161 protein-coding genes and 3 pseudogenes (1 of these 164 only partly in view) are annotated in these 174186 nt (G+C 63.9%); 77 read left to right on the top strand and 87 right to left on the bottom strand.

Annotation, left to right across the window (positions count from 1 at the left end):
* The 5 genes from U5760_RS16580 to U5760_RS16560 all read right to left on the bottom strand — a co-directional run.
* A partial coding sequence (locus tag U5760_RS16580; protein ID WP_322013241.1) for a condensation domain-containing protein occupies positions 1 to 400 on the bottom strand: 400 nt, incomplete at its 3' end.
* 17 nt (positions 401 to 417) lie between these two features.
* The gene (locus U5760_RS16575) at positions 418 to 1299 is read right to left on the bottom strand and encodes a YqcI/YcgG family protein (protein WP_322013240.1); all 882 of its coding nucleotides are present in this window, start codon (positions 1297 to 1299) and stop codon (positions 418 to 420) included.
* A gap of 213 nt (positions 1300 to 1512) precedes the next feature.
* Positions 1513 to 2964: a peptide synthetase gene (locus U5760_RS16570; RefSeq protein WP_322013239.1), complete on the bottom strand. Its 1452-nt coding sequence runs from the start codon at positions 2962 to 2964 to the stop codon at positions 1513 to 1515.
* A 27-nt stretch (positions 2965 to 2991) separates the two neighbouring features.
* Positions 2992 to 3768: a thioesterase II family protein gene (locus U5760_RS16565; RefSeq protein ID WP_322013237.1), complete on the bottom strand. Its 777-nt coding sequence runs from the start codon at positions 3766 to 3768 to the stop codon at positions 2992 to 2994.
* An 11-nt stretch (positions 3769 to 3779) separates the two neighbouring features.
* Positions 3780 to 4022 (bottom strand): MbtH family protein, encoded by a 243-nt coding sequence (locus U5760_RS16560; RefSeq protein ID WP_322013235.1) that lies wholly within the window; start codon positions 4020 to 4022, stop codon positions 3780 to 3782.
* A gap of 472 nt (positions 4023 to 4494) precedes the next feature.
* On the opposite strand from U5760_RS16560, the gene U5760_RS16555 reads away from it, so the two are divergent.
* Genes U5760_RS16555 through U5760_RS16545 form a run of 3 tightly spaced genes read left to right on the top strand, consistent with a single transcriptional unit; the run spans position 4495 to position 9063 of the window.
* Positions 4495 to 5688: an efflux RND transporter periplasmic adaptor subunit gene (locus U5760_RS16555; protein ID WP_322013233.1), complete on the top strand. Its 1194-nt coding sequence runs from the start codon at positions 4495 to 4497 to the stop codon at positions 5686 to 5688.
* Positions 5682 to 7661, top strand: a complete 1980-nt coding sequence (locus U5760_RS16550) for a MacB family efflux pump subunit (RefSeq protein ID WP_322013231.1) — start codon at positions 5682 to 5684, stop codon at positions 7659 to 7661. The genes U5760_RS16555 and U5760_RS16550 overlap by 7 nt, the downstream gene beginning before the upstream one ends.
* Before the next feature lie 4 nt (positions 7662 to 7665).
* The gene (locus U5760_RS16545) at positions 7666 to 9063 is read left to right on the top strand and encodes a TolC family protein (RefSeq protein ID WP_322013230.1); all 1398 of its coding nucleotides are present in this window, start codon (positions 7666 to 7668) and stop codon (positions 9061 to 9063) included.
* 12 nt (positions 9064 to 9075) lie between these two features.
* Here the strand turns inward: U5760_RS16545 and U5760_RS16540 are convergent, their stop codons facing one another.
* Together U5760_RS16540 and U5760_RS16535 are read right to left on the bottom strand one after the other, a co-directional pair.
* Positions 9076 to 9528, bottom strand: a complete 453-nt coding sequence (locus U5760_RS16540; protein ID WP_322013229.1) for a Fur family transcriptional regulator — start codon at positions 9526 to 9528, stop codon at positions 9076 to 9078.
* Positions 9529 to 9903: 375 nt separating this feature from the next.
* Positions 9904 to 10656, bottom strand: coding sequence for a 4'-phosphopantetheinyl transferase family protein (locus U5760_RS16535; RefSeq protein ID WP_322013227.1), 753 nt, complete (start codon positions 10654 to 10656; stop codon positions 9904 to 9906).
* Between the two features lie 110 nt (positions 10657 to 10766).
* Here U5760_RS16535 and U5760_RS16530 point away from each other — a divergent pair, with 110 nt between their 5' ends.
* Both U5760_RS16530 and U5760_RS16525 read left to right on the top strand, forming a co-directional pair.
* On the top strand, positions 10767 to 11405 hold the full coding sequence (locus U5760_RS16530; RefSeq protein WP_415914112.1) for a nitroreductase: 639 nt from the start codon (positions 10767 to 10769) through the stop codon (positions 11403 to 11405).
* Between the two features lie 112 nt (positions 11406 to 11517).
* Positions 11518 to 12333, top strand: coding sequence for a hypothetical protein (locus U5760_RS16525; protein ID WP_322013226.1), 816 nt, complete (start codon positions 11518 to 11520; stop codon positions 12331 to 12333).
* Positions 12334 to 12350: 17 nt separating this feature from the next.
* On the opposite strand, the gene U5760_RS16520 is transcribed toward U5760_RS16525, so the two are convergent.
* Positions 12351 to 13301: a D-2-hydroxyacid dehydrogenase family protein gene (locus U5760_RS16520; RefSeq protein ID WP_322013225.1), complete on the bottom strand. Its 951-nt coding sequence runs from the start codon at positions 13299 to 13301 to the stop codon at positions 12351 to 12353.
* A 114-nt stretch (positions 13302 to 13415) separates the two neighbouring features.
* Between U5760_RS16520 and U5760_RS16515 the strand changes: the two genes are divergently transcribed.
* Positions 13416 to 13541: a hypothetical protein gene (locus U5760_RS16515; RefSeq protein ID WP_322013224.1), complete on the top strand. Its 126-nt coding sequence runs from the start codon at positions 13416 to 13418 to the stop codon at positions 13539 to 13541.
* A 142-nt stretch (positions 13542 to 13683) separates the two neighbouring features.
* Entirely contained in the window at positions 13684 to 14298 is a 615-nt protein-coding gene (locus U5760_RS16510) for a VC0807 family protein (protein WP_322013223.1), read from the top strand.
* 27 nt (positions 14299 to 14325) lie between these two features.
* Here U5760_RS16510 and U5760_RS16505 read toward each other — a convergent pair whose 3' ends face one another.
* Positions 14326 to 15627 carry an aspartate aminotransferase family protein gene (locus U5760_RS16505; RefSeq protein WP_322013222.1) on the bottom strand — a complete coding sequence of 434 codons (1302 nt, stop codon included), beginning with the start codon at positions 15625 to 15627 and terminating at the stop codon, positions 14326 to 14328.
* A gap of 76 nt (positions 15628 to 15703) precedes the next feature.
* On the opposite strand from U5760_RS16505, the gene U5760_RS16500 reads away from it, so the two are divergent.
* Entirely contained in the window at positions 15704 to 16588 is an 885-nt protein-coding gene (locus U5760_RS16500; protein ID WP_322013221.1) for a LysR family transcriptional regulator, read from the top strand.
* Positions 16589 to 16613: 25 nt separating this feature from the next.
* Here the strand turns inward: U5760_RS16500 and U5760_RS16495 are convergent, their stop codons facing one another.
* The gene (locus U5760_RS16495; RefSeq protein WP_322013219.1) at positions 16614 to 16892 is read right to left on the bottom strand and encodes a hypothetical protein; all 279 of its coding nucleotides are present in this window, start codon (positions 16890 to 16892) and stop codon (positions 16614 to 16616) included.
* A 191-nt stretch (positions 16893 to 17083) separates the two neighbouring features.
* On the opposite strand from U5760_RS16495, the gene U5760_RS16490 reads away from it, so the two are divergent.
* From U5760_RS16490 to U5760_RS16475, 4 genes are all read left to right on the top strand, one after another.
* Positions 17084 to 17287 carry a hypothetical protein gene (locus tag U5760_RS16490; protein ID WP_322013217.1) on the top strand — a complete coding sequence of 68 codons (204 nt, stop codon included), beginning with the start codon at positions 17084 to 17086 and terminating at the stop codon, positions 17285 to 17287.
* 78 nt (positions 17288 to 17365) lie between these two features.
* Positions 17366 to 17704: a hypothetical protein gene (locus tag U5760_RS16485; protein ID WP_415914111.1), complete on the top strand. Its 339-nt coding sequence runs from the start codon at positions 17366 to 17368 to the stop codon at positions 17702 to 17704.
* A gap of 188 nt (positions 17705 to 17892) precedes the next feature.
* Positions 17893 to 18654 (top strand): hypothetical protein, encoded by a 762-nt coding sequence (locus tag U5760_RS16480; RefSeq protein WP_322013216.1) that lies wholly within the window; start codon positions 17893 to 17895, stop codon positions 18652 to 18654.
* Positions 18655 to 18827: 173 nt separating this feature from the next.
* On the top strand, positions 18828 to 20093 hold the full coding sequence (locus U5760_RS16475; protein ID WP_322013215.1) for a multidrug effflux MFS transporter: 1266 nt from the start codon (positions 18828 to 18830) through the stop codon (positions 20091 to 20093).
* Positions 20094 to 20135: 42 nt separating this feature from the next.
* On the opposite strand, the gene U5760_RS16470 is transcribed toward U5760_RS16475, so the two are convergent.
* On the bottom strand, positions 20136 to 20864 hold the full coding sequence (locus U5760_RS16470) for an alpha/beta hydrolase (protein ID WP_322013213.1): 729 nt from the start codon (positions 20862 to 20864) through the stop codon (positions 20136 to 20138).
* 153 nt (positions 20865 to 21017) lie between these two features.
* On the opposite strand from U5760_RS16470, the gene U5760_RS16465 reads away from it, so the two are divergent.
* Entirely contained in the window at positions 21018 to 21491 is a 474-nt protein-coding gene (locus U5760_RS16465; protein ID WP_322013212.1) for a L,D-transpeptidase, read from the top strand.
* Positions 21488 to 22069 (top strand): GNAT family protein, encoded by a 582-nt coding sequence (locus U5760_RS16460; RefSeq protein WP_322013211.1) that lies wholly within the window; start codon positions 21488 to 21490, stop codon positions 22067 to 22069. The genes U5760_RS16465 and U5760_RS16460 overlap by 4 nt, the downstream gene beginning before the upstream one ends.
* An 86-nt stretch (positions 22070 to 22155) precedes the next feature.
* Here U5760_RS16460 and U5760_RS16455 read toward each other — a convergent pair whose 3' ends face one another.
* Genes U5760_RS16455 through U5760_RS16420 form a run of 8 tightly spaced genes read right to left on the bottom strand, consistent with a single transcriptional unit; the run spans position 22156 to position 30316 of the window.
* The gene (locus tag U5760_RS16455; RefSeq protein WP_322013210.1) at positions 22156 to 22638 is read right to left on the bottom strand and encodes a hypothetical protein; all 483 of its coding nucleotides are present in this window, start codon (positions 22636 to 22638) and stop codon (positions 22156 to 22158) included.
* Positions 22635 to 24095 (bottom strand): xylulokinase, encoded by a 1461-nt coding sequence (gene xylB / locus U5760_RS16450; RefSeq protein WP_322013209.1) that lies wholly within the window; start codon positions 24093 to 24095, stop codon positions 22635 to 22637. Before xylB ends, U5760_RS16455 begins: the two co-directional genes overlap by 4 nt.
* Positions 24096 to 24147: 52 nt before the next feature.
* Positions 24148 to 25041 carry an AraC family transcriptional regulator gene (locus U5760_RS16445; protein ID WP_322013208.1) on the bottom strand — a complete coding sequence of 298 codons (894 nt, stop codon included), beginning with the start codon at positions 25039 to 25041 and terminating at the stop codon, positions 24148 to 24150.
* A 34-nt stretch (positions 25042 to 25075) separates the two neighbouring features.
* Entirely contained in the window at positions 25076 to 26260 is a 1185-nt protein-coding gene (locus U5760_RS16440) for a sn-glycerol-3-phosphate ABC transporter ATP-binding protein UgpC (RefSeq protein ID WP_322013207.1), read from the bottom strand.
* 4 nt (positions 26261 to 26264) lie between these two features.
* Positions 26265 to 27299 carry an NAD(P)-dependent alcohol dehydrogenase gene (locus tag U5760_RS16435; protein WP_322013206.1) on the bottom strand — a complete coding sequence of 345 codons (1035 nt, stop codon included), beginning with the start codon at positions 27297 to 27299 and terminating at the stop codon, positions 26265 to 26267.
* A gap of 10 nt (positions 27300 to 27309) precedes the next feature.
* A complete protein-coding gene (locus U5760_RS16430; protein WP_322013205.1) occupies positions 27310 to 28122 on the bottom strand; it encodes a carbohydrate ABC transporter permease in 813 nt (270 codons plus the stop codon).
* Positions 28110 to 28988: a sugar ABC transporter permease gene (locus U5760_RS16425; RefSeq protein WP_322013203.1), complete on the bottom strand. Its 879-nt coding sequence runs from the start codon at positions 28986 to 28988 to the stop codon at positions 28110 to 28112. Before U5760_RS16425 ends, U5760_RS16430 begins: the two co-directional genes overlap by 13 nt.
* A gap of 56 nt (positions 28989 to 29044) precedes the next feature.
* The gene (locus U5760_RS16420) at positions 29045 to 30316 is read right to left on the bottom strand and encodes a sugar ABC transporter substrate-binding protein (RefSeq protein WP_322013201.1); all 1272 of its coding nucleotides are present in this window, start codon (positions 30314 to 30316) and stop codon (positions 29045 to 29047) included.
* Positions 30317 to 30699: 383 nt separating this feature from the next.
* Here U5760_RS16420 and U5760_RS16415 point away from each other — a divergent pair, with 383 nt between their 5' ends.
* The 7 genes from U5760_RS16415 (at position 30700) to U5760_RS16385 (ending at position 37693) form a co-directional block, all read left to right on the top strand.
* Positions 30700 to 31269 carry a sigma-70 family RNA polymerase sigma factor gene (locus U5760_RS16415; RefSeq protein ID WP_322013199.1) on the top strand — a complete coding sequence of 190 codons (570 nt, stop codon included), beginning with the start codon at positions 30700 to 30702 and terminating at the stop codon, positions 31267 to 31269.
* Between the two features lie 16 nt (positions 31270 to 31285).
* Positions 31286 to 31600 (top strand): hypothetical protein, encoded by a 315-nt coding sequence (locus U5760_RS16410; RefSeq protein WP_322013198.1) that lies wholly within the window; start codon positions 31286 to 31288, stop codon positions 31598 to 31600.
* The gene (locus U5760_RS16405; protein WP_322013197.1) at positions 31597 to 31893 is read left to right on the top strand and encodes a 4Fe-4S dicluster domain-containing protein; all 297 of its coding nucleotides are present in this window, start codon (positions 31597 to 31599) and stop codon (positions 31891 to 31893) included. Before U5760_RS16410 ends, U5760_RS16405 begins: the two co-directional genes overlap by 4 nt.
* A 67-nt stretch (positions 31894 to 31960) precedes the next feature.
* Positions 31961 to 32206: a hypothetical protein gene (locus U5760_RS16400; RefSeq protein WP_322013263.1), complete on the top strand. Its 246-nt coding sequence runs from the start codon at positions 31961 to 31963 to the stop codon at positions 32204 to 32206.
* A gap of 85 nt (positions 32207 to 32291) precedes the next feature.
* Positions 32292 to 34097, top strand: a complete 1806-nt coding sequence (locus U5760_RS16395; protein ID WP_322013195.1) for an ABC transporter transmembrane domain-containing protein — start codon at positions 32292 to 32294, stop codon at positions 34095 to 34097.
* 112 nt (positions 34098 to 34209) lie between these two features.
* On the top strand, positions 34210 to 36264 hold the full coding sequence (gene tkt / locus U5760_RS16390; protein WP_322013193.1) for a transketolase: 2055 nt from the start codon (positions 34210 to 34212) through the stop codon (positions 36262 to 36264).
* A 394-nt stretch (positions 36265 to 36658) separates the two neighbouring features.
* A complete protein-coding gene (locus U5760_RS16385; RefSeq protein ID WP_322013192.1) occupies positions 36659 to 37693 on the top strand; it encodes a diguanylate cyclase domain-containing protein in 1035 nt (344 codons plus the stop codon).
* 238 nt (positions 37694 to 37931) lie between these two features.
* On the opposite strand, the gene U5760_RS16380 is transcribed toward U5760_RS16385, so the two are convergent.
* Positions 37932 to 38645 (bottom strand): riboflavin synthase subunit alpha, encoded by a 714-nt coding sequence (locus tag U5760_RS16380; protein ID WP_322013262.1) that lies wholly within the window; start codon positions 38643 to 38645, stop codon positions 37932 to 37934.
* A 119-nt stretch (positions 38646 to 38764) separates the two neighbouring features.
* On the opposite strand from U5760_RS16380, the gene U5760_RS16375 reads away from it, so the two are divergent.
* Positions 38765 to 38920 carry a hypothetical protein gene (locus U5760_RS16375; RefSeq protein ID WP_415914110.1) on the top strand — a complete coding sequence of 52 codons (156 nt, stop codon included), beginning with the start codon at positions 38765 to 38767 and terminating at the stop codon, positions 38918 to 38920.
* 55 nt (positions 38921 to 38975) lie between these two features.
* Here U5760_RS16375 and U5760_RS16370 read toward each other — a convergent pair whose 3' ends face one another.
* The 3 genes from U5760_RS16370 to U5760_RS16360 all read right to left on the bottom strand — a co-directional run bounded on the left by U5760_RS16370 (position 38976) and on the right by U5760_RS16360 (position 41738).
* A complete protein-coding gene (locus tag U5760_RS16370; RefSeq protein WP_322013189.1) occupies positions 38976 to 39188 on the bottom strand; it encodes a hypothetical protein in 213 nt (70 codons plus the stop codon).
* Positions 39189 to 39251: 63 nt separating this feature from the next.
* The gene (locus tag U5760_RS16365; RefSeq protein ID WP_322013187.1) at positions 39252 to 39686 is read right to left on the bottom strand and encodes a nuclear transport factor 2 family protein; all 435 of its coding nucleotides are present in this window, start codon (positions 39684 to 39686) and stop codon (positions 39252 to 39254) included.
* A 30-nt stretch (positions 39687 to 39716) separates the two neighbouring features.
* The gene (locus U5760_RS16360; RefSeq protein ID WP_322013185.1) at positions 39717 to 41738 is read right to left on the bottom strand and encodes an NADPH-dependent 2,4-dienoyl-CoA reductase; all 2022 of its coding nucleotides are present in this window, start codon (positions 41736 to 41738) and stop codon (positions 39717 to 39719) included.
* 126 nt (positions 41739 to 41864) lie between these two features.
* Here U5760_RS16360 and U5760_RS16355 point away from each other — a divergent pair, with 126 nt between their 5' ends.
* Positions 41865 to 42443, top strand: coding sequence for a PadR family transcriptional regulator (locus tag U5760_RS16355; protein ID WP_322013183.1), 579 nt, complete (start codon positions 41865 to 41867; stop codon positions 42441 to 42443).
* On the opposite strand, the gene U5760_RS16350 is transcribed toward U5760_RS16355, so the two are convergent.
* Positions 42437 to 42964, bottom strand: coding sequence for a hypothetical protein (locus U5760_RS16350; protein ID WP_322013181.1), 528 nt, complete (start codon positions 42962 to 42964; stop codon positions 42437 to 42439). The two genes, U5760_RS16355 and U5760_RS16350, sit on opposite strands and share 7 nt — an antisense overlap.
* 549 nt (positions 42965 to 43513) lie before the next feature.
* On the opposite strand from U5760_RS16350, the gene U5760_RS16345 reads away from it, so the two are divergent.
* Complete coding sequence (locus U5760_RS16345; protein WP_322013179.1) at positions 43514 to 44926, top strand: undecaprenyl-phosphate glucose phosphotransferase; 1413 nt, start codon at positions 43514 to 43516, stop codon at positions 44924 to 44926.
* 27 nt (positions 44927 to 44953) lie between these two features.
* On the opposite strand, the gene U5760_RS16340 is transcribed toward U5760_RS16345, so the two are convergent.
* Positions 44954 to 45742: a WecB/TagA/CpsF family glycosyltransferase gene (locus tag U5760_RS16340; protein ID WP_322013178.1), complete on the bottom strand. Its 789-nt coding sequence runs from the start codon at positions 45740 to 45742 to the stop codon at positions 44954 to 44956.
* A gap of 366 nt (positions 45743 to 46108) precedes the next feature.
* On the opposite strand from U5760_RS16340, the gene U5760_RS16335 reads away from it, so the two are divergent.
* From U5760_RS16335 to U5760_RS16325, 3 genes are read left to right on the top strand one after another with little or no spacing between them, the layout of a single operon-like run.
* Positions 46109 to 46258: a hypothetical protein gene (locus U5760_RS16335; protein ID WP_322013176.1), complete on the top strand. Its 150-nt coding sequence runs from the start codon at positions 46109 to 46111 to the stop codon at positions 46256 to 46258.
* Entirely contained in the window at positions 46255 to 47967 is a 1713-nt protein-coding gene (locus U5760_RS16330) for a GMC family oxidoreductase (protein WP_322013174.1), read from the top strand. The genes U5760_RS16335 and U5760_RS16330 overlap by 4 nt, the downstream gene beginning before the upstream one ends.
* Positions 47967 to 48899, top strand: a complete 933-nt coding sequence (locus tag U5760_RS16325; RefSeq protein ID WP_322013173.1) for an NAD-dependent epimerase/dehydratase family protein — start codon at positions 47967 to 47969, stop codon at positions 48897 to 48899. The genes U5760_RS16330 and U5760_RS16325 overlap by 1 nt, the downstream gene beginning before the upstream one ends.
* Here U5760_RS16325 and U5760_RS16320 read toward each other — a convergent pair.
* The 4 genes from U5760_RS16320 to U5760_RS16305 all read right to left on the bottom strand — a co-directional run bounded on the left by U5760_RS16320 (position 48896) and on the right by U5760_RS16305 (position 54005).
* Entirely contained in the window at positions 48896 to 50275 is a 1380-nt protein-coding gene (locus U5760_RS16320) for an oligosaccharide flippase family protein (RefSeq protein ID WP_322013172.1), read from the bottom strand. The genes U5760_RS16325 and U5760_RS16320 overlap by 4 nt on opposite strands.
* Positions 50272 to 51933 carry a glycoside hydrolase family 44 protein gene (locus U5760_RS16315; protein ID WP_322013170.1) on the bottom strand — a complete coding sequence of 554 codons (1662 nt, stop codon included), beginning with the start codon at positions 51931 to 51933 and terminating at the stop codon, positions 50272 to 50274. The genes U5760_RS16320 and U5760_RS16315 overlap by 4 nt, the downstream gene beginning before the upstream one ends.
* Entirely contained in the window at positions 51911 to 53203 is a 1293-nt protein-coding gene (locus U5760_RS16310) for a hypothetical protein (RefSeq protein ID WP_322013169.1), read from the bottom strand. Before U5760_RS16310 ends, U5760_RS16315 begins: the two co-directional genes overlap by 23 nt.
* An 82-nt stretch (positions 53204 to 53285) precedes the next feature.
* Positions 53286 to 54005, bottom strand: a complete 720-nt coding sequence (locus U5760_RS16305; RefSeq protein WP_322013167.1) for a polysaccharide biosynthesis/export family protein — start codon at positions 54003 to 54005, stop codon at positions 53286 to 53288.
* A 182-nt stretch (positions 54006 to 54187) separates the two neighbouring features.
* Between U5760_RS16305 and U5760_RS16300 the strand changes: the two genes are divergently transcribed.
* The gene (locus tag U5760_RS16300; protein WP_322013165.1) at positions 54188 to 56341 is read left to right on the top strand and encodes a hypothetical protein; all 2154 of its coding nucleotides are present in this window, start codon (positions 54188 to 54190) and stop codon (positions 56339 to 56341) included.
* A gap of 25 nt (positions 56342 to 56366) precedes the next feature.
* Positions 56367 to 57338, top strand: coding sequence for a DUF6492 family protein (locus U5760_RS16295; protein WP_322013163.1), 972 nt, complete (start codon positions 56367 to 56369; stop codon positions 57336 to 57338).
* A 20-nt stretch (positions 57339 to 57358) separates the two neighbouring features.
* Here U5760_RS16295 and U5760_RS16290 read toward each other — a convergent pair whose 3' ends face one another.
* The 8 genes from U5760_RS16290 to urtA all read right to left on the bottom strand — a co-directional run bounded on the left by U5760_RS16290 (position 57359) and on the right by urtA (position 65038).
* A complete protein-coding gene (locus tag U5760_RS16290; protein ID WP_322013162.1) occupies positions 57359 to 58384 on the bottom strand; it encodes an aliphatic amidase in 1026 nt (341 codons plus the stop codon).
* A 17-nt stretch (positions 58385 to 58401) separates the two neighbouring features.
* On the bottom strand, positions 58402 to 58737 hold the full coding sequence (locus U5760_RS16285; protein WP_322013160.1) for a zinc ribbon domain-containing protein: 336 nt from the start codon (positions 58735 to 58737) through the stop codon (positions 58402 to 58404).
* Positions 58738 to 58762: 25 nt separating this feature from the next.
* Positions 58763 to 60001 (bottom strand): formamidase, encoded by a 1239-nt coding sequence (gene fmdA / locus U5760_RS16280; protein ID WP_322013159.1) that lies wholly within the window; start codon positions 59999 to 60001, stop codon positions 58763 to 58765.
* Between the two features lie 87 nt (positions 60002 to 60088).
* Complete coding sequence (urtE, locus tag U5760_RS16275; protein ID WP_322013158.1) at positions 60089 to 60778, bottom strand: urea ABC transporter ATP-binding subunit UrtE; 690 nt, start codon at positions 60776 to 60778, stop codon at positions 60089 to 60091.
* Between the two features lie 22 nt (positions 60779 to 60800).
* Positions 60801 to 61544: an urea ABC transporter ATP-binding protein UrtD gene (urtD, locus tag U5760_RS16270; protein WP_322013157.1), complete on the bottom strand. Its 744-nt coding sequence runs from the start codon at positions 61542 to 61544 to the stop codon at positions 60801 to 60803.
* A 3-nt stretch (positions 61545 to 61547) separates the two neighbouring features.
* A complete protein-coding gene (urtC, locus tag U5760_RS16265; protein WP_322013155.1) occupies positions 61548 to 62717 on the bottom strand; it encodes an urea ABC transporter permease subunit UrtC in 1170 nt (389 codons plus the stop codon).
* Between the two features lie 73 nt (positions 62718 to 62790).
* The gene (urtB, locus tag U5760_RS16260) at positions 62791 to 63708 is read right to left on the bottom strand and encodes an urea ABC transporter permease subunit UrtB (protein WP_322013153.1); all 918 of its coding nucleotides are present in this window, start codon (positions 63706 to 63708) and stop codon (positions 62791 to 62793) included.
* 55 nt (positions 63709 to 63763) lie between these two features.
* Positions 63764 to 65038 carry an urea ABC transporter substrate-binding protein gene (gene urtA / locus U5760_RS16255; protein WP_322013151.1) on the bottom strand — a complete coding sequence of 425 codons (1275 nt, stop codon included), beginning with the start codon at positions 65036 to 65038 and terminating at the stop codon, positions 63764 to 63766.
* A 192-nt stretch (positions 65039 to 65230) separates the two neighbouring features.
* On the opposite strand from urtA, the gene U5760_RS16250 reads away from it, so the two are divergent.
* Positions 65231 to 68665 (top strand): ATP-binding protein, encoded by a 3435-nt coding sequence (locus tag U5760_RS16250; protein WP_322013261.1) that lies wholly within the window; start codon positions 65231 to 65233, stop codon positions 68663 to 68665.
* Positions 68628 to 69647 (top strand): response regulator, encoded by a 1020-nt coding sequence (locus U5760_RS16245; RefSeq protein WP_322013150.1) that lies wholly within the window; start codon positions 68628 to 68630, stop codon positions 69645 to 69647. The genes U5760_RS16250 and U5760_RS16245 overlap by 38 nt, the downstream gene beginning before the upstream one ends.
* A 284-nt stretch (positions 69648 to 69931) precedes the next feature.
* Here U5760_RS16245 and U5760_RS16240 read toward each other — a convergent pair whose 3' ends face one another.
* Positions 69932 to 70876: an alpha/beta hydrolase gene (locus U5760_RS16240; RefSeq protein ID WP_415914109.1), complete on the bottom strand. Its 945-nt coding sequence runs from the start codon at positions 70874 to 70876 to the stop codon at positions 69932 to 69934.
* A 164-nt stretch (positions 70877 to 71040) separates the two neighbouring features.
* Here U5760_RS16240 and U5760_RS16235 point away from each other — a divergent pair, with 164 nt between their 5' ends.
* The gene (locus tag U5760_RS16235) at positions 71041 to 72042 is read left to right on the top strand and encodes an AraC family transcriptional regulator (RefSeq protein ID WP_322013148.1); all 1002 of its coding nucleotides are present in this window, start codon (positions 71041 to 71043) and stop codon (positions 72040 to 72042) included.
* An 86-nt stretch (positions 72043 to 72128) separates the two neighbouring features.
* Here the strand turns inward: U5760_RS16235 and U5760_RS16230 are convergent, their stop codons facing one another.
* Entirely contained in the window at positions 72129 to 72530 is a 402-nt protein-coding gene (locus U5760_RS16230) for a hypothetical protein (RefSeq protein WP_322013147.1), read from the bottom strand.
* Positions 72531 to 72796: 266 nt separating this feature from the next.
* Here U5760_RS16230 and U5760_RS16225 point away from each other — a divergent pair, with 266 nt between their 5' ends.
* Complete coding sequence (locus tag U5760_RS16225) at positions 72797 to 73492, top strand: response regulator transcription factor (protein ID WP_322013145.1); 696 nt, start codon at positions 72797 to 72799, stop codon at positions 73490 to 73492.
* Here U5760_RS16225 and U5760_RS16220 read toward each other — a convergent pair.
* Positions 73489 to 75471 carry a hybrid sensor histidine kinase/response regulator gene (locus tag U5760_RS16220; RefSeq protein WP_322013143.1) on the bottom strand — a complete coding sequence of 661 codons (1983 nt, stop codon included), beginning with the start codon at positions 75469 to 75471 and terminating at the stop codon, positions 73489 to 73491. The two genes, U5760_RS16225 and U5760_RS16220, sit on opposite strands and share 4 nt — an antisense overlap.
* A gap of 580 nt (positions 75472 to 76051) precedes the next feature.
* Between U5760_RS16220 and U5760_RS16215 the strand changes: the two are divergent.
* From U5760_RS16215 to U5760_RS16205, 3 genes and pseudogenes are all read left to right on the top strand, one after another.
* A pseudogene (locus U5760_RS16215) lies at positions 76052 to 76162 on the top strand (DUF1059 domain-containing protein); the annotation flags it as partial.
* Positions 76163 to 76390: 228 nt separating this feature from the next.
* The gene (locus U5760_RS16210; RefSeq protein WP_322013142.1) at positions 76391 to 77782 is read left to right on the top strand and encodes an FAD-binding oxidoreductase; all 1392 of its coding nucleotides are present in this window, start codon (positions 76391 to 76393) and stop codon (positions 77780 to 77782) included.
* A gap of 183 nt (positions 77783 to 77965) precedes the next feature.
* Positions 77966 to 78991, top strand: coding sequence for a D-alanine--D-alanine ligase (locus U5760_RS16205; RefSeq protein WP_322013140.1), 1026 nt, complete (start codon positions 77966 to 77968; stop codon positions 78989 to 78991).
* Between the two features lie 23 nt (positions 78992 to 79014).
* Here U5760_RS16205 and U5760_RS16200 read toward each other — a convergent pair whose 3' ends face one another.
* Positions 79015 to 80316, bottom strand: a complete 1302-nt coding sequence (locus U5760_RS16200) for an Nramp family divalent metal transporter (RefSeq protein ID WP_322013138.1) — start codon at positions 80314 to 80316, stop codon at positions 79015 to 79017.
* Between the two features lie 332 nt (positions 80317 to 80648).
* Between U5760_RS16200 and U5760_RS16195 the strand changes: the two genes are divergently transcribed.
* The 5 genes from U5760_RS16195 (at position 80649) to U5760_RS16175 (ending at position 86198) form a co-directional block, all read left to right on the top strand.
* Positions 80649 to 81695, top strand: a complete 1047-nt coding sequence (locus U5760_RS16195) for an ABC transporter substrate-binding protein (RefSeq protein ID WP_322013137.1) — start codon at positions 80649 to 80651, stop codon at positions 81693 to 81695.
* Positions 81696 to 81738: 43 nt separating this feature from the next.
* A complete protein-coding gene (locus U5760_RS16190; RefSeq protein WP_322013136.1) occupies positions 81739 to 82728 on the top strand; it encodes a quinone oxidoreductase in 990 nt (329 codons plus the stop codon).
* A gap of 93 nt (positions 82729 to 82821) precedes the next feature.
* Positions 82822 to 84114 carry an MFS transporter gene (locus U5760_RS16185; RefSeq protein WP_415914108.1) on the top strand — a complete coding sequence of 431 codons (1293 nt, stop codon included), beginning with the start codon at positions 82822 to 82824 and terminating at the stop codon, positions 84112 to 84114.
* 22 nt (positions 84115 to 84136) lie between these two features.
* Complete coding sequence (locus tag U5760_RS16180; protein WP_322013134.1) at positions 84137 to 84817, top strand: response regulator transcription factor; 681 nt, start codon at positions 84137 to 84139, stop codon at positions 84815 to 84817.
* The gene (locus U5760_RS16175) at positions 84795 to 86198 is read left to right on the top strand and encodes a sensor histidine kinase (RefSeq protein WP_322013133.1); all 1404 of its coding nucleotides are present in this window, start codon (positions 84795 to 84797) and stop codon (positions 86196 to 86198) included. The genes U5760_RS16180 and U5760_RS16175 overlap by 23 nt, the downstream gene beginning before the upstream one ends.
* 48 nt (positions 86199 to 86246) lie before the next feature.
* Here U5760_RS16175 and U5760_RS16170 read toward each other — a convergent pair whose 3' ends face one another.
* The gene (locus U5760_RS16170; protein WP_322013132.1) at positions 86247 to 87137 is read right to left on the bottom strand and encodes a LysR substrate-binding domain-containing protein; all 891 of its coding nucleotides are present in this window, start codon (positions 87135 to 87137) and stop codon (positions 86247 to 86249) included.
* A gap of 100 nt (positions 87138 to 87237) precedes the next feature.
* Between U5760_RS16170 and U5760_RS16165 the strand changes: the two genes are divergently transcribed.
* Both U5760_RS16165 and U5760_RS16160 read left to right on the top strand, forming a co-directional pair.
* Positions 87238 to 87828 (top strand): LysE family translocator, encoded by a 591-nt coding sequence (locus tag U5760_RS16165; RefSeq protein WP_322013129.1) that lies wholly within the window; start codon positions 87238 to 87240, stop codon positions 87826 to 87828.
* A 2-nt stretch (positions 87829 to 87830) separates the two neighbouring features.
* Complete coding sequence (locus U5760_RS16160; protein ID WP_322013128.1) at positions 87831 to 88214, top strand: cupin domain-containing protein; 384 nt, start codon at positions 87831 to 87833, stop codon at positions 88212 to 88214.
* A 32-nt stretch (positions 88215 to 88246) separates the two neighbouring features.
* On the opposite strand, the gene U5760_RS16155 is transcribed toward U5760_RS16160, so the two are convergent.
* Positions 88247 to 88387, bottom strand: a complete 141-nt coding sequence (locus U5760_RS16155; RefSeq protein ID WP_322013127.1) for a hypothetical protein — start codon at positions 88385 to 88387, stop codon at positions 88247 to 88249.
* A gap of 59 nt (positions 88388 to 88446) precedes the next feature.
* Here U5760_RS16155 and U5760_RS16150 point away from each other — a divergent pair, with 59 nt between their 5' ends.
* The gene (locus tag U5760_RS16150; RefSeq protein ID WP_322013126.1) at positions 88447 to 88956 is read left to right on the top strand and encodes a nucleoside deaminase; all 510 of its coding nucleotides are present in this window, start codon (positions 88447 to 88449) and stop codon (positions 88954 to 88956) included.
* 104 nt (positions 88957 to 89060) lie between these two features.
* On the opposite strand, the gene U5760_RS16145 is transcribed toward U5760_RS16150, so the two are convergent.
* From U5760_RS16145 to U5760_RS16115, 7 genes are all read right to left on the bottom strand, one after another.
* Positions 89061 to 90113: a helix-turn-helix domain-containing protein gene (locus tag U5760_RS16145; protein WP_322013125.1), complete on the bottom strand. Its 1053-nt coding sequence runs from the start codon at positions 90111 to 90113 to the stop codon at positions 89061 to 89063.
* A gap of 204 nt (positions 90114 to 90317) precedes the next feature.
* A complete protein-coding gene (locus tag U5760_RS16140) occupies positions 90318 to 90863 on the bottom strand; it encodes a hypothetical protein (protein WP_322013124.1) in 546 nt (181 codons plus the stop codon).
* A gap of 156 nt (positions 90864 to 91019) precedes the next feature.
* Positions 91020 to 92072, bottom strand: a complete 1053-nt coding sequence (locus U5760_RS16135) for a helix-turn-helix domain-containing protein (protein ID WP_322013122.1) — start codon at positions 92070 to 92072, stop codon at positions 91020 to 91022.
* A 222-nt stretch (positions 92073 to 92294) separates the two neighbouring features.
* Positions 92295 to 92726 carry a hypothetical protein gene (locus tag U5760_RS16130; RefSeq protein WP_322013120.1) on the bottom strand — a complete coding sequence of 144 codons (432 nt, stop codon included), beginning with the start codon at positions 92724 to 92726 and terminating at the stop codon, positions 92295 to 92297.
* Positions 92727 to 92878: 152 nt separating this feature from the next.
* A complete protein-coding gene (locus tag U5760_RS16125; RefSeq protein WP_322013118.1) occupies positions 92879 to 94396 on the bottom strand; it encodes a hypothetical protein in 1518 nt (505 codons plus the stop codon).
* 355 nt (positions 94397 to 94751) lie between these two features.
* A complete protein-coding gene (locus U5760_RS16120) occupies positions 94752 to 95897 on the bottom strand; it encodes a LuxR family transcriptional regulator (protein ID WP_322013117.1) in 1146 nt (381 codons plus the stop codon).
* A gap of 877 nt (positions 95898 to 96774) precedes the next feature.
* On the bottom strand, positions 96775 to 98352 hold the full coding sequence (locus U5760_RS16115) for an amidase (protein ID WP_322013114.1): 1578 nt from the start codon (positions 98350 to 98352) through the stop codon (positions 96775 to 96777).
* A 243-nt stretch (positions 98353 to 98595) separates the two neighbouring features.
* Here U5760_RS16115 and U5760_RS16110 point away from each other — a divergent pair, with 243 nt between their 5' ends.
* Positions 98596 to 98853: a hypothetical protein gene (locus U5760_RS16110; RefSeq protein ID WP_322013112.1), complete on the top strand. Its 258-nt coding sequence runs from the start codon at positions 98596 to 98598 to the stop codon at positions 98851 to 98853.
* Here U5760_RS16110 and U5760_RS16105 read toward each other — a convergent pair.
* Positions 98840 to 100144: an MFS transporter gene (locus U5760_RS16105; protein ID WP_322013111.1), complete on the bottom strand. Its 1305-nt coding sequence runs from the start codon at positions 100142 to 100144 to the stop codon at positions 98840 to 98842. The genes U5760_RS16110 and U5760_RS16105 overlap by 14 nt on opposite strands.
* A gap of 111 nt (positions 100145 to 100255) precedes the next feature.
* Here U5760_RS16105 and U5760_RS16100 point away from each other — a divergent pair, with 111 nt between their 5' ends.
* Positions 100256 to 101215 carry a LysR family transcriptional regulator gene (locus U5760_RS16100; RefSeq protein ID WP_322013110.1) on the top strand — a complete coding sequence of 320 codons (960 nt, stop codon included), beginning with the start codon at positions 100256 to 100258 and terminating at the stop codon, positions 101213 to 101215.
* On the opposite strand, the gene U5760_RS16095 is transcribed toward U5760_RS16100, so the two are convergent.
* Positions 101147 to 102064: a LysR family transcriptional regulator gene (locus tag U5760_RS16095; RefSeq protein ID WP_322013109.1), complete on the bottom strand. Its 918-nt coding sequence runs from the start codon at positions 102062 to 102064 to the stop codon at positions 101147 to 101149. The two genes, U5760_RS16100 and U5760_RS16095, sit on opposite strands and share 69 nt — an antisense overlap.
* Positions 102065 to 102278: 214 nt before the next feature.
* Here U5760_RS16095 and U5760_RS16090 point away from each other — a divergent pair, with 214 nt between their 5' ends.
* The gene (locus tag U5760_RS16090; protein ID WP_415914107.1) at positions 102279 to 103844 is read left to right on the top strand and encodes an MFS transporter; all 1566 of its coding nucleotides are present in this window, start codon (positions 102279 to 102281) and stop codon (positions 103842 to 103844) included.
* A 15-nt stretch (positions 103845 to 103859) separates the two neighbouring features.
* Here the strand turns inward: U5760_RS16090 and U5760_RS16085 are convergent, their stop codons facing one another.
* Positions 103860 to 104414 (bottom strand): isochorismatase family protein, encoded by a 555-nt coding sequence (locus U5760_RS16085; RefSeq protein ID WP_322013107.1) that lies wholly within the window; start codon positions 104412 to 104414, stop codon positions 103860 to 103862.
* Between the two features lie 172 nt (positions 104415 to 104586).
* Positions 104587 to 105747, bottom strand: coding sequence for a M23 family metallopeptidase (locus U5760_RS16080; RefSeq protein ID WP_322013106.1), 1161 nt, complete (start codon positions 105745 to 105747; stop codon positions 104587 to 104589).
* A gap of 268 nt (positions 105748 to 106015) precedes the next feature.
* Between U5760_RS16080 and U5760_RS16075 the strand changes: the two are divergent.
* Both U5760_RS16075 and U5760_RS16070 read left to right on the top strand, forming a co-directional pair.
* Positions 106016 to 106423, top strand: a pseudogene (locus U5760_RS16075) (IS5/IS1182 family transposase); the annotation flags it as partial.
* Between the two features lie 210 nt (positions 106424 to 106633).
* A complete protein-coding gene (locus tag U5760_RS16070; RefSeq protein ID WP_322013105.1) occupies positions 106634 to 108850 on the top strand; it encodes a TonB-dependent siderophore receptor in 2217 nt (738 codons plus the stop codon).
* Between the two features lie 586 nt (positions 108851 to 109436).
* Here U5760_RS16070 and U5760_RS16065 read toward each other — a convergent pair.
* The gene (locus tag U5760_RS16065) at positions 109437 to 110774 is read right to left on the bottom strand and encodes a PLP-dependent aminotransferase family protein (RefSeq protein ID WP_322013104.1); all 1338 of its coding nucleotides are present in this window, start codon (positions 110772 to 110774) and stop codon (positions 109437 to 109439) included.
* A 112-nt stretch (positions 110775 to 110886) separates the two neighbouring features.
* Between U5760_RS16065 and U5760_RS16060 the strand changes: the two genes are divergently transcribed.
* On the top strand, positions 110887 to 111381 hold the full coding sequence (locus U5760_RS16060; RefSeq protein ID WP_322013103.1) for a PaaI family thioesterase: 495 nt from the start codon (positions 110887 to 110889) through the stop codon (positions 111379 to 111381).
* Positions 111382 to 111511: 130 nt separating this feature from the next.
* Entirely contained in the window at positions 111512 to 113428 is a 1917-nt protein-coding gene (locus tag U5760_RS16055; RefSeq protein WP_322013102.1) for a tetratricopeptide repeat protein, read from the top strand.
* 9 nt (positions 113429 to 113437) lie between these two features.
* Here the strand turns inward: U5760_RS16055 and U5760_RS16050 are convergent, their stop codons facing one another.
* From U5760_RS16050 to U5760_RS16035, 4 genes are read right to left on the bottom strand one after another with little or no spacing between them, the layout of a single operon-like run.
* Positions 113438 to 114775 (bottom strand): MFS transporter, encoded by a 1338-nt coding sequence (locus tag U5760_RS16050; RefSeq protein WP_322013101.1) that lies wholly within the window; start codon positions 114773 to 114775, stop codon positions 113438 to 113440.
* Between the two features lie 45 nt (positions 114776 to 114820).
* Complete coding sequence (leuD, locus tag U5760_RS16045; protein ID WP_322013099.1) at positions 114821 to 115459, bottom strand: 3-isopropylmalate dehydratase small subunit; 639 nt, start codon at positions 115457 to 115459, stop codon at positions 114821 to 114823.
* Positions 115452 to 116870 (bottom strand): 3-isopropylmalate dehydratase large subunit, encoded by a 1419-nt coding sequence (gene leuC, locus U5760_RS16040; protein ID WP_322013098.1) that lies wholly within the window; start codon positions 116868 to 116870, stop codon positions 115452 to 115454. The genes leuD and leuC overlap by 8 nt, the downstream gene beginning before the upstream one ends.
* A gap of 38 nt (positions 116871 to 116908) precedes the next feature.
* Positions 116909 to 117787 (bottom strand): alpha/beta hydrolase, encoded by an 879-nt coding sequence (locus tag U5760_RS16035; protein ID WP_322013097.1) that lies wholly within the window; start codon positions 117785 to 117787, stop codon positions 116909 to 116911.
* A gap of 115 nt (positions 117788 to 117902) precedes the next feature.
* On the opposite strand from U5760_RS16035, the gene U5760_RS16030 reads away from it, so the two are divergent.
* The gene (locus tag U5760_RS16030) at positions 117903 to 118820 is read left to right on the top strand and encodes a LysR family transcriptional regulator (RefSeq protein ID WP_322013095.1); all 918 of its coding nucleotides are present in this window, start codon (positions 117903 to 117905) and stop codon (positions 118818 to 118820) included.
* Between the two features lie 10 nt (positions 118821 to 118830).
* Here U5760_RS16030 and U5760_RS16025 read toward each other — a convergent pair whose 3' ends face one another.
* The 7 genes from U5760_RS16025 to U5760_RS15995 all read right to left on the bottom strand — a co-directional run bounded on the left by U5760_RS16025 (position 118831) and on the right by U5760_RS15995 (position 127991).
* Entirely contained in the window at positions 118831 to 119223 is a 393-nt protein-coding gene (locus tag U5760_RS16025; RefSeq protein ID WP_322013094.1) for a BON domain-containing protein, read from the bottom strand.
* Positions 119224 to 119256: 33 nt separating this feature from the next.
* The gene (locus tag U5760_RS16020) at positions 119257 to 120381 is read right to left on the bottom strand and encodes a porin (RefSeq protein ID WP_322013093.1); all 1125 of its coding nucleotides are present in this window, start codon (positions 120379 to 120381) and stop codon (positions 119257 to 119259) included.
* 158 nt (positions 120382 to 120539) lie between these two features.
* Positions 120540 to 121886, bottom strand: coding sequence for a DUF1254 domain-containing protein (locus tag U5760_RS16015; RefSeq protein WP_322013091.1), 1347 nt, complete (start codon positions 121884 to 121886; stop codon positions 120540 to 120542).
* A gap of 11 nt (positions 121887 to 121897) precedes the next feature.
* Positions 121898 to 123235, bottom strand: a complete 1338-nt coding sequence (locus U5760_RS16010) for a DUF1254 domain-containing protein (RefSeq protein ID WP_322013090.1) — start codon at positions 123233 to 123235, stop codon at positions 121898 to 121900.
* Between the two features lie 120 nt (positions 123236 to 123355).
* Positions 123356 to 125494: an acetate--CoA ligase family protein gene (locus U5760_RS16005; RefSeq protein WP_322013259.1), complete on the bottom strand. Its 2139-nt coding sequence runs from the start codon at positions 125492 to 125494 to the stop codon at positions 123356 to 123358.
* Between the two features lie 97 nt (positions 125495 to 125591).
* The gene (locus U5760_RS16000) at positions 125592 to 126929 is read right to left on the bottom strand and encodes an MFS transporter (protein ID WP_322013089.1); all 1338 of its coding nucleotides are present in this window, start codon (positions 126927 to 126929) and stop codon (positions 125592 to 125594) included.
* 144 nt (positions 126930 to 127073) lie between these two features.
* A complete protein-coding gene (locus tag U5760_RS15995; RefSeq protein ID WP_322013087.1) occupies positions 127074 to 127991 on the bottom strand; it encodes a LysR family transcriptional regulator in 918 nt (305 codons plus the stop codon).
* A gap of 247 nt (positions 127992 to 128238) precedes the next feature.
* On the opposite strand from U5760_RS15995, the gene U5760_RS15990 reads away from it, so the two are divergent.
* Positions 128239 to 130767 (top strand): EAL domain-containing protein, encoded by a 2529-nt coding sequence (locus U5760_RS15990; protein WP_415914106.1) that lies wholly within the window; start codon positions 128239 to 128241, stop codon positions 130765 to 130767.
* A 28-nt stretch (positions 130768 to 130795) separates the two neighbouring features.
* Here the strand turns inward: U5760_RS15990 and U5760_RS15985 are convergent, their stop codons facing one another.
* The 8 genes from U5760_RS15985 to U5760_RS15950 form a co-directional block, all read right to left on the bottom strand.
* A complete protein-coding gene (locus tag U5760_RS15985; protein ID WP_322013086.1) occupies positions 130796 to 132364 on the bottom strand; it encodes a methyl-accepting chemotaxis protein in 1569 nt (522 codons plus the stop codon).
* A 252-nt stretch (positions 132365 to 132616) separates the two neighbouring features.
* A complete protein-coding gene (locus U5760_RS15980) occupies positions 132617 to 133528 on the bottom strand; it encodes a sterol desaturase family protein (RefSeq protein WP_322013085.1) in 912 nt (303 codons plus the stop codon).
* 109 nt (positions 133529 to 133637) lie between these two features.
* Positions 133638 to 134360: a LytR/AlgR family response regulator transcription factor gene (locus U5760_RS15975; protein WP_322013084.1), complete on the bottom strand. Its 723-nt coding sequence runs from the start codon at positions 134358 to 134360 to the stop codon at positions 133638 to 133640.
* The gene (locus U5760_RS15970; protein WP_322013083.1) at positions 134348 to 135472 is read right to left on the bottom strand and encodes a sensor histidine kinase; all 1125 of its coding nucleotides are present in this window, start codon (positions 135470 to 135472) and stop codon (positions 134348 to 134350) included. Before U5760_RS15970 ends, U5760_RS15975 begins: the two co-directional genes overlap by 13 nt.
* 32 nt (positions 135473 to 135504) lie before the next feature.
* Positions 135505 to 135786, bottom strand: coding sequence for a hypothetical protein (locus U5760_RS15965; protein WP_322013082.1), 282 nt, complete (start codon positions 135784 to 135786; stop codon positions 135505 to 135507).
* Positions 135787 to 135898: 112 nt separating this feature from the next.
* Entirely contained in the window at positions 135899 to 136600 is a 702-nt protein-coding gene (locus U5760_RS15960) for an NAD(P)H-binding protein (RefSeq protein WP_322013081.1), read from the bottom strand.
* Positions 136601 to 136748: 148 nt separating this feature from the next.
* Positions 136749 to 137612 (bottom strand): SDR family NAD(P)-dependent oxidoreductase, encoded by an 864-nt coding sequence (locus tag U5760_RS15955; protein ID WP_322013080.1) that lies wholly within the window; start codon positions 137610 to 137612, stop codon positions 136749 to 136751.
* A gap of 65 nt (positions 137613 to 137677) precedes the next feature.
* Positions 137678 to 138250, bottom strand: coding sequence for a TetR/AcrR family transcriptional regulator (locus tag U5760_RS15950; RefSeq protein ID WP_322013078.1), 573 nt, complete (start codon positions 138248 to 138250; stop codon positions 137678 to 137680).
* 184 nt (positions 138251 to 138434) lie between these two features.
* On the opposite strand from U5760_RS15950, the gene U5760_RS15945 reads away from it, so the two are divergent.
* From U5760_RS15945 to U5760_RS15910, 8 genes are all read left to right on the top strand, one after another.
* Positions 138435 to 139766 (top strand): carotenoid oxygenase family protein, encoded by a 1332-nt coding sequence (locus U5760_RS15945; protein ID WP_322013076.1) that lies wholly within the window; start codon positions 138435 to 138437, stop codon positions 139764 to 139766.
* 108 nt (positions 139767 to 139874) lie between these two features.
* On the top strand, positions 139875 to 140615 hold the full coding sequence (locus U5760_RS15940) for an IclR family transcriptional regulator (protein WP_322013074.1): 741 nt from the start codon (positions 139875 to 139877) through the stop codon (positions 140613 to 140615).
* A gap of 54 nt (positions 140616 to 140669) precedes the next feature.
* Entirely contained in the window at positions 140670 to 141722 is a 1053-nt protein-coding gene (locus U5760_RS15935; RefSeq protein WP_322013072.1) for a cyclase family protein, read from the top strand.
* A gap of 61 nt (positions 141723 to 141783) precedes the next feature.
* Positions 141784 to 142485 (top strand): SDR family oxidoreductase, encoded by a 702-nt coding sequence (locus U5760_RS15930; RefSeq protein WP_322013071.1) that lies wholly within the window; start codon positions 141784 to 141786, stop codon positions 142483 to 142485.
* Positions 142486 to 142487: 2 nt separating this feature from the next.
* Complete coding sequence (locus tag U5760_RS15925) at positions 142488 to 143462, top strand: 3-hydroxyacyl-CoA dehydrogenase (RefSeq protein ID WP_322013069.1); 975 nt, start codon at positions 142488 to 142490, stop codon at positions 143460 to 143462.
* A gap of 74 nt (positions 143463 to 143536) precedes the next feature.
* Positions 143537 to 144865, top strand: a complete 1329-nt coding sequence (locus tag U5760_RS15920) for a short-chain fatty acid transporter (RefSeq protein ID WP_322013068.1) — start codon at positions 143537 to 143539, stop codon at positions 144863 to 144865.
* 45 nt (positions 144866 to 144910) lie between these two features.
* Positions 144911 to 145195, top strand: coding sequence for a muconolactone Delta-isomerase (gene catC / locus U5760_RS15915; protein ID WP_322013066.1), 285 nt, complete (start codon positions 144911 to 144913; stop codon positions 145193 to 145195).
* Between the two features lie 36 nt (positions 145196 to 145231).
* Complete coding sequence (locus U5760_RS15910) at positions 145232 to 145534, top strand: YciI family protein (RefSeq protein ID WP_322013064.1); 303 nt, start codon at positions 145232 to 145234, stop codon at positions 145532 to 145534.
* Positions 145535 to 145569: 35 nt separating this feature from the next.
* Here U5760_RS15910 and U5760_RS15905 read toward each other — a convergent pair whose 3' ends face one another.
* Positions 145570 to 146877, bottom strand: coding sequence for an ArgE/DapE family deacylase (locus U5760_RS15905; RefSeq protein ID WP_322013063.1), 1308 nt, complete (start codon positions 146875 to 146877; stop codon positions 145570 to 145572).
* A 49-nt stretch (positions 146878 to 146926) separates the two neighbouring features.
* Positions 146927 to 148213, bottom strand: coding sequence for an MFS transporter (locus U5760_RS15900; RefSeq protein ID WP_415914114.1), 1287 nt, complete (start codon positions 148211 to 148213; stop codon positions 146927 to 146929).
* Positions 148214 to 148381: 168 nt separating this feature from the next.
* Here U5760_RS15900 and U5760_RS15895 point away from each other — a divergent pair, with 168 nt between their 5' ends.
* The 5 genes from U5760_RS15895 to U5760_RS15875 all read left to right on the top strand — a co-directional run bounded on the left by U5760_RS15895 (position 148382) and on the right by U5760_RS15875 (position 153277).
* Positions 148382 to 149323 carry a LysR family transcriptional regulator gene (locus U5760_RS15895; RefSeq protein WP_322013060.1) on the top strand — a complete coding sequence of 314 codons (942 nt, stop codon included), beginning with the start codon at positions 148382 to 148384 and terminating at the stop codon, positions 149321 to 149323.
* Positions 149324 to 149522: 199 nt separating this feature from the next.
* Positions 149523 to 150623, top strand: a complete 1101-nt coding sequence (locus U5760_RS15890) for a sugar ABC transporter substrate-binding protein (RefSeq protein WP_322013058.1) — start codon at positions 149523 to 149525, stop codon at positions 150621 to 150623.
* Positions 150623 to 151645 carry an ABC transporter permease gene (locus U5760_RS15885; RefSeq protein WP_322013056.1) on the top strand — a complete coding sequence of 341 codons (1023 nt, stop codon included), beginning with the start codon at positions 150623 to 150625 and terminating at the stop codon, positions 151643 to 151645. The genes U5760_RS15890 and U5760_RS15885 overlap by 1 nt, the downstream gene beginning before the upstream one ends.
* A complete protein-coding gene (locus U5760_RS15880) occupies positions 151642 to 152487 on the top strand; it encodes an ATP-binding cassette domain-containing protein (RefSeq protein ID WP_322013055.1) in 846 nt (281 codons plus the stop codon). The genes U5760_RS15885 and U5760_RS15880 overlap by 4 nt, the downstream gene beginning before the upstream one ends.
* A gap of 46 nt (positions 152488 to 152533) precedes the next feature.
* Entirely contained in the window at positions 152534 to 153277 is a 744-nt protein-coding gene (locus U5760_RS15875; protein WP_322013054.1) for a FadR/GntR family transcriptional regulator, read from the top strand.
* Positions 153278 to 153319: 42 nt separating this feature from the next.
* Here the strand turns inward: U5760_RS15875 and U5760_RS15870 are convergent, their stop codons facing one another.
* Genes U5760_RS15870 through U5760_RS15860 form a run of 3 tightly spaced genes read right to left on the bottom strand, consistent with a single transcriptional unit; the run spans position 153320 to position 154894 of the window.
* The gene (locus U5760_RS15870) at positions 153320 to 154249 is read right to left on the bottom strand and encodes a Gfo/Idh/MocA family oxidoreductase (RefSeq protein WP_322013052.1); all 930 of its coding nucleotides are present in this window, start codon (positions 154247 to 154249) and stop codon (positions 153320 to 153322) included.
* A gap of 31 nt (positions 154250 to 154280) precedes the next feature.
* Positions 154281 to 154658, bottom strand: coding sequence for a type II toxin-antitoxin system VapC family toxin (locus U5760_RS15865; RefSeq protein WP_322013050.1), 378 nt, complete (start codon positions 154656 to 154658; stop codon positions 154281 to 154283).
* Positions 154658 to 154894 (bottom strand): type II toxin-antitoxin system Phd/YefM family antitoxin, encoded by a 237-nt coding sequence (locus tag U5760_RS15860; RefSeq protein ID WP_322013257.1) that lies wholly within the window; start codon positions 154892 to 154894, stop codon positions 154658 to 154660. Before U5760_RS15860 ends, U5760_RS15865 begins: the two co-directional genes overlap by 1 nt.
* 165 nt (positions 154895 to 155059) lie before the next feature.
* On the opposite strand from U5760_RS15860, the gene U5760_RS15855 reads away from it, so the two are divergent.
* On the top strand, positions 155060 to 156217 hold the full coding sequence (locus tag U5760_RS15855; protein WP_322013049.1) for a transporter substrate-binding domain-containing protein: 1158 nt from the start codon (positions 155060 to 155062) through the stop codon (positions 156215 to 156217).
* Positions 156218 to 156305: 88 nt separating this feature from the next.
* Here the strand turns inward: U5760_RS15855 and U5760_RS15850 are convergent, their stop codons facing one another.
* Positions 156306 to 157205 carry an SDR family oxidoreductase gene (locus U5760_RS15850; protein WP_322013048.1) on the bottom strand — a complete coding sequence of 300 codons (900 nt, stop codon included), beginning with the start codon at positions 157203 to 157205 and terminating at the stop codon, positions 156306 to 156308.
* A gap of 93 nt (positions 157206 to 157298) precedes the next feature.
* Between U5760_RS15850 and U5760_RS15845 the strand changes: the two genes are divergently transcribed.
* Positions 157299 to 158147, top strand: a complete 849-nt coding sequence (locus tag U5760_RS15845; protein WP_322013046.1) for a helix-turn-helix transcriptional regulator — start codon at positions 157299 to 157301, stop codon at positions 158145 to 158147.
* Positions 158148 to 158226: 79 nt separating this feature from the next.
* Here U5760_RS15845 and U5760_RS15840 read toward each other — a convergent pair whose 3' ends face one another.
* A complete protein-coding gene (locus U5760_RS15840) occupies positions 158227 to 158733 on the bottom strand; it encodes a universal stress protein (protein WP_322013044.1) in 507 nt (168 codons plus the stop codon).
* A 129-nt stretch (positions 158734 to 158862) separates the two neighbouring features.
* On the opposite strand from U5760_RS15840, the gene U5760_RS15835 reads away from it, so the two are divergent.
* Positions 158863 to 159723: a class I SAM-dependent methyltransferase gene (locus tag U5760_RS15835; RefSeq protein WP_322013042.1), complete on the top strand. Its 861-nt coding sequence runs from the start codon at positions 158863 to 158865 to the stop codon at positions 159721 to 159723.
* A gap of 46 nt (positions 159724 to 159769) precedes the next feature.
* Here U5760_RS15835 and U5760_RS15830 read toward each other — a convergent pair whose 3' ends face one another.
* From U5760_RS15830 to U5760_RS15820, 3 genes are all read right to left on the bottom strand, one after another.
* Entirely contained in the window at positions 159770 to 161065 is a 1296-nt protein-coding gene (locus U5760_RS15830; protein WP_322013040.1) for an MFS transporter, read from the bottom strand.
* Positions 161066 to 161346: 281 nt separating this feature from the next.
* On the bottom strand, positions 161347 to 162222 hold the full coding sequence (locus U5760_RS15825) for an isocitrate lyase/PEP mutase family protein (RefSeq protein ID WP_322013038.1): 876 nt from the start codon (positions 162220 to 162222) through the stop codon (positions 161347 to 161349).
* A gap of 202 nt (positions 162223 to 162424) precedes the next feature.
* Positions 162425 to 163063: a GntR family transcriptional regulator gene (locus U5760_RS15820; RefSeq protein WP_322013037.1), complete on the bottom strand. Its 639-nt coding sequence runs from the start codon at positions 163061 to 163063 to the stop codon at positions 162425 to 162427.
* Positions 163064 to 163323: 260 nt separating this feature from the next.
* Here U5760_RS15820 and U5760_RS15815 point away from each other — a divergent pair.
* A pseudogene (locus tag U5760_RS15815) lies at positions 163324 to 163503 on the top strand (hypothetical protein); the annotation flags it as partial.
* 261 nt (positions 163504 to 163764) lie between these two features.
* Here U5760_RS15815 and U5760_RS15810 read toward each other — a convergent pair.
* Together U5760_RS15810 and U5760_RS15805 are read right to left on the bottom strand one after the other, a co-directional pair.
* The gene (locus U5760_RS15810) at positions 163765 to 164469 is read right to left on the bottom strand and encodes a CoA transferase subunit B (protein ID WP_322013035.1); all 705 of its coding nucleotides are present in this window, start codon (positions 164467 to 164469) and stop codon (positions 163765 to 163767) included.
* Positions 164466 to 165173 (bottom strand): 3-oxoacid CoA-transferase subunit A, encoded by a 708-nt coding sequence (locus U5760_RS15805; RefSeq protein WP_322013034.1) that lies wholly within the window; start codon positions 165171 to 165173, stop codon positions 164466 to 164468. The genes U5760_RS15810 and U5760_RS15805 overlap by 4 nt, the downstream gene beginning before the upstream one ends.
* A gap of 406 nt (positions 165174 to 165579) precedes the next feature.
* Between U5760_RS15805 and U5760_RS15800 the strand changes: the two genes are divergently transcribed.
* The 7 genes from U5760_RS15800 (at position 165580) to U5760_RS15770 (ending at position 173897) form a co-directional block, all read left to right on the top strand.
* Entirely contained in the window at positions 165580 to 166299 is a 720-nt protein-coding gene (locus U5760_RS15800; protein WP_322013032.1) for a GntR family transcriptional regulator, read from the top strand.
* Positions 166300 to 166963: 664 nt separating this feature from the next.
* Positions 166964 to 168508 carry a Rieske 2Fe-2S domain-containing protein gene (locus U5760_RS15795; protein ID WP_322013030.1) on the top strand — a complete coding sequence of 515 codons (1545 nt, stop codon included), beginning with the start codon at positions 166964 to 166966 and terminating at the stop codon, positions 168506 to 168508.
* Between the two features lie 94 nt (positions 168509 to 168602).
* Complete coding sequence (locus U5760_RS15790) at positions 168603 to 169616, top strand: PDR/VanB family oxidoreductase (protein ID WP_322013255.1); 1014 nt, start codon at positions 168603 to 168605, stop codon at positions 169614 to 169616.
* 106 nt (positions 169617 to 169722) lie between these two features.
* Positions 169723 to 170736: a ketol-acid reductoisomerase gene (ilvC, locus tag U5760_RS15785; protein WP_322013028.1), complete on the top strand. Its 1014-nt coding sequence runs from the start codon at positions 169723 to 169725 to the stop codon at positions 170734 to 170736.
* 68 nt (positions 170737 to 170804) lie between these two features.
* On the top strand, positions 170805 to 171506 hold the full coding sequence (locus U5760_RS15780; protein WP_322013027.1) for a GntR family transcriptional regulator: 702 nt from the start codon (positions 170805 to 170807) through the stop codon (positions 171504 to 171506).
* Between the two features lie 128 nt (positions 171507 to 171634).
* Entirely contained in the window at positions 171635 to 172480 is an 846-nt protein-coding gene (locus U5760_RS15775) for a class II aldolase/adducin family protein (protein WP_322013025.1), read from the top strand.
* Positions 172481 to 172592: 112 nt separating this feature from the next.
* On the top strand, positions 172593 to 173897 hold the full coding sequence (locus tag U5760_RS15770; protein WP_322013024.1) for an MFS transporter: 1305 nt from the start codon (positions 172593 to 172595) through the stop codon (positions 173895 to 173897).
* Positions 173898 to 173966: 69 nt separating this feature from the next.
* On the opposite strand, the gene U5760_RS15765 is transcribed toward U5760_RS15770, so the two are convergent.
* Positions 173967 to 174186: the 3' portion of a GntR family transcriptional regulator gene (locus tag U5760_RS15765; RefSeq protein WP_322013254.1), read on the bottom strand. The gene runs 473 nt beyond the window's last position; the window shows 220 of its 693 coding nt (coding positions 474–693); its start codon lies beyond the right edge, outside the window; its stop codon occupies positions 173967 to 173969.

The following is a 174186-nucleotide window of genomic DNA, read 5'->3' as shown; positions in this document are numbered from 1 at the left end:
GCTCTTGCGACAGGTCCGGCTCTGACCAGCTGAAATCCGCGTTGCCCGCAATCTGTTGCGGCAAGCCGTCGTCACCCGCACCAAACCGGAACCCGAGCACCTCATGCCGGGCAACGAGCGCCTGCACCGCGCGCCGTACCGCGTCGACGTCGGTCTCGCCGGTCAGACGCACCGCTTCCGCGAGGTTGTAGCTCGCGCTTTCCGGTTCGAGACACCACAGAAACCAAAGGCGCTCCTGGGCCCACGAAAGCTGAAACACGTCCCCACGGTCGCACAGCGGCACGACCGGCAAACGGTCGCTAGCGACACCCTTTTCCCGCAAACGCTGCCTGAAGAGCCTGCGCCGCTCGGCCGGCAATGCGGCATACGCGGTCGAAATCGACAGGGCTTCGTTGCTCATATCCTTCGCCATCCTGATCACCTGTCTTCCGCCGACCGTTCCATATCTTCCGCAACATCCTCCGCAACAACGGGCTGCGTATCGTCGTTCAGATGACGCATCACCTCTCGCGCTTCAGCCAGGCGCCGCCGCCGGTTGAGAAACGGACACTGCCCCTGGGCCGGATCGTTGGTATCGGCGAGGAAGTACTGCTTCCATTCGAGATTGCCCGGATCGCCGAAGAAGCCAAGATCCGGATGCGGCGCGACGTCGTCCCATTGACGCAAACGTTCGCGCACCTGATTGCGCGCCTCGCGGCCGATCACCTTGTTCGTGATCGTGTCGACGAACACGGCGCGAGGCTGAAGCAGCAGCACCATGCCCGGACCGAGGTTGCGGCTATGACGCTGTCCGAACGACGGGCAAGCGCAGACGACGAACATCTGCACGCCGCCAAAGGAGAACTCCCAGGCCTCGTCGGACGGGTCGGGCTGCTGCTCCGCCTGCGGATCCGGGTCGACGTCGTGCAGGAATTGCAGCGTGTCCCAGAACAGGTCGTGATATGCCTCGTGCGAGAGCGGCACCGGGTCCGGCTCGAAGAAGATCGCGATGTTGTTGCGCCGGTACTCCGGCTGCGCGGCGAGGCGCGCGAACGTTGCCATCGTCGCCGGCAGGTCGTCGGTGTCCTTGCCGCACACGTACGAATAGAACATCTCGCCCCGCCGCTCGGCAATCGTGCCGAAAAAGCAGGGATATTCCGGGTGCGTCACGAGCGCGTGCAGCTTTTCATAGGAGCGCTCGAGCCAGGGCGGAAAATCGCTCAGGCCGACCTGGTCTTTGAGAATGATCCGCGTGCGCCAATCACTCGCCGGCCGCTTGCGGTTGTCCGGTGCTCGATTGCTGCTCTCTTCAGGCTGCATGGCCCTCTCCATCAGAAACGTTGCGATTTCCGGGTTTCCCGGCGCCCGCCACACAAAGGGCGGGACGCAAAGCAAAAGAAACCCCTCGGACCGCCACATGGCGGTCCGATCTGTTTTCTTAAGTTGTCCGGATCGTTCTGCGGAAGAACGGGGCTGGGGAGAGACTACTTGCCTGGCGAAATCATCCGGCGCCTGACGCGACTGGTGCGAACGCTATGCCGCCGCGGAAACCGGCGCGCTCTGTTCGTCCAGTAGCTCGGCGATCCACTCGTCGGGGATGATCGGCTGGTCGTACGTGCATTCTTCGCAAAGGACGGTCGACCCGTGCAGGCGACCGTCGGGAATCAGCACCTTGTCGCCTTCCATCATTTCGAGCCGCATCCCCAGGTTGCCCCAGAAGTGCATCTGTATGGTGCCCTGCGGCGCGCTGCTGCGGATCACGACCAGCCGGTGATCGTTGTGGACGTGGGTGGTCGAGCACATGTCGCGCGGCTCGATGAAGGTTTCGCGGTCGATGCCGGGGCACTCGGCCTCGATACGGCGATCGATCTTCTGCGCGAACGCGATGTAGCGATCGATCGACGACAGCCACTTCAACTGTTCGCCCAGATCCCAGCGCGCGCGCTCAGCCAGCTTCTGTCCCGCGCCGAGGCCCTGCCCCACGCGGAAGAGTCCTTCAGCGCCGAAGCGGTGCTCGACCTGCGCGAGCGCCCGCGAAAAGCGCGCAACGAGCGCATCGGCCGCGGATACCGGATCAGCGCTCGCGCTGCCCGGCGCCACGAGATGAGGACAAGCCTTCGCGAGCGCCGCATCGAATGCCATCGCTTCGGCTTCGGCCACGAACGCCGCACCGAGCAGCGCGAATGCACGGTCCGGGCGCGAGCCGAGCGCGTAGAGCAGGTTGGTCTTCGCCATGCTCGTCGGCAGATAGAACTGCCAGTACGAATGCTCGCGGCGCGTGACACCCACGAACTCCGCCACGCGCGCGAGCAGCGGACTCTGTGCCTGCGAAGCCACGTCGGGCCGATCGTCGGCCGCCACGCCGTCGAAAAAACCCGACGCCACCGCGCGCTCGACCGCCACGCGCCGCGACGGTGCGTGGCTCCAGCGCTGGATCATGACGAAGCGCAGCCCCTCGACGAGGTAGTCGTTGCGCATGAGCAGCGCGAACATCTCCGCCCAGAACGCCTTTTCCCGTGCGATCACGTCGCGCAACCGCTCGACGTAGTTCGCCGCCGTCTCGCCGCGCTGCGCTTCGTTGCCGACGAAGGTGAAACCGTAATGCTCGAGGAACGGCCGGATGCGCGCGCCGAGCACCTGATTGCGCTCGCCGTAGAACGCATCGAAGCGTGCGAATTCGCCTGCCAGGTCGGCGCGCGGCAAGCGCGCGACGGCCACTTCGTTCAGGCTCATGAGGAGCCGCTGGGTCGCTAGCGAAGGCAGACGGCTCACGTGCGCGGCCGGCACCGGTTTCATGAATTTCAGAAACTCCAGATCCTCCGGACGCAGGGGGCGGCGGTAGAAATCCTCGTCGAGTTCCAGCTCCTCCACCGCCGCGCTGCGAAAGGCGTGATGGGAAGCGAATTCGCGGATCAGCGCGATGACTTCTTCGCGTTGCACGAGGTAAGGCGTGAAATCGAAAAGGGAAGACGATTTGTCCACCATACTGAACTCCACGAGAAACACAGGCGGTCAGGCGTACGACCGCTGCAGCGGCGCACCGGACGACCCGTGTGTATGAAACGCCCGCGCGAGACTCCCGACCACGTGATCGATGACCCCGGCGCGATGCGTGTTGATAAAGAAATGGCCCGCGTCGATTTCCTTCTGCTCGTACGGACCCGTCGTTTCCCGAGCCCAGGCAGCAAGGTTCTCGGGCTCGCCATGAATTTCGTCATCCTGACTACCGCCGAGCACCAGCATCGCGCAATCGAGCGGCTCGCGCTGCCGGTATTCGTAGCTGCCGCACAAATGAAAGTCCGCCCTCAGGAACGGCAGGACCAGCTCCATGAATTCGCGGTTCCCGAGCAGTTCGTCGGGCATGCCATTGAGCGAGCGCACCTCGTCGATAAACTCGCTCTCCGGGCACGTGAGCCAGTGATGCTCAGGCTCGCGGCGCGACGGCGCCTTGCATGCGGACGCACCGAACCACACGGGCGACACGCCATGGCGGCGTCGCAGCGCCTGCGCAAGCTCGATGCCGACGAGCGCGCCCATGCTATGTCCGAAGATCGCGAAGGGCCGCGTGACGAACGGCTGCGCGTCTTCGACGAGCAGATCCAGCAACTCCCGCCAACGGTGCAGCGGACGCATGGCGTGACGCACGCCGCGCCCCGGCATGTGCAGCGGCACGAGGCGTATCCAGTGCGGCAGCCGCTCCGCCCAGTCGCGATAGATCGCCGCGCTGCCGCCCGCATAAGGCAGGCAGAACAACGTGAGCGCCTCGGTTGCGACCTCGGTGCGGCTCATGGCGCGAACCGTCAATGCAACGGCGCCGCTGCGGATTCGCCTGCGGGCGCGGCACCGTCCATTGCCTGGCGCAGGCTGGCTGGCCGCATGTCGGTCCAGTGTTCTTCGATATACGCGAGGCATTCGGCCTTCTTGCCTTTCTTGCCCACTGCGCGCCAGCCGCCCGGAATCGCCTTGTAGCCCGGCCAGATCGAATATTGCTCTTCGTGATTGATCACGACCTCGAATTCCGCGTTCTCGTCGTCCCAGCTCATTCGTACCCCCAAGTCCATTTCGATACGCCTGCCTGCCGGCGCGTCAACGCGCCCAGGCAGGGCCTCACATCCGTTGCGGATAGCTCATCGAATATCTGTTAATGAGAATTATTCGCAAAAGTCCGGGAAAATTATGCCTTCTCCGATACCTTGTCAAGTTGTTTCGCCGAAGGCCAGGCAGTACAGCGATGCACTTCGCATGCAATACGTCGATCATCCGATACAGAACGCATGAACACACGCAAGCGCTGGCGCCCGATTGCCCGTTGACCTCGCAGGGTCACCCGGTTCGTTTGCAAATGAGAATCGCTTATACTTCCACGCGAAGTTCGCCGGCCTCATAGCCGATCACGCAACGCAGCCATCTTAGAAGTCGCCGGTGACGGATTCGTTACCGCAACGCGATGGCTCAACGTATCCACTCGCCCGCATCGCACGGTTCGGGACGCGCTATACCCGCCTTTGAAGACCGATGAGAAAAATCGCCAGACGACATCGACGGATCGCCTTCGTCGCCCTCCTCCTGCTGCTGTTCGCATGGGCCATCTGGGCAATCTTCTTTCGGGTGATCGAGCATGTTGCCACCGTCACCATCGGACGCGGCGACATCGAGGCCAGCGTCACCGCGCTCGGCACGGTGCAGCCTCACAGCTACGTCGATGTCGGCGCACAGGCCTCCGGTGAAATCCGCCGCATTCATGTGCGGCCCGGCGAGGCGGTTGGCCGGGGCACGTTGCTGGTCGAAATCGATCCGAGCGTCCAGCAGGCCAAAGTGGACGTGGATCAATCGACGCTCGCAAGCCTGCGCGCGCAACGCGTGAGCGCCGAGGCACAGCGCGTGCTTGCGCAGCAGCAGTACGACCGGCAGCGCCGCATGGCCGCCGACGGCTCGACCCGCGACGAGGATGTGCAGACCGCCTACGCAGCGCTCGATCAGGCACGCGCCGCGATCGACAATCTGCGGGCGCAGATCTCAGGCGCCCAGTCGAACCTGAAGGGCGACGAGGCGCAGCTCGGCTATACGCGCATCTATGCGCCGATGAGCGGCACGGTCGTCACGCTCGATGCCCGCGAAGGCCAGACGCTCAACGCCACCTACCAGACGCCCAACATCCTGCGCATCGCCGATCTCTCCACGATGACCGTCTGGACCCAGGTTTCCGAAGCGGACATCCTGCGCGTGAAGCCGGGCATGTCGGTATATTTCACGACGCTCGGCTCGACCGATCGCCGCTGGACGGCCACGGTGCGCCAGATTCTTCCGTCGCCGCCGAACCCCGCCACCTCGCCCGACGGCAACGGCCAGCAAACCGCCGCGCAGTCCGGCACGGCAGCGAGCAGCAAGGTCGTTCTCTACACGGTCCTCTTCGATGTCGCCAATCCCGACGGGCAGTTGATGCCGCAAATGAGCGCCCAGGTATTCTTCGTCGCGGCGCGCGCGAAACACGTGGTCATCGCCCCGCTTGCGCCGATGACGCCCGTCGAGGGGGAGCCCGGCCGCTACACCGCGCGCGTGTACGCGGGCGGGCGGATCGTCTCGCGCGACGTGCGCATCGGCATACACGACCGCCTGAGCGGCGAGGTGCTCGCGGGACTCGCGCCGGGCGACCGGCTCGTGACCGACGTCTCCCGCACGCACCTGGCCGACGGGAGGTTCACGTGGTAGCGCCGCCGTTGATCGAACTGGAGGCGATCCGCAAATCGTACGGCGGCAATGCCCACGGCCCGGACGGCAACCCGGCGGCCGCGACCGAGGTGCTGCGCGGCCTCAGCCTCTCGATCGATTCCGGCGAGTTCGTCGCCATCGTCGGCGCGTCGGGCTCGGGCAAATCGACGCTGATGCATATCCTCGGCTGCCTCGACCGGCCGACTTCGGGCCAGTACCGCTTCGCGGGCCAGGACATCGCGGAGTTCAGCGCCGACGAACTGGCGTGGCTGCGTCGCGAAGCATTCGGCTTCGTGTTTCAGGGCTATCACCTGATCGCCACCGAATCGGCACGCGAAAACGTGGAGATACCCGCGATCTATGCCGGCGTCTCCACGCACGAACGCGAACGGCGCGCGACCGCCCTGCTCACGCGGCTCGGCCTCGGCGAGCGGCTCGATCACCGTCCGGGCCAGCTTTCCGGCGGCCAGCAGCAGCGTGTCTCGATCAGCCGCGCGTTGATGAACGGCGGCCACATCGTGCTCGCCGACGAGCCCACCGGGGCGCTCGATTCGAAGAGCGGCGCCGAAGTGATGCTGCTGCTCGAAGATCTCGCGCGCGCCGGCCACACCGTCATTCTCATCACGCACGACCGCGAGATCGCCGCACGCGCGCACCGGACCATCGAGATCCGCGACGGCCAGATCATCGCGGATTCGGGCCGGCGCGCCGACGCGGGCGGCCGTGCCTCGCTCGACGCCGCCGCGTTGATCGCCTCGATGGCGACCGGCGTGGCGCACACGGCCTCGTTCGTCGCCGACACGCGCGAGGCCCTGCGCGCTGCGTGGCGGGTTCTGTGGATCAACCGCTTTCGCACGCTGCTCACGCTGCTAGGCATCATTATCGGCGTGGCTTCCGTGATCGTCATGATGGCGATCGGCGCCGGGACCGAGCAGCAGGTCATCGAAAAAATGGCGAGCTTCGGAACGAACCGGCTCTACGTCATTCCGGGCGGCGACAACCCTCGCGGACCGGGAGGAACGCTTTCCGAAGCGGATGCGCAGGTCGTGCGCGACGTGCCCAACGTGAGCGTGGCGATGCCGTTTCTCAGCAGCAGCGTCACGGCCCGATACGGCAGCGTCGACATTCGGGTTCCCCTCTGGGCGGTCACCGAGGAGGCGCCGCGCGTGCTCAACTGGAAGCCGAGTCGCGGCATTTTCTTTACGGCTAGCGACGAGCGCCATCTCTCCACGGTCGTCCTGCTCGGCAAACGGGTTCGCGAAAAGCTGTTCGGCAGCGCCGATCCGGTCGGCCACTATGTGCTCGTCAACAACGTCCCCTTCCAGGTCATCGGGGAGCTCGAAGAAAAAGGCGCGACCTCCGGCGACACCGATGACGACAACGTCATCCTGATGCCCTGGTCCACGGGCAGTTACCGGATCGTCGGCACAACGAATCTTTCGTGGATCTCGGTGCTGATCGACCGCCTCGATCTCGCGGACCAGACCGCCCGGAAGATCACCGATGCGCTCGAAGCCGCCCATCACATCCGCGACTTCCAGGTCTACAACCAGGCGGCGTCGGTGAAGGCGCAAACCGAAACGCAGGGCACGCTGACCCTGATGCTCGGCCTGATCGCGGCGATTTCGCTGGTGGTCGGCGGCATCGGCGTCATGAACATCATGCTCATGACCGTGCGGGAGCGAACGCGGGAGATCGGCATCCGCATCGCGACCGGCGCGCGCCAGCGCGACATCCTCAGGCAGTTTCTGACCGAGGCGACGCTCGTCTCCAGCGTGGGCGGACTGCTCGGCGTCTTCTGCGGGCTCGCCATCGGCGCAGGTCTGATCGTCGCGGGCGTCCCTGCCATCTTTCCGGTGCGAGCCATCATCGGCGCTTTCGTCTGCGCGCTGCTGACCGGCCTCGTCTTCGGCTTCATGCCGGCCCGCCAGGCGGCCCGACTCGACCCCGTCGTCGCACTGGCGAACGAATGACCTCATGAGAAACTGGACTCCCGGATTCGCGACATTCGCAACATTCGCGCTGTGCGCCTGCACGACGCCCGCCCCCCAGAACGCCGGGCTGCCGGCACCGCCCGCCTGGCGCTATGCGGCCAGCACCGACGCCCTCGGCAAACCGGTGCGCACGGACTGGTGGACGGCGTTCGGAAACAACGAGCTCGATGGCCTCGTGCAGCAGGCACGCATGAACAGCTTCGACGTCGCCGCGGCCATCGCCCGCGTGAAGCAGGCTCAGGCCAATGCGAAAATCGCAGGCGCCGCCCTGCTGCCGAACGTCAAGGGCTTCGCCGACGCCAGCCGCCAGGGCGGCTTGCTCGTGAACGATAGCGAACTGGCGGGCACGAGCTTCGACCTGGGCCTGCTGGCGAGCTACGAGCTGGACTTCTGGGGACGCAATCGCGCGCTTCGCGACGCCGCGCTCGCGAACGTGAGCGCCTCACGCTTCGACCGCGACACCGTGGCGCTGACCGTCTCGGCCGACACGGTCAATGCGTGGCTGCAAACCGTCGCCTTTCGCGAGCGCACCGCGATTGCACGCCAGAACCTCGAGACGGCCACGCAGATCCTGGAGACTGTCGAGTCGCGCCTGCGCGCCGGCGCCGTGACCCAGCTCGACGTCGCCCAGCAGCGCGCGGCGGTTGCCGCCCAACGCCGCGCACTGGAGGCGAGTGTCCAGCAGGCCAACGACAGCCTCACGACCCTGGCGGTCCTGCTCGGTCGACCCGTATCCCAAATGCAGCTCGAAACGACCTCGCTCGACGCCCTGCAGGTTCCGGACATCGCCGCCGGCGTGCCGTCGGAGGTGCTCGTGCAGCGGCCCGATCTCGCGCGGGCCGAGGCCCAGCTTGCCGCCGCCAACGCGAACATCGCGGCCGCGCGCGCGGCCATGCTCCCGAGCCTCACGCTCAACGCCACGGCCGGTTTCGGCAGCGAACGCATTCATACGATCTTCGACAACTCGCTCTATAGCGTCGCAGCGGGTCTCTCCGCGCCGATCTTCAATGCGGGCTCGCTGGCCGCGGGGCGCGATCTCGCCATCGCCCAGCAGGAGGAATTGCTCGCCGCCTATCGCGCGGCCATTGTCGCGGCATTCGGCGACGTCGATCGGTCGCTCAACGCGATTCACGGTGTGGATGCCCAGGTCGCCGCGCAGGGCGAAGAACGGGACGAGGCGCGCCGCGCGCTTCGGCTCGCACAGAGCCGCTACCAGGCGGGCGCGGAAACGCTCACCACGGTGCTCGATGCGCAGCAGACGCTCTTTGCCGCGGAAGACGAAGGCGTGCAGTTGCGGCTCGCGCGCCTCCAGGGGGCGGTTTCGCTATACCGGGCGCTGGGAGGAGGCTGGACCCGCGAGCTTCCGCAAAGCGCTGGTTGAGTGGCGTGTGCGCTACGTTTTCTTGCTGGGCTTCGCGCCGTGCGGCTTGGGCCGGCACTTCGAGCAGTACCCATGCAAAACGAGCTGATGGCCGGTCAACATATAGTCCAGTCCATCGGCGACGGCTTTCTGCCGGGCATCGATCAGCGGATCCGAAAATTCATCCACCCGGCCGCAGTTCAGACAGATGATGTGGTCGTGGCGCTTGCCTTCATTGAGTTCGTAGACGACCTTGCTGGAGTCGAGCATGCCGCTCGTCAGAAGACCCGCTTCTTCCAGCTGCGAAAGCACACGATAGACGGTCGCGAGCCCGATATCGACCTTGTCCTCGACGAGGTGCCGGAACACATCCTCCGCGCTGAAATGGCGATGGTCCGCGTTACGGAAAAACTCCAGCACCTTCACGCGCGGAATGGTCGCGCGCAATCCTGCACTCTGCAACTCTTCGAAAACCGGGGAGGACATATATCGTATGGAATGGGAACCGGGTTGATGCGCATGCAGGCGGTCGATCGCCGCCTTTGCCGGCAAACCAGCGAATGCCGAGGCTCCGATCTTAGCGTAATGACGACCGCCATCCGATTAGATATAGCTAACGAACTGGAACGCTCGTAAAGCTAATACGGACGGAAATCGTTATTATTCCCATTCTCTGAAAAAAGGCTGTGGCCATGCGGAGAGGCGCCGCTGAACGCGTGTCCAGTCGGGGAGTTCAGTATTTCTTTTTTGCTCTGCACTGCCAGGCAAATATTCGCGCCGATGGCTACGACGGACAGATCGCCATCTGTCATGCGAAGCGCAGGCACGGCTGTCCGCGCGGCGCGTTCCCGACCGCGCGCTTCAGGCGCCTCCGGTCACGTCTTGAAGCGGCCGGCCAACAGCATAGGCGAGGCAGCCCATATAACCCGGCAGTTCGTCGATCCAGCAATACTTCAGTCGGCGAGCCTCGCCGGCTAGCGGATCGTCCGCCAGCTTTGGGTGCGCAGGCGCGTGATCTCGCAGATCGACGGTCAGCTTCAGCAAGCCTTCCGTGATGCCCAGCCCCATTGCCTTGAGCAACGCCTCCTTGGCCGTCCAGCAACGAAAGAACAGATCGGTACGCGCGGCCAGAGGCGCCGCATCGATCATCTCGCGCTCGGCCGTGGTGCAGACCAGATCGAGCAGTTCGTGCCAGCGCAGGTCGGCGTTGAGCCGCTCGATATCGACGCCGACGCGGGCGCAGCCGGAGACCGCGATCAACGCGTGCGCTCCGCAATGAGAAACGTTGAAAGAGAGGTCCGGAAATGCCGCGAGCACCGGCTTTCCGCGCGCGGTCGAGGTGAATCGCAGCGCCGCCGGATCCACGCCCGTATAGCTGCCGAGCAGCTCGCGCAACACCGACCGCGTGACCGCAAAGCGCGCCTGGTCGGCCGGGTAGCGGTAGCGCAGCGCTCTGGCCCGTTCGGCCGGTTCGAGATACGACCAGTTTGCGTCTTCCCCCCATGGATCGAGAGGAACGCACCAGACGTCCAGCCCGGACGGCCAGCGTCCGCGAGCCGCCACCATGACTGCCCGCTGTGTGGGCCGCTGTGCCGTTGTGTCGCGATGGGTCATGAGGCAGGAGCATACGACAGGAGCGAATTTCTTTCAATTAAATGAGAATCATTTGCATAAAGGCGGATTTTTCGTCATTATGTCCCGGTGACTTTTGCAGGAACACCCACATGGATGCTGCCGTAACCGCAATGCCGGAACCCACCGCACTCGCCGATCGCGAGGAAACCGGGCGCCAGGCCTTCTTCGACACCCTGCTTTCGCGCCAGTCAGCCTGGCCGCTCACCGGTCCGGGGCCCAGCGATGCCGAACTCGATCTGATCTTCGACGCAGCGCTGCGCGCGCCGGACCACGGCCGGTTGTCGCCGTGGCGCTTCGTCTGCATCCGGGGCGAGGCGCGCTCGGAGCTGGCCGAAGTGCTCGTCGACATCGCGGCGGCCCGTGAACCCGAAAAGCCGCGCTCCGCGCACGAGCACCGCCGGCAAAGGGCATTCGCCGCCCCCGTGATCGTGGCGCTTGGCGCAGCCGTTGCGCCTCGCGCCGGCATCCCGGAGATGGAGCAGCTCCTCAGCGTCGGCGCGGCAACCATGAACATGCTCAACGCGATCCACGCGCTAGGCTACGGCGGGTTCTGGGCAACCGGAGCGGATGCATACGATCCCCTCCTGCAAAGCGCACTCGATTTCGAGCCGACCGATCGCCTGCTGGGTTTCCTCTTCATCGGGACACCGAAATCCCAGGAGCGCAGCGCCCTGCGCCCGCCCCGCGCCAATCACGTTCGCGAATGGTTCGGGCGAACTTCCATCTGAACCCGGCTGACTGCGATGCGTTCCGTGCGGCCGCGCCGTGGAGGGAGGCGGGCGCGGCGGTAAAACGCAGCGGCCGCAAACGGGACGTCATCGATATGCCCCGAGGAACCGAATGCCTTTAGCCGCAGAAGTCGATCCAGTCCAGGTACCCGCAAAGGCCGTCAGAACCCGACGGCATCCCATCTACTCGACACCGGCAATCGAGTTCGTCGCGCTGCCGCACCACGCGCCCGCGCCTTTCCGCGAGACCTTACCCGCGCCCGGCGAGCTGTACCTGTGGCGCTATCACGCGGAGTGGCAAGCGATCTCGCACGACGACCCGCGCTCGTGCATCTCCCGAGCCGAATATCAGTGGGCGAAGCACTACCCTAACTCGGCTTTGGCAAAACGCTACCTGATAGGCTGTGCCGCGCTGCGGTTCGCGCTCTCTCCGATGCTCGCCTGTACGCCGAAACAACTGGAGTTCGGAAGCGCGCGCGAAGGACGCCTCGCGCTGCTCCATCCCGAAGCCGGCAGCAAAATCCAGATTCACGTTGCCTTTACCGGTGTGTGGGTGCTGATCGCCGTGAGCAATGCGGCAATGGGCATAGGGTCGGCCACGCCGGGACGGAAAACGGCGGAACCGAACGCAGCCGCCCCAACGCCGCCCCATCGTCACCTGATCGCAGACTCGTCGCCGGTGGCGGAGCCCGCCACCGAAACGCACTGGCAGGCACGATACGCGAGTCTCTCCGAACTGGCCGGACGTCCCCAGTCCCATGTGGACGTGGCGTTCTTCCGGCAAACCGGCGCGAGTTCCACCGCGGACATGAACGATGGCCAGCAGTATCACGTCCTCGATCTCCCCATGCCCGGACGCATGTGCAGTGCGATTGCGCTGGCCGAACCGGTGTGGACGGTTTATGCGTCGGGCTGGTTGCGCAACTGAGCGGCCAGGGCGCCCGGCTACGGCCTGCGGTCGAGCCACGCAACGATGTTGCGCACGGTATCGCCATAGAACGTCTCGTACATCTCCCGCGTCACGTAGCCGATATGCGGCGTGGCCAGCACGTTGTCCAGCGTGCGCAGCGGCGAAGCGGCCTCGAGCGGTTCCGTGTCGTACACGTCGAGCGCGGCCCCCGCAATCTGCCCTCGCCTGAGCGCGTCGATCAGCGCCGCCGCATCGACGATCGGACCGCGCGAGGTATTCACGATCCGGCTCGCGGGTTTCATCCGCGCCAGTTCCGCGGCCCCCACCAGGCCGTGCGTGCGCTCGCTCAAACGCAGGTGAATCGACAGGATATCGGCGCTCGAAAACAAGGTGTCTTTGTCGACTAACTGCACGCCTTTCGATTCCGCGCGCTCGGCCGTCAAATTCTGGCTCCACGCAATCACGTTCATGCGGAATGCGCGGCCGATCACGCCAACCGCCGAGCCGATGTGGCCCAGACCCAGCAAGCCGAGCGTCTTGCCGGCCAGTTGCGTTCCGAGCGTGCGCTGCCAGCCGCCTTCGCGCAGCGATCGATTCTCGATGGGGATATTGCGCGCCATTGCGAGAATCATGGCCCATGCGAATTCGATGGTCGGCGTGGACGAGTAGCCGGTATGCGCGACCTCGATGCCTCGCGCGGCCGCCGCCTCCATGTCGATCGAAGCGTTCGCGGGCCCCGTCGAGGCAATCAGCTTGAGATCGGGCAACTGCTCGAGGATGGCGCGCGTGAGCGGGGTTCGCTCGCGCATCACGCACACCACGTCGAACGGTTGCAGGCGCTCGACCACCTGGGCGGGCAGCGCCTGGTGGTCGTTGAAGACCGTGATTTCCGCACGGCCTTGCAGGACAGACCAGTCCGCCATATCGAGCGCCACGTTCTGGTAGTCGTCGAGAATGGCAATCCGGATCGGGGACGGGTGGGACATGGGTTCCTCCACACATGCCAGGGAGCGCCTGGCGGCGCCCTACACCGACCGATTATCGACCACTTCCGGACCAGGCGTATTCGTCGCTTCGCCAGGGCGCTTCAGGTCGTGGGCATGTTCTCGCGCGCAACCGGAGATGGCCCGCGCCACGCCTTCGAATACGGTCATACGTGGCGGATTCATGTCACGACCGGACTCGCCATGCGCGGGCTCGCGCTCGAAACCTTTGCGGTCGGGTAAAGCAGCATCCGCCCCCTGGACACGGGGCGAAATAGCGACTACCTTCGAAGCCGTGCCGCACGCCTGACCGCTGACCGTTCAACTCCGCCGTAAGCGCGAGTGCCCGCTCGCCACCCGTCCCCTGCCGGTGAAGGAACGCGCCATGATTCCCTCTACCCGCTATGCGCTCGCGTTCGTCGTCAACGTGGCGTTGCCCGCGCTGGCGTACTGGCTGGCCCTTCCCCACTATGGCCTGCTGGACGCGCTGATCGTCTCGGGCCTGCCCGTGCTGGCGTGGATGGTCATCGATCTGGTGAGATTCCGGCACTTCGACGCATTGAGCGCGCTGGTGCTCGCCGGCATTGTCCTGTCGCTCGCCGTACTGATGTCGGAACCGGGACGCTGGCTGCGCGAAGTGCGCGACCCGCTGGTGAGCGGCGTGATAGGCGTGTTCTTCCTGCTCTCGCTGGTCTTGAGCCGGCCTCTCGTGTTCTACCTCGCGAGATCGACGCTCGCGCGCGAGCGTCCCGGCCTGGAACTCGACTTCGACCAGAGATGGTCGAGCCGCCCGGACCTCGTGAGATCCGTGCGGCTGATGACGGCGGTGTGGGGTATAGGGCTGGTCGGCGAAAACGTGGTCCGGCTCTGGATCACGAGCGACATGACCGGCCACGACGCCGAACGGCTCTCCACGTTGATCCGGGGCGGGGCCTACGGCGGACTGATGATATGGACGATCCTCTACCGGCGCCTCTACATCAAGCGGCAAAAACCTTGACGCAGGCGCCAGCGCCGCCGTGCGCGGTTACACCGAACGCCGGATCGCTTCCTCCAGCAACTCAAGCCCCAGATCGATTTCCTGCTCGCTCACGGTGAGCGGCGGCGCGATGCGAAAGACACCGCCCATGCCCGGCAACTGCACGATGTTCATGCTCAGGCCCAGGTTCATGCACTCGCGCGTGATCTTCGCGCCCAGGCCGTCTGCCGGCTCCTTCGTGCGGCGGTCCTTGACCACCTCCATGCCCAGCAGCAAGCCGCGGCCGCGCACGTCGCCGATGCAGTCGAAGCGCTCCATCAGATCCAGCAGACCGCCCCTGAGCCGCGCGCCCATCACGTTCGCGCGCTCGACGAGCCCTTCGCGCTCGACCACGTCGAGCACGCGCAAGCCGACCGCGGCCGGAAGCGGATCGGAAACGTGCGTGGTGTAGAAGAGATAGCCACGTTCGTGGGCTGTCTCCTCGATCTGCGCGGAGGTCACGACGGCCGCGAGCGGCAGCCCCGCGCCGAGCGTCTTCGACAGCGTGAGGATGTCGGGCGTGACGCCGTCGCGCTGGCAGGCGAACATCGTGCCGGTGCGTCCCACGCCCGTTTGCGCTTCGTCGAGGATCAGCAGCATGCCGCGCTCCTCGCACTTGCGTTTGAGCGCCGCCATATAACCCGGCGGAAGTTCGATGATCCCGCCGGAACTGAGGATGGGCTCCGCGATGAAGGCCGCGAGATTGCCGCTCGACTGGCGGTCGATCAAATCGAACGCATAGTCGAGTTCCGCCAGCCAGTCGTATGCGCCATTGCGCTCGAAGCGCGGCCGGTACGCGAACGGCGCCGGAATCGCGAACGAACCCACCGACGCGGGGCCCACGCCCTTGCGGCCCGCGCTATAGGTGGCCGAAGCCGCGGCGCCCGTCATGCCGTGCCACGACTGGGCAAAGCCGACAATCTCGTAGCGGCCCGTCACGAGCTTCGCCATGCGGATGGCGGCTTCGTTCGACTCCGCCCCCGTACTCAGTAGCAGGGCCCGGTCGAGGCCTTCCGGCGTGATTTCGGCCAGCCGCGTCGCGAGTTCCACCACCGGACGCGAAAGCATGCCGCTGAAAAGATGGTCGAGCTTGCCCGCATATTCGTTGACGACCGAGACGATCTCCGGGTGACTGTGCCCCAGCACCGCGCTCATCTGCCCCGAGGTGAAATCGAGGATCGGGCGGTCGTCGGCGTCGTAGACGAAACTGCCTTTCGCGCGCTCGATGATCATCGGCTCGAACTTGCCGCCGTAGCGGATGAGGTGCGCCTGGGCATTGCGCCAGAACGTTGCGTCGTCGTTGCGGGACACGGACTTCTCCTCGTGCGGTGCGGGAATGACTTGCAGTTTAGACGCCGCTCTGCTTTTATAGAAACGAATAGTTCTTATGGAAGCTAGAAGCGAGGCTAATATCTTGAGCGGCACCCTCGAAATCGATCTGTTGCGCTCCTTCGCAGCCATTGCGGAGGCCCGCTCGCTGAGCCGCGCGGCCGGCCGGATCGGCCGGACCCAGTCCGCCCTCAGTCAGCAGATGAAACGGCTGGAAGACATCGTCGATCAGCCGCTTTTCCAGCGCACCGGCCGCGGCGTGGTGCTCACGCATCCCGGCGAGCGTCTCCTGATCCACACGCAGCGCATGCTGCGCCTGCACGACGAGGCAATGGCCGATCTGCTAGGCAAGGGTTTGTCGGGCAGCATCCGCTTTGGCTGCCCCGACGACTACGCCGCCGTGTTCCTCCCCTCGCTCCTGCGCCAGTTTTCGAGCCAGCACCCGCATGCGCTCGTGGAAGTGGTGTGCGGGCCGACGCCGCGTCTCGTCGAGCAACTGGACAAGCGCGCCGTCGATCTCGCCATGATCTCGCTGCCGGATCACAGCCACGACGACGACATCATCCGCCGCGAGCCGCTCGTGTGGATCGGCTATCCCGGACTCGATTCCGCGCACTTCGATCCGCTGCCGCTCGCGCTTTCGGACCCGGACACGCTCGATCACCTCGCCGCCTGCGAAGCGCTGCAGCGCGCCGGGCGGGCTTACCGCATCGCCTATGCGAGCAGCAGCCTTGCGGGTCTCACGGCGCTGGTGCGCTCGGGGCAAGCGTTCGCCATCATGACGCAGACCGCCGTGCCCGCCGACCTCGCCATCCTCAACGGCGACCCCGCGCTGCCGCCGTTGCCTGCCGTCGGCATCACGCTGAAGTTCGGGCGCAAACGGGCGTCGCATCTCACCGCGGCCTTCGCGGAGCACATCCGGCTCACGCTGCCGCTGCTCTAGGCGGCCTGCGCCGGCGCGCACACGCTCAGCGATAACCCCACCATGCGGGCCCGCGATACACCACGGGCGGCGCGATATACACGGGCGGCGGGCCCCACACCGGGGGCGGCATGTAGACCGGCCGCGGCGCATAGTACGCAGGCGGCACATAAGGCGGCGGCACGTAGACCGGCACCGACGGCACCATCACGGCCGGCGGCACGGCAAGACTCACGCCGAACCCCACGGAGACGTGGGCGTCGGCCACCTGCACCACGCCCACGCTCAACACTGCGCCTGCCAAGGCGTAACGCATCCACTTCATGACGTTTCTCCAGACTCACGCGCACCGCGCGAGGATGCGCGGTGGGCTCAACGGCATTCTGGTTCGCGCAAGTGAGCGCAAAGTTAGGCTGCGCGGCCTCGTGCCACGGACGATTTCGCACCCCTAACCCGGCTCTAATTCGCGCTCCGTAGCCTGACTCCCTCGTTTCTTTCATTAAGTGGAGATCGCCCTTGAAGCTCAACCAGACCCAGCAGCGCGAGTTGATCGAATCGGCACGATTCGGCATCGAGTTCGTCGACTTGACGATCCAGAAACTGAAGCTGGAATGCCCCGACGCCTTTCACACGGACAGGACCCTGCGAAAACGCCGCTTCCAGCACAAGCCTGCAAGCCCGACGCCCTGCCAGCACTACCCCGGCGTATATCCCCAGTGAACGCGCGCCGTCGACACCCGGCGCCTCGCAACGCCGAACCTCAGGCACAATGACCGGCCAACCCTGGAGGAGCGAACCATGAGATGGCCGAAAGCGTTGCCGCGTGTGGGCGTGTGTGCGGGCATGCTCGCATGGGTCCTGCTGGCGGGGTGCACCACGCCCGTCGAGTTTTCGGCAACGGGCGCGGACGTGCGCACGGCGACCGAAGCCGACGACCTCGACTTCGGCCCGATGGACCATTCGATCGCGCAATGCAAGGCCGTGTCCCACAGCGCCGGGCCCGGTCGATGCACGCAGCTCCGGGCCTACGAGGCCTGCATGAAAACGAAGGGCTACATCACCGTGCTGGGCCCCGAGAATCCCCAGAACTGCGGGCAGCCCGCCTGGGAGCAGGACGTTCGCAAATGGTTGCAGTAAGTTGCGGCACGCTGCAGTAACGCGGGCGGACCGCTGCAAACGTCCGGCAATGGTGGCATGACGGCATCGCCCGTTGCGCCGATCCGTGCGCCAACACCGTTTCTCCAGGGTTCTCGTGGTCTACAGTAAGACCTGACGGGCCGCCATCCCCCGGCCCGCCCAGACCGCCCCCGCGAGGCCGCCCTTCCATGGATCACTACGTGATTTCCGCCATCGTGCTGACGCTCATTCTCGTGAGCGCGGCACTGGGATCCTACGTACGCCTCAAGTTGCCCGAGCATCATTTCGACGAAGCTTCGCTCGGCGCAATGCGCATTGCCGTAGGCCTCGTGGCGACACTCGCGGCGCTGGTGCTGAGCCTTCTGATCTCCTCGGGGAAGTCGTCGCTGGACCTCGTGAACACGGCCATCGAGCGCAATACCGTCGCCATGATCCGGCTGGACCGCACCCTGGCCGAGTTCGGCCCCGCGACCGACGACCTGCGCGCCCGGATCAAACAGGATTACGCACGCTGGACCACGTTCCTCTTTTCCGGCACGACGGGAAAAACCGCCGAGGCGGAATCGCGGGAAATGATCGCGAGCACCTACGACATTCAGGAGCGCATCTTCGCCCTCAAGCCGGCGAACGCCCTGCAGGAAAAACTGCAGGACCGCGCGCTCGAACTCTGGGACGACATCTTCGCCGGGCGCTGGCTCGCACTCGAACACAGAAAGGGCTTGATTCCGGCACCCCTGATCGCGATTCTCGTGGGCTGGCTGGTGGTGATCTTCGGCATATTCGGCTTCAGCGCGCCGCGAAACTGGAGCATGTGCGTCGTGTTTCTGCTGTGCTCGATCTCGGCCACCACGGCCGTCTACGTCGTGCTCGACATGGATACGCCGTTTCAAGGGATGGTCAATGCCTCGCGGGCGCCGATGAGCGAGGCGCTGCGGTTCATCGGCAAATAACGCGGGCCGGCCCCGGAGCCCAAGCCGGATACTCGGGATCAGGCCGGGCAAATCCTGCCAGCTACAGGCACAATACGGGCACAATACGGGAAAACACCGCTGCCGCCGCATCGCGTTCGACATTCGAACGGAATCGGTATCGCGCTGCCGCCATCCGCCCTCTCGTTGCCGTCATGACCCAGCCTGCCACTCATCGCGCGGCCCCTGCCGCGCGCGCGCCGAATTCGCCGCGCTTCCTGCTGTTCCTGATCTGCCTGTTCGCCTCCGCCGGGCAGATGGCCATCGACATCTACGTGCCGGCCCTGCCCGCCATGGCGCACGACTTCGCCACCTCGCCGCAGGCCATCCAGTCGAGCGTCTCGGGCTACATGGCGGCCTACGCGCTCGGCCAGCTCATGTTCGGCCCCATTGCCGACGCGCACGGCCGCAAGCCCGTGCTGGCGTTCGGCCTCGTCGTCTATACGGTGGGCTGCGTGCTCGCACTCTGCGCGCCCAATCTGGAGACGTTCATCCTCGCCCGCTGCCTGCAGGGCTTCGGCATCGCCACGACGAACCTGCTCGCCAAAGCCATCATCACCGACTCGTTCAAGGGCCAGGCGCTGATGCACATGTTCACCTATATGTCGATTGCATGGGGACTCGCGCCGATCATCGCGCCGGTCATCGGCGCGCATCTTCAGACGTGGTTCGGCTGGCAGGCCTGCCTCGTCTTCCTGCTCGTCTATTCGCTCGTGATGTGGGGCGCGCTGCTGCGCTACCGCGAAACGCTGCCGAAGCCGGTTCATCTCGAACTGCGCACGCTGATGACGAACGCGGCCAAGGTGCTTGCGAGCCCGGTGTTCCAGAGCTGCTTTCTCGCGCAGGGGCTGTGCTACAGCATCCTGCTCGTGTTCAACATCGTCGGGCCGTTCATGGTGCAAAGCACGCTGCATCTGCCGCCTACCTATTTCGGCTACCTCGCGCTCGGCGTGGGCATGGCGTATTTCCTCGGCGGCCTCTCGAACCGGGTGCATGGGCCGAAGCTGCCGAGCGCGGAAGAGCGCCTGCGTATCGGCGCGCGCCTGATGGCGCTGGCTTCGATCGTCATGCTGGTGCTGGCGCTCACGATCGGGCTGCGGGTCTGGACACTCGCGGCGCCGGTGATCGTGATGGGCTTTTGCGCGGGCGCGATGTACCCCACGTTCATGGCCAAGGGCAATTCGCTGTTTCCGCACATCGCGGGCCTGACGAGCGCGATTCTCGGGTGTGCGCTGCTGCTCGTCTCGTCCGCCATGATGGCTCTCGCCGGCTTTGTCTCGGTGCAGATCCTCGCGCCGCTCGCGGCGTTCTTCGTGATCGTCGCGTTCACGGTGGTCTGGATGGTGACGAAACTGCTGCGCCATCTGGCGCAGCTTCAAACGGGCGGCGCGGTCGTGCGCGATGGACGCGAGGTGGCGTAGGAGGATGGGCTTGCGGTTTCGATGGGCCCGCGGGGTAAGAGGCTAAGCCAGGAACCCGCGGATCGCCGCCGAAAACGCCGCGGGGTTTTCGATTGGCATGAGATGGCCGCAGCCTTTCAGCGTCGCGCTGCCGGCGGATTCGCTCAATGCCCAGTCCGGTACGTTCCATCCTGGGAGGGAGCGCTCGCCCGACAGCAGATACACGGGATGGTGCTGAAAAACCTCCCTCAACGCATCGAGGTAAGCCGCCCGCCCCGTGACGGCCACCACCGATTGCCCCATCGCGCGCAGTGTGGAAGCCGGTTGGTGGTCAAGCCAGCGCCGGGCGACGTCTCCCATGGTGGGTGCTGCGTCCGGAACGGCACCGCGCAGCCATTGAAGCGGATCTGCCTTGAAGCCCGCCAGCATGGTCTCTGCCTCGTCCGGTGTCATGCGGCCCACCGAGGCCGACCAGAACGCGTCGTCGAGCGTGAAGTTGCCTTCGACATTGACGACGCGACGCACGCGCTCGGGATAAGCGTGCGCGAACAGCATGGCAATCGCGCCGCCCACCGAATGACCGACAACGTCGACGGACTCTGTGCCGAATCGGCTCTGCAGAACTGTCGCGATATGCTCGACCTGTGCGGGCAGGGAAATCTGCGCGAACGGCGTCGAGCGATGCTCGCCATAGCCCAGCAAATCGGGAGCGACATAAGGCGCTTCGACCTCTCCTGCCTCGAACGTGCCGATAAAACCATGAATGAAAACAACGGGTGGACGGGTGCTCATGCCATCTGCTCTCTCAGTTGATCGGATCTTGTTGTGGTTCAGTCACTCGCGGCCGGTACTTCACTGGAGTTGATGGAAGATCGGCGATTCGCTATTTTTACTGCCGTGGCCGCATTGTGTCACCTCCCGCGAAGCGCCTTTTGAAACACGACGATGCTCATAGCCAATCTCTCGCGTCAAACCTTGACTCTCTTGCGCAACGGAACGCCCCTTCGCACCTGGCCGGTCTCCACCGCCAAAAACGGTCCGGGAGAGAAGATGGGCAGCGGCTGCACGCCACGCGGCCGCCATGTGATCCGCGCGAAGATCGGCACCGGTTGCCCGCTTGGTGCGATCTTCGTCGGACGCCGGGCGACCGGCGAAATCTATTCGCCCGAGCTCGCCCAGCAGTTTCCGGAGCGCGACTGGATGCTCACGCGTATTCTCTGGCTGTGCGGTTGCGAACCCGGCAAGAATCGCTGGGGCGAGGTCGATACGATGCGGCGTTACGTCTATATTCATGGCTGCCCCGATACCGAGCCGATGGGTGTCCCCGCCTCCTACGGCTGCATCCGGATGCGCAATACGGACGTCGCGGAGTTATTCGATCTGGTCGAACCCGGCACGCCTGTCCTGATTGAACAATGACAACGGCTTTCGAAGCTTCGATCCTGCCCACTCGGCGGCTGCACCTCGAACCGCTGACGGAAGATCACGCAGCAAAAATGTTCGACGGACGGCAGGATCCCGTGGCCTACCGCCATATTCCCGAGAACCCGCCCGGCAGCCTTGAAGAACTGACCGCCCGATATCGGAGACTCGAGCCTCGCCGCTCGCCGGACGGCGAAGAGGCCTGGCTGAACTGGGCGTTAATCGATCCCAACGGCGAGCCGCACGGCTATCTCCAGGCGACGGTTCAACTGGCGTCGAAAGAAGCGTGGATTGCCTACTTCGTCTTTCCGTCGAGCCAACGCCGGGGCTATGCAAGCGAAGCGCTCTACGCGCTCTTGCCGGCACTGCGCGATGCGTACGGGATTCAACGCTTCAATGCCGAAATCGATACGCGCAACGTGGCGTCTATCCGGCTGGTGGAATCGCTCGGCTTCGTACTCGTCGAGCACGTCAAAAACGCCGACGAGTTCAAAGGTTCGACGAGCGACGAGTTTCACTACGCGCTTGCGGGTCTGCCTCGCTGCCCGCCGCAATGCCGTTCCAACGGGCAATGAATTCCGCGAGATATCGCCGTGCGCCGCTCGAGGCCCGGTGACGGCCAGGGAAAGCGCGGCGGGTCGAGCCTCCCGTGCCGTCGACATCAGTGGGCCCTGGAAAGCGGCGCCGCGTTACCAACGGGCGAAGCCGGATTCTCGCTCAAAAGCAGCCGTTCCAGCCGCCGCACCGCAGAAGCATAGGTTCGGGTCGACACCGAAGCGAGCTGTGCATCGTGAATTGCCAATATCCTGGCCAATACCGGCCGATCCGGTTCGTCCACCCGCCACACATCCGTTTCGGCGGCACGCCGTGCCGCAAGGTCGAGCGTGGCCTCCGCGGCGCGGAACGCGTCGAGATCCTCGCAGGCGCCCTCTGCCTCGCAAATCAGATAGCTGAGATACAGCACGCGGCTCATCCGGTTGAGCAGGTCCCGGTTTCCCGCGTTCCTGCAACAAGCTTCCAGCGCAAGATGGTTTGCGAGAGAAACCTCATTCACGAAGCTTCGAGGCACAGGAAGATGATCGAACCTCGAGAGGTCCGCCCTTGCCGTTCGCGGCGTTTTACGTCCTCGCATCACGTCGCTCAAGCGCGAAACTCGTCGCGAAGCGCCCGATACAGCCGCCGGTAACGCGCCAGCCGTTCCTGGAGCACAGCCCCCGTCGCTGTCGACGGTTCGTATCGCCGGACCACTGGCGGTGCCACGCACACCGCATCGAGCGCTTCGCCGGTGCGGGCCAAACGCGCGAGTCGCCCCGCCCCCAGCGCGGCACCCACGTCGCTGCCTTCGTGAAGGTTGAGCGGAAAACCGAGCGCCGTCGCACAGAGCCGCCCCCAGAACGCGCTTCGCGAGCCGCCGCCAATGAACGACGCCGCTTCGAGCACCGTGCCGGCGCCCCGAAGCGCCGCATACCCATCGGCCATCGCGAACGCCACGCCCTCCATCACGCTGTACGCGAATTCCGCCGCGCCGTGCGATGCGCTCATGCCATAAAAAACGCCCTTCGCTTCGGCGTCGTTGTGCGGCGTCCGCTCGCCATTCAGATAGGGCAGAAATACGGGGGCTGTCGCGCTCTCTCCGCCCGGCGCCATCTCCACCAGTTCGGCGACGCCGACTTTCAACACGCGCGACAACCATTGCAGACTCGCGGCCGCGGAAAGGATCACGCTCATCTGATGCCATTGCTCCGGCACGCAATGGCAAAACGCATGCACCGCTTGTGCCTGGTTCGGCGCATAACGCGCGGTGGCGGCGAAGAGCACGCCAGAAGTGCCCAGCGAGAGAAAAGCATCGCCCGTCTTCGCGACACCGATGCCCACTGCGCTCGCCGCATTGTCCCCGGCACCGCCGCAGACCACCACGCGCCCATCGATGCCCCATTCGCGCCGCAGTTCGTCGCGCAACTCCGCGGCCGCCTCGCTCCCCTCGACAAGCCGGGGCATATTCTCGCGAGAGAGGCCCGTTGCCTCCAGCATGCGATCCGACCAGTCGCGCTTGCCGACATCGAGCCACAGCGTGCCCGACGCGTCCGACATGTCGGAGACGAATTCGCCGGTCAGACGCCACGCGATATAGTCCTTCGGCAACAAGACTTTCTGCACGGACCCGAACACGGCCGGCTCGTACTTCGAGAGCCACAGCAGCTTCGGCGCCGTAAAACCGGGCATCGCGAGATTGCCGGTAATCGCGCGCGACTCGGGCACGAGTGCTTCGAGTTCGACGCATTCGGCGTACGCGCGCGTGTCGTTCCAGAGAATCGCGGGGCGCAGCACGTTGCCCCCGCGGTCGAGCAGCGTCGCGCCATGCATCTGCCCAGACAGACCGATGCCGCGCAAACCGGCAAACACGCGCGGTTGCGCGTTGCGGATGGCGCCGATCGCATCGAGCGTCGCCAGCCACCAGTCCTGCGGACTCTGCTCCGACCAGTGAGGATGGGGATTGTCCACCCGCAGCGCGACGCCGGCGCTGGCCAGCACGTGCGATTCGTCGTCGGTCAGGACTGCCTTGACTTCCGAAGTGCCGAGATCAATGCCGAGATAACTCAAAATGCGATCCTGTTGTTGGGCGCGCAACCATCCGCCCAGGTTTGCGACGCGCTCAGGCCGCCGCCCGGTGCTCGTGCGGCGAAGGCTCGTTCAGCCGATGCAGCGCGCGAAATTTCGATGGCGGAATGCCTTTCTGCGCGAGGAATTGCCGGTTGAAATTCGACACATTGTTAAAGCCTACGCGATAGCAGATATCGGTCACGCCCAGGTTCGTGCACATCAGCAATTCGCAGGCTTCGTTCAGGCGCAGCCGATTCTGGTACTGCACGAACGTGCAACCGGTGTGCCGCTTGAAAAACCGTGTGAAAGTCCCGACGCTCATTCCGGACAACTCCGCCACGTCGACTTCGCGCAAATTGCCCGCCAGGTTCTGCTGGATGTACGAAAGCACCTGATTGATCGTCGAAGACATATAGCGCTGCGCGTCGACGTCGTAGGCGGGTCCCGCCAGCATCTTCCGGTCGGCGCAGTTCGTCATCTGGTCGAGTATCGTCATGAGCAGCCCGACACGGCGCGCACCGTGCGCGCTGCAGAGTTCTTCGATGAGCGGTGCGATCGCAAGACCCAGGCGGTCGGGAAACTGGATGCCTCGCGAGGCCTGGTCGATCAGCGTCAATACGGGACCGAGCTCCGCGAACGCGGACACCATGCGCTGCACGGCTTCGCGCGAGAACTGCAGCACGAGATCGCGCGACGGCACCGTGACCGCGTTGCCGCCGTCGCTGACCCAGTTGTGCGGCAGGTTCGGCCCCGTCAGGACGAGATTGCCCGGAGCGAAGTCGCCAATGTAGTCGCCGACGAAATACTTGCCGGTCGACTCACGAATGATGTGAATTTCGTACTCCGGATGAAAATGCCATTTCGCGACCGTGTGCGGGTAGTCGTGCACCCAGGCGCGAAACGATTCGTCCTGCCGGGTGTGAACCAGTTCGAGATCCGGGTTCATGCGTTGTCTCCTTCACGTGCCGCGACTCTTTCTTCTAGATGGCGCCCTGGTGCACTCCCGCCTTCGCCATCGGGCGTGCGGCCGGCGTGCGTAACGGCGGGTCTGCCGTATCGTACTGCAGTTCGAGCGCGAGGTTTTCCTCCGTCTTCGTGTCGAAGACGTGCAGATCCTGCATGCCGAACTCCAGCGTCACGCTCGCGCCCGGCGCCGGCAGGCGTGCCGACGGCACCAGCGCCGCCAGCCGCTCTCCCGCGCACTCCACGGTCACGAGCGCCTCCGCGCCGAGCACCTCCACGAGTTCCACCGTGCCCCGCAGCGCAAGCGCTCCGGGCGGGCTCGCGCCCTCGGTCAGACCCACGTAGTTCGGGCGGATCGCGAGCCTGACCGCCTGAGCGTCCTGCAATCTCCCGAAACGCGGGCCGTGCAGCGGCCAGGCTTCGCCCTTGACGCGCACCGAAAGCGCCTCGCCGCTGCGCTCGACGACGCCGTCGATGAAGTTCATCGCCGGCGTGCCGATGAAACCCGCCGCAAACAACGTGCGCGGACGCCGGTACAGCTCGGTCGGCGTGCCTTCCTGCTCGATCCGGCCGCCGCGCATCAGAATCACGCGGTCCGCCAGCGTCATCGCTTCGAGTTGATCGTGCGTGACGTAGACCGTCGTCGTTTTCAGGCGTTGATGCAGGCGCTTGATGTCGGTGCGCAGTTGCGCGCGCAGCTTCGCATCGAGGTTCGACAGCGGCTCGTCGAACAGGAATACCGCAGGCGTCTTGATCATCGCGCGCGCGATCGCGGCGCGCTGCTGCTGTCCGCCCGACATCGCGCGTGGCTTGCGTTCGAGCAGCGCGTCGAGATTGAGCATCGCCGCCACTTCGCGCACGCGCCGGTCGATCTCGTCTTTCGGCGTGTGCAGGCGACGCAGCCCGAACGCAATGTTGTCGTACACGCTCATATGCGGGTAAAGCGCGTAGTTCTGAAACACCATCGCGACATTGCGCTCGCGCGCGGGTACGGCATTGACCACGGCGTCGCCGATCATCAGATCACCGCCGCTGATCTCCTCGAGCCCCGCGATCATGCGCAGCATCGTAGACTTGCCGCAACCCGACGGCCCCAGCAGTACGACGAATTCGCCTTCGTCGATCTGCAGGTCGAGCGGGTGCAGCACCGGCGCGCCGCCGTCGTATTGCTTGGACAGCGCCTTGCAAGTGATATTCGCCATGGCTTTAGTCCATTTCGATCTGGATCTTGACGTCCTCGGGGCGCCCCGCGGCCGCCTCCTCGAACGCCTTCACACCCTGCGAGAACGCGAACTTTCGCGAGATGAACGGATTGACGTCGATCGCCCCCGAACTGATCAGCGCCAGCGCGCGCGGGAAAATATTGGCGTAGCGGAATACGGACTCCAGCCGCACTTCCTTCGCCTGCATCGCCACCACGTCCAGCGCGACGGGCGCGGCCGGCATGCCCACGAGCACCGCGCAGCCGCCGGGGCAGACGAGGTCGAGCAACGTGCCGAACACAGCCGCGTTGCCCGATGCCTCGAACACCACGTCGGCGCCCCAGTCCTGCGTCACCTGGCGCACGACATCGACGAGCGATTGCTCCGCCGCATGCACGGTGACGACGGCCGGGTGGTTGGCGAAATGCGCGAGCTTTTCCTTCACCACGTCCGCGAGGATCACGCGCGACGCGCCACCCGCGAGCGCCGCCAGCGTGGTCATCGCGCCGATGGTGCCGGCGCCGATCACGACGGCCACGTCTCCCGGCTTCATGGCTGCCTTCTTGGCCGCCTGCAGCCCAATCGAGAGCGGCTCGACGATCGCGCCTTCCGCGAACGTCACGTTGTCGGGCAGGCGATAGGTGAACGATGCGGGATGCACGACATAAGGCGTGAGGCAGCCGTGAATGGGCGGGGTCGCCCAGAAGCGCACCGCGGGGTCGAGATTGTAGAGGCCGCGCATCGTGGCGGGCGAGTCGAACTGCGGCACGCCCGGCTCCATGCAGACCCGGTCGCCGACGCTCAGGTGGCTCACCTCCGCCCCCGTTTCCACGATGGTTCCCGACGCTTCGTGCCCGAGCACCATCGGCTGTTCGACCTTGAATGGCCCAATGCGGCCGTGAGTGAAGTAATGAACGTCGCTGCCGCATACGCCGACTGTATGGATGCGGATCTTGACGTCGCGCGGACCGACCGTCAGCGGCAGATCGATATCGCGCAGGCTCAGGCGGCGCGCCTCTTCGAGTACAAGTGCCTTCAAAACAATCTCCTCACTTTCCTTTTAGCATTGAGTTCAGCAGGCGGCTCAGCACGCCTACGAAAATGATGGGCGGGATGGCCAGCAGCACCGTCGATGCGTTGATGACGCCCCACGGCACCTCCTGCCCGAGCGACGTAAAGGCGGATGCCACGACCGGCAGCGTCGCGCTGCGCGACGACGTCAGGGCGAGCGCGATCATCAGTTCGTTCCAGACCAGCACGAAGCTGAACACGATCCCGCCGATGAGTGTGCTGCCGCAGGTCGGCAGCGCGATGCGCCAGAACACCGCGTAAGGCCCATAGCCGTCCAGCGTCGCTGCCTCCTCGATCTCGCGCGGCATGCGCTGAAAGACGGGAATCGAGAGCCACGTGATGGTCGAAAGCGTAGTCAGCAGGTACGTGACGATCATCGAGAGCCGCGTGTCGTAAAGCCCGAGGTCGATCCAGATCGCGATCAGCGGAATCGCCACTGCGACCGGCGGCAAAAAACGCAGCGAGAGCAGGAAGAACTGGATGTCGCGCTTGCCCGGCACGTGAAAGCGTGCGATCACGTAGGCCGCCGGCACGCCGAGCACGGTGCCCAGCACGACCGCGGTACCGACGATCGCGGCGCTGTTTTCCAGCGCGATCAGCACTTCCGGGCTCGAAATGACCTGGCGGTAGTTATCGAGCGTCGGCGTGAAGAGGAAACGCGGCGCGGGCGTCACGATGTCGAGCAGGTGCTTGAGCGAGTTGAGCACGGCCCAGAAGATCGGAAACGCCGCGAGCAGCACGAGGGCAACGCCCGGCAACAGAATCGTGCTGCGGGAAATCAGTCTTCCCATTTGTTCACCCGCTTCCAGATAAAGGTAAAAATCAACGTCGTCGCGACCATCATCAGCACGGCCATGCTCGATGCGTACGAAACCTTCCCCGAGAGGCCGATTCCTTGCGAATACGCGTACATGTCCAGTGTTTCGGTGGAGACACCCGGACCGCCTTTGGTCATCACGTAGATCAGGTCGAACGAACGCAGCGACTCGACCATCTTGATGAAGACGAGACTCATGATCGGCATTCGCAGCATGGGCAACGCGATGTAGCCATAGACCTGCCACGTCTTCGCATAATCGAGCCGCGCGGCTTCGAGCGGCTCGGGCGGCAGCGTCTCCAGCAGCTTGAGCACCACCACCGCGAAGAAGAGCCCCCATTGCCAGATGTCGACCAGCGCGACGGCATAGAGCGCAACGCCCGGATCGGAGAGGAACGCCGTATCGGGCACGCCGCAGAGACCCAGCAGCCAGCTCAGGATGCCGTTCAGCGGCGAATACATGAACTTCCAGATGAACGCGGCCGAAACGCGCGGCAACAGCACCGGCACGATCAGCAGCACGCCGATCAGGTTGCGCAGCCGGCCGTGCACATGCTCGAACAGGTAGATCGCAATCACGACGCCAACCGCAACCGCGCCGACCACCGTGACGAACTCCCAGATCGCGGAGACTTCGATCGAGTTGATGAAGCGCCGGTCCGCGGCAAGGCGCACGAAGTTGCGGAGCCACACGTACTGACTATCCGGATAGGTCAGCACGCGGTTGCGCAACGCGAGATTGATCGCCGCAATGGTCGGCACCAGTCCCAGCAGCGCCATCACGGCAAGCGGCGGCGCCAGGAACACGAAGGGAAGACTTGTTTTACCGCGATTGAACATTGCGCACTCCGGCGGCCATCGGGATGGGAGCGCGGGTACGCGCTCCGGCAGACGTCTTACTTGCGCGCATGTTCCATCGCGTCCTGTGCGTACTGGACCGAGTCGTTCAACGCGCCCTGAATGTCCGTCTGCGTGCCGGTGAAGATTTCCTCGAGCGCGATGCCGAGGTTATCGCCAATGTCGGGCCATTGCGCCGTGCGCCAGAACGTGACCTCCGAGACCGGTCCCGTATCCTTGAGACCGGCCAGTATCTGCGGCTTCACGTGCTTCTGGAAATAGTCGCTCTGAACCGTGCTCGTGCGGTTGTAGTCGCTGAACACGTTCGCGCGCAGACGGGCCTGCTCCTGCTCCTTGCTGGTCGCCCACGCGATGAACTTGCCCGCGGCCTGGCGCGTGCAATCGTCTTTCGCGCCCACCGCGGAAATCGCGAGGCCGTGGCCGTAAGCGGCCGACGGCAGCGGTGCGGGCGGCCGCGCGTAGCCCACCTTGTCGACTACGGTCGACTTGGTGGGGTCTTCCATCCAGTCGGCAAACGGCGTCGATTCGATCATGAACGCGACCTTGCCGGAACGGAACGCTTCGAGCGCATTGCTCCAGTCGTAGGTGGTGGAGCCCGGCGGCGCGTAGCGGAAGAGATCGGTGTAGAGTTGCGTCGCTTTCACGGCGGACGGCGAATTGAAGTCGGGTTGTCCGGACTTGTCGGTCCACGTGCCGCCTTCGCCGAGCATGAACGGCGCCCAGCGCCAGACGTTCATGCCCGAGCCGCGCTGGCCGCGCGCGACCCAGCCGTACAGGTTCGGCGGCGCGTTCAGCTTCTTGATGTCGGCCACCAGTTCGTCGAGCGTGCGCGGCACGGGCATGTGCGCTTTTTCGAGGATGTCACGGCGATAGAACAGGAAGTCGGATCCGCCGATCAGCGGTGCGAAATAGGCAACGCCCTTGTAGCTCGCGACGGCTCGGCGCGCCGGCAGGAAGTCGTCGTAGTCGGCGTCTTTCGGGTAATACTTGAGCAGCGGAACGAGCCAGCCGGCCTGCGCGAATTCGGAGACGTTGGCTTCGTCGACGTAGTAGATCTGGTACGAGCCCGCGCCCGTCGAGGCGTCGAGCCGCGATTTGGCGCGCCGGTCGCTTTCGCCGAAGTAGCTGATCTCGATCTTCGTGCCGCTCTGCTTTTCGTAGTCCGGCAGCGACTTCTCCATCACGGTCAGGCCGAGCGTCTTTTGCGCCAGCACCTTGATGACGGGCACATTGCACGATTGTGCGTAGGACAGGACGGGCAGGGTTACGCCAAGCAGCGCGCACAGCGCGGAATAATGAAACCTGTTCACAACTGTCTCCTGGTCATTTTGATTGGCATCGTCGCTGTCGGGCGGATCGGGTGGACCTCGGCTGGATCCCGCCAGACAGCGTATGCACAGTACCATCGGGGTCATCGCCGCTTCCACGCCAAAACGGCGTCGCCATTGATACTTTTTTCTCAGCATGGGTAGGGGGTGGCGGAAATTTGTATCGCCGCGATGAATCATCTGGACGCGTCGCCCCGCTCGCAACGGCCGTATCGATCTGCCCTCGAGGCCGCACAAGAAGGCAATTTGTAATAAAGGAGCGGCGCATTGCACGCCCGCTCGGCACGGGAATATCCCCAGTCCGCCCAACCAAAAAAATTCGTCCCGCCACACAATATTCCGCAACCTGAATCGTCAACACAGGTATGGAACCGCCGCTCATCCCGACCCAGCCGAGTCCGCAGGACCGCGAAATCGCCACCGCCGTGGCGCGCGAGCGCCCGCGGCTGCGCAATTTCATCCGGCGCCGGGTCATCGATCAGGACGAAGCCGAGGACATTCTTCAAGACGTCTTCGAAGAGCTGGTCGAGGCTTACCGGCTGCCGGACTCCATCGAGCAGGTCGGCGCTTGGCTGTTTCGCGTAGCGAAGAACCGGATCGTCGACCGCTTTCGCAAACGCAAGGAAGAACCGCTGCCCGAGGCCGCGGAGACCGACGACGACTATCGCCTCGATCTCGAGCTGCCCTCGGCCGATGCCGGGCCGGAGGCCGCGTATGCGCGCACGGCGCTGCTCGACGCGCTGCGCGCCGCGCTCGACGAGATGCCCGCGAACCAGCGCGAGATTTTCATTGCCCACGAACTCGATGGGCAAAGCTTCAAGGAAATGGCCGAGGCCACGGGAACCAGCATCAACACCTTGCTGGCCCGCAAACGGTACGCCGTGCTGCATCTGCGCGAGCGCCTGCAACCGGTGTACGACGGATTCGAGATTTGAAACGAAGGAGCTGCCAATGAGGTATCGCCGTTTTTTCTTCTTCAAGGCGCTGATGGTGATCGCGTTCATCGCCGTACTGGGCCTGATCGTCATGCGGCTGTGGAACTGGGTCATTCCCGATCTCGTGAGCGGGGCGCATGCCATCGACTACCCGCGCGCAATCGGCCTGCTGGTGCTCAGCCGGATCCTGTTCGGCGGATTCCGCGGACATGGCCGCTGCCGCGAGCACAAACCCTGGCACCGCTGGCAACGCATGACGCAGGCAGAGCGCGACCAGCTGCGCAACATGGCGTCGCCCGCGTCCCGCCCGAACCCGGAGGCCGGAGCATGACGCGCAACGCTACCGCTGCCTGCAAGCAGCCGCCCGGCGTGATCGCGCCGTCCGTCGATTTCACGCGCTGCGAAGGCAAAGCCGACTGCGCCGTCGTGTGTCCCGAGAACGTGTTCGAGATCCGCCGCATCGACGCAGAGGACTACGAAAAGCTCGGGCTCATGAACCGCTTCAAGCTGCGCGTGCACGGCATGAAAGTCGCCTATGCGCCCAACGCGCAGGCGTGCCGCGCCTGCGGCCTGTGCGTTGCCGCGTGCCCCGAGCACGCCATCACGCTCGCCCGAACAGGCTGACCGCGGCTCGCGCCGGAAGCGCCACGCCGCGCCCCCAGCCGCACTCTATGGAGTCCACGAAATGACCATGCTCAGCCCCCACGAACTGTCCACCCTGATGCTGGTGCGCAGCGCGCCCGATCAGCTCGACATGACACGCATCGAACTCGATACCTTGCTGGAATGCCAGCTGATTTCGCTGGAGACGCGCTTCGGCGAACGCCGTCGTCCGACGCTCACGCCGGCGGGCGTATCCCTGCTGGATGCCGCCGCGCGACTCACGCGCCGGCGCGGCCGCGAAGAGGCCGCGTGGGGCGAGGAGCATTTCGCCTGACGATCAACGGCTGCTGCGCCGGCGAACGCCGTGCGCGTCGCGGCACTGGCACAATTACTGCGTTTCGGTCCCCTCGCGACTCCTCATGTCCACCCCAGCCTCTTCGTCGCCGCGCATCGCCACCCGTGTCGGCACCCGCGTCGGTCCGCTTTTCGGCCTGCTGCCCTTCCTGCGTCCTTATGCCGGACGCTGGGCGCTCGCGTTCCTCGCGCTCGTCACGTCGGCCGGCGCGACGCTCGCACTGCCGGTGGCGTTCAAATACCTGATCGACCGCGGCTTCGCCAGCGGCGATCGCACACACATCGACCGCTATTTCCTTGCGCTGTTCGTCGTGTCGCTGATACTGGCCGCTGCCACGGCGCTACGCTTCTATCTGGTCTCGTCGCTGGGCGAGCGGGTGACGGCGGATTTGCGGCGCGCGGTCTACGACCATGTGATGCGGATGAGTCCGCAGTTCTTCGAAACCACTCAGACGGGCGAAGTGCTGTCCCGGCTCACCACCGACACCACGCTGATCCAGACCGTGGTCGGCACGAGCCTTTCGCTGGGCTTGCGCAACTTCTTCCTCATGACCGGCGGCGTAGCCATGCTGGTGGCGACCAGCCCCGTGCTGTCCGGCTACATCATCGCCACGCTGATCGTGGTGGTCGCGCCGGTCGTCATCTTCGGGCGGCGCGTGCGGCGGCTGTCGCGCGCCAGCCAGGACAAGGTGGCCAACGCGAGTGCGCTGGCGGGCGAAGTGCTCAATGCCATGCCCACCGTGCAGTCGTACACGCAGGAATCCTTCGAAGCGCGGCGCTTCGGCGGCGCAGTGGAACAGGCTTTCGAAACGGCGCTTACGCGCATCCGCGCGCGCGCCTGGCTGACCGCCGTAGTGATCGTGCTGGTGTTCGCGGCCATCGTCTTCGTGCTATGGCTCGGCGCACAGGCCGTGCTGGCCGGTCGCATGACCGGCGGCCAACTGTCCCAGTTCATCCTCTACGCGGTCTTCACGGCCGGCGCCGTCGGCGCGGTGGCCGAGGTATGGGGCGACCTGCAACGGGCGGCGGGCGCCACCGAACGGCTCCTGCAATTGCTGGCCGCACGCTCGCCCGTGATCGAAGCCGAAACCACCGTGCCGCTGCCGGCTCGTGGCGGCGGTATCCGTTTCGAGAACGTGAGCTTCTCCTATCCCTCCCGGCCCGGCATTGCGGCCCTCTCGGGCCTCTCGCTGGACGTGCGCGAAGGCGAGCACGTCGCGCTGGTGGGGCCTTCGGGCGCCGGCAAGACCACCCTGTTTCAGCTGCTGTTGCGCTTTTACGACCCGAATAGCGGCCGCATCCTGGTGAACGGCGTTCCCACGCAGCAGGTGCCGCTCGCCGAATTGCGCCAGGCGATCGGCGTCGTGCTGCAGGAATCGGTGATCTTTTCGGGCAGCGTGCTCGACAACATCCGCTACGGCATGCCCGACGCCACGCTCGAGCAGGTGCAGCGCGCCGCCGGGATGGCCGCCGCGGCAGGTTTCATCGACGCGCTGCCCGAAGGCTACGACACGTTTCTGGGCGAGCGGGGCGTGCGGCTCTCCGGAGGCCAGCGCCAGCGCATCGCCATTGCGCGCGCGATCCTCAAGAATCCGCCCATTCTGCTGCTCGACGAAGCCACCAGCGCGCTCGATGCCGCCAGCGAGCAACTCGTGCAAAAAGCGCTCGATAACGCCGCGCAGAACCGCACCACGCTGGTCATCGCGCACCGCCTCGCCACCGTGCAGCAAGCCGATCGTATCGTCGTGCTGGAACACGGACGCATCGTCGCGCAGGGCCGTCACGCCGAGCTGCTCCACACTTCGCCGCTCTATGCCCAGCTCGCGGCGTTGCAGTTCGGAGAGCCGCAGGGGCAGGTCGTGGAGCCCTGAGCGGCGGAAAGTGTGCGGGCGACCGGAGAAGGCAGCGCATCGAGGTATGAATCGAGGTATGAAAATTGCGCAGCGGTGTTCCGGTTCGCCCTGACCGGAAAAGGTACACCCCATGACCACCCCCACACCCGCTGCCCCCACCCCGCCGAAATCCGTTCCGCCGCCCCGGGACCCGCATCTGCGCGAGATGGCCAACTGTATCCGCTTCCTCACGCTGGATGCGGTGCAAAAAGCCAATAGCGGCCACCCCGGCGCGCCGCTGGGAATGGCCGATATCGCCACGGTGCTGTTCAAGGATTTCATGCAGTTCGACGCGGCGGCGCCCCATTGGCTCGATCGCGACCGCTTCGTGCTCTCCAACGGGCACGCTTCGATGCTGCTCTACAGCCTGCTCTATCTGACCGGCTACGCGGACATGACGCTCGACGAGCTGAAACGCTTCCGGCAGGTCGGCAGCAAAACGCCCGGTCATCCCGAGTACGGCCATGCCGAGGGCATCGAGCTCACCACCGGCCCGCTGGGGCAAGGCATCGCGGAATCGGTGGGCATGGCGCTGGCCGAACGCATCCTGAACGCGCAATTCGGCGACGATCTGGTGAATCACTACACCTATGTCTTCCTCGGCGACGGTTGCCTGATGGAGGGCATCAGCGAGGAAGCCATTTCGCTCGCCGGACACCTGAAACTGGGGCGGTTGATCGCGTTCTGGGACAACAATGCCATTTCGATCGACGGGGCAACGAGCCTCGCTGTTTCGGACAACGAAATAGAACGCTTTCGTGCGTCGCAATGGCAGGTTCTGGAAATCGACGGCCACGACACGGACGCGATACGCCAGGCCATCGAAACCGCTCGCGCAACCGGGGACCGTCCCACTCTGATTGCCTGCAAAACGATCATCGGCTTCGGCATGCCGACCCGAGCGGGCACGCAAAAGGCCCACAGCGACGCACCGGGCGAAGAAGAGATTGCCGGTGCACGCAAAATCCTCAACTGGGATTCGCCCCCCTTCGATATCCCCGACCCGCTGCTGAAAGCATGGCGCGAAGTCGGCGAGCGGGGCCGCGCAGCGCGGCTGGACTGGGACGGGCGCGTGAAAGCCGCGCCGCCGGCGCTGCGCGCCGAGTTCGAGCGGCGTAATGCCGGCAAGCTGCCCGCTAACTGGAGATCGGCCATCACGGCGGCGCGGGAAGCGTTCCTCGCGAGCCATGACGACATGGCCACGCGCAAGGCCAGCGGCGAAGTGATCGACCATCTCTTCGATGCGATCCCCGAGTTGCTGGGCGGCTCCGCCGATCTCACGCCGTCGAACAACACGAAAGCGAAGCATCAGGTCGAGATCAAGCCGGGCCAATACGCGGGTTCCTATATCCACTACGGCGTGCGCGAGCACGGCATGGCGGCAGCCATGAACGGCATTGCGCTGCACGGCGGGCTGATCCCCTATGGCGGCACGTTTCTTTGCTTCTCGGATTACTGCCGCCCCGCCATCCGGCTAGCCGCGATGATGCGGGTGCGCACGATCTTCGTCATGACACACGATTCGATCGGTCTTGGCGAAGACGGGCCCACGCACCAGCCCGTCGAACAGCTTGCCGCGCTGCGCGCGATTCCCCATCTGGCCGTGTATCGGCCGGGGGACGCGATCGAAACAGCCGAGTGCTGGGAGCTGATCCTCGAGCAGCCGCGCCGCGCGGCACTGCTCGCGCTCTCGCGCCAGCCGTTGCCGCTGCTGCGCAAGGAGCCGGGCAGCGAGAACCGCTCGGCGCGCGGCGCCTATATCCTGCTGGATGCCGAGGGCGGTCCGCGCAGGCTTACATTGCTTGCCACCGGATCGGAGCTGCAACTCGCCGTCAAGGCGCGCGACATTATGCAGAGCGAAGGCGTGCCGACCGCCGTGGTCTCGATGCCTTGCCGCCTGCTGTTCGAAGAGCAGGATTCCACGTACCGGCAGGCCATCCTCGGCGAGTCGCCTGCGAGAGTGGCCGTGGAGGCCGCGGTCGAGCTGGGTTGGGACCGGTACCTCGGCCCGCAAGGCCAATTCGTCGGCATGCACGGCTTCGGCGAGTCCGGCAAGATTCAGGACGTCTATGCCAGATTCGACATCACCGCGGACGCGGTAGTGCGCGCCGCTCGCGAGGTTCTGCGCAACGTCGAAGCACATTGAAAGACATTCGCGCACGGCATTTTGTCTGACCGCTCGATAGCGCATGGAGGTCGTTTCAGAAGTTCTTCCGCCCCGGGCGCGCTGATGGGGCTGCTGCGCGCGTACAGGCACTCCGGCAGCGCCTGAAGGCCACCGCAGCCCCTTGCGCCGGCAGCGCGCATTTGTCGCGTCATTCTTCACGCAAATGTCGTTAGCGCCCTGGCGATGCACTCCCTTACAACTGCCTTTCGTCCGCCGGCCCGAGCCGGCGGCAAGTCCGTGTTTTCACCGCCTCTTACTGCGTTGGTGGATCGCATCCGAACCGATATCATGCACTTGTTCAGGGTGCCGGACACCCGGTTCCCGCACCGGTTTCCCTATAAGACCCGTAGACCTCACTCGCAAGGAAAAACGGATGGAGGAAAAGCTGGAAAGCCTGTCGCAGACGGTCGCGACGGCAAATAGCCTGGAAGCGCTCACCCGGCCGCTGCTCGAAATGCTCGAAGTCGTCACCGGACTCGAATCGACCTACCTGACGTCCATCGACCAGGAAAAGGCGGTCCAGTCGATCTGCCTTGCGCGCAATACCGGCGAGCTGCTGATTCCGGAAGGGCTGACCGTTCCCTGGTCCGACACGCTGTGCAAGCGCTGTCTCGAACAGGACCTGCGGGTCGTTCCCAACGTCTCCGAAGTGTGGGGCGACTCCCAGGCGGCCGCCGCCCTGGGAATCCAGACCTATGCGAGCGCGCCGGTTCGCGCGAGCAACGGCGAAGTGATCGGCACGCTGTGCGCCGCCGGCAAGACGAGCCGCCGGCTCGGGCCCCGCGCCCGCAGCGCGCTCAATCTGTTTTCCAAACTGATTGCGCAACATATCGAGCGGGAAGAACTGCTCGGCGAACTGCGTCGTTCGAACGAATTTCTCACCCGCTATTCGCTCACCGATTCGCTGACCGAACTGCCGAATCGCCGGGCGCTCCACGACGAATTGGGCCGCCTGCTGGCGAGAGCCGCGCGCGACGGCTCATACGTGCTGGTCGGCATGTTCGACCTCGACGGATTCAAGCAGATCAACGACCAGCATGGGCACATCGCGGGCGACCAGTTGCTCAAGCAATGCGCGGGACGACTCGCCGGCATGATCCGCGATACCGACATGCTTGCCCGCGTGGGCGGCGACGAATTCGCTTTCGTCGGCCCCGGGCCCGTCGACGAGCACGAGGCGCACCTCGCGGCATCGGAGCTCGCCGCCCGTGCGGCCGCGGTCACAGCGGGCGCGTATCGCCTTCGCGAAACCCAGCTGCACTATCCCGGCGCGAGTGCCGGCATTGTCGCGGTGCGCTTCATGTCGGTGGATCAGGCACTCGGCGTGGCCGACGCCGCCATGTACGACGTGAAGCGCGAGCGCCGGCATACGCGGAGCGAAACGGGGGCGGCAATCCAGAAGCGTTAGCATCGGCCTTGCACGGAGGCGCGACCAGGAGCGCCGGACGCTTCCGGCCACCAAGCCCCGTCCCGATCAGATCGATCCGGCAGACTTCGCCGTATGTCCAGACCGGATTGATGGGCGAGCAGCAGGCAAACGATCCCAACGCCATGCCGCTCGCGGCATTCATGCAAAGCAGTTCGCCGGGCTGAACGGCCATTTCGCGGCGAAGTAGAAACACAACGCAGGGCGCGACGAGTCGTCGTTACTGCTTCGGCAATCGAGGGACACTTTTTATCAGCAGATCTTCGATGTCGATGCCCTTCTCCGCGAGCAGCTTCGAGACCACGCCGGTCAACTCGCCCAGCGTTTCCTTGACCGAGTCCCGTATCGTATCCACGACAACCTGCGTGCTACGTTCGATCTCGATGTTGACCTTGTCGCCGGCGACCTTGGCGTCGAAGGTGGTCGCGCGCCGCGTCTCGGGAATCAGCCAGATTTCAAACCAGCCTTCGTCCCGATTGATCTCCGAAACCGTGAGGCTGCAGCCATTGATCGCGATATAGCCCTTCGGGAAGACGTACCGGCGAAAATCGGCCGGTATACCGATCCGGATCATCTTGTTATGTTCGGACAACGAAATAGTTTCGATCGTGCCGGTGAAATCGACATGGCCGGAGAGCGGATGCCCGCCGATCTCCGCGCCGTCCTTTGCCGCACGCTCGACATTGACCTTCGCGCCTTCGGTCAGGTCCGCCAGGGTGGTGATCCTCAGGCTCTGCAACATCACGTCGAAGTCGACGAGCACGGCCGAACGGATCGTCGTCACGGTCAGGCAGACTCCGTCGACCGAGACACTGGCACCGATTTCGATACCCGCGGTGAATCCCTCGGGGAATTCGATGCTGAACGTCCTCAGTTCCGCATGGTCTTCGATGGCCTTGATGACGCCGACACCTTGAACAATTCCCGTAAACATATGTGCCTCTTCAGCAGTTTCCAGGCCGATATGATACGTGAGGTCCGTGGGTGCGCGGTTTCGGGCCAACATGCCCGTGCCGCGCCGGCCAGTGGATTTCAAAATCCCTACAAACGGGTATGACCTACGCGGCCTGGGCGGGAAGCAGCGCTGCCTTGACGGCAGTGATCAGCGTGATCCGGTTCGAGGAATCGCTCAATACCGTCAAGGCCATGGGTTTGTGCATGGCCATATCCGGCATTGTCTTGCTGAATTTCAGCAGTAATGGTGCATGAACAGGCGGCCGGGTTTCGGCAAACAACCCGGCCGGCGATTTCACCCGTCTGAGACTTACCCCAGCGCCCGCAAGTCCGTATCCACTTTCTCAAGCACTTCCTGCGAGACGAGCCCATCGGAGAATTTCGCCGCAGTCGCCAGCGACATGCCAAGCGCCATACCGATCAGCGGATGCGAAGCAATGCCGGGCAAGTGCTTCTCGACGACGGCCTTCGCGCTATCGCTTTCCAGAAGATCACGTACGGTAGAGTCGATCGAATAAGACATGATGGTTTTCCTTGGTCTGTTGTTGAAGTAAGTCGGCAAGCACGGCGACATGGCCTTTCGAGGCTAGGCCTTGTAGGCCGGCAGAAACTGCGCAAGCCGTGCGCCCATTTGCGCACCCAGGGCCTGCAAAGCGTTGAACGGCCGGATCATGACCTCGAACTCCACGATACGGCCTTCCTCGTCGAAGCGGATCATGTCGACGCCTTTGAGCTGCTTGTCCTCCACCGCGGCGCTGAATTCCAGCACGACATTCAGGCCATCGTCACTGCTGAACTGGCGATGATAGGTGAAGTCGCGAAAGAGGGTCACGACCGTCCGCAAGGCCATCAACAACGCCGCAGCCGGCGCATAGGGCTTGAATGCCATGGGTGAACGGAAGACCGCATCGGGGTGCACGATGGTGCTCAGCGCGCTGAGATCCCCGGATGCCACCATGGAATGCCACTTTTCGAGGGAGCGCGCGACCGCGGGATGAACATTGAAGGTTGACTGGCTCATGGAAACTCCGTTCTCCGAACAAAGCAATCATCAAAGCGAGACAGCGAGCGTGGTGCCCTGATAAATGGCACGCTTGGCGTCCAGTTCGGCGGCCTCGTCTGCACCGCCGATCACGTGCACGACGCGGCCGGCGGCCTGCAACTGGTCGGCCAGCTCGCGCAAGGGTTCCTGTCCGGCACAGATCACCACGTTGTCCACGGGCAGGGTTCGCGGCTCTCCGTCGATCGTCACGTGCAACCCGTCCTCATCGACGCGCCGGTAGTCGACCGAGGAAACCATCTCCACGCCCCGCGCCTTGAGTGCCGTGCGATGAATCCAGCCCGTGGTTTTCCCAAGTCGCTCGCCCACCTTCGACTTCTTGCGTTGCAGGAGATGCAGATGGCGCGCGGGCGTCTCCAGGTGCGGCTGGCGCAAACCGCCCCGCTCCGCATAGGCCGTATCCACGCCCCATTCGGCGAAGAACTTCGCGGGGTCGAGACTGGCGCTTTCGCCCTCGTGCAACAGATACTCGGCTACGTCGAAACCAATGCCGCCGGCGCCCACGATGGCCACGTCACGCCCCACGGCCTGGCCGTCGCGCAGCACGTCAAGATAACCCAGCACCTTCGGATGGTTCGCGCCTTCGATCTTCGGATCGCGCGGCACGACGCCGGTCGCAATGACGACTTCGTCGAACGCCCCCTGCATCAGAAGCTCCGCCGTGGCACGCGTATTGAGGCGAAGCTCCACGCCGTTGAGTTCGATCTGGCGACGGAAATAGCGCAACGTCTCCTCGAATTCCTCCTTGCCGGGCACCTTCTTCGCAATGTTGAACTGTCCGCCGATTTCCGGGCCGGCCTCGAACAGCGTCACCGCGTGGCCGCGCCCCGCTGCCGTCACGGCGCAGGCCAGTCCCGCCGGGCCCGCGCCCACCACGGCAACCCGCTTTCGCTGTTGCGCCGGCTGTACGACGATCTGCGTTTCGTGGCAGGCGCGCGGATTGACCAGACAGGACGTGACTTTGCCGGCGAACGTATGGTCGAGGCATGCCTGATTGCAGCCAATGCACGTATTGATTTCGTCGGCGCGGCCTTCGCGGGCTTTGCGCACGAAGGCCGCGTCGGCCAGGAACGGGCGCGCCATCGACACCATGTCGCACACGCCACCGGCAAGCAGTTGTTCCGCGAGTTCGGGCGTGTTGATACGGTTGGTGGCGACAAGCGGTATCGACACCTTGCCCATCAGCCGCTGCGTCACCCAGGTATAAGCGCCGCGCGGCACCTTCGTGGCAATGGTGGGTATGCGTGCCTCGTGCCAGCCGATGCCCGTGTTGATGATCGTCGCGCCAGCCTGCTCGACGGCCTGCGCGAGCTGAATGACTTCCTCCAGCGTCGAGCCGCCTTCCACGAGGTCGAGCATGGAGAGACGGTAGATGATGATGAAGTCGCGGCCCACGCGCTCCCGAATGCGGCGCACGATCTCCACCGGAAAGCGGATACGGTTCTCGTAGCTGCCGCCCCAACGATCGCTGCGATGGTTCGTGCGCGAAACGATGAACTCGTTGATGAGGTAGCCCTCCGAGCCCATGATTTCCACGCCGTCGTAGCCCGCATGCTGCGCGAGCGCCGCGCAGCGAACGTAGTCGTCGACAGTCTGCTCGACCTCTTCGTCGGTCAGTTCGTGCGGCACGAAAGGGTTGATCGGCGCCTGCAGCGCACTCGGCGCCACCAGTTTCGGCTGATACGAATAGCGCCCGAAATGCAGGATCTGCATGGCGATCTTGCCGCCTTCCGCGTGGACGGCCTGCGTAATCAGCCGGTGCTGGTCGGCTTCGGCCTCCGTGGTCAACATGGCGCCGCCGTGCATGGGACGCGCGCGTTCGTTGGGAGCAATGCCCCCGGTCACGATCAGGCCCACCTCTCCCCGCGCGCGCTCCGCGTAGAAGGCCGCCATGCGCTCGAAGCCGTTCGGCACCTCTTCGAGGCCGACGTGCATGGAGCCCATCAGGACGCGGTTTCGCAGGGTGGTGAAGCCGAGATCGAGCGGGCGCAGCAGATTCGGATAGTGTTCCATGATGTTTATGAAACCAGTTGCATAGAGGGTGACGTCATCATGCAACTAGTTTCATAAACGGGCAAGGGAATGTATAGTTTTAGAGGAAATCCTTTATCTTCAGTCCAGACACCCTGCTCCCACCCGATGTCGCTTCCTCACGCTTTACTTACTGCCCTCGTCGAACGGTCCTGCTCCGGGTCCGAGCTGGCGGCCCGCTTCGACAAATCGATTGGCTACTTCTGGACCGCCTCCCACCAACAGATTTATCGCGAGTTGGGACACCTTGAAGAGGCGAAGCTCATCGAGTCGTTACCGGAGGAAGCCACCCGGGGCCGCAAGCGCGCTTACCGGATCTTGCCGGCAGGTCGCGACGAACTGAGGCGGTGGATCACGCAGGAAGAAGAGCCCGCCGTGCTGCGCCACGAACTTTTGGTGCGGCTGCGCGCGGAGGCGGTTGTCGGACCCACGGGGCTGGAGAAGGAAATCCGGCGCCGCATCGTGTTGCATGCCGGCAAGCTTGCGCAGTATCGCGAGATCGAGCATCGCGATTTTCCGGAAGAGCCGCAGGACCGGGAGGCGGCGCTGCAACGGGTAGTGCTGCAGGCGGGGATCGACTATGAGAGCGGGTGGCTCGACATACTGAATGCCACGTTAGCGGCGCTGCAGAAACCGTCGCGGAGTTCTGGACCGGCCAAGGGCCGTAAAAGAAGACCGCCTCAATGACACCCGCTCGCCGTGCAATACCGGTTATAGACAATACCGTGCCCGTCCATCCCTGAGATGGTTCGCGTGCCATTGCCGTAATCGGTGATGGTTTCGTTCCAGGTCGAACCGTCCGCCGCCATACCGCTCACGAAGGTCGTGCTGCCGTGGGTTTGAGCAATATGGTTGGCCGTTTCGTTCGCGTTGGCGCCTTCGCTGTCGATCGGGTCCATATTGCCGAAGCGCTGCACGGTATAGTTATTGCCGGACTCGTCCACGCAGTTCTGAAACGCAAGGCTGCCCGAGCAACCGGCAAAGGCGGCGGCGGGTGCCGCGCAGGCGGCAACGGCAATGCAGAAAGTCAGCGCTAGACGCTTCAATTGCAACCTCGAATGACGGCGGACAGGCAACGCGCCGCATTGTACCTTGATAGCTCGAGCCTCTCGCATGCGGTCGAACCCGTCGCGCAGGCAAGGTCGGCGTGCCACGAATACGCCATAAAAAATGACCGCTTCAAAATAAAAACGTTTGCGCGCGTCCATTAAAACGTTTGCCTCAACACGACGAATTCCATTAGCAGAAATACGCCGACACTATTCGCTTTCGGATTCGCAATCCCGGCAACCGGCGCGCAATCCGGCTCAGTGACGAATCAGCCACACAATCCGTGCACCCATATCAAAAGTCACGCTTTTGCATACGCAAAAGACATATCGAACTGATAAGATACGCGCGAATTGAGGATGGCGGCTCGCCGTTCCGGAATACCGCACGAACCTAGACCACTCGTGCCGCCGGATCGAAAAGCCTGCGCCACCAGGCCGCGATGGGGAACGGCCGTTTGTTCGCATGCCTGAGCGCACAACGCACCTGCTACGCCAGAGAGTGCACCGCTCTCTGCATGCTCCCAATCGAACGCCATTCCAGCGCGGGTTCGCCATGCTGCCGGATCGTGCCGTTCGCCTGGCACCCGTCGCTTCATGCGCGGACGGACATCCCCCGACGTTCTGGCCAAGCCCCGGTCGCCGCGCAGGTACCGGGCCTGATGAATGCTGTCGAGTCGTTAGCTACACGAACCAGCCGAACCCGTCATGTCCACTCAGTCGAGTCACCATCACCGCCTTTTCATGGCGTTGGCGGGTGGCGTCAGCGCGGCGCTCAATGCCGGCACATTCGTCGCGCTGTTGCTGTATCACGGGAAGATGAGCGAGTCGCCGTGGCTGCGCATCATGGCCGCCATGCTGGCCGTTGCCGCGTTCGTGGTCTTTGTGCGCTTCCATTTGATCGCGAGCGCGCGTCAACTCTCGTGGATGCTTCGACGCGGCGCACTGCGCTGGTGCCGGCTGCCGTTCGTGCTCGCGATCCTGCTGCCGGGCGCCGACCTGAGCGTAAGAGACCTGTGCGTGTTGCTCGCGCAATGGGCCGTGCTCGCGCTGCCGCTCCAGCTTGCGGGCCTCGCGCTATTGCGCGGCATTGCGCACAGCATCAACAATGCGCCCGGCAATCAGCGCGACGCCATTTTCATCGGCCTGGGTCCCGCGGCGCGCAAGCTGAACCTGCGCCTCACGCGTTCGCCCATACTCGGCATCCGGGTGGCCGGCTACTACAGCGATGCGCCGGTCGTGCCGGACGCCGGTGAAACGCTGCCGCCCCGGCTCGGCGCCTATGCGGATGCGGCCGAGCGCATTCGGGCCAACGATTTCGAGGTCGTGTTCATCGCCACGGGGCGGCTCGACGGCGAACAGACCACCGCCGAGATCGTGAAGCAACTCTACGACTCGACCGCTGCGATCTACTTCGTGCCCGAGTCGCGCTTCGTGGAAGATCTCGCGAGCAACAGCACGGATCTCGCCGGCGTGCCCTTGCTCGCGCTGCACGAGATGCCGATTCTCGGCCTTTCGCGCATGCTCAAGCGCATCGTCGATATCGTCGGCGCAACGCTGTTGCTCCTGCTGTTGTGGCCCGCGATGCTCGCCATCGCGATTGCGGTGCGGATCGATTCGCCAGGCACGATCCTGTTTCGCCAGTTGCGTTATGGCGAGCGCGGCGAACCGATCGTCGTGTACAAATTCCGCTCGATGCATGTCGCTTTTCAGGACGACGAATACACGCGCGATAGCGGGCTGCGCCAGGCGTATGCCGGCGATCGACGAATCACCGCAGTGGGCCGGCATTTGCGCCGCAGCTCGCTCGACGAGTTGCCGCAGCTCTTCAACGTGCTTGGCGGCTCGATGAGCCTCGTCGGGCCGCGCCCGCATGCGGCCGAGCACAATGAAATGTACCGGCGGCTGATTCCCGGCTATATGCTGCGCCATAGCGTCAAGCCGGGCATCACGGGCTGGGCGCAGATCAACGGGCTGCGGGGCGTGACCGACACGCCCGACAAGATGCAGCGCCGCGTCGAATACGACCGCTACTACATCACGCACTGGTCGCTGTGGCTCGATCTGCAAATCCTGCTCAAGACGATCCCTGAGATCATCGCGGGCCGCAACGCGGTATAGCGCGTAGGCGGCTCTGGAATCGCAGGGTCAGCGCAGGCGGCCCATACCCGCACCCGCGCGCTCCATCCGCGCGATGCGCCATTGACGCCAGAAGATGCGAAGGAAGCGCCGGTCGTCAACCAGATAACGACGCCACAAACGCGCGGGATCCTGTTTGATGCGCCAGCACCATTCGAGCCCGTTGCGTTGCATCCAGGCAGGCGCGCGCTGCTGCTGGCCCGCGGCGAATTCTATCGCTGCGCCCGCGCACAGCATGAGGCCGCCCGAGAGCTTGTCCGCGTTGTGCAGCGCCCAACGTTCCTGCTTCGGCATGCCGACACAGACGAACACGATATCCGGTGCCGAAGCACGCACGCGTTCGGCAATCGCATCGCCTTCGGTACCGAGCGGATCGAATGTCATGGAAGGCGCGATGATCTCGAGATTTAGCCCCGGATAGGCCGCCGCGATGCCGTCGAGTAGTTCCCGCTCGTGGCCCGGCCGACCGCCGACGATCATCACTTTCCACCCACGCGTGCGCGCCCGCTCGCACAGCGCCGGCAGCAGATCCGCTCCGGTCACGCGGCCCGGCAAGGGCGTGCCGCACAGACGGCTTGCCCAGACCACCGGCATGCCATCGGCAAACAGGAAGTCGGCAGTGCGATAGAGGCGCTTGAGTTCGGGCTGCTTATCGAGTCGAACCAGGTGATCGACGTTCGGCGTGACCGCTACGCGCGCGCGGCCGTCACGGCGCAACGCGGCATCGCACAGCGCGTCGAGCGCCGTGTCGAACGAGACGGCGGCGATATCGAGTCCGAACAGCGCAATACTGGGCATGAATACAGCAGGCGCGGCCGCGCTCGGTGCCGCGTCTTGATGACGCACACTGCTCATTTTTTCTTGTATCCCCGACTTCCCGGCCGGACATGAACCGGCGCTGCACCGGGAATCCGGTGTCATGCCCCGTCATGCGTCCGACGTGTGGTTTTTCTGGTCTCCTGGCAATGCCAGAATGTCTTTTGCTTTTGATTGCAGATGCGATGGTACAGCGCGTTCGTGACGGCGGATATCGTCATCGTCTTTTTTTCGATACACGGATGCAAATAAAAAGCCGCTAAAGAACCTTTAAAAAGGCTTCGTATTTGCAACGCGAATCGGCTACCATCGCAGCGGCCCGACAATACGGGCAATGGAGTAGTTCAGGTGCCGGCAGCATTCGAACGGTTTAAAAAAGACGGCGCAACGATGTACGAAAATTCATTCGTATGCCCGGATAACCTGTACGAAATGCAGAAGAAAACGTTTGCGCGATTCTTAATCGGCTTTTTCCACGCGCAAGGCCGCGCCTCATGATCGTCGACGCCCGCGAGATCCCCGCCGATACCGTGCTGCACGCCGACCTGTGCATTGCCGGCGCCGGTGCCGCCGGCATCACGCTAGCGCTTGCGCTGGAAGACAGCGGCCTGGACGTGATCGTGCTCGAAAGCGGTGGCGACGAATCCGATCCCTCTATCCAGGCACTCTATGCAGGTTCGGTGGCCGATACGCGGCTGCATCCGCCGACCGAGCATTACCGCGTGCGCCGCTTCGGCGGCTCCACCACACTCTGGGGTGGCCGATGCATGCCACTCGATGCGCTCGACTTCGAGGCACGCGAGGCAATCGCTCATAGCGGCTGGCCGATCGCGCTGACCGACTTGCTGCCCTGGTACCCGCAAGCCAACGCGCTTTGCGAAGCCGGCGAATTCGCGTACACGAGCGAAAGCGCATTCGATACGCCGCAGCGGCCCATGATCGGCGGCTTCGCAAGCGAGATGTTCACGACGCACACGCTCGAACGCTTCAGTTGCCCGACCGACTTCGGCGCACGCTATCGCGCGCGCCTCGCCAATGGCCGCGTGCGTGTGCTCCAGCATGCCAACCTGTGCCGCCTGCCTCTGCAACCCGGAGCCTCGCGGCGCGTGGGTATTGCCGACGTGCGCGTAACGGGCGGGGCCGCGCTACGTGTAGCCGCGCGCGGCTATGTGCTCGCAGCGGGTGGCCTCGAAGTGCCGCGTCTCCTGCTCAACAGTCCCGGTGCGAGCGGCCGCGGACTCGGCAATGCGCACGACGTGGTGGGCCGCTACTATATGAGTCATCTTGCGGGCACCATCGGCACGCTGGACCTGGCGCAGGCCAAGTCCGTGTGGCATGGCTACGATGTCTCGGAAGAAGGCGTTTATTGCCGGCGCCGGCTTGCGCTGAGCGCCGATGCACAGCGCTCGCTGCGCACGGGCAACTTCATCGCACGCCTGCATCACCCGCGCATTCCGGACAGCGGACACGGCAACGGCATTCTTTCCGCACTGTACCTCGCGCGCAGCATCGTCCCCTATGAGTACGCGAAGCGTCTCTACGACGGTTCGCCCGATTGCTACGCGGGTTCCTCGCTCGCCCACCTCAAGAACGTGGTCGTGGATGCGCCGAACACGGCAGCTTTCCTGTGGCACTGGCTGCGCAAGCGCACGCTGGCCGAGCGCAAGTTCCCTTCCGTGATCGTGCGGCCCGCGAACCTGCGCTTCAGCCTCGACTTCCATGCCGAGCAAGAGCCGAATCCTCTGAGCCGCGTCACGCTCGGCAACGAAACCGATGCGCTCGGGTTGCGCCGCATTCATGTCGATTGGCGTTATACGAGCCAGGACGTCGCAACGGTCAACCGCGCGCTGGAAGCCCTCGCGCGGGAAGTCCAGCGCAGCGGCGTGGGCCGCTTCGCCTATGATCTCGAAACGGTCGAAGCGGAGATGACGCGCTACGGCGCCTATGGCGGTCATCACATCGGCACCGCGCGCATGGGGTTTGATCCGCGCACCAGCGTCGTCGATCGCCATTGCCGACTCCATGAAGCCGATAACGTGTATATCGCGAGCGCAGCGGTATTTCCGACTTCGGGCCAGGCCAATCCCACCTTGAGCATCGTGGCACTCGCGCTGCGGTTAGCCAGCCACCTTCGCAACGCAGCGGAACTGGGTGCGTTGTCCGTGCCGGTCGACATCCCCCACCCCGCCACCACGGAATCCGCTTGATGAAAGCCCGCATCCTCGTTCTTGGCGCCAGCGGTTATGTCGGCCGTCGTATGGTTGCGGCATTGGCCAACACCGACTGGGCCGAACCGGTTGCCGCGTCGCGTCGCTCCGGTCGTGGCGTACGCCAGGTCGATGCCGTGGACGCAGCCTCGCTCAGCGCCGCGCTTGCCGATGTCGATGGGCTCGTGAACTGCGTGGCCGGTGCACCCGCAACCATCGTGGCGAACGCTCGCGCATTGCGTACGGCGATCGAAACGCGAAGCACGCCCATCCCTGTGGTGCATTTCAGTTCGATGGCCGTGTATGGGTCGGCCGCGGGCCGGGTCGACGAACAAGCCGAGCTCGACGCGGCAAGCCCGTACGGCCTCGCAAAGCAGGAGGCCGAACAGTTGCTCGCACCGCTTCCCACAGTGACACGCCTGCGCCCCGGTTGTATTTATGGGGCCGGCAGCCCGCAGTGGTCGGTACGTATCGCCGATCTCTTGCGCGCGCGGCGGCTGGGCGACCTTGGTGCGGCCGGTGACGGTTGCAGCAACCTCGTCCATATCGACGATGTCGTGCATGCCGCGCTCGGTGCGCTGCGCACGCCGGAAGCAGGTGGCCGTGCCTTCAATCTGGCGATGGCCGACGCGCCGCGCTGGAATGAGTATTTCGTTGCCTATGCTCGCGCGCTGGGCGCGACGCCCGTGCAGCGGATAGGCGCACGGCGCCTCAAGCTCGAAACGCGCGTGCTCGCGCCGGCGCTGAAGCTCGCGGAAATTGGTGCGCGCAAGGTAGGCATACGCAACCTGCCGCCGCCTGTGCCGCCCTCGCTCGCGCACCTGTGGCAACAGGACATCCGGCTTGACTCACGCCGCGCCGAACAGACTTTCGGCCTCGCCTGGACTCCGTGGCGCGCCGCTCTGCAAGCCGAAGCGAATCGCCCGAACTAGCGACCGGCCGCACGCGGCCGGACACGGTCACACACGCCGCGCCACACCACGGCAAGCGGAAAAACGCCGAGCAGCTTCCGGGCCGCCCACGCAGCGAGAGCGCCGTTCACCGCCACAGCAAGCGACGCCGCTGCCGCTGCACCCACGCTGCCGCCGCCCGGCGCCATCACGGCAAGCCCGATCAGCAGCACCGCAACCGACCCCACGTTGATTCGATACAGCACCGATGCATGTGCGGTCATCCCCAGCAACTCCGGCATCGCCGTGAAGCAGGCGGCCGCGAGTTGACCCACCGCGAGCACACGCAACGCACTCGCACCGGCACCATAACCATGCCCAAAGATCGACAATACGTGCTCGGGCACGAGAAGCATGCAGATCGTGAACGGTACTGCGAGAGCCAGCACGATACCGGTTGCCTGTGCAGCACTCCTCTGCAATCCCTCCTGATCGCGGCGGGCAAAGAGACTGGCGAACCGCGGCGCGGCCATGCCTGTCACGCCGCTAATCAGCAGATTGACCACGAGCGCAAGCCGCCATGCCAATGCAAAGAGACCCGTTTCCCGCGAAGACGCCACGATGCCGAGCACGATGGCCGGCGCCGAAGTGATCAGCAGCTTCGTGAATTCCAGCGTGAACAGTGAGAGACCCGGCTTGAACAAGCGCGCCGGTTGGTGAGACTGTTCGCCCACCTTGGGTACGGCGTCGAGAAATCGCTTGAGCAGGACCGCACCGGTCAGCGCGGCCAGCGCGAAGCTCGCGGCGATGAGAAGCAATGCGTGGGTCACGGTCATCGCGCCGGTCATGACGACCGGGACGGCAGCGACGCAGAAAATCGCGGGCCAGAGCCACGAGTAGATCATCTGACTGCAGCCCACACGTTGCAGTCCGGCCAGCGCTCCTGCAAAAACGGCACCTACGTTTTGCGGAACGAAGGCGAGCGCGCCCAGCATCAACGGCACGGCCAGCGTGGGTTTGTTCAACACGTGTTCAGCGAATGCCACAGCACCCGCCACAAGCATCGCCGAAACGGCCAGGGAAGCCAGCAGCACATACCCGAGCGCACGGCGGATAGCCGGGCGAACGGCCGAATGCCGCCCGGACGCCACGTCCATCGCGATCTGGCGCGTCAAGGCCTGGTCGATGCCGAGGCGGCCGAACCCCGCCAACGCCACCATCGTGCTGAACACGATATAGAAGTTGCCTGTCTCGACCACACCCAGCGCAGCGGCAACGAGCAGATGGAAGCCATAGCGGCTCGGCAGGTCGAGCAAGCGCACGCCGAGGCTGATCAGCGAGCCGCGTATCATCGAAGCGCTGTTGCGCACGCCGCCGCGCGCGGAATCCGGCATCGAACGCGTTTCCGTCTCGCTCACGCGGGTGCTCCATGCAGCACGAACAACGTCACGCTTTGCGGCGGCAGCACCGCGCGCAGCGTGTTATCGGCATAGCGCACGTCGTCAACGCGGGACAGCACGCCGTCCGCAAGCTGCCATCGTTCGGCCGCGCCGGTGCCGGCAAAGTGGGCCAGCGAAACGGCGGCACTCGCCTGCCGGTCCAGTTGCTTGTTGATGACGACCAGCGTCATCGCATGATCGCTCTCGCGCAAGGCAGCAAACGCGGACACGGTATCGGGATCGGGAGCCGTGGCCTCGATGCTCGTCGCGCCAAACGCGCCACCGTTACCGTCGTAGTTGCGGTAAAGCTTGATCGCCTTGTACACCGGCATCGAAGGATCGAGCGTGCCCCAACGGGTCGCCATATCCAGACCTTCGCGGCCGAAAATACCGAGCACGTCGGCCTGCGCGGTGGCGCCGCTCATGAGCGTCTCGCCGCCCCAGTTGTACTCCGTAATGGCGATAGGCGTACCCGGGTAGTAATAGGTGTCCACCCAATGACGCATCAGCGGAATCAATGCCACCACGCTGTTGATCCATGTTGGGTCCTTATAGTGCGGATCCCAGAGATCGCGCGTGGAGCGGTTGCGCGCGAGTGCGATGGCGGGCGTGTCCGCGGCGCCGCTCTCCGCATACTCGCCGCCTTGCGGATAGAAGTGCAGACTGAAGACGTCGACAGGATGCCCGGCTTTTTTCCACTGCGTGAGCAGCCAGGGCACATAGGGCAGATCGCCGGTTTGGTTCTGGCGGTCGGGCGCGTGATCGAAGCCGTGTGCATTCGCGTACTGCTGGTCGAAACCGCTGTAGAAATAACCCTGCCAGCCCCACTCTTCCGGCGCCAGAATCTGTGCCTGCGGATCCGCTGCCTTCACGGCGCGCGAATACGCCAGCACCTTGTCGGCAATCTCCTGCGCGTGGGCGCCGTCTGGATGCACGTCGCGGTGTATCAGTTGCCAGAGACTCGGCTCGTTATCCAGCGCGTAGTAGCGCACGCCCCCCGCCCCCGCACCGCCGAAGCGGCGCACGAGCGACGCCACGCGTGCCCCTTCGTTCTGCGAATCGTCGGGCACCGTGGCGTCGTCGGGATCGTTGCCCGTAATCGGTGCGCCGCCCTGGGCCACGCCGTTGCCGGCGTCGGCGTGGCCGTCCACGTCGTGGTTCGGTTGCGGCCCATATTTGGCAATCGAGAAACTCGCCAGCGTTTGCCGTTCGGGGCCCAGCTTAGCTACGCGACCGAGCATCGGAATGGTCACGATAGGCGCGGCGCCCGCCGCCTGCGTCAAGATCACGAAACGGTCGCCGAACTGGTCGTTGATATCGAGCGGATCGATCGCAAGACTTTCGTAATACCAGTCCTTGCCCGCATTGCGCGCGTCGATGCGCCAGTTATAGGCCGATGCACTGTTACCGCCCGAGCGGTTGAGCGGCACACGCAGATCGCGCAGCGTCGCGGTGCTGCCGAAATTGATCCCGTAGATCAGCGGGCTGATGGGATGCCGCGCCGCTGCCGCATCCACCGCGATGGCGACCGGCGCGGCATCGCCGGAGTTCGCCTCGGTGCATGCAGCGGCGCCCGACAACAACAGCGCGGTGGCGCTCAGGAGCGCGAACAGCTTACGCGGTGCCAGGCGCGGCATGGCCACTCCGGTAGTCGGCTTGAAAATCCGGGTCGCCCAGATCGCCCGCGCGCCACACGTAGACAAAAATCGCGAGGATCACCGCCGTCTCGCCCGGCGTGAGGGTCGGCGGATAGAAGAACGAAATGAGCAGGATATAGATGAGGTAATCGAACAGCGCGCCAAGGAAATCGTCCTCGACTTTCGCACGCAGGCGGCGATAGAAGAACAGGCCGCGCAGCTGGAAAAACAGAATGATCGCCGCACCGACCAGGCCGTATTCGAACACGATGCCGAGCCAGGTGATATCCGCCAGAAAGAAGAAGTGGTGGAAATAGTCGATCAGATTGTCGCTGCTCGTCGAACTGATCGTGCCCACGCCGAACAGCCAGCGCATGGGCTCGCTGCCGAGAAAGCGCGTCGCGAGGACCATCGAAATGCGGCGGGTGTCGAATCCGGTCGCCGCGCTCGTGCTGAATGCCGTGGCGAGATAACCCGCCGAGAACATGGAAGTCAGCGCGAACGGCGCACACACCAGCAGCGCGACGCGCGCGAGGGGGCGCACCCAGAAGAACGTGTTGATGACGAGCACGCCCATGATGCCGATCACCATGGCGCGCGTCTTGACGATCCAGAGCGTCACGGCAAACGCAACGAGCGCCCCGGCAAGGTAGCCGGCATGCCGCTCGAAGAACGCCCGGCGGTAGCAGAAGAACAGCAGGATGAGCGGGAAGTACATCGACATGCGGATGCGATGGCCCCGATTGTCGTTGGTGAAGAACGGCGCCACACCAATTACGTAGGAATCCTGATACCAGCTGGACGGCACCACGACCCACAGCACGATCAACGCGCCGATCACAACGGCCCCCGCGATCAGGAAGCTGCGTTGCAGCTCGCCCAGCGTCGGCCGCAACGCCAGCAGAATAGCGAGGAACGAGAAGAAGTACAGCATCGGCAGCAGCTTCACCTGCGCCGTGATGCTCGTGAAGAAGCTTTCGTGAAAGTAGAACACGGCGGCGAAGCTCGGCACGAGAGCGAGCCACGCAAAGCCGATCAGTATCTGCCGCGTCATCGGAAAGCGCGGCTCGCCGCCGAGGCGCAAAACGGCAGGCAGCGACAGCACCGGAAAGGCCTTCGAAAGCGCCCACAGCGGTGCGAGCGCACTGAGGTAGTGAAAGGTCTGGCCGAACAGCGGCAAGAGCGCGAGCAGACACCACAGCACCCGTGCCCTGACCGGCTCGTTGGAAAAGACAGGGGCGAGCCCTGCCGTCGAAGCGGCGGTTTCCATCTCGTCTCGTTGCTCTTTCCTGAACGTGCCTGGTGTACGCGTGAATCCGGAGCCGACCGGAAGCGGGCGGCTCGCCGCGGCGTTACGGATAGGTGGGATTGTTCGAGATGGTGTAATCGAAGCCCCGATTGAACGGCAGCACCTTGTCGATGTATTGATCGACCCACTGATCGACTTCGGCAATCGACGACTTCGGCACGAACACCACGTCCGCCGTCTGGAGAACGACGTCCTGTGCGGGATCGCCCTTTTGCGTAAGCGCATCGACATCGATCGTGCGCAGCATCGGCCGTCCGTCCGGGCTGCGGCGAATCAGCACAATCTCGTGAGTGCGTGCCGTGTCGAGCAACCCTTGCGCGGCGATGACGGCCTGCATCACGTTCATGCCCGGATGCAGCGGAATTTCGCCGGGCTTCGCCACCTGGCCGCCCACGTAGACGTGACTCGACGACTGCGCGATGGCAACCGAGGCGTGCGCATTCGCCGCCACGCCATTGGCAGCCAGCGCCTTGTTGATGTTCTCTGCGAGTTGGGACACCGAAAGTCCCGCTGCCGGCACCGTGCCGGCGAACGGCATGCTCAGCGTGCCGTCGGGTGCAACGGGCCCGCGATAGTTGAGTTCGCCATTGAACGGCAGCACGACCGAAAGATCGTCGCCGGGCTGAATGCGATAGACGCCAGGCGTCGTATCGACCCACGTTGCGAAGCTGGCTGATCGCTGGTATTGCGGCTCCACCCAGGTGCGGGTGCAAGCGGCGAGCGACATCAGCACCAGGACAAATACCGGGCGGAGTCTGTTCATTTAGCGTGTGGTAATGGGATCCGACTGCTGATTCCGGTCGCGCAAACGATTCACATGAGAAATGTGTCTTTTGGGAACGACAGAGCCCGCGTCAAATTCATAAAAATATCAGGCTACAGCATGTTTTCTTACGTATTATATGCGCCTTCGGTACTTAACCTGTGGGTCTGGAACCACACCGTATGGTTATTACGACTAGAACAAGACCTGACCGCAAAGCTGCTGTCGTCGAACTGACGATTCGGGATTATCTCAACACATTCTTCTACTATCGCAAGGTCGCGATATCGGTATTTCTTTCCGTCGTTTTGCTCGGCGTTGCCGTTGCGGTGATGGTGCCCATGCCGTACCGCGCTCAGGCAACGCTGCTCGTGCTGCTTGCGGGTTATTACGACCAGTCGAACAACCCCAACGGCTCCGCCGGCCTGCAGCCGATGATCGGCCAGCTCGACAGCGTGGAAGCCCAGATCCTCAGCAGCCCTGAACTTCATCGCGATGTCGTCATTTCGAAGCTGGGACCGAATGCCAGCGAGCGCGACATCGACAATCAGGTTCAGGATTTCGAGCGGCATCTGCATATCGAGCAGAACGACGCCGCCAACACCATTCAGCTCACCTATTACGACGCCGACCCGAAAGTGGCCGCAGACGCGCTTTCGCGCCTGCTCGACAAGTATTTCCGCCGGCGCGCGAATGTCTTCACGTCCGGCCGCGTGGATTTCCTGAGCGGCCAGCGCGACGACGTGAAGGCGCAGCTCGACAAGGCCAATGCCGACCTGCTGGCTTTTCAGAAGACGCATGGCATCGTCGATATCGACGACCAGATCTCGCGCTCGGTGCTGCTCGAAAGCCAGCTCGTCCAGCACAAGCTCGAAAACGACAGCAAGCTGGCACAGGACCGTGGCGAACTTCAATCGATGCAGGCTTCGTCGAAGGGCGTCAAGGCAACTATTCCGATCTTCACCGACGACTCGGAAGCCGCGCACGCGCTGGATACGATGCAGCTTTCGCTGATGCAGCTCCAGACGCGCCGTGCCGATTTCGCCTCGCGCTACCTGTCCAACTCGCCGTTCGTGCAGCAACTCGATCAGCAGGTAGCCGACATGCGCGCCAACATCGAGAAGCAGAAGCAGGAAATGGCGACGGCCACGCGTTACGGCCACAACGACTATTACGATGTCGTGCAGGGCAAGCTGTCCTCCCTGAACGCGAACATCGCCGGCGAAATCGCGCTGGCGCAGACGCTCGATGACCAGATCAAGAATGCACGCGCGCGGTTGAAGAACCTGAGCGACGTATCGAGCCAGATGCGCCAGCTCCAGGCGGACCGCGACATTCTGGCCGACAGCTTCAAGGAACGCTCCCGCCAGGTCGAACTGGCGCGGATCCAGCAAGGCCAGGTGAGCCAGGTCGACAGCACGAACGTGCGCGTGATCCAGGCGCCATTCCCGCCCTCCGACCGTAACGTCTCGGGAGGCGTGATCGTCTCGGCCAGCGTTGCGGCCGGCCTGCTCATCTCGGCGCTCGTGGTGCTGGTCCTTGCCAGCCTGCGCGAAACCTTCCTGAGCCCGGAGCAGGTCGAGCGCTCCCTGCTGCTGCCGGTGCTGGCCGCGCCGCTCTCGCTTGGCGGCGTGCGGCGCCCCAGTCCATCGGGCACGGCCGGATCCGATGCGGGCAACGCCCCGCCCCGCCCCGCGCACCTCGCCTACGGGCGCATGATCGCCTCGATCAACGCGAGTACCGACAGCCCGGCCAAGGTGGTCATGGCGCTGTCGTTCAGCCAGAACGACGGATTGCTGCCGGTGATCCGGGGGCTGGCGGTCGAACTCGAGCATCGCTCGGCCAAACCCATCCTCATTCTCGACATGGCGTCCGCACCCAATGCGCCGCTCTACGGCCCGTTGAACGCGCAAGGACTGCTGCCGTGGCCCGGCCACGGTGGCATTCACGAACACGCGGCAGCGCTGCCGGCGGACACCGGGCACGCAAACGACCTCCTCTTTGAACGCGTGGAAGGCCACAACATCGTGGTCGCGCGGCCGCGCAGCGGGTTGTTCGCGTCTTCGTGGCAGCAAACCAGCAGCGTCTTCGAAGCCTTGCGCGAGGCGCACGATTACATCGTGGTGCATGCGCCGCCCGCGAGCCAGTCCTTCGCCGGCATCGAAAACGCGGCGCTAGCCGACGCGACCCTACTCGCGGTTCGCGCCGAAGCCACGCGCAAGCCCGTGGCGCTCACACTGAAGACGCAGGTTCAGGACGCCGGCGGCCGGCTGATCGGCATCGCGCTCACCCACCGGCGCGGCTATATCCCCGACTTCATCTATCGCTTCTTCTAACGTGGCGCCCCGCCCCCGAAACACCATGCCCCAGATCAGTGCGATCTTGCCCATCAAAACGCGGGGCAGGCACTACGCCGACAATATCGGCCGCTGCGACATCCTGTTTTCATCGCTGCGTCACTTCACGACACCGGAGACATTTCATCGCATCGTCCTCGTCGTCCCGCACGACGAAGTCGATGAAGTCAACGGCTACGCGAAAGCCTGGTCCGATTTCCCGATCGAAGTGATCGACGAATCGCAGTACATGGGGATTTTCGGCGAGTTCTCGCAGCGTCATCAGATTCGCAACTGGCACCGGCAGCAGATCATCAAGCTCTTTGCGCCCGCATGGATCGAGACCGAGTATTTTCTCGTGCTCGATCCCGACTGCTTCGCCACGCACACCTTCGACGCGAACACCCTGCTGCCCGGGGACAAAGCGCTTACGCATCTGCAACCGCGCAACGTCGAACCCTACTACTGGGAAGCTTCGGCCAAACTGCTTGACGTCGATCCGCAGCTGGAGCGCGACGGCATATGGTGGACCCCGGCCGTTCTGTCGCGCACGCTCTGCCTGAGTCTCCAGCAGCGCCTCGAAACGGTACATGGCACCGACTGGCGCCGGGTGTTGCTGGCCAACTACGCGGTGGACTGGACCGAATACACGCTGTACTGGCTCAACGCCGAGCGCGAAGGTTTGCTGGAGCGCTATCACACCGCGCCGCAACCGGGCCAGCGCGCGCTGCATGCGGCGGAAAGCGTGTGGTTCGCGGAGAAGATGGAAGCGTGGAGCGACGCGCGTCATTTCGCGCCTGAAAGCGACGGCCTCTTCGCCGTGGTTCAGAGCAACACGCGCATTCCGCTGGAGCGCGTGGTGGAAAAGCTTTCCCCGCATTTTCCGGTCAAGGTTCAGGCTTATCAGCGCCATTTCGACCCGGCGTTGAAAGGCGCCGAGCTCTACTCGGCCGTGGCGCGCCGCGGGCTCAAGCTGCTGAACAGGTTGCGCGGCTAACGCCGCACAACCTGCAGCATTCAGCCTTCGTTCGGAATGCCATCGATCGGGCACTCGGCCGTCCCCGGGGTCGAGCGCGTGAGCGCTTCGACCCGCCGGCGCGTGCCTTCGGGATCTTCAACCCAGTCGCGATAGAACCCGAACGGGCAGGCCGCTACGCCGTTCGCGCTCTCGCCCGAATTGATCGTGCCCGTGTATCCGCGGTGCAGCAGCTTGTACAGATGGTTTTGCGACTGCATGTTGCGCCGCGCATCGCGGATCATCGAGAGAGAAAGTTCGGCATACTGAACACCCATCTCCTCTTCTCCGCATTCGCCCAGCGTACGCCCGTCGAAACCGACGATCGCCGAGTGGCCGAAGTACGAATACACGCCGTCCCAGCCCGTGGCATTCGCCACGGCGACATACGTGTTGTTCATCCATGCCATCGCCTTCGCCACCATCACCTGCTGCTCCTTGGCCGGATACATGTAACCCTGGCAGCGCACGATCAGCTCCGCCCCGTTCATCGCGCAGTCGCGCCAGATTTCGGGGTAGTTGCCGTCGTCGCAGATGATCAGGCTGATCTTGAGCCCCTTCGGCCCTTCCGTCACATAGGTGCGGTCGCCGGGATACCAGCCTTCGATGGGCGTCCACGGCATGATCTTGCGGTACTTCTGCACGATCTCGCCGCGATTGTCGATCAGCACGAGCGTGTTGTACGGCACCTTGTGCGGATGCGCCTCGTGCCGCTCGCCGGTCAGCGAAAACACGCCCCACACGTTGGCCTTGCGGCATGCGGCCGCGAAAATATCCGTTTCCTCGCCGGGTATCGTCGAAGCTGTGTCGAACATCTCCTGGCGGTCGTACATGATGCCGTGCGTCGAATACTCGGGAAACACCACGAGGTCCATGCCCGGCAACCCCTGTTTCATGCCGACCACCATGTCAGCAATGCGGCGCGCGTTGTCGAGCACCTCCGCCTTCGTGTGCAGGCGCGGCATCTTGTAGTTGACCACCGCGACGCCCACACAATCGCGGCTGCTTGAAATATCACCATGTCGCATGGTTCGTTCTCCTTGATCTAATGGCTGATCATCCAGGGCCGTCCTGCCGGCCGCTTGAGTCCCTCGGGCGAGGCGCCCGCGAGCTTCGCGCCGCCGCCCGAACAGCAACTGCATCCCGGACGATGGCGCAGCGGCGGCCCCTCCCCCGACTGACGCGGCGCATGCGCGGCCCGCTCGTTGGTCGCATGCGCGCTGCGGCGTGCATGCCCCATCAACGCAAGGGAGGGCGCCGTCATCACGCGCCCGCTCTCGCTGCCGCAATCGGGGCAAAGGCACGGCTTTTCGCGGTCCGCGATGCGGCGCATGACGGAAAACGGCCCGCAGCTTGCGCACTCGAAGTCGTAGATCGGCATGACCGCCTCTCCTGGTTACGTTGCCTCAAGCCTTCGCGAGATCGGGCGAGCACGGCAAGTCCACCCCGCCCTGGATGTGCCGGATCGGCCCTTCGGCATTCGGGCGGATATCGAAGTCGAAGATCTGCGTGGGCAGCCACAAGGTGGCGCAGGCGTTCGGAATATCGACCACGCCGCTGATGTGCCCCTGCACCGGCGCGCAACCCAGCAGCGAATATGCCTGCGCCCCGGAATAGCCGAACTTCTTCAGATATTCAATCGCGTTCAGACACGCCTGGCGGTACGCGACCGTCACGTCGAGATAGTGCTGGCCGCCCTGCTCGTCGACGGAAATGCCTTCGAAAATGAGGTAATCGTTGTAGGTGGGCGTAATGGGACTCGGCTGGAACACGGGATTGCGAATGCCGTATTTCGCCATGCCGCCCTTGATGAGATTCACGCGCATGTGCACCCAGCCGGCCATTTCAATCGCGCCGCAGAACGTGATCTCGCCGTCGCCCTGGCTGAAGTGCAGATCGCCTACCGAGAGACCCGCGCCATCCACGTACACCGGGAAAAACACCTTCGAGCCGCGCGAAAGATCCTTGATGTCGCAATTGCCGCCGTGTTCGCGCGGCGGCACCGTGCGTGCGCCCTGCGCTGCGGCCTTGTCGCGCGCCTCGCCCGCCAGCTTGCCCATATGCGCCGTCGCTGCGAACGGCGGATTCGCAAGCGGCGGCACGCGCTCCGGGGCCGTTGCGATCAGGCCGGTCTCGCGCGCATTCCACGTTTCGAGCAGTTTCGGATCGGGCAGGCACCCGATCAGGCCCGGGTGAATCAAGCCCGCGAAATTCACGCCGGGGATATGGCGCGAACTCGTATACACGCCGTGAAAGTCCCAGATCGACTTTTGCGCCTCGGGGAAATGGTCGGTGAGAAAGCCGCCGCCATTCGTCTTCGAAAAGAAGCCGTTGAAGCCCCACTGGCTATCGGCCTTCGCGCCGATGTCGAGCAGGTCCACCACGAGCAGGTCGCCGGGTTCCGCGCCGTGCACGCCCACCGGGCCGGACAGGAAGTGCACGATCGACAGATCGATGTCGCGCACGTCGTCGGCGCTGTCGTCGTTCTTGATGAAACCGCCGGTCCAGTCGTAGGTTTCCAGAATGAAATCGTCGCCGGGCTTGACCCAGCAGGCCATGGGAATATCGGGGTGCCAGCGGTTGTGCACCTGCTCGTTTTCGTAGGCGGACTGGTTCAGGTCGACCTTGATGAGAGTTTCGGGCATTGCATTCGCTCCTGGGTTCGAAGGTTCGAGGGTTCGCGGGTCGGGACAGATGGCGCGGCAGGAAAGCAGGAAAGCGCCGCGCCGCACTCACACGGAGAGGTATTCGCGGATGCGGTCGGTATCGCCCGCGCCGCGCGTGCTTTGATGCACGAAGCGGCCGCCTTCGATCACGAACAGCCGGTCCGCCACATCGAGCGCGAAGCTCAATACCTGCTCGGACACCACGATGGCGATGTTGCGGGTCGCGCGAATCTGGTTCAGCGCCTTCGCGATGTCCTTGATGACCGAAGGCTGAATACCCTCGGTGGGCTCGTCGAGCAGCAGCACCTTCGGGTCGGTCGCGAGCGCGCGCGCAATGGCGAGTTGCTGTTGCTGCCCGCCCGAAAGATTGCCGCCCTTGCGCCGCCGCATCTCGAACAACACGGGAAAAAGCGCGTAGAGATCGTCGGGCACCCGTTGACTCTGGGCGTTTTCGAGGCCCGTCTGGATGTTTTCCTCGACGGTGAGCGAGGCAAAAATCTGCCGCCCTTGCGGCACATAACCGATACCTTTCGCCACACGCCGGTAGCTTTCGTCTTTCGACACGTCGGCGCCGCCCACGCGCACGGTGCCGCGATTGGCGGGCAGCATGCCGATCAGCGCCTTGAAGAGCGTGGTCTTGCCCATGCCGTTGCGGCCCATCACCGCCACGCTTTCGCCGTTCGCCACGGAAAAGCCGATGCCGTGCAGCACTTCGCTCTGGCCGTAGCTCACGACGAGATCGTCCACTTCGAGCATGATGTGTTCTCCGTTGTCGCGTTCAGTGGCCAAGATAGACGTCGATCACGCGCGGATCGGCCTGTACCTGCGCCATCGGCCCTTCCGCGAGGATCTTGCCCTGATGCATCACCGTGACCTTGTGCGCGATGCGCTCCACGAACGCCATGTCGTGCTCGATCACGATCATCGAGCGATTGCGGCAGATGCGATCGAGCAATTCGGCGGTCAGTTCGCGCTCGCGCACGCTCATGCCCGCAATCGGTTCGTCGAGCATCAACAGTTCGGGGTCCTGCATCAACAGCATGCCGATCTCCAGCCACTGCTTCTGGCCGTGCGAAAGCAGACCCGCTTCGAGATCGAGCGAAGCGGCGAGGCCGATCTCTTCGGCCACGTCGCGCACGCGCCCGGCCACTTCGTCGTCTTCGCGATAGGCCAGCGCGCCGAACACGCTGCGCCCGCGCGGAAACGACACCTCCAGGTTCTGTGCAACGCTCAGGTTCTCGTAGATCGAGGGCGTCTGGAACTTGCGGCCAATGCCTTTGCGCACGCGCCGGAACTCCGCAAGCTTCGTGATCTCTTCGTTGCGAAACTTGATGCTGCCGGCCGTTTCCTTCGTCTTGCCGCAGATGAGATCGAGCAGCGTAGTCTTGCCCGCGCCGTTCGGTCCGATCACCACGCGCAACTCGCCGCGTTCGAGATAAAGATTGAGCGAATCGATCGCCTTGAAGCCGTCGAACGACACAGTCAGGTCTTCGATGGCGAGCAGAAAGTCGGTATTGCTCATGCTTCACGCCCCCTTGTTCGCCGCACCGAGCAGCCGCCGCACGCGCGGCCGGACATGCTCTTCATAGAGGCCCGCGAGCCCGTTCGGAAACACCATCACCACGCCGATGAACATCGCCGCCATCAGATAGAGCCAGAGGTTGGGAAAACTCTCCGAGAACCAGCTCTTGCCGAGATTGACGAGAATCGCGCCATACACCGCACCCACGAGCGACATGCGCCCGCCAATGGCCGCGTAGATCACCATTTCGATCGACGGCACGATGCCGACGAACGACGGCGACATGAAGCCCACCTGCAGCGTGAACATGGCGCCGCCCACGGCCGCCAGCAGCGCCGCCAGACAGAAGGCAAACACCTTGAACATGGCCACGTCGTAGCCGGAGAAGCGCACGCGGTCCTCCTTGTCGCGCATGGCGAGCAGCAGCGTGCCGAGCTTGCTGCGCTGAACCCAGCGGCACGCGAGCAGTGCACCGATCAGCAGCACCGCGTTGACGAAGTAGAGAACCAGCTTGGCGTGGTCCGTGCGAATATCCCAGCCGAGCAGCGTGCGCAGGTCGGTGATGCCGTTCACGCCACCTGTATAGCCCTGCTGGCCGATGATGAGCACCGAGAGGATCAGCGCGACCGCCTGCGTGATGATCGCGAAGTACACGCCGCCCACGCGGCGCTTGAACATCGCGTAGCCGATCACGAAGGCGAGCGCCGTCGGCACCACGAGCACGGCCAGGATCGAGAACGGCAGCGAGTGAAACGGCCGCCACCAGGCGGGCAGCGCGGTGAGCTGGTTCCAGTCCATAAAATCAGGAATGCCTGGCGTGGTCTGCGTGTGCGTGGCGGCCGGGTCGGACGCTTCGAGCTTGAGGAACATCGCCATCGCATAGCCGCCGAGCCCGAAGAACACCCCCTGGCCGAGACTGAGCACGCCGCCGTAGCCCCACGCGATCACGAGCCCGATCGCGACGAACGCGTAGGTGAGGTACTTGCCCATCAGGTTCAGGCGAAACGTGTCGAGCGCGAGTGGAAACACAACCACGATCAGCAGCGCGAGCAGCACGATGCCCGCATAGCCCGATGCATCGAGCCGCACCGCGAGCGCGCGCCAGCCGCCCGGCGCCGCGCCGTGCGCGGATCGCGGGGAAACGCCGCCCGCCGCGGGTTGGATGGGTTCCATGTCCACCTCTCCGTACGAATGAAACAGTGAATGACCCGGCGCGCCGGGGTATGACCGAACCCGACGATCCCGCTCAGACGCGCCGGACCTTCGACGCAAAGAGCCCCTGCGGACGCAGCATCAGGATCACGACGACGGTGAGCAGCGTGAGCACCCGCGCGGTCGAGCCCGAGAGGAAGAACTCGCTGATCGACTGCATCTGCGCGATGCCGAATGCCGAGGCCACCGTGCCCAGCAGGCTCGCCGCGCCGCCGAACGTGACGACGAGAAACGAATCGACGATGTAGAGCGAGCCGCTCGTCGGCCCGGTCGAACCGATTGCGGTGAACGCCGCGCCCGCCACGCCCGCGATACCGCAACCGATGGCGAAAGTCATGCGGTCGGTGCGCCGCGTGTTGATGCCGGCCGCGTTCGCCATGGGCCGGTTGGCGACCGTTGCGCGCACCCGCAAACCCCAGCGCGACCGGTAGAGCGCAAGCAGCAGTCCGCCCGTCATCAGCAGCGCGAGCCCCATCACGAACATGCCGCTCACCGGAATGTCCAGGCCCTGGGCGGGCTCCCACGACCCCATCAGCCAGTCGGGCAGCGCGGGGCTCACCTCCTTCGGCCCGAAGGTCGAGCGAAACACCTGCTGCATGCCGAGACTCAGGCCCCAGGTAGCGAGCAGCGTATCGAGCGGTCGGCGATACAGATGGCGAATCAGCGCCCATTCGGCAAGCCACCCCGCCGCGAACGCAAGCCCGAACGCGGCGATGATCGCGAAGAAGAAGTACACCGGCGTCAACGCATGCCAGATGTTTTGCGCGAACCACGAGAACATGTAGACCGTGTAGGCGCCAATGGTCATGAATTCGCCGTGCGCCATGTTGATCACGCCCATCTGGCCGAAGATCACGGCGAGCCCGAGCCCCATCAGGAGCAGAACGCTGAACAGGCTCAGACCGGCGAAGCCTTGCATCAGCGTGATGTTGAAAATGTCGGTAGCAGACATCGAACGCTCCTCGCGCGGCGGCGCCCAGCGTCGCCGCGCCGCTGCGGTTGACGGATTACATGTAGCCCTTCGGGAACGGATTCGGCGGGATCGGCTGCGCCGACTGCGCGACGACCTTGAACTGCCCGTCCGCCTGGCCCTCGCCGATCAGCGAGCGGCTCCACAGGTGATGGTTCGCATCGACCTTCGCGTAGCCTTGCGGCGCATTGGCCACTTCGATGCCCGCCGAGGACGCCACCACCTTGTCCACGTCGAAGCTGCCCGCGCGCTCGCATGCGGCCTTCCAGATCCACGGGCCCAGATAGGCCGCCTGCGTGACGTCGCCGATCACCGCCTTCTGGCCGTAGCGCGCCTTGAACGCCGCGACGAACTTCTTGTTGTTCTCGTTATCGAGCGACTGGAAGTACTTCATCGACGAATAAAAGCCCGCGAAGTTTTCGCCGCCGATGCCGAGCACCTCGTCCTCGGTCACCGAAAGCGTCAGCAGGAACTGCTTCTGCGGCGTGATGCCGGCCGACTTGAGCTGCTTGTAGAACGCCACGTTCGAGCCGCCCACCACGGTCGCGAAGATGCAGTCGGGGCGCGCGAGCTTGATCTTGTTCATCAACGAGGCGAACTCGGTCGTGCCGAGCGGGTAATACTCTTCGCCCACGACCTTGGCGTTCAGGTGCTGTTCGATGTGGCGGCGCGCGATCTTGTTCGACGTGCGCGGCCAGATGTAATCGGAGCCGATCAGGAAAAACGTCTTGGCCTTCTTCGTGTTCGAGGCCCAGTCGAGTGCCCAGAGAATCTGCTGGGTGGCTTCCTGACCGGTGTAGAACACGTTCTTCGACTGTTCGAGACCTTCGTAGAAAGTCGGGTAGTAAAGCAGGCCGTTGTCCTTCTCGAACACCGGCAGCACCGCCTTGCGCGAGGCCGAGGTCCAGCAGCCGAACACGGCCGCGACGTGATCGTTTTCCAGCAGCTTCTTCGACTTTTCCGCGAAGGTCGGCCAGTCGGAGGCGCCGTCTTCCTGAATGATCTGGATCTTGCGCCCGAGCACGCCGCCCATGGCGTTGATCTGCTCGATCGCGAGGCGCTCGGCCTGAATCGACCCGGTTTCGGAAATCGCCATCGTGCCCGTGGCCGAGTGCAGCTGGCCTACCGTCACCGTCGTATCCGTGACCGCGAGGCCTGTGGTGTTGACCTTTGCCGTAGGCGGCACCTGCGCAAACGCGGTGCGCGGCAGCCCGAGGGCCATCAGCGGTGCAGCGGCGAGGCCGCCGATCAGGCGCCGGCGCAGCGGCGAGGGCATGCGGGCATCGTCATCGATTCGATCGTCTGCGGACATCACGTTCTCCTTATCGGGTGCCCTGCGCACGGAGGTGCGGGGCCGGGTCTGGGTTGGACGCAATGTAGAAAGCCAATTTGGCGATCGAAATACGTCGATTGACGTATTCCCCGCAATCGCGCTGGAATGTAACTTGCTCCGGACCTCGATCCCGTCGTTTCTGCACCAATCCGGATCATCTTCATGTCCCAGATGCACCAGTCGCACCCGTCGGCAGGCGCGCCCAGCACGCAGCGGATCGTCAAGGTCCGGCGCGACTACAACGCCTGGGTCGGCGACGAAACCCTCGAGGACTACGCGCTGCGCTTTACGCCGCGCTCGTTTCGCCGCTGGTCGGAGTGGCGCGTCGCCAATACGGCGATCGGCGCGGTATCGTTTCTGGTGCTCGAAGCGATCGGCGGCAGCCTCGTCATCAACTACGGGTTCACGAACGCCATCTGGGCGATCGCGGCCGTTTCGGCACTCATCTGGCTCACGAGCCTGCCCATCAGCTATTACGCGGCGCGCTACGGCGTGGACATGGACCTGCTCACGCGCGGCGCGGGCTTCGGCTATATCGGCTCGACTGTCACATCGCTGCTCTACGCGGTCTTCACTTTTATTTTCTTTGCGCTCGAAGCGGCCATCATGGCGCTCGCGCTGCAACTCTATTTCCACATTTCGCTCGCGATTGCGTATGTGGTGAGTTCGCTCGTCGTGATTCCGATCGTGATGTTCGGCATCACGCTCATCAATCGCCTGCAAAGCTGGACGCAACCGCTCTGGCTCGTGCTGTTCGTGCTGCCCTATGCGGCGGTGCTGTGGCGCCATCCGGGCCTGCTGCCGGAGTGGACGACCTTCGCGGGCTTCGCGCCGCAGGGCCGCGCGTTCAGCCTCATCGCTTTCGGCCAGGCCGCAACGGTCGTGTTCGCGCTGATCGTGCAGGTGGGCGAACAGGTGGACTATCTGCGCTTCCTGCCGCCGCTCACCGCGAAGAATCGCACGCGCTGGTGGCTCGCCCTGCTGGCTGCGGGGCCGGGCTGGATCGTGCCGGGCGCGCTCAAGATGCTGGGCGGCGCATTCCTCGCGTTCGTCGCGATCCAGCACGAAGTGGATGCGAACTACGCCGCGCAGCCCACGCAGATGTATCTCGTCGCCTATCACCTGCTGCTCGACCCGTTTGGCCTCGCGAGCTGGGCACTGCCCGCCATGACGCTCTTCGTGATCGTCTCGCAGCTGAAGATCAACGTGACCAACGCCTACGCAGGCTCGCTCGCATGGTCGAATTTTTTTGCGCGCCTCACGCACAGTCATCCCGGCCGCGTCGTCTGGCTCGTGTTCAACGTGATGATTGCGTTGCTGCTCGTGGAAATGGGCGTATTCGAGGCAATCGGCAAGGTGCTGTCGCTCTATGCAAACATCGCGATTGCCTGGGTGGGTGCGCTGTTCGCCGATCTCGTCATCAACAAGCCGCTCGGTTATAGTCCGCGGCACATCGAGTTCAAACGCGCGCATCTCTACGACGTCAATCCCGTCGGCGTGGGCGCGATGCTGATTGCGGCGACGGTTGCGATGCTCGCGCATAGCGGCCTGTTCGGCGCACTCACTCAGGCGATGTCGTCCTTTATCGCGTTCGGCGTGGCCTTCGTGTGCGCGCCCGTGCTCGCCATCCTGACGCGCGGACGCTACTACCTCGCGCGCACCGCGCAGCCCACAGGGCACGCGACCTCGCTGCGCTGCGCGATCTGCGAAAACGCGTTCGAGCCGGACGACACCGCGTACTGCCCCGCCTATGGCGGCACCATCTGCTCGCTGTGCTGCTCGCTCGACTCGCGCTGCCACGACCGCTGCAAGCCTCACGCGCGTTTCGCCTCGCAGGCCGATCGCGCGCTGCACCGCGTGCTGCCGCACGTGCGGCTCGGCCCCGCCGCGCTGCGGCTCATCCACTACGGGAGCCTCGTGCTGGCGATGCTCGCGGTGCTGGCAAGCGTGCTCTATCTGATCTGGTCGCAAAGCGTCACGGCGCTTGCCATCAGCGAATCGTCGCTCGGTCATGCGATCGCGAGCAGCTTTTTAAAGATCTTTTTCGCGCTGTCGCTCGTGGGCTGCATTGCGGCGTGGTGGTTCGTGCTGGAACGCGAGAACCGGCGTGTCACGCAGGAAGAATCGCAGCGGCAGAATGAACTGCTGATGCTCGAAATCGATGCCCACCAGAAAACGGATGCGGCGCTCAAGCGCGCCACCGCCGCCGCCGAATCGGCCAACCAGGCGAAGAGCCGCTATGTCTCCGGCCTGAGCCACGAGTTGCGCACGCCGCTCAACAGCATCCTCGGCTACGCGCAACTGCTGCTGCAGGCGAAAGAAGAGCTGACGCCCACGCGCTACAACGCGGTACGCACGATTCATCGCAGCGGCGAGCATCTTCTTGCGCTCGTCGACGGGCTGCTCGACGTCGCGCGCATCGAGGCCGGCAAGCTGCAACTGAACATCGCCCGCGTGCCGCTCGCCGATTTCGTCGCGCACGTCACCTCCATGCTGCGGCCGCAGGCGCTCGAAAAAGCGCTCGCGTTCGACGTGCAGACCGTGGGCCGCCTGCCCGCCACCGTGCGCACCGACCAGAAATGCATGGGCCAGATTCTCACTAACCTGATCGGCAATGCCATCCGCTTCACTGCGACAGGCACGGTCACGCTACGCGTGAGCCATGTGCTGGACACGCTCAAGTTCGAGGTGGTCGATACCGGCCCCGGCATTCCCCCCAGCGAAATGGAGCGCCTCTTTCTGCCGTTCGAGCGCGGCGAAGCGGCTCATGCGCACGATCACGGCGCGGGCCTCGGCCTCACGATCTGCCGCTTGCTGACACAGGCATTGGGGGGCAGTCTCGAAGTGGACAGCGAGGTCGGCCGGGGCACGCGCTTCGTGGTGCGCCTGTTCGCACCGGCCGTGGACAGCGCCGCCGAGGCGCCCACCGAACTCGGTGCGATCTGCGGTTATACCGGCGCGCGGCGCGCAATCCTGGTCGTGGACGATCTCGCGGATCAGCGCGGCATCGTCGTGCAACTGCTGACCCCGCTGGGTTTCGACGTCGCAGAGGCGCCCAGCGGCCCCGACGCGCTGCGCTGGCTCGCCGCCCACACGGCAGACGCGATCATCATGGACATTTCGATGCCGCTCATGGACGGCTACGAAACGAGCCGGCTGATCTCCGAAAACCAGCTCTCGAACGCGCCCATCGTGCTGCTCTCCGCCAACGCATTCGCCGATGACCGGGAGCGCGCGAGCGCGACCGGCTGCGCCGGTTATCTCGTCAAGCCGCTCCAGGTGCATCTGCTGCTCGACAAGCTCGCGCAATTGCTGGAGTTCGAGTGGATTGCCGCGGAGACAACCGAAACGGCCCCCACGCCACCCCGGGCGCCAGCCGCAACGCCCGGGGCGAACGCTGTGTGGCCACGTGTGCTTGTCGAACACCTGCGCGCGCATCTCGAAGTCGGCTACGTGCAGGGCGTGGTCGAACAACTCGACGCGGCGCGCGCGACCTGGCCCGCCTTGCAGGAACAGATCGACATCCTGCGTGCATTGGCGGAACGCTTTCAGCTAAGGGAACTGGAGCATGAACTTGCCCGACTTATGCGCGGCGCCGACGCGTGACGCCCGCGCCGCCGACCTCGCCGCCGCCCACGCCGGCGAGCCGCCCGCGTGGGCGCGCAACCGGCCCGTCGTGTTGATCGTCGACGATACGCCCGACAACCTCGCCTTCCTCTCCGACACGCTGCAGGCGCACGGCTACGCGGTGCTCGTCGCGCTCTCCGGCGACGACGCGCTCAAGCGCCTCGCGCGCGTAACGCCCGATGTCGTGCTGCTCGATGCGATGATGCCCGGCATGGACGGCTTCGAAACCTGCCGGCGCATGAAGCAGGACGGACAGCACGAACATCTGCCCGTGATCTTCATGACCGCGTTGACGGAGACCGAACACGTGGTGCGCGGCTTTCGCGTGGGCGGCATCGACTACGTGACGAAGCCGGTGCGGCCCGAGGAGTTGTGCGCGCGGATCGGAGCGCATGTGCAGCGCTCGCGGGCGCAGCTCTATGCGCAAACGGCGTTGTCGCTGGATGCACGTGCAGCGCTGATCGTGGATGCCGACGCAACGATACGCTGGCAAAGTCCGCAGGCCGCGCATCAGATCGCAGCCTATTGCGCGGACGACGTAGGGGCGCTCCCAGCGGCCGGCACACAACCGAAGCTGCCGCAGCCGCTACGGACGTGGTTTCTGGAATGGATCGCGCGCGGGGCTCAGGCCGACGCTATTCACGAGTTCACGTCGGGCCAGGTGCGGCGCTCCGCGAGCGTGACGGCCGCGCCGGAATCGGGAGAATGGATCGTTATCCTCAAGGAAAGCGACGACACCGTTCATTGCAATGCGCTGGCGACGCGCTTCACGTTGACGACGCGCGAAGCCGAAGTGCTGCTCTGGGTTTCGCGCGGCAAGACCAACCGCGACATCGGCGACATACTCGGCATGGCCGCGCGTACGGTGAACAAGCATCTGGAGCATCTGTTTCGCAAGCTGCATGTGGAAACGCGCGCTGCGGCCGCTGCGGTTGCGCTAAAGACATTGGACCGGTCGTGAAATGGACATCCTAAGGATTGCTTACGGTCGCGCCATGCCTATTGCCTCTACCGTAGTGCAACGGCTCGCGCCGCAATAGCGCGACTGAGCGACCCGCAGTGCTGCCAACGAAGGAGAATGGTCAACGACGGCGCCGGATACGGTTTCGGACGAAGATGCCGACGATATGATTACGGTGCCGTACCACGACGCATCGATCACCCTCAGGCTCACGAGCGAAGCGGCCGCATCGGTGTGCCAGTAGTTTCGTTCCTTCGCAACGGCCCTGAACTCGCGATCGCTGGCTATCGCGCTGCTGCATTGCGGTAAAACGCATCGATGGTGTCCACCATCTGCGAGAGCCCCGGCTGCTCGAGCGGATAGTGCCCCGCGTTTTCCAGCATCGCGATCTTCACCGGCACCTGCCTGATGCGCGCGAGAAACGGCTCGCTCAGGTGCAGCGGCGTCCAGCGGTCTGCGGCCGGCTGCGTCAGCAGGATGGGGCAAACCGTGAAATCCTCCGGCTCCGTCACGGGCCGGTATGACACATAGGAGCTGAGAAAAGCCATCGTCATGGCGTTGCCCGCCGAGCGCCTGTCCGAGAGCCAGAGCTTCAGCGCACGCTTGTCGTTGACGAGCGCGGACATCTTGCTGGCCACCGCCATGGGCATGCGGACGTACTTCAACGGCGTTTTCGCCGAGAAGTTCACCATCGGAGCGCCGAGGCGGCCCATAACAGGGTTGCGGGCGGTTTCATGGCGCACCTGCGGGATGCGTTGATCGAGGAAGGTCATGCCCACGATGCCCTTCACCTTCCGGTTCAACGCCGCTACGTGGTAGGTGAGCATGCCGCCCGCGCTCAGCCCGTAGAGCACGATGGGACGGTTGTCTCTCGCCAGTTCGGCGTCGATCAGATCGCTGCCGGCGCGCACCCAGTCGTCGTAACGGACCAGCGCGCCGCTCGCCACCCCGGTCATGCCGTATTCCGGCATGTCCACCGCAATCGTCTCGTAGCCGCGCCGGGCAAGCGGCCCGCCGAGGATCATCGACATCTGCCGCCCGTTGGTGCCCACGCCATGGAACAGGATGACCTTTACCCTGGCTTGCGGATTGCGATACGTGTCGAGGTGGATGCGATGGCCATTCCAGTTCCACCACTCTTCTGCCGGTTGCTGGCCCTCCCCCCATTGAAATTCGGGCGGCAGGAAATGCTGCATATCGCGCCAGATGGTCTGGTCTGCATAAGTCATGGACATAATGTCGGTACCCGTCGAATCGGAGGGTTGGGCATCCCCGGCCTGCGCGGCAGCGAGGATTGCGATACCCCTATCCTGGTCGAATGCCCCTGCACGGTCGATGTTGGGGCGGGCCATTCGCTTTAGAATCTGGGCCAACACCCACGGCGAGGCGCCCCATGAACGTCTGGAACTTTGCACGCAGTCCGGCTTCCGTCCTGCTCATGATCGAGTACGGCCGCGGCCGCAAGATCGCGCCGCCGGCGCTGCTCAAAGGCTCGCAGCTCACCGTGAAGCAGCTCGCCGACCCCGACTTCACCGTGCTGGCCACGCAGGAACTGGTAGTCGCCTCGAACCTGCTGAAGTTGACCGGGCACGAGGCAGACCTGGGCCTGAAGGTCGGCTTGTCCTACCACCTCTCGGCCTATGGGCTGCTGGGGTATGGCCTGCTTAGCAGCGCGACGGGCATGGACGCCATGGCGCTCGCTCGGCGCTATCTGGCGCTCACTTTCACGTATGTCACGATTGCGTTTCGCCGTGCGGGCCAGCACGACGTGGTCACCTTCGAACCGTCGCCCGAGCTCCCCGAAGAACTGCGACGCTTCTTTGTCGGGCGTGCCATGGGCGCCACCTGCCGCGTGGCGCGCGACGTGACCGGCAGCGACTTCGAACTCGCCGCATTCGACTTCTCATACGGGGCCGAAGCCGGCGGAAAGAACCACGTGCTGGGCGCCAGGGTCCGGCACAACCAGCGCGCCAACGCGATCACCTTCGTGCATGCACAGCTCGAACGGCCCCTGCCGCAGGCGAATGCCGTGACCGCTGCGATGTGCGAGCGCATGTGCAACGAATTGCTCGCGCGCCGGCGCACTCGCCTCGACATTGTGTCCTTTCTGAACGAGTACCTGACCGCTCATAGCTTCGACAGGCCGCCGCAATTGAAGGACATCGCGGCCCTGCTCAACACGAGCGAGCGCACGCTCAAGCGCAGGCTTCAGGAAGAAGGCGCCTGCTTCCGGGACATCTCGAACGCCGTTCGCCAGGCAAGGGCGCAGGCGCTGATCGACGAGGGACGCTTGCCGCTCAAGGAAATCGCTCAGGAACTGGGGTTCAGCGACCTGTCTTCTTTCTCGCAGGCTTACAAGCGGTGGACAGGGGCGGCGCCGAGCCTTGCGCGGTGATCGTTTTTTGTGGAATACCGATGGTGGTCAAACATCGGCCTCACGCGCGCAAGAACCGGCGCCCCCTGGCGCACCAACAGCAGGCGCTATCCCGTGGCTGCAAACCCATCCAGCAGGTACTGCAGCCGGCGCTGCTGAAAGTCGAGGATGCCCGGCGTAGAAAGCAGTTCGAGCACCCGCCCGTACCAATAGCGCGAGCCGAAAATCGCCATCGCCCGGTCCGCGCTCATCGCGATTTCGAGGTGAGCAATGGCGGTGTCGAGATTGTGGACCGTATAGGCGCTGGGCGGCCGCCGTTCGGTCTCTGTCTTTGCCGCAACCGCCTTCTCGCCCCCTGGCCGCTTGCCCGACAACGGGTTTTTGTGTTCCTGCGCAAACGGGGTCTCCCCGCGCTGTTCGTCAAGGGCGTACTGGATGGACTTGTCTCGCATCGCACCGTTCTCCTTGTCAGCCATGCTGCACAACCGGCCCATGTGCTGATCGATCACCCATTCCGTCGAGCGCCCTGCGGCAGTGGCTGCTGGCGGTCCAGCAAGGCCTGGCGCTATCGAGTGGGGTTGCATCCGGGCACACGGTGAGGGGCGGTGTGCGACTGATTTGCAACGACTCCATCGTGCGCGGTAAGGAGTGCGGGCAAAACCGGGCATGCAGGGGGAGAAACGCCCCCGGAAGGCGGTCCAGAAGCGTCCCCCGCTTTGGGGGGATCGCGTCCCGAACGAATACGGGTAGCATGGTGACGACTGGAGAGGCGCCGATGGACAACCTGTATTTCCGCCACGTACTGCTTGTAGAGGATGAAGGCTTGACGCGCAGCGCGATGAAAAGCCTGATTCTCACGTCAGAGCCGACGCTCGACATCGACGAAGCCGGCTCGTACGCGGCCGCTGTGGAGCGGCTGCAGAAAAAGGCTTACAACCTGATTTTTCTCGACTACCAGATCGGGGACAATCACACCGGGCTCGACCTGCTGCGCTGGCTGCAGGAAAACGAGTGCGCGGCGCATGTGGTGATGCTGTCCGCGCAGGACGACCGCGAGACCGTGCTGGACTGCATCAAGCATGGCGCCGGCGGCTTCATCTCGAAGGCCAGCGAGGAAGGCGGCGCGGTTTTCCGGGAAGCCCTGCAGACGATCCTGAACGGACGCGTCTACCTGCCCAACAGCGTGCTTGGCAAAGGCGGCCACACCCCGCAGTCCCCGGGCTTGAACAAGGGGGTTTCGATCGACTCGCTGAACCTGCCGCCGCGCCTCGCGCAAACCTTGGGTTTTCTTTTGCAGGGCATGTCGAACAAGGCCATCGCGCGAAAAATGAATATTTCGGAGAACACAGCGAAGGAATACATCAGCGATCTGCTGAGCCGCTTCAACGTATCGCGGCGCACCTTTCTGATCGTCGAAATGGCGCGCCGGGGCATCGAGATTCCCACCGTTGCGCAAACAACGGCCAACTAGTCCACCCGGGCAGAAGCCTCCGTCAATTCGAGCATGCGGGCAATCAGCAAGTCAGTGGAGAGCGGTTTGCTGAGCACACAGCGCTCCGGCAGCACCCCCTGCGTGCCCGCCCCGGCTTCGCCCGTCACCACGAGACACGGCACTCGCCGCGAAAAGTGCCCGGCGAGCAGACGTATGACGTCGTGTGCGGTCGACAACTCCGGCAACCGGTAGTCGCTGATGACGAGATCGGGCACGCGCTCGATCGTCTGCAACAGATCGTGCAGTTCGCCCACGGATCGAACCGAATCGAACAGCACGCCCCAGCGCGCGAAAAGTGCTTCCATCGACGCGCGTACCAGGCTGTCGTCCTCCACCAGCAACACGTAGAGACCCCGCAGCGACGAAGCCGACGGCGCTGTCGCGTCGGCGAGCGACAGCGCGGCCTCCTGGGGCGCAAAGGGATCGGCCACCGGCAAGCGCACCGAGAAGCGCGACCCGCGCCCCTCGACCGACTTCAGTTCGAGACGGTGCCCCTCGAGTAACGACACCACCGCGTTCACGATCGACAAGCCGAGTCCGAGCCCTTTCTCGCGGTCCCGCTCCGGGTTTCCGATCTGCACGAACGGCTGGAAAATCGCGTCCCAATGTTCCGCTGCGATGCCGATACCGTTGTCGATGACGTCGATTCGCACATAATTCGGCATGCGAACAAAACCCACGAGCACCGCGGATCGACCCGCTTTCGTCGGGTCCGCATATTTGATCCCGTTCGAGACGAGGTTGCTGAGCACGCGGGGAATCCAGTCGGCGTCGGTACGCACCCATGCCGGTCCTTGCTGCGTCCTTCCATAATGCAGCGCAACGCCGCAACTCATGGCGAACGGCGCCAGTTGCCCGATCGTTTCCTCGGACACACGGCTCAGATCCACACTCGAATAGTTCGGCTTGACGTGCCCCGATTCCAGCTTCGACAAGTCCAGCACGCCATTGAACAGGCGCGCAGTCAGCACCGACGCCTTGCGCGCCTCGCCGATCAGCCGGCTCGATGCTTCGACATCGCCCGCACCCAGCGCCTCGTCGGCCGCGGCAAGAAAGAGATTCAGCGCGTGCATGGGCTGCCGCAGGTCATGTGCCGCTGCGGCCAGAAAACGCGATTTCGCACGGCTTGCCCGCTCCGCGGCTTCGCGCTGCTGCTCGCGCAAGGCGATCAGCGCTTCCGACTTGGTCTGCTGGTCGCGCCGTGCCTGCTCCAGATCATGGTGCTTTTGCGCGAGTTCGGCATTGGCGTCTTGCAAGGCGTCGTTGCCATGAGCGAGCGCCTGGACGGCAATGTAGCGGTCCCGCACATGCCGTTCGGCATTCACGTTGACGCTATGACCCAGAATCGCGACGTTCAGCAGGTAGAACATCCCCGCCGCAAAATTGTCCGGCTCGACCGCACGGGTGATCAACTGCGCCATTACGATCGCGACGATCACACACACGGTCAGCATCAGTGTCGCCTTGGCCCGCAAACGAAGAAAGCCGAACTGATAGAAAAGAATTAAATAAAAACCAACAAAAAAATGCGTGAAATTGAATGGGCGCGGCGCAAGCACCGTTTGCATCAACAGACACAGGCACATGAACGCCAACCCCAGCAGCAAGATCCAATGGGCCACATCGTCCCGATGAAATGCAAGCCTGAAGGCCAGTACGATGCCGACGGTCGCACCCAGCGCACCGGCGCAACGGAACGCGAAAATCTCCGGGAAATACGGCTGAAACACCGGGCTGGTCTGCGCAAGACGGATTTCCCAAAAACCGAAACACACCCAGATCAAGGTTCCGAGCACTAACGCAGCCCGGCGAAAATCGGCAAAACGCCGGCCATAATCCTCCGTAAATGCCTGTTCGACCCTGGGATCTTCGAATCGGGCCGGCCAGCAAAGAATATCGACCAGCCACGCCCGAATCGCATCGGGTGCCGACGAGCGTTTAAGCAATTTCGATTCCATCGCCGACTGAATCCTGAATATGCTCATTGCATTTCGCCGATATGTTCGTTGACGTCGCGAAGCGGAAGGCACGTCTCGCGCTCGGGTGCGCCAGTTCATTCTAGTCGGTCGTTGTCGCATTCACTTGTAAAGTGACGCGTTGATAAACGGGGGGAGTTGGCCGAGTGTGGACGATATTGACCAGTGAGAGACTCGATACATTCGATTTCGGCAACAGCGATGGGAATAGTTTGCTGCGCGAGAAAATGGCGTTTCAACCTGATTGCGGCAGATATTATCCACGCCATTCTTCTTTCACCCAATCGCTGTTTAATTCAGGAATATTAAATATGCCATGTTGATGAGTGGCTTGAGTGTCGCGTCTGAATGTACGTCAGTCAATCCATACTTCCATGTTTCGCGCCTCGCCGCATGAGCCTGCTCTACATCGCGAATTTCAATGCACGACCTCAATTTCGCGGCACACGTCCTATACTTTCAAGATCTTTCGCTTGCGACAAGGAGGCGCAATGGCATCTGTGTGCTTCGCGCGGCGTCCCCGCGCGGGGACTCATGAGGACTTTTGTATGAGGGGAACATCATGACGCGCAAGTACATTGATTGCCGGGAATTCCCGAGCGAAATGCACTGCTCTGTCGCGCTGTCCGCGGACTCCGAAAGCGAACTGCTGGAAGCTGCCGTGCAACACGCGTAGCACCGGCGCTCCAGCTTGCGCGCAGCGCTCACCTGCATACAACGAATCTGCGTCGATCGTAGCCAGGCGCTCGCCGCCACCACGACGCGTTTTCCGTACCTTGCCTGCACGGATTCATCGATCACGACGAGTTTCGTCGCCCCTGGGAAGAAGGCAAAGCCTCTAAGGTTTCCCCCATCTCTCTAACGATTGCCTCAGTATCGACCAGGCGCCAGGAGGTGTCTCATGGCCAATTTATCCAGCAATGCAATCGATGAACTGAAAGCGGCGACGAGAGGGCAAGTGCTGCTGCCTGCCGATCCCGGTTTCGACGACGCACGCCGTATGTGGAATGCCATGATCGACCGTCACCCGGCGACGATCGTGCGCTGCGCCGGTGTCGCCGATGTCCGTCGCGCGGTGACTTTCGCGCGCGATAACGATCTGCTGCTGGCCGTGCGCGGCGGCGCGCACAACATCGCGGGCAGCGCAGTGTGCGACGACGGGCTCACGGTCGACTTGTCCCCGATGAAGTCAGTGCGGATCGATCCCGTTGCGCGTCGCGCCTATGTCGAACCGGGCGCCACGCTGGCCGACTTCGATCACGAAGCGCAGGCTTTCGGGCTGGCCACCCCGCTCGGCATCAATTCGACGACCGGCGTGGCAGGCCTGACACTCGGCGGCGGCTTCGGTTGGCTCAGCCGCAAATACGGCATGACGGTCGACAATCTCATCTCCGCGGATGTCGTCACGGCCGATGGAGCAGTGGTTCATGCCTGCGCCGATACACACGAAGACTTGTTCTGGGCAATTCGCGGCGGCGGCGGCAATTTCGGCATCGTCACGCTGTTCGAATTCCAGTTGCATCCGGTTGGGCCGGAGGTGTTCGGCGGGCTCGTCGTATTGCCGCTGGAACAGGCAAAAGAAGCGCTCAGGAAATATCGCGCCGCAACGGACGGCATGCCCGACGAACTCTCCGTATGGGCCGTGCTGCGCCTCGCGCCGCCGCTGCCGTTCCTCGCACCGGAGATTCACGGAACGCCGATTATTGCGTTCGCAAGCTGCTACACCGGCCCCGTTGCCGACGGGCCGGCCGCGCTCGAACCGGTGCGTCACTTCGGCATCCCTTGCGGCGAGCATCTCGGCCCCATGCCCTATGCGATGTGGCAACAGGCGTTCGATCCGCTGCTGACACCAGGCGCGCGCAATTACTGGAAATCGCACAATCTGACCGAGTTGCCGGACGGATTGCTGGACGTACTGATCGACGCAATCGACAGGTTGCCCTCGCCCCAATGCGAAATCTTTTTTGGCCAGATTGGCGGCCAAACCACCCGTGTCCCGGCCGAAGCCACTGCGTATCCGAATCGCGACGCGAAATACGTGATGAATGTGCATGGACGCTGGGCCGACGCGAGCGACGATGCGCGGTGTATCGGCTGGGCGCGCGCCTTCTTCGAGGCGGCGGCGCCTTTTGCATTGGGCAGCGTGTACGTCAATTTCCTGACGCAGGAAGAGACCGGGCGTATCGGGGCGGCTTATGGTCCCAACTATGATCGCCTCGTCGCCGTGAAAACCCGTTATGACCCGCACAACCTGTTCCACCACAACCAGAACATCAAACCTTCTGCTTCGTGACGAAGCGGATACGATAGGTCGCGTTGCCCGGCAGCCAGCCGGGCGCACGCAATTCGACATCGACTTATAGATCGATGACAATGGCTACGCTTAAGCCTTGCGCTTTAAAACAGCGGAATCGTCCAGATCTCCCGACATCACACTGCCCCGCTGATGGGCAACCTTCTGGAGCGAAGTGCACACATGCAAGATGCGAAACTCAAAGTAGCGGTTCTTTTCGGCGGAACGAGCGAGGAACGGGAAGTGTCGATCGCAAGCGGAGCGCAGGTCATCAAGGCGCTCCGCAGCCTTGGCCACGAAGTGCTCGCCATCGAGACGTCTCGCGGCCTGCTTTCGGCAGAAGACGAGAACCGCCTGTTGAGTTATCGAGTCGACGAAGCGCCGCCCACTTCAGACGCACTGGCTGTGCTTCGATCCGGAGAAGCGAACCTGATCCAGGCTGCAACGCTCGCCGACGTCGACGTGATTTTCCTCGCACTTCATGGGGGAACCGGCGAGGACGGAACCGTACAGGCCATGCTAGACATGGCCGGCCTGGCCTATACGGGTAGCGGCCATCTGGCCAGCGCGGTGGCAATGGACAAGGACATGTCGAAGCGTTTGTTCGTCGCGGCAGGTATTGCGACGCCGCGCTGGTTGATGGCGCCGTATCGCGACGAAGAGGTTCTGCAAGAGCTCGGCTACCCGCTGGTCGTCAAACCGAATCGGCAAGGCTCCACGGTGGGCCTCACCGTGGTCAGAAGCCCCGATGCGCTCGAAGCCGCGGTTCAACACGCAGCCCGCTTCGACAAGGAGGTCATGCTCGAGCAGTTCATCGCCGGCAGAGAGCTGACCGTGGGGGTACTGGGCGACAAGGCATTGACCGTTGGCGAAATCCTGATCGATCCCGATGGAGTGTTCGACTACGCGGACAAGTACCAGCCCGGCGCCGTTCGCGAGGTCTTTCCGGCCGACCTGCCTCCCCCGATTGCGCAAGCTGCGCAGGACGCCGCGATACGCGCGCATCGCGCCCTGAAGCTGGAGGGATACAGCCGGGCCGATTTTCGCCTGGATCGCGAGGGCCGCTTGTGGTGTCTAGAGGTAAACTCGTTGCCCGGCATGACAGCGACGAGCCTGCTGCCGCAGTCGGCCGCCGCCAGCGGGACGGCCTTTCCTTCGTTGTGCGAGCAGATTTGCCGCGCGGGGATTGAACGGTTTCGCGGCAAGTGAGGGGGCTTCGCCCCCCCGTGCCCTCACATCCCCGGTATCGTCACCCCGAAGGTCTGCAGCAGCAGAACAGCATTGAGCGCCAGGATCACCACGGTGCCAATCCATGCGGCCCAGACAACCCCGCGACGATTGGCGAACCGCCCCATCACATCGCGGCGCGAGGTCAACAGGATCAGGGCGATCATCGGCACGGGCAACGCGAAACTCAGCACCACCTGACTGTAGACCAGGGCATTGGTCGCATTCAGGCCCAGCGCGACGACGATGAACGACGGCACCATCGTCACCAGCCGGCGCATCCAGACCGGAATGCGATAGCCCGTAAAACCCTGCATGATCATCTGGCCCGCCATCGTGCCGACCACGGAACTCGATATGCCGGAGGCCAGCAGCGAGACGAGGAAAATACCGGCCGCGGCGGCACCCAGCAGCGGCGTCAGGCTGTGATAGGCCGTTTCGATCTCCGCCACGTCGGGATGCCCCGCATGGAACGCACCCGAAGCCATGATCACCATGGCGATATTCACGAGCCCCGCCACGGTGAGGGCAATCAGCACTTCCACATTCGAGAACCGCACGAGCTTGCTGCGTTCTGCGTCGTTCCTTACCCGGGCGCGACGTTGCGTCAACCCCGAATGCAGATAGATGGCATGCGGCATGACAGTCGCACCCAGAATGCCGACCGCCACGGAAAGCGCGCCGGGGCCTTGCAGGCGAGGGACGAACGTTCCGGTCGCGGCGGCCGCCCAGGAAACGTGAACGATCAGCACTTCGATCACGTACGACAACGCCACAGCCGCGACAAGGGCGCCGATAATCAGCTCGAGCGGGCGAAAACCCTGCTTCTCCCCCGTGAGAATGGCGTAAGTCACCACACCGGTCACGACCATGCCCAGCAGCAGCGGGATGTGAAAGAGCAGCGACAAACCGATTGCGCCGCCAAGGAACTCGGCAAGATCGGTCGCCATGGCCGCAATCTCGCTGATACCCCACATCCCATAGACAACCGGCGCCGGGAAATGCTCGCGGCTCAACTCCGCAAGATTGCGCCCGGTGACAATACCGAGCCTCGCCGACAACGCCTGAAACAGCATGGCGATCAGATTCGCAGCAACGACGACCCACAGCAGCGAGTACCCGTACTTCGCGCCGGCCTGGATGTTGGTGGCGAAGTTGCCCGGATCCATATAGGCGATCGAGGCCACGACGGCCGGGCCGGCGAACAGGAGCTTCGAGGTCCACCGGTTGTCGCGTCCCGCGAGCACGGCCGCCATGCCGCGCGACGTGCGTGCCGTCATTCCTGCCTGTGCCTGCGCTGTGCTCATTTCGATCCTCGAGTCCAATCCGCGCTAATCGGCCCTGTTTGAGAGGCGCACGGAAACGGTCTTATGCCATGACCCGATCTTGCCGGGAACGGCCCGAAAAGAACAATTGAACGTTCCAATGACGGCAATATGGTCTTCTCGCGGGCGGCCTCCATGCCCCGGATCGCTGTGCTGGAATGGCGGCAATATGCTTTCCAATTCCTTTCATTTGGGGAAACCCCTTAGAAAACAGGCCGCCCGCGGAAAGCGATCAGAAGGGCTGGCTTCCTTATACTGCCCCGCATGCCGACGCCCGCATCGACGGGCGCATCCCGTACCACAAGGAGACTGGAATGCCGCGCCGGGCAGGACCGCTGATCTGCGCACTGCTGTGCTTCGCCATGCTGACCGCGGCACGGGCCGCGTCCGCGCCGCCGATCGTGCTGATGACGGGCGGCGCGGCCAAGCTCGTGTACCTGCCGGTCGTGCTTGCGGACACGCTGGGCTATTTCCGGCGCGAAGGGCTCGACGTGCGCATCGTCTCCGCGCCAGCCGGCATCGACACGTCCACCGAACTCGTCGCGGGCGCCATCCAGGGCGCGGTCGGCTACTACGACCACACCATCACGCTGCAAAGCCGCGGCATGGACGTGCAGTCGGTCATCGTGCTGGCACAGTCGGCCGGCCTCATCGAACTGGCGCGCCGCGACAGCACCATGCGAACCCTGGCCGATGCGCGCGGCCGCCGTCTTGGCGTGACGGGCTTCGGATCGTCGACCTACGTCCTGACCCGTTACCTCGTCGAGCGCAACGGCGTGCCTCCCGGGGCCTACACGCTCGTACCGCTCGCGAGCGAAGCGGCGTTCGAGCAGGCTATCGTCAATGGCACCGTCGATGCGGGGATGATCGAGGAGCCCACCGCCACGCGCATGCTGACGCGCCACGAAGTGCGGCCGCTCGTCGATCTGCGCAGCAAGCAGGATACGCAGTCGCAGCTAGGCGGCCCTTACGTCGGCGCCTGTCTCTACATGCGGCGCGACTGGATCGACGCGCATCGGGACGAAACCGCGCGGCTCGTGCGCGCCGTGCGTGACGCGCTGCATTTCATCCAGACACACAGCGACGCGCAGATCGCAGCCGTTGTTCCCGCAACGATACGCGGCACCGATACGGCGCTCTACCAGCAGGCCCTCGCTGCGGCGAGGCCCGCGTATTCGCCGACCGGCGCCATGCCCGAACAGTCGCCGCCGGCCGTGCTCGACGTGCTCGCCCAGGTCGACCCGGAAGTGTCGGCGCGGCACATCGATCTCGCGCGGACCTACACCAACCGCTTCGTCGAAACCCCGTCCACGGACGCAGGCCCAGATGCAGCACCGCGCAACGGCGCAAGCGCGCACTGAACGGCGCCCGCGCATTTTTTCTACCCAGTCCGGAGACAGTCTCATGCGAGCCATCCAGATTCACGAATACGGCGGCCCCGAAGTGCTGCGGCGCGTCGAGATCGACGTACCGAAGCCCGGGCCGGGTGAGGTGCTGGTGCGCGTAGTGACCGCGGGCATCAACTTCATGGACGTGCACACGCGGCAAGGCAAGTATCGCGATTCGCGCACCTATCCCGTGAGGCTGCCGTGCACGCTAGGCATGGAAGGCGCCGGCGAAGTGGTGGAAACCGGCGCGGGCGTCACGTCGTTGCGCCAGGGCGACCGGGTTGCGTGGTGCATTTCGTGGGGGGCCTATGCGGACTACGCGGTGGTGCCGGCCGCGCGTCTGGCGAAACTGCCCGCGCGTATTGCCTACGACGTGGCGGCTGCCGCGATCTTCCAGGGTTCGACCGCACACTATCTGCTCGACGACGTCGCGCATCTCGAAGCAGGCCATACCTGCCTCGTGCATGCGGCTTCGGGCGGGATCGGCCAGTTGCTGGTGCAGCTCGCGAAACGGCGCGGCGCCACGGTGTTCGCCACCACCAGTTCGCCCGAGAAAGCCGCTATCGCCCGGGCGCGCGGCGCCGATCACGTGCTCATGTACGAAGACGGCGGCTTTGCCGGGCGCATCCGCGAACTCACGCACGGCAAAGGCGTGGACGTGGTGTTCGACGCCGTGGGCCGCACCACGCTGCGCGACAGTTTCCGGGCCACGCGCACGCGGGGACTCGTCGTCAACTACGGGTCGGTCACCGGCCCGATGCGCGACCTCGATCCTTACGAGCTCGGCGAAGCCGGCTCGCTGTTTCTCACGCGGCCGAGGCTCGCCGACCATATCGCCGACGGTGCAACGGTGCAGCGCCGGGCCGACGACGTGTTCGCCGCCATCGAACAGGGCGCGCTGCACATCGAGATCAACGGGCGCTACACGCTCGATACCGTCGAGGCCGCTCACGCCGCACTCGAAGAACGCCGCCAGGCGGGCAAGGCAGTGATGGACATCGGTTAGCCGCGCCTCTTCTTTTGCACTGCAAACAATCTGTCCGGCGCGCGTCTCGCGCGCCGGTTGTCGAGACTCGTCCTTACGTTACAAGAGGGCATGATGGAATCCACCAGCGCACGTCGTCCCGAGTCGCATTTCCGGGCAGTTTTCCGCGTCGTCAGCGGCAACTTTCTCGAGATGTACGACTTCACCGTCTACGCGTATTACGCGAGCGCCATCGCTCACACCTTCTTTCCCGCCGAAAACGAATTCGTGTCGCTTCTGCTTGCACTCTCGGTGTTCGGCGCGGGGTTCGTCATGCGTCCGATCGGCGCGCTGGTGCTCGGCGCGTACGTGGACCGTCACGGACGGCGCAAAGGGCTCATTCTCTCGCTCAGCCTGATGGCGATCGGCACCGCGTGCGTCGCGTTCGTGCCCGGCTACGCGACGATCGGCATCGTCGCGCCCATCGTCGTGCTGCTGGGCCGCCTGCTCCAGGGCTTTTCCGCGGGCGTCGAACTTGGCGGCGTGTCGGTGTACCTGGCGGAGATCGCGCCGCCCGGCAAACGCGGCTTTTTCTGCTCCTGGCAGTCGGGCAGCCAGCAGGTTGCCGTGATTTTCGCCGCGGCGCTGGGCGTGCTGCTCAATCAGGTGCTGCCCGCGAGCGCGGTGACCGAATGGGGCTGGCGCGTGCCGTTCCTGATCGGCTGCCTGATCGTGCCGTTCCTCTTCCTGATTCGCCGCACACTGCGCGAGACCGACGCATTCGCCGCGCGCAAGCATCACCCGCGCATGGGCGAAATCATGAAGTCCATGCTCGCCAATGCAGGGCTGATCCTGGCGGGCATGGGGCTCGTGGTGATGACCACCACGTCGTTCTATCTGATCACCACGTATACGCCCACCTTCGGCAAGAACGTCCTGCATCTTTCCTCGCTTGATTCGCTGATCGTCACCTTGTGCGTGGGTGTCTCGAACCTGGTCTGGCTGCCGGTCTCGGGCGCGATTTCCGATCGCATCGGGCGCCGCCCCATCCTGCTGATCTTCACCGCGCTGACCATCCTGACCTCGTATCCGGCGATGCAGTGGCTCGTGGCGGCGCCTTCCTTCGAGCGGCTGCTGACGGTGGAACTGTGGCTCTCGGTGCTCTACGCGTGGTACAACGGCGCGATGGTGGTGGCCCTCACCGAACTGATGCCGGCCCACGTGCGCACCACGGGCTTCTCGATGGCCTATAGCCTCGCGACGCTGGTGGGCGGCTTCACGCCCGCCATCTCGACCTGGCTCATTCACGTCACGGGCGACAAGGCCGCCCCGGGTGCGTGGATGGGTATCGCCGGACTGTGCGGAGCGGTGGCGACGCTGGTAATCTACCGTTCGCGACGGGCTCGCAGCGGTTACGAGGCGGCCTGATTCTTCTGCACTTTGCTGCCCGATGAGACTCCTGCTGATCGAAGACAACCCGCAACTCGCGCACTGGCTCTCGAAGATGCTGGCCGACGAGGGTTTCCTCGTCGAGCATGCACCCGATGGCGAAACCGCCGAGGCCATCTTGCACGACGCGCGCTACGACGTCGTGCTGCTCGATCTGAACCTGCCGGGCATGTCGGGCAAGGCGCTCCTGCGCCGCATGCGGGAGCACGCCAACGAAACGCCCGTGCTGGTGCTGACCGCCACGGGCGACGTGGGCGAGAAGGTGATCTGCCTGAGCGCGGGCGCCGACGACTACGTGGTCAAACCGTTCGACGACCGCGAACTGGTGGCCCGCATCAAGGTGCTGGCGCGCCGCCATGCGCCGGCGCGCACGAACCGCATCCGCTGCGGCACGCTGCTCTACGACATGGACCGCCGCCAGTTCTTCGTCGACGACGAAGCGCTCTCGCTCACGCCGCGCGAGCATGCCGTGCTCGAAGCGCTCATCCTGCAGGCGGGCCGCACCGTATCGAAGGCGGTGCTGGCCGAAGCCGTCAACGACGGCGATGCGCCGCCGAGCGGCGACGCGATCGAAATCTACGTCTCGCGCCTCAGGAAGAAGATCGAGAAAAGCACCGCGGCCATCATCACGCTGCGCGGGCTCGGCTATCTGCTGGAACATGAAGAAGCGCCGCGAACGTAGCCTGCGGGCGCGGCTTCTTCTCTGGCTCATCGTGCCGATGACGGCATTCAGCCTCGTCGCGGGCGGGCTCACGCATGCCAATGCGCAGCGCACCGCCGATCTCTTGCAGGATGCCGCCCTGCTCGCGGCTGCGCGCGTGATGGCGGCCGACGTGCACTGGAGCGGCGACACGCTGGTCGCCTCCGTCTCGCCCAGCACGATCCAGATCGTTGGCACACCTGAAGGCGATCAGGTGTTCTATCGCGTGGAAATAGCGGGCGGCCCCGTGATCGCCGGCACGTCCGACTTTCCTCCGCCGCGCGCCGCCGGTTCGCCGGGCTGGTACGACGCCCGCGTCTCGCAGACGCCGATCCGTGCGGTTTCTCTCGTGCGCCCCATGTACGATGCGGGCCGGACCCTCGATGTCGTGGTGTCCGTGGGCCGCACGCAGATTGCGCGCGACGCCATGATTGCCTCGCTCTGGAAGCCGCAACTCGCGTATATCCTCGGCAGCATTGCGGCAGCCATGGTGCTGGTGAGCCTGGGCCTGACGCTCGAGCTGCGTCCGCTCTCGCGGCTGGCCGCCGGCCTCGCGGGCCGTCCGACACCTGGCCGCGTGCGGATCGACACGGCCGACGTGCATGCCGAGCTGCAGCCGCTCGTCGCAGCCTTCAACGCGTGTCTCGACGTGATCGAGCGGCAGGCCATGACGCAGCGCCGCTTTATCGCCGACGCCGCGCACCAGATCCGCACGCCGCTTACCCTGCTCGGCATGCAGCTTCAGTACGCGCGCCGCCAGGGGCGCCTCGAAGACGTGCGGGAAACGCTGCTGGCGATGCATCACAGCAATCAGGCCATGGTGTCGCTGATCAATCAGCTGCTCATGCTCGCGCAGGCCGAAGCCGCCGACTACAGCGCATTCCAGGGCGAGGCCGTGGACATGAGCGAGGTGACGGCGCGCGCCGTCGAGAAGCTCGCGCTCGCAGCGCGCCGCAAGGACATCGAACTGGTGGTCTCGATCGAGCCGCCATTGATCGTGACCGGTAGCGAGACCCTGCTCTCCGCCGCCCTCTCGAATCTGATCGACAACGCGATCCGCTACGCGCCCACTGGCACGCAAGTCACCATCGACGCGCGCCAATCCGATGGCACCGTGACGATCCAGGTGCTCGACCAGGGCACCGGCATTCCGGAAGAACTGCGCGAACGCGTGTTCGAGCCGTTCTTTCGTGCGTCGGGCGAAGAAGGCAGCGGGCTCGGGCTCTCCATCGCGAAGGAAATCGTGCGCGCCCACAACGGCACGATGTCGCTCGGCACGCCGCCGGACGGCAAGGGACTACGTGTGCAGCTGGCCTTGCCGGCGCAAGGCCAGGCCCCTCAGGCTTCGATCAAGGAGGCGTGAAGCATCGCCGGGTTCTGCGAGGGAATCAGCGCGGGGCGGCCATGACCGTCACGCGATTTTCGCAAGCCGCGAGCGCGTGCCGGTCGCCTTTCCCGACAGGGTTTCGCGCACATGACGCGCGAATTCCTGCGCGGCCGGCAGCACCGTTGCGGGCAATCGCAGGCAGATCGCGAACGAGGGCAGCGCAGGCAACCCGGCCGCTTTGGCCCCTAACGTTTCCAGGTCGGCCGGCACGGTCGATTCGAGCCACGCCGTGACGGCAAGACCCGCACGCACCGTCGCGGCCGTCGCTTCGATGTTGCCGCTTTCGAATACGGTGCGCCAGGCAATGCCTTCGTCCGCGAGCGCGCCCAGCACCACGGGCCGGAAGGCGCAGCGCTCGTCCACCATCGAAAGCGGCAAGGGCCGCTTCTGCCACGCGTCGCTGCCGCGACCCTTCACCCATACCAGCGGCTCGATACGAATCACTTCGCCTTCGGCCCCGCTTGCGACGTATTCGACCAGCGACAGGTCCACGCGTCCATTATTCACCGCCTCGTTCAGCTCCGGCGACGTCGCGCAGACCAGCGAAATCTCCACATGGGGATGCGCCTCGGCAAACGCCTTCATCGCAGGCGCAAGCGGTGTCACGAGATCGTAGGGCACGCCCACGCGCAAGCTCCCGTGCAAGTGTTGCGCGGTCATGTCGGCCCAGATTTCGTCGTTCAGGCGCAGCAACTGGCGCGCTTTGGCGAGAAACTGCTCGCCCTGATTCGACAGTTCCAGCTTGCGGGCACGGCGCACGAACAACAGGCAGTCCAGTACGTCTTCCAGACGCCTCACCTGTTGGCTGACGGCGCCCTGCGTCATGTGCAGCAGATTCGCCGCCACGGTCATGCTGCCGCTATCGGCCACGGCAACGAAGGTGCGGATCAGGTCGAGATCGAGGTTTCGGGTCATCTTCACATTATGTCGCGTAATGCATCGCATCAATATTATTGGCTTTTGTGATGTATCGGCAAGCCGTACAGTGTGGGCCAGCACACCCGGACCCGTAACGATGGCTTCGATCCTGCCCTTTCTCCTCTTCGTCGCCGTCGCGACGCTTACGCCCGGCGGCGCGACCACGCTCGCCACCGCGTCCGGCGCGCGCTTCGGCTTTGCACGCTCCGTTCCGCTGATGCTCGGCATTGCGCTCGGGCTGGCGCTACTGGGCGCCGTCGCCGCGCTCGGACTCGGCGGTCTGCTGCTCGCGGTGCCCGCGCTGCAAACGGCCGTAAGAGCGCTCGGCTCGGCCTATCTGCTCTGGCTCGCCTGGCGTATCGCGCGCAGCGGGCCGCCGAATGCGGGCAACGGCCCCGCGAAACCGGTTACGCTGGCGAACGGTTTTCTGCTCCTGTGGCTCAATCCGAAAAGCTGGGCGATGACAGTCGGCGCGGCAGCATCGTTCGCTCTGCTCACCAACGGCACGCAAAGGCTGGCGCTGCTGCTCGGCGCCGCATTTGGCGTTGCTGCGTGTGTGTCGCTCGCGCTATGGTGTCTGTTCGGCGTGCTGCTCGCACGGCTGATCCGCACCCCGCAGCACTGGCGCATGCTCAACCTGGCGATGGGTGTGCTGCTCGCCGCCTCGATCATTCCGACCTGGAGATAACCATGCCTTTTCATCCTTTCGCTGAATCGTTCGACATCGAAGCCGCATTTGGCGACGTATCGGACTACTGGTCGCCCAAGGTCGTCGCGCGCATCAACGATCAATATGTGAAAGTCGCGAAGGTGCTCGGCCAGCTCGTGTGGCACGACCATGCGCAGGAAGACGAACTGTTCTTCGTCGTGCGCGGACACCTCAAGATCGAATACGAGGGCGGCCGCATCGTCGATGTGCCCGCCGGCTCGATGCACGTGGTGCCGCGCGGCACGCTGCACAACCCGCTAGCGGAACAAGAATGCTGGATCGTGCTGATCGAGCCTGTGCAGACCAAGCACACGGGCGACGTCGATTCGCCGTTGACGAAGTCGGTCGAGGAGCAGTTGCGTTAGTCATCGGACGGTACGTCTCGAAGCCCGCGCTTCTAGAGCGTCGTAGCATTGCCGTTGCGATCCTGCTCCGATACCTTATGGGCCTGCAGACGGCGCTTGAGCCACATCGCCGCCGCGCCCCGGCCCGTTCCGGGCTGCTGTGCGATCGTGCACGCCGTATCGGCAAGTGCCATGCAAGGTGCCGCCAGCACCGAAGCTCACTGAATCACCATTCGCTTTTAAGAGGCCATCCATGACTCACGCCATCACTACCCAGTCCCCCAAACTCGATGAGCGCGACATGGTGCTTCTGCGCGCCGCAATTGAACTGGCGGACGAATCGCGCAAGAACGGCCATCATCCATTTGCCGCCATCGTTGCGGATGAACACGGCCATATCGTGGCCTCGGCGGCCAACAACTCCACGCCGCCGGAGGGCGACCCCACCCAGCATGCCGAACTCGCCGCTGCGGCGAGAGCCGCGCGCGTGCTCTCGCCGGAACAACTCTCCCGATGCACCCTCTACACAAGCGCCGAACCCTGCTGCATGTGTTCCGGCGCCATCTACTGGTGCAACATCGGGCGCGTTGTCTATGCGCTGTCCGAGCATCGTCTGCTCAGCCTCACGGGTTCGCATGCGGAGAATCCCACGTTCTCCCTGCCGTGCCGCGAGGTATTCGCGCGCGGCCAGCGACATGTCGAGGTAGCGGGCCCGCTGCTCGAAGACGAGGCGGCACGCTCGCATGATGGCTTCTGGGTGTAGGCGCCGATATGCCCGGCATTTCGATACACGTCGTGGACGTCGCGCGCGGCGTTGTCGCGACAGGCTTGCCGGTGAAGAGAGAGCGTCCCGGTACGGGACCCAGGCTACTTGAATACCCCGTATGGCAAGGACCATCCTACCGGATGAGCGCCTCTCTCCAAGCTGTACTCTGCGCCGCCGCCTCGCGAATTCCGAACATCCAGCGTGCTTTCCACCGTCTCGCTTGGCGTGTGCCCGAACTCCGTCTTGAACAATCGGTAGAAATGTTTCTCGTCCTGGAAGCCGTGGTGCCAGGCAATCTCCTTGATACGCACCGGCACCCTGTTGGGGTCTGAGAGAACGCGGTAGGCACGTCGCAAACGCTTGCGTTGTATCAACCGCATGACACCCCCTTCCCCCTCGAACAACTGATACAACTTGGCGCGCGACACGCCGATGTCGCGACAGATACGATCCGGCGTCAGGTCGACCTCCAGTAGCCGCGCATCGATATGACGGTGAATCCGGTTGATCAGCGCATCCCGGATCGGATCGCAGGCTTCCCATACCGCGTCACGGGTAGGCGCAATCGCTGCGGTTACGAGCTGGAGCGTTGCTTGCACAACATGTGGCACATCCTGCGTCTGCAGTTCGGCCAGCCGCTGGTACAGCGAAAGCATGTGATCCCCGAGAAGGTGCGCGATGCCGCTCGACAGCGCGCGCCCGTGCAGCCGGGCTGCGTGGTTCGGCAGGTAATCCCTCGGAATCACGAGGCTCACGGAATCGCCGGTTTCGATCACGCATTCGTTCACCTGAGCGGCATCGAGGAGATAAAGGTCTCCGGCCGTCTTGACGGGCTGTTCACTAGTCGAGCGGGGACAAAGCCGGCCGCTGAGGCGACGATTGATGAAAAAGTAATCGTAACCGTCGGTCCTGATATGCCGCTCGGTTCGGTGCAGTGCGTAGGTAGCGGTACGAACCGGATTAAGCCATTTTCGGCCCGAGAGAATAAACGGGCCCAACGCCGCGCCCGCTGACTCCGAGTCGAACGTGGTGGAACCGGCATCCAGCAACCTGCAGTCGCAGTGATTTTCACTGACCCAGGTGCCAAACCGGTCGCGCTCGGGAACCGCGAGCGTCGAGAACCTGAAGAGACTGACAGCAGATGTCTGCGTCATGACAATTTCAATTCATGAAAAGCGGCGTTTTCCGAACAGCTCGTATCATCGATCCTGTCCGCGAGATCGTCAAGCAGCAGGCCACAACGCAGGCGTTGTCGCCGCTTGCGGGGACTGAGAGAGACACGACTCGTTCCAGACCGCCGTGGAGCAACACCCGTTTGCATGCCCGCACACGCTGATTCGCATGACAGGTTGCCCTGTTTAACACGGAACCTGTCCGACCCAGCCGCTCCCATTCACGATGCAGGTCCGCCGCTCGGGCGGAGGCGGCGTCCAGGCACAGTGCCCGCCAATGCAACCTGGGTCCGTTCTTCCAGCGAATGGCGAGCCGGTATCCTGTGACGCCATCCCCGGATGCCTGGCAAACCAGTCGTATTCGAAGCGCTTGTCGACCGTGTTCTTCCGCGCTGCGAGAGCATCCCATCTCGCCTTCCAGTCGCGAGCTTTAGCCGGGTCACGTGAGATCACGATGGGCCTGGCCTCTATCAACAGTTGTCGTGCTTCTCGATCGAACTCAAGGTCTTCCTTGGGCGCGAAGTCCTGCGCGATCCGCTTACGGTCCTCTTCCGTGATCTTGTCAATCGCGTCTATCGACGCGTCCACCTGAGCGGGCGTCGGTAAGGGCGCCTTGGCATTGGCAGGTTGAGCATTCGCGGGTTGAGCCACCCAGGGCTGCCCCGGGGCCACGCAGCCGGCAAGGCCGGCGGCTGCCAGCATCAGCCCGGCAGCCATGATCGATGGTCGCATCCATTTCCCCTATGAAATGTATCGGAGTTCCGTCTCGGCCACGCAGCAGGCGCGAAGCATCGAGCGCGCAACCGTTGACATCCCGGCGATCGCTCCTCATCCTGGCGCGTCGCCATCGCTCGCGCTACCGCCGCGCGGCGATCCTCAGCTTCTACGTCAAACCCGCATTTCTCCATCCGCCTTGAGCCACTGAACAAACGTCGGACCGGATGCTCGCGATGCAGACATTCGCGGCTGAAATCGCGCGGCTCGCCGATGCTCCATGGCCTCCCGTGGCGGGTAGCCGAACGTTGCCCGAAAAATCCGGCTGAAGTATTTTTCGTCGACAAATCCATGACGCCGGGCCACCTGGACGATGCGCTCTTTCGGCATATCCGGGTCGGTTAGTACGTCGTACGCACGATCCAGTCGCTGCCGCTGGATCTGGCGCATGATGCCGCCGCTGCCCTGGAAGAGCTTGTACAGCTTGGCGCGCGAGATGCCGATCGCCGCTCTGATTTTCTCGGGCGTCAAATCTGCCCGCTCCAGATTTACTTCGATGAATTGCCTGGCATGACGAACCAGTGCGAGATCCGCTTCCGAAATGCGATCGTGCAATAGCTCGCTGGAACGCATCAGCCCCGCACGTAAAAGCGTGTTGGTGGCACGCACAATGTACGGGATGTCGCCGCCCACCAGTTTTTCCATGTTACCTCGCAGGGTCAGCAAGTGCTCGGCGAGAACGGCGCCCATGACAGGATCAATGATGTCGCCACGTCGATTCAGATCCAGTGCCCGGAGCATATCTCGACGAACCAGCAGGCCGATGATGTCACCGGTCGTCACGACACAATCAAACGGCAGGCTCATGTCGCACACATAAAGCTCACCCACCCTGGCCTTGATTCGCCGAGGTCCGAATTCACCCACAGCGCTGCCCGTGAGTTGAAACATCAGGTAAAAGTAATCGAGACCATCGGCCACGATCTTTCGGGCGCTTCGAACGGCCCGATAAGACACGGGACGCGCCGGCTGAATCCAGCGTTGCGATGTCAGCACGAACGGCCCAAAGCGCATCGCGTGAAATTCCGCGTCGAAGGGCACGGCTGCGTCGGTCGGCGAATCGTAGTCGCAGAGCGACATCGCCGCGGCCCACGCATCGAAACGTTCGCTTTCCGGCAAGCCGAGCGTTGTGAACCGATAGGTATCCAGAGGCGAATGGTCGACCATCGTGAATCACCCGCACCCGGGCGCAACCGCGGGGCCACGATCGCGGAACCAGCGGCGACGGGCATGGCCCGCGCGTGCCATCGACAATGGCCAGGCTGGATATTTCGCTTTTATCGACACCATCAACCCGCCGGCGTACATGCCAGTCCTTGTAGCCCGGGTAGGGCATGCGCCGCGACACGCCAAAGCGTTGCCCCGATCTGTCCGCCCTTGAGGCTCGTCTTACTGCACATCGCCGAACCAGTCCTTGACCGTGCCGTCGCCGCTGTTGAATTCGAACTCCATCGTCTTGGCCGCGGTCGGCCCAGACTGCGCATCCACCATCTGTCCGGCGTTGGCCGCCTGGGCGAGAAGCCCCGCTCCGGGAATAAAACCCACAGCCATGCCGGCCATCGACAGCAGCTTGTTCCCCTGGCCGGGCATATGGACGTTGGAGTACACCCACATGTCCTTATTCATCTGGGGGAAGCTCTTCTTCTGGAAGGGATCACCGAACATCTGCGCGATGTCGCTTTCGGTAGTCTTGCCCGGAACGACATGTGCCTTCAGATAGGCGCTGTCGAACGGGGAAGGACGACTGGCGTCCTCACCGCCCATACCAGCACAAGCGGTCATTCCGGCACAAAGTCCGAGACACATGAATTTGCGAAACATGTTGAATTCCTGAAAAAAGATGTGTTGCGGCGCGTGATCTGAAAATACGCTGCACAGTTGAACTGCCGGCCGGACGACCGGGACCGGCCGCCACCGCCACACGGTGCAGCGGCCTGCGCTACAAGCTCGATGAGGGAGGCTCGATTACCGCCTCACGACCCGGGGGTAAAGAAACTCGTCTGTACCTCGGTAACCGTCGATCCCTGCACCGTCACATCGAGTACGTAGAGCAGCGCGAGATCTCCCGACGAGTTGCCTGCCATCGCGGCCCCGAACGCGCCCTGCGGATCGGTGCCGAACAACGTCGGCGCGGCCCATGTGCCGTTGGCGTAGCGGCTCGCGAGGATGTGCGTCGACCCCGAGGTGGCGGAATCGCTCCACGCCACTGCGGCATTCCCGGCATCGTCGAGGGCAAGTTGCGGTGGATGGTTCTCGCCGAGATTGGGCTTGGTCGACAGTTGCTGCGCGGTGCCCCACGTGCCTTTCGTGTCGGAGACGTTCGCGTACAGCGCGCCGTCCGGTCCGTACCACGCCACTAGCGCGCTCCCCTGCGAGTTGACGGTCAGCACCGGGAAGTAACCCCCATCCGCCAGCGCGATCGCCGGCGCGACCGGTTGCACGCCTTGCCAACCCGTCCCGGCGGCGTAGCGCTGTGACATCGTCGTGGTGTGGACAGCGCCCGAAACGATATCGGTCTCGCCCCAGACGAGCGTGATATTCCCGCTGTCATCCATCCCGACGACCGGTGAAAATACCGCTCCGGAGGTCCGGTCCGCCACGCTCACCTGCGGATTCGAGTTGCTCCAGCCGCTGGCCGGATCGTAGGTCGCGGTCCACAACGCCGACTGGATGTTGTCCGTTTGCTGCCAGGCGAGCACGGCGTTGCCGTCGGACGTCACCGCGAGATTCGGCGAGATGTTCTGGATCGCCGAACCGGTGATGGCGCCAGGGCCGGTCTGGGCCGGCTCGGGAACGACCGCGGCAGTCGACCACTGACCGTTCGTTGTGTAGCGACGCCATGCGATCGACGACGAACTGGGCGGCGTCTGCTCCGTCCACACGACAAGCGCATTGCCGCTTGCGTCGATCCCCGCGCTATAGGAGGCGCTCGTGTCGTTCGACGTCGTACTCGCGACATTCAGTGCGACCTGAACCGGCGTCCCCCATCCCGACGACGGATCGAACGGGCGCGCCCACAGCGCGTAGACGTTCGGGCCCGGCGTCCATTGCACCCACAGCGCCAGCGCCTGGCCGTTCGCATTACCGACCACCTGCGGCGGGCTCACGCTCGGGCCTGTCATGTTGACCGAGCCGTCCGTCGTATCGAGCCGCGCGGGCGTACCCCACCCCTGCCCGGGCACATAACGATTGCCCCAGATCTCGTTGGTATCGACGCTGCTGTTCCCGGCGGTCAACCACGTGGCGAGCGCATTGCCCTTCGCGTCCAGGGTCACGGCGGGTTCGCCTTCACCGGGTTGCCCGTCGAGCGCCGCGACCGCCGACCAGTTCGCCTGTGTCGGCGTCGCGCCTCCGGTGGGGGTACCGGTGGTGGGGCTACCCGTGGTGGCGCCACCACCGGGCGACGACGGTCCCGAAGGCGACGATGCGGAACTGCTCCCCGTCGAGACATGGTCGCCTCCACACGCAGCAAGCGTTAAACAGGCAGCCATGACCATCCCTGCAATGGGCTTCATAAAAGTCCTTTTTTTGTTCGATCGCCAACTGGCGCTTCCCTGCTCTCCAACCCTCAAACACGCGCTATCGAGCTGCGGGATCGTCCGTCGCCCCGCGTCTCTTTCCGACTCTCTGCATCAACCGATTCCAGGTGCACCCGGTACGCCACGTTGCATGGCCACCGCGATATTTCATCAGTAATCCTTTCTATTTATTCGAAAAATCACCGGGCACAACAATTACCGGCTAGTCCATTGACGTCAGAAGCCTTGCCGCCGCGCAGGCAACAGGACAAAAATCGCTCTGGTTTCCGGACAAAAGATTACCGACGATAGAGACACTTGTCGCCTCTCATTTGGGAGAGATCTCCTCCCCATGCGCCCGCACCAATGCAACGCTTCGCGCCACGAGCACTGCCACCTCAGCCTGCCGGTTCGTGCCTGTCTTGAAGAGGATTCGCTTCAGATGGGACCGCACCGTGCCCATACCGATACGCTTGCGCAGGGCAATCTCCTCGAGCGAAAGCCCCATGCCGAGGTCAGCGGCAATGGCTGATTCGGTCGGGGTAAGGCCGAACAACTCCTGCAGATAGCGCACACTCGCCGTCGGATATTCCGGATCGCGCAGCATGATGAGCGCAAGCGGCGTAATCGTCTTGATCAGACCGCTCGGCCTTAACGGACTGACGCTCAGCGTCAGAGGCAACCGACCGGCACGCGGCACCTTCAACGTAGGACCTGACGGTCTGACCCGACCGGAAGCCGTCGACACTGCGAACTGGATCAACTGGACAAGCCGCTCATGCAAAGCACCGTCGTCAAGGCGTACGCGTCCCGCCTGGCTACGAATCGTGCGACCCGAGCGAAGCAGATACTCCGCCGTCGCATTCGCATACAGCACATGACACGATTGATTCGTGACCAACACCCCTGTATCGACGCGGTTCAGTGCCTCCAATGCGGCTTCATGCTGGATCGAGGACAGGCGCTGGCTCAACTGGAAAGCGCGTTGTAGATGCGGAAGGAGAAACTCGGCACGCCGGCGGTCCTTGGGACCGAAATGGCGCGCGGCTTTGGGCCGGTGAATACCCAGCACGCCAAGAACTCCATCACCGACCGGAAATAGCGTGCCGACGACATGATAAATGTCGAGTTCGCGCAGCCATTCCTGATAGAAGCCGCTCTCGCGCTGCTCGCGCGGCGTCACGAGATCGCGATCGGTAAAAACGGTTTCAACGCTCCGGGCCACCGCGCGATCGACCCAAAGATCGTTCTGGTGCCAGTGGGTCGCCCAATCCTCGCGTGCTTGCGATACCTGCAGGTTGTCGGTGCACTCGAGCAGTTGCACGTTTACGCCGTTATGGAGCTTCACGACAGCACTGTTCCCGTCGAAAGCAGCGGCGATCGTCGATGCCATCCCCGCCCATTGAGCGCTGTCGAGGGAGGCGTCGTAAAGCTGGCCAATCAGGGTGGACAGACCGTTATCGAGGAATGTCATGCCCGTTTCCTCACTCCGTGGGTTCCCGGTCCGTCGCGTCGGGCCGTGCAATCATCCGCGAAAGCGACGCACTGCCATGCACCACCCTGGCTGGACCTCTCCATGCCACATCAATCCGCGACGGAATAATCCCCGTCACGCTCGTCAGAAAATACCCGCCACATGGGGGATATCGCCGTTAATAATCGGACATACCAGGCTCCGCTGTTTTTGATATTTAACGGTAAATCGGCGGAATCAAGCTATTCCATTACATCGCAAGACGCCGCCAGGACATCGATTTTCGAAGCAGGGATTACGCTCGCAGCATCTTAATCCATATCATTTAAATTGACGGTAGCGTGGCGTCCATATTAGGTGGACGTGGGTTTTAATAGGGAACTTCACGACGTTCCGCTGTACCGTAAATTGGGAATTGGATAACTGGACGACGCGACCATCCAGGTTGGCATTAGGACGCCCTCTGGCCGCCATTAAATGGTCCAGTTCGCTCGATTCGGGTTTGTGCAGGGCATGCCTGGAGATCCGTCGCCCACGCAGGCCGCTCCGATCGCATGTTGATATATTTAGAACCGGGAGATAGCGCAGGAGAGATTTGACTTCATGTCAAACCCGCTGGTGACAACTGATCCTGTATTACCGGAGAGCGGTCGGGATCGACGTAGATTCTCTCCTGAACGCCATCGTGCAAACTAATCAAGGCATGCGGATGCAACAAAACGATGGCGTTCGGCGGCAAGTTGAATCCTCGAACCGCCTCCCCCTGATCTTTCGACTTCCAGTAGAAGTAACGGCGCGGAAGGTGCATACCGCCAATACATTCAAGTCACTGAGGTGCGGATTGCCCCTCAATGACCCGTGAATTGGACTGCATTCCTCAAACCGATTCCGCCAGCGGCGGCATACTCGATTGCGCGAGAAATTGCGGTTCCCGCCGCCACTGCCCCGCCTGCTCGAACGCATAACCGTATGCGAGCAATTTCGCCTCGCTCCACGCCGCCCCGACGAACGACAGCCCCACCGGCAAACCCCGCACCAGCCCCGCCGGAACGGTCAGATGCGGATACCCGGCCACCGCAGCGGGTGTCGAAAAGCCATCCCCGGCGCTATCGCCGTTGACGAAATCCGTGAGCCATGCCGTGCCGCCCGTGGGCGCAATGATGGCATCGAGGCCGTGCTGCCGGAACGCATGATCGAGACCCTCTTCGCGCGCGTGCTTCGCACAGGTGGCGAGCGCCTGGCGGTAAGCATCGCTATCCAGCCCCCCAAGCGCCTGCGCCTGAACGAACAATTCCTGACCAAAGAACGGCATTTCGCTTTCGCGATGCTTCTCATTGAACGCAATCACATCGGCGAGATTTTTCACTGGCGCGTGAGGCGCGAATGTCGCGAGCCACACCGGCAATCCGTGCTTGAACTCGTACAACAAGACGCTCTGCTCTTCGTTGCCATAGTCGACCTTCGGCAACTCGATCGGGTCGACGATAGTGGCGCCCAGCGCGATAAGCTGCGCGATGGCGCGTTCGATCTCACCATCGACTTCGTCGTGCCCCGTGAAGTACTCGCGCGCCACACCAATGCGTGCGCCGCGCAATGCGTTTTTGTCGAGCGCCGCCACGTAGTCGTCGGGGGGCGGCGCGTTCAGCGTCGCGGGATCGTTGCTGTCCGTGCCCGCAATCGCCGCCAGCAGCCGGGCCGCGTCGGCAACCGTGCGCGTCATCGGCCCGGCCGTATCCTGCGTGCTCGAAATCGGCACGATGCCGTCGCGGCTCACGCGCCCCACGGTCGGCTTGAGGCCGACAATGCCGTTGATCGAAGCAGGCGACGTAATCGAACCGTCGGTCTCCGTGCCGATCGCCATCGCGGCAAGTCCGGCCGCCACGGCTGCCGCCGCGCCGGAGCTCGACCCGCTCGGATTGCGGTCGAGTGCGTGAGGATTGCGCGTGAGACCGCCGCGTCCGCTCCAGCCGCTTGTCGCCCGGGTGGAACGGATGTTCGCCCACTCGCTGAGATTCGCCTTGCCCATGACGACCGCGCCCGAATCCCGCAGGCGCGAAACGAGGAACGCGTCGCGCGTGGCACGGATACCGTCGAGCGCGAGCGAACCCGCCGTTGTCGACATCCGGTCGCCCGTCGCAATGTTGTCCTTCACCACGAGCGCCGCGCCGTGCAGCGGGCCGCGCACCTTGCCGGCCTGCCGTTCGGCGTCGAGCGTCGCGGCGATGCGATGCGCGTCCGGATTCAGTTCGATGATGCTGCGCAGTTGCGGGCCTTTTCGATCCAGCGCTTCGACACGCCTCAGATAATGCGCCAGCGTCGCGCTGGCCGAGAGGGAATCTTCAGGATCGGCGTTGCCGAGGGCGGGCGCAGCAGGCAGGTTCGCGGCGGGCGCGTTCCGCGCGCTGAGGGCGGCGCTCAGATACGCGAGCGAAGCGAAGAATCGGCGTCTTTGCATGGGCATAGTTGACCGGAAACGAGGCGCTGCGAGCCTAACCGAAAAAAAATTTCCGAACAATGGCCGCCCTCTTCTAGCCGCATGGGGCACCCCATGCCTGGGCACCCCATGCCTCGGCCCAAAGCGACCAATCGACTTCCCGGTGCGAATCGCAGACAATCTCCCTGCATGGCAACTCACGTTCAGGATGGCGACCGCCTTCTTGCGTGCCGCCCGCCACTCACGCAGCAGGAGTCCACCATCATGAAGCCGTCGCGCTTCGCAGCGGTCCTTGTCGTGTTCCTCGTCGTGTTCCTCGCCGGATGCGCCTCCTCATGGCCGCCCGCGAACGGCCAGGCCGCGAACACCAGTCCGGCGGACACGGACACCTATCTGCTGCACTCCGCCAACGCGCCGGCGTCAAGGCCGCCCAGGCTCACAGTCGGCACCAGCTATCCGGATACGCAGCTCATCCTGCCGTGGTTTCTGAACGACATCATCGATCTCGTCAACTATCACTAGCCTCGCTGCGCAACCCACACGACACTGGAACGTCAAGCACACCGCGACTGCCACGGGAATAAACCGCCAGCACCACGAAGCTCAGCAAAAACGCGCAACCGCCCACCAGCAGCAATCCGCGTTCACCCGCGCTTTCGCCCATGCTTTCTCCCAAAACAGGCAGCAGATTATTGAGCAGTCCTGTGGCAACCCATGCGAGCGCCATCACGCTTCCCGCCACGCCGAGCGCCCAGCCTTGACGGTCTGCGCTCACCGCGTCGGAAAAGGCCGTGTACATCGTCGTATAGGCCACCATGTCGAAGCAGCCGATCAGCGTCGCGAGCCCCCATAGCACGCTCTCGCGCGGATACAACGCGGACAGTACCTCGCAAACGCCGGCGATCAGCAAGCCCGTCTTCGCAATGGCGATGGTCGAATAGAAACGCAGCATGATGCGCACCACGAACAGCAGGCCCAGAACGAAACACACGCCAATCAGGCCGCTGAACAGGCCGAGCTGCATGCTGCGATAGTGAAACTGCGTTTGCAGCAGCAGCATGATCGTCTGCAGGTACAGGCCGTAGCCCACCTGCATGAGGAAAAAGACGCCCGAAAGTACGGCAATGCGTCTGTGCAGCGCTGCCTGCGCCACCACGCGCAAGGGCAGCCACACGTCGATCCTGCGCGCCTCGGCGCTGCCGCCCGTTTCCTCGCAAGCCAGCGCGGTCCAGATTCCGCACAGCAACGACAAGGCGCTCACCAGCACGAAAGGCGTCCCGTAGCCGAAGAACGGCGAGAGCGTCCGGTCGGACGTCACGCCGCCCAGCACCGGCCCGACAATCACGCCCGCGCTGAACGCAAGCGACATGATGCTCATGTTGTGCGCCTTGTTCTGCGGCGTGCTCAGATCGGCAATGGCCGCTTGCGCGATCCCCTGGCAACCGGCCATCAGACCGCTCAGGCCGCGCCCGAGCAGCAACAGCATCACGCTCTGCCACCACGCACCGCACGCCATGAGCCCATAGCTCACGGCGAGGCCGAGCACGCACAGCAGCATGATCTTGCGGCGCCCGAACGCATCCGATAGCTCGCCCATCAGCGACGAACCGAAAAACATGCAGAGCGGGTAGATGCCATAACCCAGGCCCAGATAGAAGTTGCGCAGCACGGGGCCCGCCGCGGGCGAGAGCACGCCCGCGTGCGGGTCGCCGAAAATGGCCGACATCATGGGATAAACCAGGCCGAAACCCATTGCGTCGATGGCAATGGCAAGCAGATACGGCCCGAGTGAGGGGAGTGCGATGCGGGACATCGGGAAGCCTGTCGAAGAAGAACGGGGACCCAGCGTAGCGCCGCACGCCATGAGTCCGGTAGGCAGGAGCGTCCGAATACACTCATCGGAGAAACTGATAGGATGCCGGGCATGGATCTCCTCGCCGCCATGCGTATTTTCGTTCGTGTCGTCGAGCGCGGCAGCATGTCTGCGGCAGCGCGCGATCTCGGCATGGGTCAGCCCGCCGTGAGCGAGCGCATCGACCGGCTGGAGCGCGAGCTTGGCGTGCGGCTGTTGTTGCGCAATACGCGCGTTCTGAGCTGCACGGATCAGGGCAGCGTGTTCTATGTGCGCAGCAAGGCCGTGATCGAGGCGGCAGACGATGCGCGCGCATCGGTAGTCGAAAACGAACAGGCCGTGCGCGGCGTCCTGAGCATTGCCACTCCCCAGAGTTTCGGCGAGCTGGTCTTGCCGAAAATCCTGGCGCAAGCGCGCGAACAGTTTCCGCAGTTGCGCATCGACCTGATCCTCAACGACCGCATCGTCGATCCCGTGACCGAAGGCGTGGATATTTCGCTTCGCCTCGGCTCGCCGGGGGAAGGCAATTTCGTGGCGCAACGTTTAGGTCACGTTGCGCGCGCACTGGTTGCCGCTCCTGCGTATCTGGAGCGCCACGATGCCATTGCGGCCGTTCAGGACCTCGCGCGCCATCCGTTCATTCATGTGAAAGGCCTGTTCGGCGACGGCCGGCTCGCCTTGCTCGACGCGCAGCACACGCTGCTTCACACGCCCATCACCCCGGCGATGAGCGCAACCCACTGGCGCCCGGTGTACGAGTGGCTGGTCGCGGGCATGGGCATCGGCGTATTGCAGGCGCCCGCCTGCGCCGAAGCCCTCGCGGACGGCAGGCTGGTGCGTCTTCTGCCCGGCTATTCGGTGCCGGGCTTCGACCTGCACGCCCTGTTCCCTCCCGCGCGGCCCGTGCCGCCCAAAACGCGCGCGGTCATCGCGCTCTTCGGGCAACACCTCGGCACACCGCCTTCAATCGCCAATCAGCGCCGGAATCTGCGCCACGAGCGCATCGATGGCAACGCGGGTTCTGCCGCGTAGATGCCGTACCTGCGGCCACACCGCATGGATGTCCTGTGAACGCACGCGATGGCTGTCCAGCACGGCAACAAGTTCGCCGCTTTTCACGTAGCGCGTCAGCAGCCAGCACGGCAGCCACGCCAGGCCGAAGCCATCCACGGCAGCCGCGGCAATCGCCTGAATGTCGTCCATGCTCACCTGCGAACGGAGATTCACCGGCCGCACCCGCGTGTCGGTGGCCGATGCGTCCCACGGCGCCGGGTGCCCCGCGCGCGAGTAGGCAATGCCGACGTGGCCTTCGAGTTCTTCCAGCGAGGAAGGCGTGCCGTGCCTCGCAAGATAAGCGGGCGAAGCGCCGATAGCCGTGTGCTGGGTGCCGAGCCGTCGCGCCACCAGCGTTCCGCTGTCGTGCAGTTCGCCAATGCGAATGGCGAGGTCGAAGCCTTCTTCGATCAGATCCACATAACGGTCGCTGAACGACAGGTCGATCTGCAAGCCCGGATGGCGCCGCACGAGATCGAGCAGGACCGGCGCCACGCAGAAATGCCCGAAGGCTTCGGGCACGCTCACGCGCAATCGTCCGCTGGGTTCGATGCGGCCGCTATCCAGATCCGCTTCCGCGGCATCCAGCTCCGCGAGGGCGCGCAGGCATCGCTCGTAGTAGGCCTGCCCCTCCGCGGTGAGCGTCTGGCTGCGCGTGCTCCGATGAATGAGGCGCACGCCTAGCCGCGCTTCAAGGCGCGCAATCGCCTTGCCCACCGCCGAACGCGTGAGGTTCAGTCTTTCGGCCGCCGGGGCGAAGCCCCCCGCTTCGACAACCTGCACGAAGGTCGTTACGCCATCGAGCCGGTCTTTCCATGCCTCACTCATCGGCTACCTCGATTGATTCCTGCCTGGCTTCTACCTGGCTTTTGCCTGGTTTCCGCCTGGTCTCGGATTGGTTCCCACCGGGATCGCGAAGCGGGAAGGAGATGCGTCAATACGGGAATCATATTCCCATAAGCTGGATGGTGACGACGGCGGCTCGCGCAGCCGCATTCCGGCGCACGAAGCGCCCCGACCCACTTCGCGGAGTCAGTCCACCATGCAGGTATGCGAAATCGAACCAGCGGCCGTGTCTCCCGCGGCCCGCTCCACGGCTACCCGGAACACCGTTGCGTTACTCGCCGTGTGTCTTGCCGCGCTGATGTTCGGCCTCGAAATCTCCAGCGTGCCCGTGATCCTGCCCACGCTGGAGCGCGTGCTGCATGGCGATTTCAGGGCCCTTCAATGGATCATGAATGCCTACACGATTGCGTGCACATCGGTGCTCATGGCCACCGGAACCCTCGCGGACCGCTTCGGCCGCCGGCGCGTGTTCCTCGTGACGATCGTGCTGTTCGGCCTCGCTTCGCTGCTGTGCGGCCTCGCGTGGAATGCGCCCGTGCTGATCGCAGCCCGCTTCGTGCAAGGCGCGAGCGGCGGCGCCATGCTCATTGGCCTCGTTTCGGTGTTATCGCATCAGTTTCCCGAAGGCCGCGAACGCGCCAGAGCGTTCGGCATGTGGGGCATCATCTTCGGTATCGGACTGGGCTTCGGGCCGCTGATCGGCGGTCTGATCGTCGCGGCGTCCAACTGGCGGTGGGTCTTCTGGGCGCATGTCTTCATCGCCCTCGTCACGTTCGGGCTCGCCCTCGCGGGCGTGCAGGAGTCGCGCGATCCGCAGGCGCGAAAGCTCGATCTCGCGGGCACCGTCACCTTGTCGCTCTCCGTGCTGGGTCTCGCGTGGTTCGTGACGCAAGGGGCGGAAGCCGGTTTTCTCAGCGCGCCGGCGCTGGCCGTGGTCGGCGCGAGCGTGGTCAGCTTCCTGGCGTTTCTTTTCGTGGAAACGCGCATCGCGCATCCCATGTTCGACTTCTCGGTCTTTCGGGTGCGCAATTTCTCGGGCGCGCTGTTCGGCTCGGCGGGCATGAATTTCAGCTTCTGGCCGTTCATCATCTATTTGCCCATCTATTTTCAGAGTGCGCTGGGCTATGACGCGGTCGCGGCCGGCGTTTCGCTGCTCGCCTATACCCTGCCGACGCTCGTGTTTCCGCCCATCGGCGAGCGGCTCGCGTTGCGGTATCGGCCAGGCGTGGTGATCCCAACAGGGCTGTTCGTGATCGGGCTGGGATTCTTTGCGATGAGGTTCGGCAGCAGCGCGGCGCATGCCAGCTGGCTCACCGTTTTGCCGGGCTGTGTGCTCGCCGGTGCGGGGCTGGGCATCACCAATACGCCCGTCACCAACACCACCACGGGTTCGGTATCGAGCGCGCGTGCCGGCATGGCCTCGGGCATCGACATGAGCGCGCGGATGATTTCGCTCGCCATCAACATCGCCGTGATGGGTTTTCTGCTGGTGCAGGGGGTGCAGCACTATCTGGAGACGGCCTCGACCGGCCTGCCCGGCGCCGCGCCCTGGCGTGCGCTCGCCAACGGCATTGCATCGGGCAAACTCCAGGACGCCGATGCGGGCGCATGGGGCAACATGCCCGCCGAAGCCGTGGCGACGATCAGCCGCGCCGCGCTCGCTCACGGGTTTGGATGGGTCATGCTGTACGGCGGCATTGCCGCGTGGGTACTTGCGACGGCCAGTTTCCTGATGTTCTCGGGCAGAAGGCCGGCCAACTGAGCGGCAAGCAAAAAGCTAGCGCGCGAAGCTCACGTCCTGGCTTTCGGCAACGCCGCCCGAGCGTCCCGGCGCTCGCTGATTCGCCCAGTAAAGATTGGTGTGGCGGATCACGCCTTCCGGCGGCGGCGCGCCCCATTGCGTCAGGTCTTCGGTGGTGTGCGCGTCGCCTACGAGGAGGGCGTCGTAGCCGCGCGCGAGGGCGCCGTGCAGCGTCGAGCGGATGCACATGTCCGTCTGCGCGCCTGTCACGATGAGCTTGCCGACGCCCAGCGCCGAGAGCACCGCTTCGAGCTCGGTCGCTTCGAACGCGTCGCGCCAGTTCTTTTCGACGATCGCCTCATTGGGCGCGGGAGCGAGCTCCTCGACGATCTGCCATGCTTCGCTGCCGCGCGGCAAATCTTCGTCCGAGTGCCGGACCCAGACCACGGGCACCTGCGCAGCGCGTGCCCGCTCGATGAGACCGGCAACGGCGCCGAGCACCTCCTGGCGCCGCCAGGCTTGCGCGATTACGCCGTTCTGAAGATCGATCACGAGAAGTGCGGTATGGGGGCGATTGATGAGCGTAGTCACGGATCGAGACCTCGCGCGGGAAAAGCCGATTATCCCCAGAAGGCATCGCGCCGGCAAATGCGCGGATTGCCCAGCCCTGGGGGCATTGCGTTTCCCGTGGGGCGATAACTTACCCACTATCGAGCCAACATATAAAGGGCACCCGGGCGCGCGGCCGACGCCGTTCGCCGCATTAGTGCGCCCCCGCATGCGACGCCGTCCGGACAACCGGGGAATCAACCGGCAACGCCGCGAGCTGAGTTTGCATGGCCGTGGCCGCGTCCTCGAACGCGACGCGCTCACTGGCCGTGAGCGGCAGAGCACGGGTTCGGCCCGTCAGCGTCAGCGGATCGGTGGGTTGATTGTGCAGACGCACTTCGAAATGCAGATGGGGCCCCGTGGCCGTGCCGGAGCGACCTACCGCGCCAAGCCGTTGTCCTTCCGTCACCGGTGCGCCGACCCGCAAATCCTGGGCAAAGGCCGACAGATGCGCATAGTACGTCGTGTAACCCTGCGAATGGCGAAGCACAACATACTTGCCATATCCTTTTTCGGAGCCGATGAACTGCACGACGCCTGAGGCGGCTGCGAAAACGGGCGCCCCCTTCGCCGCGGCGAGATCGACACCGGTATGCATATGGCGCTTGCCCTTGACCGGATGGTTCCGGTAACCGAAGGACGAACTGATCCGCGCGTTATCGACCGGCATCGAAAAGGGTTCGGCGGCCAATCGTTGTCCGTCGAATGAGTAATAGTCGCCACTGGCGTGCCCCGGCGCGACAAACCACAAGGCACGATAAACCTCCCCGCCCGAATGGAGTTCGACGGCTGCCACACGCTTGTGCTGTGCCGCCGTGTCGTCGCGCTCGTAGATAACGCGGAAGCTGTCGCCCGTCCGCGCGGGTGCGGCGAAGTCGACGCGCGCCGAAAAGATACGCACGATCTGCTGCTGCATCTCTTCAGGCACACCGGCCCGCGCCAGGGAGTCGAGCAAGGTGCCCTCGGTTTGCCCAGCGTATGAACCACCATCGGCTTGCGGCATGACAAGCGGCGCCGTATCCGATAGCGAACGCTCAGGAGCTACGCGGATTCCCTCGCTGGACTGGCTGGAAATACCGGCCCAGCCTGTGAAAACCTGCCCGATCCATTCGATGGGTTGCGGAGCCGGCGCGCCTCCGCCCTGGACAAGCGGGATGGCACGGGATGCTTTTACGGGACCGAATGCTTCCGGCACCGTAGCCGAGGCCGAGACGCCCAGCATGGCAACTACGCCGCACAGCACGGCTGCCCCCGCAACGGCGTCCGCCAAAAATCTATATCGGGAACGCAGCGCATGGCTCGCTTTGTCAACCATAGCTTGCGTGCCCTTACAAGCATTGCGGAGAGAGTGCAACGACATCATGTCAAAACCTCACAGTCGGGATACAGGCTGCAGGCTTGGATGACGGCGCTCGAAACACACGACAGAGGATGGAAACCGAATGGACCGAAAACCCAATAGTCAGGTTACCCCCTCGCACTAGACAATCCCGCAACAGGAACCGTCAGCATACGGAGCGGGACTAGCGCCGAAAATCAGTCAAGTCTCAATTTGAGATAAGCAAACTTCAATCGCTCTCCTGGAATTGCAGCGTGAGCAGATCGTTCGCATCAGGATTGAAGCGGTCTCGCTGGATAGCACGGTGGTCAAGGTTCATCCTGATGGTACCGGCGCATTAAAAAAAAACGGACCACAGTCCATTGGAAAATCCCGTGGCGGATGGACTACCAGGATTCATAGGGTTGCCGCGGATGCTCGAACAGCCGTAACGTTCGCGCTGTCGCCCGGCCAGGCTGGCGACGCGCCGGAAGGACGCGCCCTGCTGCAAAGCCCGGGACCGCCCAGTCGGCCATTGCACCTCTTAATGGAAGTTGAGCGCCTGTGTCGCCGCCTCAAAGGCTTCCGTCGTATCTTTTCCCGGTTCGAAAAACTGGACGTGATGTTCCTCGCCTTCACCAATTTCGCGCTCGTCGTGGATGGGCTCGGATAGTGTGAACAGGCCCTGAATTCCGCTGTAACACACCGTAACAACAACGCGCCTCGACGCGAGGAATAAGTCGCGAGCAGGTTCGTTTAATGGAGTCGTTAATGATTATTGTTTTCATTTACGACAATAAAAGTGGCGAGCTGACAAGCCACCGCAGCATCGCATGTAGCCGCTGCGATTCCAGAACGAACAACAGTTTAAGGAGCACGGGAAGTGAGGAAAATCAACGCGAGGAAGTCGGCGCAGCGAAAGAATATTGCCCTCGGCAGCATGCTTGTTGCGATGTCGCTAGCCCGCCCCGCCGCTGCGCAGCAACCGGTAAGCGCAACGGCGACAGACACACCCACCCTGCCGCCAATACAGGTGCGCGCAGCAACACCCGGTCCGGGCGTCCGCAACGACAATGTCGATGACCCGGATCAGACCGCCAGCGTGAGCAAAACGGGAACGGCGCTCAAGGATTTGCCTGCCAGCGTGCAGACGATTCCACGCGCGCTGATGGCCGAGCAAGGCGCCACGATGCTGCGCCAGAGCGTGAGCAATGCCAGCGGCGTGAATGTCGGTGGTCAGGATACCAAAGGTTATTACGACCATTTCCTGATTCGCGGCCTGAATGCACAGATCTATAACGACGGATTCTCCGACGGCGATCTGCTGGGCGGCATTTCGCATTCGCTGAATGGCGTGGAGCGCGTCGAAGTGCTGGAAGGTCCCGGCTCCGCGCTGCTTGGCAGCGGGCCGCCGGGCGGTTCGATCAATATCGTCCACTACACGCCGTCCGACCAGTTTCACTATGGCGGCAATGTACAGGCAGGTTCGTTCGGCACGGTTTCGGGCAGTGGGTACGTGACCGGCCCAACAGGCATTGCCGGATTGAACTATCGGGTAGACGCAACCCTTTCGCGCACGGACGGATTTCGCGATCTCGCGAGCCGCGACCGGGAAATCCGCCCGGCGTTCGAATGGAAGCTGGATAACCACAAGATCAATTTTTCACTGGACGCGCGCGACATCCACGAAACGCCCGATTCGTACGGCCTGATCTATTTTCATGGCTCCCCGATCACAAACGTGCCGATCGACGCGAAATATTCGACGCCGTTCGCTTTCGCACGTGGGACTTACTTGCGCCCGACGCTGAGCGATGAATGGAAGATCAGCGACATACTGACGATCAATAATCGCTTTTCGTATCTCCATCGCAGCCTCGACGTGCTCGGCAACGGTGACAGCACCAGCACGAAAGTCAGCGGCGATGAGGTCGTCGGCAGGCAGTTGCGCCAGCAGGACGATTCGGACAACAGCTTCGACTATCAACTCGAACCGGTCTGGCGGTTCGGCACGGGGAGCGTCAATCACACGTTGCTCACGGGCTTCGAGTATCAGCATCAGGTTATCGATACCGAGCGCACCACGGCCGATCTGCCGAACATTCCCGATGCTTTCGCGCCGGTGCCGCCCGAAACGTCGCTCGCGGGTCTGACCTTCCTCTGCGATTCGAAACATTCGTGCGACAACGATCATCTGGTGGCGAACTACTACAGCCTCTACGCAACGGACCAGATCGACGTGACGGACAAACTCAAGGTGCGCGCCGGCGTACGGAAGGACTGGTGGGATACGTCGCTCACGCCGAATATCACGGTGCCAGGCCGCTTCGATACGCAAGGGCAACCGCTGGTCGCCGGCGTGACGGACACGCGCAACGATGCGCCGGTTAGCTGGAATGTGGGCATGCTGTATAAAGTCCTGCCCTGGATGTCGCCGTATGTCGGCGTTTCGAAAAGCCATCTGGCTAACTTCAACTCGGAAAATACCCAGAACGGCATCGGTGCGCCTGAATCGGCCTTGCAATATGAAGCGGGCGTGAAGTTCTCGTTTCTCGATGACCGGTACGTGGCAAATGCCGCCCTGTTCGATGTTTCTCGCGATAACGTCGCCACGCTCACGACCATCAATGGGGTGGAGAGCGTCGTGTTCGACAGCCAGCGGACGAAAGGCGCCGAGGCCTCGCTTGATGCGTCAATCCTGCCGCAATGGCACGTCATTGCAAACTTCACGGCACAGGATGCCAAGATCACCGATAACCCGCAGGGCGTGACTTCGATCGGCAATCATCCGCAGGGCGCGCCTGCCTATATGGCAAACCTCTGGAGTACCTATGATTTTTCGATTTCGGGAATTCCGGGCTTCCATGTTGGTGCGGGCGTGAACTACGTCAGCCGGACCTTCAGCGACATCACGAATGTCAATTCCATTCCTGCTTATGTGATCGTCAATGCTGCGGCTGGTTATGATGCGCACCGCTGGGGTATCGACGTCAATGTGCACAATCTCACCGCTCGCCGTTATTTTGTCGCTGCAAATGCCGCTGGCGCGTATGTCGGCGAATCACTCAGTGCTTTCGTGACGCTTCACGCTGACTTCTGAGCGCGAACCGCAACACGTCACGGCCAGTCCCAACGCAAGCGGGCAGTCATCCGGCGAGATAACCCGTCTTGTCGCCTGGCGCCCGCTTCTTCGCTAACCGGCTATGTTCGTGCCGTGCCAACGCGCAGCCTGCGGGCGCGCATGCAGCCCCCTCTCAGGGGGGCCAGGCAGGGGGCAGCGGCAACCCCATCCTTACGTCAACCGGGCGCCGCCGCGCCCTCAAGGTCAGGAGTCGTCGTGAACAGCCGCTAAACCGCCTTGCAGTTCTTCGAACTACTATCAACTCCACGACATTCCCGGGATGCTCGCTCTGTGCGCACCGCAAGCACAGAGCGACTATGTGCCAATTACTGACCGGAGATACGAGAATCGTCGGGCGCAGGCACCTCGCCTCGGGTGAAGTCAGAAGGCGTCGGCGCTAATAATATTATTCATTATTACTGGCTGGCCATCTTGGTAGATTCCCTTGTACAGCTGGAAAAGCCTTGTATGCGGGAAAAATATCGTGCAGTGCGGCATGAATCCCGAAAATTATTACTAATTTTCCGTTGACACGAACCGGACCCGCATGGGCCGCCGCGAGGCTTCAGACAGGGAACCGTGCAATGGTGTCGCGCACTTGCTTGAGCACGGTTTCGAGTGTCTCCAGCGGAACGGAGCTCAGGCCGAGACGCAGCGCGCGAGGCACCTGACGGGTCGTCGCATAGGACTCCGCTTTCGACACGGCAATGCCGTTCGCAGCGAGTGCGGTGGCAATGCGGTCCGCGCGCAGATCGTCGGGCAAGCGCAACCAGACGAACATCGAATCCGGATGCGCCACCACGTCCATCCCCGCGAACACGGCGCGCGCCACGCCTTGCCTGCGGCGCGCCTCCCGGCGCAGCAGCGCTTCCTGTCGCGTCACCGTGCCGTCGCCGATCCAGCGCGTGGCGATGGCCGTAACGAGGCTCGGCAGGCTCCAGTAGCTCGCGCGTATCGTCGCCTTGATGCGCGCCGTGCAGTCCACCGGCACGGTGACGTAGCCGAAGCGCAGTCCGCTCGCGAGACTCTTGGAGAGGCTGGAGACGTACACGGTACGCTCGGGCGCCAGTGCCGCCAAAGGCGGCGGCGCATCGGCCACGAGCCACGCATAGGCGGCGTCTTCGATCAGCAGGCAATCGTAGCAGCGCGCAATCTCAACGAGGCGCCGGCGCTGCTTCGTCGAAAGGACCCAGCCCAGCGGATTGTGCAAGGTGGGCATCGTATAGATCGCGCGTGATTTGTAGCGGGCGCACAGTGCATCGAGCGCATCGAGATCGGAACCGCCCGCGAGTGCCGGCACCGGACGTATTGCCAGCTTCTGCGCCTTCGCGAGCATCCGGAAGCCTGGATAGGTCAACGCATCGACAAGAACGGCATCGTGCGGCTGCAACAGCGCACGCGTCGCAATGTCGAGACCTTGCTGCGCGCCCAGCACCAGAAAGACCTGTTCCGCGCCAACGCGAATGCCACGCGACTTCGCCAGAAAATCCGCGACGATGCCGCGCTCGTGCAACCGCCCGCCGGGCGGCTGCTGATGCATGAGCGAAGCGAGATCGCCGCTCGTCGCCAGGTCGCGCAGCGTCGCGCGCAGCAGGTCCGCCTGCCCGGGCCAGTACGGGTGATTGAACGACAGATCGACCGCACCGGGGCTGCGCGCTTCGTCGCCCGCATCCCACTCGCGCTCGTGCGGACGATCGCGCACGAACGTGCCGCGGCCGGTTTCGCCCACGACCAGACCCAATGCCTGCAGCCGCGCATAGATCTTCGTGGCCGACGCGATGGCAATGCCGTGGCGCGCGGCGAGTTGCCGGTGCGTGGGCAGCAGCGTGCCCGGCGGCAGCCGGCCGCGGCGAATATCGGCTTCCAGTGCCTCGGCGACGGCGTCCACCCGGGTCGGGGTCATGGGATTGTCTCCAGGACAATTGTTTGATCGTCCTAGTCTATCGAATTAGGGTGGCAGGCGAGGCGCGTCGCTTGCGCCGCCCGAAACATCTTCTGCTCATGCCGGAGCCGATATGACCACGATGGAAAACCTGCCGCGCCACGTTACCGTGCTGGAGTATCTGCAGCGCCAGTTGGCGGGCGATCTCGCCGAGGGCACCGTAACGCACATGCGTTATCCCACCGCGATCTCCGCGCTGCTGAAATTGCGCATTGCCGAAATCGGCGAGGCGCTGGCCGTGATCGAAATCGATGCCGATGCCGCGCTGCACGGCAATCAGCAAGGCACGGTGCATGGCGGCCTGCTCTGCGAACTGGCCGACGCCGCCATCGGCACGGCGCATTCGACGCTGATGGAACCCGGCGAGAGCTTCACCAGCATCGACCTCAAGGCGACCTTTCTGCGCCCCGTGTGGCAATCGCGCCTGCGGGCCCGTGCATGGGCCGAGCATCGCGGCAGAACGATCAGCCATTACCGGTGCGACGTGGAGCGCGACGACGGCAAACTTGCCGCGACGATAACGAGCGCGGTGATGACCTTGCGCGGAGAACGCGCGCAGGGGCGCTGAGGCGGATACCGGTTGATCGCGCGCGAATGGTCGAGCGGGCCAGACAGGCGGTAAACTGCGGCATCCAGAACCAGAGGAGCCGGCGTAACCAAGGCCCCTCGCCAGGTTCGCGCCCGTTAGCCGGATTCACGTGACCTCTTCGAACATCGACGCCGAAGCCGAGGCGCACCAGTTGGTGCTGCGCGGCGCTGCACTCTACCAAGGCGGCAATGCAACCGAAGCACGGGAGCTATGCCTGCGCGCACACGAACTCGCGCCGCAATCGTGCGAGGCGCCGCTCTTTCTCGGGTTCATCGCACTCGACTCCGGCGCCGTGGCAGAGGCGATCGACTGGATCGGCCGGGCGATTGCCGCCAACCGGGATCTGGCAGCCGCGCATAACCTGATGGGCCAGGCGCAGCAGGCCGCCGGCCAATACGAAGCGGCCATCGGTTGCTACACGGAAGCGCTGAGGCTCCAGCCCGACCATGCGCCAGCCCTGAACGACCGCGGCAACGCCCGCCGCCGTCTCGGTCACGCAGACCTTGCCCTCGCGGACTATGACGCCGCGGTACGCCTTGTGCCCGGCAATGCCCTCTTTCAGGGCAATCGCGGCGTCGCCCTGAGGGAGCTGGGCCGTCACGCAGAAGCCATCGCGGCTTTGCGCGAAGCGCTCGCGCAGAATGCCGGCGAGGGCACGACCCACTTCAACCTTGGCCTTGCGCTCGCCGACGCGGGCCAGCACGCGCAGGCACTCGCCAGCTACGACGAAGCGCTGCGGCTGCCAGGCAGCCACGCCCTGGTTCGCTGCGCGCGGGCCGACGCATTGCGCGCGCTGGGCCAGCATGACGCCGCCTTGCACGACTACGACGAGGCGCTCGCGCTGGACGCCACGCTTGCGGAGATCCATAACAACCGCGCGATTCTGCTGCTTTTCACGGAACGTCACGAAGAAGCCCTGGCCGGATTCGACAAGGCCATCGCGCTGGACCCGCACCACGCGGATGCGTGGTGCAATCGTGGCATGACACTGGAAGCAGGCGGCAATCACGACACCGCACTGACGTGTTACGACAAAGCGATTTCGATATCGCCAAACCATGTCTCCGCCCGGTTCAACCGATCGCTGTGTCAACTCACGCTCGGCCACTACGGCGAAGGCTGGCGCGAATACGAATGGCGCTGGAAAACGCCAAACCTCAGGACATCGAAGCTTGTCTCGGGCAAGCCCGAATGGCGGGGCGACGCCGCGCTGGCCGGCAAGCGAATCGTGGTGTATGCCGAGCAGGGCCTGGGCGACACGCTGCAGTTCTGCCGTTACTTGCCGATGCTCGCCGCACGCGGCGCCACCGTTCTGGCCCAAGTCCAGGCGCCCCTCGTCCCGCTGATCCGCGCGATGCCCGGCGTCGCCCAGACGATCGCGCAAGGCGATGCGCTACCCGAGTTCGATTTCCATTGCGCGATGATGAGCCTGCCGCTGGCATTCGGCACGACGCTGGACACCGTGCCTTCGGCGCACCGCTATCTCGCGCCATCCGCTGAAACATCGCAGGCATGGGCTACGCGCCTCGCGCCGCGCGAGGGACTGCGCGTCGGCCTGGTATGGGCGGGCGCTACGCACGCCGGGAACGGGCCCCGGCGCCCGTTCGACGAGCGCCGTTCGCTGCCTCTCTCGCAGCTCGCCCCACTGAAGCACCACAACGTGACGTTCTACAGCCTGCAGAAAGGCGCCGCAGCCACCGCCCAACTGCGCGACCTCGAAGCCCGCGGCTGGGACGGCCCGAACCTCGTCGACCACACCGCCCTGCTCGCCGACTTCGACGAAACCGCCGCGCTCGTCGAGCAACTCGATCTGGTCATCTCGGTCGATACATCGGTGGCACACCTGGCGGGCGCGCTCGGCAAGCCGGTGTGGCTGCTCAACCGCTTCGACACGTGCTGGCGCTGGCTGCTCGCACGCGAAGACAGCCCCTGGTACCCCACCGTGAAGATCTTCCGGCAGCCCGCGCCCGGCGACTGGCACAGCGTCATCGCACGGGTGCGCGCCGAACTGGACCGTATCGCCTGACCGCGGCCCTCAACGGGTAGGTGCCGTGTCGCCTGCCGGATGCACACCGCCTCGCCGTGCCCGCAACCCGAATAGATACGACAGCACCGCCGAAACCAGCAGGGTCGCACTCACGAAATACAGGCCCAGCGAATAGTCGCCGCTGACGTCGCGCAGCCGCCCGATCACCATCGGACCGATCGTGCCGCCTATCAGGCTGCCCATCGCATTGATCAACGCGATGCCCGCCGCCGCCGCGGAGCCGGAAAGGAACTGCGTGGGCATGCTCCAGAGCGGCGGCTTGGCCGCGTTGATGCCGAAGTTGGCGATAGAGAGCCCGACGATCATCACGACGGCACTCGCCGCGTGCCCCGCCAGCAACATGCCGATGCCGGCCGCAAGACACGCAATGGCCACATGCAGCCGGCGTTCGTTCGTCCGATCGGAATTGCGCGCCCACAGCACCATCGTGACGACGGCGAACAGGTTCGGAATCGCATTCACGAGACCGAGTTCGAAATAACCGAAGCCGAAGCGGTGAATGATCATCGGCGCCCAGATGCCGATCGCGTACAGCCCCGTCGAGGTTCCCGCATAGACGAGTGCGAGCAGCAGCACGCGCGGATCCTTGACCGCGGCCCAGACGCTCGTCCGACTTTGTGCGGCTTTGGCGTCGCGCTCGCGCTGCATCTCGGCGGAAAGCCACCGGCGTTCGGCCGGCGCGAGCCATTGGGCGTCCTCGGGCCTGTCGGTCAGAAAGAAGAACGAGACGATGCCGAGCAGCACGGTAGGCGCGCCTTCCACGAGAAACAACCACTGCCAGCCGTGCAGGCCGGCCACGCCGTTCAGGTTCATCAGTGCGCCGGAAATGGGCGAGCCGATCATGTTGGAAAGCGGCGCGGCCGTCATGAACATCGCGGTGACGAACGCGCGATGGCGTGCCGGAAACCAGAAGCTCAGATACAGGATGATGCCGGGAAAAAAGCCCGCTTCCGCGAGACCCAGCAGGAAACGCAGCGTATAGAAGCTGGATGACCCGGTCACGAACGCCGTGCAGGCAGAAAGAATCCCCCACAAGACCATAAGGAGTGCGATCCAGCGGCGCGCGCCCACGCGTTGCAGCGCGAGGTTCGAAGGCATGCCGGCGGCGATATAGCCGACGAAGAAAATCCCGGCGCCCACGCCGAACATGGCCTGGCTGAGCCCGATGTCGTGGTTCATCGTGAGGCCCGCAAAACCCACGTTCACGCGATTCAGAAAGCTCAGGAAATACAGGACGATGATGAAGGGCGTGATGCGCCGCGAAATCTTGCGGACGACGCTGGTTTCCAATGCGGCGTCCGCGCCGGGAACCGGTGTAGTGCTCATGGTTGTCTCCTGTTTATTGTATTGTGAGGGGCCATCGATGTCGCCCTAAACGCCCTGTTGCTGCGCGGGCAGATCGATACGGCACCAGGGCTGCGCGGCCCAATGGTGCGCCTCGAAGGCGTCGATGGCCGCCGCCTCGCGCAACGTCATGCCGATCATGTCGAGCCGCTCCACCAGCATTCGCTTCTGGCGCGCCGGCAATGCGAACGGATAGCGCTGTCCCGAAGGCGTCACCACCACTTCGTTTTCGACGTCGATTGACAACTGCTTGTCACTGCCGCTCTCCACTTCGGCCACCAGCGCTTCGATCTGCGCCTGCGGCAGCGTGACGAGCAGCAGCCGGTTGTTCGCCGAATTGAAGTAGAAGATCTCGCCGTAGCTGGGCGCGATCACGGCTTCGAAACCGGCCTGCTGCAAGCCCCACACGGCATGTTCGCGGCTCGATCCGCAGCCGAAGTTGGTGCCGCCCAGCAGGATCTTCGCGCCGCGGTACTCCGGGCGATTCAGCATGAAAGCTTCGCGGGTGCGGCCATCCGCGTCGAAACGCAAGTCGTGCAGCAGCCCGCGGGCGAGCCCCGAGCGGTCGATGCCGAGCAGAAACTGCTTGGGCATGATCTGGTCGGTGTCCAGGTTGTTGACCGGCAACGGGGCGGCAATGCCCTCGATCACGAACGGCTCAGTCATGAGCGAACTCCTTGCGAATATCGACGATACGGCCCGCGATCGCGGCAGCGGCGGCCATCGCCGGGCTCATCAGATGGGTTTTGCTGTCGCGCCCCTGGCGCCCTTCGAAATTGCGGTTCGTGGTCGAAGCGCAGCGCTCGCCCGGCGCGAGCACGTCGTCGTTCATCGCGAGACACATCGAGCAGCCGGGCTGGCGCCATTCGAAGCCCGCGTCGATCAACTGCTGCGCAATGCCTTCGCGTTCGGCCTGATCGCGCACAAGACCCGAGCCCGGCACCACCATCGCCCGCACCGTCGACGCGACCTTGCGGCCGCGCACGACCTCGGCCACGGCGCGCAGGTCCTCGATCCGCGCATTCGTGCACGAGCCGATGAAGACGCGGTCGACAGGCGTGCCCTCGATCGGCGCGCCACCCGGCAGGGCGATGTAGTCGAGCGCCTTGCGCAGCGTCGCGCCGTCGAGGCCCTTTTCGTCTGCCGCGTCGGGAATGCGGCCATCCACGGGCACCGCCTGGTCGGGGCTCGTGCCCCACGTGACATAGGGCGCCACCAGGGTCGCATCGAAGCGGTGCTCGACATCGAACGCGGCAGCTGCGTCGGAATGCAATTGCGACCACGCCTCGCAAGCCGCCTCGAGCGTTTTCGCATCGAGATCGCGCACCTTGCTGCGCACGTAGTCGAGCGTCGTGCGATCGGGCGCGATGAGCGCGGCGCGAGCGCCCGCCTCCACCGTCATGTTGCACAGGGTCATGCGCGCCTCGGCGGAAAGCGCGGCAATCGCTTCGCCCGCATATTCGACCGCATAGCCGCGCGCGCCCTGCGCGCCGATGCGCGCGATGATATGCAGCACGAGATCCTTGGAGGTGGTGCCCGGCGGCAGCGTCCCGTCCACGACGATGCGCATGTCCTTCGCCACGCGATAGACAAGCGTTTGCGTGGCCAGCACGTGCTCGACTTCCGACGTGCCGATACCGAACCCCAGTGCGCCGAGTGCGCCGTATGTGGTGGTGTGGCTGTCGCCGCACAGCACGACCATGCCGGGGCGGATCAAGCCGATCTCGGGCGCCACCACATGCTCGATGCCCTGCATGGGGTCGTCGATATCGAACAGATGGATGCCTTGCTCCACGCAGTTTCGCGTGAAGTTGGCGGCCTGCTTTGCGGCGTCGACGATCTCGATCGTGCGGGCACGAACCGGCACGGGCCGCGTGGGAATCACATGATCGACCACGCCCATCTGCTGGCGCGGGCGCCGCACGCGCAGGCCTTTTTCGTGCAACCCTGCGAAGGCTTGCGGGCTCGTGTACTCGTTCATGATGTGCAGGTCGGCGTAGAGCAGAACGTGCTCCGCGTCGAGGATCGATACGGTATGCGAATCGACCAGTTTGCGATAAAGCGTGGGTGAGGACATGGCGAAAAATTCCGGCTGAGGAGAATCAGGCGAGCGCATCAACGCTGCAGAAACGACAACACGCGGTCGAGAAACGCTGCCGGCGCTTCTTCGGGAATGTAATGGCCGCACGGCAGCGCCTCGCCCGTCACGCCCGCGCTCCAGTTGCGCCATTCCGCGAGCGGATCGAAGCAGCGGCCCACCACGCCTTCCTCGCCCCACAGCGCAAGAAACGGGCAGGCAATGCGCTTGCCTTCGGCAAGATCCGCGCGGTCGTGTTCGAGGTCGATGGTGATCGACGCGCGATAGTCTTCGCAGATCCCGTGCGCCGTTGCCGGGTCCGAAAGGCAGCGCAGATATTCCGCGTAAGCCTCGGGCGTGAACGGTGCAAGCCCGGCGCTGCGCGCGCCGATAGTCTGCTTCAGATACAGGTCGGGGTCGGCGCGAATCAGCGTTTCCGGGAACGGCGCCGGGCGCACGAGGAAAAACCAGTGCCAATAGGCCCGCGCGAATTCGAACGAGGTCTGCTCGTACATCGCCACGGTAGGGGCGACGTCGAGCGTCACGAGTTGCGTGACCGCTTGCGGGTGATCGAGCGCCATGCGCGCCGCCACGCGGCCGCCCCGGTCGTGCCCGATCACCGCGAACGCCCCGTAGCCGAGGCGTTGCATGAGCGCCACCTGGTCGAGCGCCATGCGGCGCTTCGAGTAGTTGGCATGATCCGCGTCGCCTGTGGGCTTGCCGCTGTCGCCATAGCCGCGCAGATCGGCGGCAATCACCGTGTAGTGTTCGGCCAGCGCGGGCGCGACCTTGTGCCAGATCGCGTGCGTTTGCGGGTGGCCGTGCAGCAGCAGGAGCGCCGGGCCGCGGCCGCTCCGGAGGGCGCGAATCCGGATGCCGTCGACTTGCGTCGAAACATCGGAGAATCCTTCGAACATCGTTGTCTCCCAAGGTTGTTTGCAGTCTAATTGATGCCATGCACGATTGGGTTTCCTCAAAAGCAATCCGGTCGTAACTTTCAGGAACGAATCAAAAGGTCCGAAGAACATGGCAATGGACGCCTTTTCCGATCTGAATCTGTTCGCACTCGTCGCGCGGCATCGCAATCTGGCCGCCGCGGCGCGCGAGATCGGCGTGACGCCCCCCGCGGTCAGCAAGCGGCTCGCGCAGCTCGAGCGGCGCCTGGGCGTGCGGCTGATGAACCGCACGACGCGGCGGCTCTCTCTCACGCCCGAAGGCGAGCTGTATCTGGCGAACGGCTCGCGCATCCTCGACGAGCTATCGGAGCTGGAGCAACGGGTGACACGCAGCCGCGGCGAACCCACCGGGCTGCTGCGCGTGAATGCCTCGTTTGGTTTCGGACGCACGCATGTCGCGCCGGCCGTATCCGAATTCGCCGGGCGCTTTCCGGCGATGAAAATCCAGCTGCATCTGACCGACCGGCCGCTGAGCCTTCAGGAAGAAGGGTTCGACGTCGGCATCCGCTTCGGCGAGGTGCCCGACGCGCGCATCAATGCACGGCTGCTGGTGAAAAACCGGCGCATCGTGTGCGCTTCCCCCGCTTATCTGAAACAGCACGGCAAACCGGCGGCGCCGCACGACCTCGCCCGTCACGCGTGCATCGTGCTGCGCGAGAACGATTCGGCCTACGGCACGTGGCACTTCTCGCGGGGCAAGCGCGCGGAAACGGTGAAAGTGGATGGCGCGCTCTCCAGCAACGACGGCAGCATCGCGCTAGGCTGGGCGCTCGACGGACGCGGGATCGTCGTCCGTTCGCAGTGGGAGGTAGAGGGGTATATCGAGCGCGGCGAACTCGTGCCGCTGCTCGCCGAGTGGGCACTTCCGAACGCCGATATCCACGCGATCTATCTGGAGCGCAACCAGCTCTCCGCCAAGTTGCGCACCTTCGTGGATTTTCTCGGCGATTACTTGCGATCGGCGTTCGGGCAGGCCCGAAGCGATCTCGTATGACGCGGCCCGGTTATCGACCGAAGGGTCTCTGAACCATCAACCGGTTGCTCACCGAAGTCACCCCGGGCACCTGGCTGACGATGGCCGCCACCTCATCGACCTGCGCCGCTTCGCTCACCGTGCCGTTGATCGTCACGGCGCCGCCCTTGGGCGTGATGCTGAGGGTGCCCGCATCGATCTCCTTGTGCTTCGCGAGCGCTGCATAGATCTTTCTGCGCAACGCGCGATTGGCCTGCCGCGCCGCTTTCGGGCTCGTACCGTCCGACGCCATGGCCGCCGTGACCGACGCCGTTGCGCTCTCCGGCACACTGGCCGGATCGTCCGCCCATGCGCCCGCTGCGAAGCTCGCGGCCAGCATCGCCACGGCCGCCGCCCTTGCCCCGAATACCCTGCTCTTTTTCATTGCCCTCTCCGAATGCATGTGAAGAAACGCCGATCAGAAGTTCTGGCGCATGCCGATCATCGCCGCAGTCGTCGCGGCACCCGGTGCAACCGGAGTCCCGAATACGATTCCCTGGTTCATGGTCCCCTTGTTGTCCACATAGCCGAGCTGCGCGTAGAGCAGCGTCCGCTTCGACAGGTTGTATTCCGCACCCACGGCAAACAGGCCCGAATGGTTCTCCGCAATGTTGCGGTCTTTCAGGTAGTAGTAGCCCGAAGTAATCTTGAAGAACGGATTGAAGCGGTAGCCGAAGCCGGCGGAGAGAATCTCGTAGTTCACCCGGCTCGTATCCGAGGGATCCCTGGCAAGGCTGTACGAACCGGAAACCGAGAGTCCGCGAAACGTGTACTGCGCGCCCAGGTAGTAGTAACGATTGTTGTCGAGTCCGGTAGCCACGCTGGTGGCCGTCGGGTTCGTGTCGTGCGCGTTGTAGTAGACCGCGGCGAAATTGAGACCATAGTTCGAATACTTCAGCACGGCCGATTCTCGCGTGCCGCCCTGAATCTGCCCGGCCACGCCACCGGGCGCGTACTCGAGCGACACCGAGGCGCCGTAGAATTTCGGCGACTGATAGACGAGCGCGTTGCTGTCATAGACGGCGCCCAACGGTGCATTCGAACTCGTGCCCGGCCAGCCCGCCGCCTGGTTTACCCCCAGCCACGCGCTGAGAATACTGCCGAAATACTGCGCCGCTCGAACGTCCGTGTCCGCCATCGCGTAGATGATCGGTGCGTACTGGCGCCCCGCGTCGAACCGGCCGAACGGACCGGAAATCCCCACCGAGGCCTGCTGGTTGAACAGAGTGCCGACGCCCGCCGTATCGCCGAGACCCAGCTTGCCGGTGCCGCTATTGAACACGCCCTGCAGTTCGAAGTTGACCCGGTAGCCTCCGCCCAGATCTTCAGTACCGCGTATGCCCCACAGGCTCGCGAAAATGCCGCCGTCCTTGTACTCGAAGACCGATCCCGTATTCTTCGCGGTCGGCGAGAGCGTCGCCGCCGACGTGTTCTGATACAGCACGCCGCCGTCTATGGCACCGTACAGCGTCACCGACGATTGGGCCTGCGCCACGCTCGCAAGGCTGCCCAGCACGGCCATCACACTCCACCTCAGTTTCATCCGGTCTCCTCCAGATCGCCTCGACCACGACACGCGATGCGCCCGGGTCTTCGTTTAATTAATAGGGATGACTACTTATATTGATAACTTCCCGGCAAACTATCGATACTGCACTGTGGCACCGCCGAGCGCTTGCCGGCGGAATCGGACCGCGAAACCTACGCGATCCTTCGCTCGATCGGCGGATAAGCGAACGTCCGCGAAAGATGCGCCGCTCGCGGCATATACAGCCGCAGCGCCAGATAGAACTGCCCTTGCGGCGCCGGTAGCCAGTTGCGCCGCAGCGTGGCATCGTCAGGCTCGCGGGCGGAAATGGCAATGCGCAAACCCCCGTCGGCGTCGTAGCACAGCCCTTGCGTGCGGTCGCCTATCGAGTAGCGCCCAATCGCGTTCTCCGCCAGCATGCAACTCGCTTTCTCGTAGGCAGTGAGCGACCAGAAGGCATCGACCTGCGGCGCGCCGCCCGGTACGAAACGCAGCACGTACTGCGCCTCGCCGTCGAGCAACGCGCCATCGGCATCGCGATCCGCCATCACGTACATCGCCTCCTCGATGCCGAGTGCGCCGATATAGCTGAGCGCGACCTGGGCCCGCGCGACGTAGTCGGTGCCGAACGACTCGTGCAACTCCACGGGCAGACACCATCCGCCGCCCAGCTCGGAGGGCAACGCCCGAGAAAGCGCCCGCGTGACTTCGTCGATCGCCCGCGCAAGCGCCGCCTGTTGCGCGACGCTCAGCCGCTCCCCCGGCAGACCCGGCCCGATCCCGCACGCGGCGAAGCGCGCGAGCGCAGCCGACGCTTCCGATGGCGGTGGCGCTTCCGCCAGCACGCGATTGACAACGCTCGCGTAACGCAGCGGATCGCCGACTTTCTCATGCGGCTCGATACCGGCATCGACGAGGTTCGGCACCTGCGCGCCGCTACCCGGCGGCGAGACGAATTCCAGTTGATCCTGCAACGCGTTGACGGCGGCCACGTCGTCCGCGCCCTCCACCAGCAGGCGTCCGATCAACCAGACGGTATCGGTCGGGCAGCGCACCACGTGAACGCCCTCCGGCACTTCGCCCTGCCAGCGCGGCCCATGCAGCAGAAACTCGCCTCGTGCGTTGCCCGTCACCCGCGTGCCGATATAACCGAACGGGTTCGTGTACATGTCGAGCAGCCCGAGCACGTAGTAACGCGTGCCCATATCGGGCACGCGAATCACGAGCGGCCCGGCGCCCAGATCGAGCCAGGCACTCGAATAAAGCGTGTCGTTGTTGGGCGTGACGACCTGCCGGTCTGCCGGGCCAAGCAGCTTGCGCGCGTGCACCCAGTGATTGGCCCAGCGCTGGGTGGATTCCGGCGTGGTGCCCGCCGCGCGACCGGCCCGATCGCGGCGCGGGCAAGTGGCGGCGCGCATGCGCGCCATTTCGTAGAGCGGCAGCGTGAACTGCACCGCCTCCAGGGCGATGTCGAACAAATCGTCCGATGCCGTGCGCGTGACGATAGAAAGAGATGACATGGTTTCCGGCCTCAAACGTTCTTCTGGACCGCGTGGATCGCGGGAATCGCGTAGCGCCCTTCGAGGAAGGCCGCCTGCGGGTGGTAGAAACGCAGGATCAGATAGAAGCCCCCGGCGGGGGCCGGCAGCCAGTTCGCCGTCGATTGCGGCGAATCGCGGTCGATTTCGTGCTGGATAACGAGGCGCAGGCCGCCATCCGCGTCGTATTGCAGCCCGGGGGTGCGGTCGCCAATCGCATAGCGACGGATGGGATTGCCGACGAAGAAACGATCCATGCCGTAGAGCGACAGCGACCACATGGCATCGACGGGCGGCAACTGGCCCGGCGGAAAGTACAGCTCGTAACGGTTGCGCCCGTCCAGGTGCGCACCGGTATCGTCGAAGTCGGCGGAGGCGTAGACCGCTTCGTCTGCGGCCAGCGCGCCCAGCCCCTTCATGGCCGTGCAGGCGCGCAACAGATGATCGTGGCCATAGCGGCCAAGGCCGAGGCTGTACACCCAGCTACGCCCCGTGCGGCTTTCCGTGAAGGCCGTAATCAGGCGGTGAGCCACAGCGTAGCCGAGACGAAGCCCTTCCTGCACGGTTTCCGGCAAGGTGGCCACGTCCACCTGCGCGTGCCACTTCACGCCGGCGCGCCGCAGCAGCGCGAACATCGGCGCTTCGTCCTCGCACACGGGAAAATCGGCGAGCGAATTGAAAACGTTCTGGAAGAAGTCCAGCGCCGCATCGCCGCTCTCGTGCCAGCGGCTCACGCTCGCGGGCCCGCTGACCGGCTCGCCGCTCAGCCGAAAGGCGTTCGCCACTTGACGTGCCGCTTCGAGATCGCGCTCGCCATGCACGAGCACGCGCCCGAGCAGCCAGACGAGCCGCGTGGGGCAGGCCACCGGCTTGCCGGCCCGCGGCTCGGGCGCCTCGCCTTCGAGGTGAAGCACGAAATGCCCGCCCTGGCGGCCGATACTGCGAGCACTCAGGTTCACGAAGTTATTGGTGAACGCGTCGAGCAGTTCGATCACGAAATAGCGGTCGCCGTCGACGGGCGGAATGTCGAGTTGCACCGGGCCGTTCGAGAGATCGACCCAGCCGTTGAGGTAGAGAAAGTCGTTGGCGGGCGTCACGACGTCGCGATCCTCGTGAGTCCAGCACCGCGTGCTGGCGTGAATCGTGTTGAACGGCATGCGCATGGGGCTGCGCGAATGCGGCAGCGTATGCAAGGCGCACGTCCTCACCGACTCGACGACCGGATAGCGCGAAAGCGCCACCGCGCCCGCGGCCATACGCACAAGTGCCACGCGGGGATCTTCGTCGGATCCCATCATTTTTTCCATGATGCTCATTGTTTGGTTGTACATAGTAAATTTTCCATAAAGGGGAAAATCCGGAAACTTCATGCTGCGTTCGCAGGGGCGAGCGGGGCCGCTTTGCCGGGCATCCGGCAAAGCCTGCTGGCACAGAAGAACGAAGCCCTGGGCTCAGCCGCCCGGCGTGTCCGCGCGTGGGTCTAGCGTGATCACCGCGTCGGCGGCCACGAGGCCCTCGGCGGTGACGATGAACGGATTGATTTCGAGCGTGTCGAGTGCGTCGCCCAAACCGGTCCCCAGGCGCGAAACCGCCACGAGCGTCGATGCAGCCGCGTCGAGCGACAAGACGGGCTTGCCGCGGTGGCCATTCAAGAGCCGCGCAACGCCGCTCTCTTCGAGCATCGTGCGGGCGCGTTCGTGCGAAAGCGGTGTGACACCGAAGGCCATGGTGCGGCCCAGTTCGACGCCGGTGCCGCCGAGCCCGGTCATCATCACCGGCCCGAACACAGGGTCGCGGCGCAGGCCGACGATCACCTCGCCCCAGCCGTCCAGCATCTTCGCCACCACGACCCCTTCTAAGCCGCCGGGCAGCATTGCGCGCCTCGCCGCATCGGCAATCGCACCAAAGGCTTGCCGCACGGCGTCGGCATCGGAAAGCCGCAGATGCACGCCGCCAATATCGCTCTTGTGCAGCACATGGCGCGAACGCAGCTTGAGCGCAACCGGATAGCCCAACTGCGCCGCGGCCTGCACGGCTTCCTCGGCCATTGCGGCAACGCGCAACGGAGCGACCGCAATCCCGGCATCGGCGAGAAGGCCCATGGCCTCGGCCTCGTCGAGCGACGCCACACCGTCGGGCACGCTTGCGGGCAGCGGGACCGAAACGGCCGGAGCGACCGGCAACGCCCCGGCCCCGGCTTCGGCATGCCGTACATTTGCCGTTTCCTCCGCGCGCAGCAGCGTCGCGATGCACTCCATCGCATGCACGGGCTCGCGGAACACCAGCGCGCCGTGCGCCTCCAGCCAGTGGCGCTTCGTCTCGTCGACGAGGCCCGAGAACAATAGCGGCACCGGATCGGGCGACGCTGCTACGCGCTCCACCGCGCGCTGGATCGCCTCCCACGCCGCCGGGACATTGCCGCCTCCGGCGACGAAAGCAACGACGCTGCCATATGCGCCGCATTGCGCAGCGCCCGCGAGTGCGTCCGCGAGCACGTCGGGCTGCGCAACCACCTGCCCCGTCACGTCGATGGGGTTCGCAGTCGAAGCGAAGGGAATGCGCGCGAGAATGCGCTCGCCGTGCTCCACCGGCAGGGGCGGCAAGGTGAGCGCGAGCGCTTCGGCCCGGTCGGCCATCATGATGCCCACGCCGCCGGATACCGTGACGATGGCCGTCGCGCGCGAGCACGGCCTACGCCCCTTCGACAGCGCGTGGCCGAGCCGGAAAAACTCCTCCAGCGTCCGGGCGCGGTGCACGCCGTATTCGTCGAATACCGCCTGATACACGGCGTCCTCGCCTGCCAGACTCGCCGTATGCGACTGGGCGGCGCGCGCGCCCGTGGCCGTCGTGCCCACCTTCGTCACCACCACGGGTTTGCCGGCCGCGCGCGCGGCGGCCAGCGCGCGGCGCATGTTCGCGCCATCGGTACAGCCTTCCAGATACGCGAGGATCACATGGGTCTGCGGATCGCCGGCGAGCCAGGCGATGGCGTCGGCCACCTGCACGCCCGCCTCGTTGCCCGTGGTGATCCAGTGGCTCAGGCCGAGGCCCGCTTCGCGCGCGAGTGCGAAAGCGTAGGCACCGAACGCGCCGCTCTGGCTCACGAGCGCCACGCTGCCCACGGGCGGCGTGCCCATCAACGCCACCGGAGAAAAGGTCGCATAAACCCGCTCGCGCAAGTTCATCAAGCCAAGGCAGTTGGGGCCGAGCAACGTGATGCCGGCCTCTCCCGCCATGCGGGTCACGCTCTGCTGGAGCGCGCTGCCGGCATCGCCGGTTTCGGCGAATCCCGCCGTGAAAAGCACCGCCGCGCGCGTGCGGTTGCGGGCCATCTGCGCGATCGCATCGGGCGCGGCCTGCGCCGGCACCGCCACGATCGCCAGGTCCACAGGCTCGTCCAATGCATCGAGCGAGGGCACCGCCCGCACGCCCTGTACCTCCTGCGCCTTCGGGTTGACCGCATGGATACGGCCCGCATAGCCATACTCGCGCAGCAGCCTCAACGGCATTCCGCCCACCTTCGCGGCATCCGCGGAGGCGCCGATCACGGCAATCGAAGCCGGCCGTAACAGGGGCGAAAGATCGATCATTCTCGTCACTGACATTGCTCCTTCAACAAGACCTGCATGACATGCGATGGGTACGATAGGTGCGATAGATGCAATCGATGCGGTAAGGGCGCTGCGCTCACCGCTGGCCCGAAGCCAGCGACGCGGCCCCATAGCCTTGCGCCTTGCGCGCGGCCCGGGCGATGAAGCGGCGCCGGTCCGCCTCGGGATGGATGAGGCATCCGCCGGCCATGCCGGCGACCACCGCGAACGCGCCGGCGAGCATCATGCCGAGCCGGTAGCCCGCGAGCGGATCGGCGGCATGATCGATGATCTGCCCCATCACGGCGGGCGTGGCGAAGCCCGCGAGCGTCGAGATGCACACGTTGATGCCCAGCACGCCGCCGCGCTGGGCGTGCGGCACCACCTCGCCCGCCAGCAGCACCCCGCTCACGAACGCAAACGACGCCACCGAAAACGCCACGGTGACCATGGCAATGAGCAGTGGACCCGCCGGAAGCATGGGCATCGCCACGAGTGCGGCGCCGGAGATCACGACTGCGGCCGCGCCCAGCGTGCCGCGCGCATGTCGGCTCGAGACGCCGCGTGCCATGAGGCGCTGCGAGTACCAGCCGAGCAGCGGCGAGGAGACCATGAGCCCGAACGCCGGCAGCACCACGATCCAGCCGACCTGAATCAGCGAATAACCCGCTACCCGCACGAGATAGCTGGGCAGCCAGATGGTGGCCATGGTGAGCAGCACGTAGGCCGCAAAGCCGTTCAGATCGCCGCCCACGCAGGTCCGCGAGAAGAGCAGCACGCCGAGCGGCACGCGCTCGGGCAGCGCATCGGCCGAGGCCGCCGGGGAGACCGCCCCTTGTGCCGCATGCGCCTGCTTCAGCGGCCCATCCTTGCCGATCGCGAGCCACAGCGCGCTCCAGACGAGTCCCGCCACGGCGAGCGCGAGAAACGCCGCATGCCATCCCCAGGTGGTAATGATCTTCGTGATGAGAGGGGCGACGAAACCCATGCCGAAAGCGGAGCCGACCGTGAGGATGGCCGAAGGCAACGCGCGCTCGTGATCGAAAAACCACTGGTAGAGCGCATGGACGGCCACGGGATACGCCGGCCCTTCGCTCGCACCCAGCACCAGGCGCGAAACGATCAGCGTGATGGGTGCAGCGTAGAGCAGCAGCGGAACCTGCGAGATCGACCAGATCACCGCCATGCCGAACAGCAGCCAGCGCGACCCCGCGCGGTCGGCAATGAAGCCCACCAGCAGCGACGAGAGCGAGAAGAAGAGATAGAAGCTGGCGGCAATGCGCCCGAACTGGCCGTGCGTCAGATGAAGCTCGCGCATGATCGGCTCGGCAGCAAGACCGATGAGTGCCTTATCGGCGAAATTGATCGCAAGGAAGCTGAACAGCCCGATGACGATCAGCCATCGGCGGCCCGTGCCACGGGTCTCTGGCGCCATTGTGTCTCCTGTCTCCGTCGCGGCTATACGCTATGCCGCCGGGAGGAGACCGGGCGGTCAAGGTTGCTGCGTTCGGGACATTGAACGACGGCGCCACCAATAATTCAATTGCATTATTTGCATGACATTGATGCGTTTGACAAATTAATCGGGACTGGGCGGTGCGACGCCGCTCACGCGCTGAATGGCGAGAATCGCCTGCTCGGCCGCCGGCGAGAGCGTGCGCCCCGCCAGATAGACAATGCCGAACTGGATCCAGAGCGGCGAGCCGGTGGGCACCGCCAGCGGCACGAGGCCCTTCATGTGCGCGGGATTCCAGACGGGCTGCGTGCTGAGAAGCAATAGCGAATCGGTCTTGCGCGCGTACTCCTCCAGCACGTTCACGTCGTTGCAGACCACCTGGAATTCCATCTCCTGATTCGGCGCGAAGCGCAGCCACCGGCGCAGCGCCTCGCGCATCGGGTCGGTGAGGGGCACCGAGACGATCGGATAGGCCTGCAGGTCGCGGCGTTCGAGCCCGGCGCGACGCGCGAGCGGATGTCCTTCGCGCACGAACCATGCGGCCTCGTATTTCGGCAGCGTGATCACGTTGACTTCGCTCGTGACCTGCGCCCCGCGTATGTCCATGACGAGAAAGTCGAGCGTTTCGTCGTAGAGCGCCGCAAGCACGTTTTTCCAGCTATCGACCACCGCATTGATGCGCAGCCTCGGGTGCGTGCCGGCCAGCTCTCCCAGCGCCGCGGGCAGCAGCATCGCCGCGGGATACGGCCCGGCGCCGAAGGTGACCGAGCCGAGTTCGTGATTCTTCAGCAGGTCGACGTCGCGCCGCAAACAGCGTGTTTCGAAGAGAACCTTCTTCGCGCGCTGCATGACGATCTGGCCGGCGGGCGTGATCTGCACCTCGCGCGTGGTCCGGTCGAACAGCACGACGTCGAGCTCCTCTTCGATCGTCTGGATGCTGCGCGTGAGTGCGGGCTGGCTCAAATGAACGCGCTGCGCCGCACGCGCAAAGCTGCCCTCCTCCGCCAGGGCAATGACGTGTTCGAGCTGGCGAAGATTCATCAAGTCTCCCGTGGTTCGCTGGCTGGGTTCGACACGCCCAAGATTATCTCGATATTTGACTTCGCCGCCACACCGTACTGGAGCCGCAGCAAAACCGGCGCCTCTGGCCACCCCATGCGGCGTTTTGACACTCAAGCCCGCGACCTCCCCAGCCGCTAAGCCGTATCGAGTTACGGCGCACCGACCCAGCCGCCACGCTCGCGCCGGGCACGCGCCCCGCGCAACGTTCCTCCGCCCCGGTTCGAGCATGATCGATACGAGCAGCTACGCTATCCCCGTTTCCCGCCTGATCGCGCGCCCCATGCTGACGTGCTCCCCTGCGACACCGGTGCGCGAAGTGGCGCGGCGCATCTTCGCCGAGCGCTGCAGTTCGATCGTGGTGATGGAGGGAGCCACGGCAGTCGGTATCTGGACCGAGCAGGACGCGCTCGCCGTGGGCGACGACGTTCTCGCGCTCGAACGGCCGATCAGCGCGGTCATGAGCGCGCCGCTTCTCACGCTCGACGCACATATCTCGCTGGGCGAAGCGGCGGTACGCTTCAAACAGTCCGGCATCCGTCACTTTGGCGTGATGCGCGACGGCGCGTGCATCGGCGTGCTCACGCAAACCGACGTCGTGCTGAACCAGGGCGCCGAATTTTTCCTGCACCTGAAGCCCATCGAAGCCATTCACGTGCAGCCGCTCGCCCTCGTGGCCGCCGGCGAGCCGCTTCTCGGCGCCCTCGCGCAGATGCGCGCGCAAAAGCTCGACGCGATCGTCGTCGAATATGCGCAGGGCGATCGCGTCGAGCACGGCATCCTGACCGAGCGCGACGTGGTGCGCCTGATCGCGAGCGACGCCATCGGCGGCACGGTGGGCGAGCACGCGAGCCGTCCGCTGCAAACGCTCGCCGCCACCCAGAGCCTCTACGCCGCGCAGCATTTCATGTTGCGCCACCATATCCGCCACGTGGGGGTGAGCGACGCGTCCGGGCGTCTTGCCGGCTTGCTGAGCTTCGCGGACATCCTGCAGAACATCGAAGACGAATACGTGAACGAGCTGCACAGCGCGCTGCGCGAGCGCGACGAAGCGTTGGGCCGCGCGCGCTTCAGCCTGCGCATGGCGGACCGTGTGTTCGAATCGGCGCTAGAAGGCATCATGGTGACGGACCGCAATGCGAAGATCGAGCGCGTGAATCAGGCGTTCACGCGCCTCACCGGCTATACCCAGGACGAAGTGGTGGGCCACAATCCGAGCCTGCTGAACTCGGGCCACCAGGACGCCGCGTTCTACGACGGGCTCTGGCACGCGCTCAAAACCAACGGCCACTGGCAGGGCGAGATCTGGAATCGCCGCAAGAACGGCGAGCTCTACCTCGAATACCTCACGATCACGAGCATACGGGACAACGAAGGCGCTATCTCGCACTACGCGGGCATCTTCTCGGACATCACCCAGCGGCGTCAGACCGAAGAGCGCCTGCGTTTTCTCGCGACGCACGACGTGCTGACCGGACTCGCGAACCGCGTGCTCTTCGAGGAGCGGCTGGAGCGCGCCATCCTCCATGCGCAGCGGGGTCAACGCAAGTTCGCCGTGATGTATCTCGATCTCGACCGCTTCAAGCTCGTGAACGACACGCTTGGCCACAACACCGGCGACGAAGTGCTCAAGGTCGTGGCCGAGCGGCTGCGATCCCGGCTGCGCGCCAGCGACACGGTGGCGCGGCTGGGAGGCGACGAATTCGCCTTCGTGCTCGAAGACGTGAGCGACGTGCGCGACGTGGGCCGGCTCGCGCGCACGCTGCTCGACTCCGTGGGCGAGGCCATGGTGATCGACGGGCGCGAAATTTTCACGACGCCCAGCATCGGCATCAGCATCTATCCCGACGACGGCAGCGAGGCCGAACCCCTGATGATGCGCGCCGACCAGGCAATGTACGGCGCGAAAAGCCGCGGCCGCAACGTATTCCAGTTCTTCGAAAGCACCATGACCTCGTCGGCGCTCGCGCAACTCGAGACGCTAGGCGAGTTGCACCGCGCGCTGGAGCAGAACGAATTCTGCCTCTTCTACCAGCCACAGTACGATATTTCGACGAACCGGATCGTGGGCATCGAAGCGCTGCTGCGCTGGCAGCATCCGCAGCGCGGAATCGTGGCGCCGGGCGAATTCATCGGCATTGCAGAACAATCGGCCTTGATCGTGCCGATTGGCCGCTGGGTGCTGCGCGAGGCATGCCGCCAGGCGCGCGCGTGGCTTGACGCGGGCTTCGAATTCGGCCGTATCGCGGTCAACCTCTCGGCGCGCCAGTGCGTGACCGACGACTTTCTCGCCGACCTGAGCGCCATCCTCAGCGAAACCGCGCTGCCGGCCGGTCGGCTCCAACTCGAACTGCTCGAAAGCATGGCGATGAATACGCGCGAGGAAATCGGCTCGCTGCTGCGCGAGCTGATGGCGCGGCGCGTAAGCCTTGCCATCGACGACTTCGGCACCGGGTACTCGTCGCTCGCCTACCTGAAGGATCTGCCGGTGGATACGCTCAAGATCGACCGCTCGTTCCTCGCGGGCAGCGAGGCGCACAAGCCGGACCGCGCGATCATCCGGGCTGTCGTCGCGATGGGGCGTGCGCTGGGTCTGGACGTGGTGATGGAGGGCGTGGAAACGCCGGAGCAACTCGCTTTCCTGCGCGACGTGGGCTGCCACCATGCACAGGGCTACCTGCTGGCAAGACCCCAGCCTGCCGGGCAGATTGCGGAACTGCTTCAGGCTGACCTGCCCACGGCCTCGAGCTCAGCGTGAAGACCTTTCGCTATCCTCAGGATATCGGCTAACCCATCAACACGATCACCGCATTCTCCAGCGCCTGAGCCTGCTGATTGAGCGCAGCCGAAGCCGCAGCAGACTCTTCCACCAGGGTGGCGTTCATCTGCGTAATCTGCGCAAGCTGCTCCACGGCAAGCTGCGATTCCTCGATTTCCACGCTCTGGCCACCGCTGGCTTCGGCGATCTCCGAAATGGCGCGCGTGAGTTGCGCCACGGAGTGCTCTACCTTGCTCATCTCCGCACCCGCCCCGGCGGCAGCCTCGGCGCTGACCTTCATCATGTCGAGCGAACTGTCGATCAGGGACTTGATTTCGCGCGCCGCAGCTTCGGAGCGCTTGGCGAGCGTGCGCACCTCGCCGGCCACGACAGCAAAACCCCGACCGTTCTGCCCAGCCCGCGCGGCTTCGACGGCCGCGTTCAAGGCCAGCAGGTTGGTCTGGAATGCAATGCCGTCGATGGTGGCCGTGATGTCCGAAATGCGTCGCGAGTGGCCCGCCAGATCCTCGGTGAGTTGCGCCGAGCGGCGTGCGGCTTCTGCCGCGGCCGATGCCGCTTCGGCCGTGCGCTGCCCCTCGCCGCGGGCTGCGTTGGCCGAATCGGCATTGTGCCGCGCGGTTTCCGTGATCTGGCCGAGCGTGGCCGTGGTCTGTTCGATGGCGCTCGCCTGCTGTTCCGTGCGGGCCGAGAGATTCGCATTGCCTTCGGCCAGCCCCGAGGACGCGTCGCGCACCTTGTCGATGGAGCCGCGCGCATCCATCAACACGCCGATGAGCTTGCCGTTCATCTGATTGAGCAACCGCCCGAGCAGTCGCGTATGCGTATCCCCACACTCGCGAAAGCGATGCTGCAACTCGCCCGCCAGGACGACGAGCGCGCTGGCGTTCATCTGCGCAAGCGGGGCAAACACGTTGCGCGTCAAATAAGCCGCCATCAGCGCGCACGACAAGGCGGCCGCCACTGCAATCGACCAGCCGAGCCGCTGCCCGATTGCGTGCGAGAGAAAACCGGTGGCCATACAGGCGGGCACGAGCAGGATCATCAGAGCCTGCGCCGCCATGATCGCGTCGAGGCGCCCAACGGCGGATAGCCCCAGCAAACGATCAGGTATGCCGAACACGCCCCTGCGGATGGCGCGCCCGCCTTTCAAGCGCCAGCGGGAATCCTCTTCGCGCCGCAGGTCGTCGTAGAGACGTTCCGCCGCTTCGATTTCGGTCCCGGTCGGCCGCGTGCGCACGGACATGTACCCGGTAATTTCGCCGTCATGCACGGCAGGCGTGACGTTCGCGAGCACCCAGTAAAAACCGCCGTCCTTGCGCCGGTTCTTGACGATGCCCGACCAGGGCCGGCCGCTCTGGATCGTGCGCCACAGGTCTTCGAAGGCCGCCGAGGGCATGTCCGGATGCCGAACGATATTTTGCGGCTGGCCCATCACTTCGTCGCGAGAGAAACCGCTCGCACGGAGAAAGGCGTCGTTGGCGTATTCGATAACGCCGTTGCCGTCCGTCCGGGTAATGATGACCTCGTCCTGCGGCAGCACGTATTCGTGGTCGTTGATCGGTACGTTGATACGCATCGTGGTGATCGGTTCGTCGTTTTCGCGCGCGCTCGGGCCGAGCCGCGCTTACCCCTGAAATTCACGGCCCGATCGAACCTTCGACCCCGGCCGCGGAAAACGAACGCCAGTATGCCCGTGCGGCAGGCCAGGTCATTTCTTTGCACTTGATGAATATCAAGATAACCGCACAAGTTTGTTTTGGGGCATCCCGGCGAGGCACGGGCAACCGTTTGCGAACGCCCACTATGTTGCCCGGAGGCGGAGCCCGTGCTATGGCTTCTCGACGCACAGGATGCCTGCCTCGCTACGACGCCTGAGATCCTCCGTGGTTTCGCCATTGCCCTCGGGCCGCCAGCCAGGCGGTTTCGTCAGATAGCCCAACGCCTCGCGGATCGAGCGCGACGAACGCAGATCGCGCCACAACGCACGCCAGTGCCCGAATTCGATCGTGAGCAGGTTATAGGTCGTCACAGGCTCCACGAGGCCGAAGCGGCACGGCACCTGAGGCTTTTCCGCAATATAGGTGCCGAAGAGCCGGTCGAAAACGATCAGTACACCACCATAGTTTCCATCGAGATAATCGAGGTTGGCGGCGTGATGCACGCGATGAGAGGAAGGCGTGTTGAATATCCATTCGAGCGGCCCGAGACGCGGAATCCACGTGACGTGCAACCAGAATTGATAAAGCAGATTGATCGAGAGCAGCGTCATCACGATCAGGGGCGGCATGCCGAACCATGGCGCGAGCACGAAAAACGCCGTCGATCCCGTGAGGCGGCCGGTCCAGCCCAGTCGATAGGCTGCCGAAAGATTCAGCTGATTGGGCGAATGATGAACGGCGTGCGTGCACCAGAACCAGCGCATGCGATGCGCGGTGCGGTGGTACCAGTAATAGCAGAACTCCTGACCGACGAAGCACGCCAGCCAGCCGCTCCAGTGGTTCATGGGCAGGGTCCAGAGACGGTGCTGCCAGAACCAGTTCATCGTGTGGCCCCAGAACGCCAGCGGCAGCAGCGAGCGCAAGGGATATTCGCGGATCAGGAAATCGGTCGCCGACACGGCCGAAGCCTTCCAGTCGTAGCGGCGCCAGCCGTGCCGGATAGCGAGCGTTAGCGCCTCGACCAGCGAGGCGGCAAGTACGACAGCATTGGCGTATTGAAGGTATGTGAGCAGAAGAGCCATGGCCGGGCAGTCAGGGGGAGGATGCCGGCCAGCGTAAATCCGCGGCCCCGGGGCCGCTATCGGCCTGGGACGAACCGGGCCGGCCATGGGGCGAACGGGATGATTCGCGCTACTGGCGCAGGCGCGCCATCAGCGCTTCACGATACTGCCGGCTGCACGGCACCTCGCCGCCGCCCTTCAGCACGACCACGGCATCGCCCTTCGCCCGCGGCTGCACGGCAAGCACCGCGCCCAGCGCCACCGCGAAACTGCGGTGCGTGCGCACGAACGCAGGCGCGAGGTCGTCGAGCAAAGCCGTGAGCGTGCGCCGCAGCAGCAGGCTGCGATGCGGCAGATGGATGTTGACGTAGTTGTCGGCGGCTTCGAGCCATTCGATTTCCGCGCATCGCACCACGTGCGTGATCCCCCGGTCCACGATCATCAGGTTCGCGGGCCTGCCCACGCTCGGGCGTGCAGTCGACGAATTGCCGGCCGTGCCCCGCCCCGGGTTGCTCAGGCGCTGCACGGTGCGCGCGAGGCGCTCCGGCTCGACCGGCTTCAGCAGATAGTCGACGGCCTGGGCGTCGAATGCACGCAAAGCGTACTGGTCGAACGCAGTCACGAAAACGAGCGCGGGGGCGTCGTCGGGCAGCGACGCGGCGACGTCGAAGCCGTCCACCTCGGGCATCTGCACGTCGAGGAAAATCACGTCCGGCCGGAGCTCCCCGGCCAGCAACAGCGCTGCCGCGCCGTCCGCGGCTTCGCCTACTACCTCGACCTCGGGAAACATGCGCAGCATATGGCGCAGCTTGCTGCGCGCCGGCGCTTCGTCGTCGACGATCAATGCGCGCACGGCAAGCTCACTCCCACGATCAGGCCGCCGCCCGCGCGCAGGCGCAAGGCGAGGCGCGCTTGCCTGCCATACAGCGACTGCATGCGGCGCTCGAGATTGCCGAGGCCCACGCCGCGCCGCACGGGAAGTTGCTGAAGATCGCCGTCGTCTTCGATCTCGAGCTCCAGCCGCCCCGCGCGGCACGTGGCGCGCACGGCGATATGCGTCACTGCGCTGCGCCGCTCGACCCCATGACGAAAGCAGTTTTCGAGCAGCGGTTGCAGCCCGAGCGTGGGCACGCGGCAAGCGTGCGCAGCCGGATCGATCTCCCAGGCAATCTGCACGCGCTCGCCAAAACGCTGGGCCATGATCGCGGCGTAGGCGCGCAGCAGCGTCAACTCGTCGGCGAGCGGCTGCTCCAGACGCTGGCTCGCGTCGGTCGTGGCGCGCAGCAGGGTGGCGAGGCGCGTGAGCAGGGTGTCGGCGCAATCGGGATCGGTGTGGATCAGCGATGAGATCGTGTTCAGCGCGTTGAAGAGGAAATGCGGCTGCAACTGCTGCGTCAGTTGGGCAATCTGCATCTGCCGCGCGAGGCTCACCTGCCGCTCCGCGGTGAGGCGCTCCTCAACCCAGGCGCGGTACGATCTCAGGCCAAAATGGATGCCGCCGAACAACGTGTAGAACAGCACGAAGTTCGTCGTCTCGTAGGCCATCACCTCGTCCCACGGCCCGTGTTCGTACCGGTGGCCGGCAAGCGCGAACACGCCGATTCTCACCGCGTACATGGCCACGATGTAGCTCACCAGTTGCAGCGGCATCCACGCCCATTGGCGCAGGAACCACTGTACCGGCTGCTTGAGAAAGCGGTCGAAGCGGTTGGCGCGCCGGATCTGCACGGCGGCCAGCACCGTCGCCGCGAGCGCGGAGGACGTGACGTTGACGAGCGGACGCCAGAACTGCAGCCGCCCGGTCCACAAGGACTCCTGTATGCCGACGAGCAGCATGATCAGCCAGAACGCCGCCCACAGCCACGCGAGGTGCCGCCATAGCGGTTTGGGTTCTTCGCTGCGCGGCTCGCCCGGTCCTTCGCCGGATCTTTCGCCGGTTTTTTCCAATACGTAGCTCGTGTTCATGGATCACGCCCGTTCACTCCGGTCGCCGCGCCTCATCGCAACGCGCAGCCGTACTCGTTGCTCCAGGTGCCGTTAGTGCATCGCTGGCAGAGGTACTGCGGGCACTCCGTGACACTCTGGCCCGGGATGGCGCATCGATGAACGACGGTGCTGTCGGCGACGATGTCGTTATTCGAGGTCAGGCACGAACCAGCCGGCTTGACGACCACGCTCTGGGCCGGCGGCGCCGACGATCCTTCCACATGCACACACGCTGCGGCCCCGGCACACAGGCCAATGACCGCGAAAAGCTTCAGGCAACGAATCATGAACATGGCGCACCTCCCCTCCGGGTCGTCTCATCGCCCATCTTGCGCGATGGCGCAATGGTACTCCGGCGGCGCGCCTACGCGATGTCGAGGTGTGCTGACCTGCCGTCTGCCACCGTCATGCAGCGCCGGCCACGGCGGTACGCTCCGCTTCGGCCGCCGCAATCGCGTGCAGGTCGCGCGCCTCGAGTACGGGCGTGGGGGCGCCGTGCCGCGCGACGGCCAGCATCGCCTGTCCGATATCGGCTGTCGTCACCAGCCGGTCGCCCAGCACCGCGCGCAACAGCGGCCAGAGCGGCCGCATCAGCCGATAAGCAAAATCGTACATGCGCGTTTTCGAACGGATGCCTTCCAGCGGCTCGATCGCGCCCGGCCGGAAGAGATAAACGGCTCGGAAATTCAGGCGCTGGAGCGCGTTCTCGGTTCGCCCCTTCACGCGCGCCCACATCGTGCGGCCTTGCTCGCTGCTGTCCGTGCCGGCACCCGAGACATAAACAAAAGTCATCGGTGGATTGAGGCGCGCGAGCGTGCCGGCCACCGCCATCGTCAGGTCGTAGGTCACGCGCGAGTAATCCGCTTCCGACATGCCGGCCGACGAAACACCGAGGCAGAAGAAGCATGCGTCGAAGCCGGTCAGATCACCTTCGATCGTGCGGCTATCGGCGAGATCCGGCAGCACCGTCTCGCGTAGCCGGGGGTGCTGGATGCCGGTCGGGCGGCGCACCACGATCTGCACGAGTTCCACGTCGGCCGCACGCAGGCATTCGCGCAAGACGCCCTGGCCGACCATGCCGGTCGCACCGTAGATCAGGACTTTCATCGTTGCTCTCTTGAGAGGAGGGTTGGGGTCCAGGACCGCTTCGCGGATTCTCGCGTCGTCGCAGCGGCGCATCGGCCGGTCACGACAACCGGCCGCATGCCCCGGCGGGAAACCGGCACACGCCAGCCCTCATGTTGCACGCCTTTGCTCACGCCTGCGGCATGGCGGGTATGTCGCCCTCGGTGCCGAAGTCGGTCGAAAGCGTGACGGCTTGCCAGCGCTCGCCGGCCGCATTGCGTTCGGTTTCGGCCTGGCCCGCGAAGTAAAGCGCGTCGCTGCCGAGCAGCAGGTGCGCGGGCGGATTGTCGTGATACGCGAGCTTGAGCGCGACCTGCGCCACGCGTTGCGGATCGCCGTGCTCCTTGCCCACGTGCTCTCCCAGGAGTTTCAGCAGCGCACCGATCGACGGTTCGTATTCGGGCAGCAGCGCGGGAATCTGGCTGGCCGCTTCGTTGCCCCAGTTCGTTGCCATGCCACCCGGTTCGAGCGCGGTCATATGGATGCCGATAGGCGCCAGCTCATGACGCATCACTTCCGTAAAGCCGCCCACCGCCCACTTCGCCGACTGATAGGCGGAGAAACCCGCCATGCCGAGGCGCCCGCCCACCGACGACACATTGAGGATATGCCCGGACTTCTGGGCGCGCATGACGGGCAGCACGGCACGCGTCACGTTGACGACGCCGTGGAAGTTCGTGTCGATCTGCGCGCGGAAGTCGTCTTCCGGCATCTGCTCCAGCGGCGCGATATGGCCGAAACCCGCGTTGTTGACGAGCACGTCCACGCGCCCGAACGCATCGAGCGCGACCTGTACGGCAGCGCGCGCCGCGGCCGGATCGACCACGTCGAGCGCCGCGGTTTTCACGCGCTCGCCGTAGCGCTCGACGAGATCGTCGAGATCTTTCGGCTTGCGCGCCGTGGCGAGCACACGCTCGCCGGCGGCCAGCGCGGCTTCGACGATATGGCGGCCGAGGCCGCGGGAGCTACCGGTGACAAGCCAGACTTTGGACATGATGAACTCCTTCCTTTGACGAATATGAATGCGTAATCACTCATTAAAAAGACAAAAAAACGCCCTCAAACATGGGCGACGGCATTCCAGAACGCATTGAAGCCGGCTTCCAGATAGGTCTCGCGCTGCGCAGGCTCGCGGACGATGAAGTCCATCGTCGTTTCGGCCAGCGCGCCCATGATGGCCGCGGCAAAAGCCGGCGGCTGACCGCACAGGTGCCCGTGCGCGATGCAGTCCGAGATCAGCGCGCCGGCCTCGGCGAAGGCCTGCATGCCGGTCGCGCGGGACTGATCGGTAATGCGGTCCGATGCGCTCAGCACAAGCATGATCTTGCGCTTGCCCGGATTCGCCACGCCCCAGTCCACATAACTGCGCCACAGATGCAGCACGCGCTCGCGCACGGTCGCGGCATGCGGGAAATCGGGAACGAGCGCATCGCGCAGTTCGCCCTTGATCGTGAGATAGAGCGCGTTGAGCAGTTCGTCCTTGTTCTCGAAGTACGTGAACAACGTGCCTTCGGCCACCCCGGCCAGTTTCGCGATCTTCGCCGTGGGCGCGCCAATGCCCTGCTCCGCAATCACCTGAACGGCGGCGGCAAGGATGGCGTTGCGTTTGTCTTCGCTTTTCGGGCGGGCCATGGGACGGATCGACGAATCTTTAATTGAGTGATTGCTCAATCATAAAACGAAGCGAGGTCCTTTGCAAGCCACGGCTGCGGGCTCCCGATAATCTCTGCCTCTTATTTTTACCCGGATATTATTGACACATATTTATACCCGGGTATAAATTGGCACCTTCGTTATCTCAACAAGGAACCCGCCGATGACTACCCTCGACCTGAACGCCGGCGCCATCGCCCCGGTGACCCACGAAGCGGATCACGTCGCGCTGCGCGTGACGGGCACGCTGCCGGACGATCTCCACGGCGTGCTCGTGCGCAACGGTCCGAACCCGCTCTCGGGGCGTTTCGAGGGGGATGGCGTGCTGTCGTGGTGGCCGGAAGACGCGATGCTGCACGCCGTTGCCTTCGAGCGCGGCCGCGCGACGGGTTATCGCAACCGCTGGTTGCGGACGCAACGATGGGCGCGCGTGCATGCGCCGGAGAGCGTGTCGGCGTGGCCCGACACCAATCCGAACGTAAACGTGATCCGCCATGCCGGCGAAACGCTCGCCCTTGCCGAAGGCGGCGCACCGCTCGCGATCACCGCGGCACTCGATACGATCGGCCCGGCGCAGCATCTGGCGGGTTTCGCGCAGGGCATGAGCGCGCATCCCAGGATCGATCCGCGCACCGGCGAACTCATCACCTTTCGCGCCGACTGGAAGGCGCCGTACCTGTGCTATGGCGTGAACGACGCGAGGGGCCAGCCGGTCGTCGATGTCGAGATCGCGCTGCCGGCGCCGTCGATGATGCACGACATCGCGATCACCGCAACGCACAGCATCCTGCTCGACCTGAACGTCGGCTACGACTTTTCGATGCTCGCGCGCGGCCACCGCATGCCCTTGCGCTGGCACGACGAGCGCAGCGCAAGGCTCGGCGTGATCCCGCGCCACGGCGGCGAAGTGCGCTGGTTCGAGATCGCGCCGTGCTTCATTCAGCACGTGGTCAATGCCTACGATGTCGACGCAACGACCCTTGTAGTCGATGTCGTCCGCTACCCGTGGTATTTCAGGCTCGCGCCGGATGGGCGCGCGTTCGAGAACAACCCTTTGGGGATGCTGTGGCGATATCGGATCGATCTCGCCTCGGGGGTCGTGCACGAAATGCAGGCCGGTGATGACGGTATGGAACTGCCGCGGATCGACGAGCGGCGCACCGGCCTGCCGTACCGGTATGGCTATGCCGTCGAACAGCCCACGCCCTTCGAAATGCGAGGGATCGTGCGGTACGACTGGCACACCGGGACACGCGAACGCTACGCCGTGCCGCCTGGCGATCAGAACAGCGAGCCTGTGTTCGTGCCGAAGCGTGGAGGTCGAGCGGAGGACGAAGGCTGGATCCTCACTTGCGTCTATCGGGCCGCGACGGATACGAGCGACGTGGTGGTGCTCGACGCGAGCGACATGGCCGCCGGACCGGTGGCGACCGTGCATTTACCGACGCGGATTCCCGCGGGGTTTCATGGTGCGTGGCTGCCGCACGAGGACTGACTTGCGGTGAGGAATACGCCCCCAAAAGGGAACATCCGCCCCAACCCCGCCAGGTGTTTACCCGAAAGGCTATTGTCACCACGCTATCGGTATGTCGATAATATTCTCATGGATGTGAAAACTGCAGTGCGCGTCTTCGACGTGATCAACCTCTTTGCCGAAGTCCGGCAACCCATGATCTACAGCGAGATCGCGCGTCGAACCGAAATCCCGCTGTCGAGCTGCCACGCGCTGTTGCAGACGATGGTGGCGAAGGGCTATCTGTACGCGCCGGGCGTGAAGGCCGGCTACTACCCCACGCAGCGGCTGCTGCACGTGGCGCGCGACATCTGCAGCGAGGACCCGCTCACGCTGGCCTTCCAGCCGCTCCTCTCCGCGCTGCGCGACGCAACCGGCGAAACCGCCGCGCTCGCCACGCTCGCGGGCAATCGCGTGGTCTATCTGGACGTGATGGAGTCGCGCCAGAAGATCCGCTACAGCGACGAGCCGGGCGGTTTCATGACCGTCGCGAGCGCGGCGGGCAAGGCATTGCTCGGCGCGCTCGATCCGGCGGCGCGCCGCAAGCTGCTGGACAGTTGCGAGCCGCTCTGCGTCGCCCCCGGCGGCACGGTGGTGGATCGCGCAACGTTCGAGCGCGAGATCGGGCAAGGCGTGATCGACGGCTGGCATCGCTCGACGGGCGAGAGCGTGGAGGACGTGGCGGGTCTCGCGCGCGGTTTCCGGATTCACGGCGAAGCGTTCGCACTCGTCATCGGCGCGCCCAAGGCGCGGCTTTTGAAGAACGAGCAGAACGCGGTGAAGGCGCTGCTCGAGGTCTATGCGCAGATTCCGCCCTCACTGCTCGCATGAACGAAAAGTGACGTGGCCCGGGTCCGTAGCGGACCGCATGGCAGGAGACAGACGATGCGTTGGAAGAACCGGCCCGAAGGGTCCAACTGGGGCGACTTCGGGCCCGACGATCAGCTTGGCCGCCCGAATCTGATCGGCGCGGAGCAGGTGCTCAAGGGCGCGCGCGAGATCCGCGCGGGCCTGAGTTTCTCGCTCTCGCTGCCGCTCGACTTTCCGGGCGAAAGCAAGCTCAACGTGCGGCGCCACCCGCCCGTGCTGCGTCCGACCTTTCGCGACGGCCTGCCCTATGTGAACTTTCCGTTCGCGCGCAACGAGGCCAGCGCAACCGACGTCGTGAGCGACGATCAGGTGCTGCTCTCGCTCCAGTATTCGACGCAGTGGGACTCGCTCGCGCACGTGGGCGCACGCTTCGACGCCAATGGCGACGGCGTGGCCGAAAGCGTCTACTACAACGGCTATCGCGCGAACGAGGACATCGTCGGCCCGATGGCGTATCGCGCCGAAGACGGCTATGCGCCGCACGCCTGCGGCGGCGAGCACAGCCATGCCGACGTGCTGGGCATCGAAAACCTGGCCGTGAAGGGCATGCAGGGCCGCGGCGTGCTGATCGACTTCGTCGCGCACTATGGGCGCGCGCTGCGCACCGTCGGCTACGACGATCTGATGGACGTGATCGGGAAGGACAACATCGTGGTGGAGCCCGGCGACATGCTCCTGCTGCGCACCGGCTTCGCGGAAATGATCCTCGAGATGAACCGCCAGCCCGACGAAGCGGTCCTCGCGAATCACTGCAGCGCACTCGATGGCCGCGACGAGCGCCTGCTGCAATGGATCAGCGATTCGGGCATCGCCGCGCTCGCCGCCGACAACTACGCGGTGGAACGCTACCCGGCGCGTGCGCCGGCCACGCCCGGCGAGCATCCGCTGATGCCGCTGCACCACCACTGCCTGTTCAAGCTCGGCTTGCCGCTGGGCGAGCTCTGGTATCTGCGCGAACTGGCCGGGTGGCTGCGCGCGCACGGCCGCTCGCGCTTCATGCTGACCGCCCCGCCGCTGCGCCTGCCCGGCGCGATGGGCTCGCCGGTCACGCCGGTCGCCACTGTCTGAACGGCCCGGCGCATTTCATTCGCTCGCTATCGATTCCCTCCTGCACCGACGCCTCTCCACCATGGCAAAAGAACGAGTCTTGATTACCGGCGGCGCGGCCGGCATCGGCGCCGCATGCGCCGCGCGCTGCGAAGCCGACGGCTATGAAGCCGTCGTCATCGACCGCGTGGGTAACGGTCTGATCGCCGATCTCGCCGACGTCGAAGCCACCGCCGCCGCGCTCGCCCGCGCGCTGGAAGACGGCCCGATCACGCGCCTCGTCAATAACGTCGGTGTCGTGCTGCCCGCCGATGCGGAACACCAGACGCTCGACGAGCTCGAACGCGCGTGGGCGCTCAACGTGCGCTGCGCACAGCAATGCATGCAGGCGCTCTTGCCCGGCATGAAAGCGGCGGGCTTCGGGCGCATCGTCAATATGTCCTCGCGTGCGGCGCTCGGCAAGGAACTGCGCACCGCGTACTCGGCGACGAAAGCCGCGCTGATCGGCATGACGCGCGTGTGGGCGCTCGAACTGGGCGCCTTCGGCATCACCGCGAACGCCATCGGCCCCGGCCCCATCCGCACGGAACTGTTCGACCGCGCAAACCCGCCGGGCGCGCCGCGCACCCAGGCCATCATCGACGCCGTGCCGGTCAAGCGCGTGGGCACGCCCGACGACGTCGCCCATGCCGCCTCGTATCTGCTCGACGCGCGCAGCGGCTTCGTCACCGGGCAGGTGCTGTACGTGTGCGGCGGCATGACGGTCGGCGTCGCGGGAGTGTAGCGATGACGGCCCCTGCCACCCGCCGCGCCGGGATTGTCGGCGCGGGCAGCATCGGCGTTGCCTTCGCCGTGGTGTTCGCGCGCGCGGGCTGGCGCGTGCGGCTCTACGATCCCGATGCCGCAAGCCGCACCGCCGTGCCGGGCGAGATCGCGCTGCGCCTCTCCGATCTCGCGCACTACGACCTGCTCGACGAAGCGACGAGCGATATCGCGGCGCGCGTGGAAGTCGTCGATACCCTGGCCGATGCCGCGGCCGATGCCGACCTCGTTCAGGAGTGCGCGCCCGAACGCGTGGACATCAAGCGCGAACTCTTCGAGCAGATGGATCGTGCCGCACCGGCCCACGCAATACTTGCGAGCGCATCGTCGTTTCTCGCCGCCTCGAAGTTCGTCGATGATGCGTTGCCCGGACGCGCGCGCTGCCTCGTCGCGCATCCGGGGAATCCGCCGTACCTGATCCCCGTGGTCGAAATCGTGCCGGCACCGTTCACCTCCGACGCGGCCACGGCCCGCGCTATCGGCCTCTTCAGCGAAGCCGGACTGCGCCCCGTCACCGTGCACAAGGAAGTGGAGGGCTTCGTCTTCAACCGGCTGCAAGGCGCCGTGCTGCGCGAGGCGTATTGCCTCGTGCGCGACGGCGTGGCTTCCGTGGAGGACATCGACAGGGTGATGCGCGAAGGGCTCGGCCCGCGCTGGTCCGTGATCGGCCCGTTCGAAACCGTCGACCTGAATACGCGCGGCGGCATCGCCTCGCACGCGCAAAAGATGGGACCCTCGTATGCCCGCATGGGCGCGGAACGTGGCCAGCACGATCCGTGGACGCCCGAACTCGTCGCATGCGTGGAAGCCGGGCGGCGTCGCGCGCTGCCGCTCGACCAGTGGGACGCGCGCGTGGCCTGGCGCGACCGCCAGCTCATGCGTCTCGCACGCCACCGCAAGGAGCAGGAACAACAACAGCAAGACAGCGAGGCAGGCTGAAGAAAGCCCTTACCCGCGCGAACGAGACCCGGGCGCAACACCATAACGATTACGACCATAACAGAGACATTCGCATGCAAAAGACCACCGCCTTCTTCACGGAGCTGATGCGCCGCTATCTGCCCGATCCCTTCGTTTTCGCCATCGGCCTCACGCTGCTCACCATGGTGCTGGCTGTGCTCGTGCAAGGCCAGGCCATCACGGCGCTCACCACGAGCTGGGGCAAGGGCTTCTGGGCGCTGCTCGCCTTCACCACGCAGATGGCGGTGATTCTCGCCATGGGCTACGTGCTCGCCACGGCGCCCCTCACCGACCGCTTTCTCGACCGGCTCGTCGCCCGCGTGAACGATCCGCGCATGGCTGTGATCGTCGCCACGCTCGTGGGCGGCATCGGCAGCTATCTGAACTGGGGTTTCGGCCTCGTGGTGGGCGGCATCGTCGCGCGCAAGCTCGCCCTGCGCGTGAAGGGCGTGCACTACCCGCTCATCATCGCCTCCGCCTATAGCGGCTTCACGCTCTACGGCCTCGGCCTCTCCGCGAGCATTCCAGTGCTGATCTCCACCCGGGGGCATCCGCTCGAAGCGCAGATGGGCGTCGTTTCGCTCTCCGAAACAATCTTCTCGCCCGTCATGCTCGTGACGAGTCTCGTGGTCATCGTTACGCTGCCGCTGCTCAATGCGTGGCTGCACCCGAAAGCCGGCCAGAGCGTCAAGGAGATCGACCGCGATGCCGAAGCCGCGCCGAAGCCAGGCCCGCTCGCGCTCGATATCGACGAAGGCAATACCTTTGCGAACCGGCTCAACCATAGCCGCCTGCTGAGCTACGTGATCGGCCTGATCGGCATGGGCTACGTGGGACTGCACTTCTACGAGGGCGGTTCGATCGACCTGAACCTCATCAACTTTTTCATTTTGTTTCTCGGCATCATCCTGCTCGGCACGCCGATCCGCTACGTGGAAAAGCTCAACGAAGGCATTCGCACTATCAGCGGCATCATCCTGCAATATCCGTTCTACGCGGGCATCATGGCCATCATGGCGTCTTCGGGTCTCGTCAACACCTTCTCGCACGCCTTCGTGAACGTCGCAACGCCGGCCACGCTGCCGTTCTGGGGTCTCGTCAGCTCGTTCTTCATCAACTTCTTCGCGCCTTCGGGCGGCGGCCATTGGGTCGTGCAAGGCCCGTTCATGATCGAGGCCGCGAAGTCGATCGGCGCTTCGGTGCCGCATACGTCGATGGCCGTCATGCTCGGCAACGCGTGGAACGATCTCGTCCAGCCGTTCTGGATCCTGCCCGCGCTGGCGCTTTCGAAGCTCAAGCTCAAGGACATCATGGGCTACACGGTCATCATGATGTTCTGGATCGGCATCGTTTATACGGTCGCGATTCTCGTCTGGGGTTGATGCCCGCGCGCCGAACCGCTTTCCGTTCGTCAAGGAGACTTTCTCATGCTGTTTATCGTGCACATGCAGGTGCAGATTCCGCCCGATACCGATCCGGCCCACGCCGATGCGCTCAAGGCGCAGGAAAAGGCCTTTTCGCAGCAGTTGCAACACGAAGGCAAGTGGCGCCACCTGTGGCGCGTGGTGGGCGAATACGCGAACTACAGCGTGTTCGACGTGGAATCGAACGACGAACTGCACACGATGCTCAGCTCGCTTCCACTCTTTCCGTACATGAAGATCAGCGTGACGCCGCTCGCGCAGCATCCTTCGGCGATTGCACTCAACTGACCACCGAACTGGCCACTGAAACGAGCGCAAGCCGCCATGCCTTACCTGATCGAAACCTTCGACAAACCGGGCCACGCCCACGTGCGCGCACGCGAGCGTAGCGTGCATCTGGCATTTCTCGAACAGCACAAGGCACTGCTGCTCGCGAGCGGCGCGAAGCTCAACGACGACGGCAGCGACGCGGGCGGCGGCATCTATATCGTCGACGTGGACACGCGCGAGGCCGCCGAGCGTTTCATTGCCGACGATCCGTTCACGCATGCCGGCCTCTTCGAGCGTGTGAGCATCGTGCGCTGGCGCAAGGCGTATCTCGATGGCGTGTGCCACCTGCCGGGTTGACGGCAGGCGGCCAGAGAGCACTAGCGAGCGTTACATCATGCGATGCGGTTCAGGCCGCACCAGCGCGCGATAAACCAGGCAATCACGGCCGTCACCTGCAACACGTCGCGAATGGCGACCGATTCGTCGATACCGTGAATATTGTCGCCTCCCGGGCCATAACACAGGGCAGGCGTACTCCCGTACAGGTTGAAGAACTTTGCATCGGTCGTGCCGGCAAAGGCGCCATGCAATACCGGCGCCTCCATCACGTCTGCATGACATTCGCCCAGGGTCGCGATGAAAGGGAGGTTGCGATCGAGCGCGAATCCTTCGGACCTGAAGCCCCGATTGGTCAATGTCCAGCGAAACACGCTCTTGTTCGGATGCGCATCGAAGGCCTGACTGATTACGTCGCGCACGGCCTCGATGGCAGCCTCGGCGCTCATGCCGGGGTAATAGCCGATCCGGATCTGGGCATGGCAGTGGGTCGCCACCGACGAAGCCCATTCGCCGCCGTGGATGACGCCCAGATTGAAGTTGATCGGATGATGCAGATCCGCAAACCGGGGATGGCGGCAGCAAGGCTCGTTCCATTTCGCCTCCAGCTGCTTGATCGCGCCGTACAAATACCATACGAATTCGATCGCGCTGCATCCCTCGGTCGCCCGTGCGGCATGTGCCGGCAATCCGCTCACGTCGAGTTCGACCCAGGCGACGCCGGCCTGGGTATCCCGGATCTCCTTGCCCGTCGGCTCGGGAATGATGGCGGCATCGGCTTCGTAACCGCGCACGAGGCAGCTGAGCGCACCATTGCCCGTGCATTCCTCCTCGATGACCGATTGCAGATAAACCGGAGCCGCGGGTTCATAACCCATATCCCGCAGCACCTTGAAAGCCATCGTGTACGCCACGATGCCGGCCTTCATGTCGGCGGCGCCGCGGCCATACAACCGGCCATCGACGACGACCGGGAGAAACGGGTCGCGCGCCCAGAGCGAAGCATCGCCCACGGGCACCACGTCGATGTGTCCGTTCAGGATTAGCGAGCGCCCTCCGAGACCCTGTTTGGGCCGATGTATGCCTACGACATTCTGGCGTCCCGAATACGACTGAATGGGCGGCGAACAGGCGGGATGCTTCGACAGCGTTTCGATGTCGACCTCGAACTCGTCGATTTCGAGGCCAAGCGACTCGAATATCGAACGCATATAAATCTGCGCGGGCCTCTCCTCGCCCAGCAACGACGGAAATTCGACGAGGCGCGCAAGCATGGCGACGATTTCGTCCTGCGAAGACTCGATCCGATTCTTGAGCGCATCGACAGTCAGCGTGGCGGGTTCGAGCGACGGCATAGTGCTCATTGAGCGGGCTCCACATGAAGGGTTGGCAAAAAATAGTGGTGCGAACGATTTAGCCTGCCGCGCGGCGCCGGCGCATCGCCAGAGCGCCGATGCACGCTGCCGAAATCAGCGCGGCGCCGGCATACGCGGTCGCGAGCGGCACCCAGTTGCCCTGGAATCGTTGCGCGAGGAGGGTGCCCAGCAGCGGCGTCAGTCCGCCTGCGATCGCCGCGCAGCCCTGGTAGGCAATCGAGATCGCCGAGTAACGCACGTCGGCAGGAAACAGCGACGCGCAGAAACCGGAGACCACGGCATAGAACGTCGCGCCAAAGAGCACGTTGATGCACAGGCCGATGACGATGGCCTGCATCGTGCCCATATTGACGAGCGCGTAAAGCAGGTAAGCGGTGGCTACCGTGGAAAGGCTGGTGACGAGCAGCACACGCACGGCGCCCACGCGGTCTGCCAGCCAGGCCCCGATGGGCGACACGCAGAACTGCACGAGCGTGGCAATGAACACGCAGTCGAGAATCATGGTGCGCGGCAGGTGCAGGTACTGCGTCGCGTAGGTGAGCATGAACACCGAGCAGAAGTACACGGACGATATGCCGAGCGTGTTCGCGCCGGCAGCAAGCAGCAGCGTGGCGGGCATCCTGCGGACCACGCCTAGCGCCGGGTTGGTGTCCGACGCGCGAGCCCGCGCCGCTTCAAACTCCGGCGTCTCGTCAACACCGTGACGGATGAGCAGTCCGACGATCATCAGCAGCGCGCTGGCGATGAACGGCAACCGCCAGCCCCAGTTCATGAGCGCGTCCGACGGCAAGGACGAGATGGCGCGAAACACCAGAATGCTCAGAATCATGCCGGCGGGACTGCCCATCTGCGGCAAAGACGCGAGAAAGCCCTTGTGGGCAGCCGTGCCATGCTCGGACGCGATGAGCACGGCACCGCCCCATTCGCCCCCCACGGCAATACCCTGTGCGATGCGCAGGAGGACGAGCAGGATCGGCGCCGCGATGCCGGCCTGGCGGTACGAAGGCAGGAATCCTATCGATATCGTGGACACGCCCATCAGCAGCAGCGTCATGACCAGCACGTTGCGCCGGCCGACGCGGTCGCCCAGCGAGCCAAACAGGATCGCCCCCAGCGGCCGCGCGAAGAATCCGACCGCGAACGTGCCCAATGCGCCCAGTGTCGCAAGAAAGCGGTCGCCCGGCGGAAAGAAGATCTGACCGAATATCAGCGATGCCCCAGTGGCGAAGATATAGAAGTCATACCACTCGACGGTGGTGCCGACCAGCGCGCCCAGACCGGCGCGCAAGGGTTGCCGCCGCGAGCGGGCCGGCGCGGCGGCCAGCGGCTCGACAACCAGGGATTGTGGGTTTCCATTCACGTCGGGATCCTCGTCTTGTCTTGATAAGCGGGACGATGTTACTCAGCCGATATCATGCAATCCAATGCTAATATCGCCATCTGCAATGCAAATGTTGCATCGTCAATCCGGTTAGCGAGCGGGAGAGTCTGTATGGATATCCGGAAACTTCAGCATGCGATTGCCCTCGCGGACACGCTTCATTTCGGTAAGGCATGCGAACTGGTCAACCTGAGCCAGCCCGCGTTTTCGCGCAGCATTCGCTCGCTGGAAGAAGAGCTGGGCGTGCCGCTCTTCGAGCGCGACGCTCACGGCGTCCAGATCACGCCCTATGGGCAGATCGTCGTGGATCGTTCGCGGCGCATGATGTTCGACGCGGTGCAAATGCGCGACGAAATCCATCACATGACGCTCGGCGGCTACGGGGAAGCAACGATCGGCCTTGGCGCAACCCCGGCACGCCTGCTTGCCGTGCGGCTTCTCGTGGAAGGCAGCAAGCTCATGAGCGGCTCGCACGTCCGGATCCGGCGCGGCGCAACGGAGCGCCTGCTGAGCCTGCTCAACGACGGCAAACTCGACTTCTTCTGCGCGGACATCGCGCCGCTCGATGAACTGGCCGATCGCAGCACGCTTGAAATCCAGCATCTCCCGCGCTGGCCGATTGGATTCTTCTGCCGGGCCGATCATCCGCTGGCGCACGCAACGGCTGTGCCGCTCGCGGCAGTGGTCCAGTACCCGCTCGCCAGCACGAGCCTTTCGCCGTTCGCGCTCGCGCGCCTCCAGCGCTTTGCCGGATTGACCGAGAACTTCGCCACGCGGATTGCGATGGACAGCGACAGTATCGAGGACCTCCTGCAAGCCACCCTGCAAAGCGATGCGGTGCTGCTGGCAAGCCGCCCCGTGGTGTGGGAGGAGTTACGCTGCGGCACGCTTCGGGAGATCACACTCACGCCCCCGGAAGACGGCCGCGGAGGACGCTTCGGCATCGTGACGCGCGCGGGTTCGAAGGCCACTCCGCTTGCCGCGCGCCTGATGCGCACCGTCACACAGATGTTCGAGTATTTCGCCGGCCAGGACGGTCCGCCGGCCGCCTGAATAGTCGGACTTATTACGGGTATACATGGATTAGGCCCCGACAAAACGCTGCACTACCATCTTCGTCGTACCGTCCGGCACGGTTCTTCCGCATCACCCACCGCAACGTCCCGAGGGACGCTGCCGCGCCGCCCGGTGCCGTCGTGAATGTGCACGAAACCACGCTGCACTCGACCCACGAAAAAAACCGGAGGAAGACATGGCGCAGGAACGGGAAGCAGAGCAAGACCAGATCCATTCAGGCCGGCGCGGCCTGCTGCAAGGCGCGGGACTCGGCGCGGCGCTGTCGCTGCTCGGTGCGCTGGGCGGCGGCACGGGCGGCCTGATTTCGACCGCGCAGGCGGCCGAAGCGGCATTCCCCGGGCACAAGCGGTGGAAGATCGTGTTCGTCAATCACGTCACCACGAATCCCTTCTTCGTGCCCACGCAGTACGGCATTCAGGACGCATGCTCGATGTTCGGCATGGACTATCAGTGGACCGGATCGGCCACCTCGGACGCGGGCGAAATGGTGCGCGCCGTGAACGCCGCCATCGCCGCGAAGGCCGACGCGATCGCCGTGCCGATCGTGGATCCCACCGCCTTCGACAAGCCGATCCAGGCCGCGCTCGACGCAAGCATCCCCGTGTTCGCCTACAACGCCGATGCGCCGCGCGGCAAACCGAATCCGCGTCTGGCCTACATTGGTCAGGACCTCTATCTCTCCGGCTACCAGATGGGCGAGCGCATTGCCTCGCTGATCGACAGCGGGCTCGTGGCGCTCTTCATCGCAACGCCCGGCCAACTCAACATCCAGCCGCGTCTGGACGGCGCGAGCGACGCGATCAAGAAGTCGGGCAAGAACATCGAGATCCAGAGCGTCGCCACGGGCGCGACCGTCAACGAAGAGCTTTCGAAGATCAAATCCTTCTATCTGGGACACCAGGACCTCAAAGGCATGTTCGCCGTCGATGCGGGCAGCACCCAGGGCGTCGCGCAGGTCATGAAGGAGTCCAATCTACCTTCGAAGGGCGTGCACGGCGGCGGCTTCGACCTGCTGCCCACCACGGTGCAGTTGATCCACGAAGGCTTCCTCGACTTCACGATCGACCAGCAGCCCTACGTGCAGGGCTTCTATACTGTGATGGAGGCGTTCGTGTTCCTCGCCTCCGGCGGCCTCGTCGGACCCGCGGACATCAACTCCGGCCTCAAGTTCGTCACGAAGGGCACGGTCGAGCCGTACCTGAACACCTCGACGCGCTATGAAGGCAAGAGCACCAAACCGCAAATCGTCCCGATGAGCGGCGCAATCAAGTCGTGATGGGTACGGCGGACGAATCCCGCAATGCGGCGAGAAATGAAGTCACCGCGCGCGCCAGCCGGGCGCGCGGGACGCTTCTTGCCGCATGGTCCGCGGAGCTGCGCATCCTCCTCGTAGCGGTACTGCTCGCCGCCTACTTCGAGTTCGCCAACCACGACTTTCTGCTGACGAACGCGAGTCTCGTCAATCTGTCGCAATTCGTCGCGCCGGTCGCCATCATCGCATTCGGCGAAATCATGCTGATGATCGGCGGCGACATCGATCTTTCGGCCGGCATGGTATTCGCCTTCGCGCCCTTCATGATGGTGTTCGCCAACGACGCCGGGGCACCCATGGGGCTCGCCGTGATCGCCGGGCTCGTGGCGGCGGCGCTGATCGGCTTCGTGAACGGTGCGGTCACGGTATGGCTGCGGCTGCCCTCGTTCGTGACCACGCTCGGCACGCTCTTTCTCATCAACGGCATCACGCTCACGATCTCGCGCGGCACGCCGGTCGCCACGCCCGGCTCGCCCGAGTTCGCGAACGTCATGGGCGCGTGGGGCTACAGCGAGATTCTCTGGACCGCGGGGCTCGCGTTCGTCATGCACGTGCTGTTGCGCCATACGCGCTGGGGCCTGCATACCCAGGCGGCGGGCGCGAATCCGCTGGGCGCGAGCGAGGCCGGCATCCACGTGAGCCGGCTGCGGCTCGGCAACTTCATACTCGCCGCCGTGCTCGCGGGCCTCACCGGCATTCTCGAAGGCTTTCGCATCACCTCGATCGACCCGCAGGCGGGCGGCAACCAGATCATGTTCCTCGCCGTCGCCGCAGCGGTGATCGGCGGCACGCCGCTCACGGGCGGCTCGGGCACGATCGTGGGCGGACTGATCGGCGCGGCCGTGCTCGGCATCCTCAACGACGGCTTCACGCTCATCGGCATCAACGCGTTCACGTTCAACATCATCCTCGGCGCCGCGATTCTGGCCGCGATGATCTTCAATATCCACATCGGCCGCATACGGCGCAAAGGAGCACGGCGATGAACGAGCCGCAACCGCATGCGCAAGCGACGCCCGCCGGAGCCGCTACCGCCGCTTCGCTCCCGGCCACCGCCGCCGACGCGGCGCTCGCCCTGCGCGGCGACAAGCTCGTCAAGCGCTTCGGCGCGGTGACGGCACTCGACGGCGTGTCGTTCACGCTCGGCCAGGGCGAGATCCTGGGCATCCTCGGCGACAACGGCGCGGGCAAGTCCACGCTCGTCAAGATCCTCACGGGGTTCCACCCGCAGACCGAAGGCACGCTCTACGTGGACGGTCAGGCAACGCAGCTACGATCCGTCGACCACGCGCGCGCCCTCGGTATCGAATGCGTTTATCAGGATCTCGCGCTCGCGAACTCGCTCAGCATCTATCACAACATGTTCCTGAACCGCGAGATCGTGCGGCGCGGCCCGTTCCGCCTGCTCGATCACCGGCAGATGCGCGAGCGCGCGGCGCAGTGTCTCGACGATATCGGCGTGCACGTGCCTTCGGTCGATCTGCCCGTGGAGCGGCTTTCGGGCGGCCAGCGCCAGGCCATCGCCGTGGCGCGCGCGGTGCATTCGAACGCGAAGATCCTGCTGCTGGACGAACCGCTTGCGGCCATGGGCGCACGCGAGGCCGGCCTGATCATCGACCTCGTTCTGCGCCTGAAGGAGAAGGGCGGCCTGTCGATCATCATGATCATGCACAATTATGCACAGACGCTCGACATTGCGGACCGTATCATGCTGATGCAACGGGGCCGCGTGACGTTCGAGCAGCGCAGCGCGCAGACCTCGGTGACGGAGCTGATGGATATCGTGCGGCGGGAATACCGCGCGATGCGCTCCACGAACGCGCATTGACGAGAAGAGGGGCGCGCGCCTGCCGGGGCGCACCCGCCGGGGAACCATGGATTACCGCAATCTGCAGAATCGCAAAAGCATGCACGGGCGCATCGTGCAGGAACTGGGCATGCAAATCGTCGGCGGACGATTCCAGCCCGGCCAGCGCCTGCCGCCCGAACCCACGCTGTGCGAAACCTATGGCGTGAGCCGCCCGGTGCTGCGCGAGGCCACGCGCGTGCTGGTGGCGAAGGGGCTCGTCGTCTCGAAGCCGCGCGTGGGCAGCGTGGTGCGCGCGCGCGAAGACTGGCACATGCTCGACCCCGACGTGCTCTACTGGACCGTCAACAGCCTTCCCGAAGGCGCGTTCTTCCAGTCGCTCATGACCGTGCGCCAGATCATCGAGCCCGCGGCCGCCGCGCTCGCCGCCATCTCCGCGAGCGATGCGGATGTCGCGCGCATCGGCGCGGCCTATGCACACATGGAGGCGGCCCAGTCGGCCGCCGAACTGCTCGAGCCCGACCTGGAGTTCCACCGCGCCATCATGGCGGCCACGCACAACGACATGCTCGCCTATATCGGCAACATGCTCACGCTCGCGCTCACGGAATCGATCAAGCTCACGAGCCGCCACCCGAACACGCACGCGCTCTCGCTGCCGCGTCACAAGGCGATCTATACGGCCATCCAGAATCGCGACGCGCTGGCCGCGCGCCAGGCAAGCGTCGTGCAACTCGACAATGCGCGCGCCGACGCCAACTCGATTCTCGGCGGCGCGGCGCTCGAACCCGAGCCGCCGAGGCGCGACTGAAAGCCGGGTCCGGCCGCTCGTACGAAGCGGCGTCGCCCTCTGTCAATGTCCGAACGGCTCCACTTCGACGTGACGGCCCAGTAGGAACGCATCGGCCACGAGTTGCAGCGGGCGCACGTCCACGTCTTCGGCGCCGTGTTCGATCAGCCAGCGGAAGCGTTCGTAGAGTGCGGGATATTCGCGCTCCGCTTCGAGCGCGACGGGCTCGCCCGCTATCGTCATGCGCTTGCCGCCTTCGCTGATCGCAAGCAGCCCGTCCGCGGTCTCCACGTCGATTTCCCATTGCTCCACGGGACCGTGCCGCCAGTCGAATTCGGCGCGCACGGGCACGCCATCCGTATCGAGGCAATCCAGTTCCGCGGCGATGGGCGTCGCGCAATCGGCGGGAACGTGCAGCGTAGCCGCGCGCAACAGCACTTCGCGCGGCAGCATGCGCGTGACGATGGAAAGCGCGTTGATGCCCGGGTCGAATACGCCCAGCCCGCCCGGCTCCCAGATCCATTGCTGGCCCGGGTGCCAGCGGCGCACGTCCTCTTTCCAGCGCACGTGGACCGAGCGGATCGCGCGGTTCGCGAGCCACGCGCGCGCGGGTTCGACGGCACTCGCGCAGCGCGAGTGCCAGGTCGCGAAGAGCGTGCGCCCCTGCGCACGCGCGAGGCCACGCAGCGCCTCCACCTCGCTCACGCTCGCGCCCGGCGGCTTTTCCAGCATGACGTGCCGGCCTGCCAGCAGCGCCGCACGCGCCTGCGCATAACGCACCTGCGGCGGAGCGCAGAGCGAAACCGCGTCGAGACCGGGCTCGGCAGCGAGCAGCGCATCGAGATCGGTGTAGTTGCGCACGCCATCGACCTGCGCATTGCGGCTCGAGCAGGCAACGAGCGTGAAGCCGGGATTCGCGGCGACCGCGGGCAGATGCTGGTCGCGCGCGATCTTGCCGACGCCGGCGATGGCCAGCTTGCAGGAAGGGTTCATGGCGGGTTCCGGGTTCGAATGGGGCGATTGGCTAGACTGCCACAACCAGATCGGTGTACTTCGACAAATGAGCATCCGCACTCACTAGCCGAAGCGGTTCGTACATCGCCTGTGCCACGAGAATTCTGTCGAACGGATCGCGATGAATCTCGGGGAGATCGCGAACCCTCGCCGCATGGACTGCGCGTACCGGCAGTTCGAGAAAGCCGCTTCTCCCGATCTCCGCAACGAGCAGATTGACATCGACATCGAGCTTGCCGAGGCCCGACTTGATCGACGCTTCCCAGATACTGGCGCTGCTGACGAACACATCGTCGGCGTCGAGAATGATCTTCCTCGCCTCCTTCGTCAACCTCCGGTCGTCCGTCACTGCCCAGAGAAATACGTGCGTATCGAGTAGCAGACGCATCAACGCCCCTCGAACCCGGCAAGCACGTCATCCGGCAACGGGGCGTCGAAATCGGCGGCAATGCGCACCTTGCCCTTCAGCCCGCCAAAGCGCCGAACAACCTTCTCCTTCTCCATCGCGACAAGACGCGCGGTCGGTACGCCGGCCTTCGCAATGACGATTTCCTCGCCCGCGGCCGCCGCATCGACAAGCCGGGAAAACTGGGTCTTCGCTTCGTGAATATTGACCATCTGCATAGCTGCCCCCATGTGGACTAAGTCCATGTTAGTCCACCCCGCCCGGTGGCGCAAGCCTTTCGGCGAAAGCGACGTCTCGACAGCGCGACACCGGCCCGCTAAAGTCGCAGCATCAGACGTTTCCCCCATGCAGAACAACAACACGAAAAGGACGGATCGGCGTTCATGAAAGCATGCGGTTCGGCGGATTCGAAGCAAGCCGTGCATGGAGCACGGCGTCCTGGCGTCGCGACTCGCTGGCGCACGCTCATACACACCGGGCTCCTGCTGCTGGGCGCGCTCGTCAGTCTTCCCTACGCCCACGCGCAGCAGTCCGGCGCGACCGTGCGGGTGGGCACCTTCCTCATTGCGCCGTTCGTGATGCAGCAAAACGGCCAGCTCACCGGCTTCTCGATCGATCTGTGGACCGAAATCGCCGCGCGCCTGCATCTGCAAACCCGCTACGACATCGCCCCCAGCGTCAACGCCCTGTTCCAGACACTGCGCACCGGCCAGGACGACGTGGCCGTCTCGGGGCTTTTCTATAGCGTCGAGCGCGACCGCGAGTTCGACTTCTCCTATCCGATCATGGAAGCCGGCCTTCGGGTGATGGTGCGCGACACGGGCGAAACCGAAGAAGTCACGCCGTTGCGCAGTCTCGGCGCATTGCTGGTGTCCCGCACCACGCTGCTGTGGTTCGCCGCGGCCGTCGCGCTGACCGCGATTGCCGCTCATGCGGTCTGGATCGTGGACTATCTGCACGCGCGCCGCCGTGGCGAGCGCGAGCCCTATTTCCCGGCCATCTTCCGTGCGCTCTACTGGTCAGGCTCCACGTTGCTGACCCAGGCCGACGAGCCGCGCCGACTGTGGATCTCCCGCGGCATGGCGCTGATCTGGATGTTCGTCGGGATCGTGTTCGTCGCGTCGTACACCGCGGAACTCACGACGAACCTGACCGTGCAGCACATTCGCGGCGCGATCGACGGGCCCAACGATCTCGCCAACAAGACCGTCGCCACGCTGGGCGGCAGCTCGGCCGTGCCGTGGCTGCAGGACCACGGCGCGCAGGTGCGCGAGTACGTGCGCAACCGCGACATCTTTTTGGCGCTCGCGAACGGCGACGTGGACGCCGTGGTGCTCGGCTCGGCAGGGCTCGGCTACGTCGCCTCGCACGAGGGCAAAGGCCGCGTCAAGCTGGTGGGACCGGAGTTCAACCCGAACGACGTGGGCTTCGTCTTCCCGGTCAACAGCGCGCTGCGCCGCCGCGTGGACGGCGCCCTGCTGGCCATGCGCGAGGACGGCACGTATCAGCGGATCTACGACAAGTGGTTCGGCGAGGAGTGATGCGTCGCGCCGAACCCACCCGTTTTGTATCGCAGTCCTGATCGATCTGCCTTCTTCGCCTCGCCGCGCACGGGCGGCCCGCCTTGCGTCAGGCGCCGGCAGCGAAATAGCCCGGCTGGTCCAGATCCTCCAGCAGCGTCGGGTGCGTCGGTTGCCAGCCCAGCAAGGCGCGGGTGCGCTGGCTGGAACTCGGGCAGTCGATGCTGGCGAAGCGTGCGAACCAGCCGAAATGCGCCTCGGCTTCTTCGGGCTGGATCGCCACGACCGGGATGTTCAGGCGACGCCCGATCACCCCGGCAATCTCCCGGAACGGCACGCCCTGCTCGGCAATCGCATGGAAAGGGCCGCCGCGTGCGCCATGCTCGAGCGCGAGCCGATACACGCGCGCCGCATCGAACCGATGCACCGCCGGCCAGCGGTTCTCTCCTTCGCCCACATACGCCGCCACACCCTTTTCCCGCGCAATCGCAATGAGTCGCGGCACGAAGCCGTGGTCGCCGAGGCCGTGCACCGTCGGCGCGAGGCGAACGGCGCTCACGTTCACGCCACGCTCGGCGAATGCGCCGGCAAGCGTTTCGGGGGCGCGCGGAAACGCGGGAATGATGGCGTGGGGCGGATCCTCCTCCGTCGTGACGCGCCCAGGCGCCAGCAACGCAATGCCCGACGAAACGATGAACGGCCGACCCGAGCCCGCCAGCGCGCCGCCCAGCGCCTCGATGGCGCGTCGCTCCTGCTCGCAGTTCTCGGCGAACTTCGAGAAGTCGTGATTGAAGGCCGTGTGGATCACACCATCCGACTGCGCCGCGGCCTCGCGCAGCACGTCGAGGTCGTCGAGCGTGCCGCGGCAGACCTCGGCCCCCGCCGCCGCGAGCGCCTTGGCGCCTTGCTCCGAACGCGCGAGACCGGCCACGCGATGTCCCGCCGCGATCAGATCCTTGACCACGGCCGAGCCTACCCAGCCCGTGGCACCGGTTACGAATACACGCATGATGAAGTCCTCCAAGGTTAGCGTGAGGCTAATATCGATGCGTGGCTTATCGTGGTAAAGTAGTGGCGTTATCGTGTTATAAAAAATAACAGGATGAGCGATTCCAGCGGCAATCCCCGCCAGTTCGGTGACTATCTGAAAGACCGCCGGTCGAAACTCGACCCGGCGGCGTTCGGCTTTTCCTCGAAGCGCCGCCGCACGCCGGGGCTGCGCCGCGAGGAAGTGGCGCAGCGCGCCAATATCAGCCCGGCCTGGTACACGTGGCTCGAACAGGGCCGCGGCGGCGCGCCGTCCGTCGACGTGCTGGACCGCATCGCCAACGCCCTCATGCTCACGAGCGTCGAGCGCGAGCATCTCTTTCTGCTCGGCCTCGGCCATCCGCCCGAAGCGCATTACCAGAACGACGAAGGCGTCACGCCGCGGCTGCAGCACGTGCTCGACGCGATGAATCCGTGTCCCGCGCTCATCCGCACGGCAACGTGGTCCGTGGTCGCCTGGAATCGCGCGGCCACCGTGCTGCTGGTGGACTATGGCGCGGTGCCGCCCGCGCAGCGCAACGTGCTGCGCCACATGTTCCTCGATCCTCGCGCACGGACGCTGCAATACGACTGGGAGAGCGTGGCGCGATTCGTGGTGGGCGCCTTTCGCGTGGACGTGGTCCGCGCCGGCGCCACCGCGGCGGTGAGCGACCTCGTGGACGAGCTCTGCCGCGAAAGCCCCGAGTTCGAGGCCATGTGGCGCGACACGGCGATCCCTACGCGCCACGAAGCCGTGAAACGCATCCGCCATCCCGTGTTCGGCCCATTCTCGTTCGAGTATTCGGGGTTCGCAGTCGATGGCCGGCCGGATCTCACCCTCGTGGTGTACAACCCCGCCACGCCCGCGGACGCCGCGAAAATCAGCGCCGCGCTGAACAACGCACCTGCGCTGGAATCGGCCTGAACGATCCGCGCTGAGCCGAACCGTTCGCGGCTCGGCCCAGCGCGGGCGCGCGCCCGTACCGCGCCCTTTACCGCACCCGTTACCGCGCGCGCACCGAAGGCACCGTGCTCCAGCCGGTGCCCGCACGATGAGCCGAAGCCAGTTCGCGCTGGCCCGAAGCGATCTGCACCGGGGCCTCGGTATGCCGGCGCACGGCGGCGGCGACGTCCTCGTCGAGCCAGCGCCACCAGCCGGGCCGGCGCTTGCCGAGCACGATCAGATCGACGCTTTTTTCTGCGGCGAATGCGGCAATCTCGCGGCCGATCATGGAGCCGGTCAGCGGCATCGTGACCAGATGGGTTTCGCCTCCCAACGCTTCTTCGTCCAGCTTCCGCGACACACGTGCGGCGATTTCACGGCCGTGCGCCTCCATCGCCTCGACGATCAAGCCGTAATCGCTATCGGCCGGGCCGAGAAAACAAGGGGTGGGATCGACCACGTGCAGCGCGTAAAGCTGCGCGTCGTATTTGCGTGCGGTTTCGATGGCCGACGCCAGCACGGCGTTGTCCTGACTGGCGCCAACCGCAACGAGAATCTTCGTGTACATGACGGGTGCCTCGCGTAGTGAAGGGAGTGAGCCACGAGAGCCGCGCTGTGCGCTCCGTGATCCATGGCCGTATCATCGCGGGGCTGGGTTAGTGGAAAATTAGCCCACCCATCGTCCAGGGAGCCCTGCATGACCGACACCCCGCGCGCCGAACCGGAGAGCACCGCCGTACGCGTCGCGCTCTGGCGCGCCCTGCACGCCGAAGCCGATCCCGCGCCGCACGTGCTCGACGACACGCTCGGCCTGCGTCTCGCCGCGCCGCCCGAAGGCTGGCGCGAACGCCCGGACATGAACCTCGCCGGCACGCGCGGCTATCGTGCGTCGATCGTCGGGCGCGCGCGCCTGATCGAAGACCTGGTGGCCGACGAAGCGGCGCGCGGCGTCGCGCAGTACGTCATTCTCGGCGCGGGCCTTGATACGTTCGCGCAGCGCCGGCCCGAAGTGGCCGCACGGCTCACGGTATTCGAAGTGGATCAACCCGGCCCGCAGGCGTGGAAGCGCGAGCGGCTGAACGCGCTCGGTTATGGTGTGCCCGACACCTTGCGCCTCGTGCCCGTGAACTTCGAAGCAGGCGAGTCGTGGTGGACGCGGCTCGTCGACGAAGGCTTCGCGACCGGCAAGCCCGCCGTGATCGCCTCGACCGGGGTTTCGATGTACCTCACGCGCGAAGCCAATCTCGCGACGCTGCGCCAGATCGCGCAACTCGCGCCTGGCTCCACGCTCGCGATGACCTTCCTCCTGCCGCTCGATCTGATTCCCGACCCCGCCGAGCGCGCGCAGCACGAAGCGGTCTACGCGCGCGCCCGCGCGGCCGGCACGCCGTTCGTGAGCTTCTTCCGCCCCGACGAAATGCTGGCGCTCGCCCGCGAAGCCGGATTTCGCGAAGCGCGTCATGTCGGCACCGGTGAACTCACGCAGCGCTACTTCGAAGGCCGCAGCGACGGCATGAAACCGGCCAGCGGCGAATCGTTCCTGATCGCCACGACCTGAGCATGCCGACCACCCCACTCGTCCTGCGCCCGCTCGACATGCTCGATTAGATGACCCGATACTCCTTCAGCCAGAAAGAGGCAAAGAAGCCAATCAGCGCACACACGGCTCCTGCGAGGAAAATCAGGACATAAGAGCCAGTGGCATCGAGAAGATAGCCCGATACAACGGGCGCGGATGCCCCCACGAGTTGCCCCACCGTATTCATGAAACCCCCGACGGCGCCACCCGCTTTGGTCGGGAACATGAGCGTCGTGAACGGCCAGACAAGCACCCACATGTTGACAAAGAGCGTAAATACGATCGTGAGCGAGATCACCGCCCACCATGGAACGATGCGAGGGCCCAACAGCGCGAAGACGACGAAAAGCAGCGAACATATCGTAGTGGCCACCAGTGCAGCCCTGACCGTGCGGCTACGCCCCAGCCGGTCGGAAAGATATCCGCCGACGGGTTGACTCACCACGGCCGGAACGGTCGCAGCGAAGGCCCAAAGAAGACCCGCGGACCGGACGTCGATGCCGTACGCGCTATTGAGAAACGCAGCAAACCACGTCCATACGAAATAGAGTGACCCGAGGTAACCGGCGTAGACCAGCGCGAGAATATACGGGTACCAGGAGTGGGACATGATATGACCGAATCCCGGCTCTTTCATTGGCTTGCCCGTAACCGTCTGGTTGTTGTCGAGCGAGGCGAGGCCGAGATCTTCGGGCCGGTTGCGAATCACGAGCGGAACGAGCACCGTTATGATGAGCCCGGGAATGGCAGACCAGAGAAAGCCGCTCTGAAGAGTCGATAAGCCGAACAGCGCGACAGATCCCGTCAGGAGAAAGGGCATCGCGCCCCCGCCAAGAAGTGTCCCCACCGGGCTGGCGGTACCCAGAATTCCTGTCTGCAGTCCACGATGGCGAGGCGCAAACCAGCGTGCCAACGCCGGATTCAACGGCACCCATATTGCAGCCGCGCCGGCTCCGATGATTGCGCGTGCGGTAATACCGAGCCAGAGGCTGCTTACATGAAAAGCAAACGCAACACTGGCCAGTGCGATCATTGCCGTACCGAGGCTGACTGTCCAACGAGCTCCGATCCATTTCTCGCTGACGTAGCCCCATGGTATTTGTGTCAATGCATAGGCCCAAAGATAGGCAGAGTCGACCCAGCCCATCGTGGATGCGCTCCAATGATAGGTTTGCCGAAGAATTGGCATAACCGTTGGAATGTTGTAGCGCATAAAAACGTCGACGCAGTAGGCCAGCCATGCAATGGCGAGAATCCGCCACGAACGGGCGTAGTATCCGTCGAGGCGTCCCTTTGATACGACGTCTTGTGATTCATCCATTGTCGCTTCCATTGATCTCCACCTTCTCTTAATAATTACGCTCGCCGACAAATTGTGTGATTCGTCAGCTCAGTCGTCCTGAAGCCCGTTTTTTATGATGAATATTTTTCCGTTCTAATACAGTGCGCGACGCATCAATACCTAATTGATCATATCGATAAGTTATCCTATTTATATAGGATAAAAAATTCGACAATTTAGCATCCCCTGCAAACAAACCGGAGCGCCGCTCATCCAGACAAGGATAGAGAAGCGTTTTTTTCGACGCCGCCTGTCGATCACTAACCTCGATATTGCCTGGCTCGCTGCACATATTCGGCATAGCCCATACCAGACTCAAACTGGGTTGTACTTTCGGTGTGGCGAATGGCAGTGCGAATATCCCTGTTCTGGCTCAAATCTTCGAGTAGGCCGCGGACGCCCTTGGCTGCTGCGCCCAGCGTCAGATAGAACAACACGATCAGGTCGGCGCCGGACTCGGCATAGTCGGACAAATTACTGGAAGGCACGTCCTCGCCAGGACGATCGGGAAGATCACCCAGTACCATGACCGGCACCGAGAGACGGTGACGGATCTCCGATAGCTGCTTCGCAGTCAATCCGGGAGCAAACACCGCGTCGGCGCCAGCGTCCTGATAACGCTGCAGCCGCGACACGCAGTCCTCGAGGTCGTGATTTACCCATACCGCGTCGGAACGGGCGATCACGGTGAAGTCAGGATCGGTTTTGGCATCCACCGCAGCACGGATCTTTGTCGCCATCGTTTTCGCGTCGATCAGGCCTACGGGTGCGTCAGTATGCTTTCCCCCCAGGTTATCCTCGATGTGAATCCCGGCAACACCGGCCTTTTCAAACGCGCGGATAGTGCGCCAGATATTGGGGGCATCGGAAAATCCTGCTTCCCCATCCGCCAACACGGGAAGATCCGTAGCCGCAGCGAGCCGAGCTGCATAATCTGCAATGTCGGTGAGATTGAGCAAACCTACATCGGGAAGCCCAAAACCCGATGCTGCTGTCGCATAGCTACCGATATATACCCCTTCGAACCCGGCTTGATCGACGAGCTTCGTGCTCAGCGCATCGTAGGCTCCTGGAATAAGCGTCGCCTTGCCGTTGTGGAGGTACTCCTTGAATTGGCTGGTCTTTCTGTTGTTCATGAGTTGCCCTGTAAGATTACGATAACGAAAACACTACCCTTCCCACCCTCGGCGAGCGAAATCATGTATATTATTTAACATTCCTAAATTTATAAAAATAACCATATCCTCATATCGATATCCGATACAAGGAACCTCATTTTTAAGTTAAAAAATATTTCTCAGATCGCCGAGATGAGGGCCATACGCGCCAATCCGCAACTTAAAACACAAAACTGATATATTTTTCGAGCGTTAGCCGGGCACTTTTCATATTTTCCCGCTTAAGCTCCTCCGCTCGAACAGGGTCCCGTGCGGCCAGCGCACGGATAATTTCCTTGTGTTCCTGAAAGCTCTGCGCCGCGCGGCCCGGCAAGATCAGCGTTCTTTTTATTATAAATTGCGTTTTCTCGTAAATGCTTTCGAGAAATCCCGTCAAGGTGGGGTTGTTTGCAGCAGCTATCGTGCTGGCACGATATTCCAGAATCGCATTAAACAAACTCTCGCAATCATTGTTTTTTACTGCTGCCTCCAGTTCATCGCCGAACAGATCAATGAGATGCGTCCATGCACCAGCTGGGGCATTTTGGGCCGCCAGGCGCGCGCACAGCCCCTCCAGCATCTCGAATACATCGTAGAGTTGCATGTAATCCGACGCGGTGAAGGTCTTCACAACCGCACCCTGGTTTGGTACCCGATCAATGAGTCCACGCCGCTCGAGAGCGATGAAGGCCGACCGTATCTTCGCTCGATCAACACCAAATTCAGTCGCCAGAGGCAACTCCCGGAGCTTCGTGCCCGGCTGCAACTGCCAGCTACTAATCCGCTCCCTCAGGATCGCTTCAATTTCAGTGGTATTCATGAATGGAAAAAAGTTGGTAAGCGCCTTGCGCCTTGTACGGAACGGCTGACGACGCGTCCGAATTCCCGAAATACCCCATCAATCGGCCCGGCGCCAAGGGCGACGGCTTCCCGCTCGTACACACTCATGTCAGCACAATAGCCATCCGTCTTGACGTTAACTTTACTGTTAACAATTTTGGCAACCATAGGGGAATACCCGAGGCAGGGCCTTGAGTCCCTCTCGAAACGCATCGGCGGCGACATCCATCGTGCCATTCAATGGCTCAAGCGCTCATAGCGAAGAAGATATCTGCCGTTTTCGGTGCAAATGCGCGATGCGCTGCCGACGCGCATGAACGCACGCTGGATCAACGGGGCGACGCCCTTATCCGTCGGGTATGCACTAACTTCACGCGCCTTGACTCCCGGCTGGCGGGGTACAGCTTTGAAGTTGCGTGCGATGTCGATAATCCGTTGCGGGGTCCTGCGGGGGAAGCGGCCGTATTCGGCTCGCAAAAGACGCGACTTCCAGATCGACGCCGCGACGGCATCGGGTGGCAGCACGAGCGCCGCGCTGCCGGCTGTGGCGCAAGGCGTGCCTATGGCACAGTAGTCCGGCGCGCCTGTTCGATTGACGCACATACAGCCACAACACGTCACACATTCCACGGACTGTCAGCGCGGATTCACAGAACGTCGGTTTCGGCCCGCAACAATCCTTCAGAGGTTGGGAACAACGAGTTCTACGACCGGATCTTCGATATAAAGCGTAGCGCCAGTCATGGCCTGGAGTTCAGCAAACGACATGGCGGGCAACTTCTCGCGAAGGACGAAGCGATTATCTTTCACGTCGATAACGGCGTGGCTTGTATAGATCCGGTTTGTGCACCCGATACCGGTGAGCGGAAACGTGCAACGCTCAACCAGCTTGGGTTCGCCATTTTTTGTCACGTGCTCCGTCACCACGCAGACCCGCTTTGCGCCATGAACGAGGTCCATCGCGCCGCCAACAGCCGGCACGCCCTTCTCGCCGACCCGCCAGTTCGCCAGGTCTCCGGTCTGCGCAACCTGAAACGCGCCGAGGATCGCCACATCGAGATGACCGCCCCGCACCATCGCAAAGCTATCTGCGTGATGAAAAAAAGAGGTACCCGGTCTGATCGTCACAGCCTTCTTGCCAGCATTGACAAGATCCCAATCCTCTTCGCCCGGCGCGGGTGCCGGGCCGAAATCGAGGATGCCGTTTTCGGTGTGGAAGATCGCGCGCCGGCCCGGGGGCTGATAGCGCGCCACCATCTCGGGGAAGCCGATGCCCAGGTTGACATAGGCACCGTCCGCGATGTCCTGCGCAGCGCGCCAGGCAATCTGTGCGCTGGAAAGCTTGATATCGTCCCGCATGTTCAGGATTTTGGTGTCTGTGGTCATCGAAAGGAGGCTCCGGTGCGAATGAGTTGCTCCTCCTGAGCAGGATCCTGAACCTCGACAATATGATCGACAAAGATGCCGGGGGTCACGACATGTTCGGGATCGATATCGCCCAAAGGCACTATTTTGGATACCTGAACGATTGTTGTCCCGGCCGCCATGCACATTAGCGGGCCGAAGTTTCGGCCTGCCTTATTGTAGAGAAGGTTGCCATGAACATCTGCGACTCGCGCCTTCACTAGCGCGAAGTCGGCTTTGAGCCAACGCTCCTGGACATAGAAGCGCCCATCGAATTCGGCTACCGGCTTCCCCTCCGCGAGTTCGGTGCCGTAGGCAGCAGGCGTGTAAAAGGCAGGAATTCCGGCCCCGCCGGCGCGGATACGCTCAGCCAGCGTGCCTTGCGGGACCAGTTCAAGCTCGAGTTCTCCCGCCGCATATCGCTCATTGAAAGCCCGCGGATCGGAAGAGCGCGGGAACGAGCAGATCATCTTTCTGACCATCCCGGCGTCGATCATGGCGGCGATGCCAATGCGGCCGGCGCCTGCGTTGTTGTTGATGACCGTGAGGTTTCTTGGCCCGTGGTCAATCAGCGCATGCACGAGTTCGACAGGCGCCCCAGATCCGCCAAAGCCGCCGATCATCACGGTTGCACCGTCTCCAATACTCGCCACAGCCTCGACCGGGTCCACGACGGTTTTGTTCATTGCCTGGCTTCTCCAGAAGTCAAGATTCCCCCGTTACTCGATATGCCTGTTGAGGCAAATGGGACACTGGCCCACGTAATCCGCGAACCCGCGGATTACCCCTCTCCCCCATTCGCCGCACCGCCTCCTACCATGCCTCCTTGAGTGAGACGAGTCACGCCCGCCCGAACCCAACTCAATTTCTCATGATCGATACATTTCAATATACGCGACAATTTTACGATTGTCGATAATCTTCACCACGGCCCAACGCTACCTCGCGAGGTCCAACCCTGCGCACAGAATATTCAGTCTTTGAAATCGGATGAATTATCGTTAGAATATCAATGATCGATAATTACGCATCCTATCGTCGGGATGCGGGCATTTTTCCCGATGATCTGCTGTATCGAACTCCGGATCTCCAATGAACACAAAAGTCGAAAAGGCCAGCATTCCGAGTGGCGAGCTGCGAACCAAGCATGTTTTCGAAGCGTTGCGCTTCGATCTCCTAGAGAGTCGCCTTCGTCCCGGTGAGCGGCTAAAGTTTGTCGAGTTGGCAAACCGGTTCGGTCTGAGTCAAACCGTCGTCCGGGAGGCACTCACACGCCTGTGCGAACAGGGACTGGTCGAGAATCATCCCAAGCGCGGATTCACCGTTACACAGCTCTCCACCAAAGATCTCATCGATCTCACAAGTGTGCGGGTGCGACTTGAGAGCATGCTTCTTCGTGACAGCATCGCGAACGGTACGCTCGCGTGGGAGAAAGATATTGTGGCCGCGCATTACGTTCTCGAGCGCACGCCCTTCGTCACCGAGGCGCCACAGAATGCAGCGACGTGGCGGCAGCTACACCGTGATTTTCATCAGGCGCTTTGCTCCGGCAGCGGCAGTCCCCGCCTGGAAAAGGTGGTTGCGCAACTTCGCGATAGTTTCGAGCTCTACCGGATATGGTCGCAATCCCTGGCTGGAGAAACCAGCGGTAGTTCGTCACGCAAGCGCCGCAACGTCGAGCGCGAACATCGCGAACTATTGGACGCCGTATTGGATCGCAATGCGGATCTCGCGGTAAAGATTCTGACGAACCACATTACCGAGACAACCGACAAACTCCTGTCCTTTGCAAAAAAGGCTGGCTACGACTGAGCTACCTGCAACGGCGCTCGCAACTGGCGTCCGGTCGCACAAACCGATTGCGCCATTTCGGTTGGATATCACTATCCGGGAACCGCAATGGGAAGATAGTCGGCGCGGATGATTCGCATGCCGAAGAAGTGCCTATGCCACGCCATAGCTCCCCGGGATTCCGTTCCAGAAATAACTTTGCATAGCCGGGGAATCGGCGGCTATCGTCCAGCCATGCTGGCGGTGGCAGATTCAGCCAACTCCCACATTCGATGACTACGCCGGCCGCCGCCAGCGCGCAAGCCGCGGGCGCATCCCCTGTGTAGCCGGCTTGCGATTTGTGCGTGGAATCGATAAGTCCTTTTCAGCCGGCGACATGCGACTGAAAGTTTCTGCCCCAATACCCCCTATCGGTAACTGAGCAAGAGCATCCTGGATGCCCAGAGGCAGCAGGAATGGCGGTGTCACGACTGCACTTCGATGCCAGATTGCTGCGGTGCAAAATTAGCTGACCGCCTGCATCACCTCCCGACAATCGCCGACTGGCGTTAACCCTATCAAGACAAAGGTGGGATTTTTCTCCTATTCTTTGTATACAGAGTTCGGAACACGAAACTCAGAGTACGGCACTCAGCGGTGAGCAGCCTTACCAGGTGTCCCTGTCAATCACTGGAGGAAACCAGACATGAGCGTCAAGTCAGACAAGCTCGATGAGCAAAAGCACGCGGGTGGCTCAACCCCGGTCGCAAAGAAGCTGATCCCTTTCGGCGGGTACTACACGAACAAGGTGCCTGACCACGACCCCGAACTCACCGAAGTCGGTCCGGGCACGCCGATGGGCGAATTCATGCGCCGCTTCTGGCATCCGGTGTGCATGTCGATAGAACTGACGGATACGCCGCGTTTCCTCAAAATTCTCTGCGAGGAGCTCGTGGCGTTTCGGGACAAAAGCGGACGCGTTGGTGTCCTGCATGCACACTGTGTACACCGTGGCGCGTCGCTTGAATATGGTGCCATCCAGGAGCACGGCATCATGTGCTGCTATCACGGTATGGTATTTGACGTCGACGGCACCTGCCTTCACGTTCCGTTCCCCAAGGGCGAGGAAAAGGAAGCAGAGAGATTCGCGTGCTCGATTCGCCAAGGTGCTTACAAGGCGGTCGAACGGAACGGCCTGGTATTCGCGTATATGGGACCGCCGGACGAGGAGCCGCCGTTCCCCGAATGGGAAGGCGATTTTACGGTGGCGGAAGGTGACGAGCTGGTCGCATACAGCAACTTCCAGCACTGTAACTGGCTGCAAGTGCAGGACAACGCGGCTGACAACTACCACCCGACTGCGCTTCATGCAGGCAAGAACGTCGTAGGTGGGCACTACCAGGGTACGACATTCGATGAAGTCGGAGCTGCGTCGATGGAGGTCGCGCCCGACATGAATTTCGTCCCGGTACAAGGCGGTCGCAGTCTTGCATGCGCGGGCGCTCGTCGTGTCGACAAGGACAAGCTGTTCGTACGCGTTCAGCATCAGGTGCTGCCGAACCTGAGTCTGCACGCTTACACCTCCGAAGACGGTTCGAAGAAAAAGCTCTTTAGCCGATTCCACATCATCCGCTGGACGGTTCCGGTTGACGACGAAAATAGCAAGATGATCGGCTGGCGCGTTATGGGACCGGGTATTGATACGCGCGGTGTAGGCAACAAGGAAATGGTTGGATACGAGACGATCGATTTTCTTGAAGGCCAGGTGGCGATGCGTCGTCCTGAGCGCTTTGGCAAATACAAGCTCGAAGATCTGCCGCCGATCCCGCCGAATCACCGTGAGCGGGCGAACTATAAGGAAGCCCAGTACGCACCGGGCGACTATGAGGCGATCATCAGCCAGCGGCCGATCGCTGTTCATTCGCTTGAAAACCCCACCAGGTTTGACGCCGGCCTTTATCAGTTCCGCAAGATGCTGCGCGATGCCGTGCGCGGCACTAACGCCGCGGCATCCGCACAAGGATTCGCCGAATGGTTCCAGCAACTCGGCGGCGCGCCTAACAGCTATTGCACGGGCAACGTGTTTGAAATCGCCGAAGGTGAAACTGTCGAAGAAGAAGTCGCCCGTCGACGCAAAGTCCTGAAATCTGTTGTCGCGATTCTCACCGAAAGCGACACCCTCAAGGGTGCTACGCGAGCCGAATTTGTTCGCGAGAAGTTCGAAGAGCTCGAACAGTCGCTGAAGAGCTGAAGCATCGCGTCACTCGCACGGGATTGATTAGACACTAGCTGCGCCGGCCGCTCCGCCGTTGAGAGGCTGGCCCCAGCCAGGAAGGGAGATGAAGATGGAAACCTCACTGGAAACGGAAGAGGCCGTTCAGGATATCGAAGCCGGCACGCTGGACGTCCGGGTGAAGCAGATACGGTACGAAGGAAGGGGTATCAACTCATACGAGTTGACCAGCCTGGGGGGAGAAAAGCTTCCGCCTTTCGAAGCCGGATCGCACATTGACATCCATCTGAAGAACGGGATTATCCGCCAGTATTCGTTATGCAATCCGCCTTCCGAGCGTCACCGCTACGTCATTGCGGTTCTAAAAGACGAGGGTGGGCGCGGCGGTTCTCGTTCCATGCACGATGACGTGGCACCGGGCGACGTTGTCACCATCAGCAAGCCGCGCAATCACTTTGCGCTGGATGGTAACGCGAAGAAGGTCATTCTTATTGCTGGTGGTATTGGAGTAACGCCGCTGAAAGCGATGGCACATGAGCTGGAAGCGCACCGCGTCAATTTCGAGCTGCACTATTGCGCCCGAAGCCGCGAGTCGGCAGCGTTTAGCGAAGAATTCGCAGCGATGCTGAGCGCCGGAAGGTTGCATTACCACTTCGACGATGGTGAAAGAAGTCATCAGTTAGATCTGGCAAAGTTGCTGGCACAGCCGTCCCCCGGAACGCATGTCTACTACTGCGGGCCTGCTGGTTTCATGAAGGCCTGTGCTGATGCCGCAAGCCATTGGCCGAAAGGCACAGTGCATTTCGAGCACTTCAAGGCCCCGGAGCAGCCCAGGCGCGCACCTGCCAGCACGGAATTCGCAGGCGGCGGATGCGATATCACCATCGCGAGCACGGGGCAGGTTGTACACCTTGGGGCAGACCAGAATCTGGCTGAAGCGCTGAATGCGGCTGGGGTCGAAATCCCCACGTCATGCTGCGCCGGACTTTGCGCGACCTGCAAGGTCCGATATCGAGATGGAGAGGTCGAGCACAACGACTACATTCTCAGCGACGAAGAGCGGCAGGAATACCTGACTGCATGCGTATCAAGGCCAGTCAGCAAAACGCTGGTGCTCGATCTTTAAGAAACACATCAACGAATCGCCTCAACGGGGCCGTCGACCGCATCAAGACGCCCCCTCTTCGCGTAAGTACGCAGAAGCGCCTGTGGCGCAAACCTCTGGAAACAGCATGAAAGTTTTTTACGATAAGGATGCCGACCTCTCGCTTTTAAAGAACAAAAGCGTGGCGGTTATCGGTTACGGCTCGCAGGGTCACGCGCACGCTCTGAACCTGAAAGACAGTGGCATTAACGTCAGCGTCGGTCTGCGCAGGGGCAATTCATGGAACAAGGCGGAGAATGCCGGGCTTCGCGTCCAGACAATAGCGGATGCAGTGAAAGAAGCAGACGTCATCATGATGCTGCTCCCCGACGAACGTATCGCAGATGTGTATCGCGAAGACGTGGAACCCAATGCCCGGCAGGGTGCGGTCCTGGGTTTTGCGCACGGCTTCAATATTCACTACGGGCAGATTGCCCCGCGCGCAGACCTCGACGTGATCATGGTTGCTCCGAAGGCACCAGGCCATACAGTGCGCAGCACTTTTGTTTCAGGCGGTGGCGTTCCGCACCTCATCGCAGTTGCGCAGAATCCATCAGGCTCGGCTCGTGAAATCGCACTTGCATATGCCGCAGCGATTGGCGGAGGGCGTGCCGGCATCATCGAAACGAGCTTTCTCGAGGAGACAGAGACGGACCTCTTCGGTGAGCAGGCTGTGCTTTGTGGTGGACTGGTCGACCTCATCAAGACGGGTTTCGAGGTGTTGGTCGAAGCGGGTTACGCCCCGGAAATGGCCTACTTCGAGTGCCTGCATGAAGTGAAGTTGATTGTGGACCTCATTTACGAGGGCGGTATTGCAAATATGAACTACGGCATCTCGAACAACGCCGAGTTCGGGGAATACCAGGTCGGTCCGCGGATTATCACCGAATCGACCAGGCAGGCGATGAAGTCGGTCTTGCATGACATTCAGACTGGCCAATACGCAAAGCGCTTCATCCTCGAAAACAAGGCTGGTGCACCGACGCTGCAGGCACACCGCCGCCTGACTGCCAACCACGAAATCGAGATTGTTGGAGCAAAACTTCGGGCAATGATGCCCTGGATTACCAAGGGCGCTCTGGTTGATCGCTCGAAGAATTGAGGCTCTAGCAAAGCATGCATGGCGGTCTCGGGAGACATGTCCGTGCGGTCGACAAGGAGGGGGAAACCATGACGTCGAAATTGCTCAAGATTCGACCGAGGCCGGATTACGTAGAGGAGGTCTATGAGTTACTCCTTGACGCAATCTGTGATGGCTCTCTCGCACCGGGAACACGTTTGACGCAGGAAGACATCGCGGAGCAGCTTTCGGTGTCGCGCTCGCCAGTATTGCAGGCGCTACGACTGCTCAAGAAGGACGGACTGGTTCAGGATGCTCCCGGCCGCGGACTACTTGTCGCGCCCCTCGAAGCCTCGGCGCTTGCCGATCTCTACGAAATTCGTGGAGCGCTCGATATGCTTGCAGCGAGGCTTGCTGCCGTCGCTCTCGCCCGGCTTGATCCACGGCTCATTGAGCGGGGCCGTACGGCGGCGCAGACGGGCAACGTCCACGCGATGATCGACGCGGACATGGAATTTCATTTTGCCATCTACGCCGCCTCCGGCAACCGCCTGATTGCTCAAACGGCTCATGGCCACTGGGTGCATATCAGGCGTGTCATGGGTGCCGTATTACAGGCACCGAGTCAGCGCTCGTCAATCTGGGACGAGCATGCAGCAATCGCTCAAGCTATAGCGGCGGGGGATGGCTCACTTGCGGAGCGTCTCGCCGGAGAGCATGCGAAACATGCGAGTCAGCTGGTCGCTGGTCAGTTCGACGCGCTGCTCGGCGCCCTCAATTTACCAGCAGAAGCTGGTGAGCCGATCGGCTGAAGTTTGTATTGCAGGTCATGCCGGCGGTGATTATTGCATTGCCGGGTTTCAGGGAGCGGCGCTGTAAGCAACGCGGCTCCCACCCACGTACTTCGCAGGTTCTCATTCAATATTTAGGAGAATGAATCATGTCTGAAGCTGTAGCTGAACTGAAAGAAGAATCGATTGTTAAGGCAGGAAAAGTCTCGATTTACCAGCCGGACCAGGAGGGCGTGATTTTCCCGGAACTACCCGCGTTCACGTCGGTACAGGCTCATCGCCAGCACTTGAAGGAGCGCCTGGTCGCTGCGTGCCGCGCATTCGCACTGGAGGGCTTCGACTACGGTTTTGCTGGTCACCTGACCGTCCGCGATCCTGAGGATCCGGGCCTCTACTGGACGAACCCGATGTGTGTGCATTTCGCACAGGTCAAGGTATCGAATCTTATCTGTGCGGACCACAAGGGCAACGTAGTCGAAGGAAAATACGCCATCAATCGTGCCGGTTTCGTGCTGCACGCCGCAGTGCACGAGCAGCATCAGGACATCGTTGCGATGTGCCATGCCCACACGACCTACGGGACGGCGTTCTCCTCGCTGGGCAAGCCGCTCGCGCCCATCTCTCAGGACGCAGCTGCGTTCTACGAAGACCACGTGGTTATCGGCGATGAAGCGGGCAAGGTGGCGGTTGAAGTAAAGGGCGGCAACAAGGTTGCCAACGCGTTCGCCGGTGTCAAGGCGGCCATCCACCAGAATCACGGCCTGTTGACTGCCAGCCGGCACAGCATCGATTCGGCCGCCTTCTGGTTCATCGCTCTCGAGCGCTGCTGCCAGCAGCAACTCATGATCGAAGCCACGGGCATCACGCCGAAGGAAGTCACGCCGGAACGTGCGCGTTATAGCCGCGAGCACGTGGGCAGCGACTACATTGGTTGGCTGCACTTCCAGACCATCTGGAATGACCTCGTCGCCACGCAGCCGGACATGTTCGACTGAGCGCGGACACAAAGCTTACCTGTGGCGGTACCCCTTCGGATACCACCACAGGCCATAAACGGTGGGCATAAAAAACAACCACCGTCATCGGTAGGCCCCTCAGGAGACAACAATGAGTTCTCACAGCCCGGCCGTCTATCTGGAAGAAAGCGAGTCATCGGCATTTGCCAAAGCCGCATGGCGCCTTATTCCGTTCCTCTTTCTGTGCTATCTATCCGCTTACCTCGACCGTATCAACGTTGCCTTTGCCAAGCTGCAGATGCTCAACGATCTCGGACTGAGCGAGGCGGTTTACGGATTTGGCGCAAGCGTGTTTTTCGTTGGCTACCTGCTCTTTGAGGTACCGAGTAATCTGATACTCATGCGGGTAGGTCCACGGCGGTGGATCGCTCGCATCATGGTCACATGGGGCATCGTTTCTGTCGGCATGATGTTCGTGAGGACACCCGCCACCTTCTACGTCATGCGCTTTCTGCTCGGTGTCGCCGAAGCTGGATTTTTCCCCGCAATTGTCCTGTACCTGACCTACTGGTTTCCGCCCTCGCGGCGCTCAAAGGTTACCGCGCTGTTCATGACGGGTATTCCGATGTCCGGGGTCATCGGTGGTCCCTTGTCGGGTTGGCTGATGACGGCACTGGGGGGCACCCACGGCCTGGCGGGTTGGCAATGGCTGTTTCTTGTGGAAGGTCTGCCGACGATTCTCCTGGGCGTGATTGCATACTTCTATCTCGATGACAGAGTGCAGGACGCAAGCTGGTTGACGGACGCGCAAAAATCCATCATCGAGCGCAAGCTCGTCGAGGAGAAACCCGAGAGTCTCCTGCATTCGGTCAAGGACGGTCTACTGAATCCCAAGATCCTCCTCGTCAGCGCCATCTACTTTTTCTACACCATGGGTCTGTACGGGGTGAGTTTCTGGTTGCCATCGCTCATCAAGTCGAGCGGGGTATCCGATCCCTTGCACGTTGGTTTGCTGACGGCCATTCCGTATGCTGTCGGCGCGATTGCCATGATTCTCGTCAGTCAGAGTTCGGACCGCTTGGGCGAGCGTCGCTGGCACCTGATAGTGCCGGGGCTTGTGGGCGCTTTGGGACTTGCGATGAGCGTCTGGTGTTCGAACGCGACAGTGCCGGCAATGATTGCGCTGACCATTGGAACCATGGGCGTGATGACCACCATCTCGCAGTTCTGGGTGCTCCCGCCTGCATTCCTGGGAGGCGCCGCGGCTGCCGCTGGCCTGGCGTTCGCCAACTCTGTGGGTAGTATCTCGGGCGTGGTCAGCCCTTCGCTGATTGGTCTTGTCAAGACAGCAACAGGCTCGGCAGGCGTCGGCGTACTGGTGCTTTCAGTGAGCCTCGTCGTTGCAGGCGCGCTGGTGTTGTTTGTGCCTGCAACACTCGTGAATCGCCGTCGCTAGCTCAGCGCTTGTTGAGCTACAGCAGGTTCGGCGGCCTGCTGTAGCTCGGTTTCTCCAGCGTGTCAGATTCTAGCGGGCCGAGCGCGTCGGAGTATCTGCTTCCACGATGGCCTCGCTCATGTGGCGTACGAGGTTTTCCCGAGCGAATTCCGTGTGCTTGAGGCTGAGTTTTGCGGCGAGTTCTTCGTCGCCCTGTGCGATCGCGTCGGCAATTGCCGCATGTTCGTCCCAGACGGATTTGCGTTGGCCCACCACCTGGTGAACCGCGCCCATAACACGGCGCAGGTGC

This window comes from Paraburkholderia sp. J12, assembly GCF_905220215.1.
Lineage (GTDB): Bacteria > Pseudomonadota > Gammaproteobacteria > Burkholderiales > Burkholderiaceae > Paraburkholderia.
This window is presented reverse-complemented; position numbering and strand designations above follow the sequence as displayed.

Excerpts from the sequence above, each read along its gene's own strand:
- U5760_RS16575 (WP_322013240.1), bottom strand. The coding sequence starts at position 1,299 with ATGCAGCCTGAAGAGAGCAGCAATCGAGCACCGGACAACCGCAAGCGG.
- U5760_RS16570 (WP_322013239.1), bottom strand. The coding sequence starts at position 2,964 with ATGGTGGACAAATCGTCTTCCCTTTTCGATTTCACGCCTTACCTCGTG.
- U5760_RS16565 (WP_322013237.1), bottom strand. The coding sequence starts at position 3,768 with ATGAGCCGCACCGAGGTCGCAACCGAGGCGCTCACGTTGTTCTGCCTG.
- U5760_RS16560 (WP_322013235.1), bottom strand. The coding sequence starts at position 4,022 with ATGAGCTGGGACGACGAGAACGCGGAATTCGAGGTCGTGATCAATCAC.
- U5760_RS16555 (WP_322013233.1), top strand. The coding sequence starts at position 4,495 with ATGAGAAAAATCGCCAGACGACATCGACGGATCGCCTTCGTCGCCCTC.
- U5760_RS16545 (WP_322013230.1), top strand. The coding sequence starts at position 7,666 with ATGAGAAACTGGACTCCCGGATTCGCGACATTCGCAACATTCGCGCTG.
- U5760_RS16540 (WP_322013229.1), bottom strand. The coding sequence starts at position 9,528 with ATGTCCTCCCCGGTTTTCGAAGAGTTGCAGAGTGCAGGATTGCGCGCG.
- U5760_RS16535 (WP_322013227.1), bottom strand. The coding sequence starts at position 10,656 with ATGACCCATCGCGACACAACGGCACAGCGGCCCACACAGCGGGCAGTC.
- U5760_RS16530 (WP_415914112.1), top strand. The coding sequence starts at position 10,767 with ATGGATGCTGCCGTAACCGCAATGCCGGAACCCACCGCACTCGCCGAT.
- U5760_RS16525 (WP_322013226.1), top strand. The coding sequence starts at position 11,518 with ATGCCTTTAGCCGCAGAAGTCGATCCAGTCCAGGTACCCGCAAAGGCC.
- U5760_RS16520 (WP_322013225.1), bottom strand. The coding sequence starts at position 13,301 with ATGTCCCACCCGTCCCCGATCCGGATTGCCATTCTCGACGACTACCAG.
- U5760_RS16515 (WP_322013224.1), top strand. The coding sequence starts at position 13,416 with ATGTTCTCGCGCGCAACCGGAGATGGCCCGCGCCACGCCTTCGAATAC.
- U5760_RS16510 (WP_322013223.1), top strand. The coding sequence starts at position 13,684 with ATGATTCCCTCTACCCGCTATGCGCTCGCGTTCGTCGTCAACGTGGCG.
- U5760_RS16500 (WP_322013221.1), top strand. The coding sequence starts at position 15,704 with ATGGAAGCTAGAAGCGAGGCTAATATCTTGAGCGGCACCCTCGAAATC.
- U5760_RS16495 (WP_322013219.1), bottom strand. The coding sequence starts at position 16,892 with ATGAAGTGGATGCGTTACGCCTTGGCAGGCGCAGTGTTGAGCGTGGGC.
- U5760_RS16485 (WP_415914111.1), top strand. The coding sequence starts at position 17,366 with ATGAGATGGCCGAAAGCGTTGCCGCGTGTGGGCGTGTGTGCGGGCATG.
- U5760_RS16480 (WP_322013216.1), top strand. The coding sequence starts at position 17,893 with ATGGATCACTACGTGATTTCCGCCATCGTGCTGACGCTCATTCTCGTG.
- U5760_RS16475 (WP_322013215.1), top strand. The coding sequence starts at position 18,828 with ATGACCCAGCCTGCCACTCATCGCGCGGCCCCTGCCGCGCGCGCGCCG.
- U5760_RS16470 (WP_322013213.1), bottom strand. The coding sequence starts at position 20,864 with ATGAGCACCCGTCCACCCGTTGTTTTCATTCATGGTTTTATCGGCACG.
- U5760_RS16465 (WP_322013212.1), top strand. The coding sequence starts at position 21,018 with ATGCTCATAGCCAATCTCTCGCGTCAAACCTTGACTCTCTTGCGCAAC.
- U5760_RS16460 (WP_322013211.1), top strand. The coding sequence starts at position 21,488 with ATGACAACGGCTTTCGAAGCTTCGATCCTGCCCACTCGGCGGCTGCAC.
- U5760_RS16445 (WP_322013208.1), bottom strand. The coding sequence starts at position 25,041 with ATGAACCCGGATCTCGAACTGGTTCACACCCGGCAGGACGAATCGTTT.
- U5760_RS16440 (WP_322013207.1), bottom strand. The coding sequence starts at position 26,260 with ATGGCGAATATCACTTGCAAGGCGCTGTCCAAGCAATACGACGGCGGC.
- U5760_RS16430 (WP_322013205.1), bottom strand. The coding sequence starts at position 28,122 with ATGGGAAGACTGATTTCCCGCAGCACGATTCTGTTGCCGGGCGTTGCC.
- U5760_RS16425 (WP_322013203.1), bottom strand. The coding sequence starts at position 28,988 with ATGTTCAATCGCGGTAAAACAAGTCTTCCCTTCGTGTTCCTGGCGCCG.
- U5760_RS16415 (WP_322013199.1), top strand. The coding sequence starts at position 30,700 with ATGGAACCGCCGCTCATCCCGACCCAGCCGAGTCCGCAGGACCGCGAA.
- U5760_RS16410 (WP_322013198.1), top strand. The coding sequence starts at position 31,286 with ATGAGGTATCGCCGTTTTTTCTTCTTCAAGGCGCTGATGGTGATCGCG.
- U5760_RS16405 (WP_322013197.1), top strand. The coding sequence starts at position 31,597 with ATGACGCGCAACGCTACCGCTGCCTGCAAGCAGCCGCCCGGCGTGATC.
- U5760_RS16400 (WP_322013263.1), top strand. The coding sequence starts at position 31,961 with ATGCTCAGCCCCCACGAACTGTCCACCCTGATGCTGGTGCGCAGCGCG.
- U5760_RS16395 (WP_322013195.1), top strand. The coding sequence starts at position 32,292 with ATGTCCACCCCAGCCTCTTCGTCGCCGCGCATCGCCACCCGTGTCGGC.
- tkt (WP_322013193.1), top strand. The coding sequence starts at position 34,210 with ATGACCACCCCCACACCCGCTGCCCCCACCCCGCCGAAATCCGTTCCG.
- U5760_RS16385 (WP_322013192.1), top strand. The coding sequence starts at position 36,659 with ATGGAGGAAAAGCTGGAAAGCCTGTCGCAGACGGTCGCGACGGCAAAT.
- U5760_RS16380 (WP_322013262.1), bottom strand. The coding sequence starts at position 38,645 with ATGTTTACGGGAATTGTTCAAGGTGTCGGCGTCATCAAGGCCATCGAA.
- U5760_RS16375 (WP_415914110.1), top strand. The coding sequence starts at position 38,765 with ATGACCTACGCGGCCTGGGCGGGAAGCAGCGCTGCCTTGACGGCAGTG.
- U5760_RS16370 (WP_322013189.1), bottom strand. The coding sequence starts at position 39,188 with ATGTCTTATTCGATCGACTCTACCGTACGTGATCTTCTGGAAAGCGAT.
- U5760_RS16365 (WP_322013187.1), bottom strand. The coding sequence starts at position 39,686 with ATGAGCCAGTCAACCTTCAATGTTCATCCCGCGGTCGCGCGCTCCCTC.
- U5760_RS16360 (WP_322013185.1), bottom strand. The coding sequence starts at position 41,738 with ATGGAACACTATCCGAATCTGCTGCGCCCGCTCGATCTCGGCTTCACC.
- U5760_RS16355 (WP_322013183.1), top strand. The coding sequence starts at position 41,865 with ATGTCGCTTCCTCACGCTTTACTTACTGCCCTCGTCGAACGGTCCTGC.
- U5760_RS16350 (WP_322013181.1), bottom strand. The coding sequence starts at position 42,964 with ATGGACGCGCGCAAACGTTTTTATTTTGAAGCGGTCATTTTTTATGGC.
- U5760_RS16345 (WP_322013179.1), top strand. The coding sequence starts at position 43,514 with ATGTCCACTCAGTCGAGTCACCATCACCGCCTTTTCATGGCGTTGGCG.
- U5760_RS16340 (WP_322013178.1), bottom strand. The coding sequence starts at position 45,742 with ATGCCCAGTATTGCGCTGTTCGGACTCGATATCGCCGCCGTCTCGTTC.
- U5760_RS16330 (WP_322013174.1), top strand. The coding sequence starts at position 46,255 with ATGATCGTCGACGCCCGCGAGATCCCCGCCGATACCGTGCTGCACGCC.
- U5760_RS16325 (WP_322013173.1), top strand. The coding sequence starts at position 47,967 with ATGAAAGCCCGCATCCTCGTTCTTGGCGCCAGCGGTTATGTCGGCCGT.
- U5760_RS16315 (WP_322013170.1), bottom strand. The coding sequence starts at position 51,933 with ATGCCGCGCCTGGCACCGCGTAAGCTGTTCGCGCTCCTGAGCGCCACC.
- U5760_RS16310 (WP_322013169.1), bottom strand. The coding sequence starts at position 53,203 with ATGGAAACCGCCGCTTCGACGGCAGGGCTCGCCCCTGTCTTTTCCAAC.
- U5760_RS16305 (WP_322013167.1), bottom strand. The coding sequence starts at position 54,005 with ATGAACAGACTCCGCCCGGTATTTGTCCTGGTGCTGATGTCGCTCGCC.
- U5760_RS16300 (WP_322013165.1), top strand. The coding sequence starts at position 54,188 with ATGGTTATTACGACTAGAACAAGACCTGACCGCAAAGCTGCTGTCGTC.
- U5760_RS16295 (WP_322013163.1), top strand. The coding sequence starts at position 56,367 with ATGCCCCAGATCAGTGCGATCTTGCCCATCAAAACGCGGGGCAGGCAC.
- U5760_RS16290 (WP_322013162.1), bottom strand. The coding sequence starts at position 58,384 with ATGCGACATGGTGATATTTCAAGCAGCCGCGATTGTGTGGGCGTCGCG.
- U5760_RS16285 (WP_322013160.1), bottom strand. The coding sequence starts at position 58,737 with ATGCCGATCTACGACTTCGAGTGCGCAAGCTGCGGGCCGTTTTCCGTC.
- fmdA (WP_322013159.1), bottom strand. The coding sequence starts at position 60,001 with ATGCCCGAAACTCTCATCAAGGTCGACCTGAACCAGTCCGCCTACGAA.
- urtE (WP_322013158.1), bottom strand. The coding sequence starts at position 60,778 with ATGCTCGAAGTGGACGATCTCGTCGTGAGCTACGGCCAGAGCGAAGTG.
- urtD (WP_322013157.1), bottom strand. The coding sequence starts at position 61,544 with ATGAGCAATACCGACTTTCTGCTCGCCATCGAAGACCTGACTGTGTCG.
- urtC (WP_322013155.1), bottom strand. The coding sequence starts at position 62,717 with ATGGAACCCATCCAACCCGCGGCGGGCGGCGTTTCCCCGCGATCCGCG.
- urtB (WP_322013153.1), bottom strand. The coding sequence starts at position 63,708 with ATGTCTGCTACCGACATTTTCAACATCACGCTGATGCAAGGCTTCGCC.
- urtA (WP_322013151.1), bottom strand. The coding sequence starts at position 65,038 with ATGTCCGCAGACGATCGAATCGATGACGATGCCCGCATGCCCTCGCCG.
- U5760_RS16250 (WP_322013261.1), top strand. The coding sequence starts at position 65,231 with ATGCACCAGTCGCACCCGTCGGCAGGCGCGCCCAGCACGCAGCGGATC.
- U5760_RS16245 (WP_322013150.1), top strand. The coding sequence starts at position 68,628 with ATGAACTTGCCCGACTTATGCGCGGCGCCGACGCGTGACGCCCGCGCC.
- U5760_RS16240 (WP_415914109.1), bottom strand. The coding sequence starts at position 70,876 with ATGACTTATGCAGACCAGACCATCTGGCGCGATATGCAGCATTTCCTG.
- U5760_RS16235 (WP_322013148.1), top strand. The coding sequence starts at position 71,041 with ATGAACGTCTGGAACTTTGCACGCAGTCCGGCTTCCGTCCTGCTCATG.
- U5760_RS16225 (WP_322013145.1), top strand. The coding sequence starts at position 72,797 with ATGGACAACCTGTATTTCCGCCACGTACTGCTTGTAGAGGATGAAGGC.
- U5760_RS16220 (WP_322013143.1), bottom strand. The coding sequence starts at position 75,471 with ATGGAATCGAAATTGCTTAAACGCTCGTCGGCACCCGATGCGATTCGG.
- U5760_RS16210 (WP_322013142.1), top strand. The coding sequence starts at position 76,391 with ATGGCCAATTTATCCAGCAATGCAATCGATGAACTGAAAGCGGCGACG.
- U5760_RS16205 (WP_322013140.1), top strand. The coding sequence starts at position 77,966 with ATGCAAGATGCGAAACTCAAAGTAGCGGTTCTTTTCGGCGGAACGAGC.
- U5760_RS16200 (WP_322013138.1), bottom strand. The coding sequence starts at position 80,316 with ATGAGCACAGCGCAGGCACAGGCAGGAATGACGGCACGCACGTCGCGC.
- U5760_RS16195 (WP_322013137.1), top strand. The coding sequence starts at position 80,649 with ATGCCGCGCCGGGCAGGACCGCTGATCTGCGCACTGCTGTGCTTCGCC.
- U5760_RS16190 (WP_322013136.1), top strand. The coding sequence starts at position 81,739 with ATGCGAGCCATCCAGATTCACGAATACGGCGGCCCCGAAGTGCTGCGG.
- U5760_RS16185 (WP_415914108.1), top strand. The coding sequence starts at position 82,822 with ATGGAATCCACCAGCGCACGTCGTCCCGAGTCGCATTTCCGGGCAGTT.
- U5760_RS16180 (WP_322013134.1), top strand. The coding sequence starts at position 84,137 with ATGAGACTCCTGCTGATCGAAGACAACCCGCAACTCGCGCACTGGCTC.
- U5760_RS16175 (WP_322013133.1), top strand. The coding sequence starts at position 84,795 with ATGAAGAAGCGCCGCGAACGTAGCCTGCGGGCGCGGCTTCTTCTCTGG.
- U5760_RS16170 (WP_322013132.1), bottom strand. The coding sequence starts at position 87,137 with ATGACCCGAAACCTCGATCTCGACCTGATCCGCACCTTCGTTGCCGTG.
- U5760_RS16165 (WP_322013129.1), top strand. The coding sequence starts at position 87,238 with ATGGCTTCGATCCTGCCCTTTCTCCTCTTCGTCGCCGTCGCGACGCTT.
- U5760_RS16160 (WP_322013128.1), top strand. The coding sequence starts at position 87,831 with ATGCCTTTTCATCCTTTCGCTGAATCGTTCGACATCGAAGCCGCATTT.
- U5760_RS16155 (WP_322013127.1), bottom strand. The coding sequence starts at position 88,387 with ATGGCACTTGCCGATACGGCGTGCACGATCGCACAGCAGCCCGGAACG.
- U5760_RS16150 (WP_322013126.1), top strand. The coding sequence starts at position 88,447 with ATGACTCACGCCATCACTACCCAGTCCCCCAAACTCGATGAGCGCGAC.
- U5760_RS16145 (WP_322013125.1), bottom strand. The coding sequence starts at position 90,113 with ATGACGCAGACATCTGCTGTCAGTCTCTTCAGGTTCTCGACGCTCGCG.
- U5760_RS16140 (WP_322013124.1), bottom strand. The coding sequence starts at position 90,863 with ATGCGACCATCGATCATGGCTGCCGGGCTGATGCTGGCAGCCGCCGGC.
- U5760_RS16135 (WP_322013122.1), bottom strand. The coding sequence starts at position 92,072 with ATGGTCGACCATTCGCCTCTGGATACCTATCGGTTCACAACGCTCGGC.
- U5760_RS16130 (WP_322013120.1), bottom strand. The coding sequence starts at position 92,726 with ATGTTTCGCAAATTCATGTGTCTCGGACTTTGTGCCGGAATGACCGCT.
- U5760_RS16125 (WP_322013118.1), bottom strand. The coding sequence starts at position 94,396 with ATGGCTGCCTGTTTAACGCTTGCTGCGTGTGGAGGCGACCATGTCTCG.
- U5760_RS16120 (WP_322013117.1), bottom strand. The coding sequence starts at position 95,897 with ATGACATTCCTCGATAACGGTCTGTCCACCCTGATTGGCCAGCTTTAC.
- U5760_RS16115 (WP_322013114.1), bottom strand. The coding sequence starts at position 98,352 with ATGCAAAGACGCCGATTCTTCGCTTCGCTCGCGTATCTGAGCGCCGCC.
- U5760_RS16110 (WP_322013112.1), top strand. The coding sequence starts at position 98,596 with ATGAAGCCGTCGCGCTTCGCAGCGGTCCTTGTCGTGTTCCTCGTCGTG.
- U5760_RS16105 (WP_322013111.1), bottom strand. The coding sequence starts at position 100,144 with ATGTCCCGCATCGCACTCCCCTCACTCGGGCCGTATCTGCTTGCCATT.
- U5760_RS16100 (WP_322013110.1), top strand. The coding sequence starts at position 100,256 with ATGGATCTCCTCGCCGCCATGCGTATTTTCGTTCGTGTCGTCGAGCGC.
- U5760_RS16095 (WP_322013109.1), bottom strand. The coding sequence starts at position 102,064 with ATGAGTGAGGCATGGAAAGACCGGCTCGATGGCGTAACGACCTTCGTG.
- U5760_RS16090 (WP_415914107.1), top strand. The coding sequence starts at position 102,279 with ATGCAGGTATGCGAAATCGAACCAGCGGCCGTGTCTCCCGCGGCCCGC.
- U5760_RS16080 (WP_322013106.1), bottom strand. The coding sequence starts at position 105,747 with ATGGTTGACAAAGCGAGCCATGCGCTGCGTTCCCGATATAGATTTTTG.
- U5760_RS16065 (WP_322013104.1), bottom strand. The coding sequence starts at position 110,774 with ATGACCCCGACCCGGGTGGACGCCGTCGCCGAGGCACTGGAAGCCGAT.
- U5760_RS16060 (WP_322013103.1), top strand. The coding sequence starts at position 110,887 with ATGACCACGATGGAAAACCTGCCGCGCCACGTTACCGTGCTGGAGTAT.
- U5760_RS16050 (WP_322013101.1), bottom strand. The coding sequence starts at position 114,775 with ATGAGCACTACACCGGTTCCCGGCGCGGACGCCGCATTGGAAACCAGC.
- leuD (WP_322013099.1), bottom strand. The coding sequence starts at position 115,459 with ATGACTGAGCCGTTCGTGATCGAGGGCATTGCCGCCCCGTTGCCGGTC.
- leuC (WP_322013098.1), bottom strand. The coding sequence starts at position 116,870 with ATGTCCTCACCCACGCTTTATCGCAAACTGGTCGATTCGCATACCGTA.
- U5760_RS16035 (WP_322013097.1), bottom strand. The coding sequence starts at position 117,787 with ATGTTCGAAGGATTCTCCGATGTTTCGACGCAAGTCGACGGCATCCGG.
- U5760_RS16030 (WP_322013095.1), top strand. The coding sequence starts at position 117,903 with ATGGACGCCTTTTCCGATCTGAATCTGTTCGCACTCGTCGCGCGGCAT.
- U5760_RS16025 (WP_322013094.1), bottom strand. The coding sequence starts at position 119,223 with ATGAAAAAGAGCAGGGTATTCGGGGCAAGGGCGGCGGCCGTGGCGATG.
- U5760_RS16020 (WP_322013093.1), bottom strand. The coding sequence starts at position 120,381 with ATGAAACTGAGGTGGAGTGTGATGGCCGTGCTGGGCAGCCTTGCGAGC.
- U5760_RS16015 (WP_322013091.1), bottom strand. The coding sequence starts at position 121,886 with ATGTCATCTCTTTCTATCGTCACGCGCACGGCATCGGACGATTTGTTC.
- U5760_RS16010 (WP_322013090.1), bottom strand. The coding sequence starts at position 123,235 with ATGTACAACCAAACAATGAGCATCATGGAAAAAATGATGGGATCCGAC.
- U5760_RS16005 (WP_322013259.1), bottom strand. The coding sequence starts at position 125,494 with ATGATCGATCTTTCGCCCCTGTTACGGCCGGCTTCGATTGCCGTGATC.
- U5760_RS16000 (WP_322013089.1), bottom strand. The coding sequence starts at position 126,929 with ATGGCGCCAGAGACCCGTGGCACGGGCCGCCGATGGCTGATCGTCATC.
- U5760_RS15995 (WP_322013087.1), bottom strand. The coding sequence starts at position 127,991 with ATGAATCTTCGCCAGCTCGAACACGTCATTGCCCTGGCGGAGGAGGGC.
- U5760_RS15990 (WP_415914106.1), top strand. The coding sequence starts at position 128,239 with ATGATCGATACGAGCAGCTACGCTATCCCCGTTTCCCGCCTGATCGCG.
- U5760_RS15985 (WP_322013086.1), bottom strand. The coding sequence starts at position 132,364 with ATGCGTATCAACGTACCGATCAACGACCACGAATACGTGCTGCCGCAG.
- U5760_RS15980 (WP_322013085.1), bottom strand. The coding sequence starts at position 133,528 with ATGGCTCTTCTGCTCACATACCTTCAATACGCCAATGCTGTCGTACTT.
- U5760_RS15970 (WP_322013083.1), bottom strand. The coding sequence starts at position 135,472 with ATGAACACGAGCTACGTATTGGAAAAAACCGGCGAAAGATCCGGCGAA.
- U5760_RS15965 (WP_322013082.1), bottom strand. The coding sequence starts at position 135,786 with ATGTTCATGATTCGTTGCCTGAAGCTTTTCGCGGTCATTGGCCTGTGT.
- U5760_RS15960 (WP_322013081.1), bottom strand. The coding sequence starts at position 136,600 with ATGAAAGTCCTGATCTACGGTGCGACCGGCATGGTCGGCCAGGGCGTC.
- U5760_RS15955 (WP_322013080.1), bottom strand. The coding sequence starts at position 137,612 with ATGTCCAAAGTCTGGCTTGTCACCGGTAGCTCCCGCGGCCTCGGCCGC.
- U5760_RS15950 (WP_322013078.1), bottom strand. The coding sequence starts at position 138,250 with ATGGCCCGCCCGAAAAGCGAAGACAAACGCAACGCCATCCTTGCCGCC.
- U5760_RS15945 (WP_322013076.1), top strand. The coding sequence starts at position 138,435 with ATGACTACCCTCGACCTGAACGCCGGCGCCATCGCCCCGGTGACCCAC.
- U5760_RS15940 (WP_322013074.1), top strand. The coding sequence starts at position 139,875 with ATGGATGTGAAAACTGCAGTGCGCGTCTTCGACGTGATCAACCTCTTT.
- U5760_RS15935 (WP_322013072.1), top strand. The coding sequence starts at position 140,670 with ATGCGTTGGAAGAACCGGCCCGAAGGGTCCAACTGGGGCGACTTCGGG.
- U5760_RS15930 (WP_322013071.1), top strand. The coding sequence starts at position 141,784 with ATGGCAAAAGAACGAGTCTTGATTACCGGCGGCGCGGCCGGCATCGGC.
- U5760_RS15925 (WP_322013069.1), top strand. The coding sequence starts at position 142,488 with ATGACGGCCCCTGCCACCCGCCGCGCCGGGATTGTCGGCGCGGGCAGC.
- U5760_RS15920 (WP_322013068.1), top strand. The coding sequence starts at position 143,537 with ATGCAAAAGACCACCGCCTTCTTCACGGAGCTGATGCGCCGCTATCTG.
- catC (WP_322013066.1), top strand. The coding sequence starts at position 144,911 with ATGCTGTTTATCGTGCACATGCAGGTGCAGATTCCGCCCGATACCGAT.
- U5760_RS15910 (WP_322013064.1), top strand. The coding sequence starts at position 145,232 with ATGCCTTACCTGATCGAAACCTTCGACAAACCGGGCCACGCCCACGTG.
- U5760_RS15905 (WP_322013063.1), bottom strand. The coding sequence starts at position 146,877 with ATGAGCACTATGCCGTCGCTCGAACCCGCCACGCTGACTGTCGATGCG.
- U5760_RS15895 (WP_322013060.1), top strand. The coding sequence starts at position 148,382 with ATGGATATCCGGAAACTTCAGCATGCGATTGCCCTCGCGGACACGCTT.
- U5760_RS15890 (WP_322013058.1), top strand. The coding sequence starts at position 149,523 with ATGGCGCAGGAACGGGAAGCAGAGCAAGACCAGATCCATTCAGGCCGG.
- U5760_RS15885 (WP_322013056.1), top strand. The coding sequence starts at position 150,623 with ATGGGTACGGCGGACGAATCCCGCAATGCGGCGAGAAATGAAGTCACC.
- U5760_RS15880 (WP_322013055.1), top strand. The coding sequence starts at position 151,642 with ATGAACGAGCCGCAACCGCATGCGCAAGCGACGCCCGCCGGAGCCGCT.
- U5760_RS15875 (WP_322013054.1), top strand. The coding sequence starts at position 152,534 with ATGGATTACCGCAATCTGCAGAATCGCAAAAGCATGCACGGGCGCATC.
- U5760_RS15870 (WP_322013052.1), bottom strand. The coding sequence starts at position 154,249 with ATGAACCCTTCCTGCAAGCTGGCCATCGCCGGCGTCGGCAAGATCGCG.
- U5760_RS15865 (WP_322013050.1), bottom strand. The coding sequence starts at position 154,658 with ATGCGTCTGCTACTCGATACGCACGTATTTCTCTGGGCAGTGACGGAC.
- U5760_RS15860 (WP_322013257.1), bottom strand. The coding sequence starts at position 154,894 with ATGCAGATGGTCAATATTCACGAAGCGAAGACCCAGTTTTCCCGGCTT.
- U5760_RS15855 (WP_322013049.1), top strand. The coding sequence starts at position 155,060 with ATGAAAGCATGCGGTTCGGCGGATTCGAAGCAAGCCGTGCATGGAGCA.
- U5760_RS15850 (WP_322013048.1), bottom strand. The coding sequence starts at position 157,205 with ATGCGTGTATTCGTAACCGGTGCCACGGGCTGGGTAGGCTCGGCCGTG.
- U5760_RS15845 (WP_322013046.1), top strand. The coding sequence starts at position 157,299 with ATGAGCGATTCCAGCGGCAATCCCCGCCAGTTCGGTGACTATCTGAAA.
- U5760_RS15840 (WP_322013044.1), bottom strand. The coding sequence starts at position 158,733 with ATGTACACGAAGATTCTCGTTGCGGTTGGCGCCAGTCAGGACAACGCC.
- U5760_RS15835 (WP_322013042.1), top strand. The coding sequence starts at position 158,863 with ATGACCGACACCCCGCGCGCCGAACCGGAGAGCACCGCCGTACGCGTC.
- U5760_RS15830 (WP_322013040.1), bottom strand. The coding sequence starts at position 161,065 with ATGGATGAATCACAAGACGTCGTATCAAAGGGACGCCTCGACGGATAC.
- U5760_RS15825 (WP_322013038.1), bottom strand. The coding sequence starts at position 162,222 with ATGAACAACAGAAAGACCAGCCAATTCAAGGAGTACCTCCACAACGGC.
- U5760_RS15820 (WP_322013037.1), bottom strand. The coding sequence starts at position 163,063 with ATGAATACCACTGAAATTGAAGCGATCCTGAGGGAGCGGATTAGTAGC.
- U5760_RS15810 (WP_322013035.1), bottom strand. The coding sequence starts at position 164,469 with ATGACCACAGACACCAAAATCCTGAACATGCGGGACGATATCAAGCTT.
- U5760_RS15805 (WP_322013034.1), bottom strand. The coding sequence starts at position 165,173 with ATGAACAAAACCGTCGTGGACCCGGTCGAGGCTGTGGCGAGTATTGGA.
- U5760_RS15800 (WP_322013032.1), top strand. The coding sequence starts at position 165,580 with ATGAACACAAAAGTCGAAAAGGCCAGCATTCCGAGTGGCGAGCTGCGA.
- U5760_RS15795 (WP_322013030.1), top strand. The coding sequence starts at position 166,964 with ATGAGCGTCAAGTCAGACAAGCTCGATGAGCAAAAGCACGCGGGTGGC.
- U5760_RS15790 (WP_322013255.1), top strand. The coding sequence starts at position 168,603 with ATGGAAACCTCACTGGAAACGGAAGAGGCCGTTCAGGATATCGAAGCC.
- ilvC (WP_322013028.1), top strand. The coding sequence starts at position 169,723 with ATGAAAGTTTTTTACGATAAGGATGCCGACCTCTCGCTTTTAAAGAAC.
- U5760_RS15780 (WP_322013027.1), top strand. The coding sequence starts at position 170,805 with ATGACGTCGAAATTGCTCAAGATTCGACCGAGGCCGGATTACGTAGAG.
- U5760_RS15775 (WP_322013025.1), top strand. The coding sequence starts at position 171,635 with ATGTCTGAAGCTGTAGCTGAACTGAAAGAAGAATCGATTGTTAAGGCA.
- U5760_RS15770 (WP_322013024.1), top strand. The coding sequence starts at position 172,593 with ATGAGTTCTCACAGCCCGGCCGTCTATCTGGAAGAAAGCGAGTCATCG.